210 protein-coding genes, 6 tRNA genes, 1 pseudogene and 1 riboswitch (2 of these 218 running past the window's edge) are annotated in these 230,686 nt (G+C 54.4%); of the genes and pseudogenes, 105 read left to right on the top strand and 112 right to left on the bottom strand.

Going from position 1 to position 230,686, the window contains the following annotated elements; translation table 11 throughout:
- On the bottom strand, positions 1–928 hold the 5' portion of the coding sequence (locus M9H61_RS03590) for an MFS transporter (protein WP_250283439.1). The gene continues 260 nt to the left of window position 1, outside the view; the window shows 928 of its 1,188 coding nt (coding positions 1–928); its start codon is at positions 926–928; its stop codon lies off the left edge, out of view.
- Between the two features lie 388 nt (positions 929–1,316).
- On the opposite strand from M9H61_RS03590, the gene thrS reads away from it, so the two are divergent.
- Entirely contained in the window at positions 1,317–3,254 is a 1,938-nt protein-coding gene (gene thrS, locus M9H61_RS03585) for a threonine--tRNA ligase (RefSeq protein ID WP_250283437.1), read from the top strand.
- An 84-nt stretch (positions 3,255–3,338) separates the two neighbouring features.
- Here the strand turns inward: thrS and M9H61_RS03580 are convergent, their stop codons facing one another.
- Positions 3,339–4,073 (bottom strand): DUF4126 domain-containing protein, encoded by a 735-nt coding sequence (locus M9H61_RS03580; RefSeq protein WP_250283435.1) that lies wholly within the window; start codon positions 4,071–4,073, stop codon positions 3,339–3,341.
- A 126-nt stretch (positions 4,074–4,199) separates the two neighbouring features.
- On the opposite strand from M9H61_RS03580, the gene M9H61_RS03575 reads away from it, so the two are divergent.
- From M9H61_RS03575 to M9H61_RS03565, 3 genes are all read left to right on the top strand, one after another.
- Positions 4,200–4,664, top strand: coding sequence for a lipopolysaccharide assembly protein LapB (locus tag M9H61_RS03575; RefSeq protein ID WP_250283432.1), 465 nt, complete (start codon positions 4,200–4,202; stop codon positions 4,662–4,664).
- Positions 4,665–4,797: 133 nt separating this feature from the next.
- Complete coding sequence (locus M9H61_RS03570) at positions 4,798–5,187, top strand: hypothetical protein (RefSeq protein ID WP_250283430.1); 390 nt, start codon at positions 4,798–4,800, stop codon at positions 5,185–5,187.
- Between the two features lie 168 nt (positions 5,188–5,355).
- Positions 5,356–6,771, top strand: a complete 1,416-nt coding sequence (locus M9H61_RS03565) for an SPOR domain-containing protein (RefSeq protein ID WP_250283427.1) — start codon at positions 5,356–5,358, stop codon at positions 6,769–6,771.
- Positions 6,772–6,840: 69 nt separating this feature from the next.
- On the opposite strand, the gene M9H61_RS03560 is transcribed toward M9H61_RS03565, so the two are convergent.
- A complete protein-coding gene (locus M9H61_RS03560; RefSeq protein ID WP_220153931.1) occupies positions 6,841–7,068 on the bottom strand; it encodes a hypothetical protein in 228 nt (75 codons plus the stop codon).
- A 243-nt stretch (positions 7,069–7,311) separates the two neighbouring features.
- Between M9H61_RS03560 and msrA the strand changes: the two genes are divergently transcribed.
- Both msrA and M9H61_RS03550 read left to right on the top strand, forming a co-directional pair.
- The gene (gene msrA / locus M9H61_RS03555; RefSeq protein ID WP_250283425.1) at positions 7,312–7,956 is read left to right on the top strand and encodes a peptide-methionine (S)-S-oxide reductase MsrA; all 645 of its coding nucleotides are present in this window, start codon (positions 7,312–7,314) and stop codon (positions 7,954–7,956) included.
- Between the two features lie 129 nt (positions 7,957–8,085).
- Complete coding sequence (locus tag M9H61_RS03550; RefSeq protein ID WP_250283423.1) at positions 8,086–9,531, top strand: diguanylate cyclase domain-containing protein; 1,446 nt, start codon at positions 8,086–8,088, stop codon at positions 9,529–9,531.
- Between the two features lie 26 nt (positions 9,532–9,557).
- On the opposite strand, the gene M9H61_RS03545 is transcribed toward M9H61_RS03550, so the two are convergent.
- The 4 genes from M9H61_RS03545 to moaB form a co-directional block, all read right to left on the bottom strand.
- Positions 9,558–10,319, bottom strand: coding sequence for an IclR family transcriptional regulator (locus M9H61_RS03545; RefSeq protein WP_250283420.1), 762 nt, complete (start codon positions 10,317–10,319; stop codon positions 9,558–9,560).
- A gap of 70 nt (positions 10,320–10,389) precedes the next feature.
- Complete coding sequence (locus M9H61_RS03540) at positions 10,390–11,202, bottom strand: hypothetical protein (protein WP_068519172.1); 813 nt, start codon at positions 11,200–11,202, stop codon at positions 10,390–10,392.
- Between the two features lie 182 nt (positions 11,203–11,384).
- A complete protein-coding gene (locus tag M9H61_RS03535) occupies positions 11,385–12,152 on the bottom strand; it encodes a sulfite exporter TauE/SafE family protein (RefSeq protein ID WP_068519173.1) in 768 nt (255 codons plus the stop codon).
- 77 nt (positions 12,153–12,229) lie between these two features.
- A complete protein-coding gene (gene moaB / locus M9H61_RS03530) occupies positions 12,230–12,760 on the bottom strand; it encodes a molybdenum cofactor biosynthesis protein B (RefSeq protein WP_250283418.1) in 531 nt (176 codons plus the stop codon).
- 418 nt (positions 12,761–13,178) lie between these two features.
- Here moaB and M9H61_RS03525 point away from each other — a divergent pair, with 418 nt between their 5' ends.
- The 6 genes from M9H61_RS03525 (at position 13,179) to M9H61_RS03500 (ending at position 20,824) form a co-directional block, all read left to right on the top strand.
- Complete coding sequence (locus M9H61_RS03525) at positions 13,179–15,131, top strand: acetoacetate--CoA ligase (protein WP_250283417.1); 1,953 nt, start codon at positions 13,179–13,181, stop codon at positions 15,129–15,131.
- Positions 15,132–15,625: 494 nt separating this feature from the next.
- The gene (locus M9H61_RS03520) at positions 15,626–16,648 is read left to right on the top strand and encodes an amino acid ABC transporter substrate-binding protein (protein WP_068519176.1); all 1,023 of its coding nucleotides are present in this window, start codon (positions 15,626–15,628) and stop codon (positions 16,646–16,648) included.
- Positions 16,649–16,765: 117 nt separating this feature from the next.
- A complete protein-coding gene (locus M9H61_RS03515) occupies positions 16,766–17,962 on the top strand; it encodes an amino acid ABC transporter permease (protein WP_068519177.1) in 1,197 nt (398 codons plus the stop codon).
- Between the two features lies 1 nt (position 17,963).
- Positions 17,964–19,067, top strand: coding sequence for an amino acid ABC transporter permease (locus tag M9H61_RS03510; RefSeq protein ID WP_101246139.1), 1,104 nt, complete (start codon positions 17,964–17,966; stop codon positions 19,065–19,067).
- 17 nt (positions 19,068–19,084) lie between these two features.
- Entirely contained in the window at positions 19,085–19,870 is a 786-nt protein-coding gene (locus M9H61_RS03505) for an amino acid ABC transporter ATP-binding protein (RefSeq protein WP_068519179.1), read from the top strand.
- Positions 19,871–20,005: 135 nt separating this feature from the next.
- A complete protein-coding gene (locus tag M9H61_RS03500) occupies positions 20,006–20,824 on the top strand; it encodes an ABC transporter ATP-binding protein (protein ID WP_250283415.1) in 819 nt (272 codons plus the stop codon).
- Between the two features lie 63 nt (positions 20,825–20,887).
- Here the strand turns inward: M9H61_RS03500 and M9H61_RS03495 are convergent, their stop codons facing one another.
- The 3 genes and pseudogenes from M9H61_RS03495 to M9H61_RS20655 all read right to left on the bottom strand — a co-directional run.
- Entirely contained in the window at positions 20,888–21,652 is a 765-nt protein-coding gene (locus tag M9H61_RS03495) for a DeoR/GlpR family DNA-binding transcription regulator (protein WP_068519181.1), read from the bottom strand.
- Between the two features lie 138 nt (positions 21,653–21,790).
- Positions 21,791–22,504 carry a LysR substrate-binding domain-containing protein gene (locus M9H61_RS03490; protein ID WP_250283413.1) on the bottom strand — a complete coding sequence of 238 codons (714 nt, stop codon included), beginning with the start codon at positions 22,502–22,504 and terminating at the stop codon, positions 21,791–21,793.
- An 18-nt stretch (positions 22,505–22,522) separates the two neighbouring features.
- A pseudogene (locus M9H61_RS20655) lies at positions 22,523–22,705 on the bottom strand (LysR family transcriptional regulator); the annotation flags it as partial.
- A 252-nt stretch (positions 22,706–22,957) separates the two neighbouring features.
- Between M9H61_RS20655 and M9H61_RS03485 the strand changes: the two are divergent.
- From M9H61_RS03485 to M9H61_RS03460, 6 genes are all read left to right on the top strand, one after another.
- Positions 22,958–24,166: an ABC transporter substrate-binding protein gene (locus M9H61_RS03485; protein WP_114112419.1), complete on the top strand. Its 1,209-nt coding sequence runs from the start codon at positions 22,958–22,960 to the stop codon at positions 24,164–24,166.
- Positions 24,167–24,230: 64 nt separating this feature from the next.
- Positions 24,231–24,974 carry an ABC transporter ATP-binding protein gene (locus M9H61_RS03480; RefSeq protein ID WP_323133589.1) on the top strand — a complete coding sequence of 248 codons (744 nt, stop codon included), beginning with the start codon at positions 24,231–24,233 and terminating at the stop codon, positions 24,972–24,974.
- Positions 24,967–25,674 (top strand): ABC transporter ATP-binding protein, encoded by a 708-nt coding sequence (locus M9H61_RS03475; RefSeq protein ID WP_068519185.1) that lies wholly within the window; start codon positions 24,967–24,969, stop codon positions 25,672–25,674. The genes M9H61_RS03480 and M9H61_RS03475 overlap by 8 nt, the downstream gene beginning before the upstream one ends.
- Before the next feature lie 7 nt (positions 25,675–25,681).
- Positions 25,682–26,566 carry a branched-chain amino acid ABC transporter permease gene (locus tag M9H61_RS03470; protein WP_206927787.1) on the top strand — a complete coding sequence of 295 codons (885 nt, stop codon included), beginning with the start codon at positions 25,682–25,684 and terminating at the stop codon, positions 26,564–26,566.
- 16 nt (positions 26,567–26,582) lie between these two features.
- Positions 26,583–27,554, top strand: a complete 972-nt coding sequence (locus M9H61_RS03465) for a branched-chain amino acid ABC transporter permease (RefSeq protein ID WP_250285017.1) — start codon at positions 26,583–26,585, stop codon at positions 27,552–27,554.
- Between the two features lie 12 nt (positions 27,555–27,566).
- On the top strand, positions 27,567–29,168 hold the full coding sequence (locus tag M9H61_RS03460) for a GMC family oxidoreductase (RefSeq protein WP_250283411.1): 1,602 nt from the start codon (positions 27,567–27,569) through the stop codon (positions 29,166–29,168).
- A 53-nt stretch (positions 29,169–29,221) separates the two neighbouring features.
- On the opposite strand, the gene deoA is transcribed toward M9H61_RS03460, so the two are convergent.
- From deoA to M9H61_RS03425, 7 genes are all read right to left on the bottom strand, one after another.
- On the bottom strand, positions 29,222–30,562 hold the full coding sequence (gene deoA, locus M9H61_RS03455) for a thymidine phosphorylase (protein WP_250283409.1): 1,341 nt from the start codon (positions 30,560–30,562) through the stop codon (positions 29,222–29,224).
- 60 nt (positions 30,563–30,622) lie between these two features.
- The gene (locus M9H61_RS03450; RefSeq protein WP_068519190.1) at positions 30,623–31,429 is read right to left on the bottom strand and encodes a purine-nucleoside phosphorylase; all 807 of its coding nucleotides are present in this window, start codon (positions 31,427–31,429) and stop codon (positions 30,623–30,625) included.
- Complete coding sequence (locus M9H61_RS03445) at positions 31,426–31,839, bottom strand: cytidine deaminase (protein WP_101246130.1); 414 nt, start codon at positions 31,837–31,839, stop codon at positions 31,426–31,428. Before M9H61_RS03445 ends, M9H61_RS03450 begins: the two co-directional genes overlap by 4 nt.
- Positions 31,840–31,982: 143 nt before the next feature.
- Positions 31,983–32,954 (bottom strand): ABC transporter permease, encoded by a 972-nt coding sequence (locus M9H61_RS03440; RefSeq protein WP_068519191.1) that lies wholly within the window; start codon positions 32,952–32,954, stop codon positions 31,983–31,985.
- A complete protein-coding gene (locus M9H61_RS03435; protein WP_068519192.1) occupies positions 32,954–34,072 on the bottom strand; it encodes an ABC transporter permease in 1,119 nt (372 codons plus the stop codon). The genes M9H61_RS03440 and M9H61_RS03435 overlap by 1 nt, the downstream gene beginning before the upstream one ends.
- Positions 34,069–35,643, bottom strand: a complete 1,575-nt coding sequence (locus M9H61_RS03430) for an ABC transporter ATP-binding protein (RefSeq protein WP_250285015.1) — start codon at positions 35,641–35,643, stop codon at positions 34,069–34,071. The genes M9H61_RS03435 and M9H61_RS03430 overlap by 4 nt, the downstream gene beginning before the upstream one ends.
- Before the next feature lie 51 nt (positions 35,644–35,694).
- Positions 35,695–36,690 (bottom strand): BMP family protein, encoded by a 996-nt coding sequence (locus tag M9H61_RS03425; RefSeq protein WP_068519222.1) that lies wholly within the window; start codon positions 36,688–36,690, stop codon positions 35,695–35,697.
- A 617-nt stretch (positions 36,691–37,307) separates the two neighbouring features.
- Here M9H61_RS03425 and M9H61_RS03420 point away from each other — a divergent pair.
- The 3 genes from M9H61_RS03420 to M9H61_RS03410 all read left to right on the top strand — a co-directional run bounded on the left by M9H61_RS03420 (position 37,308) and on the right by M9H61_RS03410 (position 40,349).
- Positions 37,308–38,903, top strand: coding sequence for a bifunctional UDP-sugar hydrolase/5'-nucleotidase (locus M9H61_RS03420; protein ID WP_250283407.1), 1,596 nt, complete (start codon positions 37,308–37,310; stop codon positions 38,901–38,903).
- 145 nt (positions 38,904–39,048) lie between these two features.
- The gene (locus tag M9H61_RS03415) at positions 39,049–39,999 is read left to right on the top strand and encodes a carbohydrate kinase family protein (protein ID WP_228195381.1); all 951 of its coding nucleotides are present in this window, start codon (positions 39,049–39,051) and stop codon (positions 39,997–39,999) included.
- Between the two features lie 107 nt (positions 40,000–40,106).
- Positions 40,107–40,349, top strand: a complete 243-nt coding sequence (locus M9H61_RS03410) for an Lrp/AsnC ligand binding domain-containing protein (protein ID WP_033069566.1) — start codon at positions 40,107–40,109, stop codon at positions 40,347–40,349.
- A gap of 82 nt (positions 40,350–40,431) precedes the next feature.
- Here M9H61_RS03410 and M9H61_RS03405 read toward each other — a convergent pair whose 3' ends face one another.
- Both M9H61_RS03405 and M9H61_RS03400 read right to left on the bottom strand, forming a co-directional pair.
- Positions 40,432–40,911, bottom strand: coding sequence for a hypothetical protein (locus tag M9H61_RS03405; RefSeq protein WP_250283404.1), 480 nt, complete (start codon positions 40,909–40,911; stop codon positions 40,432–40,434).
- Between the two features lie 150 nt (positions 40,912–41,061).
- A tRNA-Ser gene (locus tag M9H61_RS03400) sits at positions 41,062–41,154 on the bottom strand.
- 282 nt (positions 41,155–41,436) lie between these two features.
- On the opposite strand from M9H61_RS03400, the gene M9H61_RS03395 reads away from it, so the two are divergent.
- Positions 41,437–41,658 (top strand): hypothetical protein, encoded by a 222-nt coding sequence (locus tag M9H61_RS03395; protein WP_068519195.1) that lies wholly within the window; start codon positions 41,437–41,439, stop codon positions 41,656–41,658.
- A 150-nt stretch (positions 41,659–41,808) separates the two neighbouring features.
- Here M9H61_RS03395 and M9H61_RS03390 read toward each other — a convergent pair whose 3' ends face one another.
- The 7 genes from M9H61_RS03390 to M9H61_RS03360 form a co-directional block, all read right to left on the bottom strand.
- Positions 41,809–42,993 (bottom strand): MFS transporter, encoded by a 1,185-nt coding sequence (locus M9H61_RS03390; RefSeq protein WP_250283402.1) that lies wholly within the window; start codon positions 42,991–42,993, stop codon positions 41,809–41,811.
- 72 nt (positions 42,994–43,065) lie between these two features.
- Positions 43,066–44,115, bottom strand: coding sequence for a GlxA family transcriptional regulator (locus tag M9H61_RS03385; protein WP_250283400.1), 1,050 nt, complete (start codon positions 44,113–44,115; stop codon positions 43,066–43,068).
- A 132-nt stretch (positions 44,116–44,247) separates the two neighbouring features.
- Positions 44,248–45,936, bottom strand: coding sequence for a hypothetical protein (locus tag M9H61_RS03380; RefSeq protein WP_101246126.1), 1,689 nt, complete (start codon positions 45,934–45,936; stop codon positions 44,248–44,250).
- 263 nt (positions 45,937–46,199) lie between these two features.
- Positions 46,200–46,796 carry a membrane integrity-associated transporter subunit PqiC gene (locus M9H61_RS03375; protein ID WP_250283397.1) on the bottom strand — a complete coding sequence of 199 codons (597 nt, stop codon included), beginning with the start codon at positions 46,794–46,796 and terminating at the stop codon, positions 46,200–46,202.
- Entirely contained in the window at positions 46,793–48,472 is a 1,680-nt protein-coding gene (locus M9H61_RS03370; protein WP_250283395.1) for an intermembrane transport protein PqiB, read from the bottom strand. Before M9H61_RS03370 ends, M9H61_RS03375 begins: the two co-directional genes overlap by 4 nt.
- The gene (locus M9H61_RS03365; RefSeq protein WP_250283393.1) at positions 48,469–49,800 is read right to left on the bottom strand and encodes a paraquat-inducible protein A; all 1,332 of its coding nucleotides are present in this window, start codon (positions 49,798–49,800) and stop codon (positions 48,469–48,471) included. Before M9H61_RS03365 ends, M9H61_RS03370 begins: the two co-directional genes overlap by 4 nt.
- A gap of 147 nt (positions 49,801–49,947) precedes the next feature.
- Positions 49,948–50,847: a LysR family transcriptional regulator ArgP gene (locus M9H61_RS03360; protein WP_250283391.1), complete on the bottom strand. Its 900-nt coding sequence runs from the start codon at positions 50,845–50,847 to the stop codon at positions 49,948–49,950.
- Between the two features lie 102 nt (positions 50,848–50,949).
- On the opposite strand from M9H61_RS03360, the gene M9H61_RS03355 reads away from it, so the two are divergent.
- The gene (locus M9H61_RS03355) at positions 50,950–51,573 is read left to right on the top strand and encodes a LysE/ArgO family amino acid transporter (protein WP_250283386.1); all 624 of its coding nucleotides are present in this window, start codon (positions 50,950–50,952) and stop codon (positions 51,571–51,573) included.
- Positions 51,574–51,609: 36 nt separating this feature from the next.
- On the opposite strand, the gene M9H61_RS03350 is transcribed toward M9H61_RS03355, so the two are convergent.
- Both M9H61_RS03350 and M9H61_RS03345 read right to left on the bottom strand, forming a co-directional pair.
- On the bottom strand, positions 51,610–52,188 hold the full coding sequence (locus M9H61_RS03350) for a thymidine kinase (RefSeq protein WP_068519391.1): 579 nt from the start codon (positions 52,186–52,188) through the stop codon (positions 51,610–51,612).
- A gap of 73 nt (positions 52,189–52,261) precedes the next feature.
- Positions 52,262–53,170 (bottom strand): LysR family transcriptional regulator, encoded by a 909-nt coding sequence (locus tag M9H61_RS03345; protein WP_250283384.1) that lies wholly within the window; start codon positions 53,168–53,170, stop codon positions 52,262–52,264.
- Between the two features lie 106 nt (positions 53,171–53,276).
- Here M9H61_RS03345 and M9H61_RS03340 point away from each other — a divergent pair, with 106 nt between their 5' ends.
- Together M9H61_RS03340 and M9H61_RS03335 are read left to right on the top strand one after the other, a co-directional pair.
- Positions 53,277–53,957 (top strand): type 1 glutamine amidotransferase domain-containing protein, encoded by a 681-nt coding sequence (locus M9H61_RS03340; protein WP_101246442.1) that lies wholly within the window; start codon positions 53,277–53,279, stop codon positions 53,955–53,957.
- Positions 53,958–54,028: 71 nt separating this feature from the next.
- Entirely contained in the window at positions 54,029–54,229 is a 201-nt protein-coding gene (locus M9H61_RS03335; RefSeq protein ID WP_250283381.1) for a heavy-metal-associated domain-containing protein, read from the top strand.
- Positions 54,230–54,483: 254 nt separating this feature from the next.
- Here the strand turns inward: M9H61_RS03335 and gatB are convergent, their stop codons facing one another.
- The 3 genes from gatB to gatC are packed head-to-tail and all read right to left on the bottom strand — an operon-like array spanning position 54,484 to position 57,710.
- Complete coding sequence (gene gatB / locus M9H61_RS03330) at positions 54,484–55,938, bottom strand: Asp-tRNA(Asn)/Glu-tRNA(Gln) amidotransferase subunit GatB (protein ID WP_250283379.1); 1,455 nt, start codon at positions 55,936–55,938, stop codon at positions 54,484–54,486.
- Between the two features lie 3 nt (positions 55,939–55,941).
- The gene (gene gatA / locus M9H61_RS03325) at positions 55,942–57,420 is read right to left on the bottom strand and encodes an Asp-tRNA(Asn)/Glu-tRNA(Gln) amidotransferase subunit GatA (protein WP_250283377.1); all 1,479 of its coding nucleotides are present in this window, start codon (positions 57,418–57,420) and stop codon (positions 55,942–55,944) included.
- Positions 57,420–57,710, bottom strand: coding sequence for an Asp-tRNA(Asn)/Glu-tRNA(Gln) amidotransferase subunit GatC (gene gatC / locus M9H61_RS03320; protein ID WP_008890773.1), 291 nt, complete (start codon positions 57,708–57,710; stop codon positions 57,420–57,422). The genes gatA and gatC overlap by 1 nt, the downstream gene beginning before the upstream one ends.
- 282 nt (positions 57,711–57,992) lie before the next feature.
- Here gatC and ruvX point away from each other — a divergent pair, with 282 nt between their 5' ends.
- Positions 57,993–58,517, top strand: coding sequence for a Holliday junction resolvase RuvX (gene ruvX, locus M9H61_RS03315; protein ID WP_068519423.1), 525 nt, complete (start codon positions 57,993–57,995; stop codon positions 58,515–58,517).
- Between the two features lie 66 nt (positions 58,518–58,583).
- Here the strand turns inward: ruvX and M9H61_RS03310 are convergent, their stop codons facing one another.
- Complete coding sequence (locus M9H61_RS03310; protein WP_068519386.1) at positions 58,584–59,399, bottom strand: VOC family protein; 816 nt, start codon at positions 59,397–59,399, stop codon at positions 58,584–58,586.
- 263 nt (positions 59,400–59,662) lie between these two features.
- Here M9H61_RS03310 and M9H61_RS03305 point away from each other — a divergent pair, with 263 nt between their 5' ends.
- The 7 genes from M9H61_RS03305 to rnr all read left to right on the top strand — a co-directional run bounded on the left by M9H61_RS03305 (position 59,663) and on the right by rnr (position 70,331).
- The gene (locus M9H61_RS03305; RefSeq protein WP_101246118.1) at positions 59,663–60,586 is read left to right on the top strand and encodes an AEC family transporter; all 924 of its coding nucleotides are present in this window, start codon (positions 59,663–59,665) and stop codon (positions 60,584–60,586) included.
- A gap of 171 nt (positions 60,587–60,757) precedes the next feature.
- Positions 60,758–61,717: an aspartate carbamoyltransferase catalytic subunit gene (locus M9H61_RS03300; protein WP_101246441.1), complete on the top strand. Its 960-nt coding sequence runs from the start codon at positions 60,758–60,760 to the stop codon at positions 61,715–61,717.
- Entirely contained in the window at positions 61,714–63,036 is a 1,323-nt protein-coding gene (locus M9H61_RS03295; protein ID WP_250283376.1) for a dihydroorotase family protein, read from the top strand. Before M9H61_RS03300 ends, M9H61_RS03295 begins: the two co-directional genes overlap by 4 nt.
- A 1-nt stretch (position 63,037) precedes the next feature.
- Positions 63,038–63,694, top strand: coding sequence for a glycerol-3-phosphate 1-O-acyltransferase PlsY (plsY, locus tag M9H61_RS03290; protein WP_371922205.1), 657 nt, complete (start codon positions 63,038–63,040; stop codon positions 63,692–63,694).
- A 63-nt stretch (positions 63,695–63,757) separates the two neighbouring features.
- Positions 63,758–65,047: a DNA-processing protein DprA gene (gene dprA, locus M9H61_RS03285; RefSeq protein ID WP_250283374.1), complete on the top strand. Its 1,290-nt coding sequence runs from the start codon at positions 63,758–63,760 to the stop codon at positions 65,045–65,047.
- A 168-nt stretch (positions 65,048–65,215) separates the two neighbouring features.
- Entirely contained in the window at positions 65,216–67,864 is a 2,649-nt protein-coding gene (gene topA / locus M9H61_RS03280; RefSeq protein WP_068519382.1) for a type I DNA topoisomerase, read from the top strand.
- A gap of 49 nt (positions 67,865–67,913) precedes the next feature.
- Positions 67,914–70,331 (top strand): ribonuclease R, encoded by a 2,418-nt coding sequence (gene rnr / locus M9H61_RS03275; protein ID WP_114112442.1) that lies wholly within the window; start codon positions 67,914–67,916, stop codon positions 70,329–70,331.
- Between the two features lie 87 nt (positions 70,332–70,418).
- Here the strand turns inward: rnr and M9H61_RS03270 are convergent, their stop codons facing one another.
- Positions 70,419–71,201 carry an Hpt domain-containing protein gene (locus M9H61_RS03270; protein WP_068519380.1) on the bottom strand — a complete coding sequence of 261 codons (783 nt, stop codon included), beginning with the start codon at positions 71,199–71,201 and terminating at the stop codon, positions 70,419–70,421.
- 186 nt (positions 71,202–71,387) lie between these two features.
- Between M9H61_RS03270 and M9H61_RS03265 the strand changes: the two genes are divergently transcribed.
- From M9H61_RS03265 to rpmG, 3 genes are all read left to right on the top strand, one after another.
- Complete coding sequence (locus tag M9H61_RS03265) at positions 71,388–71,828, top strand: DUF983 domain-containing protein (RefSeq protein ID WP_250283372.1); 441 nt, start codon at positions 71,388–71,390, stop codon at positions 71,826–71,828.
- Positions 71,829–71,899: 71 nt separating this feature from the next.
- On the top strand, positions 71,900–73,531 hold the full coding sequence (locus M9H61_RS03260; RefSeq protein WP_250283370.1) for a S41 family peptidase: 1,632 nt from the start codon (positions 71,900–71,902) through the stop codon (positions 73,529–73,531).
- Positions 73,532–73,625: 94 nt separating this feature from the next.
- Entirely contained in the window at positions 73,626–73,793 is a 168-nt protein-coding gene (rpmG, locus tag M9H61_RS03255; protein WP_008890790.1) for a 50S ribosomal protein L33, read from the top strand.
- Positions 73,794–73,928: 135 nt separating this feature from the next.
- Here the strand turns inward: rpmG and M9H61_RS03250 are convergent, their stop codons facing one another.
- Positions 73,929–74,303: a DUF423 domain-containing protein gene (locus tag M9H61_RS03250; RefSeq protein WP_068519379.1), complete on the bottom strand. Its 375-nt coding sequence runs from the start codon at positions 74,301–74,303 to the stop codon at positions 73,929–73,931.
- A gap of 295 nt (positions 74,304–74,598) precedes the next feature.
- Positions 74,599–75,279, bottom strand: coding sequence for a Crp/Fnr family transcriptional regulator (locus M9H61_RS03245; RefSeq protein WP_068519378.1), 681 nt, complete (start codon positions 75,277–75,279; stop codon positions 74,599–74,601).
- A 246-nt stretch (positions 75,280–75,525) separates the two neighbouring features.
- Here M9H61_RS03245 and M9H61_RS03240 point away from each other — a divergent pair, with 246 nt between their 5' ends.
- Both M9H61_RS03240 and ggt read left to right on the top strand, forming a co-directional pair.
- Positions 75,526–76,362 (top strand): alpha/beta hydrolase, encoded by an 837-nt coding sequence (locus M9H61_RS03240; protein WP_250283368.1) that lies wholly within the window; start codon positions 75,526–75,528, stop codon positions 76,360–76,362.
- 116 nt (positions 76,363–76,478) lie between these two features.
- Positions 76,479–78,254 (top strand): gamma-glutamyltransferase, encoded by a 1,776-nt coding sequence (ggt, locus tag M9H61_RS03235; protein WP_250283366.1) that lies wholly within the window; start codon positions 76,479–76,481, stop codon positions 78,252–78,254.
- 94 nt (positions 78,255–78,348) lie between these two features.
- On the opposite strand, the gene M9H61_RS03230 is transcribed toward ggt, so the two are convergent.
- Both M9H61_RS03230 and M9H61_RS03225 read right to left on the bottom strand, forming a co-directional pair.
- Positions 78,349–79,023 carry an HAD family phosphatase gene (locus tag M9H61_RS03230; RefSeq protein WP_250283365.1) on the bottom strand — a complete coding sequence of 225 codons (675 nt, stop codon included), beginning with the start codon at positions 79,021–79,023 and terminating at the stop codon, positions 78,349–78,351.
- An 11-nt stretch (positions 79,024–79,034) separates the two neighbouring features.
- A complete protein-coding gene (locus tag M9H61_RS03225) occupies positions 79,035–79,388 on the bottom strand; it encodes an ArsC/Spx/MgsR family protein (protein WP_206927511.1) in 354 nt (117 codons plus the stop codon).
- Between the two features lie 143 nt (positions 79,389–79,531).
- On the opposite strand from M9H61_RS03225, the gene dusA reads away from it, so the two are divergent.
- From dusA to M9H61_RS03205, 4 genes are all read left to right on the top strand, one after another.
- Positions 79,532–80,527 carry a tRNA dihydrouridine(20/20a) synthase DusA gene (dusA, locus tag M9H61_RS03220; protein ID WP_068519374.1) on the top strand — a complete coding sequence of 332 codons (996 nt, stop codon included), beginning with the start codon at positions 79,532–79,534 and terminating at the stop codon, positions 80,525–80,527.
- Positions 80,524–82,578, top strand: a complete 2,055-nt coding sequence (mnmC, locus tag M9H61_RS03215) for a bifunctional tRNA (5-methylaminomethyl-2-thiouridine)(34)-methyltransferase MnmD/FAD-dependent 5-carboxymethylaminomethyl-2-thiouridine(34) oxidoreductase MnmC (protein WP_250283362.1) — start codon at positions 80,524–80,526, stop codon at positions 82,576–82,578. The genes dusA and mnmC overlap by 4 nt, the downstream gene beginning before the upstream one ends.
- Positions 82,575–83,783 carry a 3-phenylpropionate MFS transporter gene (locus M9H61_RS03210; protein ID WP_250283360.1) on the top strand — a complete coding sequence of 403 codons (1,209 nt, stop codon included), beginning with the start codon at positions 82,575–82,577 and terminating at the stop codon, positions 83,781–83,783. Before mnmC ends, M9H61_RS03210 begins: the two co-directional genes overlap by 4 nt.
- Before the next feature lie 112 nt (positions 83,784–83,895).
- A complete protein-coding gene (locus tag M9H61_RS03205; protein WP_250283358.1) occupies positions 83,896–84,705 on the top strand; it encodes a class I SAM-dependent methyltransferase in 810 nt (269 codons plus the stop codon).
- Between the two features lie 83 nt (positions 84,706–84,788).
- On the opposite strand, the gene M9H61_RS03200 is transcribed toward M9H61_RS03205, so the two are convergent.
- From M9H61_RS03200 to M9H61_RS03115, 18 genes are all read right to left on the bottom strand, one after another.
- Positions 84,789–85,958, bottom strand: a complete 1,170-nt coding sequence (locus M9H61_RS03200; RefSeq protein WP_250283356.1) for an ABC transporter permease — start codon at positions 85,956–85,958, stop codon at positions 84,789–84,791.
- The gene (locus M9H61_RS03195) at positions 85,955–86,953 is read right to left on the bottom strand and encodes an ABC transporter permease (protein WP_068519369.1); all 999 of its coding nucleotides are present in this window, start codon (positions 86,951–86,953) and stop codon (positions 85,955–85,957) included. The genes M9H61_RS03200 and M9H61_RS03195 overlap by 4 nt, the downstream gene beginning before the upstream one ends.
- A gap of 78 nt (positions 86,954–87,031) precedes the next feature.
- Positions 87,032–88,963 carry an ABC transporter substrate-binding protein gene (locus M9H61_RS03190; RefSeq protein WP_250283354.1) on the bottom strand — a complete coding sequence of 644 codons (1,932 nt, stop codon included), beginning with the start codon at positions 88,961–88,963 and terminating at the stop codon, positions 87,032–87,034.
- Positions 88,960–90,888, bottom strand: a complete 1,929-nt coding sequence (locus M9H61_RS03185) for an ABC transporter ATP-binding protein (protein WP_250283352.1) — start codon at positions 90,886–90,888, stop codon at positions 88,960–88,962. The genes M9H61_RS03190 and M9H61_RS03185 overlap by 4 nt, the downstream gene beginning before the upstream one ends.
- Positions 90,885–91,523 carry a hypothetical protein gene (locus M9H61_RS03180; RefSeq protein WP_250283350.1) on the bottom strand — a complete coding sequence of 213 codons (639 nt, stop codon included), beginning with the start codon at positions 91,521–91,523 and terminating at the stop codon, positions 90,885–90,887. The genes M9H61_RS03185 and M9H61_RS03180 overlap by 4 nt, the downstream gene beginning before the upstream one ends.
- Entirely contained in the window at positions 91,514–92,272 is a 759-nt protein-coding gene (locus M9H61_RS03175; protein WP_114112455.1) for a polysaccharide deacetylase family protein, read from the bottom strand. Before M9H61_RS03175 ends, M9H61_RS03180 begins: the two co-directional genes overlap by 10 nt.
- Complete coding sequence (locus tag M9H61_RS03170) at positions 92,269–93,399, bottom strand: glycosyltransferase family protein (protein ID WP_250283349.1); 1,131 nt, start codon at positions 93,397–93,399, stop codon at positions 92,269–92,271. The genes M9H61_RS03175 and M9H61_RS03170 overlap by 4 nt, the downstream gene beginning before the upstream one ends.
- A complete protein-coding gene (locus M9H61_RS03165) occupies positions 93,399–94,001 on the bottom strand; it encodes a histidine phosphatase family protein (protein WP_250283347.1) in 603 nt (200 codons plus the stop codon). Before M9H61_RS03165 ends, M9H61_RS03170 begins: the two co-directional genes overlap by 1 nt.
- Positions 93,998–95,152 carry a glycosyltransferase family 4 protein gene (locus tag M9H61_RS03160; protein WP_250283345.1) on the bottom strand — a complete coding sequence of 385 codons (1,155 nt, stop codon included), beginning with the start codon at positions 95,150–95,152 and terminating at the stop codon, positions 93,998–94,000. Before M9H61_RS03160 ends, M9H61_RS03165 begins: the two co-directional genes overlap by 4 nt.
- A gap of 11 nt (positions 95,153–95,163) precedes the next feature.
- Positions 95,164–96,447 carry a glycosyltransferase family 4 protein gene (locus M9H61_RS03155; protein ID WP_250283343.1) on the bottom strand — a complete coding sequence of 428 codons (1,284 nt, stop codon included), beginning with the start codon at positions 96,445–96,447 and terminating at the stop codon, positions 95,164–95,166.
- A gap of 21 nt (positions 96,448–96,468) precedes the next feature.
- Positions 96,469–97,569 carry a glycosyltransferase family protein gene (locus tag M9H61_RS03150; RefSeq protein ID WP_228195356.1) on the bottom strand — a complete coding sequence of 367 codons (1,101 nt, stop codon included), beginning with the start codon at positions 97,567–97,569 and terminating at the stop codon, positions 96,469–96,471.
- Between the two features lie 236 nt (positions 97,570–97,805).
- A complete protein-coding gene (locus tag M9H61_RS03145; RefSeq protein WP_068519359.1) occupies positions 97,806–99,380 on the bottom strand; it encodes an MBL fold metallo-hydrolase in 1,575 nt (524 codons plus the stop codon).
- Positions 99,381–99,466: 86 nt separating this feature from the next.
- Positions 99,467–100,720 (bottom strand): gephyrin-like molybdotransferase Glp, encoded by a 1,254-nt coding sequence (gene glp / locus M9H61_RS03140; RefSeq protein ID WP_250283341.1) that lies wholly within the window; start codon positions 100,718–100,720, stop codon positions 99,467–99,469.
- Positions 100,721–100,755: 35 nt separating this feature from the next.
- Positions 100,756–102,516, bottom strand: a complete 1,761-nt coding sequence (locus tag M9H61_RS03135) for an iron ABC transporter permease (protein ID WP_242512850.1) — start codon at positions 102,514–102,516, stop codon at positions 100,756–100,758.
- Between the two features lie 13 nt (positions 102,517–102,529).
- Positions 102,530–103,492 (bottom strand): extracellular solute-binding protein, encoded by a 963-nt coding sequence (locus M9H61_RS03130; protein WP_228195353.1) that lies wholly within the window; start codon positions 103,490–103,492, stop codon positions 102,530–102,532.
- 194 nt (positions 103,493–103,686) lie between these two features.
- On the bottom strand, positions 103,687–104,712 hold the full coding sequence (locus M9H61_RS03125) for a Fe(3+) ABC transporter substrate-binding protein (RefSeq protein ID WP_114112462.1): 1,026 nt from the start codon (positions 104,710–104,712) through the stop codon (positions 103,687–103,689).
- A 235-nt stretch (positions 104,713–104,947) separates the two neighbouring features.
- Positions 104,948–105,964, bottom strand: a complete 1,017-nt coding sequence (locus M9H61_RS03120) for a Fe(3+) ABC transporter substrate-binding protein (RefSeq protein WP_068519355.1) — start codon at positions 105,962–105,964, stop codon at positions 104,948–104,950.
- A gap of 180 nt (positions 105,965–106,144) precedes the next feature.
- Positions 106,145–106,978, bottom strand: coding sequence for a 3'-5' exonuclease (locus tag M9H61_RS03115; protein WP_250283338.1), 834 nt, complete (start codon positions 106,976–106,978; stop codon positions 106,145–106,147).
- 348 nt (positions 106,979–107,326) lie between these two features.
- Between M9H61_RS03115 and M9H61_RS03110 the strand changes: the two genes are divergently transcribed.
- The 3 genes from M9H61_RS03110 (at position 107,327) to M9H61_RS03100 (ending at position 109,264) form a co-directional block, all read left to right on the top strand.
- Positions 107,327–108,361 (top strand): ABC transporter substrate-binding protein, encoded by a 1,035-nt coding sequence (locus M9H61_RS03110; protein WP_250283335.1) that lies wholly within the window; start codon positions 107,327–107,329, stop codon positions 108,359–108,361.
- A gap of 187 nt (positions 108,362–108,548) precedes the next feature.
- The gene (locus tag M9H61_RS03105) at positions 108,549–108,983 is read left to right on the top strand and encodes a hypothetical protein (protein ID WP_250283333.1); all 435 of its coding nucleotides are present in this window, start codon (positions 108,549–108,551) and stop codon (positions 108,981–108,983) included.
- A gap of 89 nt (positions 108,984–109,072) precedes the next feature.
- Positions 109,073–109,264 carry a hypothetical protein gene (locus tag M9H61_RS03100; protein ID WP_228195349.1) on the top strand — a complete coding sequence of 64 codons (192 nt, stop codon included), beginning with the start codon at positions 109,073–109,075 and terminating at the stop codon, positions 109,262–109,264.
- Positions 109,265–109,347: 83 nt separating this feature from the next.
- On the opposite strand, the gene M9H61_RS03095 is transcribed toward M9H61_RS03100, so the two are convergent.
- Entirely contained in the window at positions 109,348–109,848 is a 501-nt protein-coding gene (locus M9H61_RS03095) for a MarR family winged helix-turn-helix transcriptional regulator (RefSeq protein ID WP_250283330.1), read from the bottom strand.
- A gap of 252 nt (positions 109,849–110,100) precedes the next feature.
- Here M9H61_RS03095 and proV point away from each other — a divergent pair, with 252 nt between their 5' ends.
- From proV to M9H61_RS03065, 6 genes are all read left to right on the top strand, one after another.
- A complete protein-coding gene (gene proV, locus M9H61_RS03090) occupies positions 110,101–111,306 on the top strand; it encodes a glycine betaine/L-proline ABC transporter ATP-binding protein ProV (protein WP_068519350.1) in 1,206 nt (401 codons plus the stop codon).
- Positions 111,299–112,423 (top strand): glycine betaine/L-proline ABC transporter permease ProW, encoded by a 1,125-nt coding sequence (gene proW, locus M9H61_RS03085; protein ID WP_250283328.1) that lies wholly within the window; start codon positions 111,299–111,301, stop codon positions 112,421–112,423. The genes proV and proW overlap by 8 nt, the downstream gene beginning before the upstream one ends.
- A gap of 102 nt (positions 112,424–112,525) precedes the next feature.
- The gene (gene proX / locus M9H61_RS03080; protein ID WP_068519348.1) at positions 112,526–113,542 is read left to right on the top strand and encodes a glycine betaine/L-proline ABC transporter substrate-binding protein ProX; all 1,017 of its coding nucleotides are present in this window, start codon (positions 112,526–112,528) and stop codon (positions 113,540–113,542) included.
- 207 nt (positions 113,543–113,749) lie between these two features.
- Positions 113,750–114,616 (top strand): proline/glycine betaine ABC transporter permease, encoded by an 867-nt coding sequence (locus M9H61_RS03075; RefSeq protein WP_250283326.1) that lies wholly within the window; start codon positions 113,750–113,752, stop codon positions 114,614–114,616.
- Entirely contained in the window at positions 114,613–115,650 is a 1,038-nt protein-coding gene (locus tag M9H61_RS03070; RefSeq protein WP_250283325.1) for a glycine betaine/L-proline ABC transporter ATP-binding protein, read from the top strand. The genes M9H61_RS03075 and M9H61_RS03070 overlap by 4 nt, the downstream gene beginning before the upstream one ends.
- Before the next feature lie 153 nt (positions 115,651–115,803).
- On the top strand, positions 115,804–116,826 hold the full coding sequence (locus tag M9H61_RS03065) for an HD-GYP domain-containing protein (RefSeq protein WP_114112469.1): 1,023 nt from the start codon (positions 115,804–115,806) through the stop codon (positions 116,824–116,826).
- A gap of 15 nt (positions 116,827–116,841) precedes the next feature.
- Here M9H61_RS03065 and M9H61_RS03060 read toward each other — a convergent pair whose 3' ends face one another.
- Both M9H61_RS03060 and M9H61_RS03055 read right to left on the bottom strand, forming a co-directional pair.
- Entirely contained in the window at positions 116,842–117,339 is a 498-nt protein-coding gene (locus M9H61_RS03060; protein ID WP_250283322.1) for a Mov34/MPN/PAD-1 family protein, read from the bottom strand.
- A gap of 58 nt (positions 117,340–117,397) precedes the next feature.
- Positions 117,398–117,784 carry a hypothetical protein gene (locus tag M9H61_RS03055; RefSeq protein ID WP_250283320.1) on the bottom strand — a complete coding sequence of 129 codons (387 nt, stop codon included), beginning with the start codon at positions 117,782–117,784 and terminating at the stop codon, positions 117,398–117,400.
- A 318-nt stretch (positions 117,785–118,102) separates the two neighbouring features.
- Between M9H61_RS03055 and M9H61_RS03050 the strand changes: the two genes are divergently transcribed.
- Together M9H61_RS03050 and rpoH are read left to right on the top strand one after the other, a co-directional pair.
- A complete protein-coding gene (locus tag M9H61_RS03050; RefSeq protein WP_250283318.1) occupies positions 118,103–119,101 on the top strand; it encodes an RluA family pseudouridine synthase in 999 nt (332 codons plus the stop codon).
- Between the two features lie 109 nt (positions 119,102–119,210).
- Positions 119,211–120,077, top strand: a complete 867-nt coding sequence (gene rpoH / locus M9H61_RS03045) for an RNA polymerase sigma factor RpoH (protein WP_068519342.1) — start codon at positions 119,211–119,213, stop codon at positions 120,075–120,077.
- Between the two features lie 108 nt (positions 120,078–120,185).
- On the opposite strand, the gene M9H61_RS03040 is transcribed toward rpoH, so the two are convergent.
- The 10 genes from M9H61_RS03040 to M9H61_RS02995 all read right to left on the bottom strand — a co-directional run bounded on the left by M9H61_RS03040 (position 120,186) and on the right by M9H61_RS02995 (position 132,939).
- Positions 120,186–120,665 (bottom strand): hypothetical protein, encoded by a 480-nt coding sequence (locus M9H61_RS03040; protein ID WP_101246082.1) that lies wholly within the window; start codon positions 120,663–120,665, stop codon positions 120,186–120,188.
- Positions 120,666–120,674: 9 nt separating this feature from the next.
- A complete protein-coding gene (locus M9H61_RS03035; RefSeq protein ID WP_206927491.1) occupies positions 120,675–122,819 on the bottom strand; it encodes a protein kinase family protein in 2,145 nt (714 codons plus the stop codon).
- A 248-nt stretch (positions 122,820–123,067) separates the two neighbouring features.
- Entirely contained in the window at positions 123,068–124,363 is a 1,296-nt protein-coding gene (locus M9H61_RS03030; RefSeq protein ID WP_068519339.1) for an adenylosuccinate synthase, read from the bottom strand.
- Positions 124,364–124,412: 49 nt separating this feature from the next.
- Positions 124,413–125,579 (bottom strand): ATP phosphoribosyltransferase regulatory subunit, encoded by a 1,167-nt coding sequence (locus M9H61_RS03025; RefSeq protein WP_250283317.1) that lies wholly within the window; start codon positions 125,577–125,579, stop codon positions 124,413–124,415.
- 161 nt (positions 125,580–125,740) lie between these two features.
- Entirely contained in the window at positions 125,741–126,931 is a 1,191-nt protein-coding gene (locus tag M9H61_RS03020) for a phosphoserine transaminase (RefSeq protein WP_250283315.1), read from the bottom strand.
- Between the two features lie 186 nt (positions 126,932–127,117).
- On the bottom strand, positions 127,118–128,989 hold the full coding sequence (locus M9H61_RS03015; protein ID WP_101246080.1) for an SLC13 family permease: 1,872 nt from the start codon (positions 128,987–128,989) through the stop codon (positions 127,118–127,120).
- Between the two features lie 272 nt (positions 128,990–129,261).
- Entirely contained in the window at positions 129,262–130,089 is an 828-nt protein-coding gene (locus M9H61_RS03010) for a PhzF family phenazine biosynthesis protein (protein WP_250283313.1), read from the bottom strand.
- Positions 130,090–130,155: 66 nt separating this feature from the next.
- Entirely contained in the window at positions 130,156–131,586 is a 1,431-nt protein-coding gene (locus M9H61_RS03005; protein WP_250283311.1) for a pyridoxal-dependent decarboxylase, read from the bottom strand.
- The gene (locus tag M9H61_RS03000; protein ID WP_250283309.1) at positions 131,583–132,545 is read right to left on the bottom strand and encodes a threonine dehydratase; all 963 of its coding nucleotides are present in this window, start codon (positions 132,543–132,545) and stop codon (positions 131,583–131,585) included. The genes M9H61_RS03005 and M9H61_RS03000 overlap by 4 nt, the downstream gene beginning before the upstream one ends.
- 109 nt (positions 132,546–132,654) lie before the next feature.
- Positions 132,655–132,939 carry a DUF1127 domain-containing protein gene (locus M9H61_RS02995; RefSeq protein ID WP_250283307.1) on the bottom strand — a complete coding sequence of 95 codons (285 nt, stop codon included), beginning with the start codon at positions 132,937–132,939 and terminating at the stop codon, positions 132,655–132,657.
- A gap of 79 nt (positions 132,940–133,018) precedes the next feature.
- Here M9H61_RS02995 and M9H61_RS02990 point away from each other — a divergent pair, with 79 nt between their 5' ends.
- The 3 genes from M9H61_RS02990 to M9H61_RS02980 all read left to right on the top strand — a co-directional run bounded on the left by M9H61_RS02990 (position 133,019) and on the right by M9H61_RS02980 (position 137,921).
- Positions 133,019–134,476 carry a PLP-dependent aminotransferase family protein gene (locus M9H61_RS02990; protein WP_101246076.1) on the top strand — a complete coding sequence of 486 codons (1,458 nt, stop codon included), beginning with the start codon at positions 133,019–133,021 and terminating at the stop codon, positions 134,474–134,476.
- Between the two features lie 218 nt (positions 134,477–134,694).
- Positions 134,695–137,079 carry a Lon protease family protein gene (locus M9H61_RS02985; protein ID WP_250283305.1) on the top strand — a complete coding sequence of 795 codons (2,385 nt, stop codon included), beginning with the start codon at positions 134,695–134,697 and terminating at the stop codon, positions 137,077–137,079.
- Between the two features lie 2 nt (positions 137,080–137,081).
- A complete protein-coding gene (locus tag M9H61_RS02980) occupies positions 137,082–137,921 on the top strand; it encodes an SPOR domain-containing protein (RefSeq protein WP_250283304.1) in 840 nt (279 codons plus the stop codon).
- 58 nt (positions 137,922–137,979) lie between these two features.
- Here the strand turns inward: M9H61_RS02980 and M9H61_RS02975 are convergent, their stop codons facing one another.
- The gene (locus tag M9H61_RS02975) at positions 137,980–138,273 is read right to left on the bottom strand and encodes a DUF5818 domain-containing protein (RefSeq protein ID WP_228195335.1); all 294 of its coding nucleotides are present in this window, start codon (positions 138,271–138,273) and stop codon (positions 137,980–137,982) included.
- Between the two features lie 188 nt (positions 138,274–138,461).
- Here M9H61_RS02975 and M9H61_RS02970 point away from each other — a divergent pair, with 188 nt between their 5' ends.
- The 4 genes from M9H61_RS02970 to M9H61_RS02955 all read left to right on the top strand — a co-directional run bounded on the left by M9H61_RS02970 (position 138,462) and on the right by M9H61_RS02955 (position 144,363).
- Positions 138,462–139,130 (top strand): GGDEF domain-containing protein, encoded by a 669-nt coding sequence (locus tag M9H61_RS02970; RefSeq protein ID WP_233433016.1) that lies wholly within the window; start codon positions 138,462–138,464, stop codon positions 139,128–139,130.
- A 215-nt stretch (positions 139,131–139,345) separates the two neighbouring features.
- Positions 139,346–141,229 (top strand): EAL domain-containing protein, encoded by a 1,884-nt coding sequence (locus tag M9H61_RS02965; RefSeq protein WP_250283302.1) that lies wholly within the window; start codon positions 139,346–139,348, stop codon positions 141,227–141,229.
- Positions 141,226–142,974: a diguanylate cyclase domain-containing protein gene (locus M9H61_RS02960; protein WP_250283300.1), complete on the top strand. Its 1,749-nt coding sequence runs from the start codon at positions 141,226–141,228 to the stop codon at positions 142,972–142,974. Before M9H61_RS02965 ends, M9H61_RS02960 begins: the two co-directional genes overlap by 4 nt.
- 12 nt (positions 142,975–142,986) lie before the next feature.
- Positions 142,987–144,363, top strand: coding sequence for a DUF2336 domain-containing protein (locus M9H61_RS02955; protein WP_101246073.1), 1,377 nt, complete (start codon positions 142,987–142,989; stop codon positions 144,361–144,363).
- A 39-nt stretch (positions 144,364–144,402) separates the two neighbouring features.
- On the opposite strand, the gene M9H61_RS02950 is transcribed toward M9H61_RS02955, so the two are convergent.
- On the bottom strand, positions 144,403–144,915 hold the full coding sequence (locus M9H61_RS02950; RefSeq protein ID WP_250283298.1) for a GNAT family N-acetyltransferase: 513 nt from the start codon (positions 144,913–144,915) through the stop codon (positions 144,403–144,405).
- Between the two features lie 80 nt (positions 144,916–144,995).
- Positions 144,996–145,184 (bottom strand): sulfurtransferase TusA family protein, encoded by a 189-nt coding sequence (locus M9H61_RS02945; protein WP_371922203.1) that lies wholly within the window; start codon positions 145,182–145,184, stop codon positions 144,996–144,998.
- Positions 145,185–145,369: 185 nt separating this feature from the next.
- On the opposite strand from M9H61_RS02945, the gene M9H61_RS02940 reads away from it, so the two are divergent.
- The 3 genes from M9H61_RS02940 to M9H61_RS02930 all read left to right on the top strand — a co-directional run bounded on the left by M9H61_RS02940 (position 145,370) and on the right by M9H61_RS02930 (position 147,823).
- Positions 145,370–146,290 (top strand): sulfite exporter TauE/SafE family protein, encoded by a 921-nt coding sequence (locus tag M9H61_RS02940; protein WP_068519413.1) that lies wholly within the window; start codon positions 145,370–145,372, stop codon positions 146,288–146,290.
- A complete protein-coding gene (locus tag M9H61_RS02935) occupies positions 146,290–147,054 on the top strand; it encodes a TIGR02186 family protein (RefSeq protein WP_206927476.1) in 765 nt (254 codons plus the stop codon). Before M9H61_RS02940 ends, M9H61_RS02935 begins: the two co-directional genes overlap by 1 nt.
- A 265-nt stretch (positions 147,055–147,319) precedes the next feature.
- A complete protein-coding gene (locus M9H61_RS02930; RefSeq protein WP_068519321.1) occupies positions 147,320–147,823 on the top strand; it encodes a universal stress protein in 504 nt (167 codons plus the stop codon).
- A 30-nt stretch (positions 147,824–147,853) separates the two neighbouring features.
- Here the strand turns inward: M9H61_RS02930 and M9H61_RS02925 are convergent, their stop codons facing one another.
- Positions 147,854–150,292 carry a tetratricopeptide repeat protein gene (locus M9H61_RS02925; RefSeq protein ID WP_114112699.1) on the bottom strand — a complete coding sequence of 813 codons (2,439 nt, stop codon included), beginning with the start codon at positions 150,290–150,292 and terminating at the stop codon, positions 147,854–147,856.
- A 299-nt stretch (positions 150,293–150,591) separates the two neighbouring features.
- On the bottom strand, positions 150,592–151,674 hold the full coding sequence (locus tag M9H61_RS02920; protein WP_250283296.1) for a saccharopine dehydrogenase family protein: 1,083 nt from the start codon (positions 151,672–151,674) through the stop codon (positions 150,592–150,594).
- Positions 151,675–151,839: 165 nt separating this feature from the next.
- Here M9H61_RS02920 and M9H61_RS02915 point away from each other — a divergent pair, with 165 nt between their 5' ends.
- Both M9H61_RS02915 and M9H61_RS02910 read left to right on the top strand, forming a co-directional pair.
- Complete coding sequence (locus M9H61_RS02915; protein WP_068519319.1) at positions 151,840–152,277, top strand: Lrp/AsnC family transcriptional regulator; 438 nt, start codon at positions 151,840–151,842, stop codon at positions 152,275–152,277.
- Between the two features lie 45 nt (positions 152,278–152,322).
- Positions 152,323–154,161, top strand: a complete 1,839-nt coding sequence (locus M9H61_RS02910) for an adenylate/guanylate cyclase domain-containing protein (protein WP_250283294.1) — start codon at positions 152,323–152,325, stop codon at positions 154,159–154,161.
- A gap of 157 nt (positions 154,162–154,318) precedes the next feature.
- Here M9H61_RS02910 and ykgO read toward each other — a convergent pair whose 3' ends face one another.
- Both ykgO and M9H61_RS02900 read right to left on the bottom strand, forming a co-directional pair.
- Entirely contained in the window at positions 154,319–154,444 is a 126-nt protein-coding gene (gene ykgO / locus M9H61_RS02905; RefSeq protein WP_007090004.1) for a type B 50S ribosomal protein L36, read from the bottom strand.
- A gap of 148 nt (positions 154,445–154,592) precedes the next feature.
- Positions 154,593–155,633: a methyltransferase domain-containing protein gene (locus tag M9H61_RS02900; protein ID WP_250283292.1), complete on the bottom strand. Its 1,041-nt coding sequence runs from the start codon at positions 155,631–155,633 to the stop codon at positions 154,593–154,595.
- Positions 155,634–155,817: 184 nt separating this feature from the next.
- Between M9H61_RS02900 and M9H61_RS02895 the strand changes: the two genes are divergently transcribed.
- Positions 155,818–157,191 (top strand): DnaJ domain-containing protein, encoded by a 1,374-nt coding sequence (locus M9H61_RS02895; protein WP_250283289.1) that lies wholly within the window; start codon positions 155,818–155,820, stop codon positions 157,189–157,191.
- 69 nt (positions 157,192–157,260) lie between these two features.
- On the opposite strand, the gene M9H61_RS02890 is transcribed toward M9H61_RS02895, so the two are convergent.
- From M9H61_RS02890 to M9H61_RS02880, 3 genes are all read right to left on the bottom strand, one after another.
- A complete protein-coding gene (locus M9H61_RS02890) occupies positions 157,261–158,721 on the bottom strand; it encodes an aminoacyl-histidine dipeptidase (RefSeq protein WP_250283286.1) in 1,461 nt (486 codons plus the stop codon).
- Positions 158,722–158,935: 214 nt separating this feature from the next.
- Positions 158,936–159,445, bottom strand: coding sequence for a GNAT family N-acetyltransferase (locus M9H61_RS02885; protein ID WP_250283284.1), 510 nt, complete (start codon positions 159,443–159,445; stop codon positions 158,936–158,938).
- Positions 159,446–159,581: 136 nt separating this feature from the next.
- On the bottom strand, positions 159,582–161,213 hold the full coding sequence (locus M9H61_RS02880; RefSeq protein WP_068519313.1) for a diguanylate cyclase: 1,632 nt from the start codon (positions 161,211–161,213) through the stop codon (positions 159,582–159,584).
- A 282-nt stretch (positions 161,214–161,495) separates the two neighbouring features.
- Between M9H61_RS02880 and M9H61_RS02875 the strand changes: the two genes are divergently transcribed.
- Both M9H61_RS02875 and M9H61_RS02870 read left to right on the top strand, forming a co-directional pair.
- Positions 161,496–162,134 carry an NUDIX domain-containing protein gene (locus tag M9H61_RS02875; RefSeq protein ID WP_250283282.1) on the top strand — a complete coding sequence of 213 codons (639 nt, stop codon included), beginning with the start codon at positions 161,496–161,498 and terminating at the stop codon, positions 162,132–162,134.
- Between the two features lie 140 nt (positions 162,135–162,274).
- The gene (locus M9H61_RS02870) at positions 162,275–163,273 is read left to right on the top strand and encodes a cysteine synthase A (RefSeq protein ID WP_101246065.1); all 999 of its coding nucleotides are present in this window, start codon (positions 162,275–162,277) and stop codon (positions 163,271–163,273) included.
- Positions 163,274–163,353: 80 nt separating this feature from the next.
- Here the strand turns inward: M9H61_RS02870 and M9H61_RS02865 are convergent, their stop codons facing one another.
- Positions 163,354–164,619, bottom strand: coding sequence for an MFS transporter (locus M9H61_RS02865; RefSeq protein WP_242512844.1), 1,266 nt, complete (start codon positions 164,617–164,619; stop codon positions 163,354–163,356).
- A 230-nt stretch (positions 164,620–164,849) separates the two neighbouring features.
- Here M9H61_RS02865 and M9H61_RS02860 point away from each other — a divergent pair, with 230 nt between their 5' ends.
- The 4 genes from M9H61_RS02860 to M9H61_RS02845 all read left to right on the top strand — a co-directional run bounded on the left by M9H61_RS02860 (position 164,850) and on the right by M9H61_RS02845 (position 168,813).
- Positions 164,850–165,761 (top strand): LysR family transcriptional regulator, encoded by a 912-nt coding sequence (locus M9H61_RS02860; protein ID WP_068519309.1) that lies wholly within the window; start codon positions 164,850–164,852, stop codon positions 165,759–165,761.
- Between the two features lie 106 nt (positions 165,762–165,867).
- Positions 165,868–166,887 (top strand): LLM class flavin-dependent oxidoreductase, encoded by a 1,020-nt coding sequence (locus tag M9H61_RS02855; RefSeq protein WP_250283281.1) that lies wholly within the window; start codon positions 165,868–165,870, stop codon positions 166,885–166,887.
- Between the two features lie 191 nt (positions 166,888–167,078).
- Positions 167,079–168,653 carry an L-lactate permease gene (locus M9H61_RS02850; RefSeq protein WP_101246061.1) on the top strand — a complete coding sequence of 525 codons (1,575 nt, stop codon included), beginning with the start codon at positions 167,079–167,081 and terminating at the stop codon, positions 168,651–168,653.
- Position 168,654: 1 nt separating this feature from the next.
- The gene (locus M9H61_RS02845; RefSeq protein WP_170310148.1) at positions 168,655–168,813 is read left to right on the top strand and encodes a hypothetical protein; all 159 of its coding nucleotides are present in this window, start codon (positions 168,655–168,657) and stop codon (positions 168,811–168,813) included.
- A gap of 51 nt (positions 168,814–168,864) precedes the next feature.
- On the opposite strand, the gene M9H61_RS02840 is transcribed toward M9H61_RS02845, so the two are convergent.
- Positions 168,865–169,497 carry a LysE family translocator gene (locus M9H61_RS02840; protein ID WP_068519306.1) on the bottom strand — a complete coding sequence of 211 codons (633 nt, stop codon included), beginning with the start codon at positions 169,495–169,497 and terminating at the stop codon, positions 168,865–168,867.
- A gap of 339 nt (positions 169,498–169,836) precedes the next feature.
- Here M9H61_RS02840 and M9H61_RS02835 point away from each other — a divergent pair, with 339 nt between their 5' ends.
- A complete protein-coding gene (locus tag M9H61_RS02835; protein WP_250283279.1) occupies positions 169,837–171,498 on the top strand; it encodes an inverse autotransporter beta domain-containing protein in 1,662 nt (553 codons plus the stop codon).
- A gap of 72 nt (positions 171,499–171,570) precedes the next feature.
- Positions 171,571–172,722: a PA0069 family radical SAM protein gene (locus tag M9H61_RS02830; protein WP_250283277.1), complete on the top strand. Its 1,152-nt coding sequence runs from the start codon at positions 171,571–171,573 to the stop codon at positions 172,720–172,722.
- A 39-nt stretch (positions 172,723–172,761) separates the two neighbouring features.
- On the opposite strand, the gene tyrS is transcribed toward M9H61_RS02830, so the two are convergent.
- The 3 genes from tyrS to M9H61_RS02815 all read right to left on the bottom strand — a co-directional run bounded on the left by tyrS (position 172,762) and on the right by M9H61_RS02815 (position 175,861).
- Entirely contained in the window at positions 172,762–174,081 is a 1,320-nt protein-coding gene (gene tyrS / locus M9H61_RS02825) for a tyrosine--tRNA ligase (RefSeq protein ID WP_250283275.1), read from the bottom strand.
- Between the two features lie 316 nt (positions 174,082–174,397).
- Positions 174,398–174,934, bottom strand: a complete 537-nt coding sequence (locus M9H61_RS02820) for a hypothetical protein (RefSeq protein ID WP_250283273.1) — start codon at positions 174,932–174,934, stop codon at positions 174,398–174,400.
- A gap of 87 nt (positions 174,935–175,021) precedes the next feature.
- Positions 175,022–175,861: a DUF4194 domain-containing protein gene (locus tag M9H61_RS02815; protein ID WP_250283271.1), complete on the bottom strand. Its 840-nt coding sequence runs from the start codon at positions 175,859–175,861 to the stop codon at positions 175,022–175,024.
- 271 nt (positions 175,862–176,132) lie between these two features.
- Here M9H61_RS02815 and M9H61_RS02810 point away from each other — a divergent pair, with 271 nt between their 5' ends.
- The 5 genes from M9H61_RS02810 to rpmF all read left to right on the top strand — a co-directional run bounded on the left by M9H61_RS02810 (position 176,133) and on the right by rpmF (position 179,452).
- Complete coding sequence (locus M9H61_RS02810; RefSeq protein WP_250283268.1) at positions 176,133–176,843, top strand: alanyl-tRNA editing protein; 711 nt, start codon at positions 176,133–176,135, stop codon at positions 176,841–176,843.
- Positions 176,844–177,069: 226 nt separating this feature from the next.
- Positions 177,070–177,939, top strand: coding sequence for a sulfurtransferase (locus M9H61_RS02805; RefSeq protein ID WP_250283265.1), 870 nt, complete (start codon positions 177,070–177,072; stop codon positions 177,937–177,939).
- Between the two features lie 78 nt (positions 177,940–178,017).
- Positions 178,018–178,548, top strand: a complete 531-nt coding sequence (locus tag M9H61_RS02800; RefSeq protein ID WP_114112496.1) for a GNAT family N-acetyltransferase — start codon at positions 178,018–178,020, stop codon at positions 178,546–178,548.
- Entirely contained in the window at positions 178,545–179,231 is a 687-nt protein-coding gene (locus M9H61_RS02795; RefSeq protein WP_250283262.1) for a GNAT family N-acetyltransferase, read from the top strand. Before M9H61_RS02800 ends, M9H61_RS02795 begins: the two co-directional genes overlap by 4 nt.
- Before the next feature lie 41 nt (positions 179,232–179,272).
- Positions 179,273–179,452, top strand: a complete 180-nt coding sequence (gene rpmF, locus M9H61_RS02790; protein ID WP_007090029.1) for a 50S ribosomal protein L32 — start codon at positions 179,273–179,275, stop codon at positions 179,450–179,452.
- Positions 179,453–179,648: 196 nt separating this feature from the next.
- On the opposite strand, the gene M9H61_RS02785 is transcribed toward rpmF, so the two are convergent.
- A complete protein-coding gene (locus M9H61_RS02785) occupies positions 179,649–180,605 on the bottom strand; it encodes a threonine/serine dehydratase (protein ID WP_250283260.1) in 957 nt (318 codons plus the stop codon).
- A 210-nt stretch (positions 180,606–180,815) separates the two neighbouring features.
- Between M9H61_RS02785 and metC the strand changes: the two genes are divergently transcribed.
- Complete coding sequence (metC, locus tag M9H61_RS02780; protein ID WP_114112498.1) at positions 180,816–182,000, top strand: cystathionine beta-lyase; 1,185 nt, start codon at positions 180,816–180,818, stop codon at positions 181,998–182,000.
- Between the two features lie 81 nt (positions 182,001–182,081).
- On the opposite strand, the gene M9H61_RS02775 is transcribed toward metC, so the two are convergent.
- Genes M9H61_RS02775 through M9H61_RS02765 form a run of 3 tightly spaced genes read right to left on the bottom strand, consistent with a single transcriptional unit; the run spans position 182,082 to position 184,181 of the window.
- Complete coding sequence (locus M9H61_RS02775) at positions 182,082–182,879, bottom strand: metal ABC transporter permease (RefSeq protein WP_170310146.1); 798 nt, start codon at positions 182,877–182,879, stop codon at positions 182,082–182,084.
- Complete coding sequence (gene znuC / locus M9H61_RS02770) at positions 182,876–183,724, bottom strand: zinc ABC transporter ATP-binding protein ZnuC (RefSeq protein ID WP_101246050.1); 849 nt, start codon at positions 183,722–183,724, stop codon at positions 182,876–182,878. The genes M9H61_RS02775 and znuC overlap by 4 nt, the downstream gene beginning before the upstream one ends.
- A complete protein-coding gene (locus M9H61_RS02765; protein ID WP_068519296.1) occupies positions 183,705–184,181 on the bottom strand; it encodes a Fur family transcriptional regulator in 477 nt (158 codons plus the stop codon). The genes znuC and M9H61_RS02765 overlap by 20 nt, the downstream gene beginning before the upstream one ends.
- A gap of 153 nt (positions 184,182–184,334) precedes the next feature.
- Between M9H61_RS02765 and hisI the strand changes: the two genes are divergently transcribed.
- The 5 genes from hisI to M9H61_RS02740 all read left to right on the top strand — a co-directional run bounded on the left by hisI (position 184,335) and on the right by M9H61_RS02740 (position 188,439).
- On the top strand, positions 184,335–184,733 hold the full coding sequence (gene hisI, locus M9H61_RS02760) for a phosphoribosyl-AMP cyclohydrolase (protein WP_206927456.1): 399 nt from the start codon (positions 184,335–184,337) through the stop codon (positions 184,731–184,733).
- A gap of 24 nt (positions 184,734–184,757) precedes the next feature.
- Positions 184,758–185,876, top strand: a complete 1,119-nt coding sequence (locus M9H61_RS02755; protein ID WP_250283258.1) for a GTP-binding protein — start codon at positions 184,758–184,760, stop codon at positions 185,874–185,876.
- Between the two features lie 337 nt (positions 185,877–186,213).
- The gene (locus tag M9H61_RS02750) at positions 186,214–187,044 is read left to right on the top strand and encodes an aldo/keto reductase (protein WP_250283256.1); all 831 of its coding nucleotides are present in this window, start codon (positions 186,214–186,216) and stop codon (positions 187,042–187,044) included.
- 205 nt (positions 187,045–187,249) lie between these two features.
- Complete coding sequence (locus tag M9H61_RS02745; protein ID WP_371922202.1) at positions 187,250–187,918, top strand: YitT family protein; 669 nt, start codon at positions 187,250–187,252, stop codon at positions 187,916–187,918.
- Between the two features lie 257 nt (positions 187,919–188,175).
- Positions 188,176–188,439: a photosystem II protein Y gene (locus M9H61_RS02740; RefSeq protein ID WP_250283252.1), complete on the top strand. Its 264-nt coding sequence runs from the start codon at positions 188,176–188,178 to the stop codon at positions 188,437–188,439.
- Positions 188,440–189,217: 778 nt separating this feature from the next.
- On the opposite strand, the gene M9H61_RS02735 is transcribed toward M9H61_RS02740, so the two are convergent.
- Positions 189,218–191,443 (bottom strand): TonB-dependent siderophore receptor, encoded by a 2,226-nt coding sequence (locus M9H61_RS02735; protein WP_206927453.1) that lies wholly within the window; start codon positions 191,441–191,443, stop codon positions 189,218–189,220.
- A gap of 279 nt (positions 191,444–191,722) precedes the next feature.
- Between M9H61_RS02735 and M9H61_RS02730 the strand changes: the two genes are divergently transcribed.
- The 5 genes from M9H61_RS02730 to M9H61_RS02710 all read left to right on the top strand — a co-directional run bounded on the left by M9H61_RS02730 (position 191,723) and on the right by M9H61_RS02710 (position 196,698).
- Positions 191,723–192,592 (top strand): ABC transporter ATP-binding protein, encoded by an 870-nt coding sequence (locus M9H61_RS02730; RefSeq protein WP_250283249.1) that lies wholly within the window; start codon positions 191,723–191,725, stop codon positions 192,590–192,592.
- Positions 192,589–193,602: an iron ABC transporter permease gene (locus M9H61_RS02725; RefSeq protein WP_250283247.1), complete on the top strand. Its 1,014-nt coding sequence runs from the start codon at positions 192,589–192,591 to the stop codon at positions 193,600–193,602. The genes M9H61_RS02730 and M9H61_RS02725 overlap by 4 nt, the downstream gene beginning before the upstream one ends.
- Positions 193,599–194,663, top strand: coding sequence for an iron ABC transporter permease (locus M9H61_RS02720; protein ID WP_250283245.1), 1,065 nt, complete (start codon positions 193,599–193,601; stop codon positions 194,661–194,663). Before M9H61_RS02725 ends, M9H61_RS02720 begins: the two co-directional genes overlap by 4 nt.
- Positions 194,664–194,814: 151 nt before the next feature.
- The gene (locus M9H61_RS02715; RefSeq protein WP_250283242.1) at positions 194,815–195,753 is read left to right on the top strand and encodes an ABC transporter substrate-binding protein; all 939 of its coding nucleotides are present in this window, start codon (positions 194,815–194,817) and stop codon (positions 195,751–195,753) included.
- 66 nt (positions 195,754–195,819) lie between these two features.
- Complete coding sequence (locus M9H61_RS02710) at positions 195,820–196,698, top strand: MurR/RpiR family transcriptional regulator (RefSeq protein WP_250283240.1); 879 nt, start codon at positions 195,820–195,822, stop codon at positions 196,696–196,698.
- Between the two features lie 89 nt (positions 196,699–196,787).
- On the opposite strand, the gene M9H61_RS02705 is transcribed toward M9H61_RS02710, so the two are convergent.
- The 5 genes from M9H61_RS02705 to M9H61_RS02685 all read right to left on the bottom strand — a co-directional run bounded on the left by M9H61_RS02705 (position 196,788) and on the right by M9H61_RS02685 (position 199,279).
- Positions 196,788–196,864, bottom strand: a tRNA-Arg gene (locus tag M9H61_RS02705).
- A 147-nt stretch (positions 196,865–197,011) separates the two neighbouring features.
- Positions 197,012–197,305 (bottom strand): ETC complex I subunit, encoded by a 294-nt coding sequence (locus M9H61_RS02700; RefSeq protein ID WP_068519286.1) that lies wholly within the window; start codon positions 197,303–197,305, stop codon positions 197,012–197,014.
- A gap of 144 nt (positions 197,306–197,449) precedes the next feature.
- Positions 197,450–197,526: transfer RNA gene (locus M9H61_RS02695), tRNA-Pro, on the bottom strand.
- Between the two features lie 158 nt (positions 197,527–197,684).
- Positions 197,685–198,131 carry a DUF192 domain-containing protein gene (locus M9H61_RS02690; RefSeq protein ID WP_068519285.1) on the bottom strand — a complete coding sequence of 149 codons (447 nt, stop codon included), beginning with the start codon at positions 198,129–198,131 and terminating at the stop codon, positions 197,685–197,687.
- Positions 198,128–199,279, bottom strand: coding sequence for an acetoin utilization protein AcuC (locus tag M9H61_RS02685; protein WP_250283239.1), 1,152 nt, complete (start codon positions 199,277–199,279; stop codon positions 198,128–198,130). The genes M9H61_RS02690 and M9H61_RS02685 overlap by 4 nt, the downstream gene beginning before the upstream one ends.
- Before the next feature lie 175 nt (positions 199,280–199,454).
- A riboswitch (TPP riboswitch) is annotated at positions 199,455–199,566 on the top strand.
- On the opposite strand from M9H61_RS02685, the gene M9H61_RS02680 reads away from it, so the two are divergent.
- The 4 genes from M9H61_RS02680 to M9H61_RS02665 all read left to right on the top strand — a co-directional run bounded on the left by M9H61_RS02680 (position 199,557) and on the right by M9H61_RS02665 (position 203,443).
- On the top strand, positions 199,557–200,354 hold the full coding sequence (locus M9H61_RS02680) for an ABC transporter ATP-binding protein (protein ID WP_250283235.1): 798 nt from the start codon (positions 199,557–199,559) through the stop codon (positions 200,352–200,354). Its footprint overlaps the riboswitch before it by 10 nt.
- Positions 200,351–201,163: an ABC transporter permease gene (locus tag M9H61_RS02675; protein WP_250283233.1), complete on the top strand. Its 813-nt coding sequence runs from the start codon at positions 200,351–200,353 to the stop codon at positions 201,161–201,163. The genes M9H61_RS02680 and M9H61_RS02675 overlap by 4 nt, the downstream gene beginning before the upstream one ends.
- 78 nt (positions 201,164–201,241) lie before the next feature.
- A complete protein-coding gene (locus tag M9H61_RS02670; protein WP_250283231.1) occupies positions 201,242–202,195 on the top strand; it encodes an ABC transporter substrate-binding protein in 954 nt (317 codons plus the stop codon).
- A gap of 201 nt (positions 202,196–202,396) precedes the next feature.
- On the top strand, positions 202,397–203,443 hold the full coding sequence (locus M9H61_RS02665) for an MBL fold metallo-hydrolase (protein WP_250283230.1): 1,047 nt from the start codon (positions 202,397–202,399) through the stop codon (positions 203,441–203,443).
- 227 nt (positions 203,444–203,670) lie between these two features.
- Here the strand turns inward: M9H61_RS02665 and M9H61_RS02660 are convergent, their stop codons facing one another.
- Positions 203,671–204,984 carry an FAD-binding oxidoreductase gene (locus M9H61_RS02660; protein WP_250283228.1) on the bottom strand — a complete coding sequence of 438 codons (1,314 nt, stop codon included), beginning with the start codon at positions 204,982–204,984 and terminating at the stop codon, positions 203,671–203,673.
- 93 nt (positions 204,985–205,077) lie between these two features.
- Here M9H61_RS02660 and M9H61_RS02655 point away from each other — a divergent pair, with 93 nt between their 5' ends.
- The gene (locus M9H61_RS02655; protein WP_250283226.1) at positions 205,078–206,232 is read left to right on the top strand and encodes a PLP-dependent aspartate aminotransferase family protein; all 1,155 of its coding nucleotides are present in this window, start codon (positions 205,078–205,080) and stop codon (positions 206,230–206,232) included.
- Between the two features lie 35 nt (positions 206,233–206,267).
- On the top strand, positions 206,268–207,329 hold the full coding sequence (locus M9H61_RS02650; protein WP_250283222.1) for a ChaN family lipoprotein: 1,062 nt from the start codon (positions 206,268–206,270) through the stop codon (positions 207,327–207,329).
- A gap of 58 nt (positions 207,330–207,387) precedes the next feature.
- Here the strand turns inward: M9H61_RS02650 and M9H61_RS02645 are convergent, their stop codons facing one another.
- The 5 genes from M9H61_RS02645 to M9H61_RS02625 all read right to left on the bottom strand — a co-directional run bounded on the left by M9H61_RS02645 (position 207,388) and on the right by M9H61_RS02625 (position 210,080).
- Entirely contained in the window at positions 207,388–207,930 is a 543-nt protein-coding gene (locus M9H61_RS02645) for a Panacea domain-containing protein (RefSeq protein WP_068519279.1), read from the bottom strand.
- Between the two features lie 142 nt (positions 207,931–208,072).
- On the bottom strand, positions 208,073–208,519 hold the full coding sequence (locus M9H61_RS02640; protein WP_250283220.1) for a hypothetical protein: 447 nt from the start codon (positions 208,517–208,519) through the stop codon (positions 208,073–208,075).
- Between the two features lie 106 nt (positions 208,520–208,625).
- On the bottom strand, positions 208,626–209,153 hold the full coding sequence (locus M9H61_RS02635) for an adenine phosphoribosyltransferase (RefSeq protein ID WP_068519277.1): 528 nt from the start codon (positions 209,151–209,153) through the stop codon (positions 208,626–208,628).
- Between the two features lie 161 nt (positions 209,154–209,314).
- Positions 209,315–209,572, bottom strand: coding sequence for a hypothetical protein (locus M9H61_RS02630; RefSeq protein WP_101246035.1), 258 nt, complete (start codon positions 209,570–209,572; stop codon positions 209,315–209,317).
- A gap of 244 nt (positions 209,573–209,816) precedes the next feature.
- Positions 209,817–210,080 (bottom strand): hypothetical protein, encoded by a 264-nt coding sequence (locus M9H61_RS02625; RefSeq protein WP_250283218.1) that lies wholly within the window; start codon positions 210,078–210,080, stop codon positions 209,817–209,819.
- 275 nt (positions 210,081–210,355) lie between these two features.
- On the opposite strand from M9H61_RS02625, the gene M9H61_RS02620 reads away from it, so the two are divergent.
- The 4 genes from M9H61_RS02620 to M9H61_RS02605 all read left to right on the top strand — a co-directional run bounded on the left by M9H61_RS02620 (position 210,356) and on the right by M9H61_RS02605 (position 214,814).
- Positions 210,356–212,068, top strand: a complete 1,713-nt coding sequence (locus M9H61_RS02620; protein WP_250283216.1) for a methyl-accepting chemotaxis protein — start codon at positions 210,356–210,358, stop codon at positions 212,066–212,068.
- Positions 212,069–212,252: 184 nt separating this feature from the next.
- On the top strand, positions 212,253–213,023 hold the full coding sequence (locus M9H61_RS02615) for an ABC transporter substrate-binding protein (RefSeq protein ID WP_250283215.1): 771 nt from the start codon (positions 212,253–212,255) through the stop codon (positions 213,021–213,023).
- Positions 213,024–213,315: 292 nt separating this feature from the next.
- Positions 213,316–214,110 carry a motility protein A gene (locus M9H61_RS02610; RefSeq protein WP_068519272.1) on the top strand — a complete coding sequence of 265 codons (795 nt, stop codon included), beginning with the start codon at positions 213,316–213,318 and terminating at the stop codon, positions 214,108–214,110.
- Positions 214,111–214,121: 11 nt separating this feature from the next.
- Positions 214,122–214,814, top strand: a complete 693-nt coding sequence (locus M9H61_RS02605) for a flagellar motor protein MotB (RefSeq protein WP_250283213.1) — start codon at positions 214,122–214,124, stop codon at positions 214,812–214,814.
- A gap of 84 nt (positions 214,815–214,898) precedes the next feature.
- On the opposite strand, the gene M9H61_RS02600 is transcribed toward M9H61_RS02605, so the two are convergent.
- The 3 genes from M9H61_RS02600 to M9H61_RS02590 all read right to left on the bottom strand — a co-directional run bounded on the left by M9H61_RS02600 (position 214,899) and on the right by M9H61_RS02590 (position 218,079).
- Positions 214,899–215,723 carry an MBL fold metallo-hydrolase gene (locus M9H61_RS02600; RefSeq protein WP_250283210.1) on the bottom strand — a complete coding sequence of 275 codons (825 nt, stop codon included), beginning with the start codon at positions 215,721–215,723 and terminating at the stop codon, positions 214,899–214,901.
- Between the two features lie 88 nt (positions 215,724–215,811).
- On the bottom strand, positions 215,812–216,558 hold the full coding sequence (locus M9H61_RS02595) for an S-adenosyl-l-methionine hydroxide adenosyltransferase family protein (protein WP_250283208.1): 747 nt from the start codon (positions 216,556–216,558) through the stop codon (positions 215,812–215,814).
- 120 nt (positions 216,559–216,678) lie between these two features.
- The gene (locus M9H61_RS02590) at positions 216,679–218,079 is read right to left on the bottom strand and encodes a tetratricopeptide repeat protein (protein ID WP_250283206.1); all 1,401 of its coding nucleotides are present in this window, start codon (positions 218,077–218,079) and stop codon (positions 216,679–216,681) included.
- Between the two features lie 366 nt (positions 218,080–218,445).
- On the opposite strand from M9H61_RS02590, the gene M9H61_RS02585 reads away from it, so the two are divergent.
- The 3 genes from M9H61_RS02585 (at position 218,446) to M9H61_RS02575 (ending at position 222,823) form a co-directional block, all read left to right on the top strand.
- Entirely contained in the window at positions 218,446–219,708 is a 1,263-nt protein-coding gene (locus tag M9H61_RS02585; protein WP_068519267.1) for an EAL domain-containing protein, read from the top strand.
- 152 nt (positions 219,709–219,860) lie between these two features.
- Positions 219,861–221,228 carry a DNA polymerase IV gene (locus tag M9H61_RS02580; protein ID WP_250283204.1) on the top strand — a complete coding sequence of 456 codons (1,368 nt, stop codon included), beginning with the start codon at positions 219,861–219,863 and terminating at the stop codon, positions 221,226–221,228.
- 179 nt (positions 221,229–221,407) lie between these two features.
- On the top strand, positions 221,408–222,823 hold the full coding sequence (locus M9H61_RS02575; protein WP_250283202.1) for a sensor histidine kinase KdpD: 1,416 nt from the start codon (positions 221,408–221,410) through the stop codon (positions 222,821–222,823).
- A gap of 11 nt (positions 222,824–222,834) precedes the next feature.
- Here the strand turns inward: M9H61_RS02575 and M9H61_RS02570 are convergent.
- The 6 genes from M9H61_RS02570 to M9H61_RS02545 form a co-directional block, all read right to left on the bottom strand.
- Positions 222,835–222,910 (bottom strand) — tRNA-Glu (locus tag M9H61_RS02570).
- Between the two features lie 39 nt (positions 222,911–222,949).
- Positions 222,950–223,025, bottom strand: a tRNA-Glu gene (locus M9H61_RS02565).
- 35 nt (positions 223,026–223,060) lie between these two features.
- Positions 223,061–223,136, bottom strand: a tRNA-Glu gene (locus M9H61_RS02560).
- Positions 223,137–223,371: 235 nt separating this feature from the next.
- Positions 223,372–224,622 (bottom strand): MFS transporter, encoded by a 1,251-nt coding sequence (locus M9H61_RS02555; protein WP_114112709.1) that lies wholly within the window; start codon positions 224,620–224,622, stop codon positions 223,372–223,374.
- Positions 224,623–224,762: 140 nt separating this feature from the next.
- The gene (locus M9H61_RS02550) at positions 224,763–225,539 is read right to left on the bottom strand and encodes an ABC transporter substrate-binding protein (RefSeq protein ID WP_170310142.1); all 777 of its coding nucleotides are present in this window, start codon (positions 225,537–225,539) and stop codon (positions 224,763–224,765) included.
- Positions 225,536–225,742 carry a hypothetical protein gene (locus M9H61_RS02545; protein ID WP_170310141.1) on the bottom strand — a complete coding sequence of 69 codons (207 nt, stop codon included), beginning with the start codon at positions 225,740–225,742 and terminating at the stop codon, positions 225,536–225,538. The genes M9H61_RS02550 and M9H61_RS02545 overlap by 4 nt, the downstream gene beginning before the upstream one ends.
- A 359-nt stretch (positions 225,743–226,101) precedes the next feature.
- On the opposite strand from M9H61_RS02545, the gene M9H61_RS02540 reads away from it, so the two are divergent.
- A complete protein-coding gene (locus M9H61_RS02540; protein WP_250283200.1) occupies positions 226,102–226,629 on the top strand; it encodes a hypothetical protein in 528 nt (175 codons plus the stop codon).
- Between the two features lie 79 nt (positions 226,630–226,708).
- On the opposite strand, the gene recJ is transcribed toward M9H61_RS02540, so the two are convergent.
- Together recJ and M9H61_RS02530 are read right to left on the bottom strand one after the other, a co-directional pair.
- Positions 226,709–228,499, bottom strand: a complete 1,791-nt coding sequence (recJ, locus tag M9H61_RS02535) for a single-stranded-DNA-specific exonuclease RecJ (protein WP_250283198.1) — start codon at positions 228,497–228,499, stop codon at positions 226,709–226,711.
- A gap of 85 nt (positions 228,500–228,584) precedes the next feature.
- Complete coding sequence (locus M9H61_RS02530; protein ID WP_206927430.1) at positions 228,585–229,118, bottom strand: peroxiredoxin; 534 nt, start codon at positions 229,116–229,118, stop codon at positions 228,585–228,587.
- A gap of 201 nt (positions 229,119–229,319) precedes the next feature.
- Between M9H61_RS02530 and M9H61_RS02525 the strand changes: the two genes are divergently transcribed.
- On the top strand, positions 229,320–229,637 hold the full coding sequence (locus M9H61_RS02525) for a hypothetical protein (protein ID WP_250283196.1): 318 nt from the start codon (positions 229,320–229,322) through the stop codon (positions 229,635–229,637).
- Between the two features lie 13 nt (positions 229,638–229,650).
- Here M9H61_RS02525 and M9H61_RS02520 read toward each other — a convergent pair whose 3' ends face one another.
- Complete coding sequence (locus M9H61_RS02520; protein ID WP_250283193.1) at positions 229,651–230,199, bottom strand: hypothetical protein; 549 nt, start codon at positions 230,197–230,199, stop codon at positions 229,651–229,653.
- Between the two features lie 29 nt (positions 230,200–230,228).
- Positions 230,229–230,686 carry the final stretch of an Hsp70 family protein gene (locus M9H61_RS02515; RefSeq protein ID WP_250283191.1) on the bottom strand. It continues 835 nt past the right edge of the window, so 458 of the gene's 1,293 nt are visible here — the last part of the coding sequence; its start codon lies off the right edge, out of view; it ends in the stop codon at positions 230,229–230,231.

The following is a 230,686-nucleotide window of genomic DNA, read 5'->3' as shown; positions in this document are numbered from 1 at the left end:
ACAGAACCAGCGATACCCAGAAATTCCCCATCAGGTCCTGACCCGACAAACCGACTGCCAGACAGGCAAAGTTCAGAAGTGCGCCCACCTGAATGATTTTCAACGCCCCGAACCGCTTGATCAGATTGCCAGTAAAGAATCCCGGCGCGTACATCCCGACCACGTGCCATTGAATGATGAATGCCGCATCCCCGAACGCATAATCACAATCAAGGATCGCCAGCGGCGTTGCTGTCATTACAAAGCTCATGACGGCATAGCCAAGTGCGCCTGCAAAAATCGCCACCATTACGGCGGGCTGCCCCAAAACGGTTTTCAGCGGCCGGGCCGGTTCATCATGAACACGGCCGCGCATATCGGGAAGACGAAGCTGCCCGATCGCAATCACCAACAGGATTTGCAAACCAATCAGCGCAACAAACGTTCCGAGAAAAGGTACAGTTTCAAACCAGTTACGAGCAAAGCTTGCCAAATTCGGTCCGATAAATGCCGATGCAAGCCCACCCAGCATGGTATAGGAAATGGCGCGCGCACGGAATTCTGCCGGTGCGGCTTCGGCGGCGGCGAACCGGTATTGCATGGCGATCGCATTGCCTGCCCCGATACAGGCGCAGGCTACACATAGCAGCCAGAAATTGCCGTAATAAACGGCCCCCATACCCGAAACCGCGCCCATCATTGCAATCCCGGCCCCCATCCAGAAGCCGAACCGGCGTCCGAATTTCGCCATCACCATGGCCGATGGTGCTGTCATCGCCATCATGGCGATCATCATGAAAGCCACCGGCAAGGTCGAAAGTGACTTGTCTGTCGCCAGCGAATACCCGATCACCGCGGCAACAGTGAAGATCAGCGACATCGCACTGGCAGAAAGTGCGACGCATAAACTAAGGAACATGATGTTCCGGCGGACTTCCGGGTTGGACATTTGGGGCTCCCGATTTTGGCGATGGTGGCGCCATTATTTTCTAAATTGCGACAAGGCACCCAGATCACGGCAATGAAGTCCGGAATATCGGCCATTGTCATGTGGTTGAGCCTTGCCCTTAAGGTCTCAACTGTTATATTGGCTCTTCACGCAACGGGATAGTATCAATGCACGGCATGGCCGAGAAAAACTTGATCACCAACACAATCTCCGGACACCATCGCGGTGACACGGTGATTTGTGCTGTCCCGAAAGTCGCTTTTTTCAAAGAGCGAACTTGACCTCATCCTGAAATTCCTTTTCTTGTGCCTTTACCCCGCGTAAACATGCGGGTCGTATATGTGCATTACTGAATTATGCCCGCAGATAAAGCAGAGTTGAGCCAACCATGATTGCCCTGACCCTTCCCGATGGCGCCGTACGCGAATTTGACGGCCCTGTATCGGGTTTTGATGTCGCAAAAAGCATCAGTTCTTCGCTGGCAAAGAAATCCTTTGCCATCATCGTTAACGGTGAAGTACGCGACCTTTCGCGCGAGATTGACACTGACGCGACTATCGAAATCGTGACCAAGGGCCATGACGAAGTTCTGCCGCTGATCCGTCACGACTGCGCCCATGTGATGGCCGAAGCTGTCCAGGAACTTTATCCTGACACGCAGGTCACCATCGGCCCGTCCATCGAAAACGGTTTCTATTACGACTTTGCACGCGCGACCCCGTTCACGCCCGACGATCTGGTCAAGATCGAAAAGCAGATGCACAAGATCATCGAACGGAACGAACCGATTGTTCGCGAAGTCTGGGATCGTAACGAGGCGATCAAGTTCTTCCTTGATAAGGGTGAAAAGTACAAAGCCGAGATCATCCGTGATCTTCCGGAAACCGAGACGATCACCTGCTATCGCCAGGGTGACTTCATTGATCTGTGCCGTGGTCCGCACGCACCGTCGACCGGCAAAATCGGCAAAGCCTTCAAACTGATGAAGGTTGCCGGTGCCTATTGGCGCGGCAACTCGGATAACGAGATGCTTCAGCGCATCTATGGCACTTGCTGGGAAAGCAAGGAAGACCTTGATGCGTATCTGCACATGCTTGAAGAAGCTGAAAAGCGTGACCACCGTCGCCTTGGCCGCGAAATGGACCTGTTCCACATGCAGGAAGAGGCCCAAGGGTCAGTCTTCTGGCATGACAAGGGGCTGAAGCTTTATCGCAAGGTCGAAAACTATATCCGTGATCGTCTTGACGATGCAGGATATCAGGAAGTGCGCACGCCGCAGCTTGTCGACCGTGTGCTTTGGGAAAAATCCGGCCACTGGGAAAAGTTCCGCGAGAACATGTTCACCACCACCCCGGATGAAGATGATCCCGAAAAGGTACTCGCCCTTAAGCCGATGAACTGCCCGTGCCATGTTCAGATTTTCCGTCTGGGCAGCAAGTCTTATCGTGACTTGCCGCTGCGTATGGCAGAATTCGGTTGCTGTCACCGGAACGAGCCGTCCGGCGGCCTGCATGGCATCATGCGTGTACGCCAGTTCATTCAGGATGACGCGCATATCTTCTGTACCGAAGATCAGATTGTCTCGGAAACCAAGATTTTCTGTGACCTTCTGAAGTCCGTTTACAAGGATTTCGGCTTTACCGACATTCTTGTCAAATTCTCGGACCGTCCGGAAGTTCGTGCCGGTTCCGATGAAATCTGGGACAAGGCAGAAGCCGCCCTTCGCGAAGCAGCCGAAGAAGCCGGTCTTGCGCTTGAAATCAACCCGGGCGAAGGCGCGTTCTATGGACCGAAGCTTGAATTTGTTCTGCGTGATGCCATCGGTCGTGACTGGCAGTGCGGCACGCTTCAGGCCGACTTTGTTCTGCCGGAACGTCTTGATGCGTCCTATATGGGTGAAGACGGCGAAAAGCATCGCCCGGTCATGCTGCACCGTGCAATCCTTGGATCCCTTGAACGCTTCATCGGCATTCTGATCGAAAACTATGCCGGTCGCCTGCCGCTGTGGCTGTCACCGGTTCATGCAGTGATCTGTTCGATCACCAACGAAGCCGATGATTACGCCCACGAAGTCAAAGCTGCACTTGAAGCCAAGGGTCTTAATGTTGAGCTCGATCTTCGCAACGAGAAGATCAACTACAAGGTCCGAGAACACAGCCATGCCAAGGTTCCGATGATCCTGGCGCTTGGCAAACGCGAAGCAGAAGAAAAAACAGCTTCTGTGCGCCGCATCGGCTTCAAACACCAGAAGACCTTTGGGATTGAAGAACTTGCCAACGCGATGGCAGCTGAAATCCGTGATCGCGTGATCGAGGCGGAGTTCTAGGAACGGTTTCTGCCCGAACGACCAAATAAAAAGCCCGCAGGCATATGCTTGCGGGCTTTTTTGGTTCCGGTGATGACGGGCGCTTTATTGTGGTGGCAATTTCGGGTCGTTCTTGGGCAGTTGGGTGTTTTCCCGGGTGCCGGACAAACTGATTTTGCCGAACTGTCCACTGTTTGCGCCGCCATGATGGGCCCGTGCCTGCCCGTATGCGGCGGCCAGGTGGCGCGCATTGCCAAATACGTCGCCAATGAAACGCCAGATTTTTGGCACCAGCCAGATCAACAGCAATACAAAAACCGCCAGCAACACAAAGAACACAACCGGATGGAACACCACGGTATAAAGGGCACCGAACACGGCAATATCTTCGGTCACAGACGCCACGCTGTTGGTCACTGGTTCGGGTGACGTATTGATCGCCGCACGGCTTCCGGCCTTTGTGAAATGGCTTCCGGCTGCGATGGTTCCACCGACAAGAAGACTGATCACGGTTTGGGCCTCATCCCCCAGTCCAAGATCAAGTCCGCTTACGGCACCGGCGGCCAGCAAGGCACCGGCCGGAATGCGGATAAAGGTGTGCAGGGCGTCCCAAAGACTGTCAACAACAGGAATTTTATCGGCAACGAATTCGATCAGATACAGGAAGATCGCAATTGCCAGAACCCACCAGCTGGCCAAAATCTGTAAATCGGGTGGAAGATCGATAAAGCCGAAATTATCCATCATCCCCAGAACAACCACTGTCCCGTACAGATTGACGCCGCTGGCCCAAGCACCGCCCATGCTCAGAGCAAGTGTTTCAACAATTCCCAATGACACGCCCTTTCATTGACATATTCTTCACCAACAAGTGATTACGACAACCCGGTGATTGTGATAAATCACAAGCTGACGCGTCCCAACGCACCTGTTGATGCCATATGTTGATCAATGAAAGGTATGACGATGAACCGCAAGGGTAAAACACCTAAAATCATCTCGTCATGTGCGATGTTTGTGTTTTTGACCGGGGCGACAACCACAAGCGCCCTTGCCATGGGAAGCTCAAACACCTGGACGTCTGACGGCACCGATTTGTCTGCCGTTTCCGAACTGGTCGATACCGGCATGTATGATATGGCCGTCGACAAGATCGAAACCATGCTCAAAGACGATCCGGATAATGCCGATCTGTATAATTACCTTGCCTATAGCCAGCGCAATCTGGGCGACTATGACAGTGCCGAGCAAAATTATGAGCGCGCGCTTATGATCAACCCGGAACATGTCGGTGCGCTGGAATATCAGGGCGAGCTGTTCCTTAAAACCGGCAAGCCTGAACTCGCACAGGAAAACCTGGCAAGACTTGAACAGATTTGCGGAACAGATTGCGCAGAATACAAGGAACTGGCAGGCAAAATCGCCAACTGATCGGATTTCTGCGCCGCCATTTCAACCATCATTCGGAAAAATAGCCCGCCCTATTCGTTAGGATATCTTTTTATTTGCGCCTGAAGAGGTCATATGTCGCCGCAAGGCTGACGTTTGAAGAGTGATTAAAGATATGTCTGACGCAATTATGCGCAAAAGCTACACCGTCGTTTGCGTCCGTGCGACCGGACAGCAGATGGATTTGCAGACGGTCTCCGATTATGGGGCGGCGCTTAATTCGGCAAAAGAAGCTCTGACAAACAAGAACAATACCGAAGTGCGGATTATCGAAAACAAATACGACCAGGCCAGCCGCAAGGACAAAAAACAGGTTATCAAAATCCTGACGGCGGAAAGTGCATCTGGCAGTTCCGGGGGATCGGGCGCGCGTGCGCGCAAGGCCAATCCCGGCATATCGCACGAAACAGCAAACCAGGCCTCCAAAAGCGTAATCAACATCGTTATTGCGATTACCGTGCTTGTCCTTTTGATCGGCATCATGGTCCCGCTGATTTCCCGATAGAACCACCACCGGCCTTACGGCAGGCAGATCAGCCCAATCTTACAGATGGGGCGCCATATCCTTCTGATTTTTCTGGATGCTTGACAGCACCGGGGCGGCTTGTAACAGTTGCTCAGGGCCTTCCTGCTGGCTATAACTTACGCTGATAATATGATCATCAGGTGAAGCGTGAAAATCAGAGCTGCGACAAGAAAAAAGAACGCCCCGCTTAAAAAGGGCTGGTTTGCCGCCGCAGCACTATTGCCGCTTCTTGGCGCCTGCAGCACCGATGATTTTTCCGGGCTGTGGTTTGGATCTTCATCAAGCGATGTCTCAGCAATGCAGCCATCATCGGTTGACGGCCCTGCGACAGATAGTCCGCAAACCGGCAATGACTTGAACCGTGCAGCATGCGGATTGTTTTTCGGCAAGACCACGCCCGCCGAAGTATCGCATATTGCTGCTACCGAGATTTCGCTTACGCGCACCCCGCAAGAAAACCTGATGCAGGCCATTGCCTATGACATCAATGGCAATTACGAAAATGCGCGTAAATTGTATGTCTGGCTGACAGCATCCCCGCCTGAAAACAAAATCAATCTTGATTGTGGTCAGGGCATCAAGCTGACCGGAAATGTCAACGCCCTCGCCCAGCGTCGATTGGTTGCACTTGATGAAATTGCCCCGCAATTTGCCCGTTCAAGCGAAATTGAATCGGTCGTCGCGGCCGCAACTGTCGCACCGGGCCCTGATCTTCCCGATCCGCCCAAGGTGGAGCGTGATCGTCGTTTCTATGAAACCGGTGGCGTTGTAACCGCCGAACCCGAAGACAGCACCAAGCCGATCGAACGCATGAACATGCCGGTCAGTGAAAACACGGCCCAGCTCACCCGGGTTGAACGCCGCGTATCACAACCGCAAACCACATCAACGCAATCGGCTGCGATGACAAGTCCGGGCACCGTGGCGGTACCGGCAACAGCTGCTTCGCGGCCAACGATTATTCCGGTCATCCCCCCGCAACCGGCACCTGTTGCGGAACAGATGCCTGCGGCAGCCTCCAAAGCAGCAAAAGCACCGGTGACCGAGGCACCGACAATCGCCGGAACAGCGGCCGATGTCGACCATCAGGGTGCGGTTGTTGCCACCAATTCCCGACCGGTTGAGCAAGGGGAACTCGAAATCATTGATCGCGAACCATCAAGCACGATGATCGAACTGCCGATGGCATCGCAATCCACGCCGGCGTCGGCGCCCGCGCCGCGCAGCACACCAAGTGTTGCGGAAAAAACCGCACCTGCTCCCGCTCGGACATCTGCACCGGCGGCCTCGTCTGAAACCCGGTCAGCCCCCTATTATGCTGTTCAGTTGGCAGCATACCGGTCGCGCGGTCGTGCCGAAGATGCTTGGCCGAAATTTCAGAATTCATCTCGGGGAATGCTGACAAACGCCGATCATGAGGTTGTCAGTATCGCAATCGAGGGCAAGGGTTTGTTTTTCCGTCTTCTGACCGGAACATATGCGCGTCAGTCAGAGGCCGCCCAAGCCTGTAACCAGCTTAAATCAGCCGGCGTTGATTGCCTGATCCGCCGTGTGGAACGCTGAGTACCCGGGCCTGCTTTGACCGCATGGCTGAGATAGCCGCACGCTTAACAATCAACGGCCAAACCTTGCCTAACGCTTTTTATTGAGTCGCACCAGCACATCTGGCCGCGTCTTGTGGCCGTGACGGCGTAAAAAGCCCGGCAAGCGCGCCAGCAGATATTCGATTTTTGCATTATGTCGATAATACCGCCATCGCAGATGCTGGATCAGGCGGCGGGTTCGTTTTGAACCGGCCGCCAGCAATGGCAGGCCCAGCGCAATGAACACCATGCCGAAAAATGGCGGCGGCAATGGCAAAAACACCAATCCGATCAACAAACAAAGCCCCCCGATCAGGATCAAAGCCATTGATTTCAAATTCGACAGTCTGCGCACGACGAAACCTTGTTTCCCGACAACCGCTTTGTTGCGCGCATTATCTATGGCCTGTCGTGCCCCACCAAAAGAATGTTCAAAGACATTTGATCAACAGGGGAATTGCTATTGTCGTGCACTGGGTTACATTGCAGTCAGAAATTCCAAACTCATCAGGTGAAAGACATGCTTTCCGCCCTTAAAACAGACAAGGCACAAATGCCATCCGCAGATACCGCATTGCCCGGTCGCGACGATGCCATTGCCGTCGCAGAACGTAACGTTGTGACCGGAAACCCGATGGTGGGTCCCTTCCCCGACAATCTCGCAGTTGCTGTCTTTGGCATGGGATGTTTTTGGGGGGCCGAGCGCCTGTTCTGGAAAGCGGACGGCGTCTGGACCACCACTGTTGGCTATGCCGGCGGCTATACCCGCAATCCGACATACCGCGAAGTGTGTAGTGGCATGACCGGCCATGCCGAAGTTGTAATGGTTGTTTTCGACCCGGCTGTGATTTCCTATCAGAAACTGCTGAAGCTGTTTTGGGAAAATCATGACCCGACCCAGGGCATGCGTCAGGGCAATGACATCGGCACACAGTATCGTTCAGTGATCTACACGACCAACCCCGATCAAAAAGCAGCGGCAATTGCATCGCGCGATGCATATCACGCAGCCCTTGATACCGCTGGTCAGGGCGGGATCACCACCGAAATTTCCGATGCGCCGACATTCTATTACGCCGAAGATTTCCATCAGCAGTATCTGCACAAAAATCCTGATGGATATTGCGGACTGGGCGGCACCGGGGTTTCCTGCCCCGGTATGTAAAAGCCGAATTTGACCTGTCTTCAAAAACGGACCGCATCGCGTCGGCTATCGACAAATCAGATGCTTGTCATATTTCATGACCGGTATATTCTTTGGCTTGATTGGTAGGCAAAGGATATACAAAGAGATATGCCGGGTCCGTTTTTGAAAGACCGATACTTTATCGGCCTGCATATATCCTGGTGGCTACTGGGACTTTGGTTATGCGGCGGCATAGAATATGCCCTTGCCCTGACCGATAGTGACGCGACATTCCACCCGCTTTCGACATCACTTGTCTTTTTCCTGTCCGTTGCCGGATTGCTTGCGATCGTGCATTTCATGGTGCGCCGAAACGCCAAATCACGGCAGCGGTTCTTTGCCCGCCTGCCCGGGCTGGTGTTCCGCATTGATGAGTTCGGCAAGATCGAATTTGCATCGGACCAGGGTCTTGACTGGGCCGGTGCATCGATTACGGACAGCTTGCGCAACCAGATTTTTGATCATGAAGCCCTGATGAACCTTCGCCAGGCCGCAATCGAGGCCAAAGGCGAAATTCAAACGACCGAAATGTCTGTAAAGACCAATCACGGTGAACAACGCTGGGTGCGCATTCAAATGCGTGCTTTACCGCCGATCACCCCGGATTGTCAGATCGATTGCATCATCTGGGACATCACCGAACTGGTCGAAGAGCGCAACCGCCGCCAGGAAAGCGAAGAACGGCTCAAGATCCTTGAAACCCTTAGCAACGAAGCAATTTTTCTGCATGATGGCGGGAAATGCATCGATACCAATAATGCCGCCGAACGCATGTTCGGTTATGATCGTTCCGAACTTCTGTTGCTGAGTGCAGCGGACATTATCTCAAGCGAAACCTTGCCGCTTGTCATGGCCAATATCCGCTCGGGATATGACAAACCTTACGAGGCGATTGCTGTTTGCAAGGATGGCAGCAAGTTTCCCTGTGAAATCAATGGCAGAAACGTCGTTGTCCAAGGCCAGACTTTGCGGCTGACCAGCTTTACCAATATCTCGGATCGCAAATTCACAGAGGAACAAATTCGTTTCCAGGCCAATCATGATGCGCTGACATCGCTTCCGAACCGCTATTTGTTCATGGACCGGCTGAACTTTGCGATCAAACTGTCAAAGCGACGGCGCGAATGCTTTGCCCTGATGTTCATCGATATTGACGAGTTCAAGTCGCTGAATGATACCGGTGGCCATTCCACAGGCGACAAGGCACTTGATGAAATTGCCAAACGACTGACCGGCACATTGCGCAATGTCGATACTGTTGCCCGCATTGGCGGTGATGAATTCACCATTATTCTGCCCGGCACCGAGACGCCCGAAGACGCCGAACTTGTTGCGCGCAAACTGCAAACTGCCCTATCGGGCAGCGCCATTGAATTTGGTGATGACCTCTCACCCTATACGGTGACAGCATCCATTGGCATCGCGCTTTATCCCGATCACGGCGAAACCGTCGACGAATTGATTGCGGCGGCGGATGATGCGATGTATGCCGCGAAAAAAAGCGGAAGGAACACCTTCCGCTTTGCGACAAACAATCGTTCACGTACCGAATAGTTGAATATTCGGCGGGGTTTGCCGGTTTATACCGGCTTCCCGCCATATTCACGGCTGAGATCGGCACAAACACGCCGAACCTTAAGCCCAAGTTGTTCGATGTGATCGTTTGGAATACGTGCAGCCGGCCCTGACAGGGAAAGGGCTGCGATCGGACTTCCGGTTTCATCGCGAACCACCCCTGCGACACATCGCAGGCCAACGGCATGTTCCTCGTCATCAAGGGCATAGCCGCGCTGCCGGGCGCGTTCCAGATCCTTTTCAAGTGCACCGGTCGAAACCAGTGTCCGTTCCGTGATTTTTGGCAATCCGTGCTTGGCGACAACGGATTTCAGTTCGGATTCCGGCAGGAACGCCAACAGCGCCTTGCCAACACCGGAACAATGCATCAATGCGCGGCGTCCCGGCGTGACCAGTGCGCGCATCATTTTGCGGCATTCGACCTGTGACAGGAAAATGACTTCCCCACCGTCGGCCACGGCCAGATTAACTGTTTCACCGCTATCTTCCATCAATGCCCGCATATAGGGACGGGCAATCTGGCTCAGATTGCGGTTTTTCGTGAATGCATTCCCCACACTGAAGGCCTGAACACCGACAAACCACAATGTCCGTTCACCATCAAACGACACATAGCGTTCGTGTTGCATGGTCGTCAGCAACCTGTGGGCGGTTGATGGAGGCAACTTCACCTGTTGCGCAATTTCGGTCAGCGTCATGCCATCATCGCTTTCTGCAAGCGCATTAAGGATGCTTAACGCCCTGACCAGTGATTGAACCTGCTGCATGCAGATACGTCTCCCTGAACTGGTCCGTTTAACGGACCGTTATTTCACCATTGCCAGTGATATTATGGGATCATTCTAATGGGCGCACGGACTTTTGCTTCATCCAAACGAAAGTGGAATATGTAACGAGGTAAACCGTTGCTGCTGCAAACGAAACCAGCGTCCCGACATTCAGCCCAAGCACAGGATAGCTCAGCGATACGGCCAGGATATATGTCCAAAGTGCCCCCATGCCGCGCGGGAAATTCCGCACCAGTGTATGAACAGGTGCCGCCCCGTAACTGAAATGCAAAATGATCATTGTCGGATAAAGCGCAACCGGAAAACCCGAAAGCAACCCTGACCACCGTGGGCCAATCCACGCCGCCAGACCACTGATAATCAGCACGATCACCGACGCCAGTCCGGCCCGGAACAGGATTACGCGTTTGGTAACCCGCACCCGGTTGAGAATTTTGACATTCTCGATTTTCCGAAACAGGACGAGAGCGGCAAAAATCGCAAACAGCAAAATGATCGCAGCCTGCGTCAGGGTCATTGATGTCAATTGGAACAACCACGACACCGCAAGATACACAGCAAAGGCCGCAAGCGAACTTAGTACAATCTGCGGGATCACCGGCAAACGCACCAAACGACATGATGCGTGAAAATAGCCATACAGAAATGCCAGCGTGGCAATCAGACCCGGCATCGCATAGACGGCACTTTCACTGGCAAAGGCAATGCCCTGCTCTACTGCGATGAAATAAAGCAAAATTGCCGTCCCCAACGGATAACCCGACAGGATACCTGCGGCACGCGGGCCTGCGCGTTCTGCCAGAAAGGACAGACCAAGAACCATTCCAACCGAGACACTCAGTTTGGCCAGTATCAGTTCCACGTTCGGGCACCTCGCGCACAAAGGTCACTTAATGACAATTTATCAACAAATTGACTGTATCGCTATATGGTTTGCCTAACGCGGGCAAGCATGAACCACTTTGCAATGGTCCGCCCATTAAAAATGCGGACATCGCGATCGATGCCCGCAATATTTCAAGTCATACATCGGTGATCGATACATCACGCCGAAAACAGAACGACCGCATCCCAAAGCAGCTTGATCCCGGTCAGGAACAGCAATGCGTAACAAACCCTGTAAAACAGCACGACATTCACCTTGTCATGCGCCCACAGCCCCACCCAGGTGCCGAACAATGCAACAGGTATCAGCACGGCTGACGTTCCAAGGTTTGCACTGCTGAACTGGCCAAGGAACCAGTATGGTACGAGTTTGACGTAATTGACGACGATGAAAAACATCACCGTGGTGCCGACAAAAATCGACTTGTCCATCCGCTGCGGCAACAAAAAGACCGAAACCGGCGGTCCGCCCGCGTGGGCGACAAAGCTTGTGAACCCCGCAAGGCTCCCCAGGACCGATCCTTTTCCCCAGGTTGCTTCTTTTGGCGTGTCGCCTGCTTTCTTGCCACGCAGCCAGTGATCAAGGGTAAAGACAATGGCAATAAGTGCGATGATCAGTTTGACAGCCGCCACACTCAGATAACTGAAGGTCAAGACACCAACCAGGATCCCGACAAGTGCTGCGGGCACCAGAATAAGCATGTTGCGCCGGTCCCATCGGTTGCGATAGGCCCAGACATTGGCAACATCCATCAAACACAGGATCGGCAACATGATTGCTGCTGCGGCTTGTGGCGATACGGCCAATGCCATCAATGGCACGGCGATCACCCCCAACCCGCCACCAAATCCGCTTTTTGAGACCCCGGCAATCAGAACAGCCGGCACTGCGACCGCATAAAAGAACGGATCTGTGATGAAATCCATGGAATTTCCCTGAGACAGGTTAGGTCAGTGATGAAAAGATTACCAAGGGCCGTTAAGCAGCCCATGTGGCGCGATCTTCAACGTTCGGTAAGGCGCGGCATCAATTCGACGAAATTGCAGGGGCGATGGCGAATATCGAGTTGATAGGTCAGGATTTCATCCCACGCATCCTTACAAGCACCGGTCGATCCCGGCAGCGCGAACATATAGGTGCCCTTGCACACCCCGGCTGTTGCCCGGGATTGCACGGTTGATGTCCCGATCTTCTGGAACGAAATCCAGCGGAACAGTTCCCCGAAACCCGGGATTTCCTTTTCGTAAAGGGCACGATGGGCTTCGACCGTAACGTCACGCCCGGTGACACCCGTGCCACCCGTCGTGATGATCACATCAATTTCCGGGTTCTCGCACCAGTTTGCCAATTGGTCACGCAATGCGCCCTGATCGTCTGGCAAGATTTTCCGATCAAACACGCGATGACCGTTTTCTTCGATGCGACTGACAAGAACATCACCCGATGTGTCATTCGCGGCCGTTCGCGTATCACTGACCGTTAAGACGGCGATGTTGATCGATACAAACGGCTTGCTTTCATCTATCCCGGCCAAACTGACCTCCCGACTTTTTTTTGTGGCTAGATCAAACTAGTACGCCGCATTTGATGTGCAAGCCTTTTCACAATAACCGTCATTTTGATTACGTGCGCCGAATCATGATCGACCAAAATCACATTGTTTTTTGTCATTTAATTAGCAAACCGCGCAAATAACCACCAATCCCGGCAAAGATTTTTTACAGCTGATGATTTTAAAATACGTCATTATTTATCAATTTATTATCAACATATCTCAATCTTATACCGCAGGATTTTTGACACAATTGGTATTACCAATATTGGACATCGACGTTACTCTGCTTGCCGCCCGACATTTTTCACCGTAGAAAAACGGTATGAAGATACCAAATTAGCGCCCCATTTGGACGCTATCAAACAATCACAAACAGGCAGGAAACAGAGGCCCCATCATGAGCGACGTGCTTTGGAAACCGACGACGGAACGCGTTGAAAACGCAAATGTCACCAGCTTTCGCCGCTGGGTTAACGATAAACACGGTCTGGATCTCCAAAGCTTCACGGCGCTGTATGACTGGTCTGTGGATCAGGCTGAAAAGTTCTGGCCTGCGCTGATTGAATATACTGATCTTAAAGCTGAAACCTGGGGTGAGCGCGTCCTGATTGACGGCAATAAAATGCCCGGCGCACAGTTTTTCCCCGATGCACGCCTGAATTTTGCGGAAAACCTTCTGGTTCGCGATGACAATACCGATGCCCTGGTTTTCTGGGGCGAGGACAAGGTGAAAACACGACTGTCATGGGCGGAACTCAACATCGCCGTATCGCGCTTTTCACAGGCCCTGCGCGCCGAAGGCGTCGGCAAAGGCGATCGCGTCTGCGGCTATATGCCCAATATGGGTGAAACCGTGATCGCGCTGCTTGCAACGGCCGCCATCGGGGCAACCTGGTCTTCCGCCTCCCCCGATTTTGGCGTCCAGGGCGTTGTTGATCGCTTCGGCCAGATCGAACCGACTGTGATGATTACGGTCGATGGATACCATTATAATGGCAAACAGCATGACATCCGCGAAAAGGTCCGCGATGTTGTTGACCGGATCGACAGCCTGAAAAAGGTCGTCATCGTCAAATATGCCTTTGATGGCACTGACAGCACCGGCATTCGCAACGCGGTTACCTATGATGATTTCATCGCCCCGTTCGAAAGCGCAAAGATCACCTTTGAACAGGTTGAATTCAATCATCCGCTTTATGTCATGTTCTCGTCGGGAACAACGGGCAAACCGAAATGCATTGTCCATGGCACCGGCGGGACCTTGTTGAAACAGGTCTCGGAACATGTCCTGCATTGTGACGTGGCACCGGGCGATCGGGTATTCTATTTCACCACCTGCGGCTGGATGATGTGGAACTGGCTGATGGCCGGTCTGGCTGCCGGGGCAACGCTGCTGCTGTATGATGGATCGCCCTTCTATCCCAGCGGCAACATCCTGTTTGACTATGCCGATGCAGAAGGCATGACCCTGTTCGGGACATCTGCCAAATATATTGATGCCTTGGCGAAGGCGGAACTCAAACCGCGTGCGACCCACGATCTGTCAACCGTACGTGCGATGACATCGACAGGCTCGCCGCTGGCACCCGAAAGCTTTGATTACGTTTACCGTGACATCAAGGAAGACATTCATCTGGCATCAATTTCGGGGGGCACCGACATCCTTGGCTGCTTCGTGCTGGCATCACCGGTTCTGCCGGTCAAACGCGGCGTCATCCAGACCCGTGCGCTTGGGGTTGCTGTGGACGTCTTTAACGATGACGGCAAAGCCGTTCGCAACGAGAAAGGCGAACTGGTCTGCACCAAGCCCTTCCCGTCCATGCCGGTCGGCTTCTGGAACGATCCGGACGGATCACGGTATCATGCCGCTTATTTTGACCGGTTCGAGAATATCTGGTGCCATGGCGATTATGTCGAACTCGACGACGAAGGCGGCATGGTTATCTATGGCCGCTCGGACGCGACGCTAAATCCGGGTGGTGTGCGTATCGGTACAGCCGAAATCTATCGCCAAGTCGAAAAGCTTCCTGAGATTCAGGAATCGATTGTCATCGGTCAGGACTGGGATAATGACGTAAGGGTCATTCTGTTTGTTGTGCTGCGCGATAATTACGAATTGGATGCAGCTCTGATCGACAAGATCAAAAAGCAGATCCGCAACAACTGCACCCCGCGCCATGTTCCGGCAAAGGTGATTGCCGTTGCCGATATCCCACGCACCAAATCGGGCAAGATCACCGAACTTGCGGTACGTGATGTGGTTCACGGGCGCCCGGTCAAAAATCAGGAAGCTCTAGCAAATCCCACAGCGCTGGAGCTGTTCTCCAATCTTGGTGAACTTAAGAAATAATCACACAACACCTCCTGATCATCCGGTCAGGAGGTGTTTTTCTTTTGCGGCGTCACGCGGGCCCGGCGGAAAGAAGCCGGAGTCATTCCCGTCCGATTCCGCACCGCGAAGTGCATCATTTTTACACAGGGTGAAATATTGACCTTTTTTTGAACAGATGTTCATTCTGCGCGAAAAAAGTTCGTGCAATCTGCAAAAGCATCCCCACGCACTGTCAATTCATCCGTTAAATTACTGATATAACAGATATTTCTCAATTCGCCATTTATAGAAGTTCAAACATTCATACCGCGACCAACAGCCAAAAACCGGCGATTTTCCGACCAAATCGGCTTTGGCCCGACCAGTATAAAATTTTTCGCACTTGACACATAGCGGCCTAAAATTTCTTAATTTGGCAATCCAATCTATTTGGATAGATGGATATGCTACATCGCGTATCCAGGGTGGTACAAAAGCTAAAAACAATGCTTTGCTAATAAGGGAGCTCATCTATGAAAATCAAAACGATCCTTGCCGCAGGCGCAATGACCGTTGCAGCCGTTGCCGCGCAGAATGCACAGGCTGGTGCCGTGCTTGACGGCATTAAGGCCAAAGGTTTCGTTCAGTGTGGCGTGAACACCGGTCTTCCGGGTTTCTCCGCTGCCAATGCCGAAGGTAAGTGGGAAGGCATTGACGTTGATGTTTGCCGTGCAATTGCAGCAGCAGTTCTCGGTGACGCAAACAGCGTTCAGTACACCCCGCTGACCGCCGCACAGCGTTTCACCGCTCTGCAGTCTGGTGAAATCGACATTCTGTCGCGTAACACCACGGCAACCACCACTCGTGACGCGAAACTGGGTCTGACCTTTGTCGGCATCAACTACTATGACGGTCAGGGCTTCCTGATTCCGAAAGCTCTTGGCGTTAAAAGCGCGACCGAGCTTGACGGCGCAACCGTCTGCGTTGAGCCGGGCACCACGACCGAGCTGAACCTGGCTGATTACTTCCGCGCGAAAGGCATGAGCTTCGAGCCGGTCGTTATCGAAAACATCAACGAAGCAACCGCAGCCTTCTTCTCGGGCCGTTGCGACGTTTACACCACGGATGCTTCGGGTCTTGCTTCGATCCGCACCACCATGGCGGAAAACCCGGATGATTACATGATCCTTCCGGAAATCATCTCCAAAGAGCCGCTTGGCCCGGTTGTCGCCCAGGGTGACGAACAGTGGTCGGACGTAGCTCGTTGGGCGCTGACCGCAATGGTCGAAGCAGAAGAGCTTGGCGTCACCATGGAAAATGTTGACGACATGAAAGCAAACAGCACCAACCCGGGCATCCAGCGTCTGCTGGGCGTATCGCCGGGCATGGGCGAAGCTCTTGGTCTTGACGAAGAGTGGGCTTACCGCATCATCAAGAACGTTGGTAACTACGGCGAAAGCTACGAGAAAAACGTTACCGCCAAGCTTGGCCTCGAGCGTGGTCTGAACGCTCTGTGGACCGATGGTGGCCTGCAGTACGCATGGCCGGTTCGCTAATACGATAGCAACCGTACGCTAAAACCTACGAAGCTCCGCCCCACTGCCTGAACGCATGGGCGGAGCTTTTCGTTAGGTGGCTACTGATTTTGGATACAATCTACACCTGAGGGTCATATGAGTAAGCCTCAAAATGCCCAGGGGGATGTTCGCTCCAAGAGCCTCGTCGATTACCTGAATGACGAGAACGTTCGCGCCGTGCTTTACCAGATCGTCGCGATCGGTCTTATCATTCTGGCTGGTTGGTACCTGGTGTCGAACACCCTGTACAACCTCGCGCAGCAGAACATCTCTACCGGCTACGGGTTCCTTGATCTTGAAGCATCCTTCGAGATCAGCGAGACCATGATTGATTACAGTGCCAAAAGCAATTACGCGACAGCACTGGTCGTCGGTCTTCTCAACACCGTAAAGGTCTCGGTGCTTGGCATCGTTCTTTGCACGATCATTGGGACGATTTTTGGCGTCGCACGCCTGTCGTCAAACTGGATCGTACGGAAACTGGCAACGGTTTACGTTGAAACCTTCCGTAACATCCCGGTCCTGCTTCAGCTGTTCTTCTGGTACGCGCTGATCCCCGGGGCGTTCCCCCACCCGCGTGATGCGCTGGAACCTCTTCCGGGTGTGCTTTTCACGTCGCGCGGCATGTATATGCCGGTTCCGGTGGCTGATACGGCCTATACCCTGATGGGAATTGCCGCGATTATCGCACTTGTTGCGATCTTCTTCATCAAACGCTGGGCGAAGAAACGTCAGGATGCAACCGGGCAACCATTCCCGATGTTCCTGACCGGTCTTGGCATTTTTGTCGGTCTTGTCTTGCTTGCCTATCTGGCAGGTGGTGCACCAACCGAAATGAGCATGCCGGAACTCAAAGGCTTCAACATTCGTGGCGGTTATAACATTTCGCCGGAATTCCTGGCGGTTCTGATCGGCCTGACTGTCTATACCTCGACCTATGTTGCCGAGGTTGTCCGTTCCGGTATCCAGGCTGTTCCGAGTGGCCAGTGGGAAGCGGCCGACAGTCTTGGCATCAAGCGTTCTGTCGCCCTTCGCAAAGTGATCCTGCCGCAATCCATGCGCGTTGCGATCCCGCCGCTCACCAACCAGTATCTGAACCTGACCAAAAACAGCTCGCTTGCGGTTGCGGTTGGTTATCCGGATCTGGTTTCTGTTTCCAACACGACCATGAACCAGACAGGTCAGGCGATCGAGGCCATCTCGATCTTCATGTCGATCTATCTTGGTTTGTCCTTGTTGACCTCGCTCTTTATGAACTGGTTCAACAAGAAAATGGCACTGGTGGAGAGGTAATATGTCCGATAACGCAAAATCACCTCCTCTTCCTACCGGCACCTTTGCCGAACGTGCAGTTTCCTGGTCGAAGAAGAACCTGTTTGACGGCTGGTTCAATTCCATCCTGACGATTGGCGCCATCGCCTTTCTGCTGTGGTTGATCCCGCCGATCATTGAATGGGGCATTGTCAACGCAACCCTGGAACCAACCATCGAGGGCTGTAAAGAAGTCAGCGGCGCCTGCTGGGGCTTTGTGAATGCCAACTTGCGGCTGATCCTGTTTGGCACCTATCCGTATGATGAACAGTGGCGTCCGCTGCTGGCCATGATCATTTTGATGGGCATCATCTGCGGCAGCCTTGGCGCGGTTAAGTATCCCGGCCTGCGCAAGGCGATCATTCCGATGTGGGTGATCGGTGTACCGATCATTGCCATTCTGATGTGGGGCGGTGTTCTGGGTCTTACCTATGTCCAGAACAGCTATTGGGGCGGCCTGCCGCTGACCCTGATCCTGTCATCGATCGGTGTGATCTTTGCCTTTCCGTTCGGTTTGCTTCTTGCACTGGGTCGCCAGTCGCACATGCCGGCCATCAAAACCATGTCCGTGGTCTATATCGAAGTCATTCGTGGTGTGCCGCTGATTACGGTTCTGTTCATGGCATCGGTCATGTTCCCGCTGTTCCTGCCCGATGGGGTTACCATCGACAAGTTGCTGCGTGCACAGATCGGTATCATCCTGTTTACCGCCGCCTACCTTGCCGAGGTATTCCGTGGCGGTTTGCAGGCCGTTCCGCGTGGCCAGTTTGAAGCAGGTGACAGCCTTGCACTGTCCTATTGGCAGTCCATGCGCCTGATCATCCTGCCGCAGGCACTGCGTCTGGTTATTCCGCCAACCGTGAACAGCTTCATCTCGATGTTCAAGGATACCACGCTGGTCGTGATTATCGGCCTGTTTGACTTCCTTGGCACCGTGAAGCTGGCACTGCGCAGTGACCCGGCCTGGACCAAGTATTACGTCGAAGGTTATGCCTTCGCCGCGGCAATTTTCTTCCTGATCTGTTTCTCGATGGCGAAATATTCCGCCTATCTTGAAAAAGAGCTTCGCAAAGGCGAACGCAGGTAAGGAGTGAGGAAAGAACAATGACTGTAGCAACTGAAACCACTACCGGCGCTGTGCCTTCTCCGAGCGAGGAAGATGTCATCGTCGTCAACAAGATGAACAAATGGTACGGCAATTTCCACGTTCTGCGGGATATTGACCTTACCGTTCGCAAGGGTGAGCGTATCGTTATCTGTGGCCCGTCGGGTTCGGGTAAATCGACACTGATCCGCACGATGAACCGTCTGGAAACCTATCAGACCGGCGAAATCACCGTGGATGGCATCCTTCTGGGTGACGATGTCAAAAACATCGAAGCCGTTCGTCGCGAAGTATGCATGGTGTTCCAGCACTTCAACCTGTTCCCGCACATGACTGTGCTTGAAAACCTGACACTGGCGCCGATCTGGGTTCGCAAGATGCCCAAGAAAGAAGCCAATGATCTGGCCATGCACTATCTTGAGCGTGTCCGCATCGCCGAGCAGGCCCACAAATATCCGGGTCAGCTTTCCGGTGGCCAGCAGCAGCGTGTGGCAATTGCCCGTTCGCTCTGCATGCAGCCGAAAATCATGCTGTTTGATGAGCCGACCTCGGCCCTTGACCCGGAAATGGTCAAGGAAGTTCTCGACGTTATGGTCGAACTTGCAAAAGAAGGCATGACCATGCTGTGCGTGACCCACGAAATGGGCTTTGCCAAAGAGGTCGCTGATCGCGTGATCTTCATGGATGCCGGCCAGATCATTGAAATGGCTGGTCCGCATGAATTCTTCGACAATCCGAAAAGCGAACGTACCAAGCTGTTCCTCAGCCAGATTCTTTCGCACTAAGCGGATTTTTAGACTTCACGACCTTATGCAAAACGGCCCCGATCGGGGCCGTTTTCATTTTTGTGAAATTGATGCTTGCCCCCTGCCCGCCAATTGCCGAAACTCTGCGCAAACTGGATCACAACCGGAATTTCAATGACCCAAGCTGCATCTTCTCATTCGGACAGCACGGCCTTTGTTGCCGTTCAAAAACTTACCAAACGCTTCGGGTCTGTGGTTGCCATCAACAATGTCGATCTGACCCTTTCGCGGGGCGAAACACTGGCGATTATCGGGCCGTCCGCGGCCGGGAAAAGTGTTTTGATGAAATGCCTGGTGGGCATTTATGGTGCTGATGAAGGTGCCATTTACCTTGATAAGGATGATGTCAGCGATACCAACGCCCCCGAACGTCCGAAATGGGCGGCAAAGATCGGGATGCTGTTTCAGCAAAACGCCCTGTTTGACAGTCTGACAGTCTGGGAAAACATCTGTTTTCGTCAGATTGAACTGGGCACACTTAGCCGCAAGGCCGCCAAAGAACGGGCTGTCGAACTGCTTGGACTTGTCGGGCTGGCCCAAGAAAGTGCGGAACTGACACCAAGCGATCTGTCGGGTGGCATGCAAAAGCGCGTCGGAATTGCGCGCGCAATCTCAACCGATCCGGAACTTCTGTTGCTTGACAATCCGACGGCGGGGCTGGATCCGGTTTTGTCGAACCATATCGAACTGATGATTTCAAAGATCGCGACACAGCGCGGCACAACCGTCATTTCGATTACCAACGATATGCAAATCGCCCGCACCCGGTATCAAAACCTGATGATGATGCATGATGGCAAAGTCTATTGGTCCGGCAAGACTGACGATATTGATGATGCCCACAACGCCCATCTTACCCAGATGCTTGATGGCTCATCGCAAGGCCCGATCACCATGCGGACCGGCAAACGCGAAGACGGCATCTTCGCCTGATCCCGTCCCTTGCCTCACGCCAAATCACTCACCGCTCAGACCGGCGGCAATTATTACTCTTGATCAGTTAGCGGTATAGACCGACACATCGGCTTCACGGATCACATCCGACCAGATTGGCCCGGGATGACGATCAGTAAACAGGGCATCAATTTCGGACAGGTGCCCCAGACGCACCATGGCGCGCCGCCCGAACTTCGAGGCATCGGTACACAGGAAAGTCTGACGCGCATTGGAAATGATCGCGCGGGCAACCCGCACTTCCCGATAATCGAAATCCATCAAACTGCCGTCTTCATCCACACCGGAAATGCCGATAATGGCGTAATCGACCTTGAACTGGTTGATGAAGTCTATCGTTGCCTCACCGATCACACCAAAGTCACGCTGGCGCACAACACCGCCGGCAATGATTACCTCAAACCCCTGATTGGCGGCGCAAATTTCCGCGACATGCAGATTGTTGGTGATGATTTTAAGGCTTTTATGACCCGAAAGCGCATGGGCCACTTCCTCGTTGGTGGTGCCAATATTGATAAAGAGCGATGCACCTTCGGGAATATGTTCGGCAACCAGTTTCGCAATTTCGCGTTTGCTGCCAAGGTTGAGAACCTGACGATCCTGATAGGCCGTATTCTCGGTCGTGGACACGCTTGCCGCGCCACCGTGATAACGCGCAATCAGCCCCTCCTCGGCCATCTCGTTGATGTCTCGACGGATGGTTTGCGGGGTTACGGAAAAATGTTCGGCAAGGGAATCAATCGTCATAAAGCTGTTGGACGCCACAAGTTCGAGTATCTCACGACGCCGCCGATCCAGTTTTCCCATGCCGTTCTCTCCTGATATTTTCTGATTTTCATATTGGCGGGCAAATTTTCGTTACCGATCAAAATGCGGTGAATTTTCCTGTCTTGCAAGCGCAGTTGTGCAAATTCAGTCGCAATTTTTCAAGTCCAGGGCAATCGGTTACACAAATTGGCTGGGGAAACCCGCAAACCAGTCATTCGATTTTGCTGTTTCAGCCCGAATAAAATCAATGAGTGGTCGAATACGCGCCGCGTCAATGACGTCATTGTGACACACCAGAAAATAGTCCCGATGGATTGGAATGCTGTGGGGCATCACCGCAACAAGATCATCAAACATGTTGCCCATATAATATGGCAGAACACATAACCCGTACCCCGCACGACACGCCTTGGCCTGCGCAAACACGCTTGACGTTTGATAGGACGGCCGCAATCCGGGGACGATCTCACCCAAATAGTTCAGTTCGGGTGTAAAGATCATGTCTTCGATATAGCCAATAAATGGATGCTTCGCCAAATCCGATCTTCGTTCGATTTTGCCGTACTGCTTCAGGTAATCCTTCGATGCATAGATATAGAGTATATAGCTGCAGATCTTTTCAAAATAGTATGCCCCCGCCTTTGGCGTATTAAGTGAAATCGAAATGTCCGCTTCACGCCGGGACAAAGAAACAATTTGCTGAATATTGACCATTTCAATGGTCAGGTTCGGATGTTGCGACGCGAAGTGCGGAAGCCTGTCCGCGATAAAGAAACTCCCGAATCCTTCCGGAACACTTAGCCGGATTACCCCGCTTAGCGGTATTGTGCCCTCGCCGACGACACCAAGCATCTTGTCGGCTTCAATCGACATCGCCCGGGCCGGTTCCATCAGCTTTTCCCCCATGAAAGTCAGGGTATAGCCCGTTCCGCTTCGTTGAAACAATTTGGCGCCGATGCCTTCTTCAAGGCGATCAATGCGCCGGGCAACCGTTACGTGGCTGGTGCGCAACCGGCGTGCCGCCGCAGACAGCTTGCCCTCTTGTGCAACTGCGAGAAAATACTGCAAATCATCCCAGGAGAATTGACGCATCCACCGACCTGTTCATTTTTGTACAATCATTGTCCAAAATTATATATTTGAAGGTGTTTTGGTCAATGTTATCGTAATTCAAAGTTCTGAATAACCAAATCAAACTAACAAAAAATACCAATAATTCAGATACTTGACTGACACATTTCACTTGCGCCCACCCATAACAAAAATGTGCAGTCAAACAACGTCCTACAGTCCGTTGTCTCATTCTTGACGACGGATACTTCATTCCATCAGGGAGGAATCTAGATGAAGAAATTCACGATTGCATCGGTTGCAATTATGGCAGCAGCCGCGGCACTGCCCGCCCATGCCGAGATTTCAAATGACGTCGTCAAAATCGGCATTCTCAATGATCAGTCGGGCGTCTATGCCGACTTCGGCGGTGTCTGGTCATTCGAAGCAGCCAAAATGGCCGTTGAAGATTTCGGCGGCACCGTTCAGGGAAAGCCGGTTGAAGTCATTACAGCTGACCATCAGAACAAGCCTGATGTCGCGGCCAACATTGCACGTCAATGGTATGATCAGGACCAAGTTGATGCCATCATGGAATTGACGACGTCTTCGGTCGCACTTGCCGTGCAGGGCATTTCAAAAGAAAAGAAAAAGATCGATATCGTTACCGGTGCTGCAACAACGGCACTGACAGGCGAACAATGTTCCCCATACGGTTTCCACTGGGCATATGACACGCACGCACTTGCTGTTGGCACCGGCGGCGCACTGGTCAATAACGGTGGTGACAGCTGGTTCTTTCTTACTGCCGATTACGCATTTGGCTATTCACTCGAAGAACAGACCGGTAACTTTGTAAAGGAAAGCGGCGGTACCGTATCGGGTTCAGTCCGTCATCCTCTTGGAACGAACGACTATTCTTCCTTCCTGCTTCAGGCACAGGCATCCGGGGCAAAAGTTATTGGCCTTGCCAATGCCGGTCTTGATACCGCCAACGCAATCAAACAGGCATCGGAATTCGGGATCGTACAGAGCGGCCAGCGACTGGCTGCCTTGCTCTTTACGCTTGCAGAAGTCCATGGTCTTGGCGCCAAGGCATCCCAGGGGCTGACCCTGACCGAGGGTTTCTATTGGGATCGTAATGACGAAACCCGCGAATTTGGCAAACGCTTCTTTGACCGCACGGGTCGTATGCCAAACATGATCCAGGCTGGCACCTATTCGGCAGTTCTTCAGTATCTCAAGGCCATTGATAAAACCGGTACTGACGAAACCGAAGCTGTCGCCAAGGCCCTGCATGAAATGCCGGTCAATGACGTTTTTGCCAACAATGGCAAGGTCGGCGCCAACGGCCGCATGATTTACGACATGTATCTCATGGAAGTAAAATCGCCAGACCAAATGACGGGTGACTGGGACTACTACAACATCCTTGATACCGTTCCTGGCAACAAGGCCTTCATCGATCCGGCCGAAAGCGGTTGCAGCCTGGCATCGAAATAAGACCATGACGGCAACCGAATTTCACACGAAACCCGGTAGCCAGCAAAACGAGACAAAGTCACGAGTGGTTCTTTCCGCTCGTGACCTTCGTCGCGATTTTGGCGGCTTTACTGCGGTCAACAACGTCAATATCGACGTTCATCACGCCAAAGTGCATGCGCTGATTGGACCAAATGGCGCAGGCAAAACCACCGTATTCAATCTTCTGACAAAATTCCTGCAGCCGACCAGCGGCAAGATCACCCTGCTTGGTCAGGACATTACCAAGACCGCGCCCGCGCGCGTCGCGCGTATGGGATTGGTTCGATCTTTCCAGATTTCGGCAATTTTCCCTCATTTGACGGTATTGGAAAATATACGCGTCGCCCTTCAGCGTCCGGGTAATTTGTCGACACAGTTCTGGCTGCCTTTGTCCAAACTCGATGTTCTAAATGATCGGGCGATGGAACTTCTGACCTCGGTCGGATTGCAAAATCAGTGCAACAGTCTTGCCGCGGACCTGTCCTATGGACGCAAGCGTGTGCTTGAAATCGCGACCACGCTGGCACTTGATCCGAAGGTTCTCCTTCTTGACGAACCAATGGCCGGTATGGGCGGCGAAGATGTCGGAATGGTCGCAGAACTCATAAGAGAAGTTGCAAAAACACGGGCCGTCCTGATGGTCGAGCATAACCTGAATGTCGTGTCTGACCTGTGTGACCACATCACCGTCCTGCAACGCGGTGAAATTCTGGCAGAGGGCGACTACGCCACCGTAAGCAATGACGAGCAAGTCAAGATCGCCTACATGGGGACGGACCATGACTGATAAAACTCTTCTCTCCGTTCGGGATCTCAATGCCTGGTACGATGAAAGTCACATCCTGCATGGTGTAAATCTGGAAGTCCGCGAAGGCGAAACCGTCACGATATTGGGGCGCAACGGCATGGGTAAGACAACCACCTTGCGTTCAATCGTCGGCATTCTGCGCAAACGTACCGGCACCATCAGCTTTGACGGTACCGACCTTATGAACCGCCCTCTTCATCATACTGCACGGGTGGGTATTGGCTTTGTCCCGGAAGAACGGGGAATTTTCTCGACTCTCAGTGTTGAGGAAAATCTTATGCTGCCCCCTGTCGTTTCGAATACCGGAATGACGGTCGAGGAAATCTATCAGCTTTTCCCGAACCTTAAGGAAAGACGTAACAGTCAGGGAACCAAGCTTTCCGGTGGTGAACAACAGATGCTTGCCATGGCACGCATGCTGCGTACTGGCGTCAAGATGCTGCTGCTTGATGAACCGACCGAAGGTCTCGCACCGGTAATCGTTCAACGCATCGGAGAAGTGCTGCAAACCCTAAAAGCGCGTGGCATGACCATCTTGCTCGTTGAACAGAACTTCCGTTTTGCAAGCAAGATTGCCGACCGCTTCTACGTTATGGATCACGGGAAAGTGACAGACGGTTTTGATTTGGCGGAACTGCCCGCGAAAATGGAAACCCTGCACGAAGTTCTGGGAGTATGACGCCGTGATTATGATTTTTGGTATTCCAATTCAGGCGTTTCTCGGTCAGCTTCTGATCGGCCTGATCAATGGTTCGTTCTATGCCATGCTCAGTCTTGGGCTGGCGATTATTTTTGGCCTTTTGCGTGTCATCAATTTCGCGCATGGCGCCCAATACATGATGGGCGCTTTCGCAGGTTTTCTTCTGCTGTCATGGGTCGGCGTCAATTACTGGTTTGCCCTTTTGCTGGCGCCGGTGATTGTTGGTTTGACCGGGATCGTCATTGAACGGTTTGCTTTGCGGCGTCTCTACAACCTGGATCATTTGTACGGCCTGCTGTTTACGTTTGGCCTAGCATTGGTGATAGAAGGCAGCTTCCGCTATTTCTATGGAACATCCGGCCAACCCTACGAGACACCCGAATTGCTGTCGGGCGGGGTCAATCTTGGCTTCATGTATTTGCCGATTTACCGCGGTTGGGTTGTTGTTGCTTCGCTGATCGTTTGTATCGGTACCTGGCTGTTGATCGAGAAGACAAAGCTTGGTTCCTATTTGCGTGCCGCAACCGAGAACCCGACGCTTGTGCAATCTTTCGGCATCAATGTCCCGTTCCTGCTGACGCTGACCTACGGGCTTGGCGCCGGGCTGGCGGCACTTGCAGGCATCATGGCGGCACCGATCTATCAGGTCAGCCCGCTGATGGGTTCAAACCTTATTATTGTGGTTTTTGCCATCGTTGTTGTCGGCGGCATGGGATCTATCATGGGGGCGATTGTTACGGGTTATATGCTAGGCATTCTGGAAGGCCTGACCAAGGTATTCTATCCGGAAGCCTCCAACATCGTGATCTTTGTGATCATGGCCATTGTACTGTTGATCCGGCCTGCGGGTCTGTTTGGTCGGGATGCTTGATATGACTGAAATTAGTATGACCTCCGAAACACGCAATCAGACCGCAAACCGCGTCCAGATTGCGCTTAGCATCGCACTGCTGATCGCGCTGATATTTGCGCCCTTCGTGTTGTATCCGGTTTTCCTGATGAAGGTGTTGTGCTTTGCACTGTTTGCCAGCGCCTTTAACCTTCTGCTGGGCTTTACGGGGCTTCTTTCCTTTGGCCATGCCGCCTTCTTTGGTGGTGCCGCCTATTTCACCGCACATGCGGTCAAGGAATGGGGCTTTTCGCCGGAAGCCGGAATTCTGCTTGGTGTGGCCGGTGCCGCTGTCATGGGTCTGGTGATCGGATTCTTCGCCATTCGCCGCCAAGGTATCTATTTCGCCATGATCACCCTGGCATTGTCGCAAATGTTCTTCTTCTTCTGCCTTCAGGCTGAATTCACCAAAGGTGAAGACGGGCTTCAAGGGGTTCCGCGCGGACATCTGCTTGGCTTCATCGATCTTAACGAGCCTTTGAACATGTATTTCTTTGTTCTTGGCGTCTTCGTTCTTGGCGTTTTTGCCGTCTGGCGGATCGTTCATTCCCCGTTTGGCATGATACTTCGGTCCATTCGGGAAAATGAAAATCGTGCAATTTCGCTTGGTTATTCGGTCAATCTTTACAAACTGGGTGCCTTTGTAATGTCTGCTGCACTTGCCGGTCTGGCTGGTGGTCTTAAGGCATTGGTTTTCCAGTTTGCCACCCTGACCGATGTTGCCTGGCAGATGTCGGGTGAAGTGATCCTTATGACATTGCTGGGTGGAATTGGTACGATATTTGGCCCGATTTTTGGCGCGGCCTTTGTGGTCACGGTCCAAAACTACCTCTCGACCACAGGTTTCCCGGTCACCGTTCTGACCGGCCTTATTTTCATCGTCTGCGTATTATTGTTCCGTCGCGGGATTGTCGGCGAATTTAATGCGTCAAACCTGGCTGTAAAGCTGGGCCTGAAATCCCCCAAATAGAGTATCAGGCGCATGGAGCAAAAATTCGACTACATCATTATCGGTGCAGGATCGGCCGGGTGCACATTGGCAAACCGTCTTTCGGAGATGGCTGATGCAAACATCTTGTTGCTTGAAGCAGGCGGCAAGGATCGCAATCCCTGGATTCACATCCCGGTAGGTTACCTTTACTGCATTGGCAACCCGAACGTGGACTGGTGTTTCAACACCGTCCGCGAACCGGGGCTGAATGGCCGATCGCTTGGCTATCCGCGCGGCAAGGTTCTGGGCGGCTGTTCATCGATCAATGGCATGATCTATATGCGCGGTCAGGCTAATGATTATGACCAGTGGCGCCAATCGGGTTGTTCAAATTGGGGCTGGGACGATGTGCTGCCCTTTTTCAAGAAATCCGAAGATTATTACCGCGGTGCTGACGAATTGCACGGCGAAGGCGGCGAATGGCGGGTCGAACAGGCCCGCGTACGCTGGGAAATCCTCGAAGCCTTTCAGGATGCCGCCGAACAGGCCGGCATTCCCAAGGTTCCCGACTTCAATCGTGGTACCAACGAAGGATCATCCTATTTCGATGTGAACCAGAAACGCGGTATTCGCTGGAACACATCAAAGGCGTTTTTGCGCCCTGCCCTTGATCGTAAAAATCTTGAAGTCCGCACCAACGCCCATGTCCGTCGGCTGATCATTGCTGATGGACGTGTCACCGGTGTTGAATATGAACGCGGCGGCAACATCGAAACGGTCTATGCCAATCGCGAAACCGTTCTGTCTGCCGGCTCTGTCGGGTCCCCGCAAATTCTTGAACTTTCCGGGATCGGGCGTGGTGACATCCTTCAGCAATATGGCATTGAGCAAGCTGTCGACAGCCCGCAGGTCGGTGAAAACCTTCAGGATCACCTGCAACTGCGCTGCGCATTCAAGGTAAGCGGCATTCGAACCCTGAATGAAAAGGCCAGCAGCCTGTTTGGCAAGGCAAGCATCGCGCTGGAATATCTGTTCAACCAGTCCGGCCCGATGTCGATGGCGCCAAGCCAGCTGGGCATTTTCACGCGGTCTGACGCCTCGTTTGAAACGCCCAATTTGCAATATCATGTGCAGCCGCTGTCGCTTGAGAAATTCGGCGAACCGGTTCACCCGTTCCCGGCCTTTACTGCCAGTGTCTGCAATCTTCGCCCGCAAAGCCGGGGCAGCATCCATATCACCAGTCCGGATCACTCCGAGCAGCCTGCCATTGCGCCAAATTACCTGTCCGCGGATGCCGATAAAAAGGTTGCCGCAGATTCCATCCGCCTGACGCGCAAAATTGCAAGCCAGCCGGCGCTGTCACCCTATGCCCCCGAAGAATTCAAACCCGGCCCCGCCTATGATAGCGAAGAAGACCTGATACGTGCGGCCGGTGATATCGGCACAACCATTTTCCATCCGGTGGGGACATGTCGGATGGGGGCGGATCCGGCATCGGTTGTTGATCCGGAATTGCGACTGCGCGGTCTTGACGGTTTGCGCATTGCCGATGCGTCAATCATGCCGACCATTGTGTCAGGCAACACAAATTCGCCAACCATCATGATTGCCGAAAAGGCCGCCGCCATGATCAAGGCATCTGCGACACAATAAAAAAGCCGGGGTAATCCCCGGCTTTCCTTTTTCACAGATCATGCGCTGACGTTTTAGCCCTTAAGGCTGGCCACAATGCGTTCGCGCACCGCGGGTTCCGACCCCGTCGGGGCAACGTCACCATCGCCAATCACGATGGCTTCACGAAGCAATGCGGTCGCCGCATCCAGTTGCGCCTGATCACGGGTATGCGCGACACACAGGGGTGTTTCTGCTGAAACCGGCTGGCCGACCTTGATAAAATCGGTAAAGCCGACGGCGAAATCAATCTTCTGATCGGCACGCGTCCGCCCGCCCTTAAGCGCGACAAGTGCCAGGCCAACCTTGCGGGCATCCATCGACAAGACGCGACCGGTCTTGGCCGCGGTGACGGCATTGGTCATCGGGGCCGCTTCAAGATAGTTGGCATGTTTTTCGACAAAGTCGCTCGGACCGCCCAGGCTGGCAACCATTTTGCCAAAGACCTCGGCCGCCTTGCCGCTTTCAAGCGCGTCTGTCGCCTGACGCAGACCTTCGGACACATCGGTTGCAACACCACTGACCGCCAGCATTTCGGCCGCCAGCGCCATGGTCACATCATAGACACGCTGTTCCTGATGCTTACCGGTCAGGAAATCGATCGCCTCAACCATTTCAAGCGCATTGCCAACCGTATCGCCCAATACCTGTTCCATATCAGTCAACAGGGCAACTGTCGGAACGCCATTGCGGGTGGCGACTTCGGTGATGCTTTGCGCCAATTCACGCGCGCGATCATATTCATTCATGAACGCACCCGACCCGAACTTCACATCCATCACCAGGGAATCAAGCCCGGCGGCCAGTTTCTTTGACAGGATGGATGCCGTAATCAGCGGAATGCTTTCGACCGTCGCCGTTACGTCGCGGATGCCATAAAAACGTTTATCGGCCGGAGCAAGATCCGACGTCTGACCAATGATCGCACACCCGACCTCACGGGTAACTTTGGCGAATTCTTCAAGGGTCGGCGTGGTGCGGTATCCGGGGATGGAATCAAATTTATCAAGTGTCCCGCCCGTGTGGCCAAGTCCACGTCCCGAAATCATCGGAACAAATGCACCACATGCCCCGACAATCGGCCCCAGCATCAGGCTGACCTTGTCACCGACCCCACCGGTCGAATGTTTGTCAACCACCGGTCCGTCAAGTCCGAGCGCCTTCCAGTCAAGGACGGTGCCACTGTCACGCATGTTGCGGGTAAGTGCGGCACGTTCGTCCATGGTCATGCCATTGAAAAACACCGCCATGGCAAGGGCCGCAACCTGTCCCTCGCTAATGCTGTCATCGGTGATGCCTTTGACGAAAAAGGCAATTTCTGCGTCTGTAAGAACTTCGCCTTCGCGTTTGCGGCGAATAATTTCCTGCGGCAGCATCTGCTGTCTCCTGCGCGCTTGTCGTTACTGTCTCAGACCGTTTTCCGGTCTTGCCCGCGTTTAGGCAGCACCTGAAAAATATTGAAGCAAGATCTTGATAAGATTGGCAGATCCTGTTTTGGACATTTCAAGTGTCTGCTCGTGGCTCAGCGGTGTTGCGCTCATGCCGGCGGCAAGGTTTGTGATATTTGAAATTGCCGCAACCTTGAAGCCAAGGCGACGCGCAAGAATGTTTTCAGGAACGGTCGACATCCCGACCGCATCCGCCCCAAGGGTCTTGAGCGCGCGGATTTCAGCCGGGGTTTCAAAGCTTGGCCCCGTGCACCAGCAATAGGTGCCTTCAAACAGCTTGATCCCCAGTTTGGCCGCCGTGTCATGAAGACCCGAACCGATTTCCGGATCATAAGGCACATCCATACCGACAAAGCGGTCATTCCCGTGATAGCCAATCAGCGGGTTCGGCCCAAACAGGCTGATATGATCGGTAATCAGCATCAGACTTCCCGGAACGGCTTCGGGCAGCAACGATCCGGCGGCATTGGTCAGAATAAGGCGCTCTGCCCCCAGTTCCCGCATGGTTTCAAGCGGTTCTGCCATCAAATCGGAACGACCATGTTCATAATAATGCGCCCGTCCCTGCATCACCGCGACCGAAACACCACCAATCCGGCCAAGCACCAGCGTCCCGCCATGTCCGACAACGGTCGGGCGCGGAAAACCGGGCAAATCTTCATAGGAAATGCGGATTGCTTCGCTGACGGCATCAACAACCCCGCCAAGACCACTTCCAAGTACCAATGCCACCTCGGCCTTGAAGCCGGGTGCCTTTGCGGCGATCACGTCCAATGCAGCTTTTACGTTGCTCATTTGAGGTTCTCCGGACCAAAGGAATGTGGAATCAGTTCTTCACGCGACAAGGTCAAAAGCGTTTCACCGGCATCATTGATGATAAAGATCGTCGCATCAGAACCGGTAAATTCGCGAATTTTCTGACGGCAGCCACCACAAGGTGTGCAGGCAACATCGCCAAGACCAACAACCACGATTTCGTCGAACTTTGTTTCGCCCGCCAAGACCATTGCCGAAATCGCCCCGGCTTCGGCACAGACGCCTTCGGGATAGGCTGCATTTTCAACATTGCAGCCGGCAATGACTTTGCCTTCGGCTGTACGCAATGCGGCACCGACATGAAATTTTGAATAAGGCGCATAGGCCTTGTCGCGCGCCGCCAATGCAGCGTCAATCAGATCGCGCGGTGCCTTTTTCATCTCGCCCATTTACGTAATCCTGTTTGAAATTCCACACCGCCCCGAACGGGACAGCATCGGTTGACATGTAGTCATGATTAATATTCTTGCAGCGGAAATCGCAAGAAAGTCCGGTCCGGCGGCCTATATTTCGCAACCGGACCGGATCAGACTTAGCGTTCCTTTACATACGGACGGCCAAGCGCCTTGGGCGGAATGGCCCGTCCGATAAAGCCGGCCAGCAAAATCACCGTCAGCACATAGGGCAACGCCTGCACAAGCTGAACCGGGACTTCGCCAATCACCGGAAGAACAACACCCTGCAAGCGGGTTGCTGCTGCATCAAGGAAACCAAACAGCAAACAGGCCGCAAGTGCCGGGAACGGCCGCCATTTGCCAAACACCATGGCAGCAAGCGCGATATAGCCTTTGCCTGCTGTCATGTCCTGAAGGAATGACGCCCCCTGCGCGGTCGAAAGATACGCCCCCGACATGCCGACTAGCACACCACTGCAAATCACTGCACGATAGCGCATGGCCACCACGCCGATACCTGCTGTATCAACCGCACCCGGGTTTTCCCCGACCGCCCGCAGACGCAGACCAAATCGCGTGCGATACATCACCCACCATGCTGCCGGCACGGCAAGAAACGCGATATAGACCAGAATGTTATGCCCGCTCAGAAGCTCGAAATAGATCGGACCGATGATCGGAACATCCTTGACGGCCTCGGCACCGGGCAAGGTGATCGGCTGGAAACGGGCTGCTTTGTCAAGTGCCGGCGTTTTGCCGCCTTGTGCAAACAGGGCAATCCCGACCAGTGCCGTCAAACCCGACATCAGGATATTGATCGCCATGCCTGATACGACCTGGTTGCCCTTATGGGTGATACAGGCAAAACCATGAAGCAATGACAACCCGATCGTGGTCGCAATTGCGGCCAGAAGACCGATCCAAGGATCATCCATATAAAAGGCCACAGCCGCCGCCGAAAACGCCCCGCCAAGCATCATGCCTTCAAGGGCCAGATTGATGGTGCCCGAACGTTCGGAAAACATGCCGGCAAGTGCCGCAAGGATAAGGGGTGTTGATGTACGAAGCGTCGCATCAAGCAACAGAATGACGAGTTCGAAATTTTCCATCACACGGCCTCCTGGGCGTCACGGCGCAAGCGCCACGCGGTGTACATCTTGGTCACGCGCGGACGGAACATATGTTCCATCGCCCCGGTAAACAGGATCACCAGGCCCTGAATAACCACCACCATGTCATTGGAAATGGTTGGAATTTCAAACGAAAGCTCTGCCCCGCCCTGATACAGCATGCCAAACAGCAACGCGGCCAGGAAAATACCGAACGGATGGTTGCGCCCCATCAGCGCCACAGCAATCCCGACAAAACCGTAACCGGCGGTAAAGTCGATCAGCAGACGGTGCTGAACCCCCATGATCTCGTTTAGCGCCATAAAGGATGCAAGTGCGCCTGAAATCATCATCGCAATAATGATAAACCGGCCCGGCTCAATCCCGGCATAGGTCGCAGCAACCGCATTGGCACCCACCGTTCTGATCGCATATCCCCACCGGGTATGCCAGATGAACAGCCAGACCATAACGCTGGCCAAAATCGCATAAACGAACGACAGGTTAAGCGGGCTTGACGCCATCTCGATGCCGAGCGCGCCTGCAATGTCATGGATGAAGGGCAAACGCAGATTTTCGGCGATCTGTTCGCTTTCCGGGGTCATTGATCCTTCGGGACGCAACACATTCACCAGCAAATACACCATCAGTGAAGATGCAATGAAGTTGAACATGATCGTGGTGATCACGATGTGCGATCCGCGGCGGGCCTGCAAATAGGCCGGGATATAAGCCCAGGCCGCACCAAAGATCATCGCTGCAAGCATTCCGACCACAAGCATGATCGGAAAAGGCAGGAAATCAAGATACAGGGCGGCAAGTGTCACCCCAAGACCACCGACATAGGCCTGGCCTTCGGCACCGATATTGAACAACCCGCAATGGAATGCGACCGCAAAGGCAAGCCCGGTAAAGATAAAGTTCGTGGTGTAATAAAGGGTGTAACCCCATGCTTCTTCATAGCCGAACGCGCCATAAAGCAGGATTTCCACCACTTCTGCCGGGTTCTCGCCAATCGCCAGAACCACAAGACCCGAAACAACAAGCGCCAGCAAAAGGTTGAGGAGCGGCAATGCCCCCACATCAATCCAACGCGGCAACTGGACGGTCGTACTCATGACTGTCCCTCCACGGCTTTGGCTTCGCTCGGATCAACACCGGCCATCATAAGGCCAAGCACCCGTTCATTCGCATCAGAAGCAGCAACTTCGCCGATGATCGCGCCATCGCACATCACCAGAATACGGTCGGCAAGCGACATGATTTCGTCAAGCTCCACGGACACCAGCAGAACGGCTTTGCCCGCGTCCCGCATGGCGACAATTCGTTTATGGATGAATTCGATGGCCCCGATATCGACACCACGGGTCGGCTGCCCAACCAAAAGCAATTCCGGGTCGCGCATGATTTCACGCGCCAGAACAAGCTTCTGCTGGTTACCACCGGAAAAATTGGCAGCCTTGAGATCCGGATTATCCGGGCGCACGTCAAATTCCGACATCATCTTTGCGGTCGCATCGGAAATCGCATGCCAGTCAAGGAACACACCCTTCTGATAGGCCGGATCATCCTCGTAGCCCAGAATGGCTGCTTCTTTGGCGGAAAATGCGGTTACCATTGCCATGCGATGGCGATCTTCGGGTACATGCGCCACACCGCGACGGCGCAATTCGGCGGCATCGACACCCTTGCCCGGCGTGACATCCTGACCGTTAAGTTCAACAACGCCTTCGCTGGCCGCACGAATGCCGCCAAGTGCTTCAAGCAGCTCGCTCTGACCGTTGCCGGAAACCCCGGCAATGCCGACGATTTCACCCGCACGAATGTCAAAGCTGGCATTCTTGACCTTGCGCACGCCCTGGGCATTGTCCACGCAAAGGTTTTCGACCTTAAGAACGGTACCTTTGGGCTGTGCCTGTTCTTTTTCCAGACGCAGCAACACCTTGCGACCGACCATTAATTCGGAAAGTTCTTCCGGACTGGTATCGGCAGTTTTGCGATGGGCAACCATCGCCCCCTGGCGCATGACGGAAACATTGTCCGTTGCAGCCATGATTTCACGCAACTTGTGCGTAATCAGAACAACCGTCTTGCCCTGCTCTTTGAGGGTTTCAAGAATACGGAACAGATGATCTGCTTCTTGCGGGGTCAGAACCCCTGTCGGTTCGTCCAAAATCAGGATTTCGGCCCCGCGGAACAGGGCCTTGAGAATTTCAACACGCTGCTGAAGACCGACTGACAGATCGCCGACAATGGCATCCGGGTCAATGTCGAGCGAATATTCACGCTCAAGACGTTTAAGTTCTTCGCGGGCACGGTCAACACCGTCGCGCAGAACTGCACCACCTTCAACACCGAGAATTACGTTTTCAAGAACCGAAAATGTCTCAACCAGCATGAAATGCTGGTGGACCATGCCAATCCCTGCGGCGATGGCATCTTCGGAACCTTTGATATCGCACAATTTGCCGTCGACATGGATGGTTCCCGCATCGGCCTGATAAAAGCCGTACAGAATGCTCATCAGGGTCGATTTGCCTGCGCCATTCTCACCCACGATACCGTGGATCGTTCCTTTATCGACCTTAAGATCGATTTCCTTGTTCGCGTGTACCGCTCCGAACCGCTTATCAATGCCACGCAGTTCAATAGCGGGTTGCACGGCACCGGTTTCCCCGGTGCCGTGCATTTGATGCATCGTATCCGACACTACAAATCCCCGGTTTGCTTCAAGACTGCCTTATTGCGGGCAGGCGCTGTCGCTCATGTAGTCATGAACTTCAAGGCTGCCGGAAGTGATTGCTTCCTTCGCCTTGGCAACGGCATCTTTCATTTCAGCGGTAATGAGCTTCTCGTTGTTTTCATCAAGAGCCCAGTCAACACCGCCCTCGGCCAGACCCAGAATGGTCAGACCCGGCTGCCAGTTGTCACCGGCCGCAGCAGCGAATGCTTCGTAAACAGCAACGTCAACGCGCTTGAGCATCGATGTCAGAACCGAACCCGGATGCAGGGCATTCTGGTTGGAGTCAACGCCAATACCCAGTTTGCCGGCATCGGCAGCCGCCTGAAGAACACCAACGCCCGTACCACCAGCAGCGTGGTAAACAACATCAGCGCCACGGTCAAACTGCGACTTGGCCAGTTCGCCACCCTTTACCGGGTCGTTCCAGGCCGCACCGGTGGTGCCGGTCATGTTCTGGAAAACTTCTGCGCTCGGATCTGCGTATTTGACGCCCTGAACATAACCGCAGGCAAATTTGCGGATCAGCGGAATGTCCATACCGCCAACAAAGCCGACCTTGTGGGTTTCAGATGCCATTGCGGCAAGAACACCAACCAGGAACGAACCTTCATGTTCCTTGAACACAACGGACTGAACGTTCGGAAGATCGACAACCATGTCAACGATGGTGAACTTGGTGTCCGGGAATTCTTTGGCAACTTTTTCAAGCGCGGATGCCTGCGAGAAACCAATAGCAACGATCGGGTTCATGCCGCGACGTGCAAAGTTCCGCATTGCCTGTTCGCGCTGGGAATCGTTCTGGATTTCGAAGTCACGATACTCGGTACCGGTGTCTTCTTTGTATTTTTCTGCGCCGTTATATGCGCCCTGGTTAAACGAACGGTCAAAACGGCCACCCAGGTCATAGACCACTGCCGGTTTGATTTCTGCAGCCGAAGCGACACCCGCATAGCAGGCGACAGCCGCGACCACCGAGGTCAGAAGCTTTTTCATTCCGATGCCCTTCATTGCTTGAATTCTGATTATTCTTCCCGCCGGTGCCCTTAACCGGGGGAACTCCCTCATCGAAAACACATGATCACACCATATCGGGACGACTACGGTCCCTCAACCTTAGCTGTCCGCATGTTTATGGTGCGAACGCGTATGGTAACTACAAAATATAGTGCCCTGTAAATAGCAGACCATGCAAGGGAAAGACAAAAGCTGTCCAGCCGGTCAAAATTCGGCGGAACCAAATCAACCCCTCAATCCGGTTTCTGCGGGGTTTCCCTTAGTTTTATGATCCAACCGCCAATTCGTCTGGCGAATTTCTGTGCAATATATTTTCTTGCCAGTCTTAATAATCCCGACTGTGAATTTGTTGCAAAATCGCCTTCCCCTACCCGATTTGCAGTCTGCCCGATTCTACAAAACGGTGATATTTGGTGCCATTCACATTGCGCGATGATCAAACTTTCACACCGCCGTAATCAACCGGGCATACCGTCCCCATGAATTTGATGCTACCATCCCGTGTTGGGGAACGCTTTACTCCCGATATCTTTGATCTGTCGTAGCACCCTTTCCCGTGAGGGACAGGAAAGGTGCCTATTTGCTGGAGAATAGTAATGAAATACAAGATTGCAGGGTTGCTGTCGGCCTGCACCATGCTGACCCTTGGTGCAGGAAGCGCATTGGCGGATTACGACTTGCGCATTCTTCACACCAACGACGTCCATGATCGCGTTGAATCGGTAACCAAATACAACAATACCTGTAAGGCCGAAGACGATGCCGAAGGCAAATGCTTTGGCGGATATGCCCGTCTTGCCACGGCCATCCGCGATGCCAAGGCCCAGGGCGGCAATGTGCTGGCCCTTGATGGCGGCGACCAGTTCCAGGGATCACTTTACTATTCGACCTACAAAGGCAAACTGACCGCACAGCTGATGGAAATGGCCGGCTATGACGCCATGACCATCGGCAACCACGAATTTGACGACGGCCCCGAAGTTCTCGAAGCTTTCATCAAAGCCAGCAAAATTCCGGTGCTGTCGGCCAACGTCCACCCGACCGCGGCATCCAGCCTCAAAGATGAAATCGCACCCGATACCATTATCGAACTTGGCGGCGAAAAAATCGGCCTGATCGGCATCACGACCGAAGAAACACCGGATATCTCAAGCCCGGGTGACAAGGTCGCCATCACAGATTCCGAAATGGCCCTGCGCTATTCCGTTGCGCGTCTGCGTCTTAAGGGTGTCAATAAAATCATCGTCATGAGCCATTCGGGATCCTACAAGGATTTTGAACTCGCACGCGCTGTCAGTGGCATTGACGTCATTGTCGGCGGTCACGACAACCAGCTGTTTTCAAACACCGATGAAAAGGCCAACTACCCCTACCCGGTTGTTGAAACCGCACCGGACGGCAAACCTGTTCTGGTCGTGCAGGCCTATGCCTATAGCCGCTATCTTGGCGAGTTGAATGTAACCTTTGACGATAACGGTGTTGCGACCGCCTGGTCCGGCAACCCGATCGCCCTTGATGCCAGCGTCAAGCCCGCTGAAGACGTCCTGGCAGTCATTGCCGAGGCCAGCCAGAAAGTCGATGCCGTTCGCAACATCGAAGTCGGCAGCTTCACCACGGCTGCGGACGGGTCGCGTGAAACATGCCGCCATATGGAATGTTCAATGGGCTCCCTTGTGGCGGACGCCATGCTTTGGAAGGCCGGTGACGGTTATCAGATCGCCATTCAGAATGGGGGCGGCATCCGCGCCAGCATCGATGAAGGCACTGTCACCATGGGCGAAGTGCTGACCGTTTTGCCGTTCCAGAATGCACTGGCAACATTCAAGCTGTCGGGCAAGGACGTTGTTGCATCCCTTGAACACGGCGTTTCCAAAGTTGACGAGGATAAAGGCCAGTTCCCGCAGGTGGCCGGTCTTAAATTTGATCTCGACCTGTCGCAGCCAGTCGGGTCACGTGTTTCAAATGTCATGGTCGCCGAAGGCGACACCTTCGTTCCGATTGACATGAACAAGACATACGGCGTTGTTTCCAATGACTTCATGCGCAATGGCGGCGATGGTTATGCCCTGTTCCGTGACAATGCCACCGACGTTTATGACTTCGGCCCGAACCTTGAACAGGCTGTTGCCGACTATATCGGGATGAATTCGCCAATGACCCCGATGGCCAAAGACCGCATCATCATGAAGTAAACTGCTTCATCTGATCGGGAATACACATCGTCAAAGCAAAGGGCGGCCCACACGGGTCGCCCTTTTTGTTTTTCTTGCCTTGGCAACCTGTCGCAGCTTATGACAGTCACCAATCGTGACATGCCCACACAAAGAGCGACATAACGTGATCACTCCGACTGCCAATATCCTTTGCTTTGGCGCGGCTCATTTTGACCGTACCCTGCAATGTACCGGCCACTATATTCCGGCTGCGTCGAACCCGGTTCGCACCCTGCATCGCAAGCCCGGTGGCGTTGCCCGCAACATCGCCGTTCATTTGCGGTTGCTTGGCAACAATGTTGCGATGCTTGGCGCGGTTGGTGATGACGGTGATGGCGAACAGGTTATTGCAGCCCTTGCCGATCTTGGCATCGATACGCGACGGATGATCAAGCTCGAAGGCAAGCATACAGCGGGCTACACCGCGGTTCTCGATGAAACCGGTGAACTCGCGATGGGCATGATGGATGCCGAGGTTTATGACCTTCTGACGATTGACCGTCTGGCACCGCATCTTTCGAATTTTCAAGCATGGCCATGGTGGTTGATTGACGCCAATCTGCCTGCGCAAACCATTGCCTGGCTGGCTGAAAACAAGGGTACGGCAAAGATGTGTGCTGCCACTGTCTCCCCAAGCAAGGCGGTGCGCTTCAAGGATGTGTTGGGCAAGCTTGATCTGTTGATTACCAACCGCGCCGAAGCCCAAATTCTGACCGGCATTGAAATCAACGACAAAAGCCAGGCCAAAACCGCCATTGAACTTTTGCGGGGCAAAGGTGTCCCCGATGTTATTATCACTCTTGGCGCGACCGGCGTTGTTTCCTCAACCGGACTTGAAACGTCTTTCTGGTCGCCGCTTCCGACCCGGGTGCGTGATGTGAATGGTGCGGGTGACGCCTTCTATTCAGGGTTTCTGGCATCCTATGCCAAACCGGGCACCAGCTTCGATGCCGCAATTGCATCGGGCCTCGCCATGGCAAGTCTGACTGCGGAAACCGACGGCACGACGGTCTGGAACCTGACACAGGACGCGGTTTCAAGCCGGGCTGCGCAGGCACGCAAAACATCTCTTTAGGGGCTGTCCGCTTCGGGGACGCCCGCGTGATCGCTGCTAGGTGATTGCAAGGTCGGTCCAAGCCGGGTAGCTTGTCTGAAATTCAAATTCAAACTGGAGCCGTTCCGATGCATCCGTTCTTCATTTTCGTAAAATGTGAACTTGGCAAAGCCTATGACGTGGCCGCAGACCTTGTGGAAGAAGTCGAAGGTGTGTCGGAAGTCTATTCGATCTCCGGCCCGTTTGAACTTCTGGTCAAGGTCTATGTCGAAGACGAACAGGATATCGGGCGCTATGTGAATGAACAGATCCACAAGCTGCCCAATATCAAGGACACCCAGACCATCATTACCTTCAATGCCTTCACCTGATTGATATGATCGCGGATCAACAAGGCCAAAACGACATGCGCGGCGATATTATTCGCCGCGTTTTTTTTTCTGATTTGACGACCTACCGGTTACGCGCCACGTCGCGGATAATATCAAGAATAAGGTTGGTTCCCCGCTCAATCAGAACCACGTCATCACCGATAATCTGGCGGACTGCGCCATCCGTGCGATTTGGCAGTTTTGATGCAAGGTTCGCTGGCAAATCACGCTTTGCAATGCCCGGCGGCAACGTACCGCCCCGCTCAAGCTTCATCGCAATACCTGGCGGAAGGCCCTTGTTGCCTTTTCCTTTATCGCCTTTGCCACCTTTGGAACCAGTGTTGCTATCGCTGTCTTCGCCGGTTGCGATATCAAGCACTTCGCGAATGATTTGACGTTCTTCGTCCGAGAAAACGCCGCCACCCTGTGCGATTTCGACAGGTTCATGCAGATGCAGACCGGCTGCCGTATGTGATTGGGCCATCGAAACCGGCAAGAGGATCGCAATCACTGCAATCGATACGATCGCGGCAAACCCCGGGATATGGCGCTGTTCAGACATTTCACCCTCAATCACTGTGGCACTTTGTTTATCAAAAGATATTGTTTGCGGCCCCGATTACGAGATCCACACAACAGAATAACGATTTTGATAGGGATTTTCTGCCATCAGGAAAAAGAAAAAAGCACCCTTCTGGGGTGCTTTAATCAATGGCGGGCAAAGAGGGATTCGAACCCTCGATAGGGCTTGTCACCCTATACTCCCTTAGCAGGGGAGCGCCTTCAGCCACTCGGCCATTTGCCCTGTATGTCTTTGGTGTTCCCTGCGGAACGACGCCTTTCTTAAACACCGTCATGGCGCATGTCAATGCCCGAAACCGGCCTTGATGACGTTTTATTTTTAACAGGCCTTCCAAATAAAACCAGCAGCTTTTTGACCGCCCTGCCCATGAAATTTTCTGGTTGATGGGCAAAACTGTCTTCAAACCATCATAAAGCTGTCATCGGCTGGAAAAAAACAGCTGTCATAAAGCCTTGGTCGATTGGTCTTACATTGTCACCCGACACAAATGCTGGTTGGAGAAAGATGCGCACCATCTATCAAAGCACCGATGATTTCGGGCATACCCTCCGCGCCCTGAAATTGATCAAGGAAGGTCATAACGATCCGGTCTATATGGGCCTGGTCATTCAGGATCGCGAAGTGCTGTTCCGTACCCGTGAAAACAGCTCTCGCGAATTTGTTTTGCAGAAGATCAAGGAATTCGTTGCCGGCAACGCCGCATCGTTTGAATCACAACCGGCCTGATGGCCGGTTTTTTATTGGCCGGACAGCATCGTTGCATAACGTGATCCGGCGCGGAACGATTGAGTTTTTCAGTCGCGCCGGGGCGAAACTCCCCGTTTGCCCCGCAACTTCACCGCCGGTCGTCATGACCGGCGGTTCCTTTTATCTTTTTCATGCCCCGGCCTGTGCGGCTGATCGCTGTGCGACCAGCCCGCGCCACATCAAAATCATCGCACCCACAAGAACGGGCACCACGCCGTAATTCACCGGGATCCACCCTGCCCCGGCGATCAGGGCGCCACTGGCGATCGAGGCCGCAGTTGCCGTGATGCTGTTGCCAAGCTCCATCAGGCTTTGCGCATGTCCGCGTTCGGATGGATCATGTCCCGCACCAAGCATGGTCGTCCCTGCCAGCAACATCATGTTCCAGCCAATCCCAAGCAGGAATGAACTGGTCAGAAATGCTTCTGCCGATATGCCCGTCACAGCAAAACCGACACTGATCAGCAAGATGCCAACACCAAGGGATGCCACCCGATGCGCGCCGAACCGGTCAATCATCGGGCCCGCGACAAAGGCTGGCAGGAACATGCCGATCAGATGCCAACGGATGACGTTGGCCGATACATCAATATCAAATCCGCAATATTTCATCGCAAGTGGCGTTGCCGTCATGACAAGGATCATGATACCGTGCCCGGCTGCACTTACGGCAATCGCCCCGCGGATTACCGGTCGCCGCAAAAGTGTGGCCATCACGGTCCAGCTTGATCCGGATCGCGCCGGAATACCCCCATCGGGCAACATGATCGTTATGATCGCAGCCATCGCTGCCAAACCGGCAAGTGCGACATAGGCACCGGCAAACGGTACGGGCAGGAAATCACTGCTGAACCCGGCGATTTCCGGCGCTACGAGTGCGGCCAGTACACCACCCCCGACAACCAGTGCCGACGCCCGGCCACTTTGCGTTTTATCCACGGCCTCGATCGCGGCATAGCGATAATACATAGCCGATGCCTGATAGGTGCCAATCAACAACGGTGCCAACGCCACCAACCAGAACTGCGCGATATAAATGCCGGCCGCCAGAAGCAACCCGCCCGCCACACCACAAAGCGCACCGAGAAAAAGGCCGACACGCCGGCCGCGCCGTTGCATCACCATGGCAAGCGGATGAACCGATATGAGGTTGCCAAGCATCAAAACACCAAGCGGCAATGTCGCAAGCCCGGTACTTGGCGCAAGCGACACCCCGACAAGCGCGGTCAGGGTAATTCCGATCAACGAACAGGACCAGTAAAGGGCCTGTGCAATAAACAGCAGACGCACTGCGCCATTGGTCAGTAACAACATGTTGCCAACTCCGAAAAAATCAAACTGTGTTGAATTGATCAGGCAATCTGCCTGATGCCGGTACCGTGCGGGCTAGATTGCGCCCGCATACGGTTTTCGGGCGAACCGTTCGGCATATTCCTGCGGGCTGACCGACAGATGCCGCTGAAAGGCCCGGCGCAAGGTTTCCGGATGCCTGAAACCGCACAATTCGGCTACCCGCGATACTGTAATCCCGTCATCTTGCAGCAAGGCCCGTGCGGCTTCGACCCGGATACGTTCGACATAGCGTGCCGGGCTCATTCCAAGGTCGCGGCTAAAGACCCGTGAAAAGGTTCGCGGTGTCATACCCGCCCGACCGGCCAGCGTTTCAAGCGACAGATCTTCGGCCAGATTGGCCGGCAACCATTCCAGCAACCCGGCCAAGCGGGTGGTCGCCCCGCCTTCCGGCGTCAGATAGGCACTGAATTGCGCCTGCCCGCCCGGCCGTTTCAGAAACATCACAAGCCGCCGCGCAACCGATAATGCCAGCGCCCGACCGTAATCGGCCTCGACAATTGCAAGGGCAAGATCAATGCCCGCCGTCACCCCGGCCGATGTAAAGACATGCGGGTCACCGTCATATCCGGTCGGATCATAACTGTGAAGTCGATCGGCCATCAGATGTATGGCCGGATAATCACGGATCATCTGATCACAGCGCGACCAGTGCGTTGTCGCCATGCGCCCGTCGAGAAGCCCGGCCTCGGCCAGGATCAGCGCGCCTGAACAAACAGATCCAAGGCGCGGAATGACTTTCTCCGCAGCACAGAGCCATTCAAGAAAATCAAGGTCATCAAAGAAACGCGCAACCCCGTCCCCACCGGGCACCAACAACGTATCAACCGTCGCAAAATCAATATCCTGCCAGCCACAATCGGCATAAAGCTGCACCCCGCAGGACGTCCTGACCGGACCGGACCGGGTGGCTGTGACAAGCACGTCATATCCTGCTGCCCGCCCGGTTCGGGTCAATTCGTCATTGGCGGAACCAAAAACCTGAAGTGGCCCGACGACATCGAGGCTCATCACCCGGTCATAGGCATGGCAGACGATCAATCGTCTTGGGGTTTCTGATTTTGCGGCTGTTTTGGATACTGACATGCGGACACCTCGCTGGATTGATCCAAGCATGCCGCAAACAGGTTATGGCAACAATGACAAACACCCCACGAATTTTGCCAAATGGCATCGCGGGGTGTTTGCAATCAGATCAGAAATGCTGTGGGCTGGCGGTCAGAACCCGCTTCGTTGCAGCAACGCATAAAAATCGCGGATCGTGCCTTCCTTGGCGGTCATATCCTTGATGTCATCAACCAGCTTGTCGGTAAAGTTGGGCTGTTTCAGATATCCAACCACCCTTTTGCGGGCCATTGCCGCCGATTTACCTTCGATCAGGACACCGCTGGAACAGAATTGCACAAGCATATAGGCACGTTTGCGCAGGTGCAGAGACGGATTATCAATCCGCTCGATCACCTTTTCACGCACCAGATATTCTGCCAGTCCATCATCAAGTTTGGCACCGATCTGGGTCTTTTGGTCTTCGGGCAGGTTGCTTTCGCTGAGCAGGTCATTCATATGCTTGACCGTTGCCATCTTGTCGCGCGGTTTGGATTCCGGATCACAGAAGGCCCGCAAGGCCCGCATATCCTTTACCGCGTCCTGCATCATGACATACAGCTCGTCTGCAAAATCTTCGACGATGCCGCTATTGGCCACCGCAATCAGCCAGGTCAGCTTGCGATAGTTGGGGATCAGGCGGCCGTTGATTTCGGCAACACCTTCGATCAGGGCACGTGGACCACCAACATTGCGCAACCGCGCACCGCGTTCTGCGATGGCTTCGACCATCGGGGTGCCATAAACAACGCCGCGCTCCGTGATCAGACGATCAAGAATACCAATCAGCGGATCGGGATCACTTTCATGGCGGGTCAGGTTGTTGGCACTGCGCAATTCACGTACGACGTAATCAAACATCGCTTCCTGACTGGTCGAAAGCAGCCCGGATCCGAATAACGGGTTCAGCAGTTCAAGAATATCGTCCGCTGCCCCGCGGTTGCCTTTTGCACGACCAAGAGCCAGATCGATATGAAGCGTCACCGCTTCGCCAAAGCTGCGTGAACTTCCCAGCAATTCCTTAAGCGCGACCGGTGATCCGAGAATATCGGCAATCACGTCATCAAGCATCTTGCGGGCGGCTTCGTCTTTTTCGTCGCCTTTGACCTTCAGGGCAAGATCAAGCTTCCCCACCCAGTTGCGGGTTGATGACAGAACGCGTGTTAGCGCTACCATCGTCAGGAAATCAGTATCTTCGGCCAGGTTAAGACGACGAATTTCGTCGCGCACTTCCGAGATGGTGGCGTCTTCGAATGCCGGCAGATCAACCTTTTCAACTTCGCGGGCGCGCGCAGACAATTGTTCGATCGCGCCATGAAGGTTGTTCATCGCCTCGATATGGTCGCCATCGGTCGCCTTGGCATGCAAACCGGCAACCTTGTCGACAGCCGTCGGCATCAAGGTGTCATGGAACATCAACTTGCGGAGGTTCTGGTAATTGTACATTACCTCGCAAGGAGTCAGAATTTCCTGTTCGAAATATTTGCGCAGCAACCGGTTGATGGTTGCACGGCTTTCTTTCTGCAAAAGGTCGTTGTCGGTCTCGCAAAGCGGCGCTTCATCGATCGAAGAAACACGGACGTCTTCTTCTTCGCTGTCACCTGCCCCTTCTTTTTCCAGAAGAACCTTTTCAACATGACGACCATCGCCGCGTTCCCAGTTACGGACCACGCGTACGGCAGACACCTTGGTTTTCAGAACCTTTTCCGCTTCTGAAACCGCTTCTTTTTCGACGTCAAATGTCGAGTGGATGATCCAGCGATCCCCCCGCTGAACCAATACTTCAAATGTCGTATCCGACATGATGCGCTCTGGCTCCCTAACTTCCTGTTTGGGCGGCATTTACTTGCCGGTAATCAGTCAGGCGCGTGTCCCGTTTTTTATATTTGTATCTTCTTTATAAGTCCATTCGGGGTATGAAAACAATAGGTTGATCAACAACTTTTACAATAACTGCGCTTTCCGTTGCCCTTCAATGCCTTAACGGCCCTGAAATCCACGGCATTGTCCCGTTATGCCGGGATGCGAATTCACACGCATAACGTGCGCATAACCCATTGTATAGATTAGGGAATATGACTTGCGATCTCGCCGGTCATATCTGAAAGCAACGTGCTCATGGCCACAACGGTGCTTTCGATTGTGGTGTCGGCCGGTTTGCTGATCTTGTTGTATTTTGCCGATTGAACAATGGCGCCGTCTTCGAAATGCACCAGTTTCCAGCGTGCCACCAGAACCACATTGCCATCGGCCTGGCGCTCGAACCGGTCAATATCAAGAACGATCTGCCACACCACCCCGTCACGGGATGTCCAGGGGAATGTTTCAAGCCGCGATGCGCGCCCGGTTCGATCAAGATTGTCCATCAGAACCCGGTTGATGTTTTCATCAAGCGGTTCAGCCCAGCGATGACCGGCATTGACTTCCAGCCGGTTGGCACTGCTGCGCGTGACAATCGTTGACCGGTCCAGGTGGCTTGGAATGGTCACCGGCCCGACACCGACAACCGGTGCCTGTGCGGAACGATCAGCCGTTTGCTGCATCATTGAAGACAGCAGATAATAGCGATCTGTTCCCGATTGCGATGCGCAGGCAACAAGCAGCGGTGCGACAAGCAACAACAGATATTTACGCATCTGCATCCGGATTATCTGTCGCATCATTCATCCTCCTTCGGGCCACTTTTTCCAAGGATCAGCGCACTTGGGTTCTGTTCAAGGAACTCGGTCAGATCCCGCAATGACCGTGCTGTGGCACTCAGTTCCTTAAGCGCCTGTTCCAAATTGTATCGCACGGGTGATGTCGGGGCCGTCACATCGCGCACCCCGCCCAATGCCTCGCGCGCGGTATCAAGGGCGGTCTGGGTTGCGGGCAGAACACTGGTATCAAGGTTGTTGACCAGACTGCTCACACCGGCTGCTGCCTGTTTAAGGTTGGTCATCGCATCACTTAGTGCTGGCGAAGTGACGATATTTTCCATGCCTTCAACCGTCCCCAAAAGACGAATGCCGATTTCCTCGATCGGGAAGGTTTCGACCTTTTCAAGCAAGCTGGTTAGCGAATTGGCGATCTCGTCAAGTTTTTGCGGCAAGGTCGGCAATTCCGGATACGGCCCCTGCCCGTCGCCAAGATAACGGGCGGGCGAAACCGGGTTCATCGCCAGATCAACAAACAGTTGCCCTGTAATAAAGCTTCCGGTTTTAAGACGGGCGCGCAAACCATTGGCGACAAGCGTTTCAATTGTTGCCTGCGGATCACGGGTGCCAAGATCACCACCAACCAGTCGCACGCGTTCTGGCTCGATCGTGACCAGAACCGGAACCCGGAAAATATTGCGGTTCACAACATATTCCAGATCGACACTTTCGACCGTTCCGACCCGGATACCATTGAATTCAACCGGCGCCCCGCGCGACAGGCCACGCACCGAAGAATCGAAATAAAGGATATATTCCTGACTGTATCCCTGGGCCAGCAGCTCGGCCTTTTCCAAACTTGGATGCAGGCGAAAGACCGTATCGGCAGACGCCATATCATCATTCGTGCTGTCGTTGGGCGTATAGAAATTGATCCCGCCGGCCAGAACCGAACGCACCGACTGTGCACGAACCGACAAGCCCCCGGAATTGAGGTCAAGCGCAATACCACTTGAATCCCAGAAACGTGTATCGCGCTTGACCAGGGCATCAAACGGTTTGCGCACAAAGATCGGGATGGTCACACCGCTTGCATCTTCGGTCAGTTCGGTATCAAGAACTTCACCGACTTCTATACCGCGCAGCAGAACCGGCGTGCCGGTCCCCAATGAGCCAAGCTCGTCAGCCTTAAGCACAAAGCGCGTTCCGTCTTCTTCGTCATGAATGATCTGTGGTTCTTCCTCGCCAACGAAATCGCGTTGTTTTTTGCCGGTCTTGTCGGGGACGACTTCGATATAGGCCCCCGACACAATGGTATCGAGACCCGTGATCCCGCGTACGGTCACCCGCGGTCGAACCACCCAGAAACGCGTTTTGTCGGTCAGATAGTCGCCAAGATCCGCATCCATACGAATGGTCAGGCGCACGTGATCAAGGTCTTCGGCAAGATCGATTTCGACCACCTGCCCGACATCAACATCGCGGTAACGAACGGCAGTCTTTCCTGCGGCGATTCCTTCGGCCGATTCAAAGGTAACGGTGATTTCCGGCCCCTTTGACATGACATCGCGCCATAACAGCCAGCCCCCGATGATCAACGCCACCAACGGCACAAGCCAGACGATGGAAAAACGCCCCCATCCCTTTTTGACATCCGGCGATCCGGGTCGCGGATCTGATGAAGTCGAATGTTCGTCAATCATGACGGCGTCCCCTGTTTTTCAACTTGGTTCCGTTCAAAACCTGTATCGGATCGCGATTTCAGCGCCTTCAATTCCGCACGATCCCAAATCAGCCGCGGATCAAATGCCATTGCTGATAACATGGTCAAAATAACCACACCACAAAATGCAACGGCGCCAAATCCGGGATGAACCGATGCGATATTGCCCAGCTTCACAAGCGCGGCCAAGATCGAAACCATAAATACATCAACCATCGACCATCGCCCGACCAGCTCTGTCACCCGGTAAATAAGGGTGCGTTCACGAAGCGGTCCGGCAAGACCAAGATAGGTTGCCAAATACACCCATCCCAGAAGCACGATCTTGACGATCGGCACCAGAATACTGGCGGTAAAGACCACAATGGCGATTGGCCATTCCCCGGCTGCTGTCAATGCCGCGACGCCAGACAGAATGGTATCGGCTTCGGACCGGCCAAGATAGGTCACCTGCATGATCGGAAACACATTCGCCGGTACATAAAGGATCACCGCCGCCAGCAAAAGCGCCCAGGCACGTGACAGGCTTCTTGCCTTGCGCTGATGCACAACATCGCCGCAACGCGGGCATTTCGTTGGCCCATTTTCCTGTTCGATGACCACCATCGCGCAGGTATGGCAACTCAGCAACCCGTGCTTTCGCGCAACCGCCCCCGATATTGGCATGGTGCTTTCGCGCAAATCATCCTGATCGGGATAGCGCAATGACGACGGGGCAATGCGCCGCCAGACCGCACGCGTATCAAGCGTCACATTCATCAACAGAACGGTCGGGATCAGACAGCAAATCGCAAAAAAGGCCGGGCCTGCAATCACCTGAGCAAAGTCGGTCAGCTTGGTCAATGCGACCAGCAACCCGATCAGAAAAACATCAAGCATCGACCATGGACGTACCACGGCAAGAACACGCCATACCCGTTTCATCCCGGGCCAACTGGTTCCTCGCCAGATCGGCAACAACACATAAATATGCGCCGCAATCAAAAGCAACGGTGCGATGATTGATGTCACGGCCACCATAAAGGCAAGGAACGGAAACCCTTCCTGCCAGAATGTTATCACCCCGCTTGCCAGTGTATTGGTTTCAACCCGGCCTTCCATGCCAAACGTCAAAACCGGAAAGGTGTTGGCGATAGCAAAAAGAATGAGTGCCGTCACCGCCAATGCCAGGGGTTTGTCGAACCGGTTTTGTTCCGCGGAATAAAGCGGTGAGCCACAACGCACGCAACACGCCACACTGCCTGCCGGGATGTCTTCCTCGACATGGAGATAGTCGCAATGCTCACACGCAATCAATCGACCCGACATGGTTTTCCTGTTGAAACAAACCGTTATCCATGATGGCTCGTCCATCAAAGTAAGCGACACTTTTGACATGAAGTCAAACCGCATCGGTGTCGCCACGATCACATGATCCCCGAACAGACACCCCGAATATTATGCCCTATCTTGTTGTTATGTCGTAATTTTGGGCAAAAAACGGCGGGCTTGTGAAAGCACGATCTCATTGACCTGATCAAGCAAACGGCTTTGGATGGTTTTGTGGTGCCAATATAGCGGCCGGTCAATTTCAAACGGGCATGGACGGATCAGACGGCCGCTTCGCAATGCTTCCTCTGCCTGATGCTGTTCAACAACGGCATAGGCAATACCCTGTTCCGCGACCGTGACAAAGCCTTGTGAACTCGGAATGGTGTGGGCCGGGAATTCGCCGGGATTCAAGCCGAAATATTGCTTAAGAAACTGGTTTTGCAGTTCGTCATGTTCGGAAAAATTGACGGCCGGACAGGATCGCAATGCATCTGCCGTCACGCCATTTGCAAAATGGCGCGCATTGAATTCCGGCGAAACGACCATGACATAGCGCATCATCCCCAGCGGACGCACCCGGCATCCCTGGATCGGTGTTGAACGCATATCAACCGCACCAAGCACCGTTCCATCCTGAAGTGCGCTGTGATTAAGCGATTCATCGCCCACCTTCAAATGCACAAGAAGCCCAAGCTGATCAAACAGATATTTGGGGACATCGACAAACCAGGTTGCCAGACTGTCGGCATTCACCGCGAGCGCGACCTGACCATATCCGCCATCACTTTGAATGTCGGGCATTTCATCAAGCAGTTCCTGTTCAAGTAACCGAACACTTTGATAATGCTGAAGCAATCTATGCCCTGCGGCCGTGGCGGCAATCGGCTTTGCCCGAATGATGACCGGCTGCCCCAAACGTTCCTCAAGAAGTTTGACGCGCTGTGACACAGCAGATTGTGTCAGCCCAAGATCACGGGCGGCCTTTTCAAAGCTGCCATGGCGAATGACTTCGGCGCTGGCCTGCAACAGTTTGTAATCAAGCATGCCTGATCCATAATTTTTTCTAATGGCACTTAATCATAATTCGATTTTCTTATTTTGTGAAATTGATATCAGTGGGCCATCACTTCAAACAGGAACACCGACATGCTTTTGACTTACGCAACCGGATTTGGCCTTGGCGGCGGATTGATTATCGCGATTGGTGCCCAGAACGCATTTGTTTTGGGACAAGGATTGCGTCGTAACCATCCGTTGATGGTTGCGATGGTCTGTGCGCTGTGTGATGCGATCCTGATTGCGGCCGGCGTCGCCGGGTTGGGAACACTTATTGCGGCCTACCCGCTTCTGACCAAAATTGCGGCCTGGGGCGGCGGTGCCTTTTTGATCTGGTACGGTATCGGCGCGTTTCGGCGGTTGTTTGAAACCGAAACGCTGTCAGATGACACCAGATCAAAAAAGGGCTGGAAGGCAGTACTTTCAACGACACTCGCCGTGACGCTTCTGAACCCGCATGTGTATCTTGATACTGTGGTGATGCTGGGCGGGATCGGCGGCCAATATCCGGCGGGTGAACGGCTTGGCTTTGCCCTTGGCGCCATGAGTGCAAGTTTCGTCTGGTTCTTTTCGATCGCGCTTGGGGCTGCGTGGCTTGCCCCCTATGTCGCGCGCCCAATCACCTGGAAAATTGTCGACGCGATCACCTGTGCTGTGATGTGGCTTGTTGCCTATAGCCTGCTTGCACCGGAAATCAGCGCCATCCTTGCGTAAGCGCGTGCCACTGGACCAGAAACCATTATTCTGGCCTCACTGGCCCATGGCATCCTTGAAATGGCGGCGGCATACCGGGACATATCGGTCATTGCCGCCGATTTCGACCTGCGCCCCTTCACGGACCGGGTCGCCATTTTCATCGACACGCAGCACCATGCCGGCTTTACGACCGCAATGGCAGATGGTTTTGAGCTCATTAAGCTTGTCCGCCCAGGCCAGCAACCATTTGGAGCCTTCGAACAACTGCCCCTGGAAGTCGGTGCGAATGCCATAGCAAAGTACCGGAACACCGTGCTTGTCAGCGATATCAGAAAGTTGCCACACCTGTTCCTTGCTCAGGAACTGGGCCTCGTCAATCAGAACGCAATCAACCTTGCCCTTTTTCATTTCTCCAAGGATCAGCGCACACATATCGGTTTGGCCATCAAACAGAAGTGCCGGGGCTTCCAGACCGATGCGTGACGCAATCTTGCCCTCGCCAAAACGGTCGTCAAAGGCAACCGTCAGCAACAGCGTTTCCATACCCCGTTCGCGGTAATTGAAGCTTGCCTGAAGCAGCGTGGTCGATTTGCCCGCATTCATGGACGAGTAATAGAAAAACAGATTGGCCATGGATCCCCCCGAAAGTCGTCAATGGGACATAGCCGATCAGGCACAATTGATCAATATGGCGATGATTGCTGCGTCATCCATTCCGCGAAATATCGATGTCACGCAATTCACGGCGCATAAATTCCAGCAATGCCTGGACTTTGGCGCTGCGCGTTACACCGGCCGGATAAACGGCATAAACCTGCAAATCGGGCAAAATACAGTCAGGAAGAATTCGGACCAGATCCCCGCGCCCAAGATCATCCTGAACATCACATAGCGGCACAACAGCCATGCCGTGCCCGCCCCGAAGGAACTGTAACCGCGCCGTGGCATTATCAACGCGGACATGACCGTTAACCCGAACTTTCTGTTCTGTACCGTTGCAAGTCATGGTCAGGGTTTCAGGGATGCGGCTATACATCACCCAATCATGCAGGGCGAGATTGTCAATGTTTTCCGGATGCCCCGCACGATCAAGATAGTCCGGGCTGGCGCAGACAATGCGACGTGTTTGATAAAGCTTGAAGCTTTTGAGATCGGAACTTTTCAGCGGTCCGGACCGGATGCCGATATCCATACCCATACCAATCAGATCAACAACATCGTCACTCAGATGCACATCAATTGCGACGCTGGGATATGTCCGGCGGAATCGGTTCAAAATCGGAACGATCCGCAAATTGCCAAGATGTACCGAAGATGTAATTGAAATCTTGCCAACAGGTTCATCACGCAATTCCTCGACCCGTTTGCGGGCCGCTTCGGCCTCCAACATGATGGTGCGACAACTGTCGTAATAGCGTTCACCGGCATCCGTGATGCTGAATGTGCGAGTACTTCGGCGCAGCAACGGCACGCCAAGTTTGGCTTCAAGCTGGCGGATCTGATGTGAAATCGCCGCGCGACTAAGCCCCATCTTGCGCGCAGCAGCGGAAAACCCGCCCTCCTCGACCACGCGGGCAAAGATCATCATTGCTCTGACTTCATCAAGTGCCGACATTTCATATGCTCAATTAATTTGACAATCTGTTCAATAATTCACGCTTACGCAAATTTTGTCAGCCAGTTACGATCAAGGCAAATGAAATCAGCGCATGGAGGATTTGATGCGTATTTTGATGATTACGACCTCGCACGACCGCATGGGTGATACGGGCCACAAGACCGGTATCTGGCTAGAAGAACTTGCAGCCCCCTATTTCCGTTTTCTCGATGCCGGTGCGGAAATCACCCTGGCATCGCCCAAAGGCGGCAAGCCGCCCCTGGACCCCAACAGTCTGGTACCCGATGCCCTGACCGAGGCGACCGAACGCTTTGAAAAAGATGCGGCCGCCAAACAGGCCTTTGAAAACACTGTCACGCTTGACGGCCTTAAGGCAGATGATTTTGATGCATTGTTCTATCCGGGTGGGCATGGTCCGCTTTGGGATCTTGCAACCGATGCAAAATCAATTGCCCTGATCGAAGCATTCGTCGCACAGAACAAACCGGTCGCGGCTGTTTGCCACGGTCCTGCTGCGTTGGTGAATGCCAAAACGGCTGATGGCAAGCCGCTTGTTGCGGGCAAACGTGTCACCGGCTTTACCAATGACGAAGAAAAGGCTGTCGGCCTTGAAAAGGTAGTTCCGCTGTCGATTGAAGATGAATTCAAGAAACATGGCGGCACCTATGAACGCGGTGAAATGTGGGCGCCATTTGCTGTGGTTGACGGCAAACTTGTGACCGGACAGAACCCGGCATCAAGCGACGCAACCGCAGACGAAGTTATCAAACTTTTGTCCGCATAAAACTGCTTGACCTTCCATCTACCGGAACCTTCATACTGCAGGCATAGATACCGGTTTTATGGAGTATTCAAATGGTAAAACTGAAGGTCGAAAAAATGAGCTGTGGCCACTGCGCCAATGCAGTGACCGCAGCCGCCACCAAGGTCAGCGGCGTCGAAAGCGCAAAGGTTGATCTGGAATCTGGTGAAATTGCCGTTTCCGGCACCGCGGATGTCAACGCCCTGATCGCAGCGATCACCGATGCAGGTTATCCCGCGTCCATAACCAGCTGATCAATACCATCAACGTTCGTGTCTCCCCCCACCCGAACGTCAAGGCCGCCTGTATGATCATGATACAGGCGGCTTTTTTATTCACTCACCGCCAACCGGCCCATCACCGCGGGCATGAATGATGCAGCATGTTGCCGGGCGGACCAATGCCCACCCCTGGCAGCATTATCACCATGAGCGCACCGCGACCAGGCATTCCTCATACAAAAAAAGCCGCCCGATCAGGGCGGCTTTTTCAATGGTCTGATGATTAATCAGCCAAGGATCTTGTCACGCAGCAGCTTGTTGACCATGCCCGGGTTGGCTTTGCCGCCGGTGGCCTTCATGACCTGACCAACGAACCAGCCCAGCATGCGGTCTTTGCCGTCACGGATTTCCTGTACCTTGTCGGGGTTGGCTGCGATGACTTCGTCAATCGCCCCTTCGATGGCACCGGTATCGGTGATCTGCTTAAGACCTTTTTCCTCGACGATCTTTTCAGGATCATCACCGGTTTCGATCATGATTTCAAAGACATCCTTGGCGATACGGCCCGAAATGGTGTCATTGGAAATCAGATCGATCAGCTTGCCAAGGTTTTCAGCCGAAACCGGGCTGTCCGCGATGCCGACTTCTGCCTTGTTCAGCGCGCCAAACAGGTTGGTGATCACCCAGTTCGCAGCCAGTTTGCCGTCACGGCCCTTGGCGACGATTTCGTAGTAATCAGCCTTTTCCTTTTCCGCAACGAGAACACCGGCATCATATGCCGACAGACCGTTTTCACGCATGAAGCGGGCTTTTTTCTCGTCCGGGAGTTCCGGCAGCTCTTTTTCGATTTCCGAGATGAAAGCATCATCGAAGACAAGCGGCAACAGATCCGGATCCGGGAAATAGCGATAATCATGTGCCATTTCCTTGGACCGCATCGAACGGGTTTCACCCAGACGCTGATCATACAGGCGGGTTTCCTGAACGATTTCACCGCCGGCTTCCAGAACTTCGACCTGGCGTTTGGCTTCGATCTCGATCGCCTGCATCACGAAACGGATGGAGTTGACGTTTTTGATCTCGCAACGGGTGCCGAACGGTTCGCCCGGACGACGGACCGAAACGTTGGCATCGCAACGCATAGAACCTTCGTTCATGTTGCCGTCACACGTACCAAGATAACGCACAATCGCACGCAGCTTGGTCAGGTATGCACCGGCCTCTTCCGGGGTCCGGATATCTGGCATGGACACGATTTCCATCAGCGCCACGCCCGAACGGTTCAGGTCGATATGCGAATATTTCGGGTCCTGATCATGCATCGATTTGCCGGCATCCTGTTCAAGATGCAGACGTTCGATACCAACCGACTTGGTCGAACCATCGGGCATATCAAGAATGATCGTGCCGTCGCCGACAATCGGTTTGTCAAACTGCGAAATCTGATAGCCCTGCGGCAGATCGGCATAGAAATAGTTTTTGCGGGCAAAAACGCTTTCCTTGTTGATCTTGGCCTTAAGACCCAGACCGGTTTTAACAGCCTGGCGCACGCACTGGGCATTAACCACCGGAAGCATGCCCGGCATCGCCGCGTCAACAAGGCTGACATTGGTGTTCGGTTCGTTCCCGAACTTGGTTGATGCACCGGAAAACAGTTTGGACTCGGAAATCACCTGACAGTGAACTTCCAGACCGACAACGATTTCCCACGGGCCGGTCGAACCTTCAATCACATAGCTCATGGATTAACCCTCCAGCCCGGACGGTTTTGCGGTGAAGTTGGCGGCACTTTCAAGCACACCACCGACACGCAGAACGGTTTCTTCATCAAACGGCTTGCCAATCAGCTGCAGGCCAAGCGGAAGTCCTTCGGACGACAGACCGGTCGGAAGCGACAGGCCCGGAAGACCAGCAAGGCTTGCCGGAACGGTGAAGACGTCGTTCAGATACATCTTGACCGGATCGCCTTCGTTTTCACCGATGGCGAACGCGGCCGACGGTGCGGTCGGCGCCAGAATGGTGTCAACCGTGCCAAAGGCATTGGCGAAGTCTTCGTAAATACGACGACGGACTTTGAGCGCCTTGTTGTAATAGGCGTCATAGTAGCCAGCCGACAGCACATAGGTGCCGATCATGATGCGGCGCTGGACTTCCTTGCCGAAACCGGCGGCGCGCGACTTCATATACATGTCATCAAGGCTGTCGCCTTCATCCATGACACGCTGGCCATAACGCAGACCGTCATAACGTGCGAGGTTCGAAGATGCTTCTGCCGGGGCCACGATATAATAGGTGCCAAGCGCATATTTGGTGTGCGGCAGGGTCACATCGACCACTTCGGCACCCGCATCGCGCAGCATGGCAACACCATCGTCCCACAGCTTGCTGATTTCTTCGGGCATGCCATCAACACGGTATTCTTTCGGAATACCGATTTTCATGCCACGAATGTCACCCGTCAGGGCAGCTTCGAAATCCGGAACCGCCATTGGCGCAGACGTGCTGTCCTTGGCATCGTGACCGGCCATCGAACCCAGCATGATTGCCGCGTCGCGAACGGTTTTGGTCATCGGGCCGGCCTGATCAAGCGAACTTGCAAAGGCAACAATACCCCAACGCGAGCAACGGCCATAGGTCGGCTTCAAACCGACAATACCGCAATAGGATGCCGGCTGGCGGATCGAACCACCGGTGTCGGTACCGGTGGCCGCAAGCGCCATGTTGGCAGCAACAGCAGCCGCAGAACCGCCCGACGAACCACCGGGAACAAGGTCCTTGCCGTCCTTGCCTTTCCACGGGTTGATTGCATTGCCGTAATAGGAAGACGTATTTGACGACCCCATGGCAAATTCATCAAGGTTGGCCTTGCCCAGCATCACCGCGCCATTTTCAAACAGCTTGCTGGTGACCGTGGATTCATATTCCGGTTTGAACCCTTCGAGGATATGCGACGCCGCCGTGGTCTGGACACCTTCGGTGCAGAACAGATCCTTGACCGCAATCGGCAGGCCTTCCATTTTGCCAGCTTCGCCCTTGGCGCGCTTGGCATCGGATGCCTTGGCCATTTCGATGGCCTTTTCCGGGGTTTCGGTGATGTAAGCGTTCAGATTGCGATGCGTTTCCATCGATTTCAGGTGCGCTTCGGTCAGTTCGACCGAGGTATATTCACCCTTTGCAAGCCCGTCGCGGGCTTCTGCAAGTGTCAGCTTTGTCAGATCAGTCATTATTCAACCACCTTGGGCACAACAAAACAGCCAGCATCGGTCATCGGTGCATTCGACAGCACTTTTTGCTGGATGTTGCCATCGGTGACTTCATCCTTGCGCAGCGGCAGGGTAAGATCGGCAACCGAGGTCAGCGGTTCGCAACCCTCGACATCAACTTCTTGCAGTTCCTCGACGAAATCGAGGATACGGGTCAAATCTCCCGCCAGTTCGGACAGGCCTTCTTCGGACACGTTGATACGTGACAGATAGGCAATACGGCGAACTGTTTCCTTATCCAAAGACGACATGGATGAAAGTCTCTCTTAAGGAATGACAAAAAACCCGGCAGATACGAAATCTGCCAGAACTTGAATTACAGCGCGGAAACTAGCACCCCGCCGCCCCTATCGCAAGGGCCGCAAACGGCCTAAATGCGCGACATCGGCGATCATTGTTCATCCGGGCGCGATCTGGCGATAAAAATGCCCGCAAGCAGCACCAAATGACGTTACAATCAGGCATGTCTGAATTGCATTGCCATCGCGGCAATTCGGCTGGTGTTTTCCAATCAACACGCCTATAAGGTCGCCATGATTTGCAATGATACTCAGGAATTGCTGCGGTTCTTACCACCAGCAGCGCGCGTTTTGGGCCTGGACCTTGGCACCAAAACCATTGGCGTGGCCCTTTCAGATGTCGGGCTGCAGATCGCTTCACCTTATGAGCTGATCTCGCGGAAGAAGTTCACCCGCGATATCGCACAGCTGTCATCGATCATCGACAAGCAGAATGTCGGCGGCATCATCATCGGCTTCCCGCGTGAACTTGACGGTTCGATCGGCAAGGCATGCCACCGTGTCTATGCCTTTGTCGACGAGATGGAAAAATACATCGATCTTCCGGTTCTGATGTGGGACGAACGTCTGTCGACCAATGCGGTTGAACGTATCCTGATCGAAGAAGTCGACATGACCCGTAAACGTCGTGCCGAAGTCGTTGATAAAACGGCGGCGGCCTATATTCTTCAGGGCGCGCTGGACCATCTTAACCGTCACACCGACCCCGGCGAAAATGCCGAACCCGATGAAGACGCGTTCGATGAAGACGAAGACTGATTTAAGATCGGTCACACAACAAGATCAAAAAGCTGCCAGGTTCGCCCGGCAGCTTTTTTTTGTACGTCATTTCGACTTGATGACGACCATCACGCCAAAGAACTTTGATGGCGGCAGGATAATCTGGCCTTTTTTCTGAACCGCGCCAAGTGACAGTGCGGCTTCGGAAATCCGGGACAAATCATCGACAATCAATTCGAACCCGGCAAAACCGTCGGTCGGAAAATCGGTATCATCAAAACCGTATTTGGCAATCAGCTCGTCACTGTGAAGGGCGTCGACCAGATGATCGATCCCGATGGCCTCGTAAAAATCGCGCACGGCATCCGCCGCCCAGTGACTAAGCACGACCTTGCCGATCGCCTTTGCACCGTTGGGATGGGATTGATATTCCGGGAAATAGAAATTCTGTGGCGGATGGCGATGCTGACAAACAAACGACACCGCATGGCGGAGCAACGGATGGTTGGCAAAGGCCAGTGAAAAGGCAACGCCCACCGTATCGCCCGACGGGGTTAGCGCATCGCGTTCAAAATGAAAGACCGACGGAACAGCTGCCCCGGCCGCAATGAATTCTTCGCGATCCTTTTCGGCATCGCGCGACTGAAGGGCAAGCATCGACATGCCCTGGCGATGGCGCAGATAATCACGGTTATAGATCGGAAATGAAAACGGCACAGACAGATCGGTTTCGGTAATCTTGTCCGGATCAACAACAGCAAGCAATTCGATATACATGCCGTCAAGCTGGATCAGCGCATTGCCCGTTCCAAACGGATGGGTTGCACGCGGCGTTACTTTAAATCCAAGCTGGGAATAAGCAGCAATTGCCGCTTCAAGATCATTCACACACAGAACAAGATGATCAATCGCGCGCGACATGGCGTCCCCTCGTGGCATTGGTGGCGGTCCGGACAGCTTTAGATTGAATTCAGTTTATCGCTGCCGCACTCTTATAGATGTGCTGACTATCACATTATGCTTTGGCAACAAAGAACAACTCCCATTTAGCTGAATTAAAGTCAGCTGGCGCACAGCACAATTCAATCGCTTGCAGTGATTACATTTTTGTCCGACAACATACGGGGTCACCCGGCGCGTCGCGCCAAAGCATGACCTGTGCTTTTCGTTCAAAAGGTCCGTTCATGATCGCCATTCTTTCCGCCCTGCTGCCAACATTCGCCCTGATTGTTCTGGGCTATGGCCTGCGTCAACGTCAGTTCCTGCCTGACGCATTCTGGCCCGGTGCGGAAAAGCTGACCTATTTCGTGACGTTCCCGGCCCTGCTGTTTTCCAACACTGCCAAGGCCGATCTCGGCAGCTTGCCGTTACTGGGGATTGCCAGTGCAATGCTGGGAACTGTTGCGATTTGCACCATCCTGATCATGGTTCTGAAACCGGTTCTGAAGGTCAGTCCCGCGGCATTTTCATCACTGGTTCAGGGGGCGATCCGCCCCAACACCTATATCGGGCTTGCTGTTGCGGCCGCCCTTTTGGGAACGGCTGGACTGACGGTAACCGCACTTTGTGTCGCGCTGGTTGTTCCGACGGTCAATGTCATATCGGTTCTGGCCTGTGCGCATTGGGGCGAAAACGACCGCAAACCGGGTTTGCTGTCGCTGCTTCGTGATGTTGCAAAGAACCCGCTTCTGGTCGCCTGCGTTCTGGGCAGCCTGTTTAATGTTGCCGGAATTGGCCTGCCCCCGGTGATTGGCCCGTTTCTTGAAGTTCTTGGCCGCTCGGCCCTGCCCATCGGGTTGCTTGCTGTCGGGGCTGGTCTTGATCTCAAGGCTGCGCGCAATGCCGGTTTTCCGGTCGGCATTTCGACCATTGGCAAACTGGTTGCCAGCCCGGCCATTGCGGCCGGACTTTGTCTGGCGCTCGGGTTGCCGGGGATCGAAAGTGCCGCTGTGGTGTTTTATGCCGCCCTTCCCTGTTCAGCCAGTGCCTATGTCCTGGCGCGCCTGATGGGCGGTGATGCACAGATGATGGCCAGTATCATCACGGTCCACACCCTTGCCGCGATCATCACCATGCCGATCATTGCCGTTCTGATGCATGTGGTTTGATCCAGCGATCATGAAAATCCCCCGGAAAACCTGACCGGACAGTCAGGTTTTCGGCATGAAATCACACCATTCTTTGGAATATTTACCTTTTCGTCACACGGGCAATTCGTTATGCTCCGCGCGAAATTTTTTCCAGACCATCCAAGGGAAATGTGCAACGCCATGAGCGTCATGGGACCAGCGGCGGATCACTATCCGCACCCACACCTCCTCGGTATCGAGGGTCTCACCCCCGGGGAAATCACCCTTATTCTTGATCGGGCACAGCATTACGCGGAAAAGAACCGCTCTGCTGACAAGACCAGCAATATTCTGGCCGGTGCCACGGTTGTAAATCTGTTTTACGAAAACTCCACCCGTACATTGACGTCATTCGAACTTGCCGCCAAACGGCTTGGTGCGGATGTCATCAACATGACGGTGGGCACCAGTTCGGTCAAAAAGGGTGAAACCCTGATTGACACCGCCATGACGCTCAATGCGATGAACCCGGATGCCCTTGTGGTTCGCCATGCCGATAGTGGCGCGGTCAAGTTGCTGAGTGAAAAGGTCAATTGTGCGGTTCTCAATGCCGGGGATGGTCGCCACGAACACCCGACGCAGGCCCTGCTTGATGCCCTGACCATCCGCCGTCACAAGGGACGCTTGCACCGTCTGAATGTCGCGATCTGCGGCGATATCGCCCATTCGCGCGTGGCGCGGTCAAACATCCTGCTTCTCAATACCATGGGATCGCGGGTGCGGCTTGTAGCCCCGCCGACCCTGATCCCGTCAAAGATCGATCGCATGGGCGTCGAGATTTTCCACGACATGGAAGAAGGTTTGAAAGACTGCGACATCGTCATGATGCTGCGTCTTCAGCTTGAACGCATGGAAGGAAGCTTTATCCCGTCCGTCCGCGAATATTTCCATTTCCATGGCCTTGATCGCGCCAAGCTTGCCAACGCCAAACCCGACGCCCTGATCATGCATCCCGGCCCAATGAACCGTGGCGTGGAAATCGACAGCGAAGTTGCCGATGACGTCGAACGATCGGTCATTCGTGAACAGGTCGAAATGGGTGTTGCCGTTCGCATGGCTGCGCTGGAATTGCTTGTCCAGAACCACAGAAAGATGGGAGGTCAGGCATGAGCCCCGCCATTCGCGCCAAAGGCGCAGGTAAAAAGGCCTTTATCAATGCCCGTCTGGTCGACCCGGTCGCACAGACTGATGGCATGGGCGGCCTACTGATCCAGGATGACACGATTGCCAAATCCGGCGCGGAAGTCACCAAGGACACCGTGCCTGAAGGATTTGAAATCATTGACCTTGGCGGTGCTTGCCTTGCCCCGGGTCTCGTGGACATGCGCGCCCAGCTGCGTGAACCGGGTTTCGAGCATCAGGAAACCATCGAAACGGCTGGCAAATCTGCGGCCATTGGCGGGGTGACCACCATCATCGCCCTGCCCAATACCGATCCGGTCATTGATGATGTTGCCGGTGTCGAATTCATTGCACGACGCGCGCGCAAGGTCGGCCTGGCCAAGGTGTTTGTCTATGGAGCGGTTTCCAAGGGCATCGAAGGCAAGGAAATCACCGAGATGGGCCTTCTGCATCAGGCAGGTGCAGTCGCGTTCTGTGATGGTGTCAAAACAATCGCCAGTGCCCGCCTGCTGCGCCAGGCACTTTCATATTCCACCTTCTTTGACGGCATGATCGTCCAGCATCCCGAAGAGCCGGAATTGTCCAAGGGCGCATCAATGAACAGTGGCGAACTTGCCACCCGTCTGGGTCTTTCGGGGGTATCGCCGCTGGCCGAAGTCATGCAGATCGAACGTGATTTGCGTTTGGCGGAAATGACCGGCGGGCGGCTTCATTTTGCCCATATCTCGACCGGGGAGTCGGTTGAGGTCATTCGCAAGGCCAAGAAACGCGGCCTGAAAGTAACCTGCGATACGGCACCACCCTATTTCGCCTTGAACGAGAATTCGGTGTCCGATTACCGGACATTTGCCAAATTGTCCCCGCCCCTGCGATCAGAAGATGACCGTCAGGCGATCGTGGCCGGTCTGGCAGATGGCACCATTGACGCCATTGCATCCGATCACAATCCGCAAGATGCGGACTCAAAGCGCCTGCCTTTCGCACAGGCGGCGGCGGGTGCAGTTGGTTTTGAAACGCTTCTGCCCATTTCGCTTGAACTTTATCACAACGGCCATATGTCGTTGCTCGATGTCATCACCAAACTGACGCGCGTTCCGGCGGATCTTGTCCGCATCAAGGGTGCCGGAACCCTTGCCGAGGGAACGGCGGCGGATCTGGTGGTGTTTGATCCGGATCGTCCGTGGAAAATTGATCCGTATCAGTTCCATTCGAAATCAAAGAACTCACCTTTTGACGGTCGCCTGACACAGGGTCGCGTTTTGCGGACCCTGATTGATGGCCGCGAAGTTTTCACGGAAGGCTCCTGATATGGAACAGGCACTCGATGAAGGCTACAAAGCCATGTTGATGTCCCTGCAAATTGCGACGGTTTGCGGCTATTTGCTTGGCTCGATCCCGTTCGGTCTGGTTTTGACCCGGATGGCCGGCCTTGGTGATATCCGCAAGATCGGTTCGGGCAATATCGGTGCAACCAACGTGCTTCGCACCGGGCGCAAGGGACTGGCGTTCCTGACCCTGATCGGGGATGCGGGCAAAGGCGCGTTTGCAGCCCTGCTCTTTACCCATCTTTCGGGCGTCGAACAGGGTATCTTTGCCGGTGGCGCTGCGGTTATCGGCCACATGTTCCCGATCTGGCTGCGCTTCAAGGGCGGCAAAGGCGTTGCAACGACGCTTGGCACCCTTGCGGCTGTTAACTGGGTAATGGGTCTGTGTGCTGCTTTGACGTGGCTTGTCATGGCGCTGATTTTCCGCATTTCGTCGCTTTCGGCATTGATTGCAATGATCGCCGCCCCGCTTGCCGCCTTCTTCATCGCCAATGATCCGGGTGCCGGATGGCTTGGGGTATTTCTGGCTGTGATTGTCTGGGCAGCACATCACGCCAATATAGGTCGTCTGCTTCGAGGTGAAGAACCCAAGATTGGCCAGAAAAAGAAAGAAGCAGAACAAGATAGCCAGACGGTCTGATCCCGTTCCTTTCTTTTGAATAACTTGACGAAACAACGCCCGGATGTTCACAATCCGGGCGTTATGCATTTTAGCGATCAACAACCGGCACGATTAGCACAATCCGAACGCCTTGCCCGTATGCGGCTTGCGCGCAGCACCAATATTGGCCCGGTGACATTTCGCAAATTGCTTGAACGGTTCGGGTCTGCACGCAATGCCATCGACGCACTGCCCGACATTGGCCGTCATTCCGGAACTGTTCGCAAAATCACCCTTGCCAGTCGTGATGACACGGTTGCCGAAATCGAACTGGCAAAACAAAGTCAGGCAAAGCCGGTGATTTTTGGCGACCCGGAATATCCCGTCCTTCTGGCCCGTATTGAAGATGCCCCGCCCTATTTTTATGCCATCGGTCGACTGGAACTTTTGGCGCAATCTGCGATCGGGATTGTTGGTGCGCGCAATGCATCTGCCAATGGGTGCGGTTTTGCACGCAAAATAAGTCACGAACTGGTATCGGCCGGATATGTCGTGGCATCGGGGATGGCACGCGGCATTGACGGGGCCGCACACGAGGCCGCACTCAATGCCGCCCGAACCACGGGTAGCAAAACGGGCGGCGGTACAATTGCGGTCCTTGGTGGGGGTGTTGATGTCATTTATCCGCGCGAACATCGCGCGCTTTATGAACAGCTTTGTCAGGATGGTCTGGTGATATCGGAAATGCCGCCCGGTCTTAAACCGCAAGCACGCCATTTCCCGCGGCGCAACCGGATCATATCGGGCCTCGCACACGGAACCGTTGTCATAGAGGCCGGGCGCAATTCCGGGTCGCTGATTACCGCGCGCTTTGCCGCTGATCAGGGGCGCGATGTTTTTGCTGTTCCCGGTTCACCGACCGACCCGCGGGCGGCCGGACCAAACAGTCTGATCCGGGATGGTGCAATTTTATGCGACTCTGCGGATGTGATTCTTGATGCCGTGAGGTCGGCAGAAAAAAACACACAGCTTTTTGAAAGTTTTCATCAATTCAACACAGACGGTCGCAACAGTGAGCCCGATCACATACAGGGCACTTATGATGACATTATCAGATCCCTTGAACATGACGCCGAATTTTCCGGCGCAAAACAGGGGCATCAGGACATTGCAAACACGCAGGAAACCGCGACGCATACCAATGGCGGAACCGATATTGATGACAATGACAAAGTGATTGATTTGCTATCGACTTCGCCCCTTCTGATTGACGAACTTATCCGCACGTCAAAGCTGTCGGCAAACCGGGTTTCAACAATTTTGATTGAACTCGAACTTGCAGGAAGGGTTGAACGTCACCCCGGAAATAGGGTATCGCGTATCGCCAAATGAGAGTCGCGTCGGATTTCGGCGTGACAAATATTGTTGTGATTTGCCGCAATTTGCGCAATCTGATTTGAAATACAGACACACTATATATATGTGCGTCTCGCATTCGGGTTAATTGAAGCACAACATAAATATAGCCTTCGGGCGCAAGAACCGGACACGAAAAACGTAATGAATCTTGTCATCGTCGAATCCCCGGCCAAAGCCAAGACGATCAACAAATATCTCGGTGATGATTATAAGGTGCTGGCCTCTTTCGGTCACATCCGCGATCTGCCGTCCAAGGACGGATCAGTCGATACCGACAATGATTTTTCGATGGTCTGGGAAACGGATGGACGATCGGAAAAGCAGATCCGCGAGATTGCCGCAGCGGCCCGTGACTCCGACACCATCTATCTCGCGACTGACCCGGATCGCGAAGGGGAAGCGATTTCGTGGCATATTCTTGAAGTTCTCGAGCAGAAAAAATTGCTCCGCGGGCGTGATGTGCACCGCGTCGTGTTTCACGAGATCACCAAGAAGGCCGTCACGGACGCCATCGCCAATCCGCGTGAACTCAATCAGGAACTGGTTGATGCCTATCTGGCGCGTCGTGCACTTGATTATCTTGTGGGCTTCAACCTGTCGCCGGTTCTGTGGCGCAAACTTCCGGGTTCGCGTTCGGCTGGTCGTGTGCAATCGGTTGCCCTGCGTCTGATTTGCGAACGTGAAATCGAGATCGAGGCCTTCAAGCCCGACGAATACTGGTCGCTTGAGGCCGGCTTTGCTGTTCCGGAAGGCAACTTTACCGCGCGCCTGACGCATCTGAACGGCGAAAAGCTTGATAAACTGGCGCTTGGCAACGAAGATGCCGCCAAGATAGCCAAGGAAAAGGTCGAAAGCAGAAGCTACGCGGTCTCAAAGGTCGAGCGCAAGGACGTCAAACGTCGTCCGCAGCCGCCCTTCACCACATCGACCCTGCAACAGGAAGCATCGCGCAAGCTTGGCTTTGGGGCAAAACGCACCATGCAGCTCGCCCAGCGCCTGTATGAAGGGGTTGATATCGGCGGTGAAACGGTTGGTCTGATCACCTATATGCGTACCGATGCCGTGGTTCTTTCGCAGGAAGCACTGGCTGCTGCACGCCGCCTTATCGGCAAGGATTACGGGGATGCTTACCTTCCGGCCAGTGCGCGCAGCTTTGCCAACAAGGCAAAGAACGCACAGGAAGCCCACGAAGCGGTACGTCCGACCGATCTGTTCCGCCGCCCCGATCAGGTGGCACGCCACCTTGATAAGGACCAGCTGGCACTTTACACCCTGATCTGGAAACGTACCGTTGCCTGTCAGATGGAAGATGCCCGCTTTGATCAGGTTGCAGTCGACCTGTCATCGAATGACAATCACGTTGTTCTGCGTGCCAATGGCTCGGTTGTGAAATTTGACGGCTTCCTGAAACTGTATCAGGAAGGCAAGGATGACGAGGCCGAGGACGAAAATGATCGTCGTCTGCCGCCGCTCAAGGAAGGTCAGAAACCCAACCTTGGCAAAGTCAGCATCGACCAGCACTTCACCCAGCCCCCGCCCCGTTATACCGAGGCGAGCCTGGTCAAGAAGATGGAAGAACTTGGCATCGGCCGTCCGTCGACCTATGCATCGATCATTTCGGTTCTTCAGGATCGCAACTATGTCTTGCTTGAACGGCGCCGCTTTGTCGCACAGGACCGTGGTCGCCTTGTCACCGCGTTTCTGTCGAAGTTCTTTGAACGCTATGTTCAGTACAACTTCACCGCGGATCTTGAAAACCAGCTTGATGAAATCTCGACCGGCAACCTTGCCTGGAAAGAAGTGCTTCGTGACTTCTGGAAATCGTTCAAGGGCAATGTCGACGAGGCCAAGGAACTGAAAATCACCGATGTGCTTGATGCGCTTCAGGTGATGCTTGAAAATTATCTGTTCCCGCCGCGTGAAGACGGCACCGATCCGCATAAATGCCCGAAATGTTCTGATGGCACCCTAAGCTTGAAGCTGGGCAAGTTCGGTGCATTCCTGGGATGTTCGAACTATCCGGACTGCAACTTCACCCGACCGCTGGTTGCCAATGAAAACGGCAATGATTCCGAACTTGATGCCGGACCCAAGGTTCTGGGCATCGACAAGGAAACCGGCAAGGAAATCACCCTGCGCAAAGGCCCGTACGGGGTTTATGTTCAGCTTGGTGAAGAAGAAGAAGTCGAAGGCAAGAACGGCAAACCCAAAAAGGTCAAACCGAAACGTACCTCCCTTCCCAAGGGGTTGGAGCCATCGGTCGTTGACCTGACCAAGGCCGAAGAGCTTCTGACACTTCCGCGCGTGGTCGGGATTTACCCCGATACCGGCGAGGAAATGAAAGCCAATATCGGACGTTTTGGTCCCTATGTTCAGGCCGGCAGCATCTTTGCGTCTCTTAAGGCCGATGATGACGTGCTGACCATTGGTGAAAACCGGGCCATTGCCCTGATTGCGGACAAGCGCGAAAAAGCCGGCAAGGAAATCGGCAAACATCCCGATGACAACGAACCGATCTTTGTCGCAGTTGGTCGTTGGGGTCCGTTTGTGAAACACAAAAAGACCATCGCCAATATCCGCGATGTTGAACGCGATGACATCACCCTTGAGATGGCGATAAAGGCCATCAAGGAAAAGGAAGCCAAGTCGGGCAAAACATCAAAAGCCGCGACCAAGAAAACGGCAACCAAAACCGCGACGGCAAAGAAAAAAGCCCCCGCGAAAAAGAAAACGGCTGCAAAGAAAACCGCAGCAAAGAAGACAACCACGAAAAAGGCGGCGGCAGATTAATCTGCCGCTTTCCTTTTCAGTGGAAATTAAGTGAAAGGACGCCGCGAAGTTGGCGAACGATACAGAAGACAAAAAACACTTCCCGACCCGGGAAGAAATCATCGAATTCATCGATATGAGCCCCACCCCGGTGGGCAAGCGCGAAATTGCGCGCGCCTTTAACATCAAGGGTGCAGCGAAGATCGAGCTTAAAAAGATCCTAAAGGAACTGAAAATCGGCGGCGATGTCGTCAAGGGACGCAGACGGTTTGACAAACCCGACCGTCTGCCCCCGGTCGAGGTGCTTGAAATTACCGGCATCGACGATGATGGCGAGGTTCTGGCCAAGCCGAATGTCTGGAAACACGACTACGAACCGCCCCAGATTGTCGTCAAATCGATCCGACGTGGCGGGCCAAGTGCGCCTGGCATCGGTGACAAGATCCTGGCCAAGCTGCGCTATACCGGCAAGCAAACCTACGAAGCCAGCATCATGCGGGTCCTTGGAAGCGGTCCACAGCGCGTTTTGGGACTTTACCGCCCCAATGAACGCGAAGGTCGCGTTGTGCCCACCGATCGCAAGGACAGCGGCGAAATCGCAGTGCCGCTTGATGATCATCCCGATCTTGAGGCCGGGTCGCTGGTTTTGACGGAAATCCTGCCAGGCAAACATTTCGGATTGCGCAAGGGCCGGATCACCGAGGTTCTTGGCAATATCAACGAACCGAAATCGATCAGCCTTGTGTCGATCCATGCGCGTGGCATTCCGTTTGAATTCCCGCCGGAAGTCGAACTTCAGGCACGGGAATCAAAGGCCACGCCGCTTGGCAAACGTACCGACCTTCGCGATATCCCGCTGGTGACCATTGATGGTGCCGACGCGCGTGATTTCGATGATGCCGTCTGGGCCGAAGCCGACCCCGATCCTGCCAATGAAGGCGGCTGGCACATCATGGTCGCGATTGCCGACGTGTCCTGGTATGTGCGCCCGGGCGACGCGCTTGACCGCGAAGCGGTGAAACGCGGCAACAGTTGCTATTTCCCGGACCGTGTCGTCCCGATGTTGCCGTTTGAACTGTCAAACGGCTGGTGTTCGCTGGTTCCCCATGAAGATCGCGGCTGTATGGCGGTCGAGATGTGGCTCGACAAGCACGGACATAAGCTGCGTCACAAGTTCTGTCGCGGCATGATGCGTTCTGCGGCGCGCCTGACCTATGATCAGGTGCAGCGCGCCATGGATGGTCAGCCTGATGACACCACAGGACCGCTGGTCGACACGATCATCAAGCCGCTTTATGGCGCTTTCCACGCCTTCCTCGAAGCGCGGAAAAAACGTGGCGTTCTGGAACTTGATGTTCCCGAACGCAAGATCGAGTTGAATGATCAGGGCCAGATCGTCGCAATTGCCCCGCGTGCGCGCTTTGACAGCCACAAGCTGATCGAAGAATTCATGATTGCTGCCAACGTGTGTGCAGCCGAGGAACTTGAACGCATCAAGCAGCCTTGCATGTATCGTATCCACGATGCCCCGAGCGAGGAAAAGCTTGAAGCCCTGCGCGAGTTCCTTGAAGGAGCCGGGTATCAGCTGAACAAGGCATCGGTTCTGCGTCCGCGGGACTTTAACCGCATTCTGGAACTGGCCAAGGACACGCCCGAGGCAGAGCTGATCAACACGGTCGTTCTGCGCAGCCAGTCACAGGCGATGTATAGCCCCGATAATATCGGGCACTTTGGCCTGGCATTGAAGAAATATGCCCATTTCACATCACCGATCCGCCGTTATGCCGACCTTCTGGTCCATCGTGCGCTGATTGCCGGTTTGAAACTGGGTGAAGGCGGTCTTCCGCCCGAAGATGGTGAACGGTTCGAGCAGATCGGCGAAGACATTTCCGGCACCGAACGACGGGCGGCAATGGCCGAACGTGATGCGGTCGACCGGTATGTCGCGGCCTATATGTCTGACAAGGTTGGCGCCGAATTCCCGGGCAAGATCTCCGGGGTCACGCATTTTGGGCTGTTCATTTCGCTCAATGAAACCGGGGCAGACGGCTTGGTGCCGATTTCCACCCTGCCCGATGACTATTACATCCATGATGCCGCAAGCCACGCACTGGTCGGGCAAAATCGCGGCAAGAAGTTCCAGTTGGGTGATAGCGTTGTGGTCCGCATCGCCGATGCCGATGCCGCAACCGGGTCTTTGGCATTGCGACTGGCCGAACATGCCGACATCACCGCCCGCGATCTGGTCGAACGGCCACGTGGCCGCAAAGGCCAGGGCAAACGTCGGGGCAGCAGCCCCGGGGATCGCAGCCACCGTCATGGCAGCAAACCCGGCTTCCGTTCCGGCCCGCGCGATGGCAAGGGCCCTGGTGGCACGTCTGCGACCAAGTCAAAGGGCAAAAAGAAAACGACGCCCAAAAAGCAACGCAAGCTGGTCGCGTCAAACCGCGTCACCCGCAACACTGCCAAACGCGACGACAAGTCGTAATAAAAACCCCCGTGAACAAACACGCAAACAAACAAAGGGCGGCCATCTGGCCGCCCTTTGTGCAATAAAAACAATAAATTACGCCAGTTACATCATGGTCGCGATGAATTTCGCCAGATGCTCGGATGTCTGTTTGCCTCGATTATTGATGATCGCGACATTGCCCGGCAACCCGTCCAGATCAGGATGCGATGCATCAAAACTTGTCAGAAGGCCCAGTTTTTTATCCGCCAACGTCTTCATCGCTGCCAAGGCACGGATCAGTTCAATGCCACTCAGCCCGTCAAGAACAGCCGCGGTGATGATCGCATCGGGATGGGACTGAACAACTGTTTCAAAGGCCTCGACAGCGGTGCGCGCGGTGATGGTGCGGAACCCCTGTTCGCGCAATTCGCGCTGCAGAAAATGGGCCTGAACAGCCGTTGCGGTCACAAGCAGGATTTCCTTGTCCTGCGCCGATCCGTTGTGGGATTTTTCGGCCTTTTCATCACTTTTTACCGTGCGGGTCGGCAAAGAACGCAGGATGCGGGTTTCTTCCTCGGCCTGCGGATTGGTGCCGCTTTCGATGATTTCGCGAATCCAGCTGGTGAAATCGACCAGGGATGCGGCTTCCAGATCATCGATCTTGGTCAGCTCGGCGATGTAATCTTCCATGCGATGGGCAATTGCGCCAACAAGGGGAAACCCGAATGACCCGGCCAAACCCTTGACGGTGTGGGCTTCGCGGCGAATTTCCGCGATCCCAGGCCCCGCTTCATCCATCCCGCCGGCGATACGATCAATCGTTGTTTCAATCCGGTCAACACGTTCAATTGTGTCCTCAATGAAGTCCTGTTTCAGACTGGCAACGATATCGTCCGCATTTCCCATTGGGCACTCCTTTAGCAGGTATTCAATTATGCTTTACAATCGCAAAGTCGCCCATAGGGTGATTAGAACGGGTCGATTTTACTTGCTTGCGCTATTGAACATCATGATGATGGCATACCGTTTCAATGCCCCTTTTTGCCCTTTGGATCAAGTGCGGGCAGAAAAGAAACAGGAGTTAAGCGCCCCATGACCATGCCCCACAACGATCAGAACGATCCCCTTCGCGACATGACGTCCTCGTCCCATACCAAAGATAGCCTTTCCGGCCCGACCGATAGCGGCAAGCGGTTGCTGCTTGGTCTTCGGCGCGGGTTCCGGCGCAAGTGCCCCAATTGCGGCCACGGGCTTGCATTTGGCGGGTATCTCAAACTGCGCCCGGCATGTGATGTTTGCAGTCACCCGATTGGTGAATATCGCTGTGACGATGCACCGCCCTATTTCACCATCTTTCTGGTCGGACATATCGTTGTGCCCGGCGTTCTGATGATGGAGCAAACAATCAAGCCGTCGCTTTGGATGCAAATGTCGATCTGGCTGCCGGCGACCGTGTTGCTGTGCCTTGGTTTCCTGCCCTTTATCAAAGGCGCGGTGCTTGGCACCCAGTGGGCCATGCGCATCAAAGGATAGTCATTGGCTATCGGGCACATTTTCCTTTAGAATAAGTAACTTGGATTTCCAAAATTAGTCGGATGTTTCCCTTGGTCACGATTGGCCGGCCCCGCATTGAAGACCTTTGTCTTAAGACCAGCTTGCGCCATTGGCGGCGTATCGGGGCTACGCTTGGGCTTTGCCTTTTACAGGCGGCTTGTGGCACCCCGCAGGTTGCCGGGATCACCGCCCCGGATGATCCGCAAACCCGCGAACTGGTCACCCAGACAATCGATCTTGTCGCTACCCGGTATATTGATCCGATCAGCCGCGATCAGATTCTGGTCAACACCCTTGATGGCCTGTCTGAAATCGATGACAACATCCGGGTCGACATCACCCCGGATAACCTGGTCTTGCAATATGACGGCAAGACGGTGCAAACCATTGCCCTTCCGCAGACCAACTATGATCAGACAAGTGTTGAAGGCAACCAGATCTGGTCTGAAATCACCCTGCGCGGGCTTGGCACCTATCGGGCCTATTCACCGGTGCTGCGCAATAGTGACACCCTTGATGTTCAGGCCGCCCTGGTCAGTGGCGCCATTCGCAACCTAGACCGTTACAGCCGCTATGAAGGCCCCAAACAGGCCGAAACGGCGCGCAACCGGCGTGACGGATATATCGGCATCGGCATTCGCGTTATCGGCGGTGACGGCTATCCGGTGGTGAAACTGGTGCATCCCGAAAGCCCGGCCGCCAAGGCCGGACTGCATCCCGGGGATCAGATTGTCGCGGTCAATGGCGAAGACATGTATGGCAAGACCAGCACCTATACCGCCGATCTTCTTCATGGCGAAGAAGGCACACGGGTAACCATCGACATCAACAAGGCCGACAATCGGGCGATTGTCCCGGTTGAAATCATGCGCGAACGTGTCATTGACCGGACCGTTTTTGCCGAAACCCGCGACAATATCCTGATTGCCCGCATCACCAGCTTCAACAGTGCAACCGCCAGCACATTGGGCGACAACATCCTTAAGGCGCAACTTTATGATGGCGGCCTTAAGGGGGTTATCCTTGATTTGCGGGGAAATCGCGGCGGTTTGCTGCAACAGGGGGTCGCTGTGGCCGACCTGTTCCTTGAAAACGGCCCGATCGGCAACACATTTTCGCGCGTCATGGCCGCCCGCCATACGTTCCGGGCCGGCAATAGCGACCTGACCAAGGGTGCACCGCTGATTGTCCTGATCGACGGGCGCACCGCATCATCGGCCGAACTGGTTGCTGCGGCCCTTCAGGATCGCAATCGTGCTGTGCTTGTCGGATCCACCAGCTTTGGCAAAGGATCGGTTCAGGCAATCAATGATTTGCCAAACCATGGCACCTTGACCTTTACCTGGTCGCGGATGACGGCCCCGTCGGGCTATACATTTGACAGAATCGGACTGTTCCCGGCGATCTGCACGCAATCAAATGATAATGATACCCCGGTGCACCGGGTTTCAACCGCCCTGTCACAGCGTGATCAGACGGCCAGCATGCTGACCAAATGGCGCACCCTTGATTATCGGGATGAAAAAAGCCGCCGGGAACTTCGAAGCGTCTGCCCGGCCCACAGTAACAATGACGAATTTGACATCAAAGTTGCATTGGAATTGCTGAAAAACAGCCCTGATTACAAGAATCTCGCCTTTGTCGGACAGCAGGAAATCGCCGATACTTTCGACGCGCATTAAAAATGCATTCTTTTTTGCCAAAATGGCTTGACACTCTGGCGATAACCTTTATGTTCCGCCGCCTGAGATACACCTGAACACAGGATGCAGAGACATGGCGAAGCCCGCTTCGATCCTCGTAAAGTTGGTAAGCACCGCAGACACCGGTTACTTCTATGTTGTTAAGAAGAACCCGCGGAATACCACCGAGAAATTCCAGTTTCGCAAGTACGACCCGGTCGTGCGTAAGCACGTCGTGTTCAAAGAAGCGAAAATGAAGTAATCAGGTTCTTCGGAACCGGACTACTTGGACGATTTAAAAAAAAGACGTGCCCTTCGGGTCACGTCTTTTTTTTATTTCCAGGCTTCAGACCAAAACGCCAGCCCGACGGATCGGGCATGGTATTCCCCGTCCTGGCTATGCAAACCGGCGATACCCCGCCGCCGCAAGCGCAAGCCAGCCTGCAATGAACGATACACCGCCAATCGGGGCAATTGCCCCAAACCCGGAAATACCGCTAAAGGCGATGACATAAAGCGATCCGCAGAAAAACAGGATGCCAGCCAGCATCGCATAAGCCGCAATCCGCAAAAGCTTTTCGTCAGGGACATGATGCACAAGGCCTGCAATCGCGGCCAGTGCAACCCCGTGAACAAGCTGATAATGCGCGCCCTTCTCAACCAGGCTTCGCGCATATTCCATATCCGTCCCTGCCATCCCGTGGGCAGCAAAGGCGCCCAGGGCAACCGCCATCGCCCCGTTAAGCCCCGCCATCACAACCGATAACCGCATTCCTGCCATCCTTTTGCGTTAATGATGCTGAATAATCGCGTCAGATTACAAAGGCATCCGCACCATCGCCATGCGAAAACGCAAAAAAAATGGCCGTACTAAAAAGTACGGCCAGTAAACTCTCTTGGGGGAGATGTGCCGGACCATCGAAATGCCCGTCACAAGATTATTACTACCTGCGCATACTCGCTATTTCTGTGACAGCCATCACAACTGATCGAAAAATCGTTCATTTTGTGACATTTCCGAGCAGAAACAGCGTTTTTGGCAATTTTACCGACGATCCGTAAGACGATCAGTGAATGGACTCGCTCAGGAATTCTTCAAGGCGACGGACATCTGGAACATGCAATCCGCTGTCAATCTTGTTGACCAGCCCCTTGCGGCCAAGGCTTCCCATCACGCGCGCAACGGTTTCGCGCGACGTGCTTACACGGCCGGCCACCTCGGAATGCACCGGTACTGGCGACAAGGTTGCCGCCCCCTTGTCATCGCAAACCTGTTGCGCCCGACGCAGGATTTCGGCAATGACCCGTTCGTTTGCACCAAGCGTGCTGACATCGACAATCCGGCGCGTTGATGTGCGCACAATCCGCGCCAGTTCGCTGATCACATTCCAGGCCACAGACGGATGACTTTTGACAACTTTTTCAAAGTTCGCGGGGCTCAAAATCCCGACATCCGTATCATCCACAGCAAAAACACAGGCCGATCTGGGTTCCCCGTCAATCGCGGACAATTGACCGACACAACCGCCAGCACCGATTTCTTCAAGCGTGATTTCGCGCCCCGACAGGGAATAATTCACGATCCGTACACGGCCCGACAAAATCAGATAGACGTCTGAACTGTCTGCTTCGGGCTCGATGATCTGGGCACCGGCTGCATATGTTTTGCGATTGATGTGACGTTCAACGTCCCCAAGTGCGTCTTCGTCGAGGTTAGCAAAAATGCCAACGACAGATAATTTGGTCATGAACCCATGCTTTATGTTGCGCTGTTGTTGTTATTCGAATTGGCAACTCTGACGCTGCCCCTCTTGATACTTCCACTGTCCCGAACACAATCATAAGCAAACAACCAGGCACTGACAATCTATTGCAACAAGATGCAAATCAGCACATCCCGATAGACATGACCATGCTGCATGTGCGAACATGTTGGCAGAATTTCCCATACGACTTCATCACATATTGGTCCTGTTTCCTTTAGGAGACCCAGCATGAGTCCAGAACTGGAAATTTTCCGCCGCAGTCCGACGGGCAAACCCAAAAGCAAACACCCGCTTGTCTTCGTGCACGGGGCCTTTACTGGTGCCTGGTGCTGGAACGAGCATTTCCTGAACTGGTTTGCCGACAAGGGATTTGAAACCGTATCCTTTTCACTCAGAGGTCACGGTGGCAGTGGCGGACGACAATTACGCAGCCTTGCCTCGATTGATGATTATGTCGAGGATCTGGAAGAAGTTGTCGACACACTGGGACAGACGCCGGTTCTGATCGGCCATTCAATGGGCGGCTATATCATTCAGAAATATCTGGAACAGCACACCGCCGAAGCCGCCATTCTGATGGCATCGGTCCCGCCCGAAGGCCTTCTGGCCAGCAATGCCATGATGGCGATGGCCCAGCCCGATCTTTATTTTCAGATAGCCTGGCTTCAGGCAATCGGCCCGCACACATTTTTGCGCGAACGACTGGGCCGCGCCATGCTGTCGCCCGACATCGCCGAAGATGAAGGCATGATCTATTTCGGGCGTCTGGAAACGGAAAGTCAGCGCGCACTTCTTGATATGATGGGCGCCAATCCGATTTTCCTGACCGCGGACGAAGCACCGGCAATGCTGGTGATCGGGGCCCACGATGATGAAATCATTCAAAGCGAACTGATCCACCACACTGCCAGGAAATATCACGCCGACTATGCGCTGGTTGATGATATTCACCACGCCATGATGCTTGATAAAAACTGGGAAAAGGTTGCCGAGACGATGCTTGAATGGCTTCAGGTCAAGCTGGTGACCCAGCAGCGCACCAAGGGCAACAAAAGCGCGGCATGATCATCGATCATTTGTGGTGAACTTTTGATCCGCTGCAAAACGATGGCTTTAAATCACAGACAATTTCTGGGAGCATGTTCACCTTAGCCAGAACAAAGGTTGGTGACATGCCCCACATGAACAGTCTTTTCCCATTGATCCGGATCCTTCCCGTCATTGCCATGGCGGGGATCGCAGGCACGATCAGCACATCGGCAACAGCACAACAGGCCACCGATGCCGTTGCCCCGGAAAACGGTACCGCCACATCCGCCCCGCGCACAGACATTCACGCTCGACACTGGATGGTTTCGGCAGCCAATCCGCATGCCGCAAAGGCTGGTGCAGATATTCTGCAACAGGGCGGCAATGCCATTGATGCCATGGTTGCTGTCCAAACGATGCTGGGCCTTGTTGAACCACAGTCGTCCGGCCTTGGTGGCGGGGCCTTTCTTGTTTATTACGACGCACAAAGCGGCACTCTCACCACCCTTGATGGCCGTGAAACCGCCCCGCTTGACGCGACCCCCACCCTGTTTCAGGATGACAATGGCGAACCGCTTAAATTCTATGACGCGGTTGTCGGTGGCCGGTCCGTTGGGACACCGGGCACCCCGGCATTATTGAAAACGGCCCATGAAAAATGGGGGCAACTTGACTGGCCGGTCGTCCTGTCGCCAGCCATCGCACGTGCGGATGCCGGATTTGCGGTTTCCGAACGCCTGGCGTCATTGATCGCGGCAGATCAGGAAAAATTGTCGCGCGACCCGACGGCACGGAATTATTTCTTTAACAGCAATGGCACTCCGATTGCGGCCGGGACGACCCTGCGCAATCCGGATTATGCGGCCACATTGCGCGATCTAGCCCAACATGGCACTGAAAACTTCTATTACGGGTCCATCGCACGGGACATTGTTGCCAAAATCAAAGGTGCGACCTGGAACCCCGGCGTTTTATCCATGCGTGACTTTGCCAATTATCAGGTCAAGGAACGCCAGCCGGTCTGTGCCGAATATCGCGGCTATGACATTTGTGGCATGGGCCCGCCATCGTCAGGCGCACTTACGGTCGGACAAATCCTTGGCCTGATCGAGCCTTATGACATCGCAACGCTTGGGCCGAATGCGGCTGAAAGCTGGCGCCTGATCGGGGATGCATCGCGGCTGGCCTTTGCCGATCGCGGCCGGTATATGGCCGATATCGATTTTGTCCCGATGCCGTTAAGCGGATTGCTCGATAAGGACTATCTTGGTGAACGGTCCAAATTGCTTACCAGCACACGTGCCCTTGATAACGTCGAAGCCGGCTTGCCATCCTTTAGCCATGCGATGAAGCTTGCCGATGATGAGGCCATCGAACTCCCGAGTACCAGCCATTTTTCGATTGTCGACAGCTATGGCAATGTCGTGTCGATGACAACAACCATCGAAAACGGCTTTGGTTCGCGGCTTATGGTGAACGGCTTCATGCTCAATAACGAGTTGACCGATTTTTCATTCCGCACGCACAAGGACGGCGTTCCCATCGCCAACCGGCTAGAACCGGGTAAACGCCCGCGATCGTCCATGGCCCCGACCATCGTGATGAAAGATGACAAACCGTTCATTGCCGTCGGCTCTCCGGGCGGGTCGCGCATTATCGGGTATGTCGCCCAGTCACTCATCGCAATGATTGATTGGAACATGTCCCCGCAAGAAGCCATCAACATGCCCCATCTGGTCAACCGGTTTGGTACACTTGATATCGAGGCGGGCACACCCGCCACATCACTTGCAGCCGAGTTGGAGGTAATGGGTTTTAAAACCAGTATCCAGGACCTTAATTCCGGCATTCACGCCATCATGATCACCGAAGATACATTGATTGGTGGCGCCGATCCGCGCCGCGAGGGACTGGTTATCGGAAATTAGGCCAAACAAGCGTAGCAAAACACCATGCAACAACAAGGGCGGAACAGCAGTGATACTGTTCCGCCCTTTTATCTTTGCCGTGATCGGCGGTTATTCAGGCTGCTGTGATCCAGCTTTCAAACAGGCTGTGCAAATCCTTATGATCATTGGCAATGAAATGAGCACCGGCATCACGCAGATACTCTGCCGGTGTGATGTCAACCAACCCGACGGTTGTTGCCCCCGATGCCACGCCCGCCCTGACCCCATTCTGGCTGTCATCAACGACCACGCAGTCCGTGATCGGCAGCCCCATTCTTTCCGCCGCCAGCAAATAGACATCCGGATGCGGTTTGGCATTTTTGACGTCATGGGCCGAACAGATCCGATCCCCGAAGCGATCCTTGATCCCGACCTTGCCCAGTGAAACATCCATCTTGTTATGGGGGCCGTTACTGCCAACCGCCATCGGAATGCCGTGGTGATCTAGAAGATCAAGGATCGGTCCCAGATCGGTAAACGGTTCCAGATCATTGCGAAACGCCACAAAGGTCCGTTCATAACATTCCGCAAGCCAGTCTTCTGGCAAGGTGATGTCAAACAGTTCCTTCATTTTCGGGGGCACCATCGCAAGCGTCCCGCCGATGAAAAGATCATGGGTCTTTGTCATGTCCATATCACAGCCATATTCACACAGCTGTTCGGTCAGAACACGACAGGCAAGTGTTTCCGTGTCCACAAGAACACCGTCGCAATCAAAGATCACGCCACGAATAACCGGCTTTGTCATGTCAGATACCCTTAAAGGCCCGCCAGTTCCGTCCAGCGTTTTTCATCATAGGCGACCGAACGGGTCGCACCGAAATCAACGACCGGCCGTTTGATCACAGTCGGGTTGGCAGCAAGAATTTCTGCGGCCTTTGCCCCGCCCTGCTCCAGCGTTGCCTTATCGGCATCAGACAGATTGCGATAGCTTGGCCCGCGTTTATTGATCAGCACCGCGCCACCGACTTCATCAAGCCATCCTTCGATGGTTTTGGCATCAATGCCGTCCGCACGGAAATCATGCAATTTGTTTTCAACACCTTGTGCATCGAACCATTTCAGGGTTTTGCGGACAGTATCGCAATTCTTGATGCCGTAAATCGTGACCATATCTATTCCTGTTAATTTTCAAACTCGGGATGCAGCCATGCATCGCTCAATCGGTTTTGACCCTTAATCCCTGAACCTATATAAAGACGGCGCTTGGAATACGGCAACCCCATTCACCCGCTTTGAACACAAACGGTAGGCATATGACTGTTAATCGACGTATTTCCGTCGCCCCGATGATGGACTGGACGGATCGGCATGATCGCTATTTCTTGCGCCAGATCAGTCGTCATACGTTGCTTTATACCGAAATGGTCACAACAGGCGCGATCATTCATGGCGGCGTTGACCGGCATCTGCGCTATAACGCGGCGGAACACCCGGTTGCGCTTCAGCTTGGCGGCAGCGATCCGGATGATCTGGCACGTGCCTGCGACATCGCCAATCAATATGCCTATGACGAGATTAATCTGAATTGCGGCTGCCCGTCAGATCGGGTGCAAAATGGTGCGTTCGGGGCTTGCCTGATGGGGACACCCGATGTTGTGGCCGACTGCGTCAAATCAATGATCGCTGCCAGTGACGCGCCGGTTACCGTCAAAAACCGGATCGGTATTGATGATCAGGAAGACTATCCATCGCTTAAACGGTTCACCGAAACCGTTGCCAATGCCGGGTGCAAAACATTCATTGTCCATGCCCGCAAGGCCTGGCTCAAAGGTCTATCACCCAAAGAAAACCGCGAAGTCCCGCCCCTGAAATACGAGTTGGTCTATCAGCTTAAACAGGAATTCCCGGAACTCGAAATTCTGATCAATGGCGGCATCAAGACGCTTGATGAAACCGAAGAGCACCTTAAACATGTTGATGGTGTGATGATTGGACGCGAAGCCTATCAGAACCCCTATATTCTGGCCGATGTCGACCGTCGCTTTTATGGCGATGATGCCAAACCGCTGACCCGTCATCAGGTGGTCGAAGCCATGTTGCCCTATATCGAGCAACATCTTACCGAAGAAAATGCCACCATTGGTCATGTCACCCGTCACATGCTTGGCCTGTTCCAGCAAATGCGTGGTGCCAAGCAATGGCGTCGTTATCTCAGCGAAAATGCCCATCGCAAAGGTGCCGGAACCGAAGTCGTGCGCGAAGCACTGGCACTGGTGCCCGAACGTGATGACGAGGCCCTGTCTGCATGACAGCACGGGACCATGACGTCATCGGGGAAAATGACGCCCCTGCCAAAGCCGGCGCGATAACCTGGCGCGACGGCGATGTCCCGTTTTCCCCGCATTTTGGCGATGTTTATTACAATCCCAAAGACGGGCTTGCTGAAACACATTATGTGTTCGTCGATGGCAACAATTTGCCGACGGCCTGGCAAGGCAAAGACAATTTTACCATTGGTGAAACGGGATTTGGCACCGGGCTGAATTTTCTGGCGGCGTGGCAATGCTGGGCACAGGATCCGGATCGGTCCAAACGCCTGCACTTTGTTTCGGTCGAAAAATACCCGTTATCGCGCGATGACATGATCCGCGCGCATCGAAGCCGGCCGGAACTGGCAGACTTGTCAGAACAACTTGGCAATGTCTGGCCCCATGAAACAATGCTGCCCGGTATTCACCGATTTATCCTTGCTGATGGCGCAATCACCCTGACGCTTTTGATCGGGGATGCGATCGACTGCTGGTCGGGATATTCCGGGGCAATTGATTGCTGGTTTCTTGACGGCTTTGCCCCGTCGCGCAATCCCGATATGTGGCAACCATCCCTGTTCTCGGCGCTGGCAGCGGCATCAAACCCGGCTGGTGCGACACTTGCGACCTTTACGGCCGCCCGCATTGCCCGTGACGGGCTGGAAAGTGCCGGTTTCGAGGTTAGCAAACGCAAAGGCTTTGCCTATAAGCGCGACATGATCACGGCAAACCTTCCGGCCCGCCAACCGGAACTTGCCGATGATGAGGCCCGCTATGAAATTGCCGATGATCCGTGGTTTCACCTGCCCGGTGTGACCAAAACCAAAGCAAAAGCCGTTGCCGTTATTGGCGGCGGCATGGCCGGGGCCGCCTGCGCGAATGCCCTGCATCAGCGTGACTGCAAGGTGGTTCTGTTCGAACAGCATCGCGACCTTGCCCAAGCCGCATCGGGCAATCCGATCGGGATGCTCGAACCATATCTGACGGTTGATCATGCGATCATGGGCCGTTTCTACGAGGCCGGGTATCGGTTCAGTCATCGCATGGTCAAACGCCTGGCCGACCAGGGCAAGGTCGAGGCCGATTTTTGCGGGGTGCTGGACCTTGCGACCAGTCCGCGCAAACGTGAACGTCTTGACGGTCTGATCGGCCGCTTGCATGACAAACCCGACCTTGTGCGGGCCATGACCAGCGATGAAGCCAGCAACATGCTGGGCATTCCGGTTCCGATGGACGGGGTGTTCTATCCTTCTGCCGGATGGGTCCATCCGCCATCTTTTGTCCGCGCCCTGACAGCAGATATCGAATGTCAGCTTGCGACCTGTATTTCCGAAATCATTGATACCCCGGATGGCAAGCGACTGCGCAGCAACGATGGCCGCGAATTTGGTCCGTTTGATACGGTGGTGATCGCCGGTGCCCTCGAAACCGCAAACCTTGCCCAGACCAGTTGGCTTTCCGATCACCTTAACCCGGTCCGCGGGCAGATTACCTATTGCCCGGCCGACGCATTGGCCGAGACGTATGTTAGCGCTAACATGCGTTGTGTTCTAAGCTATAAGGGATATATCACCCCCCAACGTGACGGCATGCACGTGATCGGGGCAACGTTTGGGCGCGATGATGCCAAAACAGATATCCGCGAAAGCGATCATGCATTTAATATCAGACAGTTATCGAAAATCCTTCCGGCACTGTCTGAACATTTGTCGAACAAGACACTTGACGGTCGGGCGGCGGTCCGTACCACCACAGCCGATCACTTGCCGCTGATCGGGCCTGCACCGGATTTTGACCGCTATCTTTCGTGCTATCACGATATAGATAAAGGGAAAAAAGGCGCGCGATATATCCGTGCGCCTTACCACAAAGACGTGTATATCTGTACCGGGTTCGGGGCGCGTGGACTGATTGGTGCCCCGCTTGCCGCCGAAATTCTTGCCAGCGAGATTTGCGCCATGCCGTTGCCTTTGGAAAAATCCCTGATGGATGCCATACATCCGGCACGCTTTGTCATTCGCGGGCTGAAACGTCGCCAGATCACAACATGAATGACCAAGCCACCACAATGAACGCCGCCCCGCAAAAAGACCCGGATAGCATGAAAACAGCGACCGTGCTTGCCCTGTTTTTTTCTGGCCTGTTTTTGATTCAGGGGGTGTTCCTGCCCTATTGGCCGGTATGGCTGAAGGCGCAGGGATTATCGGCCGGTGAAATCGGCATTCTTTTGTCCCTGCCCAACTGGGTGCGGGTATTTGCCGACCCGCTGATCGCACAGCGGGCCGATCGCACCGGCAATCGCAAAACGCCGATGCTGTGGCTGGCGGGCATTTATGTGCTGTCAATTCTGGCCTTCCCGGTATCAAGCAATTTCTGGTGGCTTGCCGCGTTATCGGTGGTGATCGGTTTTACCTTTTCGCCGCTATTGCCGCTTGGCACGACCATTACCGTGCATGAATGCAAGGCACGGGAACTTGATTACGGGCGTGTCCGCCTGTGGGGGTCGCTTGCCTTCATTGTGGCGTCATACGGTGCCGGCTGGGTTCTGGACGGGACATCGACGCAATGGATCGTCTGGATGCTGTTCATTGCCGGCATTGTCAATTTTGTCATCACCACCCGTATGCCCGATCCCCAAACCGATCGTCCGTTGCGTTCGGGATCATCCCTGATCTATTTGCTGCGCAAACCAGTATTTCTGGTTTATCTGGGCTGCATCGGCTTTGCACAGGGGGCACATGGCACCTATTACAGTTTTGCCTCTGTCCATTGGGAATCGGTCGGTTATTCGCATGAAATGATCGGCATGTTCTGGTCAATCGGCGTGGTTGCCGAGATTGTCCTGTTTGCGGTTGCAGGCAGGTTTGTTCGCGGACGCCATCCGGGCATTCTGTTTTCGCTTGGTGCGATGGCCGGTATCCTGCGCTGGACGGTTTTGGGGTCCAGCGACAATGTCTGGATGATCGTGCTTGTTCAGCCGCTTCATGCCATGACATTTGGCATCACCCATCTGGCAGCGGTGAGCTTTATTGCGCGCGCCATCCCGCAACAGCTTGCCACATCGGCACAAAGCCTGATGGCGACATTGTCGATGGGTGTATTTCTGGGCAGCAGCATCTGGGCATCCGGGCCGCTTTATGAGCAATTTGGTTCACATGCCTATTACTTCATGGCTGGTCTTTCGGGGATTGCGCTGGTATTCGCCTTCTGGCTTGTGCGAAGCTGGCGTGGTGAAGACAAAACGTTTTGTGATTAATGTCTTGTGCACCACATAACAGCACAATCCGTGTTCAAACCGTTTGACCATAAGGACTGCCAATATGACGTCGATGCCGTTCTCACGCAGAATGCGCCGTTGGAAACTCGGTTTGAAGACGCTTTTCGGATCCGAACCGGCGGGATATTTCATCCCTTATCGCTATGCCGCGGAAACTCAAAAGGCGGTCGGACGGCCGACATATCCGGCGATTGAAGCCATGATGGAACAGGCCGCCCCGACGATGAAAGCCTGGCTGACCAAGGCTGCCCTTTATCAGGATGCCTTTGCCAGCTTTGGCAATGCCTCCCCGCCTGAACCGCGCTGGCAGCAAAGCTGGTTTCCGCGCCTTGACGGGATGATGGCCTATGTCTTTACCCGCGAGTTTCGTCCCAACCGGATCATAGAAATCGGATCGGGTCATTCGACACGGTTTTATTACCGGGCCATCAAGGATGGCGATCTTCCGACACAGTTTCACGCCATTGACCCCGCCCCGCGCGCCGACATTGCCAAACTACCGATCACGATCGAACGCAGCATTGTGCAGAAAGCCGACCAGACCGTGTTTAACGATCTTGTCGGGTCGGATTTCCTGTCGATTGATTCCAGCCATATCCTGATGCCCGGCACCGATGTCGATTTGCTGTTTTCATCGGTTATTCCGATCCTGCCCAGCGGAACGATCATTCACATCCATGACATCACCCTGCCCGATGACTATCCGGAAATCTGGCAATGGCGCGGCTATAACGAACAACAGGGCGTTGCTGCGTTGCTGGCGGGCGGTGCATTTGAAATCATGTGGTCGAGCGCCTATGCCACGACCCGGCTTGATGATCTGGTTACAAATTCAATAGCCAATGGCATTCATCTTCCCGACGGCGCACATGAAACCAGCCTTTGGCTGCGCAAACGATAAACAGATATCACCGAACACATCAAAGGGCAGCCTGATCAGGCTGCCCTTTGATGTTATAAGTCGTTACCGGTTGTCGCGGTTTCCTAGTTCTTATACGGATCCGCAGCATCGCGCAGGCCATCGCCAAGGAAGTTGAAGGCCAGAACAACGATGACCACCGGCACCACAGGCAACATCAGCCACGGATAAACGGCAACGGCGTTGATGTTCTGGGCGTCATTCAAAAGAACGCCCCAACTGGTTACCGGCGCACGCAGGCCAAGCCCCAGGAAGCTGAGGGCGGTTTCGCCAAGGATCATGTTGGGAATTGAAAGCGTCACGGATGCAATCAGGTGACTTGCAAAATTCGGCAACAGATGCCGGGCAATGATGCGTTTGGGTTTGGCCCCCATCAAGCGTGCGGCAAGGGCATAGTCTTCTTCACGTAGCGCCAGAAGTTTTGAACGCACCGCACGTGCAAGCCCGGTCCAGTCAATCAGTCCGAGAATGATGGTGATCCCGAAATAGATCAGGATCGGGCTCCAGGTTACGGGCAAGGCCGCCGACAACGCCATCCAAAGCGGGATTTCAGGCAATGATCGGATGACTTCAATGGCACGCTGTGCCGTGGCATCCACCCATCCCCCGTAATAGCCAGCCGCACCTCCAATCAGGATCCCCAGAAGGAAACTGACCGAAATCCCCACCAGTCCGATGGTCAACGACACGCGCGCGCCATACACCATGCGCGAAAACATGTCGCGTCCAAGCCGGTCCGTTCCAAAGATGAACAATGTCCCGTCTTCCGATGGACAGACGAAATGGAAATCCATATCCACCATGCCCCAGAATTCATATTCATCCCCCGAACAGAAGAACCTGACAGGATCAACACGGTCCATATTGGTCGTATAGGTCGGCTTCAGCGTTTCCATATCCACCGAGAAATCCGTGCCATAGGTAAATGGCCCGATAAACTCCCCGTCATGAAACAGGTGGATTGCCTGTGGCGGGTGATGGATGAATTCCGAATTGCGCGTTTCCTGGGCATAGGGGGCGATAAACTCGACGATGAACACCGAGGCATACATGATCGCCAGAATGATCAGAGAAAAATACGCCAGCCGGTGACGTTTAAGACGCCACCACATCAATTGCCATTGCGATGCCAGATAGTATTTTTCCTGTTCCGGCGTCAAAGCTTCGCGGTCCCAGGGATCAAAGGGCGCGGTATCAACAAAATGTTCGTTGCGCTTGTTGCCATCCGTCGTCATTTGGAGACACCTCCCTGCAAGCGAATGCGGGGATCAAGCCAGGCCAGCAATACGTCAGAAATGAACATGCCAACAACGGTCAGCAGCGCCAGAAACATCAGGAACGACCCGGCCAGATACATGTCCTGACTTTGCAACGCGGCAAGCAACATCGGCCCGGTGGTTGGCAATGACATCACCACCGATACCAGCACCGAGCCCGACACCACCTGTGGCAGGATATTGCCAATATCGGCAATGAACGGGTTAAGCGCCATGCGCAGCGGATATTTGAACAGCACCTTGGTCGGTGAAAGGCCCTTGGCATGGGCGGTAACGACATATTGTTTGCCAAGTTCATCAAGCAGATTGGCGCGCAACCGCCGGATCATGGATGCGGTCCCCGATGTGCCGATCACCACAACCGGCGCCCAAAGATGTTCGGCGACAGACATGATTTTGGCAAATGACCAGCCCTGATTGATGAATTCCGGATCCATCAGACCACCGATCGACGTCCCGAAGACCACATTGGCGTAATAAAGCAGGATCAGGGCAAACAGGAAGTTCGGCATTGCGAGGCCGAGGAAGCCCAAAAGGGTAAAACCATAATCGCCCCAGCTATATTGCCGGGTCGCGGAATAGATCCCGATCGGGAAGCTTACGATATAGATGAAAATGACCGTGCTGAAATTCAGCACCATCGACAACCACAACCGGTCGCCGACCACGTCACTTACTGGAAGGTTATATTCAAACGAGAAGCCGAGATCACCGTGCAACAATCCCCACGCCCATTCGGCATATTGCACATAGATCGGTTGATCGAGCCCGTATTGCCGTTTGAGAAATTCGATCTTTGCCGGATCGACGGCCTCGCCCTGGGCCTGAAGTTCATTAAGATAGGTGCTCAGAAAATCCCCGGGCGGGAGCTGAATGATCACGAATACCAGCACACTGATCAGGATCAGTGTCGGTACCATTACAAAAAGCCGTCTTGCCAAAAAAGTCAGCATCGGCGAAATCGCTCCCCCGTGTCGTTTTGCGCCCTTCCCTCGTTGGCAACAAAACGTCTTGTTATCAGTATGTCAGGCTTATCTGTCCCACCAGAATGTGTCTGGACGATACATGCCAAAGAATGCACCCGGTTCCCAACTGTGAATGCCTTTTTCCGGCACGTTGCGTAGATCCTTGTCGACCACGACAGGCTGCGGCACGTTTCCGATCAGACCGATTGAAAACATGTTTTCCGAATTGATATCCAGAATACCCTGCCAGGCTTCCTTCCGGCCCTTTTCATTGCTGGACTGCCATTTATTGTACAGATCCATCAATTCCCGAGCAGCCGGCATGTCAGGTGCTTCGCCGGCCTCGCCATTGGTTTGATAATACTGGCCCCATTTCGGCCATTGCAGGCTGTCTTGCTGTACCGGTACAAATTCGGACGGCACCGAGTTCGCGGTGGCAAGACCGTTATCAACACCGTTAAAGATCGACATGATCGTCTCGCCGCTATACGCGCGGTTACGCAGGACTTCGCGTTGAAGTCCCTTGATATACATTTTAACGCCGATCTTGCGCCAGCTGTCACCGATCAGTTCAAGCATGTCGTCATGTTCGGGATTTTCGCCGGTGGTTTCGACGATGATTTCCATCGGACGACCATCAGGCAGCAAACGGATGCCATCACCATCACGCTTGTCCAGCCCCATCTCGTCCAGCAGGGCGTTTGCCGCTTTGACGTCGAATTTTATAAAGTTTTCGCGATATTCCGGTTTGAAAAGCGGGCTTTTGGGCAGAACCGTATTATTCGTCGGCTGCGCCAGACCAAAGAACAGAACGCGGTTGATTTCGGTCCGGTTGATGCCCAGAGAAAGCGCACGGCGGAACCGCACATCGCGAATGACATCGCGCCACACCGGGTCGCTGCATGTAAGGTTGGGATAAAGCGCGGCATAGGCCCCCGCCCCGACATCCCACAAACGCACCTGATAGTTCTGTTTGGCTTCGGACTGTTTAAGGAACGTATAGTCCTTAAGCGACAGAATGCGGCTTTGCAAATCGACTTCACCGGCACCGACCTTTGCCGGGACCAGTTTGGAATTTGAAATATTGAAGATCATCCGGTCGATATAGGGCAACTGGTTCCCTTCGGGATCGACACGATGATAATACGGGTTGCGCACAAAAACGAACCGGTCGGACGGTTCCTCGGTCGTGATCAACCACGGTTCGAGGGAAGGACGGTCGATATTTGAAAGTTTGTAGGGACGGTCCATGTCGGTATGCAACACCGCCCAGCTGCGCAGACCGCGTTCCTGCACCACTGCGTCCAGTTCGGCCGCATCCCGGTATTTTTCGTGAAACTGCTTAAGATAATGGGCCGGACGGTAGATGAATGGCGGACGGGTTGCTGCCAACTCGGTCAGGAAGAACGGGTTGGGCCGCGACCAGCTGTAACGCACCGTGTATTCATCAATGACTTCAAAACTTGCCGGTTCATCGCCAACGAACAGGAAGCGCGGCGGGCCGACCGGGAACAATTCATCATTATTGACGATATCTTCCCAGTAATAGCGGAAATCTTCGGCCGTAAAGGGCGCACCATCAGACCATTTGTGACCCTTGCGCAGATGAAGGGTGAAAACATTGCCCTCCTCGTTAACGTCAAGTGCCTCAAGAATATCGGGTTGCAGGTTCAGGTCCTGGTCATAGCCCACCAAGCGCGCATAGCCATAAACAACCGCCATGCGGATATCCTTGGACCGGCCCATGATGGTGACAAATTCACCGCCATATTTTCCGACTGTTTTGCCTTCGGCACCGAAATCAATGACATTGGGATGTTCAGGAAGCCGCTGCAACATCGGCGGCAAGGTGCCCTTGGCAACCGCGTCTTCAAAATACGGGACTTCTGCCTGTGCGCCGCTTGGCAACAAGCTGGTCCCGACAAGCCCCATCCCCATCATCAGACCACCGAACAGACGGCGGGCTGATACAGCTGAACTGGCACAAAGCTTGATCATATTGCGATCTCCGTGAAATCGGCACGTTCGGCACGCACAAAATGGTCTTCGGCGAATTGCATCATTTTGGGTGCACTGGTGTCATTGATCGTAAAGGGTGCAGGCCAGCGTGCCGGATCGGATGCCTTGCCATCAACGATTTTGTCGAAATCAAGCAAATGTTCCAGATCGGCAAACGGCACAGCATTGAGCAAGGCCTGGGTATAGGGGTGCAACGGATTACGGAACAATTGTTCGCGCGGTGCGGATTCAACAATTCGCCCGGCACACATCACCGCAATCCGGTCCGCGATATAATCGACAACTGCAAGGTTATGCGAAATAAACAGATATGTCAGATTAAGATCACGCTGTAAATCTTTCAAAAGATTAAGAATTTGCGCCTGAACCGATACATCAAGTGCGGATGTCGGTTCGTCAAAAATCAACAGATCGGGTTTAAGGCTCAGCGCGCGGGCAATGCCAATACGCTGACGCTGCCCGCCGGAAAAACTGTGCGGATACCGGCTTAGAAAGCGTGGATCAAGCCCGACCAGATCCATCAGTTCAAGGACCATATTCTTGCGATATTCCGCATCACCCACCCCGTGGATCAACATCGGTTCGGTAATGATATCCTGAACCGTCATGCGTGGATTTAGGGACCCGAACGGATCCTGAAACACGAATTGTATCCGTTTGCGATACGGGTTGAGCTGATCTTCATCAAGTCCGGTCAACTCGGTCATCTGGCCGCTTTCACCGCGGAAAAGAATGGATCCTTCATCAGGGTCCATTGCCCGCATGATCAACTTCGAAAGCGTTGTCTTCCCACAGCCGCTTTCACCGACCAGGCCGACACATTCCCCGCGATTGACCGTTAGCGACACATCCGCAACTGCCGGGATCAGGTGTTGTTCGGATTTGATCCAGTTGCCCTTGCGCGTGGTGAAGCTTTTGCTGAGATGGCGGACCGACAGAACCGGTTCACTTGCCATCGCCGGATGCAGGGCCAGTGACGGCGGAACATCGGATGTTTCGCGCGCGCTTTCTTGCTGGCTGCTTTCGGCAAGCAGACTGCCGGTTTTCGGTTTGATTTCACGAAGCGGACGCAACCGTTCATCCGGCCCCATATCAAAATGCGGAACAGCCGCCAGAAGCGATTGCGTATAGGCATGCCCCGGATTGATAAAGACATCATCGGTTTTGCCGGACTCAACAACACGGCCGTCATAGACCACCACCATGCGGTCCGCCATGTTTGCCACCACGCCAAGATCATGAGTGATCAGCAAAACCGACATTTGCAGTTCTTTTTGCACATCCTTGATCAGTCGCAGAATTTGCGCCTGGATCGTGACATCAAGGGCGGTTGTCGGTTCATCCGCAACCAGAAGTGCGGGACGACACACCATGGCCATGGCAATCATCGCGCGTTGGCGCAAACCACCCGACAATTCGAACGGATATGTTTTCAAGGCCCGCTTGGGTTGGGGAAAGCCGATCAGTGTCAGCATTTCAACAGCAAGTTCTCTGGCCTCTGCCCGGCCGACCTTGCGATGCAGGCGAACGGCCTCGCAGATCTGGTCACCAATGGTATGCAACGGTGACAGCGAACTCATCGGTTCCTGAAAAATCATGGAAATACGGCCACCGCGGATCGCGCGCATTTCTGCACCCGAACGATCAAGCATGGCAAGATCAACCCGCGTCCCCGGCTTTTTCGGGTCGGCAAAGATGATTGATCCTTTGGTGATCTGCGCTGTTTTGGGCAGCAGTCCCATAATGGCCTGGGAGATCGTGCTTTTGCCCGAACCGGATTCCCCGACCAACGCGACAGTTTCTTGCGCACCGATGCGAAAGCTAACGTTTTCGACGGCCTTGACGCGCATATGCGGCAAGACAAACTCAACTTTCAGATCCTTGATACGCAGAATGTCAGTCATGTTCGTTTGGCACCACCATTTGTACGCTCGGCTGCGGCGGCCTGAACCAGTGTTTCGGCCTCATCCATGCGCATCAGGTTTGTTCTTGTCACATCATCGACCAGAAGTTGGTTATCTTTCGCCCAATCCCGTGAAATTTCAAGCAGATCATCAAAACCGTCCAGTGTTGATTCTGCGACAATTTTGGTTTCACCGGCATGAAGGGTCAGTTCAAACCAGCCTTTGTTGCCATCGCGCTTGGTGCTGAAATAACGCAGACGGAATTTCGAAAGTTCCGGCCAGGCAAAAGCGGTCCCGCCACGAAGGCTTGAAAGACGAATGCCATATTCCGAAACAAAAAGCTTTGACTGGAACCGGATCAGTGTTCGCGCAAAATAGAACACGAACAACAATGCGAGCCCGGCCGCCGTCCACTGAATGATTTCAAGCATGTCGGGGATCAGCGCGATCACACCACAAATCAGCAAACCGACAATCGATTTTGCCAGATCCGGTGCCATCAGTTTGGGTGGATAGGACATCATCTGAACGTCGCTGTCACCGACCCCCGCCGGTTTGACAGGATCGACATTCGGGGCCGCTTCTGGCGCGTCCACCGGTTCCGCTTCGATATGATTTCTGGGCCTTATTGCCATGGAAATACTCCAGGAATTCTAAGCCAGCTCAATGCTGAATGTTCCATTGAAAACAAATTATCGAGAAACTTCGTGGTGGCGCGATCATGGACAAGATGGTGGGTCAGAATGCCGGTTGGCTCGGCCTTGTCGACCTGCCCTGTTCGCCGGGCCGCCAGATGCGACACCATGGCGCCAAGGGCAGCGTCTTCGCCGACAAATCCGCGCGACCCGCGCCAGTCAATGACATCGACATGGGTGTTAACCTGTATCAGGCCCTTGTCAGGTTCGGCAACTTTGCGCGGGTTAAAGGTGCTAAGCCCGCAAAAACCAAGTGAATGCAGCACGGCCACAACATCATCTGCAATGCGGTTCCATGGCGGCACCATTACCGGCAGGAAACGGTTTCCGAACCGAGATTCCAGCACGTGAAACCCCTGTCGCAAGTCCGCCACCACCGCACCGATATCGCGAACATCATCGAGTTCCTGTTTCTTGCGACCTTCGGGCATGTGGTTCTGATGGGACCAGCCATGCTGCAAAACGCGGGTATCAAGCGTTTCGGCCAGCCGCTCAACCAGATCATCCTGCAGGTTGGCCGGGATGACCGCCAGTGCCAAGGGCACCTTGTAATTCTGTTCAAACGAAAGAAGGGTTTCGAGTTCCGGGGTCACGGTCACGGCATCATCATCGCGCCACCAAGCCGTGGCAACACGCCCTGCGGCCTGCCACAGATCAAGCTCCGTGCGCAAATGATCCCAACTGCTCATACCTGCCCCTTAATCATCCCTGCGATAATTGCCGCAGTTTTTTGCGCGCCATCCAGGGCAATTTTGACATTTGCCGGCTGGCTGGCGCGATCTATGTATTTTGCCAATGATTGCGCAGACAGGCCATCAAGATCAAGCAGGGAAATAACCCCTTCTTTTGAAAGAATTTCCGCACGCTCTGTCTGTTCGCTTTCACCGCCATCTGCAAACGGCACCATAACAGCCGGTGTCGCCGTCGACAGCACATCCATCAGCGTATTATATCCGGCTTGTGACACCGATACAGCGGCCTTTGCCATCCGTTCGCGAAAATCAGGCAGGAACCGATGAAGTTCGACCCCGTCGGGTAACGTTGATGCAATCTTGTCAAACCGGTCCTGTGGGAAATGCGGTCCGGCAACGATATCCCATTTCGCCTGCCCGTAGGGCCCGGAATACTGGCGGGCAGCAATGGCAAGTTCAATCAGCTCCGCGCCAACCGCACCACCGCCGGCAGATACCAGAACCCCCGACCGTGATGCAGTTGTTTTTGTACCGGGATCGGCTGCGACGTATCCGGTATGCGTGATCAAATCGGCAATCTGGTCGGCACATTCAAAGCTGTGTGCGAAATCAAACACGTTCGGATCACCATGTACCAGCACCCTTGTCAGGTACTTTCTGGCAATGGTTGCCATCCACTGCGTTTTTGCCGGGTCCTTTTTGCGGACCAGAAGATCACGCACGGAACAGACAACCGGAATGCCCGCGGCCTTTGCGGCCTCGAATAACGGGATCAGTTCAAATCGAAATGCCCGGCGCCCAAACGGGAACATCTCGACCAATAGCAGCTTGGGTCTGGCATCGACAAAAGCCGTCAGCAATTCGGCCTTGCGCGTTTCTTTCCAGTCATCGCCAAGACGATTGCCCTTGGGATCGTCAAGGGTCGAAAAGCTGCTGTCGGCTGTTTTGCAAGGCGATAGCTGCACAACCTGATCTGCTGCAAAATCAAGTCCATCATCGGGAACCCCGCCACTTGCGACCATAACCGAAAGCCCGCGGTCACGGATCGCACGGTTGATCAGGGCCATCCGGCGAACATGACCAATCCCCAAAAGATGCTGCACATAGACAAAAACGTCTGCCATCAGGTTTCCTTTGTTCGCGCGATCAGGGGCACATTCAGATTGCGGACAGAAAACCCGTCACGATCCGACCAGTCAAAAACATGAAGGCAATCCCAATCGAGCTTGTCCGGGCATTTTCCCATCATGTTCCATGGTGTGGCCGCGGCATAAACCGCGCGAATAACCCCCTTGTGGGTCACGGCACCAAAGACCGTATCTGAACCGGCTTTCAGGAAGTCTTCCACGCGCCTGACGACGTCCCGCGGACTTTCGCCCCCTTCGGGCCGGAAGTCCCAGCCACGATCTTCATTGTCCTGCATGGCATCGCCCAGTTCGGTCCGCAAATCGGCCAGTTTGCGCCCTTCCCATGATCCCCAGTTCATTTCGATCAGCGACGGCGCGATATCGACCGTTTTGATGCCCAGTGCATCGGCCGTTTCACGCGTGCGTTTCAACGGTGTGCAATACCATGGAACATTTTCCCAAACCGTCGGCAAAGCTTTGCCCTGATAGGCTGCGACTGTTTCGGGGCGAAGCGATATGTCGGAATGGCCCTGAATTCGTTTTTGGGCATTCCAGTCCGTAACCCCGTGACGCAGCAACGCGAACCGAACCGTTTTCATGCGCCGTCCTTCCCGGGGACCTGCTCTGCTTGATCACCAACAATCGCGCGCAATGTCGTGCCCAGAATGTCCGATGCGGCAGAAACAGTGTGATGTTGTATTGCCTTTGATGCCCCGGCCACCCCAAAGGACCGCAGGGCCGATATATCCGTGCCAAGACATTGCGCAAGCCGATCGGTAAAGGCATCCTCGTCCCCCGCCGGAACCAGCCAGCCGGTCACACCATTGGAAACGATCCCCGAAACACCCCCGGCATCCCCGGCCAGCACCGGCAACCCTGCTGCTTGTGCTTCGAGCATCGCCATCCCGAAAGCCTCTTTAATTGCCGGCCAGACAAAAAGATCGGATTGCCCCAGAATGTCGCGTGTCTGATCAGGCACACACAGGCCCGCCAGTGTGACATGGTTTTGGGTAATGCCGGCGTGGTCAAACATCGCCTCGACCCGGTCGCGGGCCGGACCATCCCCGATCACGGTCAGGTGCCAGTTCCCTATTCCATCACGCAACAACCGCCCCAATGACCGCGCTAGGAGGTCAAATGATCTAAGCTTGTCGCCATCGCGCATCATCGCTGTGGTGACAAGACGGAGACAGGCGGGATCAACCGCTGGGCGGTCGGAAATCTGCCAGTTTTCAACATGGGTAAACGGGGCAATGAAATGCAGGACCTGGTCAGGGCAAACATCGCGCAGGCAAACCATGTCTGAACGGTTAAGCGAAAAGACCGCGCGACTATGGCGCAACGCGGTTTCAACCGCCGCATGACTTTGCGCCCAGGGACCACCAGCACGTTTGGGTGCAAAGGATGCCTCGGCCACGACATAGGGAATATCAAGGGTACTGGCGACAATCGGCCCGACCCAGTCCGGGGCCTTGTAATACAGATGATAGGTAAACCAGATATCGGGACGCGGGCGAAAGCCAGATTGATATTGGCGTAACAGGCGACCGGCCAGTTTCGTGCCAAGTTCGGCAAGCCGGGCCTGTTTCAGAACACTGCCATCCGCCACCCGGCTACGCAGTCGCGCCGCAATATCGACATTCATGTCCGCATGGCGCAGCGCATCACATAACAGTCGCGCCAAAAGCCGGTCACCCGACGGGACCGGATGGTCAACTGGCTTCAGCGGTGCATAAAAGGCAACCTGCAAACGCGTGCCTCCTACTGGGCGGCGGGTTGATGAATGTCCGAATTCGGGGAACCGTCACCGGCAAGCGGATCTGAAACACCGAAACGATGCGCCAGATCTTTCATGCCGCGATAAAATGAAAAGTCGCGGCGCACAATTTCATTGCCCTTGCGCCCCATGGCGTCACGCAGCGCCGGATCGGTAATGACGATTTGCAGGGCATCGGCCAGGGCATCGGGATTGCGTTGCGGAACAAGTTTTCCATTCACCCCATCAACAAGCAGTTCCGGAATGGCCGAAATTGCCGTCGATACGGCAGCAAGACCACAAAGCTGGGCTTCCATCAGAACGTTGGGCAAGCCGTCCCGATCACCATCCTGTTCAATGCGGCTGGCCAGCACGAAAAGGTCCGATGACTGACAGGCCGCGATGACTTCCTTCTGGTCGCGTGGGCCACGCCAGTCACATTTCGCCGCAATGCCAAGTTCTGAGGCCAGCTGTTTATATTTGCTGTCACTGCCACCGCCGATATGGATGAACCGCCAATGCAAGCCGTCCGGCAATTTTGCCAGCGCACGCAAAAGATCGTCATATCCCTTTTTGCCGACCAGACGACCGACCGACAGTATGGTCACCGGGTTGTCCGGATCACTGCCATCGCGCATCGGCCGGTTTGGCAATTCTTCGGGAAAGCGCGAAAAATCAAGCCCATGATAGAGCAGGTTCACCTTGTCCGGGTCTTCGGCAAGCGTGCGCAGGTAATCAACATTGGCCTTGGTACAGGTCACAAGCCAATCCATATCGCGCAGCTTTTCGCGCATGTCCCAGTCTTCACTGGTATAGATATCCTTGGCGTGCGCCGAACATGACCATGGCAAGCCGCACATGATCGCGCAATAACGGGCCACCGATGCGGGCGTATGCAGGAAATGCGCATAAATGCGCGTCACATCATCAGGCAACTCGGCCGCCATGACCACTGCCTGTGCGAACCGCCGTGCGCGGTTGGACGTCCGATCACGACGGTAATCCTGCCACCAGATATTGAAAGCCCGGCGATATCCCGGAAGTTTGCGGGCCTTTAACCAGGCACGCAAAACACGCATCGGTTCCTGATAAACATATTCCGGAAGGTAATCGACAGCCCCGGTGATCCGGTCATTGATCGGATGGCGTTTTTTGTCGGTCGGATGACGCAATGAAACGATGCGGTACGGAATACCGACCTGCTGAATGCCAAGAATTTCCTGCGCAATAAAGGTTTCCGACAATCGCGGATATCCCTTCACCACGATTGCAAGATTGTCGCGTGTCATCAATTTTGTTCCCGGAAATGCTTATTCGGCGGCCATTTGCGGCGGAAGCCAGCGATCAACAAGATCCCCGACCCGATCAAGCCCGCCCATAAGGTTGGGTACCGTGACGTGGGACGGTTTGGGCTGATGGATCAGTCCGTGAAGGGCATCGGCCATTTCACGCGGATCGCGCCCGCCATCTTCGGTCAGCATCTTGACCAGTCCGAGCTTTTCGGCGGCTGATGCGCGGACATATTGTTCCAGACGCGGCACTGTGCGCGGCACGATAACCGCTGGCTTGTCAAAGGACAGGATTTCGCAAAACGTGTTGTAACCGCCCATGGCAATGACACCGGCAGATTTATCCATCAGCATTTCGACATTGGCATCAAAGGTAATGACCGAAAGCTTTTCAATCTTTTCGGCACGTTCCATGAAGGCCTTTTGTTCTGCAGGCGCCATGAATGGTCCCAGAACAACAAGCGACGGGACAGCAATCGTCGGGTCGGTTTCATAGGCACTGATCACCCAGTCCACCAGATTGACACCATCCCCGCCACCACCGGTGGTTACCAGGTAATAGGGTTCTTCAAGACCAAGCGCACCATGTTCCGGGGTCGGGCGGCGTGTTGCAGTACGCGGCAGATATCCGGTATAGGCCATCTTGTTTTCAACACCCGGCGGCAAATCAATCCCTTCGAGCGGATTACAGATTTCCTGCAAACCATAGACCCAGATTTCGTCATACAGATCGGCCAGCGCCGGAACACATTGTTTGCGATCCCATTCTTCGCGCAGATTGGCCGGATCATCCATCACATCACGCAAGCCCATCACCAGACGGGTCCGGCGATGACGCAACATCTTAAGCGTCGATTCCACTTCACCACGAAGACCAAGCGGTTCCTTATCAACGATGAAAATGTCGGGATTGAAGACATCAGCCGTGTGCTGAATGATCGATTCACGCATCGCAAGGATCTGATCAACGTCGATATTCAGATTAAGGGACGTATATTCCCCGTTCGACAGTTTGATCACGCCGGGAATACGGACAAAGTCGACTCGCGAACGGAATTCGAAACTGCCAATGATCGGTGACCCGGACAGGATAAGAACAGAAACATCATCACGACGTGACACAAGCGCATGCGCAATTGTGCGGCAACGGCGCAGATGGCCGAGCCCAAACGTATCATGACTGTAAATTAGAACCCGATACCCGGAGTTCCCCACGATAGACATATACCCGCCCGTCTGCGTAGTGATCCTTAATATCCTGTCTCCCCACCTCACAGGGTGACAGGATATCTCTTATTGGCAAGCAAATCCGTTTGTACAAATCCGGTTTGCCATTTTGTTTTCCCAGCTAATTGCTCTCACACTGACCCAATATCGCGCAAGACTTTTTCGAGCAGCTTCTGCCTTTCGGCTGGTGTGCCAAGTGACTGCAACTTCTCGGAAAGCGCGGTGATGGTCCCGGCATACATGTTATGCCAGTCATCACGCGACAGTTCTTCACCCGAAAGTCTCGGCTTGTGCTGAACCACATGCAAGGTGCCCTTTTGCAAGGTCACTGTTTCATCAAGCATGGGCAGGGATATCTTTTCGACAGGTATGTCATGGGCAATCAGCGCTTGTTGGAAGGCAGTTCGCGCGCCCTCTTCACCATGGGTAAGGAAAATGCGCTTGGCCACAGGTAGTCTGTCTTTGGTCCAGCGCAAGAGCATGTCCTGATCTGCGTGACCGGAATAGACATCAAGCGTGCGAATTCGGGCATGGACCTCGATCTCGTCGCCATGAATGCGGACATGTTTTGCCCCCTTCTGCAAGACACGCCCGAATGATCCCGCGGCCTGGAAGCCGACCAGCAAGACGGTGCAGTTGGCCCGCCACAGATTGTTTTTCAAATGATAGCGAATGCGACCCGCATCACACATGCCGCTTGCCGACAAAATGATCGCACCGCTGGTCACCCGAGCCAGTTGTTTGCTGGCTTCAACATCGGGAACCATATGGAATTTCGGATGTTCAAGGGCACGCGCATCTTCATGACTGAGATGACGGGCAAAAACGTCTGTCGCATGTTGCGCAAGCGGGCTGTCGACAAAGACATTTGCCTCGGGCAAGTGCCCGCGATTGAACAGATGCGCGAGATCGACCAGCAATTCCTGGGTTCTGGCAACGGCAAAGCTTGGAATGACAAGGTTGCCACCAGCATTCAGCGCATCACGAACTTCCTTGCCCAACATGGCGCGGCGTTCATCATCACTGACATTTGGGCGATTGCGATCACCATAGGTCGTCTCGACAAACAGATAGTCAAGATCAGACGGGCCTTCGGGGGCCTCGTTAAACACGGCTTCGCCGGTACCGATATCGCCCGAAAACAGAATGCGGGTCGGTTTGGTTTCCTTGCCAACCGGTGCGACTTCAACCTCGATCGAGGCCGAGCCCAGCAGATGCCCGGCATCCCAATAGCGGGCGCGTACACCGTCGATGACATCAATCCATTCGTGATATTCGACGGGTTTGAGTCTTTGCAAGGTTTGTTCGGCATCCTTGCGGGTATAGATCGGGGTTACTTCCGGACGTCCACGGCGCGCATTGCGGCGGTTAAGGCGTTCGACCTCGCTTTCCTGAATATATCCGGAATCTGGCAACATATAGGTCAGAAGATCACAGGTTGGCTCGGTCGCCAGAATGTGGTTTTCAAAGCCTGCCTTGACCAGTTTCGGCAACAATCCGGAATGATCGATATGGGCGTGGGTCAACAAAACGGCTGAAATGTCGGACGCCTTGAACGGAAACGGTCCATAGTTCAGTTCGCGGACAGTTTTGCTGCCCTGGAACATGCCGCAATCAACAAGAAACTGACCATGGTCGGTCTGCAACAGATAACACGAGCCGGTCACACCGCCAGCGGCACCACAAAACGTAACTGATACGGTCATTCCCGTTCCTCCTGCACGTCAACAAGGCTGCAAGGATTCAGGAATAAACCTGTCATTGCAATGATATGGATCACTTATTGGACGCTTTATTGCAAACCACGCAGCGGCAGATACAAAACCTGATCGCCCTTGGACAGCTTGCCGCAATTTTCAGGGATTTCAATCAGGCCTTCTGCCCACACCATGGATGATAGCATCCCCGAACTGGTCGAAGAAAAGGCGACCGCTTCGAATTCACCGTCATCAGTCTGTATCAGTCTCGCACGCAGCCATTCGCGACGTCCGGTCCCACGCTGAACATCAAAACCGGCGCGAACCGGAATGCGCACAGGCTCACTCCAAGACCGTTCCGCCCCCATCATATGACGAAGCAGTGGCAAAACATACAGCAGACCGGACACCAGTACCGAAACAGGATTCCCCGGCAATCCGATGACCAGGCATTTGCCAATCCGGCCACGCATCAACGGCTTTCCAGGTTTGATGGCAAGCTTCCAGGCCGTGATTTCACCAAGCTTGTCGACAACCGGTTTCAGCAAATCCGCCTTGCCCACAGACACCCCGCCCGATGTCATCACAACATCATGATTTTGGGCAGCGTCCCCTATTGCGGTGGCAAGCACGTCGAAATCATCCGCAAGCAAGCCAAGATCGGTGACCTGACATCCGATATCTCGCAACATGCCGATCATCGCAAACCTGTTGGAATCATAAATCCCTCCGGGCGGAAGCGGATCCCCCGGTTTTGCCAATTCGTCCCCGGTTGAAAAGACCGCAACACGAAGCGGACGGGCGACTTTGAGACTGGCACGCCCCTGCCCGGCGGCAATCGCGATATCCTGTGGGCGCAAGACCATTCCGGCACGCAGGACAACATCACCTTTTTTGATATCTTCACCCGCCCAGCGGATGTTCTGATGACGCCGGGTCCGGGCAATCACGTCACCGGCAATTTCGATGCCGGTTTCATCCTGATCGGCGATGACATTTTCCTGGATAATGACGCAATCTGCCCCATCGGGAATGGCGGCCCCGGTGGCAATCCGGATGGCCGTTCCTTCTGGTACGGTGCCCGAATACGGATGCCCGGCCAATGACGTCCCGACAACGGGCATAGTTCCTTCAACCGTCGCCAAATCGGCAAAGCGCACGGCATATCCATCCATGGCCGAATTATCGACCGATGGCACAGAAAAACCGGCCATCACATCTTCGCGCAGGACGGCACCATAACAGTCCGTCAGGGGGCGTTCTTCGATATGTTGCGCGACCGGCACCTCGGAAAATGCGATTTCAAGCGCATCGGAAAGCAGTGTCAGTCCGGGTTTGATATTTTGCATCTATGTTACCTGCCCGCGTTGACGTGATTTGGATTTCAGGACTCGCCACCATGGCCCGGGCGGGATTTTGAAATGGCACGGCTTAGCATGATCACCGGCACCACACCGACAAGAACGATGGTCAGCGCACCAAGGGCAGCCTGTTCGATCATCTCGTCCTTGGCAAACTGATAGACATGAGTTGCCAATGTATCGAAATTGAACGGTCGCAAAATCAATGTTGCCGGTAGTTCTTTCATGCCATCGACAAACACCAGTACGGATGCCGCCAGAATTCCGCCCCGCACCATCGGAAAATGAATACGTTTCAGCGTTCCCCACGGGCTTTCGCCAAGGGTCCTTGCAGCGTCATCCATGCTTGGCCGCACCTTGCCCAAGGCAGCTTCGATCGAACCATACGAAACCGCCATGAACCGCACCGCATAGGCAAAAACAAGCGCAAACACCGTCCCGCTGAGCAACAAGCCGGTCGAAATCCCGAACGTATCGCGCATGACAGCATCCAGAGCATTGTCAAATCGTGCAAACGGGATCAGAACCCCGATCGCCAGAACTGCGCCAGGCACGGCATAGCCCACAGATGACAACCGCACGAAGAATTTCAGGAATGGTTGCGGGAATAACCGCAACGCATAGGCCATGAACAATGCACATCCAACCGCCAACGCCGTAGCAAGCCCCGACACCAGCAGACTGTTACCGGCAAATTCAAAGAAATCTGCCGTCCAGCTTTGATCAAAATAGCCGACCGAATAATAAATCAGCACCATCGACGGGACAACAAAGCCCAGCACAATCGGCAAAATGCAGATTGCCAGCGCACCGGTTTTTGCCATCGGCCCAAGATCATAGCCCGGCAGTTCCTGATACCGGTTGGTTGTATCGTGGAAGCGCTGGCGACGGCGCGAATAGCGTTCAATCACCAAAAGCGCAATAACCACCGCCAGCATCGTCAGCGCAATCTGGGCGGCACCGCCCGCGTTGCCCATGCCAAGCCATACATTAAACACCCCGGCTGTCAGGGTATGCACCGCAAAGAAATCAATGGTGCCGAAATCGTTCAGCGTTTCCATCAGCGCAATGACAACACCGACAACAATCGCCGGGCGCGCCAATGGCAATGCAACGGTGACAAACGAGCTCCATGCACTGCGGCCAAGAACGCGGGCAGCTTCGATCACGCAGATTGACTGCGCCAGAAACGCCGCGCGGGCGAGCATGTAAACATAGGGATAAAGTGTCAGACTAAGAACAAGGATCGCCCCGCCCTTGGTACGGATATCGGGGAACCAGTAATCTGCCGCTGATGACCAGCCAAAAATATCACGCAACAACCGCTGCACCGGCCCGGCATATTCCAGCAAATCCGTATAGACATAGGCAACGATATAGGCCGGCACCGCCATCGGCAGAAGCATGGCCCATTCAAAGAACCGCTTGCCCGGAAGTTTGCACATCGTGACAACCCAGGCCGATGAAACGCCAAGCAATGTCACACCGACACCGACACCAAGCATCAGCACGGCCGTGTTTTTGACATAACGCGGCAACATGGTCGATGCCAGATGCGGCCAGATATTCTCTGTCGGGAAGAATGCCAGATAGGCCACGGCGATAATCGGGGCTGCCACCATCATCGCAATGACAAAGGCCCCGATCAGCCAGACAGCCGATTGTCCGCGCGGCAACCAGCGCATGGCAGGATTGCCGCTGGGCGTACGCATCGGATCAAACGTTTCAGTAACTGCGGCGGGACGGATATCCTCGTCCTTTGGCGTGTGGCATGCGTTGTTCAAGGCAGTTTCCGTCTCAGTCGTCAAAGGCCACTTCATCAAGAAGCTGTTTCGCCAAATCCTGATAGCCTGCAATGACGGTTAAAGGCAAATGTTCAGAGGTGAATTCACCCCATGAACGCAACATTTCCGGCCAGACGATCCCGACCGGATATTCAAAATTGACCGCGGCATAAACGTGCTGGATTTCGTTGCTCGACATGAATTCGATCAGTTTCAGCGCATTTTCACGGTTCGGGGCCCGCTTCATCAAGACCACACCGGTGATATTGACGTGGGTGCCAGTGGATTTCTGGTTGGGAAAGACAATCTGGACCCTGCTGGCATCCTTGCGCGTGGCCGGATCATCCAGCATTTTTCCGTAGTAATAGGAATTTGCAATCGCGACACTGCATTCCCCGCGTGCGACCGCCGCAATCTGATCGGCATCGCCGCCCTGGGGTTTGCGCGCCAGATTGCCCTTAACATAGCGCAGCCAGTTTCGGGTATATTCCGGCCCGTGATGCGCAAGCATCGATGCCACAAGGCCGGTATTATAGACATGATATCCCGACCGGATGCAGATCTTGCCACGCCATTGCGGATTGGCCAGTTCCTCGTAACTTTCGATTTGCATCTGGTTTCCGGCCTGACGCGGGGTGACCAATACCCGTGCCCGCGATGTCAGCCCGACCCAAAGATTGTTGGTATCGCGATATGTCGTGGGAATGTTTTCATCAACGATTGGCGATGTGATCGGTGATGCGATATCGGCATTTGCCGCCTCGACCAAGCGCCCGACATTCACGGCAATCAGGATATCGGCCGGGGTTGATTCATGTTCGCGTCGAATTCGGTCGACCAAATCTGTCTGGGAATACAGAACGTTAACGCGAATTCCTGTTGCTTTGGTAAAACGGTCAAAGACAGGCTGAATGAATTGCGGCTGACGTTCGGTATAAACATTGACTTCATTGCCGGCCTGCGCGGATGTGCCCATTCCCAACGCCAGCAGACATCCGAAAATCATCCTTTGAACGTAACTGCCCGCCATCAACCCGCGCCATGTTCCCCAACGACATCAATCTGGACATAGTTGCCCAATGTGTCCGGGAAATCAATTCAGACAAATCAATTATACCAACCAGCTCGCCGCCCCTATCCCGAAGACAGGGGCGTTATGGCGTGATGAATTTATTCGTTAAAGCCGACTTCATCGATCAGACGAATGGCCGCACCACGATTTTCGGCGATCTTGTTCAAAGACAGTTCATCATGGGTAAAGGTACCCCAGGACCGCACCATTTCCGACCATGCCACACCCGGCTTCACCGGATATTCGAAATTGACGTCGGCATACATGTGCTGGGCTTCATCACCTGACAGGAACTCGACCAGCTTGATGGCGTTTTCCTTGTTCGGGGCATGTTTCATGAGGGCAACCCCCGAAATATTGACATGCGTACCCCGGTCACCCTGGTTCGGGAAGACAATGCGCACCTGTTTTGCTGCCGGGGCCTTGTTCGGGTCATCCAGCATCTTGCCGTAATAATAGGAATTGCCGATCGCCAGATCACATACGCCCTGCGAGACGGCCTCGATCTGGTCGATATCGGCACCCTGGGGCTTACGCGCCAGATTTTCCTTCACCGATGTCAGCCAGGTTTTCGTATATTCTTCGCCGTGATGGGCAATCATCGATGCGATCAGCGCGATGTTATAAACATGCATGCCCGACCGCACACATATCCGGCCTTTCCATTTCGGATCGGCCAGTTCCTCGTAGGTGGAAATCGCATCCGGTGCGACACGGTCAAGCGATGTGTAAAGCACACGCGCACGGGTCGTCAGACCGACCCACAATTCATTTTCATCGCGAAACTGGTCCGGGATGTTTGCTTCGAGTACGTCACTTGTCAGCGGCTGGGCGATATCGGCATCAACGGCATCCTGAATACGACCGATATCAACCGTCAGAAGCAGGTCGGCAGGACTGTTGCGCCCTTCATGCTTGATCCGTTCAACCAGACCACTTTGCGAAAACAGCGTATTGACCCGGATACCGGTTTCTTCGGTGAAACGCTTGAACATCGGTTCGATCAGGAAAGGCTGTCGCAAGGAATAGACATTCACTTCTTCTGCTGCATTGGCGCCCTGAACCATCGAAAGTCCCATTGCAGCCGCGACCAGACCATAGACCGTTTTGCGCAGAAAAATCATGAATGCCTCTTGTGGATGTGCTGTGCGAACAAACAGCAATTAGGAATGATTTGTATTCGCCGTCGGCGAAATTAAAGGCCAGAGCCCGGTTCTTGCAAGCCCGAAAGCACAGATTTTCGATGTTAAAGGGCAGACATGCGGACAAATGCGGCTTTTTGGCCATCCTAACCACAAATATGAAAAAGGGATGGCAATGAGCCATCCCTTCAAAAATTCTGCTTTCAGAAGCAGCGATCTATTCGTTGTAGCCGACCGTATCAACCAGTTTGATCGCATCCGGGCTAAGACGTGCAATGTCGGAAAGCGGCAGTTCGTCAGCCTTGAAGGTGCCCCAGGATTTGACGTTCTCGGCCCATTCGACACCCGGTTTCACAGGATATTCGTAATTGACCTCTGCATAGATTTGCTGAGCAACATCGCCGGTCAGGAATTCCATCAGCTTCACGGCGTTTTCGCGGTTCGGACCATCCTTGATCAGGCTCATGCCCGAGATGTTCATCGACATTCCACGATCTGCCTGGTTCGGGAAGACGATATTGACCGACTCTGCCCACGGGCGCTGCTCTTCGTTGTCGAGCATCTTGCCATAGTAATAGGTATTGCCGATCGCGACGTCACAAACGCCTTCCTTGATCGCCTTTACCTGGGCGCGGTCATTGCCCTGCGGCTTGCGGGCAAGGTTGTTTTTCAAACCTTCGAGCCATTCTTTGGCTTTTTCTTCGCCATGAACAGCAATCATCGACGCAAACAGCGCAACGTTATAAACATGCGTGCCGGAACGGGTGCAGATTTTGCCTTCCCATTTCGGGTCTGCCAGATCTTCGTAAGAGGTGATTTCACCTTCGGCCACGCGGTCCTTGGACGCATAGATCGCACGACCACGCTGGGTCAGCGCAAACCAGTGACCTTCGGGATCACGCAGATGCGCCGGGATGTTGCCATTGATGACATCATTGGAAACAGCTTCGGTTACGCCGGCATCAACAGCCTGCTGGATACGGCTGATATCGACCGTCATCAGAATGTCGGCCGGGCTGTTCGCCCCTTCCTGCTTGATACGTTCGACCAGACCTTTTTCCGCAAAGATCACATTGACCTTAACGCCCGTCTGTTCGGTGAATTTTTCAAACAGCGGCTCGACCAGGAATTCCTGGCGAAGGGAATAAACATTCACTTCCTGTGCGCTGGCAATGGCTGCTGCAAAGGTGGTCGCACCGAATACGGCACCACCGATCAATTTCCTGATTTCCATCTGAACGATCCCTATTGAACGTGATTACGTCTCAACTCCCATGAAGTTGCAATTAATTTGCAACCGCGCTTGCAATTAAGAGCAATCCGCCGTCATTTCAATAAGGTTTCATCCTAAGGCCGCCCGAAGTGTGATTCACATCACTCCATCGCACCCCGCACTAAAAGAATGCTTGAACTCCTAGAGAACGTTGAACGACCCGCCGCTTGAGGTACGCCATGCATCCAGGAATTCCTGATAGGCGGGAATATCCCCCGCCCGTTCTTCAAGCCAGCCAACTGTCAGATTAATCGCGTGATTATATCCGTCATGATCGGTCAGCCCGGTATGCAGGGCATGGCGCAGATACAGCAAATAGGTATTGAGCACATCTGTTTCACAATAACGGCGAATGCCATCGATCTCGCCATTGTCAAACATGTCCGAAACCTTGCTGCCATCAACACCGGTCTTGCCCGGCAAATCCAGTGCAGCACAGACTTCATTCATCTTGGTGCGGGCTGATGCACCGTAATCAGACAGCACTTCGGCAAGGTCACAATGCCAGTTCGGCGCATAACGGGATGTGTAGTTTTCCCATTTGTTCGATGCCTGATGCAGCCAGCGTGCCGTAACGCCATGCTTCATCGCGCGGTATTTCAGAACCGGCAAATCAAACCCCCGACCATTGAAGCTGACCAGTCTGGGATAAAGCTTTCCGCAATAGGCAAAGAACCCGTTCACGAGATCCTTTTCCTCGGATGTCAGATCCCCGCCGGACCGCAATTCTTCGATCTCGTACATTTCAAGATCACCATCGCGCTGGATGGTTGCACGCAGAAAGCTGATCGCAACAACCTTGTGAAACGGTTGACGGGGGAACCCATTGCGACCGCTGGTGATTTCCAGATGATAATCTTCGAGCATCTTCCGTCCGGTTTCCGGATCGGGTGCCGTTTCACCAGTCAGTTGCGGCAAAACATCAATGTCGGGAACGGTTTCAATATCAAAGACGAACAGACTGGAATGCATCATCACGGGCCCCACAGGTTTGTTTTGCCCACCATAACGGCAAGCAGACCGGATTTCACGGGAATATCGGCATGAATTCCATCCAGTATAGCTGACATCTCCTGCCATCATTGTCAGGAGCAACCTGTCATCATGGCTGCAACTGACCGGGATCACATCATGGTTAACTGACGCACCGGGGGTTGCATCCATTTTGCGCGCCCGGTTAAACTTGCGCATGGGACTTTAACCACCTGTATCAGGGGCACTGTCGGCTTCATCGGGGGACCTACCAGGATGAGTCACGCAAATATCGGGCAAAAGCAGTGCATTTGATGCGTTTCCGGACCGCAACCACGAAGGGACAGAAGGATGAAAACCCTGCCTACCGGAGCCGCAATGCTGATGGCCGCTGGCCTTGCATTTTCCACATTCATTTCAACCGCACAGGCACAGGACGCGACATGCGAAATTGATCGCCCCGTCATGTTTGCCGGCCTGAATTATGACAGTGCGCTTTTTCACAATGCCGTTGCACGGTTCATCATCGAAAAGGGGTATGGCTGCAAAACCGATGCCCTGCCCGGTGACGTCATTCCGCTTTTGACCGGTGCCGGCAAAGGCGATGTTGATGTCGTCATGGAAATCTGGCGCGACAATGTGGCTGATGCCTGGAAAAAGGCAGAGGCAGCCGGAACCGTCAGCCAGATCGGGGTAAATTTTGACGATGCTGTCGAAGGATGGTTTGTCCCGCGCTACGTGATCGAAGGCGATGCCGCACGCGGGATCGAGCCGATGGCACCGGATCTGAAATCGGTTGATGATCTGCCGAAATATGCATCCTTGTTTGAAGACCCCGAAGAACCCGGCAAGGGGCGCTTTTATAACTGCCCGTCGGGCTGGGTATGTGAAAAGGTCAACTCGGCAAAGCTTTCAGCCTATCAGCTTGATGACAGCTTTACCAATTTCCGCCCCGGCACCGGTGCGGCACTTTCCGCGGCAATCGCATCTGCGCATAAACGCGGCAAACCGGCACTTTATTATTACTGGGGACCGACCTGGGTCATGGGGCTTTATGACAGCTACCGGCTCGAAGAACCGGCCTATGACCAGACCATTTTTGATGCGCTGAAAACCGATCCTTCCCCGAAAAAGGCAACCGCATATCCGCAAAGCACGGTGACGGTCGGTGTCAATTCCGACTTCATGAAATCCGCGCCGAAACTGATCGAGTTCCTGACCCATTATGAGACCAGCAATGCACTTGTTTCGGAAATGCTGGCTTATATGCAGGAAAACAACGAAAAGCCCAAAGGCGCGGCACTTTATTTCCTGAAACAAAAACCGGATGTCTGGAAAGCCTGGGTCCCGGAAAAGGTCGCCGCCCGGGTTGAGGCCGCTTTGTAAGCTGCTGTGCAAAGCAGCCTTGCAAAAGGCACTGTAAACGACTGATTTTGATGTGTGGGGCGGATCGTTTTCCGCCCCATATTTTTTGCGCATTTTGCCGCTGCCATCACATCCATTCCGGCATCGCGTCATCCTGACGGGCTAACTCAGCTCATTTTCCAAGTGAAAACAACCAAAGGAAACAGAGATGAAAATCCGTTTTGATGCCTTGCGTGGTCTTGCGCGCCACGTGACCATGGCCGGAATCATGATTGCGCTTGGTGCGGTCGTTGTACCTTCCCCATCGCATGCAGCTTCTTGCACGGCCACCACCAATTCCGCCTTTGCAACGACGATCGCAAACGGGCATGCCTATACCAAACACAAGGACGAATTTGTTAAGGGAAAAGTCATTGACAATCTGGCTTTTCCGGACGCCACCATCGCCAGTGCTGGCGAGTTTGCCACTTTCCTGAAGGGCATTCTGGACGCGCCCAGCGAAAACAAGTCGCTTGCCAATAGCCGCGCGGCATACTGGGACAGCCGTACCGGCACAATCATCATCACCAATGCAAATGCAGGTGATTGCGGCACGGCATTTCGCCCCACGGATGGCGTTACCTATTACAACCAGCAAAAATGACACCTGACAGGACTGGATTTTAATAATCATGCCCGGCACGCAGCCGGGCATGACAAACCGAAACAGATCAGAGCTGCAAGGAACCCGAAATGTCAGACCATGACAGCAAAATATCACTGTTGCTTACACGCGACGAAGCGATCGCGGTGTCAAATGCATTAAACTATATGGCAGCCGGTTGCGATGCGAACGAGTGTTCCACCCTCACCGGCGCAAGCCCGAAACAAATTCAGGCAATTTTTGATCGTCTGAAACAGAATTTGGATGAAACCGAAAAATGAACTGAATTAACCCGGGCACGCGGACATAAAATACTTGGCCCGTCTGCTGCCCTGCCTGCCCGTATGCCATTGGTGAATGGTCATCAGTCACCATAAGGCGAAGAACCATCTGTTCGGGTCGGCGGCCTTGGATCGACTTCGGTCGTATCCATCAAACGGGCAACATGTTGCAACGAATCAAGGATCTGCTTGCGTTCATCCAGATCAAGCATTTCATAGCGCAACATGAAATGGCCATCCATCAAAGGTGGCGTATTGATCAGAACTTCCCGCCCCTTGTCGGTCAGGCTGCTATTGACGACACGTTTGTCGCTGGCATTGCGAATGCGCACGATAAAGCCGCGTTCTTCAAGACGGTTCAGAATTGTGGTTACCGTCGCCTGACTAAGTGACACGTGGCGAGATATTTCACGCACAGTAACCGCACCAAGTTCTTCGATCGCAAGCAACACAACCAGCTGCGGAACCGTAAGACCACAAACCTTCATTACATGTTTTGAATGAAGATCCGTTGCTCGGATAATCTGTCGCAATGCGACAAGAACATCGAGAAATTCCTTACGCTTTGGCTGTTCCGACCCCATCTTGATGCGGCTCCTTCCGTTCTTCGTTGCGCCCAACTTAACGCCATTATAATTTGACATCAAATGTTTTGAGCTGTAACTATCGCCTTAACGAATATAACGAGACTTGGGGGAACCTGCGCCAGGCGGCCATCCGGCCCGAAGGCGCCTTGCGGGTTTCACAATGAAAAAATCCGACGGGCACCATGATCGCGCCAACGTTTTGTCCTGGCGGGATTCAAGATGTTCATCGCCAAAATTCGATAAGGGCTCATGACCGAAAAAATCGTTGTAAAAGACCTCTATAAAGTCTTTGGCGACCATCCTGATCAGGCCATGCAAATGATCAATGACGGTATCGACAAGGACGAAATTTTCGACAAGACCGGCCAGACCGTCGGTGTCTGTGGCGCCAATTTTACCGTCCATGAAGGTGAAATTTTTGTGGTGATGGGCCTGTCGGGATCGGGCAAATCCACCCTGGTGCGGCTTTTGAACCGCCTTATTGAACCGACATCGGGTCAGGTTTTGTATGATGGCGTCGATATTGCCGCCATGTCGGACGAAGAATTGCGTGCCCTGCGCCGCAGCGACATGGCCATGGTTTTCCAGTCATTTGCCCTGATGCCGCATCTGTCCGTCATTGATAATGCTGCCTTTGGCCTTGAACTGGCCGGCGTTGACGAGGCCGAGCGTCATGAACGTGCCCTTGCCGCTCTTGATCAGGTTGGCCTTAAGGCCCATGCCAATTCCTATCCGGATGAACTTTCCGGCGGCATGCAGCAGCGCGTCGGCCTTGCCCGCGCATTGGCCAATGACCCGGCAGTCATGCTGATGGACGAAGCATTTTCCGCACTTGATCCGCTGATCCGGACAGAAATGCAGGACGAGCTGCTTACGCTTCAGCGTGAACACAAACGCACGATCATTTTCATTTCGCATGATCTTGACGAAGCCATGCGCATTGGTGACCGCATTGCTATTATGGAAGGCGGGATTGTGGTTCAGGTCGGCAGCCCGGAAGAAATCCTCAACAACCCGGCGAATGATTACGTCAAATCGTTCTTCCGCGGTGTTGATGTTTCCACCATTCTGAGCGCCAAAGACATTGCGTCAAAACGTCAGGTCACGGTTATCGAACGCGAAGGCGTTGGCCTTAAGACCGCGCTTAACCGTCTGCGTAATGAAGACCGCGAATATGGCTATATCGTCGGTGACAAGCTTGATTTCCATGGAATCATTTCTGTCGACAGCCTTGACGAAGCCATCAAATCGGGTGCGGACAAACTGTCGGCAGCCTTCCTGCCAAATGTCGAACCGGTTTCCCATGACACACCGCTTTCCGATCTGATCGGGACGGTTGCGCATGCACCATGCGGTGTTCCCGTCATCGCAGAAGACGGCAAATACATGGGCGTGATCAAGAAAGCCAACCTGTTGGCCACCCTTGACCGAGAAGGAGACGGCACCAATGGCTGATACCAGTAATCCTTGGGGCCAGAGCTCAGAGGCCGGCTCCGCTGACAGTGCGGGTTCATCCGCAACAAGCACAACCAGCAACCCGTGGGGAAGCGCAAGCCCGGATGCCGCGGCAAGCGGCCCGGGCGGCAGCACCGGTGGCGATGCCGCAGCATCGTCTGACTGGCTGTCAAACGCGGCCCCTGCCCCGGAAAAGCATTTTGACATTTTCCACCCGTTCCAGGATGCGCTGATCCCGCTTGATGGCTGGGTCAATGACGGTCTTGAATGGATTGTCGAGAATTTCCGAAGCGTCTTCCAGGCCATCCGCTGGCCGATTGATGCGGTTCTGAGCGGTGTTGAAGCCGGGCTGCAAGCAACCCCGGCGATCCTTGTCATCATCATCATGGCGCTGATTGCATGGCAGCTTGCCGGACGTCGTCTGGCCATCGGGACACTGGCATCAATGATTGCGGTCGGTCTGATCGGTGCGTGGTCCGAAGCAATGGTGACGCTGTCGCTTGTCATCACATCGGTCTTTTTCTGTGTGGTGATTGGCCTTCCGACCGGTATCTGGCTGGCGCGTAACGAACGTGCATCCAATGCCGTGCGTCCGATCCTTGATGCCATGCAGACAACACCGGCCTTCGTTTATCTGGTGCCGATTGTCATGCTGTTTGGCATCGGCAACGTGCCGGGCGTGGTGGTTACCATCATCTTTGCCCTGCCGCCACTGATCCGCCTGACCATTCTTGGCATTCGACAGGTCCCCGGTGATCTGGTTGAAGCTGCGCGGTCATTTGGTGCCAGCCCGAAACAGCTTCTGTTCCGGGTTCAGCTCCCGCTTGCGATGCCGACCATCATGGCTGGCGTTAACCAGACGCTGATGCTGGCGCTGTCGATGGTTGTGATTGCCTCGATGATTGCAGTTGGCGGTCTGGGTCAGATGGTCCTGCGTGGCATCGGCCGACTGGATATGGGTCTGGCAACGGTTGGCGGCATTGGCATCGTCCTTCTGGCGATTGTCCTTGACCGCATGACCCAGGCGCTGGGCCGCGACCAGCGATCCAAGGGAACCCGTCACTGGTATGAAAGCGGCCCTGCTGCTGTCGTACGGTCGATCCTTGGCAAGAAATAATACCGAACAACGAGATAGCTGACGGAACCAGGAACGGTTCCGTCAGTTTGGAGAACAGGGACAGATAAACTGTCCGAAGCTCATTAAAACCAGGAGAAGCTCATGACGATCCTCAAAAAACTGACAACTGGCGCTGCGATTGCCGTTACCGGCTCCATGCTGATGACCGGTGCTGCATTTGCCGATCATCATATGCCGGGCAAAGGCGTCGAAGTTCAGCCACTCAAAAGCTCGATCGCCGAAGAAACCTTCCAGACCCTTCTGGTCATGAAGGCGCTTGAAGAACTGGGCTATGACGTCAAGCCGATCCAGGAAATCGAATATGCTGCCGGTCACGTTGCCATCGGCAACGGCGATGCAACTTTCCTGGCTGACCACTGGAACCCGCTTCATGCCGATTTCTACACGGCTGCTGGCGGTGACGAGAAAATCTATCGTAAGGGCGTATATTCGCCGGGCGCGCTTCAGGGCTACCTGATCGACAAGAAAACCGCCGACAAATACAACATCACCAATGTCAGCCAGCTTGCTGATCCGGAAATCGCCAAACTGTTCGACAATAATGGCGACGGCAAAGCCGACCTTTCGGGTTGCAACCCGGGCTGGGGCTGTGAAGGTGTGATCGAACATCACCTTGATGCATACGGCCTTCGTGACACCGTAACCCATAATCAGGGTTCCTATTCGGCCATCATCGCCGATACCATCACCCGTTACAAAGCCGGTGAGTCGATCCTTTATTACACCTGGACCCCGTACTGGGTTTCGGGCGTTCTGGTTCCGGGCAAAGACGTAACCTGGTTGCAGGTGCCGTTCTCGTCGCTTCCGGGCGAACGTAAAGATGCCGACACCTCCCTTCCGGATGGTTCGGACTTCGGTTTCCAGGTCAACAACCAGCAGATCATCGCCAACAAGGCATGGGCAGAAGCCAACCCGGCAGCAGCCAAGTTGTTTGAAGTCATGGAAGTTTCGGCCAACGACATTTCGGCTCAGAACCTGCGCATGCGCGATGGTGAAAAGTCCGCCGAAGACATCGGCCGTCATGCTGATGCCTGGATCAAGGCACATCGTGAAATCTTTGATGGCTGGCTTGAAGAAGCTCGCGCTGCTGCGAAGTAATTCCGGCAAGCCGTTCCTTCAGGCATCCGTCTGATTTGAAAGACCAGACACCCCGCAGATCAAATTCTGCGGGGTGTTTTTTTGCGGACCAACCAAAAACTGTCAGGAGATGTCAGGCGTCACTCGATTTACAGTCGCATGTAAAGATCGAACTTGTTAGGCTTTCAAACTCATTGATTTTTTGAGCAACACGGGCCTGCCGTCGCCATGTTTCCGGAACAATTGAATGTGCCTTTGGGCAAGTGGGTCAATCAGTTCGTTGATTGGCTGGTTATCAATTATGGCACAGCGTTCGAGGCCTTTGCCGACAGCTTGTTGACCATTCTGGTTGGGCTGGAACAGCTTCTGCGTGGTGCACCTTGGTGGCTGGTACTGATTGCGATTGCTGCCATCACCTGGCATGCCAGCAAAAACTGGAAGCTGGTTGCCGGCCTTGTGATCGCTATGTTTGTCATCGGCACGCTGGGCCTTTGGGACAAGGCGATGCAGACCCTTGCCCTGATGATTGTTGCGACCTCGCTTTCGGTCGTTATCGGGGTTCCGGTCGGCATCGCAATGGCAATGTCCAACCGATTGCGGGCCATTATGCTGCCTGTCCTGGATACCATGCAGACCATGCCGAGCTTTGTGTATCTGATCCCTGCCCTGATGTTGTTTGGCCTTGGCAAGGTACCGGCCATTCTGGCCACCGTGATCTATGCCGCGCCACCGGTCATTCGTCTGACCGATCTTGGTATTCGTCTGGTCGATCCCGAAGTTCTTGAAGCATCACGTTCGTTCGGCGCCAGCCGCAAACAGATCCTGTTTGGTGTTCAGTTGCCGCTTGCCCTGCCCAACATCATGGCCGGCATCAACCAGACAACCATGATGTCCATTTCCATGGTGGTGATTGCGTCCATGATCGGCGCGCGCGGCCTTGGCGAGCAGGTCCTGATGGGTATCCAGCGCCTTGATGTCGGCGCAGGCATGGAAGCCGGCATTGCGATTGTGCTTCTGGCGGTCGTCTTTGACCGGATCGGCCAGGCCTATGGCAAGCGATCCCAGCGCACATCAAGCGCGGAGGACGGGCAATGAGTTATATCGAAATACGCAATATTTTCAAAATATTCGGTCCTGATCCGGATGTTGCACTTGCACTGGCAAAGGCCGGTTCGGACAAGGAAGAAATCCTTGCAAAGACCGGCAACACAGTGGGCCTTCATGATGTGTCCCTGTCAATTGAACAGGGCGAAACATTTGTGGTCATGGGCCTTTCGGGATCCGGAAAATCGACATTGATCCGCCACCTTAATCGCCTGATTGATCCGACGGCAGGCCAGGTATCGTTTGGCGGCGAAGATATTCTGTCGATGGATATCCCGACCCTGAATGCATTTCGTCGCAAGCGGCTTGGCATGGTGTTTCAACGGTTCGGGTTGCTCCCCCATCGCAATGTGATGGACAATGTCGCCTATGGGCTCGAAATCCAGGGAACTGATCGCAAAACCCGCGAAGCAGCCGCAAGCAAATGGATTGATCGCGTCGGGCTTGCCGGGTACGAAGCCAAATTCCCCGATCAGCTTTCAGGTGGCATGCAACAGCGTGTTGGCCTTGCCCGGGCACTCGCCACCGACCCGGAAGTCCTTTTGATGGACGAGGCCTTTTCCGCCCTTGACCCCCTGATCAGATCGGACATGCAGGACGAGTTGATGAAGCTTCAGGCCGAACTGCACAAGACCATTGTCTTCATAACCCATGACCTTGACGAGGCACTCAAGATCGGTGACCGGATTGCCATTCTCAAGGACGGGAAACTCATCCAGGTCGGCCGCCCCGAAGAAATCGTTCTTAACCCTGCTGACGCCTATGTGCAGGCCTTTACCCGGGATGTGAACCGGGGCAAGGTCCTGCGTGCCAGAAGCATCATGGAACCGATAAAACCGGCATCCGGCACGGACGGGTTTTCAACCGCGCATGCGGTCCGCCACGATACCCGGCTTGAGGATATCCTGCCTGTAGCACTTGGCTCAGATACCGCAATCACGGTAACGGGCAACGACAACCACCCCATCGGAACCATTGGCAAAAAACAGATTCTTGACGCCCTGTCGGTGCATAGCAACGACTAGCCAACACTTGAATTTCGCATTCTTCTACTTTAACTCGATAAGAAGGGGATTTGAACAGATTGAGCAAGCGTCGGGACCGTGCCGCAAGATAACGTAAACATAATTCACGTCCTGTGCGATCAGGACCACCGTCACTTGCTTCCGGAAAGCTTGATGGGGTTTGATCTGTGCCTGCTTGATCCGGCAAAGCCGATCCGGGCTGATATCATGTCGCTGATCATAGATGTCGACCTTCAAAACCCGGACATGATTGCCAGGCTTCGGGCCTTTCGCAAAGTATCAGAGCGCGGCTCGGACCAGATTATTGCAATCGGCAAGGGCAACCTTCAAGACGAGTTGCAGGCCACAGCACTTGGCGCGCGCAAAACCATTCTCAAGCCGTTATCGGAAAAGTCGCTGGCGACTTATATCGAAGACCGTCGCACGGCCTATGGCATGACGGGCAAGACCGCAACCGCGACCACGCAGTTGGCAGCAAAAGCCATCCAGAACAGCTTTGACAAGATCACCAGCAATCAGCCCGTCGATCTGAAACAGATCAACGAGGCCGGCCAGAACATCGCAACTGCCATTGCCGATCTGGGCATTTCGGAATGGCTAAGCACGGTGCGCGTCTATCATCAGTCAACTTTCCAGCACATCTTGCTGGTGACCGGCATTGCCTGTGCCTTTGCACAAAGTACGGGCATGAGCAAAACCGACGTCGCGAAACTGACCGAGGCCGGGCTTCTGCACGATATTGGCAAGATCTGGATTTCGGACACGATCCTCGATAAGCCGGGGGAACTTACCCCCGAAGAGTTCGAGATCATCAAACGTCACCCTGTCGAAGGGTACAAGAAGCTGTCTGAACAGGGAAATCTTGACCCGGCCGTCCTTCATAGTGTCAGACATCATCACGAATATCTTGATGGCAGCGGCTATCCCGATGGGTTGACGGCGGACGCCATTCCCGATCTGACGCGTATTCTTACGATTTGCGATATCATGGGGGCGTTGCTTGAAGAACGTGCCTACAAACCACGATTTAGCGTCGAAAAATCAATCTCGATCCTGAAATCGATGGGCAAGGAAGGCAAGGTCGAGCTGGCACTGGTGCTGGCACTCGAAACCGTGATGAAAAAGCACACCTCAATTCCCGACAATGTTGCCGATCTGATCAATCAAACCGGCTGACTTTGCCCGTGGCGTTTATAACGACGGGTTGCCATCCGTCAGAACACATCGCCGGAAATAGCGAATAACATCGCCGTCCTGCCCGTTTGTCGGCTTCTGATGATGTGCGCGATACATGCGGCTGTCCAGAACCCCGGAATTGTCAGCGGCAATTATCAGCCACAAAAAACCGTCCACATCGGCACGACCACGATCCGTTGTTGAGGGCAAGACACTGCCATTTGGATGCGAATGAAAGCAGCCCACCACCTCGTCACCGCTTTGACGGGCCAGACGATAGGTATCAATCAGGGTTTGCGGATCAATTTCAAAGGTTCTGAGCGGATCATCGGCAACATTGCGTGCTGCCACCACCCGACGGATCCGGTTTGGTGTCTGCTTTGCCGCAACAAGAAGACCACAGCATTCTTCCGGCCATTGCATTGCGGCCAGATTGCACATTTCCTGATGCAGGTCAGCAGACAGAATGACAGCCGAATGATCGCCGGTGTCGCAGGCTTTCTGATTTGTCATGCTGCCGCTATCCTGTTTGCCTTGCCCTTGTTGGCCTGTCTGATCGCCTGCGCGAACCCTATTGGCCGTCAGCATTCAAAATAATACGACCAAGGACCTTTTTATCGGTCAGCGACACAATAACAAGACGCGCACCAAGTCCATCCGGGCCTTCGATATGCAGGATTGCCTGTGTTCCCTGAACGGAATAAGCGACCAGCACTTCACCAGGTGCAACATCGATAGTGATGTCACCAAAATCCGGGATGACGGGTGCACCGGAAAATCCGGTCGCCACCTGCGGGCCGTTATCAAGGCCAGCGATCGGAACCGAAGGCGCCTGCCCCGTATCGGTGCTTTCTGCTTCCTTGGCGTTTTTATCAAGTGACAGCCCATAAGCCACAAGCCCGATGCCGATCACGATCAGCACCCCCATGAACACAACCAAGGCCTTAACTACACGCATCTTGTTTCCAACCAACCCATCTGTTTGACATCAGCATGGCCGGTCCACTGCCCCGATCACGCAAAACACATCCCAAGGCCATAGCTGCAAGCACCAACAATTGCAAGATCACAACATAAACGAGCCGCACCCTTTGTCGTGCCCGGTGTATTGGATCGCTCCTTTTGATGGTTTCCGTATTCCCGCGCGCAAACGAACCGGCCTCATCCCCGGGATCATGACGGCATTTCATTGCAATCGGGCATAAAACAGCTACAAACTGCCAGCACAAAGCATAACCTGTTACACTGCATATCGAAATCAGACTGCAAGACATTGATGACCAGTAGCGACCAGATGCCAGAACAACTCCGCTATATTGCAACTGCCCAGGACGAAGGTGCGCGCCTTGACAAGGTGCTGGCTGTGGCCTGGCCGGATCAGTCCCGTTCACGCATCAAGGCATTGATCGAAGATGGTCATCTGCGCGTGAATGGCGATGTCGCGCGCAAGATGTCGACCAAAGTCAAACAGGATGACGTGTTTGAACTTGTCATTCCGCCGGCCGAACCGGCCGAGCCGATTGCCGAAAACATCAAACTTGATGTCCTGTATGAAGATGATGACCTTCTGGTGATCAACAAACCGGCGGGGATGGTTGTCCATCCGGCAGCCGGAAATGAAAGCGGCACGCTGGTCAATGCGCTTCTGGCCCATTGCGGCGATAGTCTTTCGGGGATTGGCGGGGTCAAGCGACCCGGCATCGTCCACCGACTGGACAAGGATACCAGCGGTGCTATGGTCGTTGCCAAAAACGATACGGCCCACCGTGCGCTTTCGACCCTGTTTTCCGAGGATAAGGAAAATATCGATCGGGCGTACCTTGCGGTTGTGTGGGGGGTTCCGCGTCCGCTTGCCGGTGATATCGAAGGCAATATCGGCAGAAGTCCGCGCAACCGCAAGAAAATGACGGTTCTTAGAACCGGCGGAAAATATGCACTAACCCACTATAAAACACTTCAGTTCAGAGACGACTCGTTAGCATCTCTGGTTGAATGCCGTCTTGCGACCGGCCGAACCCACCAAATTCGGGTGCATATGACCCATATCGGCCACTCACTTGTGTGTGATCCAGTTTACGGCAGGAATAAAAATTCACAGAAGTGCAACTTGGAGACGCAAGAACTTCTGAACGCATTCAACAAACAGGCTCTACACGCCAGAACTCTGGGATTTATTCACCCTCGCACCGGGGAATATATATCGACAACAGCACCCCTTCCCGACGACTTGAACGCATTGATTGAGAGCCTAAACCTATCCCAAGGGATAGTATAGATTAAACTTTATGGTCAAAAAATAATTGACGCCATCTAATACCCTCGTATAAGGTTTAGTCAGTGCTAGGGGATAACAGCACTTGATCGAAGCATAACGGGAGGCTTCAATGAAACAGGGAAATGCTCTGCCAGTAATCTCTCAGGATGGTCTGACTGTATATTTGCAGCGTATCCGACGTTACCCGATGCTTACCCCCGAACAGGAAACGACGTACGCATGCAATTTCCGCGACAACGATTGTGACAAGTCGGCGGAAAAACTGATCACAAGCCATCTGCGACTGGTTGCCAAGATTGCCATGAGCTATCGCGGCTATGGTCTGCCTTTGAATGAATTGATTTCCGAAGGCAACGTGGGCCTGCTGCAATCTGTCAAACGTTTTGACCCTGACAAGGGTTTCCGGCTTGCAACCTACGCCATGTGGTGGATCCGCGCAGCCATTCAGGAATACATCCTGCATTCCTGGTCGCTTGTGAAAATGGGCACCACGGCCGCGCAGAAGAAATTGTTCTTTAATCTTCGCAAACTCAAAAGCCAGATGCAGGCGATTGATGAAGGGGATCTGTTACCAGAACAGGTCGAACTCATCGCGACCAAGCTGAATGTTTCCGAAGATGACGTGATTATGATGAACCGTCGCCTTGCCGGTCCTGATCATTCGCTCAATGCACCTGTCCGTGTTGACGGCGATGGTGAATGGGTCGACTGGATCGAAAGCGACGACGAAGACCAGGAAACCCTTTACGGCAAACGTGAAGAATTCCTACAACGGATGAATATGCTTAAAAGTGCCATGTCGCATCTTAACGATCGTGAACGTGACATTCTGACGCAGCGTCGCCTGCTTGAAAGCCCGGTTACTCTGGAAAACCTCAGTGTCGCCTATGGTATTTCACGCGAACGCATCCGGCAGATCGAAGTCCGGGCCTTTGAAAAAGTCCGCAAATCGATCCACAGCGATCTGCCACACTAAGGGTACTTACCAGCCCTCTTCCCCCTTGCAACGAACTACGGCGGACAAATTGTCCGCCGTTTTTTATGTCATCGATGATGTAAATCGGATCAAAACATCATGGCATGATCAGTTCCCGGACCGATCGACTTCCTTGATCAGACTGTCGCCCCAGGTTTTGATCAGGGCACGCTGCTTTTTGCGAAGCTCCCCTACCCGGCGCTGGGCTGAAAGATTAAGCACATTGGCAACGATCGGCGGCATCGCAAGATACAGCAACCAGCCAAGGCCCGCCGCCCCGTACATAATTGATAATGCCAGTGGCTGAAAGATCTGCTGGGTCGCACCGCCCACTGTTTGCGACGGCACTTGCCACAGTTCAAGGATATAGGGTGCAACACCGGAAAAATTCAGACCAAACACACAGCGCGCCATGGTCCGGCCCGGACTGCGATCAAAGATGAACGCGACCAGCGACGGCAACAAGCCGACCACCAATGTCACAAAGGTCGGCAGGGCGACCATGAATAGCAGCACAGCAGATGCAACCACGGACAAACCGGAAAATGCGCTGCGGCCGCCCTTTTTGGTGCTTTTACCTTTTGCCATGTCGATCCCTTAAAAGATATGCATCAAGAACAGTGCCGATACCGTCAGCAGCGCGATCATGGTTGATGCGAATGCCGCGGCCTGCTGACCGACTTTTTCCGCAAGTTCCAATCGCGCCGGCCCCGAAGATTCAAGGTCGAAAACCTCGCTTTCGGCTTCGGAATATTCAGCCACGGCCTCGACAAATTCGGACTGATCCTTGCGGCGTTCCTGTTCATCATTGATCAGGTTGTAAAGCTCCACCAGATTGCCGCGCTTGGCCAGTTTCGGGATTTCGGTTTCAACCCGTTCCCGACGCGCCTTGCTGTGGAATACCTTGATGGCCGGTTCCATAAGCCGCGCCACCCAGTGCGACAGATTTTGCAAATTGTCCGGTCCGTGACGCCATTGCACAATCGCCAGCATACTAATGATGGCGCGGCTATATTCGACCTCGTCAGACGGGTTTTGCATGGCCATCAACTGGCCTTCGATATCATCTTCAAGACGGGTGGCGATGAAAGCAGCAATATGGCGATCCACCGGCCAGCTGTCTTCAGACGCACTTTCCGCTGCCTTTTCGAGCGCCGGAAGAAGTTGCGAAATTTCAACAACATATTCCTGTTCGATCATCGGGCTCAGGCAATGCTGGTTACGCACAAGCGCATAAAGACAACGCTCATAGCCATAACCTGCACTTTGTTGCTGAACGTAATAGCGCAGGTTTTTATATACCTGCTGAAGCTTTTGAATTTCCGGGCTGAATCCTTCCTGGCGGCCAAACCAGTAGGCCGGAATATCGCGGACGATCACATCGGCAAATCGCTGTGGGCCACGTCCATGCTGCACGTCATAGGACAACATATATCCAAGACCATCGACCATGGCCGAAAAGCCCTTGAACCGGACCGGTCCCTGATGGTCCATGATCAGGATAGCACGTGCGACCAGAACATCTTCGGCCGCACGCTTGTCCGCGCCTGCCCATTGCAACTGCCGCATGGCATCTGCAAGTGCCTTGGCCCGATCATTGTCGCCAAGACCGCGCCGCAGCCAAATCTCGATCGTGCCGTCGCGCAATGGCGCAAGTGCACTGACCCAGTTCTTTGCCATTCCTTGGGCAAGGGAACGCACGGTATAGTAGTCACGCCCCGACAGGTTCTGGGATCGTGCGGCGCGTTTTTCGCTATTGGCCTGCACCGGCTTGGTCCGGCGACCGTCCAGCCATGCATTCAGTTCGGCAAAGCCCCAGCGTTCTTCGGGATCATCACAAAGCAACCCGCGAACCGGCTCGATCAGAACCAGTGGCAATCTTTCCTGTGATGCAATTGCCTGAAACGATCCCTTTGCCAGTTTGAGATCCATGATCTCCTGATCGCCCAGTTTGCTGAGCGGACGGTGACCGATCCCGAGTTCCGCCAATGTCATGCCCAGGGCATACAGATCGTCCATGATGGTACCCGATCCGCGACCTGCGGCATCGGCGCTCATTCTGGCAGTTGTTTCATAGACAAGCGGCTGGGCATAGCCCGGCGGTGTCGCGGCACAATCCCCCAAAACGACTTTCTGGCGCAACGGGTCAGCATAAAACAGGTTGCCAGCACGAATATTGCGATGTGCCAGATTTTTTTCGCCAAAGGACTGCAACACACCCATAAGCGGTTCGATGACCACTGTGCCGATTTCGTGTTCGTCGATGGTCGCCTTTTTGCTTTCACCGGTGACGACACGACCGCCAGCGGGCTTTTCATAGAACAACACCATGGTGTTGCGCCCGAATGGCGGCCAATAGGCAATCTCGCTGTCAAGCAGGTCAATCTGACCTGCCATATGCATACCGGTCAGAAAGTTGATATGTTCCTGACGGGTTGGCAAGGCCGGATCGGCAACAACCGCAAACGCACTGCCTTCATCGCGGCGCAAATTATCAGCGGAATAGGCCTTGCACGGGCCCATATCAAATTCCGGCATACGCAGATCAAGAAAAACCCGGAAATTGCCGATTTCGATGCTTTTGCCGCCGGTTGAAAACTCGACATTTTCCGGACCGGCTTCGGGATTGGCATCATCGGGTTCTTCGGGCGCAGGCGCACCGCCGCCCGGCGCATCCATCACTGGTTCTCGCGCAGCACCGCTCGAAACTTCCTGTTCCTGGTCTTCTGCTTGCTCTGCCATGATCCCGATATTTCTTTACGAGTTATCGTTATTTGGTGACGCGCATGATCTGATGAACCGTCATCCTGACGCGACATTCAGTACGCTACCGTCAAAAGGTTGATAAAACGATACTTCTGATACGCCACACGAGCAAGCTGTTATAAGACCGGCACACCGGGCCTGCATGCGACAACACATTCAGACAAAACGAAAAAAGCCACCAGTCGGAACTGGTGGCTTTTGCTGTGCGATGCACAAACCCTGTATCAGGCGCTGAACGGGTCGTGAACCAGAATGGTGTCATCACGTTCCGGGCTGGTTGACAGCAATGCCACCGGCGCTTCGATCAGTTCTTCGATACGGCGAACATATTTGATGGCCGCTGCCGGAAGATCGGCCCAGCTGCGTGCGCCCATGGTCGTTTCCGACCAGCCTTCGATGGTTTCATAAACCGGCTTTGCCTTGGCCTGAAGACGCTGGTTGGCCGGAAGATGATCATAGATCTTTCCGTCAATGTCATAGCCGGTGCAGATCTTGATTTCATCAAAACCGTCAAGCACGTCAAGCTTGGTCAGAGCGATACCGGTGATGCCGTTGACTTTGACCGACTGGCGCACCAGGGCGGCATCAAACCAGCCACAACGGCGTTTACGACCGGTCACAACGCCAAATTCACGGCCACGTTCGCCAAGACGTTCGCCATCGGCGTCAAACAGTTCGGACGGGAACGGTCCTTCGCCGACACGGGTGGTATAGGCCTTGGTGATACCAAGAACATAACCAACACCGGACGGGCCCATGCCAGAACCGGCAGCGGCCTGACCAGATACCGTATTTGACGAGGTCACGAACGGATAAGTACCGTGATCAATGTCAAGCATCGTGCCCTGGGCACCTTCAAACAGGATACGCTTGCCAGCTTCCTTGAACTGGTTCAGCGATTTCCAGACGGTGTCAGAGAACGGCAGGATTTTCGGCGCGATTTCCTTAAGCTGAGCAAGAAGCTCTGCCCCGTCGACTTCCGGCTGACCAAGACCACGCAGAAGCGCATTGTGGTGGGTCAGAAGGTTTTCAACCTTTGCCTCAAGCAGATCAACATCAGCCAGATCACCAACGCGGATCGCACGACGACCAACACGGTCTTCATAAGCCGGGCCGATACCGCGACCGGTGGTACCGATCTTGTTGTCACCTGATGCCGCCGCTTCGCGTGCACGATCCAGATTGCCATGCAGCGGCAGGATCAGGCAGGCATTTTCCGCCAGACGGAGGTTTTCCGGGGTGATATCCACGCCCTGCTCTTTCAGGCGGCCGATTTCGGCAAGCAACGCCCAAGGATCAACAACAACGCCGTTGCCGATCACAGACAGCTTGTTCTGGCGAACAATGCCGGACGGCAGCAGGCTGAGTTTATAGGTCACGCCATCGATCACCAAAGTATGACCGGCGTTATGACCACCCTGGAAACGCACAACGACATCTGCCCGTTCGGACAGCCAGTCGACGATCTTGCCTTTACCTTCGTCCCCCCACTGGGAACCGATCACGGCAACATTGGTCATCGCAAAACTCCTTGCGCGATAAAAAGTTCGTTCAGTTAGGGTCCAGACCCTAAGCGTTCAGCGGCACGACCTGGCCGCCAAGATAAATGTAATCACAGCCCATGCGGCGCGCTTCGATGCGCGCACCGTCTTCTGTTTTGGCCTCGGCAGCACCTTCAAGGGCAGCAACCGTGTAATGGCCTTCGGCACGCAATTTGCGGGCTTCTCGCTGCGGGGTACCAAGCGGAAGGTAAACCCGCTCCACCGGTTTCGCATCCGGAAGTCCACGCAAAATACTATCCATATAAAGCGACATGCCGGTCGCTGCTTCACCCGATGCGCCACCGGCCCGGTAACGGCCGCCACGCCCGATCTCACCGCGGACATTGCGGGCAAACAGGGTAAAGCTGACACCGGTCTGATAACGGAAACCGGCCATTTCAACCGGATCAATGGTCAGGGCCGCATCAAGATCAGATGCCAGAATGCGTTCCGCAACATCGATCAGACGATAAAGTTCCTCGGATGCGCCCAACGGCAGTTCGAGTTTTTTAAGCTTTGGCAATGCCGTTGTCGCCGGACCGGCCGCCTCAAGCAAGGCAACAAGCACATCGGTAACCTTGCCATCCATACCCCGAAGGGCCGCGACGTCGCGACGTTCAAGCGCCTCGGTCAGGGCTTCGCGATCATCACGCGACACACCGAATGCATCAAACAGGCGTACGGGCAATGTCGGCAGGTTCAGGTCAACCGAGACATCGGCAAGACCAATGGTTTCAAGTGCTTCAAGTGCCAGCAGAACAATCTCGGTATCGGCTGCGGCACTCGAAACGCCAATAAGTTCCGCACCAACCTGCGCGAACTGACGTTCCGGGCGCAGGTGCGATCCCTTGATCCGCAACACATCCCCGGAATAGGACAACCGCAACGGCCGCGGCGCATCGCCAAGACGGGTGGCGGCAATACGACCGACCTGCGGGGTCATGTCCGAACGCAGCCCCATCATGCGGCGCGATTCAGGATCCATAAGACGGAAGGTCTGGGTTGCCAGTTCCGGTGCTGCCCCTTCGAGCAGGCTTTCTTCAAACTCTACCAGCGGCGTTTTCACACGGTCATAGCCTGCATGTGCCAGACTGGCCATCAGCTTTTCGCGGATTTCGGCTTCCCGCGCAGCGGTTCCCGGCAGGACATCCTGCAGGCCGGCGGGCAAAAGTGCTTTCCTGGCGAGTTCGGTCATTTTGTGTGCTTTCCCGGACGAGGCGCGCAAATTCAATCAGGCTCGATAATGCCCCAAGGATTACTCAAGGCTCACTATCCGGTAGCGGTTACTACCGCGTTGTGCCGGACAGGGCAACGGGGAAAACCCCAAAAACGCAAATAATACGTACGAAATGTTTCTCAGGCAGCGGTAAATTCGGCTTTTACCACCGCATAAGCCCAATCAAGCCACGGCAAAAGTGCCTTGATATCGCTTGGTTCCACGGTCGCACCACCCCAAATCCGCAGGCCAGCCGGCGCGTCGCGATAGCCATTGATATCAAGGGCGACATTTTCCGCTTCAAGCAGCTGGGAAATCTTTTTCGGAAGTGCTGCCTGCTGATCTGCGGGCAATGCCAGTGCCCAAGGATCGACAATCTTGATGCACATCGATGTGTTTGATGCGGTTGCCGGGTCTTCGGCAAGATCGGCAGCCCAGTCACTGGTCGCAAGCCAGGCGTCAAGATGGGCGCGGTTTTCGCGGGTGCGCGCCAACAGACCATCAAGGCCACCGATGTCTTCTGCCCATTTCAGGGCGTCGATCGCATCTTCGACAACCAGCATCGACGGGGTATTTATCGTTTCACCGCGGAAAATGCCGTCAATCAGCTTGCCGCCCTTGGTCATGCGGAAGATTTTGGGCATCGGCCATGACGGCGTATGGCTTTCAAGGCGTGCAACGGCCCGCGGGCTCAGGATGATCACACCATGGCCGCCCTCTCCGCCCAGAACTTTCTGCCAGCTATAGGTCACGACATCGAGCTTGTCCCACGGCAATTCCATGGCAAAGATCGCCGATGTTGCATCACAAATGGTCAGGCCCTTGCGGTCATCTGCGATCCAGTCCCCGTTTGGAACACGCACACCGGCGGTCGTACCATTCCAGGTAAAGACAACATCACGATCAAAATCGACAGAACCAAGATCGGGCAGCTTGCCATAATCGGCATCAAGGGTGCGGACATCATCGAGTTTAAGCTGCTTGACCACATCCGTGACCCAGGTCGCGCCGAAACTTTCCCACGCCAGCATATCAACACCGCGCGCGCCCAAAAGCGACCAAAGCGCCATCTCGACCGCACCGGTATCAGATGCCGGAACAACGCCCAACAGATAGTCATCAGGCAGGTTCAGAACTGCGCGCGAACGGTCAATGACTTCTTCAAGACGCTGTTTGCCCAGTTTGGAGCGATGGGAACGACCAAGAATTTCCGTTTCAAGCGCAGATGCAGACCAGCCCGGACGCTTTTTGCACGGACCCGACGAAAAGTTCGGGCTTGCAGGGCGAAGTGCGGGCTTTGCGAAAGCGGTATTCTCGGCAGTTTGAGCCATCGGCATATTCCTGAGCAGCTGGAACGATCCGGCCGGATCATTCCCGATCAAATTAGGGGGCTGATCCTATTGACACAAAGGCAAAAGTCAAACGCCTTCGACACAGACAAGCCAGCCAATTTTGCATGGCTGGCCATTCTCTGAAAATCATCATGGGCTGATTGCCCGCACGGGATCAAAACCCGATCAAAACGGAATGTCGTAATACCACGGCGCAAACAGGCTGAACGCGATCCACAACAACACAATCAACGGCGTTCCGGCCTTAAGGAAATCGATAAACCGGTAATGCCCCGGCCCCATGACAAGCAAGTTGGTTTGATAGCCAACAGGCGACGCAAACGAACAGTTCGCCGCCATCACTACGGCAATTGCAAAGACATGCGGCGGTACGCCAAGTTGCTGGGCCATGCCGATTCCAATCGGCGTAAACAGAACCGCACAGGCATTGTTCGACAATACATTGGTAAAGGCCGCCACAATCAGGAAGAACAATGACAGGATGACCGGTGCCGGAGCCCCGCGTGTCACCGTCAACAACTGATCGGCAACGAATTCCGCACCACCAGTCAATTGCAACGCATTGCCCAACGCCAATGCTGCTGCAACCAGCAGCACGATCTTGCGATCAATCGCGCGCGATGCCTGCCGCAAATTGAGCGCCCCGGATGCAATCATAAGCCCCGCACCGATGAAGCTTGAAACCATGATCGGAACAATGCCGGTCGCAGCAAGCGCAATCACACCAAGGAAAATGGTTGCTGCACGGCGGGCATGGAACGGACGCGGCAAGGTGCGCGTCGACCATTCCAGCAACACCACATCACGAATGGTACGAAGTGCCTCGACATCTTCGGAACGCCCCTGCACCAGCAAAACGTCCCCGGCCTCAAGGCGGATTTCCGTCATTTGGGTACGGATCATGCGCGAACGGCGCTGAATACCCAGAACAAGACATTTGTACTGATAGCGGAAACCGATCTGTTCAAGGTTAAACCCGATCAGACGCGAACCGGGCGGCAACATCACTTCGGCCAGAAGCTGGGTCGATTTTTGTGGCGTTTCCTCGCCATCGCCACTGACGGCAGCAGCATCGGCATGCAGAAGCCCCGGGTCCTTCTGAAGGGCCTCGGTCAGGGCCTTGCGGGTCGCAGCAACAACCAGAACATCGCCCGCCTGAATTTCCATATCACTTTCAAATGGCGGCAATTCCGCATGTTCGCGACGCACGATCATCTGAATGGTGATGTTGGGCAGGTTTTTGAAGAAGCCTGCAACCGGACGGGTTCCGATCATTTGCGATGCCGGGCCGACCGTGATCTGGGCAATGAATTGTTTGCCACTGCTGTCAGGATTGGCAAGCTTGCTGCGCATCGATGCCAGGGCCGGCAAAAGGCGCGGCGCAATGAACAGAACATAGACAAAACCTGTAATCGCCAGAACACTGCCAACCGTCGTGAATTCAAAGAATTCCAGCCCCGGCATGCCCAGTTCGATCAGGGAACTGGAAACCAGAAGGTTGGTTGACGAACCGATCAGGGTGGTCATCCCGCCCAGAATGGCGGCATAGGAAAGCGGGATCATAAGCGCACTTGGCGAACGTTCAATCCGCTCTGCCAGTGCCTGAATGATCGGGATAAAGATAACAACAACCGGCGTATTGTTCAGGAATGCCGACATCAGCATAACCACGAACAGGCCGATAAAAATCGCAACGGCTGCGTTCTTGCCGCCATGTTCGGTGATCAGGCCGGCGATATAACTGACACCACCGGTAAGTACCATCCCCTGCCCGACAACAAGCAGGGACAGAACCGTCAACAATGCCGGGTTGGCAAAGCCGGACATAATCGTGTCCGCACCCAGTAGGTTTTCACCATTGCCGTCAAGCAACGGGAAGAATTCGAAAAACAGCAACAGGGTCGCAATCAGCGCCATGCTGGTCAGTTCAAGCGAAATGCGCTCAAGCCCGTACAGGACAAGCGACCCGGCAACAAGTGCCAGGACCACCCACATCTGCATTGGCGTCGCAGAACTGGCGACAACACTTTCGATCACGATAAATCTACCCCTGTAAAACCATCACCCTTTGCGGTTTCAGGCACGGAATTTTATCCCTGCGCCCTGCCCGCATTCATCGTATTTTGCCTTTACTTAGACGAAAGCCCTATGGGCCGGTCAATAAAAAAACAGCGTCGCGGCGGTTCAATGCGGATTAATCGGTACGAACCGGCCAATGAAAAACCGCCGTTTTCCATATGGTTTTCGCAAACAAAAAGCGGACAACAATCCTGTTGCCCGCCCCGTGCTTTGAAACTGAATGCCGCATTTCACGCCGGCACGACAATTTCACCCTTAAGATAGAGGACGGCCTCGCCCTTCAGCTCGACCCTGTCGCCCGCAACCTTGCATGCAACAACCCCGCCGCGTGCAGATGCCTGATATCCGACGACATCTTCCTGACCAAGCTTGTCTGACCAATAAGGGGCCACCACACAATGCATATAGCCGGTCACCGGGTCCTCATTGATCCCGATCGCCGGCACGAAAAAGCGTGAAATCATATCAAGTCCGGTCTTGTCCCCCGGTGCCGTCACGATCACCCCGCGTCCGGTCAGGCGGCCAAGCACCGACATATCGGGCGCCATATCCCGCACGGTTTTTGCATTATCATAGACTGCAACAATATCGGTATCACGACTGGCAACGACATAGGACTCAACCGGTTTGGCACCACCAAGTGCCGTCAGAACTTCTTGCGGAATTTCGTTGGCCTTGATGGGTTGTTTGGGAAAGTCGAGGACGATCGCATCATGATCGCGCCGGGCCGTCAAAATACCGCTTTTGCTTTGCAGTTTAAGCAAATCCGACTTGAAACCAAGATGGTTGAAAATCACAAACGCGCTGGCAAGGGTCGCATGCCCGCAAAGCGGCACCTCCACCGTCGGGGTAAACCAGCGGATGTGAAAATCGGCTTCATCCTTGTCATTACACGGAACAAAGAATGCGGTTTCCGACAGATTGTTTTCCATGGCGATTTTCTGCAACACATCATCGGCAAGCCAACCCGACAAGGGCACAACCGCCGCCGGGTTGCCGGCAAACAGCATGTCGGTAAAGGCATCAATCTGATAGATCGGCAAAGTCTGGGTGGTCATATCTTGATATCCTGAAGACAGAAAGTTCTGCTTTTCTCATGCTATCCGAACCTAGAGAAATTCGGATCAAAGAGCCATCTCGATTGCTTGCTTGACGATGGCAAGATCGTGATCCTGCGTCCGCCAGTTAGAAAAGGCCGCGCGGAACCCGAACCGCCCGCCATAAATCGTCGGTGTCAAAAAGGTCTTCCCGCCCGCATTGATCCGGTCAAGCAAGGCACGATTGTCATCATCGCTGCCAACGGATGCGAACATCGTGACATTGAGTTTCGGTTCGCGCAGCAATTCAAGTTTTTCATGCGTGCGCACCCACATGGCCAGATCGGCCGCCTGATCGCAGTTGGCCCGGATGACCGCCGCCATTCCGTCAATGCCGTAGGCCATCATCGTCATCCAAAGCGGCAAGGCCCGAAACCGTCGGGAATTTTCGACGCCCCGATTGATATAGCTGTTGCCGATTGCCTTGGTCTCAAGATACGGGGCAAAGGCACGGCAGCAGGTTTCCAAGACCGAAATATGCCGCGTCAGGAATATCCCGCAATCATAGGGCACATTGAGCCATTTATGCCCGTCGGACGTTATGGAATCCGCACGATCCAAACCGGACAGAAAATGTGCCCTGCGATCATCAAGTGCAGCAAAGAAACCGAATGCGGCATCAACATGCAACCATGCCCCAAATGCCGCACACAAATCGGCAATCGCATTCAAGTCATCAAAATCAGTGGCATTGACGGTCCCGGCCGAGGCAATGACAATTTTTGCGCGCGCGTCACTGGCTTCTAGCTTTGCCCGAAGGTCTGAAAGGTCGGTTTCCTCGGTCCCCGGGAGTGTGGCGACCTTTATAAAACTGTTGCGACCAATCCCGGTTATCGACAGGTCCTTGATCATGCTGGCATGCGGACTTGCCGCAAAGATCGCAAGATCGGGCAAAACCGACGCACCATCCGCATCAATATTGACACCGACCTGCTCGCCGCACCATTGCCGGGCCGTGACCAATCCCAAAAGATTGGAAACCGTTGCCCCGGTGGTCAGCACACCATCAAACCGGTCTCGGGGCAGATTGCCGATATCACATAGCCAGTTGATGACCTGTTCTTCGACGGCGGCATTGACCGATCCTTCCGGGCCGGTCGCATTCTGATCGACCGCGGACGCCAGCCAGTCACCGACAAGGGCCGCCGGGGTGGTACCGCCGGTAACAAATCCAAGATAACGGGGTCCGATTGATGCGGCGAGCAGCGGCAGAATTTCTTCCTTGGCTGCCCGCAACGCATCAAGCGTGCCGCTTCCCTGCCTTGATAAGGGGCGCGAGGGGTCAAAAGCAGAGAAATCGCGACAGGTCACATCCATGTCATCCGCCCCCTGAATAAAGCCATGGGCAACATCACCGGTTTCCACCAGGATACGACCAAGCTTTTCAAGGTCATCAAACATGAGATGACGCGCGTCCTCAGTGGGGCTGAGTGGCGCACGATTTGAACGATAGGTCATCTTTCGTCTCCCGAAAGGATGCGGGCAAAGTCGGCCCGGTCGATATTGGCCCCGGTCAGGACAAGGGCGACTTTTTTGCCAATATTGCGATCACGTTCGGCAATTGCCGCGGCCAGCGGCACCGCACCGGCCCCCTCGGCCAGCGTGTGACAGCAACTGAAATAAAGACGCATGGCATCTGCGATCTGATCATCACTGACGGCAACAATGTCGGCTGCGCCCTTTGTGATGATTTCAATCACCCTGGGGTCGGGGCTTCGACACGCCACACCATCGGCAAATGTATCAGCAACGGCTGTATTGATCACCTTTCCGGCCAGAAAAGACTGACGCACGGCATCTGCGCCACAGGCAACCACCCCGACAATTTCCGTATCAAGGCCCAACGCATCGCGCACCGCAATCAGCGAACAGATCCCCGACCCCATTCCAACGGGAACGTAAACGCGATCAAGTCCCTTGATATCGTCAAACAATTCCAGACCATAGGAAGCAACACCACGCACAAGTTCCGGATGGAAAGGCGGAACCATGACCGCCCCTTCGCTTGCGGCATAGCTATGTGCAAATTCTGCTGCGGCCTGAAAATCGTCGCCATGCTCGATCACCTCGGCACCCCAGGCCCGCATGGCCGCATTCTTTTCAACAGAATTGCCGTGCGGAACGACAATGGTTGCCGCCATTCCGAAACGACTGGCCGCATGGGCAAGACTTTGTCCGTGATTGCCCCGCGTTGCCGAAACAATACCGCGCGCAGTATCGGGCAGCCGCCCCAGATAACGGCAAAAGGTCAAACCACCGCGAATTTTGAAAGCGCCCAGCCGGGTATGGTTTTCATGTTTGACATACAGGGACAATCCCGTCGCCCGATCAAGAAGCGGCCAATGGATTGTCGGGGTCGGCGCAACGAAATTATGAACAAATGCGGCTGCATCACGCAATTCGGTCAGACTGAACATTCACATTGTATCCCTGAATTCGGCAGATAAAGACAATTGATCCGAACATTGATCCCGGTACCGGACGGAGGCACGATGGGAGCACGCGCCTCCGTCACGCGCGGGGTGGCTAGCCGCGCGGTGGTAACCCGCTCCAGAATGGCTTTGACAGTTCGGTGTCAATGTCTGAACGCGACAGCCCGACATCCTTAAGCATATGATCGTCAAGCAATTGTATCGCATGACGGTTGCGCGCACGCGATTGCAGACGTGCAACAAACTCGATAGCAGAGATTGCAATACCAGCCATTGCCGCGCGCCAGGTCACAGGCTTGTTGCCATGCTTGCCCTTGGTCAGTGCGCGATCAGTGACATGAATATCGGGAAGCTGGATTGTATCGTTACAATTTACCATCTCCATCTCCTATCGGTTAATTGTCTCGATATTGTTTTGTCATTGACATTGTTATTGTGTCAATTTAAACATTGTCACCATGACAATGTGGCTCCCCAACCTTTCAGAAGCCGGCGGTCCTGTTTATCGACAGATCGCGCAGGCCATTCGCGAAGCAGTCAAGGATGGCTCCCTTAAACCGGGTGACCGACTGCCAACCCACCGCGACCTTGCCTATCATCTGGGCGTGACGGTCGGCACGATTACGCGGTCCTACCGCGAAGCGGAAAGATTGGGACTTGTCGCCGGCGAAGTCGGACGCGGGACTTATGTTCTTGATAACATTCAGTCCGAACTCGACATGGCCGCAACCGCGCCCATCCCGATGGCTTTTACCAACAACCTTGCCCAGATGGGCCGCAAACCGGCCTTTGCCCATGGTGCCGCTGACGACAGCGAAGACACCGGGCCGATCAATTTTCGGATGAATTGCCCCCTGCCCCCGCAGGAAGGTCACATTCGTCAGACATTGCTTGAAATTGCCGGCACCATGCCGATTGACGATATGGTGTCCTATAAATCGGAATACGGGGTTGCCCACCAGCGCGAAGCATTAGCCCACGCCGCCGGTCGGGTTGGACTTGATGACAACCCCGAACGCGTCCTGCCGACCGCGGGTGTCCAGCACGGCATGACCGTATCGCTTCTGGCAACAGTTCGCCCCGGCGATCTTGTTTTATGCGAAGAACTGACCTATCCGAACCTGCGCAGTTTGGCCAATTTGCTGCAATTCCGCCTGCGCGGTGTCGCCATGGATGATCAGGGCATCCTTCCCGAGGCCCTTGAAAATATCTGTCGCACGCAAAGTCCGCGCGCAATTTACCTGATGCCGACCCTGCATAATCCGCTTTGCAGCACCATGGATCAGCAACGCCGGATCGAAATCGCCGAAATCCTGCGCAAATATGATCTGACACTGATTGAAGACGGCATTTACCATTTCCTTGATCCGGACGCACCGCCGCCCCTGTCGTGCTTTGCCCCGGAACGCAGCATCTATCTTGATGGCGTATCCAAAAGCATCGGCGGCGGTTTGCGGGTTGGTTACATCCATGCACCCGGCGAAATGATCGGCAAACTGGCCAGCGCCATTCGATCGACCTGCTGGATGGTATCGACCATCAATCTGGAATTGGTCACCCGCATGATCATGGATGGCAGCCTTGCCCAATACGAAGCCTGGCACCGCAATGAAGCCGCCCAGCGCCTGGCCGTCATTCTTGGAACCCTTAAGGGATACGACGTCCGCTTCCACCCGACCAACTATCATATCTGGCTTGAACTGCCCGATCATATTGATCCGGGTGAACTGGTCATGAATGCCGCCAATAGCGGTGTTCTTTTGACCGCAGCCCAACAGTTTTCCGTTGGCCATGTGCCGCGCGGGTTGCGTTTGTGTTTCGGGGCTGAACGATCCGCCGAACGGTTGCGCCGCGGCGTACAGATTGTCGACCGGCTGCTCAAAAGCAGCGACTTCGGCAATGCTGCCGTGATCTAGGGCCCGGACACCGGATCTTGTTCCATCATCATGGCTTTGATGACGTTTGCAGGCGGCACTGTCGCGCGGCAACAGCCGGGTGGTTTCGGGTTTCCTGTCGCCATTTCAACAATTTCCGCACGCAACGCTTGACCACGTGATTGCCTTGCTTCCAAGATATGCTGCGGGGCGCAAATTGCCCCGATGATTTGTTATCTTGGGCAGCAGAAAGTCAGCAGATGCCAGTTTCCCGCCTTGACGCAGAAGATTGCGGTTTTCCGCATTTCCGTATTCGCAGCCCTCATAAAGACCAGCATCCGAAAATCTTCGATTTTTCATCGCACTATCGTGCCGCAGAGGCCCTGAAATTCGGACTTTCCATGTCCGAGCCGGGCTTTAACATCTTTGTTCTTGGTCTGGATCGCGCGGGCCGTATGACCGCGACCCTTGATTATCTGAACAAGGCCATGGAAGAACGTTCAGCCCCGGATGACTGGGTTTATCTGAACAATTTTTCGCGCACCAACCGTCCGCGCCCCTATGCCCTGCCCGCGGGCGAAGGTCGCAAGCTTTTGTCTGCGATGGAAACCCTGATTTCCCATCTGCGCGAAGCATTTGCGTCGGCCTTTAACGCCCCGGCCCATCTGACCGAAACCCAGACCCAGACCGAAGAAGCCCGCACCCAGCTGCGCGAAAAATTCGATGCGCTACGTGAATATGCCCGTGAACGGGGACTGGATGTTCAGGAAAACGAAAAAGGCGTGATGATCGTCGCCCTGAACGAAGACGGCGAACCGGTATCCCTTGATGAAATCCCCAAGGAACGCCGAAACGAGGCCGAAGACGCCTTTGAAGAGGTCGCCGAAGAAGCCCGTAAAACCCTTCTTTCGACCCGCGATCTTGAAGAACAGATTGCCGATACACTCGACAGCCTGCGTCGCAGTGCCGCCAAAGTCGTTTTGAAACCGCGCATCAAAAAGCTGCGCGACAAGTTCACAAGCCCGGGTCTTAAGGCGTGGTTCGAAGCGCTTGAAAAAGACATCCTGGATAATATCGACGCGTTCGAAGAAGCCAGCGATCAACCCGCCATCGAAAGCGGCGATGGCAAGATCCCGGAAACCGTCGATGATCGCTATGCGGTCAATCTTCTGATTGACCATTCGCGCGATACGCATCCTGACGTCGTTCTTGAACCAAGCCCAAGCTACGACAATCTTTTCGGGCAAATTCAGTACCGCCCGATGGGCGGCGGCATGCATCCGCATTTCAGCCTGATCAAACCGGGCGCGCTTCATCGTGCCAATGGCGGCGTTCTGGTTCTGCGTGCGGAAAGCCTGCTTGAACATGAAGAATGCTGGGGTTTCCTGAAGGCGGCCCTGCGTGACCGCGAAATCCGCATCGAGGAAACCCATAAGGGCGGCGCCCCGACGGCGGGTGCCCCCGAACCGCGTCCGATCCCGCTTGACCTTAAGGTCGTGATCGTTGGCGCGCCGAAATTCTATTACACGTTCTTTTCACTCGATGTCGATTTTCGAAACCATTTCCGGGTCAAGGCCGACATTGATGCGGATATGCCCGCCGCCGGCCGCAACATATCGATCTATACCGGCTTGTTGCGCGAATCCGCCCTCGCCCGGTCGGGCATTCCGGTCGATAACGGTGCAATCCGCCAGCTTTTGGGTCAGGCCGCGCGCTGGGCGGGTGAACGCGACAAACTGACCGCCCAGATCGAACGGGTCGAAGATGTCGCGATCGAGGCCGGCGCCCTAGCCAAGGCCGATGGTCGCGAAAGCATCCGTGCAGCCGACGTTAGACGCGCCATTGAGGAACGCCGTCACCGTAATTCCCGTCTGGAAGACAAATCGCACGAACGGGTTCAGCGCCGTGAAATCCTGATTGACAGCTATGGCGCGGTTGTTGGGCAGGTCAATGCATTGACCGTCCTGGATTATGGCGACCATGCCTTTGGCCTTCCGGCCCGTGTGTCGGCACGGTCTTATGTCGGCAGTCTCGGGGTTCTCAATATAGAACGCATGGTCGATATGTCAGGCCCGCTGCAACAGAAGTCGGTCATGACGATTGAAGGGTTCCTGAAATCGCGCTTTGCCCAGGACTTCCCGCTTTCCTTTGCCTGTAATGTCACGTTCGAACAGAACTATGGCGGCATCGAAGGCGATTCGGCTTCTATGGCCGAACTGAGCGCCATCATATCGGCAATCTCGCACGTACCGATGCGCCAGAATATCGGCATCACCGGATCGATGAACCAGTTCGGCGAAGCGCAGCCGGTTGGCGGTATTTCGCACAAGATCGAAGGGTTCTATCGGATTTGTGCCGATCAGGGCTTCACCGGGGATCAGGGCGTGATCATTCCGCAGGCCAATGCTGAAAATGTGGTCCTGCGCGAAGAAGTCGTTCAGGCAATCCGCCAGGGCAAGTTCAATATCTGGACTGTCGAACACATCAATGACGCGGTCGAACTTCTGACCGGCATGCCATCCGGCGATCGTCCGGACAGCCAGTATCCGGAAGACAGCGTATATGGCAAAGCCATGGAACGTCTGCGCAGGAATGACCAGATATTGCGTGACCGGTATGCCTATCCCCCGCGCGCGGAGATGTAACAATGAAAGGACCACTCCACGATCAGCCAGACAATGTGGCAGCCATGCCGCATGCTGCTGGCAATTTTGATCGGCGGGGTGGTCTTTTTTCTTTGATTGGTCTGGTTGCGTTGCTGGCCTTGAATGTCGCGGTCATTTCCGACGTAGCAGCACAAACCAGCGAAATGACCGAGTTCCCAACCGGGACGGACATCATCCCGAATGATCTTCCCGCCCATGCATCACAACCGGTCTTGCGTAATCAACCGCTCAGCCTGCTTCCGGGAACGATCCCGGCCAGTGATACCGTCATTGATGACGCGGACATCCCGTCACTTGCCAATCAGTATTATCAAGAACTTACCGGCACAACGCCAAGCAGAGCGCGCCCGGCGACAGTCCGCAAAATTCCCGACAAGCCGACGCCATCCCCCGACACCGTCATGACCAAACCACCGGCGGCAACCAGTAACATCGCCAATCCCGCCCCTGTGGCCACCAGCCACCAAACAGCAACGACGGCTCCTCCAAAGAAGGTCATAGATACGGTTGTTGCAACACGCGCCGCGCAACCGACCGTGACGCCGCCTGAAACGGCAAAGCATGATCCAAACGGGCGTTATCTGATCCAGCTGGGTGCTTTTCGTGACACGATTTCAGCTGAAAGTTACTGGGCAAGTTTCCTGGTGCGTTACCCCACCCTGTCAAAATCGCACACCAAACAGATCGTCACTGCCAATCTTGGCGTTAAAGGGATTTATCACCGGCTTCAACTGACCGGCTTTGCCACCTTTGATGGCGCCAAACAACAATGCCGCCAGCTGAAAGCTGACGGCACCGATTGCTTTGCATCCCATCGCTGAGCGATCAAAAGCGATCGCAGGCACCAATGGTCGGCATAATATTCTGATTTTTTGCGGCTCAGTTTCCTGGCGACAACATGACGATCTTGTCAACGATCAGGGTCGTTGCTTCGGTACAGGTCGTCATCAATGCCATATGTCCGGTTACACGGACCTTGTCCCCCGGACGGAATCGGCTTGCCTTGTTGGCAAGCGCATAAAGCGTTCCATCTTCGGCACGGAAAGTCACACATTCGTTGCCGTGATCCGTAATTTCACCAACAACGGTAAAATTATCTTTTTGCAGGAATGAGCATGCAGACAGCGCCAGCGCAATGCCAATTACCGCAATTTTCTTAGTAAACCCAACCATCAACCGGTTTTGCATCGGTCGTTCTCCTGTGCGTGAACGATTCTCTTTGGACACAAATTCTTTCGTGCCACGTTAAGGTTCTTGTAACGCGATCAACGATACAACGATAGACATCCTTTTAAGGGTTTCACCATCCAATGTCATTGATTACAAGACGGCACATGGAAAAGTCGCAGATAGAATTGCTCATGGAACTTGCCGCTGATTTTCAGCAGCAGACCGCGATTAACAATCGCGCCAGTGAGGTTACCGAGCAAAGTAATGCTCTGTCGACTCTTGTTGATCTGGCGCGTGATATGCAAAACCGCCTGGATCAGCAGCAGAACCGCATTCGTCAACTTGAACTGATGGTCGAAACCGACGAGTTGACCGGCCTTTATAACCGCCGTGGTTTCATGCGGCGTACCCGCGAGGCATTGGCACGCGCAGCACGTACTGCCGAACGCGGCCTGATGGTGATTGCCGACCTTGACGGGTTCAAGGAAATCAATGACGAACATGGTCATGCCGCCGGTGATGCTGTTTTGCGCCATTTCGGACAGAATCTGCGTACCCATACCCGTTCCGATGACTTTGTCGCGCGGTTTGGCGGGGATGAATTCGCCATTCTGATGACCGGAAGCAGCCCGGAAGCCGCCCAGAAACGCATTGCCCAGCTTCAACAGGCAACCGTGCGATTCCCGCTGATCTGGCAGGGAAAGGCATTGGCGATCAAGGCAAGCTTTGGCTACACGGTTTATAATGCCAAAAGTGACATTTCGGACCTGATTCGCGCCGCCGATCAGGCGATGTATGTCCAGAAGCATGCCGCACGTGAAAAAGCCATTCCGGCCAAAAAAGACAACGACGCGGCCTAAGCCGCGCCTTGTTGCATTCTTTCCAGTCTTTTCACGACTTTACAGCTGTCTCGGGGGCCGATTTTTCCCGCTATCGGGGCAATCTTCTGTGGCTGCCCGTTTTTTTTGGCTTATGAAGTGCAAATCCTTCATATCCTTAGTAAGATCGCTATCTGATAATGGCGGCAAATGCTGCAACAAGAATGATCAGGCGGCTTGAGAATGACGGTTCACAAATGACAGACAGCACCAGCTATTCTGCGGAAACAAATGACCAGGACCTTTTGGCCGCCATGGCGTTTTGCTGGGCCGACATGTTGCTGGAAGTGGATGAAAACGGCTATATCCTGTTTGTCGCCGGTGCGACCGAAAGTCTTTTGGGCTGTACGCCGGACCGACTGATTGGCGAGGCACTTGAAAAAATTGTCGTGAAATCGGAACGCCCGCTTCTGCGTGCCTATCTGCATACAAGCAACGGACTCAAACGCCTCGAAGAACTTGATCTGGATTTCCAGCTTTGCGAAGCCGACGATCAACCCGTTCAGGAAGCGGTCCCGCTGTCGCTAAGCGGTTATATGATCGCCGATCCGTCAAGCCGCTACTACATCGCCGCCCGTCATCGCGCCATTCGTCCCCGTGCACGATCGGGGATTGACCGCATCATTTTGCAAAACGCGGTTATCCGCCAGAATCAGCAGGCCGAAACGCGGCAAACCGCCCTTCTCAGCAACAAGGATGCCGGGTCGTATCACAGCGAAGCACTGGTGGTTCTTGAAAACCTTGCGGCATCGCGATCACAGGCGGAAACAGCGGCGACCAACGAACTGGCACGCCTGATCGGCATCGGGGCCAAACGGCTGTCATCACTAAGCGCATCCGATCTTGTTGCCCCCGGCCGGTCGGCAAAAATTCATCCAGTTGACGAGCCGATGATTGAACTTGAACGGCGGATTGTTGCCTATGCCAGCGCACTGCGCGCCGATCTTGAAGAACCGGTTACCGGCGGGACACAGGATGACACATCTGTCCCGGCCGGTGGCGGTCTGGCATCCCTGACCAACAATCCCGGTTCTAGCGAAAAGACGACCCGGCAAAAGAACGCCAATGACCTGTTTGGCAGCGATTATGAAAGCGCGCGCAACATTCATCATTTCGATACCGACAATGACGAAAATGATCGCGACACCAACCTTACCCGCGCGGTTGCCTATGCGCTTAATCGCATGCAGCGCAAGGCACAGAACGATGTCACTGCCGCGCGTCTCTCGGCCAGCCTGCCGCATCTGATCAATGAAACGCTGAAATCGGTGCGCGCTTTTCGGGAAATTGTCGAAAACGGGTCATTTGCCGTCGCCCTGCAACCGATTGTCCATTTGCGCAGTCAGGAAATGCATCATTTTGAGGCCCTTGCACGCTTCAACATTGGCAACAGCCCACTTGCGGTTGACCAGATCATCCATTTTGCCGAGGGTACCGGCCTGATTACCGAATTTGATCTGGCGATGTGCGGCAAGGTTCTTGATCATCTGCGCGACAATGCACAAAGCATCCCCCATCCGGTTGCCGTCAACCTTTCGGGCCATTCACTTGAACAGGCGGGCTTCCTTCCTGCTCTGGCGGAATTGCTGGATCGTTATGACATCGCACCGCACCGGGTGCTGTTTGAAGTGACCGAAACATCGCGCATTCGTGCCCTTGATGACGTCAATAACGGCTTGCAGGTGCTGCGCGAACGCGGCCATGAAATCTGCCTTGATGATTTTGGTGCCGGGGCTGCGAACTTTGAATATCTGAGCGCGCTTGACGTCGATATCATCAAATTTGATGGCGGGGCCATGCGCACCGCCCTTGCCAATCCCAAAGGACGTGCTTTCCTTAAGGCGACGGCCCTTCTTTGCAATGATCTTGGCATCCACACCATTGCCGAAATGATCCATGATCAGGCCAGCTATGAGATGGTCCGTGATCTGGGCATTGATTATGGTCAAGGCTATCACCTTGGCCCGCCCGTTACGATCAGCAGCAAAGCGTGTTTTGAAAAACTGCAGTCGGGCAAGTGCGATACCGACGCCGGAGAAAATGATTTGAACATTTCGACTGCAACAGGAGGAAGCCTATGACGCCGCGCCATCCTGTTGATGCCCCCGTTGATGCCAAAACCGCCGCAACCGACCCGCAAGATGATCTGACCAGATATGATGCGGATGTGTTTACCCTTGACCCCAAGGTGATGGCACAGGCCGAAGCACCGGTCATTGTGATGGATTCACATGGTGTGCCGCTTTTTGCCAACAAGAATGCCGTCGGCTTTGCCAAAGGTATTCGTGACGGGCTGTTCCCTGAAATCTATCAGTTGATCCGCCGCACCCTGACCACGCCGGGCGGGGTCGTCGAAATGATGACATTTGAAGTACAGCGCGGCACTGCGACGCTCGAACTGACCGCCCTTCCGACCACCAACAATCAGGTAATGATCCTGCCGCGTGATGTCAGCATGGATCGCAACCTTCGCGAAGCATTGATTGATTCTCGCCAGCGTTACCGCGACATTGTCGAAGTATCATCGGCCTTTGCATGGGAAACCGACGATACGGGGAAATTCATTTTCGTGTCGCCGCGCGGTGCGCTGGGATACCGTGCCGATGATATTGTCGGACGTTTTCCGCAGAACTTTCTTCTCGATACCGCCGATCAGGACAGCGAACATGTGTTTCGCAGTCAGAAGGCCGTGCGCGATGTTCCGGTCTGGTTCCGCCGGTCCAACGGCAAGGATGCCTGTCTTTCGGTATCCTCGACCCCGGTTTATTCGCGCGATGGACGCTGGACCGGGACGCGCGGGCTTGCCCATGACATTACCGAACAGCGCCGCCGTGAAAGCGAAGTCGCAACAGCCCGAAACCGCGACCGCCTGATGACCTATATCGTGCGGACCATGCGTGATGAAATCGATCCGCTTCTGGTTCTCAAGGGCGCGTCCGAGGCCAGCACGCGGGCCCTTGCCTGTTCAAACTGCATCATTTTCAAACGCAATGATGAAACAGATGAACTTGAAATTGCAGCAGGTGACGAAAACCCCGAAGCCAGCCACATTGCAAAACAGGCCTTAAGCCAGTTGCAAAATTCGACCGATACCTTTGATGCCCATATGGGCCAGTATCGTATTCATGCGCTGCGCTGCCATTATCATCAACGCAACAATGGCGCTGTGATTTTCCTGTTTTCCGCAGATCACCCCGAACCGACTGACGGCGAACGTGCCATCATGACCGAAGTATCCGATCAGGTCGGCATTGCCATTGAACAGGCCATCCAGCATGAACGCATCCTGACCCTGTCACGGACCGACGGGATGACCGGGCTTTTGAACCGTCGCGCATTCTTCGAGGAACTCAAACGACGCCACAGCCGTCTTCAGCGTGAACGCGCCCCGGCTGCCTTGATGTATGTCGACATGGACAACTTCAAGATGGTCAATGATATCCACGGTCACCAGACCGGTGACGAGGCTATCCTCGCCCTGACCCGTGTTCTTCAGGACAATGTCCGCCCCGCCGATCTGATTGCCCGTCTTGGCGGGGACGAATTCGTACTGTGGCTCGAAGGTGCCGATATTTCTGCGGCTTCGGGACGCGCACGGCTGTTGATGAAGGAAAGCGCGATCCTTGGCCAGTATTCTGGCGACAAGGACCACCCGCTTGGAATATCGGTCGGGATTGCTGTTCATGAACCAGGTTCGAAAGAAAACCTGCAGCAACTTGTACAACGCGCAGATCAAACCATGTATCAGGTCAAGAAACATGGAAAAGGTCGCTTTGGCATCGCTGCCGCACCCGGCTCGGAAGAGCCGGCAAAGATCGAAGATTAGGAGGAATGCCCAATGAAGGGATTTTTACAGCGGGTATTCACCAAGCGGCGCGAAACCCCGATCACCTATGACGAAGCCAAGGAAATGGCTGCCAGCCCGGATGCCAATGTGCGCGGCAAACTTGCCCAGCGCCATGACACCCGGCCCGAAATCCTGTATTTCCTGGCATCTGACAATGATTCGTCGGTGCGTCGTCACATTGCGGCAAACGAAGCAACGCCGATTCAAGCCGATGTCCTTCTGACTGATGACGTCGATGACAGCGTCCGTGGCAGCCTTGCTGAAAAAATCGCCCATCTTTCGGCGGGTCTGACCCCCAACGAAACCGACAAACTACGCCGCATGACCTATGAGGCGCTCGACAAACTCGCACGTGACCAGGCCGTGCATGTCCGTCAGGTCATTTCCGAGACGCTCAAGGATATTGCCGAAGCCCCGCAACCAATCATTCAGCAGCTAGCCCGCGATGCCGAAAGCGTCGTTTGCGGACCTGTCCTTCAGTATTCCCCGGTCCTGACTGAAGAAGATCTTCTGGAAATTATTGAAGGCAGTTCTGGCCGCGGGGCGCTCAGCTTTGTGTCACGTCGGCGCAATGTCGGCGAAAAGCTTGCCGATGCGATTGCCGCAAGCAGCGACAAGGATGCGATTTCGCACCTTCTTGGCAACAAGTCCGCACAAATCCGTGAAGAAACGCTCGATCAGCTGATTGACCGCGCACCGGATTATCCGGAATGGCACCAGCCGCTGGTCAACCGTCCGAAACTGCCGCCGACCGCAGCCGGGAAACTTGCGCGATTTGTCGCCGAAAACCTGATCAGCGTTCTGGAACGGCGCAAGGACCTTAAGAAAGATCAGCTTGAAGCCGTTCGCGAAGTGGTTCAACGCCGTATCGCATCTGGCGAGTTTGAAAAACGCGACGACGCCGCCGAAAACGCACCATCGGTCAAAAACAAAAAGGGCGAAAAAGCCCAACCGGCTTCTGCGGGCGACGCCGCGTCAAACGAAGAAGCAGAAGAAGACGGCGAACCGGCCTTTGAAAAGGCCCTTGCTCTTCATGCAAAGAAAAAACTGACCGATAAGGAAGTCGCCAAGGCCCTTGCGGCCAATGACGTCAAATTTGCCCGCGCATCGCTTGCGGTTCTGGCCGGCATTCCGCCAGAAGCCGTAACCAAGGTTCTAAATACACATTCGGCAAAAGGTGTCGTTTCACTGGCATGGAAGGCCGGCCTGCCGGCTGATCTTGCGGTGAAGATTCAGGTCAAGCTTGGTCACGTACCGCCAAGCCAGACCCTTAATCCACGCAACGGCAACCAATACCCGCTAAGCGAAGATGACATGAACTGGCAGCTTGAATTCTTTACCGGTATGGCGACCACCGGGTTGCGTTAACATCACCCCGTTGCGGATGCTGATTTCCATATGATCTGATTATCGGGACGCTTGGTCCGTGACCGGGCGTTCCATACAGATATGGGGAATGCCGTCTTCTTCATAGACGTCGCCAAACTGAACAAATCCAAGACTTTGATAGAATGCCTTCAGGTAAAGCTGCGCATTCAGATAGATCGGCTTGCCCCCGAATTCCTGCGCGCAAACGTCAATGGCACGGGCCATAAGGCTCCGCCCGATCCCCTGCCCGCGCAGTTTTTCGCTTGTGACCACCCGCCCGATGGCCGGACGGTCGCCCTGTTCGGCATGTCCCGGATCGACACCGGGCGCAACAATGCGTGCCGCGGCCAGAACGTCACGCCCGTTTGAGGCCTTGTCAACAGCCAGAAGATGGGTGCAGAGCGGATCAAGACCATCAATTTCGGGAAAAATGCAGTCCTGTTCGATGATAAAAATCTGCTGACGCAATTGCAGCAAACTGTGAACCTGGTGGGGCGTCATCGCGTCAAAATGGCAAACAATCCATTCCAGATCGCTGGAAGTCCTGGTCATCGATATTTCTTTCAAAAGGCAGGATAAATCAGGTGTGGCATGCGAACGTGGCGCTTGGTGGCAATACCATCAACCCATTGTCAGGAAACCGTTTTTTCAATGAAATAGATAAAGACATCGTCTTCCTGATCCGAAGAAATCAGGCGATTGCCGGTCATTTCACAAAAAGACTTCATATCCGCAACGGATCCGGGATCCGTTGCCAGAACTTTCAAAACGCCCCCGTCCGGCACATCACGCAGGGATTTCTTCGCCTTAAGAACTGGCATGGGACAAATCAATCCTCGTGCATCGAGAATTAGATCAAATTTATCACTTGAAGATGACGACATGAACGACCTTATAAAAAAAATCGGAAATCGGTCTGATATAGCGCCAATTGGCGATTGTTGCATTTGCACAATATGTTAGACTGAAAAACAACAATCAATCAAACGCTGTTAGCCTGCCCGCAATGCAAATCTATCTCCCTATTGCCGAAATATCGGTAAATATATTTCTGATTTTGGGACTGGGCGGAGGAGTTGGCTTTTTGTCCGGCCTGTTCGGCGTTGGCGGCGGTTTTCTGATTACCCCTCTTTTGATTTTTTATGGCATTCCCCCCGCTGTATCTGTGGCGACAGCTGCGAACCAGATTGTCGCATCGTCGGTGTCTGGCGTGTTTGCGCATTGGCGCCGTGGCAATGTTGACATCAAGATGGGCCTTGTCCTGCTGGCGGGCGGTATTGTCGGGTCGACGGTTGGTGTCTGGGTCTTTGCCTGGTTGCGTTCGCTGGGTCAGATCGACCTTGTGATTTCTCTTTGCTATGTCATCTTCCTTGGCATTATCGGCGGGATGATGTTGCTTGAAGCAACCCGGGCAATTTTCAGAACCCGGCGCAAAGGCCCGATCCGTCGATCAAAAAAACACCAGCACAGCTTTATCCATGGCCTGCCCTTCAAGATGCGGTTTTATCGTTCGGGCCTGTATATCAGTGCGCTTTTGCCACTGGCCGTCGGGTTCTTTGTCGGCATGCTGACCGCCTTGATGGGGGTTGGGGGCGGCTTTGTCATGGTTCCGGCGATGATTTATCTGCTGGGCATGCCGACCGGGGTGGTGATCGGGACATCGCTGTTTCAGATCATCTTTGTCACGGCCAACGTTACCTTCCTGCAATCGGTTCAGACCCAGACGGTTGATGTTGCACTGGCCATCCTGCTTCTGATCGGTGGCGTGATCGGCGCCCAGTTCGGGGCCCAGTTCGGTGCGCGGCTCAAGGCGGAACACCTGCGTGCGCTTCTGGGGCTGCTGGTCTTGTCGGTATGCCTCAAACTTCTGTTTGATCTGGTGATCGAACCTGACGAACTTTATTCCATCATGCCGGGGGATCTGTGATGTCCTTACCGGCACGGTTTATCGCATCGATTTGTCTTTCGGCATTCGCCGTCATTGCGACTAGCACACCAATGAAACGCGCCTTGGCCGATCCGCTTGTCGTGGATTTGTCAAACCATCTGGTGGCGATCACCACCGGCTTTACCGGCACTGATGTGCTGTTATTTGGCGCAGTCCAGAACGAAGGCGATGTCATCGTAACCGTGCGCGGCCCTGATCAGGACATGGTTGTCCGTCGCAAGGAACGTAAAGTCGGCATCTGGGTGAATGCCGAAAGCGCGCGCTATAAAAATGTTCCGGCCTATTATGCCAGTGCGTCCAATCGCCCGATGGATATCATCGCCCCGCAAAACATTCTTCAGGATTACCGCATCGGCCTGGACAACCAGCGTTTTATCGCCGTGTCCGACAATCCTGATGCCGATCAGAAAGTCTATCGCGATGCGCTGGTTCGCAACATGCAGAATGCCGGTTTGTTCAACCAGCGTCCGGCAAAAATCAGCTTCCTGTCAAACCAGCTGTTTCGAACCGACATTCATTTCCCGGCCAACACCCCGACCGGGACATATACGATCAATGTCTATCTGATCCGTGATGGCCGTATCGCCAGTGTAAAGACCACTCCGCTGGTTGTTTCCAAAACCGGTGTCAGTGCCGAAGTCTACGAATTCGCCCATCGCTATTCGGCACTCTATGGCATTATTGCGGTGATCATTGCCGTCATTGCCGGCTGGATCGCCAGTGTGGCATTCCGCAAACGCTAGTTCGCGGTTCCACCGGCTCCACCGGCTCCAACGCCGATTTGGGCATTCTCATCCCCGCACTTCCACGGCCTCCAACAACGCATATGCAGCATAATTTATTGTGCGCATGCACAGTATGAAACTTTCCCGATTGCGATAAAAACCACTTGGAAACCGTGCCGGATTTACGGCACACTTGATGCAACATGCTCTAATATCCGGGTGATCCATTGCCCCACGCAACCATGCATCAGACCCGGCACAGGAAACTATTCAGAGAACCCATATGACGTCATACGATGCCGATCAGGAACTCCGCGCCACGTCCAACCGAACATTTCTTGTTGTTATTGATGACAGCGATGAAATGACCAAGGCGTTGCGTTATGCATGCCGCCGCGCGCAACATACCGGCGGCCGCGTTGCCCTGCTTAGCGTCATTGAACCGGCCGAATTCCAGCACTGGATGGCGGTTGGTGACCTGATGAAGGAAGAAGCCCGCGAAGAAGCCGAATCACGGGTCAATGAACTTGCCGCCTATGTGCATGAACAAACCGGCACAATGCCGCTTCTGTTCATTCGCGAAGGCCGTCTCAAGGACGAGTTGCTGAACCTTCTGGAAGAAGAAGAACAGATTTCCATTCTTGTTCTTGCGGCCGGCACCACATCCGAAGGCCCGGGGCCACTGATCACGGCACTGACCAAAAGTGACACTGTCGGTCAGCTCCGCCTGCCCCTGACAATCGTCCCCGCCGCACTGTCCGAAGCCGACATTGACGCGTTAAGCTGATTTATCAGCGCCTGTCGTGGATCGGTAAATTCATCCGACGTTTTCAGCCGGAACGGCAATGCATTCCTCAAGGAACTGCATATAGGCATCAAAGGATGATTTTTGGCCAAACAGGATGTGTGACCGGCTTTTGATTGCGTGCGAGACAACGGATCGGCGACGTTTGTCCGTTGCGAGTGTCAGGGCGGTATCAACGTAATCCGCGGAATGGTAGGCAACGCAATCAAACACCGATATCTGGCGGTAACAGGTGTGGCTGCGACGCGACCGCGCGGCACTGCCCGGCAATGTCACCAGCGGCACACCAAGACCCAGGCAATCAAAGGCCAGCATCGCGTCATTCCATGCCGGACTTTCAAGAACCACATCCACCGCGCAAAGCAGCGACAGCAAATCGGCGCGGCTGCGCACATTGACAAACCGCATGCGTCCGGCGACATCGGCATAGTTCACCGCAAAACGTCGTCCCCATGCCGCATCCCAGCTGTCGCGTTCGGGTGCAATCAGCAACAGCTCAGCCGTTTCATCAAGACGCAGGATTTCCGCTATCAGCGGATCAAAATCAGCCGTCAAAACATCAAGCGGCTGCGGACACAGATAGGTATTTCTGTCCTGTGCCAACCGCCAAAGCCGTTGCAGTTCCGTCGGCGTCATATCGACATTTTCGGGCGGTGTCGCATTAACAAACAGTCCCGGCAACCGGATCAGTTTTTCACTGAACCGTTTTTCGCCACCGGCCGTTTCCCAGTCTTCGGCGATCAGGTGATAGTCAATATTTGAAAGACCACTGGTCGCGGCAATCCCGCCACCGGAAATTTGCACCGGTGCCAGACGCCAGCTTGCCAGCAACATGGTATAGGCATCGGCCTGCGGATCGGCATAATGCAACACATCAAGATCAAGCCCGGAAATCACCCGTGCCGAATGCAGCGGATCAAGCGGCAACGGCACGACCAGATCGGCATGTTCGTCAATCCGCGACGTAATATCGTCTTCGCCGGTTGGCGGACGGATGACCGTGACATCAAACCGGTCACGATCAATCGCATCAACAAGCCCCAAAATCCAGCGACCAATCCCGTTATCACACATATTGGCCGACACGATCCCAAGGCGGATCTTGCCCCCTTGCCGGGGTTTGCCAGGATCAACATTGGGAACATCATAGCCCGAAACCAGCCGTTCCCAGTAATGCCCGACGGCGCGCAACTGCTTGTCACCTTCCGGACGCAGGGCCGCACGCCAGACCGGTGGGAACCGCGTCAGGATTGCCGGGTCAATGCGATCGGATGCGACAAAGGCCAAATCGGGTTCAATGGCATCGTCATCAAGTGTGTCATCGAGCAGATCACGAATGACTTCGTCATTCTGGGCCGCAATATTGGTTGGAACCGGCGCAAACAACAAACGACGTGCGGTTCGAAACAGCGCGGTGTTTTCACCTGCTGCGATTTTGCGGTCGATACCGTTTTGCAAAACAGACTGGGCTGACGCGGTGTCGCCTTCTTCGGCAAGTTCGACTGCCAGTCTGAAAACCGCGTCATCACCGCCACCGGCCCCGATGGCTGCGCCGAACCGTTCGACGGCTTCGCTATGACGGCCAACAAGACTTAGCGCCTCGCCCATCATCAGCAGCAATTGGGGATCATTCGGATTGGCCGCAACAAGCGGCTCAAGCGCACCGATTGCCTCGGTCCCCTGTCCGACCCGCAAGTTAAGGCGCGCCAATGTGCGCCGTGCTTTGGCATCATCGGGATCAAGGGCAAGAACCTGACGCAAGCAATGCTGTGCACCGGCAAACTGGCCAAGCCGGAACAAGGCATCACCATATGCCGTCAGGGCACGCTGGTTTCCCGGCTCCAGCGTCAGGGCGCGGCGCAAGGGTTCGCTTGCCGATACCGTGCGTCCCTGATCAAGCCTGATCTGGCCGATCAGCACCAGTGCATTGACAATATCATCGCGCATTTTAAGGGCCGTCAAACAGGATGTCTCGGCACCGGGAATGTCGCCCATCGCATAAAGACATGCGGCATAGTTGGCGTGAATTTCGGCAATATCCGGAGCCAGTTCCAGCGCATATTCATAATTTTCGCGCGCATCCTGCAATTCATCGAGTTGCCGGTATGTATTGGCTATATTGCAATATAGCGCCGGTGCATCCGGACACAGCCGAATGGCCCGCTTGAAAGCGCCCACCGCTTCGCGCAATTTGCCGATCGCCTTTAAGGCCTGCGCGTGATCATGTTGAATTTCCGCACTGTTGGCATCGGCAATTGCCGCCCGCCCCATCCGTTCCGCCGCAAGAGTTTGATTTCCCTGTCGGGCTGCGACCAGGCCTGCCAGATGCATGGCTTCTGCGGCTTGTGGATAGGCATGGATCAGCTTGCGGCAGGCTTCTTCTGCCTCCGCCAGCTGGCCTGCTTCATACAAGCCCAACGCAGTTCGGTAAGGAGCGTCAAAATCAGACAAGGAATACCTGTTGCGATAAAGAGTGCGATTACCGGCCACCATAAGGGCCAAGCGTTAACAAACCACGTCTTTGCCACAAATAATCGGCCCTGACCATGCCCGGCCGATCAAATCTGTAACGCGTTTCAGGAATATGCGTCACTTTCTGAAGTCGGAATAAACAAGATTAAAATAATTACCTGAAAACAAACAAAAATCCCCCGAACTACAGTCGGGGGATTTTTCTGGAAAATCATCACGCGGTTATCTTTGCGCCTGAAACGGCACTTGAAGCCGTCACTCAAAACCGGAAACGGCCCCTATACCCGGTTGGCATAATAACGCCCGAACCGGTTCGAAAGCAGATCATCCAGACCGACTTCTTCCTGCCGGACATAACCGGAACCGGGCAATTTGGACGTCAGCACCATATCCATCACCGCGCAAAGCCCCGCGGATGTCGTGATCTGGATCGCGGACCATTTTTTGCCACCGATTTCCGTGCCATGCACCTTGCGGATAAAGTTTTCTTCGCACAGCTCGCCATTACGGGTCCCGACGGCATCGGCAAAGATCACAATGACATCCTGCTGGGTTACCGGCAGGGCATTTTCAAAGATTTCCTTCATCGTGTCGGGACGTTCGCCAAGACGCAGATCTTCGATCAGGATTTTCAGGATTTCCTGATGCCCAGGATACCGCACAGTCTTGTAATCAAGATTGTCCACCTTGCCTTCGAGCATGTCACAAAGCGCCCCAACCCCGCCCGATGTATTGAAGGCCTCATATTCCGTGCCATCAATGGTGAAGCGTTCATAACCTTCAAGCGGCAAGACTTCGACACGCTTGCCATTGAGGATCGCCTCGCACGGATTAAGATATTCATTGATCAGGCCATCAGTTGACCAGGTTAGGTTATATTTCAAACGGTTGGTCGGGTTTTGCGGCAATGCACCGACGCGCAGGCGCAACTTTTTGACCGTATCAAACCGTTTGAACAGATCATGGGCGGCGATTGAAATGAATCCCGGTGCCAAACCACATTGCGGTACGAACGCACCAGCCGCACCTTTGGAAATTTCACGAATAGCACGGGTGGTTTCGACATCTTCGGTCACATCGAAATAGGATGCCCCAACCGCGCGTGCGACCCGGGCAATCGCAACATTAAGATAGAACGGACATGTCGACAAAATGGCGTCATGCCCGGTTGCCACGTCGGTCAGGGCGGCCTCATCGGTGACATCGACCTTGATCAGGGTTGCCGCATGATCCTGGGCGCAAAATTCAAGCATTTCGCCATTGGCATCGGCAAGCGTCACCGCATAGTCGCCACTTTCATTAAGCATGACTGCCGCCATACGGCCGATTTTGCCCGCACCAAGAATCAAAATCTTTTTCATTTTCTCTCACTCCCGACTGAACTGACACCTTTGCGATGGATGTCGTTGCTGCCCTGATAACGTTTTGTTGTTTACCCCTTGATGCTCCGCCGCTGGACTAACGCTTGCAACCCGGCAATACTGTCAAAACAATTGAATAACCCGTCATTTTTATGGGTATCACCGATGAAACGTCGCCTTGATGAAACCGATCGCCGTCTGATCGCCAAATTGCAGGAAAATGCCCGCATTCCGACTGCCGCCCTTGCGCGCGAAGTAGGCCTGTCGCGCAGCGCCGTTCAGGAACGCCTCGAACGGCTGGAAAAATCACAAACCATTACCGGCTATACGGTACAGCTTGGTGATGCGGCACGACCGGTTCTTCTGGCCGAAGTCATGATCCAGCTTGAACAAAAACAGTCTGCGGGCGTGGTCGGTGCCTTGCAGAAAATACCGCATTGCATTCGGTGTCTGGCGATATCGGGGGAATATGATCTGATTGCCGAAGTTGCCGCCGACACACCGGAAGAACTCGACGGCGTGCTTGACCGGATCGGCGGGCTTAGCGGGATAAAACGCACTTCAAGTTCAATCATCCTTTCAACCAAGTTCGATCGCCGCTAAGATGCCAGTTGAGGTTGGGGAACCTCTTGTCAGAAAGAAAACCGAGTGACATCCAAACGCAGATATTCTGTCCTTTCTGTTCTTCTTGCCAGTTTTATCGGCACCAGTGTCTTTGGCGTTGGCCTTGCCCTTTATGTCGGCCTTGGCACGGCCTATGAAAACACCCGCAATCTTTGGGTTATGCTGGCCGATATCGACCTGACATCGGTTCAGCGCACCATGCATGAACGCATGAGCGAAGTTGACGAACGGTCCAACTGGGTCGCCCGACAGGTTGCCGATGGCAACCTTGATCCAAGCTTCCAGTATGGCTGGACCAACGCCATGCGGGCGCTGGCGGCGGCTGATATGGACGTAATGGCCTATGGGCTGGTAACCGGTGATCGGCAATTTATCGGCTTTAATCCCGATGATATGAGCGAAATACGCCGCACCCTGCCCCAGGATGACATGCTGTTTTCGGAACTGGCACAAATTCGTGGTCCGGTCGCCAACCGCACCGGCTTTCCGCGCTGGGATCCGTATTTCAATCGCACGGTCCTGACCAGCTGGGTGCCGCTTTTTTATGACGGGCACTATCTTGGTACCTTCATACAGTATCTGTCGCTGTCCAATTTGTCAGAAAGCCTGATTCGCGGCCGTGAAGATTTGCCCGGAACGCCATTTATCCTGATCGGTGGCAATCGCGTGATGGCCCATCCCGATTTGCGCGACTGGGGTGAAAATACCGCCAACAAGCTGATCAACGGGGCCGATATTGCCCGAAGCCCGATTCCATTGCCGACCATTCATGATATCGGCGATCCGGTTCTGGCCAATATCGGCAAGTCCGAACGTATCAGGACCGACGAAAAGGATGCCCGCCAGAATACCGGGCTGCGTCTGGCGGGGCTTGAAGTTGATGGCAGATACCATCTGATCGTCACCCGTCAGGTTCTCAATGCGCCGATCTCGCCGGTCATCATCGGTATGCATTTCACCGAAGAATTGTTTGACGATGAATGGGACAGGCTTGTTCTGGCCTCGATCCTGGGTGGCGGGGTGTTCATTCTGGCTGTTATTGTGGCGATTATATTGTCCAAACAATTCACCAAACCGATCCGCCGGTTTGCAGCCGCCGCGCGCGCATTTGAAGATGACGACATCGCATCAATCGATGTGCCGCAACTGTCGGGCAGCCGTATCCGTGAATATGACGATGCGGCACGATCGTTCAATCACATGATGATGGCGGTTCATGACCGCGAACGCATCACAAGCCTGTTTGGTAAATTCGTGCCCCTGTCGATTGCCAAAAAGCTTCTGGCATCGGGAAATGATTCCGGGGTCCTGCCACCGCAGCAATCCGAAGCAACGGTTCTGTTCATCGACATTGCCCATTTCACATCCATGTGTGAAAGCCTGCATCCGAACCAGATCATTGCAATGCTCAATGATTACTTTGATTGCGCAACGCAGATTATCGAATCACATGGCGGCATCATCACCCAGTTTCAGGGGGATGCAATCCTTGCGGTCTATAACGTGTTTGATGATCTTGAACATCACGCCGATGCCGCACTCGACAGCGCCATCGCCCTGCAAAACGAAGTCTCGAACCGCACCTTTGAAGGGTTGAACATTCAGGTGCGCTGCGGGGTGAATACCGGAACAATGGTGGCCGGGAATGTCGGAGCCAAGGCGCGCCTGTCCTTTACCGTGCATGGGGATGCGGTCAATACCGCATCGCGCCTTGAACAGGAAAACAAGGTACTGGGCACGCGCATTCTGATTTCAGACAGCACACGCAACCTGCTGACCGATCCGAACCGCGTCATCAAGGCCGGTGATGTTCTGTTGCGGGGCCGTCACAGCAAAACCGAACTGTTCACCACAAACGGGTAAGCAGCCCCCACACACCATCGATAAAAAAGGCGACCGCAATATTGAAACTGCGGTCGCCTTTGATTTTGCCATCGTGACAAACATGAAAAAACAAAACGCCGCATTGGATGAACCGATGCGGCGTTTTGTAAAACCTTTGAGAACAAGGTACCGGGAATTAACCCTGGCGTGCCTTGAAACGCGGGTTCTTTTTATTGATCACGTATACGCGGCCACGGCGGCGCACGATACGGCAGCCTTTTTCCCGCAGCTTCGCGGATTTCAATGAGTTCCGGATCTTCATAATCTTAAACCTTAGAAACTTGGCCCCTTCGAGGAAGCCGGAAAATAGAAGTACGACATGCCCCTGTCAACACTAAAAACAGGTTGCGGCGACAGAAATTGGAACAAATCCCGTCAAAGTCGCCTGCAGCAGTCTGAAACCTGAGCGATCAGTTGATCGTTGCGTAGAACCGATAAAAGGCCAGCGAGCCATTTTCAAGCATTTTTACGCGATTCATCCACATTTCCATCTCTGGAAGCAGATAATCCATCACATCGGGGTCCAAACCGCTTTTCTGAATATCCGACAGCATGGTCATCCAGGCCTGTTTGATATGCACAAGATGGGTTTCCGACTCATCCTTGGCGATGCGGATATCAAATTTGAGCTGCCCCAGACGGGATTTGTATTCCTGTGCAGTCCAGGGGAAAAGATCATCCCCTTCGAGCTTGGCCCATTGCGCAAGCCCGTCCTCATCAAGATCGCGGGTCAGGACATAGTCCGTCAAAAGAATCTGGCCCTGTTCGCGCAACGTCCCGGCCAGTTCGCCCAGAAACGTCTCTTTGCCCGGCACCTTGTAAAGTTCGCCAAACGAATAGACGACGTTGAAATAGCCTTTGCGCAGTTCGGGGTTTTCGGGATCGAATTTCTGAACGGGGACCTTTTTCTGCACACCGGCATGAACGGATCGCTCCATCCCCAACAGTGCCAGTTCCCCATCCTGCTCATAGGCGGTCACCCAAACGCCAAGCCGGTCTGCCAGAACACGCGCAACCCCGCCAAGCTTTGCCCCAATTTCAAGACAACTGAGCGTTTCATCAAGCGCAAGCGGCTTTGCCAGTTCAAGGGCGTAATCATGCCCGCCCGGGATCATGATCCCGTGATCAAACAGCTTGTCATACAGTCTGATTCGCTCGGGCGGCCACCGCCCGATTTCGTCATCAAGATCAAGTTCGCCCAGTTCCGGTTCAACCGGACGCGCCAGCCAAACACGCATTTTGCGCAACCAGTCGGCATAGGCGTCTATTTCAAGCTGAAGCAGATAATATTCAACCGGGTCGTCATAGCCTTCCCACTTGGCACGCAAACGGGTCCCAAGGCCAAGATGATGCCCGGGTGGCATCTCGAACTCGGACGCAGTCCCCTGCCCGCCATCTTCGGACAGTTCGCCGTCATCGTCGGCTTTGCGTTGCCAAAATTTGAGTTTCAAGACGGCTACCTGCTTATTCGAAATGCGCGTTTACGTGATTCTTGCAAAATATGACAAATAGGCAAAAGTGACAACGTGTTAAGATTTCAATCATATGATTGCACCCGTCACCGCCGGCAGTAAAATCCATGCTGGCTGATCGCGCGCACCGGAACGTTTGTCAGGACAGGAATCTACATAAGATATGAACAAGGATCGTCTTGGCATCTATTACAGCATGCTGAACATTGCGCCAGGCGCGAGCGCAAAGGAAATCAAGCTCGCCTATCGCAAACTGGCATTTGAATATCATCCGGACCGCAATACCAATCTTGATGCCGAAGAAAAATTCAAGGACATCACCGAGGCCTATGAAATCCTGATTGGTGAACGCAAGCCCCCTGCACAGTCATCGGGCAACAACACCAGTCGGCCTAATGACGGCACAAAGGGCAAAACAGCCGCGTCTGAAAAGCCAACTGCATCCGGCTATGGCCCGAATGCAGCCGGTGCGCAAAATGCGAACCGCACCAGACAAGGCTTTGCCGGAACCGGACGGAAACAGGAAAAGGCCAAGACCGGTACGGACGAAAAAACCGCCCGCGCCAATCAGGCCTATCGCGAACAGCAGGCCAAAACCGGCACGCGCAAAAGCAACATCCATCCCGGTGCCCGGCGCCATAACCGCAAAAAAGCCGATAGCAACACCCAGGGTTTCATCGCCTGCGCGGCAACCGGTGTGGTTTCGGCCCAGCCAAGGCAGGTCGAATTCAAGATCGTTCGCGGTTTCCTGAATTCCTGCAAAACCGAAACACTTACCGCCAATCTGGCCCCCAAGGGGGCAAAGCGGATGGCGCTTAAGGCAAGTTTCATTACATGGCTTCGCGGATTCTGGGGATGGCGCAGCATCGTCCCGGCATGGAAAGCCATTCTTGGCAACATGCGCGGCGGCACCTTCCCGCCCGAAGGCAACGCCAAAATGCTGTTTGCCCATGCCAATGCCTTTGAACGTGCCGGCAACAAGCCGCTTGCCCGCGCAGTATTGATGCAGGCGCTTGATTTCATCGGCACCAACAGATCGGTTCTTGCCGAACAAATCCGTGCCAGCTTGCGACGTCTTGAAGATGGCAGCCCAACCCGGCGTGTCCGCGATGAATGGAAACGCGCAGGGATGCTTGATGCACTTTTGCATCTGAGCCCGTTATTTGTTCTGATTTTTGCGGGTCTTCTGGCATTTGGCCCCGGTCAGGGATTTGTCACCCGCGAGATCCCCGAACTGGTGGCAAAACAGGGCAGCCAGATCACCAAGCAGGTCAAACAACTGATCGGTGAGGATCGCGATCCCTATTATGTGGATCGTGAACTTCTCAATATGCGTGACGGGCCAAGTGTGAATAACAAAATCATCCGCCGCCTGACGCGTTTTGAAACGGTTTATATTGCCGGTGACAGTCAGGGTTTCTGGATTGAGGTTGAAACCACAATTGGCGAAAACGGCTTTGTGAACCTTGATGCGCTGGTTCCGGGCAACGGTTCGACTGCGCGCGATAACTGGTGTGCTACAAACAAATGCGACTGACCGAAACATTCCGGTCAGTCGCACAAAAGACTTCTAATCTGTAGGTCCCGTTTGCGCCCAGGCGGGCAACTATCCCTTGGTCGGGATCGCTTTCAAGGCCGCAAGCAGATAATCCCAGAAACGTGCGACACTGGGCACATGAACGCATTCATCCGGGCTGTGCGCGCGCTTGATGGTCGGGCCGAACGAAACCATGTCCCAATGCGGGTATTTCGCACCAAGAACACCGCATTCAAGACCGGCATGGATCACGCGAATTTCCGGATCCTTGCCAAACATGTCGCGATGTACCGACTTCATCATTTCGACAACTTCGCTATTGGCATTGGGTTTCCAGCCCGGATAGGCATCCCCCCACGCAACATTCGCCCCGATCAGCTCAAATACCGCAGTTGCCGCTTCGCGAATGGCATCACGGGCCGAATTGATCGAACTGCGCGCAGACAAGGTCACCTTGGCCGTGCCGTCCGCCACCTTGACAATCGCCAGGTTGATCGACGTCTCAACCACCCCTTCAACCGATGTGCTCATGGCCTGGACACCATTGGGCGCACCGACACAGGCATTGTTGAATTTCTTTGAATCGGCTGCGCTCATTGCCGTTTCCGGCAAATCGGCATCTTTCGATGCAATCGAGAAATTCGGTTCGATCGCGCCAATTTCATCGCGGACATCACCGGCAAATGCCTTAAGCGCGGTATCAAATCCGCCAATCTTGCTTTCGGGCAGAACAATGGTGGCAAAGGATTCACGCGGGATGGCATTTCGCGCCGTACCCGCATTGATCGCAACGATCCGGGCATCAAAATCACGAATGGCCGTGCGCAGGAAACGTGCCATCAGCTTGTTGGCATTGCCCAGACCAAGAATGATATCGATGCCTGAATGACCACCCTTAAGCCCGGTCAGGGCAATGTCGCGAGCCACATATCCGGCACCGATTGCTTCGGGGCTGTAATTGAAGGTCGCAACAAGATCGCCCCCACCGGCACACCCGACACACAGTTCATATTCATCTTCGGTATCAAGGTTCAGAAGGATTTCACCCTTAAGACGCCCCGGCTCCAGATTCATCGCACCGGTCAGGCCGCGCTCCTCGTCGACCGTAAACAGCAATTCAAGCGGTCCGTGCTCAAGCCCGTCTTCGGTCATGAAGCCCATCATGGCAGCAGCACCAATACCGTTATCGGCACCAAGGGTGGTGTTGTCGGCCGTGATCCATTCCCCGTCCATCTGCATCCGGATCGGGTCGGTGTCAAAATTATGGGTCGAACCGGAATTGGCCTGGGTGACCATATCCACATGTGCCTGAAGGATCGTCATTTTGCGATCTTCGTAACCCGGTGTTGCCGGAACACTGATCACAAGGTTCTGGCCACTGTCACGAAAATGCGAAAGCCCCTTGTCATCCGCCATTTTTTCAAGCAGCTGAAGCACTGCTTCTTCCTTGGTTGACGGACGTGGCGTATCACAAAGTTTCTGGAAATTTTCCCAGATTGCGACCGGCGCAAGTTTGCTGATCTCGTTCACGGTGGCGCTCTCCTGTTTGATCTGTTCAGTGTGTTTGAACTGAATATTGTCGGTTATGCGGTTTCGCGGGTTCTGACTGTTGATTACCCTATCACCGGCCGAATTTAAAGGGCATCTACGTGTTTTTACGCAACGCGCAACCAAACCGGCAAAAGACCTTGGCCGATCGCAGAAAACGGCTCAAACCCGGCGTTTGGCGCAAATTGCTGCTGTGTTAATCAACACCAACCGTCGTGCTGCGCCGTTGCAACAGCATGACATCGCGCCACTGCCCGGCCATCGGACCGTATCCCATACGGCCGAGTCCGCGACGCAAACCGACTTCGGCAAATCCGTGCCGTTTATGAAGTGCGATACTTGCGATATTTTCCGGAAAAATACCGGCCTCAAGCGACCAGATACCTTGGTCCTCGCTTGCCGCAATCAGGGCACCAAGCAATGCGGTTCCGATCCCCTTCCCCTGGGCTTCTGGATCGACATAGACCGATATTTCGGCAACACCGCGATAAACACAGCGACTTGAAACCCCGGACAATCCGGCCCAGCCAACAACCCGGTCCGTTTGATCGCAGGCAACCAGACGGCATTCATTCAAATGTCCGCTATCCCAATCATCCCATGTCCCGGGATGATCCTGAAACGTTGCGTTTCCGGTGCGGATCCCGCGCCCATAAATCTCGATCACTGATGCCCCGTCTTGCGGGGTCATGGCACGGACAATCATGCTTCGCTCTCCTGATCGTCAATGGTGTGGCACCAAAGGACGGGTCAAATCGCAACAACCTGTCGCTTGAAAAGAAAAAGCACCAATCGCGCACGTGATCAAGTCCGCCGTCAAAGGTGGTTGCCCGAAACAGTCCCTAGTTTTCAGGATCACGTTCAAAGGTTTTGAAAATCATGCGATCGCGGCCGGCATCCTTGGCTTCATACATCGCTTCATCGGCCAGTGCCATCGCATCGGCCAGATCAACAGACTTATGCCGGCCTTCACCGCCAACGGTGGCCCCGAAACTGGCCGTCACCTTGACGAGTTCCTTGCTGCCCTTGGATACCGGAACTTCAATCGCGCGGATCATATTTGACAGACGTTCACCGATCCGTTTCGTCACCGCAGCTGTTGCAGATGGCAGAAGAACGGCAAATTCTTCACCCCCGAGACGCACAACAAGGTCATCGTCACGCAGGGCCTGACGCAGGGTTTCGGCCACCTTTTCAAGCACCCGGTCACCAATCGCATGTCCATATGTGTCGTTGATGTCCTTGAAATAATCCAGATCAAGAATGATCAGACCAAAGACCCAGCTTTTATCTTTAAGGTGGCGAATTTCGCGCAGGCGACTGACCGCGATTTCGAAGCCGCGCCGGTTAAGCGCACGTGTCAGCGGATCGGTTGATGCAAGGGTATCAAGCATCTGCTCCTTGCGCTTGTGATCGGTGATATCGGTCGCCGACACCATAATCCCGCCGCCATCCATCATATTCATGCGAATGTCGGCCAAACGCCCCGACGGGGTTTGCATTTCATCAAGTGTCGAATGACCATGCCCGTTCAGCTTCATCCGCGCACAGCATTCATAAAGTGCCGATATGTCAAAGGCCGGTGCATCGCCATCGGTATTGGGCACACCGAACATCCTGGCAAATTCATAATTGTGATTGATGACATGCAAATCTTCGTCAAGCATCGCAACCGCCGATGGCACAAGCCGGATCACCTCGGTCACGGCATGTTCAAGACTTGCCTTTGCACGCACAAGTTCGTCATTCATTTCGACTTCGTCGCGCACATCATGCGCTGTCGTCAAAACAGCCGGCTTGCCATCGTGCCACAAAATGCGCTCGTCCGTCAGATCGCGCCAGACGGAACTGCCATCATCAAGAATGTCGCGCACCCGGTGGCGATCGCCGTGGCGTTCCCCGCTCAGGATACCGGCAACATGTTTAAGGGCGCGCGGGCGGTTTTGTTCGGGAATAAACCGCAAAACATTGGGATTTTCCATGAATTTGCTGGCATTTTCCGCCCCCATCAGATGGGCGAACGCATCATTGACATATAATGCCGTCATGTTGCGATGAACCATGACCCCGATAAAGGACCGCCCCAGCATGTGATCAACCTGCATGGCGGTTGTGCCATTGTCGATCATTTGCGCTGTGGTCAGGACCGCATTGCCCTGATCCCATTCCACGGTTTCGTCGCTGATTTCCATCCAGACCGGGGTACCGTCGGTACGGATGTTATAGACCTTCTTCCAGCCGTGAAATCCGTTGCTTTCCTGGAACCCTTCGGCCAGCTTTTCAGCTTCGTGGTGGAAACTCGGCGGGATATACTGACGCATGTCAGGTTCGCTCATGAAATCCTGGACATCACGGCGCCCCAACATCTTCGCATAGGCATCATTGACATACACAGCCTGCAAGTCCTTGTGTACGACAACTCCTACGCGTGATCGTCCATACAGACGTGCGATTTCTGTTGGCTCGAACCGCATCAACGTCTTGTTTCCCCCGAAACCCTGAAATCCAAAACCACACGATATGCCACCATGCAGCTTGATTGGTGCCTTAAATACTACAACAGTTCAGGTATAATTAAAACCGAGGGATGCCCTACCTATCCCTACGAACACCCCGCAAACAGCAGGTTCAGGCCGCCCACCACCTTGAGATTCACCAAATACATACATAAGAATAAAAAAATATTACCATGAGTTTAGATTGTCTTAGATCACTCTCCTTTTGCATTGTAAACCCTTTAGCCTGATATACGGACAATGACCGAACAAAAACACGCACGCCCACGACAATTTCACATTCTTGACCAAAAACGCGGCTGGGATGGATATTTCAAACTTGATGTCTATCGGCTGCAACATGACAAATTCGATGGCGGCAAAAGCGCGGTCCTTGAACGCGAAGTTCTTGAACGCGGTCATGCCGTCGCACTTCTGCCCTATGACCCGGTGCGCGACGAGGTTGTCCTGATTGAACAGTTTCGCCCCGGCACCCTGTCGGTCCAAAACCATTATCCTGACATGCCGGTCTGGCTGACGGAAATTGTTGCCGGCATTATCGAAGACGGCGAAAGCGCAGAAGACGTCGCGCGCCGCGAAACGATCGAGGAAGCCGGTTGTGAAATCATCGGCCCGCTTGAACTGATTTCGCGATATTATGTCACGCCTGGCTGCTCAAGCGAGACAGTGACCATGTATTACGGGCGGGTTGACACATCCAATGCCGGTGGCATTCACGGTCTTGCAGAAGAAGGCGAAGACATTCGCGTCTTTACCGTCAGTGCCGATGAATGCTTTGCCATGTTGCAGAATGGACAACTCTGCAATGCAACAGCGACGATTGCCGTACAATGGCTTATGCTTCATCGCGACCGCATCCGCAGAGACGCAGGCGTCTAGCGGATTTTCCGGATATTCGGAGATATGATATATTTCACACAAACTTTGCGTTATAATTTTCAAACCATCTTGACTTTTGTGTAATAAAGCCCCAATCAACAACTAATCAAATTTTGAACTCACCACGTTTGGAGTCTGTCATGGACATTCGCAATGGCACCATCGAAGCCATTGGCCGCACCCCGCTTGTGAAACTGAAAAAGGTTTCCGAGCTGACGGGTTGCACCATTCTTGGCAAGGCGGAATACGCAAACCCGGGCGGCTCTGTCAAAGACCGTGCGGCACTTGCCATCATCCGCGACGCAGAGGCCCGTGGCCTTTTGAAACCGGGCGGCGTTATCGTCGAAGGTACGGCCGGCAATACCGGTATCGGCCTTGCTGTTGTCGGCAATGCGCTTGGCTATCGTACCGTTATCGTCATTCCGGAAACCCAGAGCCAGGAAAAGAAAGATCTTCTGCGTCTTCTGGGTGCAGATCTGCGCGAAGTTCCGGCCGTCCCCTATCGCGATCAGAACAACTATGTTCACGTATCGCGCCGTCTGGCCGAAGAACTGGCAAAAACCGAACCCAACGGCGCAATCTGGGCTAACCAGTTTGACAACGTTGCCAACCGTCAGGGTCATATCGACACCACGGCCCCCGAAATCTGGGAACAGACCGATGGCAAGATTGATGGCTTTATCTGTGCCGTTGGCACCGGCGGCACGCTTGCCGGTGTGTCGATGGGCCTGAAAGAGCGCAACAAGAACATCCAGATCGGCCTTGCTGATCCGATGGGTGCGGCTCTTTACAGCCACTATAAATTCGGCGAACTGAAATCCGAAGGCAGCTCGATCTCCGAAGGGATCGGCCAGGGCCGCATCACTGCGAACCTTGAAGGCATCGAGATTGACCACCCGTTCCAGATTTCCGACGAGGAAATGCTGCCGATCGTCTTTGACCTGCTGAAGGAAGAAGGCCTGTGCATGGGCGGTTCGACCGGGATCAACATTGCCGGTGCGGTACGCCTTGCCCGCGAACTCGGCCCGGGCAAAACCATCGTCACTGTTCTGTGTGATCTTGGTACCCGATATCAGAGCAAACTCTGGAACCCGACCTTCCTTAAGGAAAAAGGTTTGCCGAGCCCCGACTGGCTCTAGGACCATTTGATGTCTGAAACGCAAAACCCCGCCAGAATATCTGGCGGGGTTTTGTTATATGCGCGCGAATTTTTGCACCATCAGGTCGCATCGACCAGTTCACCCTTTACGGCATTTCCACCGGCATCCTGACCGCGATCACCCGATGCCTTGGCGGCCAGCCGCCACAGATGGATACCGCACAGCAATGCACAGAACAGCAACGCCACGGCAAATCCCGCCACCGCGTTCCATCCCCCGTGATCCCAGAACCATCCGCCAACCGATCCCATGATGCTTGATCCCAGATAATAGGCCAGAAGATACAGCGACGATGCATGGCCCTTTGACGTCTCGGCAAGACGACCGACCCAGCCACTGGCAATCGAATGGGCAACGAAAAAGCCGCTGGTCAACACCACAATACCGCCAATGATCCCGCCCAGACTGTCAAGCATCGTCAGAACAACACCAAGCCCGGCCAGCAGCACACCAACCACCAGAACCGGCCCGCGGCCCAGCCGGTCGGAAAGCGCCCCGGCAATCGACGACATCACCGACCCGCACAGATAGACAACAAAGATCAGGCCGATCTGACTTTGGCTCAGGCTATAGGGTTCATCAGAAAGCCGGAACCCGACATAGTTAAATACCGTGACAAAACACCCCATGGCAAAAGCGCCAATCAGAAACACATAAGGCAGGCCCGCATGTTTAAGGTGCCCGCCCCAGGCCCGCAGGTGATAACGCACCTGGAATCCCGGACGCCGGACAAAGTTGCGCGATGCCGGCAACAAAACAGCAAAACCAAGGGCTGCAAGCAAACCGAACGCCCCCATCGCACCAAGGGCGGTATGCCAGCCAAACATGTCGGTCAGAAAACCGATCACAACGCGGCCACTCAAGCCCCCGATTGCGGTCCCGCTGATATAGATGCCCATCGCCATACCAAGCCCCTTGGGATCAATTTCTTCGGCCAGATAGGCCATGGCAACCGCGGGCACACCACCAAGAATAAGCCCCTCAAGCGCGCGCAACACCAGAAAGGCATGCCAGTCTGACAAAAACGGCGCAATCAGGTTCAGGATCGATGCCACACACATTGACACCAGCATCAATTGTTTGCGCCCGGCGGCTTCCGATACAGCACCGGCCAACAAAATGGCAAAGGCCAGAAACCCGGTCGTCAGTGACAATGCCAATGAACTTTCCGCCGGTCCGACACCAAAATGACTGGCCAGTTCCGGCAAAAGCGGCTGCACGCAATAGATCAGGGAAAAGGTCGCGTATCCCGCAAGGAAAAGGGCAACACTGATACGGCGGAATGCCGCCGATCCCGGACTGATCCAGACCGGTTCGGATGACATTTGCGCATTGGTGGACGCGAGCGGGCTTTCAGCACATTGGGGGGACGTGCTGTCTTTATCCGCCGTATCAGCAGCGACTTTTGAATGTGGCTCAGGTTTTTGATCCCGAGAAACAGACATTTGCGACCTCTTTTGGAAGGGTTCGTGGGGTGCGCTTATCATTGCATTCCACGCGCCATCCGTCCAATATATGAAACAGTCATTTTTGATATGTTTTGGATATACCACCGATGGAACTCCGCCATATCCGTTACTTTCTGGCTGTTGCCCGCGAAGGCAATTTTACCCGTGCAGCTGCGCGGATCGGGATCGGTCAGCCCCCGCTTAGTCAACAGATCCGCGATCTTGAAACCGAAATCGGCACCGCCCTTTTTCATCGTGTGCCCCATGGTGCTGAACTGACCGAGGCCGGGGCGGCATTCCATGACGTGGTCGCGCAATTCCCCGATCTGGCAGAACGGGCCATTCGCGCCGCCCGTCGCGCCGGGCGCGGTGAAACCGGCACCATCCGGGTTGGATTTACCGCATCGGCGGCCTTCAGCCCGTCGGTTCCCGGTGTCTTTCGCGATTTCAGACGTGCCTTTCCGGCGGTTGAGATGACGCTCGAAGAAAGCAACTCGGCCCAGCTTGTCACTCGGCTTAAGGAAGAACAGCTTGATGCCGTCTTCCTGCGTCAGGATGCCATTGCCGATGACGGCATTCGTCTGCATGTGATTTCGTCCGGTCCGATGGTTGTGGTGTTGCCTGCCGGGCACCCGGCGGCAAAACATGATAAAGTCTCACTTTCTCAATTGCGCGATGATGCCCTGATCCTGACCCCGCGCGATGTCGGCCCGACACATTATGACAAGGTGGTCAGTGCATGTCGCAATGCCGGGTTCGAACCCCAAATGGGCCAGATCGCCCCGCAGCTTGGATCGGTCATCAACTTTGTGGCGGCAGAACTTGGTTTTTCACTGGTGCCCAAACCCATGACGCAGCTTCAGGCCAATGGGGTTGTCTATCGCGAAATTGATGGTGAAGTCCCGATTGCCGAATTGTCGCTGGCCTATCGCAGCAACGACATTTCCATCGCCCTTCGCAATTTCGTCAGCCGCACCCTGGCCGCCCATCGGTCATTTTCCGAACCCGACGATGATTGAGCCATAACAGGACTGGCAAGACGATGATTTCGGGCTAGATTAATGCCAACTGTGAAATCAGGCGCCCCGCAAATGCGATGTCGGCGCCAAACCGAAAGTCTGGCTGATGCTACGATATTCCCTTCTTGATCTTTGCCCGGTGAATGCGGGCGAACATCCCTCTGATGCGCTTCGCAATACACTTGATCTTGCCCAACATGCCGAAAAGCTTGGCTATCATCGCTATTGGCTGGCCGAACATCACAATATGCCCGGTATTGCCAGTGCGGCGACCTCGGTCGTGATGGCCCATGTGGCGGCGGGCACCAAAACCATCCGTGTCGGTTCGGGTGGCGTGATGTTGCCCAACCATGCGCCGCTGGTGATTGCCGAACAATTCGGAACCCTTGATGCGCTGCATCCCGGGCGCATTGATCTTGGCATCGGTCGCGCACCGGGTACCGATCAGCGCACCGCCGCCGCCCTTCGCCGTGACATGCACGGGTCCGAAGAACGCTTTATCCAGGATGTATTACAGGTTCAGGCGTTCCTCGCCCCGCTCGAAGGCAATCCGCCGATCCGCGCCGTTCCGGGCTACGGATCGCAGGTCCCGATGTGGCTTTTGGGAAGCAGCCTGTTTTCGGCTGATCTTGCCGCCCGTCTTGGCCTGCCCTTTGCCTTTGCATCGCATTTTGCGCCTGACATGCTGATGGATGCGCTGTCGCTTTATCGTCACCGGTTCGAGCCAAGCGAACAGCTTGATAAACCCTATGCGATTGCCGCCATGGGATTCTTTGCAGCTGACACCGACGAGGAAGGCGAATATCTGGCGACCTCGATGCAGCAACAATTCCTGAATCTGCGGCGCGGCACGCCAGGCCAGTTGCCCAAACCGGTCAAGGATATGGACGAAATCTGGAACCGGGTTGAAAAGGCAGGTGTTGATCACGCCATGCGTTATGCCGCAATTGGCGGGCGTGACACGGTTCGCAAGAAATTGCGCGAATTTGCCTATATGACCAAGGCCGATGAAATCATGGTTACCGCCAACATCTATGATCAGGCCGCGCGTCAGAAATCCTTTGCCATTGCCGCCGAACTGTTTGGCGAAATGAACGCACAAGGCGACAACAAAGACTGCGCCTGATCACGAATTTACGCAATGCGATCAATCACATCAAAACGCCGGGCTCCTTCCGAACCCGGCGTTTTGATTTCATCATACGAAATACCAGATTTCCACTACTTGCGCTTGCATCATAGCTCGGACAATATGCGCATCCCGTCGACGTCATCGACGGCAGCCCCATTTTTTCAAAAGGTTATGGTGCGCCACCCATGAGCGACTTTTTGTTGGCCGCGTTGCCGATCGCAACCATCCTGTTTCTGATGATCAAGATGAACTGGGGGGCTGCGCGCGCCGGCGCGGCTGCGTGGTTTGTCACCGCCGTCATCGCCGTGTTTTTCTTTGGCGCACCAACCGACATGCTCGTCATCGCCCAGGCCAAGGGCGTGATGCTGGCACTTTATATCCTTTACATCGTCTGGGCGGCCCTGATCCTTTACTTCGCGGCCGAAGAAGCCGGTGCGATCAAAACCATCGGGCGTGCCATCCGCTCCCTGACCGATGATCGACCGCTTCAACTGCTTATTCTCGGCTATGTTTTTGCAAGCTTCCTACAAGGGGTTGCCGGGTTCGGCGTTCCGATTGCCGTGGTTGCACCATTGCTTTTGGGCATGGGCTTTTCGCCGGTGCTGGCGGTTGCTGCCCCCATGATCGGTCACAGCTGGTCGGTGCTGTTTGGCAATATGGCAACATCGTTTGAAGCATTGATTGGTGTGACCGGTATTCCCGGCACCGAACTGACCCATTATTCGGCGATCCTGCTTGGCCTGTCCGGCTTTACTTGCGGGGCGGCCGTCTTGTGGCTTGATGGCGGTTTTCGCACCATTCGCCGGCGGATTGTCCCGCTGGTTCTGATTTCGGGCGTGATGGGCGTCGTGCAATATTGCATGGCCAATTACGGTGTATGGACGCTTGGTGGATTGACCGGCGGGATTGCGGGACTTGTAACATCGATCATCGTCACCCGGTTCTGGAAATCTCATCCCGATGATGTCGCCGAACAGGTCCATGATGATCATGCCCACATGCCATTGATCGAGGCATTGACACCTTATCTGGTCTTTATCGTGCTGGTGACCGTGGCAACCTTTGCACCGGGGGTTGAGGACTTCCTGGGCAAAGTCCGCTTCACCCTTGATTTCCCGGAAACATCGACTTCGCTTGGCTGGGTCATTGGTGCGGAAAGTGCCAAGGCGATTGCCATTTTCGGCCATCCGGGTGCGCTTCTGCTTTATACCGCTGCCATCAGCTTTGCCTTTTTCAAATTGCGCGGTCGCTATGATGACGGGATTGGCAAGCGGATCTGGCAACGTACCCTCAAAAGCGGCCTTCCGACCAGTATTGGCATGGTGCCGGTTATTGGACTTGCCATCATCATGGATCATGCGGGCATGACCTATGCCCTTGCCGAAGGTGGTGCCGCAATCTTTTCCGGTGCCTTTGCCGTCGCCTATCCGGTGATTTCACCGGCAATCGGCGCGCTTGGTGCCTTCATGACCGGCAGCACCAACAATTCCAACGTGGTGTTTGGCATGTTCCAGCGTCATACCGCAGAACTTTCGGGGCTTTCCACGGCCCTGATCCTTGCCGCCCAGGCCACCGGGGCGTCGCTTGGCAGTATGCTGGCACCTTCCAAAATTCTTGTCGGCTGCTCAACCGTCGGCCTATCTGGCAAGGAAGGCCCGGTGTTGTCGGTTGTCCTTAAAACCGGGGTAATCCTGACCGCGCTTTGCGGGTTTATGGCGCTTGGAATTTTGCTGATTACCACCATGAACGGGGGCGCGTGACATGAAACAGAAACTGTTTAACCCGGTCTTTCTGGTTCTGGCATCAATCATTCTTCCGGTTGCCAGCTTCGAGGCAATGGTTATTGGCAGCATCGCTGCCAGCGATATCCTGTTTGCCCTGTTCTGCGCGGTCATGGCCCTGATCATTGTGCGCAAATAACAAACCCGCCGATTGAAAACCGGCGGGTCAGAATGACAACGGCATCCGTTCTTATGGGCGGAATGTCGCCAGCTTCACCCCAAACGCGATGAATACCGCCCCCGTGGTTGCCTTGAGTACCCGCTGAAAACGGCCACTGCCGGCAAAACGGGTCAGTTTGGCCAAAAGCAGAATAATCGCCCCGAACCAGACGGCATTGATCGCCGCATGGACACAGACCAGCATGAAGGCTGCTGAAACCGCCCCTTCACCGGTCGGAATGAATTGCGGAAATGCCGCAAGATAGAAAATCGACACTTTCGGGTTCAGCGCATTGGTCAGGAACCCTTCACCAAACGCCATGATCAGGGTCCGCTTGCGTTTTGCCGGCGTGACAGGCCGCACCGTTTTCACCCCGCGCCAGGCTTCGCGCAGCGCCTTGAACCCGACCCAGCACAGATAGGCCGCCCCAAGCAGTTTGACGATCATGAAAGCCTGTGCCGATTGCACCAGAATGACCGAAATCCCCAATATCGATAAGGTACCGTGAATGTAAAACGCCGTGACAAATCCGGCGACATTGGCAAATCCGGCAGCACGCCCCGATGTCGGAACCGTTTTGGCGACCAGCACCCCGTTGGGCCCGGGTGACATCACAAGCAAAGATGTAACAAGTGCAAAACTTAAAATATGCGTCCAATCCATGGGGTGGCTCCTTGCGTCGCGGTTGCGCGGGGTGGCTTGCGCATCTCGACTATAGCTCCGCCCCGTGTTCCGGCAAGAAAATGATTGTGACCATGACATTTTCCCTGACACCAGCCCCATTGCCGTTCAGGGAAGATGATAACTTTTGGAAAAATGATAAAGAATAGAACTGGCCCCGCCCTGCTGGCAGCATTACGGTTTTTCCGAACAAAAAGTGATTTGGCAGAAAGCCATACACGCCCGGGGCACAATTTTCCCCACGAGCTGACAGACCCCAACGCCTCATCAGTGCATCAGTAAACCGCTGTAGCACATTGAGCTCTGCTGACCAGATTGAACATGCACACCAGCCACATCATTCGCCCCGCATTCCTGTTTGCCGTAACCTTCATTGCATCCTCCGTTGCCCGTGCCGATGCGTTACAAACGGCCGACAAGTGGGGTGGTCACATCGACCTTGAAGGCAAGGCAGGCACCGACCGCAATCTTGGTGAAACAGACCTGTTCATTCCGCTTTGGCAGGACGATGACACCCTGACCTTCACCAGCATTCGTGCCCGCATGGATGACAATAACAGTCACGAAGGAAACTTTGGTCTTGGCATCCGTCAGATGCTTGATACTGGCTGGAACATTGGCGGTTATGGCTATTTTGACCGCCGCCACAGCCCATATGGCAACAAATTCAACCAATTGACCTTCGGCGCTGAGGCCCTGTCACTTGATTGGGATTTTCGCGCCAATGCTTATATCCCGATCGGCACCAAGCAATATATGGAAGACAGCCTGAGCACTGTCGATGTAAGCGGCACAACACTGATGTATCGCCAAGGTGAAGAACGCGCGTTGCGTGGCTTTGACGGCGAAATTGGCTGGCGCATTCCCTTGTTTGAAGATGATGCCGGGCAGCAGCTTCGGGCCTATGCGGGTGGATATCGCTTTACGGAAAACAATGTTGATACCGTGCAGGGACCACGCGGGCGACTGGACCTGACCTTTGACGAGGTCCCCTTCTTGTGGGAAGGATCTCGTTTCTCCCTTGGGGCTGAAATTCAGCATGACAGTCCGCGCGGTACGCAAGGCTTCGCCAGCTTCCGCCTTCGCATCCCGTTACAGGGATTTGGCGACGCACCAAAACCACGTCTGACGGCGATGGAACGCCGCATGACAGATCCGATCATCCGCGACATTGATGTCGTCAGCCAGGCCGGACAGTTTTCAGATGCAAGCGAAATCACCCAAACAGCGGACGGAGAAACGATCACAGTTCTGAACAGCAACTCGACATCGGCGGCGAACTTTGCCACTGACATTGCCAATGCAGGTGCCAATTCAACCGTGATCCTGAGCGGCAATTACACCGCGATCAATTCCGTCACAACGGTTCAGAATGGACAAACAATTGTCGGGGGTGGCGCACTCGACATCAAAACCCCGACAGGACGATCGGTTACGGTCACCATTCCGGATGCATCAATCTCAGGCAGCGGCAGCAATGGCGGCGCCGGTGGTGGAGCACGTTTCTTTAACATGGCCGATAACAGCAGCCTGATTGGTGTAACCGCGAACGTTAACACAACCGGGTCAGCATACATCGTCCACATCGAAGGAAAGCAGAATGTTACTATTCGGAACAACAATCTGACAGCGCAGAACGACAACTCAACCGCAGGCGCTATCATAATCAGAGACAGCCAGGATGTGACCATCAAGAATAATGTTTCATCCGTTACCTCCGATGGAAATGGTGCCCGGTTCCTGGCGATTATCGGCAACAATTCCAACATCAGCATTGATGACAACGAGCTTTCCGTAACAGGATCAGGCTTCAACAAGCGATTTGTGTTCTTCGCCAACTCATCAACCATAAACAACCTGTCAGGGACAGGTAACACCACCAACAATATCAACCCATGTGGTGACGGCGGCGGAACCCTTCCCACCGTTACCGGCACAGTCACGGTAGACGGCACCGCGGTAGACGGCACCGCTTGTCCATAACTTGATACAGTCCAAATCTGGACATATCGGCTTTGGCTTGAATGTTCCTCTTTTGTTCTTTATTGTGTCCACATGAAGAGCAACATCGCCCATACCCCGGATCAGCCTCCTACCGCCATTTTTGATGATGGATGGTCAACGGCTGCAAGTGATCTGACCGTCCGTAGACAAAAAGGGCGTGGTGCGGTGTCCAATATTGACGGGCGCTTTGAACGCCATGTCCATCAAGCAGTTGATGACGGATGGCTGGGTGAGTTGATGGAAGATACGCCACCGCGCATCAAAACCACCCTTGGCATTGATGGTGCGCGTTCTGTCATCACCCGCAATCAAAGCCCTGATGTCCCCTTTGACCGGTCCATCAATCCCTATCGCGGATGTGAACATGGCTGCATCTATTGCTTTGCTCGGCCGACACATGCCTATCTCGGCTTGTCACCGGGACTTGATTTTGAAACGCGTCTGTTCTGGAAACCCGATGCACCGGCCCTTTTGCGCAAACAACTCTCAAGCAAGGCCTACCACCCTGCTCCGATCGTGATCGGCACCAGCACCGATCCCTATCAGCCGGTCGACCGTGACAAGAAACTGACCCGCGACATCATCAAGGTTCTGGCCGATTGCCAGCATCCCTTTTCGATCATTACCAAAAGTGCGCTGGTGACCCGTGACATTGATCTGATTGCCCCGATGGCGGCCTTTAACCGTGCGTCGGTCGCGGTATCGGTCACAAGCCTTGATCACCGGCTGTCCAATTTGCTGGAACCGCGTGCATCGGCCCCGCATCGCCGGCTTGAGGCCATCCGAAAGCTTTCGGATGCGGGTATCCCCGTCACCGTTCTGGCCGCCCCGATCATTCCCGGGCTTAATGATATGGAAATCGAAAAAATCGCCGCGGCCTGTGCCGATGCAGGCGCATCATCAATCAGCCATATCGTCCTGCGCCTGCCGCTTGAAATCGCCGATCTGTTTGAAGAATGGCTGAGTGCCCATTACCCGAACCGCAAGGACAAGGTCATGTCACTGATCCGCCAGATGCGCGGCGGCGAGCGATATCAGTCGGAATTTGGCAATCGGATGCGCGGCACCGGTCCGGTCGCGGATCTGATTGCCCATCGATTTGCCCTGGCCCGCAAGAAATATGGACTTACCGGCCGGTCGCTCGACCTTGATTGCAGCGGCTTCAAACGTCCCAGTGCAGACGGGCAGATGTCGCTGTTCTGACACCTGCCCAGGATATATCGCACTTTCATGGCAAGACCATCATCCGACCCGTTTGATTGCAGCATGGCGTTTCTTGCCAACGGAAAGCTGCAACAGTTCCCAATCATCAAACGCGTAATTAAGGACATGATGTTCAGGGTCGGTGATTTGCTTGTCATCAATCCGCACGGCCCCGCCTTCGACCAGACGGCGGGCTTCGCTGTTGGTTTTGGCGAAACCGGCCATAACGATCAGGGCCAAGATCCCGATGCCGTCCTTAAGCGCATGGGCGGTGAATTCCAGCGTCGGCAGGCCGTTAAGATCGCCATTCGCACCAAACACCCCGTTGGCGGCGGATTTCACGGCTTCGAGTTCAAATTCGCCATGGGCCAGACGGGTCGCCTCATCGGCCAGAACAATCTTGGCTTCGTTGATTGCTGCGCCTGAAAGCTGTTCAAGCTGTTCGATATCAAGCAATGGCAGATCGGTGAACAGCCGCAGGAAACGACCAACATCCCCATCCTCGCAATTGCGCCAGAACTGCCAGTAGTCAAAGGCACTCAACCGATCGGCATTCAGCCACACGGCCCCGGCGGCAGTTTTGCCCATCTTTACACCTGATGCAGTGGTCAGAAGCGGTGCGGTCATGCCAAACACCTCATTGCCATCAACCCGACGCACCAGATCAACACCATTGATGATATTGGCCCACTGATCACCGCCACCCATCTGGGCACGGCACCCGAAACGACGCGACAGTTCAAGGAAATCGAACGCCTGCAAAATCATGTAGTTGAATTCAAGGAAGCTGAGGCTTTCCTGCCGTTCGAGCCTTGATTTCACCGAGTCAAAGGACAGCATCCGGTTGACCGAGAAATGCCGCCCGATATCACGCAAAAGGTCCACGTAGCCAAGCTGATCAAGCCAGTCGGCATTATTGACCAGAACCGCATCGCTCGGACCGTCCCCGAAACGCAGGAACCGTCCAAACACCTTGCGAATGCCATTGATGTTTGCCGCGATCTGTTCGTCGGTCAGGATCGGGCGTGCTTCGGACCGGAAACTGGGATCGCCGATGCGGGTCGTACCACCACCCACCAGCACAATCGGTTTGTGACCGTGGCGCTGCAACCAGCGCAATGTCATGATCGGCAACAGGTGCCCGACATGCAGGCTATCCGCCGTGGCATCAAATCCGATATAGACCGGAACGGCTTCTTCCCCGGCAAGAACACGGTCAAGCCCGGCAAAGGACGTGCATTGATGGATGAAACCACGCGCATGCAGGGCCAATAACGCCTCGGACGCAAAACCGTTCTGGGTTACCTCGCTGGCATTTTGCGGCGAAGCTGGTTGGTCAACAGGTTGGGATATCGTCATTTCGGTTTTCCTTGATGGTGGGGCCACCTCGGGCAAACCGGTTTATGGAAAAAACAAAGGCCGCCCTGGGGCAGCCGGTCTTGGTTTTATAAAAACACGTCAACAGGCGCCGCACTATGTGTGCAGCGGATAATACGAGTTGAACTGTGCAAATACGTTTTCCATGCCCAAATGCATATGGCGCAAATCCGGATCGGTCAAGCGTGTTTTGCGAAACGCCCCGAAACAGAAACACCCGCCAAAAAATGGCGGGTGCGTTATTATCTGATGAAACCGGCGGACTGTCTGTGCCGCCAGCCTTAGCTGACAACCAGTCTTAGCTCACAACGCGATAGCGCGCATGCAGGGCCGGATTGTTGTTCATCATGGTTGCACTGATCATCGGTTTGCGTGCGACGTCGTCCGACTTTTCGGCGGCCTGAACTGCGCTCAGATCATCCTGGCTGAGATTTCCATTTTCCGGCAGCGCCAGATCACGTGCGGTTTCAAAGAAGCGCAGACCGCGCTTTTCCATGACATAAAGGGTCTCACCACCCCACTCCCCGGTCCAGACAAGGCCAGAAAGGCCTTCCATTTCCTTTTCAATCCGGGCCGGTGAAATCGGCATCCCAAGGCAGGTGGTCAACAGAAATGAAAGTTCGGCCGCCGTCACCCCGTCTTCACAGCATTCTTCGGCCAGAACCGACATGACCGCCATGGTCACAACCCGAAGCGACACCTTGCTGGTTTCCAGACCCGGGAAACGGTTTTGCTGAAGTTCGACAATGTCGTTGGCAATCCGGTCAACATCCCCGCGGATAACATATCGCCCGCGCCAGACACGACAGCTTGTTCTGACTTCCCATTCACGCATTGCTGGTCCCACCCGTTTTTATCTGTCCCAATGCAAAAACGATACATCACCCATACATATAGTCAATACATTTATCGACATTTTGTATCATTTTCGACATTCCGTTTGAAACCACTGATATCCAGCCTTCGAGACAGCAAAACCGTCGTCACCTTCCACCGGATCAAGGTAGCCACGCGTCACAGCAACATGAAAATCGCGACTGAAATTTCGCGGCATGCGAAGATGTTCCTGACGCCGCAAGACACGACGAATATCATCGCGCGTCACAATGGCCCGTCCTTCGCGATAATGCAGCCAGATCGCCGCAATCAGAATGGTTTCGGCAAAACCGCGCGGTTGCAGACGCCCGACCAGACCCCCCAGCGCCCCCATGAAACTGGTAATGAATGCACCGGGATCAATATCCATCGACGCCACAAGCCTGTAACCGGCATCAAACCGACCAGGCTGCTGGTGATCACCATACTCGTCCACCCCAACCGATGCCGGATCAGCAGCACGGGAACCAGATGCCCCGTTCGTTCCGGCCGGGAATGCACCATCAGCAAAGGATGCGCCATCAGAACCGGCAGGAATACCGTCGTACCGCGCATTGCCGGAATGAGCCAAAGCCGCCCCCGGAACGGATACCAGCACGGATGCCGCAGCGGCCCCCGACGCGGATCCAGGAACAGCAGCAGCCCTCGAAGCCGCCCCTGCCCGGGCTGCCGGTGGGGTTGCCATTGAGGTTGCCATTGAACCCGGCGCAGTCATCCCCTGCGCCGCCGCGGGCATCCCGGGTACGGTCGACGCCATTGCCGGTGCCGGCTGCCCGAACAGGGCCGCCATGACCACAGGCAACCGTGCAGGCGGAATCGCACATTCAAGATCCACCGGTCCGAAATCGCCCTCGCCCGTAAGTTTGACGTGAATTATTGCTGCCAAGGTTGCTGCCACTCCTGATTTACCCAACCAGATATCATACAAAATGTACAAATTGCAACCTTTGATCTTTATTTTGCGTATCAATAACTACATTCCGAAAAATCCGATCTGGCAAATTTGATCTCGACAACACCCCCGCCGATTGCCCACCATGCCAAAATGTCGACCGGCACAGCCTGGTGCGATTTTTCCATGTGCGATCTCGTGCATGAAATTGCCCCGGCCCCTACGCAGATCGGCTCAGAAACGCCACCACCAGGGGATCGAGACCATGACACGCCTTTTGTTTCGCGAAGATGCCTATGCCAGAAGTTGTGATGCCACCATCCAAAGCATTTCAGATCGCGGTATCGAACTTGATCAGACCGTTTTCTATGCCACCGCAGGCGGCCAGACCGGCGATATCGGCACCTTGAAAACCGCATCGGGTGATGTTCTTCCGGTCGTTACCACCGTCAAGGACCGCGAAACCGGTCGCATCCTGCACATCATCGATGAAAACCATCCGCTTCCGGGCGTTGGTGACGCCGTCACAGCCGAACTTGATTGGGATCACCGCCATAAACTGATGCGCTTTCACACCTGCCTGCATCTTTTATGTGCCGTGATTGAAGGCGACGTTACGGGTGGCAATATCGCCGCACATAAGGCACGCCTTGATTTCAATCTGCCTGACAGCGCACTCGACAAGGATGAAATCACCGAAAAGCTGAACGAACTGATTGCCTGCGATGCCGATGTCTATGACGGTGAAATCAGTGTGGCCGAACTTAAAGCCAACCCGGAACTTGTCCGCACCATGTCGGTTCAACCACCCATGGATGGCAATTCGATCCGTACTGTTACGATCGAAGGCATCGATTTTCAGCCCTGTGGCGGCACCCATGTGCGCAAAACCGGCGAAATCGGCCCGGTTTCTGTGGCAAAGATCGAAAAGAAAGGCCGCCAGAACCGCCGGATCAACATCGTGTTCGCCAGCTGACATCAACAATATCGGGTCATTGCGCGCATCAGGGCAACAGTTTGGCGAAAATCACGCCAAGGCGCAGGACTGCCGGTTGCCAGTTGCCATTACTGCCATTACAAATTTGCCATTAGAATTTTAACGACAAGAAGTCACAAAAGACCATCAGGACCCCATAACATAATGATCCCGGGACCAACCGGGATCGTGCAATACCCACCACATTGCCAACCGGAGCTTGTCCATGAATAACCCACTTTCCGCCCATGTGGCTGACGCCCTGGTTTCCACCCAGTGGCTGGCGGATCACCTCGACGCACCAGATGTGCGCGTCGTGGATGCAAGCTGGTACATGCCAGCCGACAATAAAAATGCCCGCGAAATTTATGACGCCCGGCACATTCCAGGCGCTGTCTTTTTTGATATTGATGAAATTGCCGCTGACGACAGTGCACCACTGCCGCACATGATGCCTGATGCCATCAAGTTTTCGGCCAAGGTCCGCAAACTTGGCCTTGGCGACGGGGTGCGGATCGTTGTTTACGGTCAGACCGGTTCTGCCCTTGCTGCTTGTCGGGCCTGGTGGATGCTGCGTCACTTTGGCCATAATGACGTGGTTGTTCTGGATGGCGGCCTGCCGAAATGGCTGGCTGAAGGCCATCCCGTGACCGATGCACCGACCCCGCCGCGTGAACGTCATTTTACCGCACGCGCCAACAGCTTCCTGTTGCGTGAAATTGATCAGGTGATGTCAAACGTCACGACAAAGCGTGAACAGCTTGTCGATGCCCGTGCGGGCGAACGGTTCCGCGGCGAAGTTGCCGACCCGTGGGGCAAGTCGGGCCATGTTCCGGGCTCCTTCAACCTGCCCTTCAATGTGCTGTTGAATGCGGATGGCACCTTTAAGGAGGCCGCCGAAATCCGCGCTGCCTTCGAAGATGCCGGTGTTGATCTGGAAAAGCCGATCGTTACCACCTGCGGATCGGGTGTCACCGCCTGCGTTCTTGCCATGGGTGCCTATATTGCCGCCAACAAACAGGTCGCGGTTTTTGACGGCTCCTGGGCGCAATGGGCCACCACCGAAGACAGCCCGGTTGCCACCGGCCCTGCATGATTACGGCCCGGTCAAACCCGACCAGTCGGGTTGATCACATATTTAAAGTATCGAGATTTAAAGCATCGAGAGTTTGACATGCCTGCTGCGTCACAATTTGGTTCCGGTTTTCCTGACCCCGGTCAGAAAACACCCGGTGACGAAGCAGGCATCATTCTTGAGCAGCTTAAATCCCCGACCCGCGACGATATCGCCGCAATCACCACATTGTGGATTGCAACCGGCCTGATCCCCGCCATTCGCGACGCCAGGCAGGATATCGAGAATTGCATCAATGCCGATCATGGCAGCCTAATCATCGCCCGCCACCCGACAAACCGCCAGATCATCGCCACCATGATGACCGGTCATGATGAATTTCATGGCTGGATCCATTATCTGGCCATTGCAGCGGATGCGCAGAATCTTGGCATCGGCCGCGAACTTGTCACCCTGGCCGAAGATATCCTGCGCGCCAGCGGCCTGTCAGAAGTCCGCGTCACCATCGAAAATGCCACAGCGGGTGATTTTTACGCCAAACTCGGCTATGACTGGCATGACAACGCCACCCGTCCGGAAACAACGGACAACAGTCAAAACATGATCATGCGCAAGAGTTTAGACCAATGACCCCATCCAATCCGCGCAAGCTGGAAGTTGTTGTAAGCTTCCTTGAAATGCAAAGCCCGCCTGACCGCCCGCCGGCAATTATCCCACCGGGCAAGGTCGCGGTCATCCGAGCCGAAGACCCCACATTGTCATTTTACCGCTACCTTTATAATACGGTCGGTGAACCGTGGTTGTGGTGGCAACGCCGCCTGATGAGCGATGATGAACTGGCCCCGATCCTGGCAAGCCCGCATACCCATGTGTATGTGCTGTATGTTGCCGGTGTGCCGGCCGGCTATTGCGAGCTTGATCTGACCGGCCTTGAAAATGACGGGGTCATTGACCTGCATTATATGGGCCTGATCCCGGAATTCATTGGCAAGGGGTATGGCAAATACCTGCTGGACTGGGCGATTGACACGGCCTGGAGCCTCAAACCATCGCGGATTACCGTAAATACCTGCACACTTGATCATCCAAGTGCATTGGGGGCTTACCAAAAGGCAGGCTTTGTTGTATACGACCAGCGAACGGATATTGTTGACGATCCGCGCGATGTCGGGCTGATCCCGCATATTGATCATCATGTTGATCGTGATGGCCAATCTGGTGGTGACGCGCCTGATACCGGAAGTGGGCCGGAAAATGCAAATAATGCAGATTCTGGAACTTTGGTCGTTGACTTTCCCGACCGCGCAAGGTAACAAGCGCGCCTGAGTTTACCCAAGCCAGAGGATGATGACCCATGGCAGTGCCAAAGAAAAAAGTGACCAAGTCCCGTCAGGGCATGCGTCGCTCGCATGACAAGCTCGCCAAGGGCTCGTACCGCGAAGACAAAGAGACCGGCGAACTGCATCGCCCGCACCACATTGACCCGAACACCGGTATGTACCGTGGTCGTCAGGTGGTCGAGCCGAAGATGTAATTCCGTCCTGGAGAGCTCTTGCTCTTTGGCGGTTTGCGACGCTACAAAATTCCGCGCCTTCTGATTTCAGATGGCGTCTGGTTTAAAAAGGGATGAAGCCCAACGGTTTCATCCCTTTTTATTTGCCCAACACACAAACAAAAACGGGCAAGGATACACCCTGCCCGCCGCATGATCTGCATATGGCGATTTCGCCCTATTTGATGCCGTCGGTTCCGGTGCCACAGATGATCACACCAACCCGGCCCGGATCATCCACCCCCAAACGGTCCGTCATGATCGCGGCAATCCCGGCAGCAGCCGAAAGTTCGACTGCGATCCCCAAATCCTTCCAAAGCCAGCTTGCCGCCTTTTGCATTTCCTCGTCACTGACAAGGGCGATGCGATCGACATTCTTGCCAATCAGGTCGATATTCAATGCCGATGACTGACGCGGTGCCAGACTGGTGGCCGCCGTGTTCACGCTTGGCAAGGTCACGACTTCGTTGGCCTTGATGCTTTCAAACAGGGTGGCAGCCCCGGTGGGTTCCACCCCGATCACCCGGATCGATGGCCGCAACAGACGCGCCGCTGTTGCCACACCGGAAATCAGTCCGCCGCCACCAATTGCGACAACTAGCGTATCAAGATCAGGTTGCTGCTCAAGAAGCTCCAGCGCGATGGTGCCCTGCCCAGCAATCACTTTGGGATCAGCAAAGGGATGGATATAGGCCATGCCGCTTTCACGCGCATGGTCCATTGCGGCCCGGTTGGCGTCATCCCAGACCGCCCCGATCAGGGCAACATCAACGCCCTGTGCACGCAGCTTTTCGACTTTCGGCTTCGGGGTATTGGTTGGCAAAAAGATTTTGACCGGCACACCAAGGGTCCGCGCCGCATGGATCACCCCCATGCCATGATTGCCGCCCGATGCTGTGCAAAGCCCGACCGATCTTTTTTCGGCATCAAGGGCGAGTGCCGCATTCATGGCGCCACGTGCCTTGAAAGAACCGGTGACCTGCATGTTTTCAAGCTTCAGGAACAGCTCCGGCATGTGTTTCACACCGCCAAAAGCCGTATTGTCGGCAAAACTTCCGGCCGCGAAAACCGGCGTCAAGCGCATATGGTCTGAAATTGCGCGGCGCGCAGCACAGAAATCCTGAAGATCGATCACGGGGCCCCCATTTGAAATCGTTATTTGATGCCCCGGCAGAAGGATTTCCCGAACAAGGCATTTGACAGAAATAACCCGGATCACTGATTTCACAATGACTTTTGCGCAAAAATCCTTGAAGGACGCCCGCCAAGATGGTTTGTCTTAACCCTAATAAAGCGGCATGAAACGACCATGTGCCAGACAGACGATCAAGGAGATGCACCACCAATGTCCGCCAAAAGCCCCAAAAAAACGGCAACCCGACTGGTTCACGCCGGACGCCGGTCCAGTCAGTATCACGGCGTGGTCAACCCGCCCGTATTGCACGCATCGACTATCCTGTTTGACAGCCTTGCCGAACTGGAAAAGGCAGGTGCGTCGGCACCGGGCAAAGTCACCTATGGCCGTCACGGCACCCCGACCCGCTTCCTGCTCGAAGAGGCGGTTGCCGAACTCGAAGGCGGCTTTGGCACGCTTTGTGTGTCATCGGGTGTTGCAGCCATCACCAATTCGATTTTGGCCTTTGTCAAACCGGGCGATCATATTCTGGTCACTGACAGCACCTATTATCCGACTCGCAATCTGTGCAACACCTTCCTTAAGAAGTTCGGGGTTGAAACCGAATATTATGATCCAACCATCGGGGCGGATATTGCCGGTCTGATCCGCGACAATACCGCGCTTGTCTGGTGTGAAAGCCCCGGCTCCCTGACTTTCGAGATGCAGGACATTCCGGCAATTGCCGATGCCGCCCATGCGCGCGGCGTCAAGGTGCTGCTTGATAACACCTGGGCGTCTCCGATCCTGTGCCGTCCGTTTGAACTGGGGGTCGATGTTTCGGTTCAGGCCGGCACCAAATATATCGTCGGTCATTCGGATGTCATGATGGGCACCATTACGACCGCCACCGAAGAAGACCTTCTGACCATCAAAAAACAGATCATCATTTCCGGTGACGCGATTGGCCCTGATGACTGCTATCTGGCACAGCGCGGTCTTCGCACCCTTGGGGTGCGCATGAAACAGCATCATCAAAGCGGCCTTAAAGTCGCCAACTGGTTGCAGTCACGCCCCGAAGTCAAACGCGTTCTGCACCCAGCCCTGCCCGATGATCCGGGCCATGCCATCTGGAAACGTGATTTTTCAGGTGCCTGCGGCCTGTTTTCCTTTGTGATGAAACCGGTTTCCAAGCCGCAACTGGCCAATATGGTCGATCATATGGAACTGTTTGGCATGGGCTTTAGCTGGGGCGGATTTGAAAGCCTGATCCTGCCATCGGACCCGACCAAAATCCGCACCGCCACCAAATGGGACGAAGACGGCCAGCTCATCCGCCTTCATATCGGCCTGGAAGATCCTGATGATCTGATTGCCGATCTTGAAGCCGGGTTCGAACGCTTGAAATCCGCCTGAAGCAAGTTTGCCCCAAACAACAAACGGCGCGGTAACTTCCGCGCCGTTTTCTTTAAAACCAATTCTGTCGGGTATGGCATTTCAGGAACGCCGCAACCCCATCATCACGATTGAACTGATCACAAACAAACCTGCCGCTGAAATAACGATGCTGGGCCCCGCTGGCGTATCCACATGCCATGACATGGCAATCCCCGCCAGAACCGCACCCGTACCAAACAATGCCGCACCAATCGCCATCTGTTCGGGGGTTCTGGCAAAGAACCGCGCACTGGCGGCCGGTACAATCAGAAGGGCCGTGATCAGCAACACCCCGACAATCTTGATCGCAAGACCGATCACAAGCGCCATCAGCAACATGAAAATCAGGCGCAGCCGTTCGACCGGAATGCTTTCGGCCGCGGCAATTTCGGGACTGACTGTCAATGCCAGCAACGGCCGCCACATCCAGATCAGACCGGCAATGGCAAATGCCCCGCCACCGGCCATAAGCCAGATATCGCCCATGGTAATGGCAAGGATATCGCCAAACAGATAGGCCATGATATCGACCGCAACACCCTGGACAAAGGCCAGCGCCACCATGCCCAGCGCCAATGTCGAATGGGCCAGCATCCCCAGAACCGTGTCACTACCGATCTTTGATTGCCGCTGCCCATAGGCCAGAAGCAGTGCACTGGCAAGACAGGTGGCAATCATGCCAAGCCGCACATCCACCCCGATCAGAAGGCCAAGCGCAACCCCGAGCAACGCCGAATGGGCCAGCATATCGCCAAAGAACGCCATGCGCCGCCAGACGATAAACGCCCCGAACGGACCGCAAACACAAGCCAGAAGAACCCCGCCAACAATGGCCCGCAAAAGGAAATCATCGATCATTTTGCTGTGTCTGCCTCTTTGTGCGCATGTGCATCGCCATGATGGTGGTGGTGTCGATGGTCGTCGTGATGGTGATGGGAATGGTCATGCGAATGATCATGCCCGCATCCCCCAACAACATGCCCGGAAAGGTCATGTTCATGATCATGTTCGTGGGTATAGATACCGATTGCATCGGCTTCACGCACACCAAACAGCGACCGGTATTCCGGATGCTGGCGCACAGTTTCGGGCTGCCCCGAACAACAGACATGACGATTAAAACAGACCACCTGATCGGTCTTGGCCATCACCAGATGCAAATCATGCGAAATCATCAGAACCGCGCAATCAAGTTCACGGCGGATTTCATCAATCAGACGATACAAATCGGCCTGCCCGCTGACATCGACGCCCTGCGTCGGTTCATCAAGTACCAGCAATTCAGGACGCAGCAAAAGGGTGCGCGCCAGCATCACGCGCTGCGCCTCGCCACCGGAAAGGCTGCTCATTTGGGCATCAATCACATGGGTTGCACCAACTTGCGCCAGGACCTGTTCACAATCTGAACGGCTTGCCGACCGTGTCAGGGTCAGGAAACGCTTCACTGTCAGCGGCAAAACCTGATCAATTGCAAGCTTCTGGGGAACATAGCCCACCCGAAGGCCCGGTTTGCGGATGACATCACCGCTATCGGGCTTTTGCAAGCCCAGCAATGTCTTGACCAATGTCGATTTGCCCGCACCATTTGGCCCGATCAGGGTAATGATTTCGCCTGCGCGGATGGAGATTGATACCTGATCGAGAACCCGCTCGCCCCCGAATGACAGGGTAAGCCCCCGCCCCTCAATGAGTGGCGCAGTCATGGCACAGCCCCTTGATCTCGACCGTGGTTGCTTCGATGGTGAACCCGACACCACGTGCGGCCTTGCGCACGGCGTTGCTCATGTCTTCATTCACGGCCTCGGCAACACGGCCACAATCGGTACAGATGAAATACTGCCCCAGATGTTCACAATCGGGCCGGTCACAGCCGAAATAGGCATTAAGCGATTCAATCCGATGCACCAGACCAAGTTCAGTCAGGAATTCCAGCGCCCGATAAACCGTTGGCGGCTGCACGCGCTGCCCTTCGGCAGTCAGCGCATCAAGCAGTTCATAAGCCGTCACTGCCTTGTGCGATTGCCAGATCAGGGTAAAGACCTTGCGGCGCATATCGGTAAAGCGTGCATTTTCCGCATCACAGACTTTTTCGGCCTGCGCAAGTGCGCTATGCACACATCTGTCGTGATCGTGGCCCTTTTTCGGGAAAAGATCGCTCATATCTGGATATCTCGTCTCGCTGGCTGAACGCTTTTGATCCAATTGATTTCCCAAAAGCGCCAAAAAGCCATGGCATCTGATGAAATGTTATAATATATCATTTTCTGACGTGCCGAACATAAAAAGTCAACCTTCATCGACCGGAGCATCCCCATGACGGCTGCCAACCCGCAAATTGCCGATAAACTCAAATTCAATGAAAACGGCCTGATCCCGGCAATCGCCCAGCAGCATGACACGGGTGAAGTCCTGATGATGGCGTGGATGAACCGTGATGCGGTGCTTGAAACGCTTGAAACCGGTCGGGTGTGCTATTTCTCGCGGTCGCGTGGCAAGCTCTGGCGCAAGGGTGAAAGCTCTGGCCAAGTGCAGAAACTTGTCGATTTCCGCTATGACTGCGATCAGGACACCGTCTTGGTACAGGTCGACCAGCTTGGCGTTGCCTGCCACACGGGGCGTCGCAACTGTTTTTATTTCGCCGCCCGCGATGGACAGGAAGTCGTGATTTCCCAACCGGAAGTCTCGGTCGATGAATTGTACGGCAAGAAATAAGACAGAAAACAAGACATATACGACATGGCCATTTCCGACGAACAGTTTGAACGCATTGCCACCACCGTCATTACCGGCTTTCTGGGCAGCGGCAAGACCACCCTTCTGAATGCCCTTCTGACCCAGGACGGCATGGACAGTACAGCCGTCCTGATCAATGAATTTGGCGAAATCGGGCTTGATCACCTTTTGGTGCGCGAAGTCTCCGAAGATGTGGTGTTGCTGAATTCCGGCTGCATTTGCTGTTCGGTACGGGGTGATCTGATTTCGGGGCTGCGCGATCTGTTTGTCAAACGCACGCGTGGCGAAATCCCGGCCTTTGACCGGGTGATCATTGAAACCACGGGGCTTGCCGACCCGGCACCGATCCTTCATACGCTGATGACTGATCCGCTGCTGACCACCAAGTTCCGTCTCGATAGCGTCGTGACCACGGTGGATGCCATCCATGGGTCCGGGCAGCTTGACCAGCACCCCGAAAGCGTCAAACAGGCCGCAGTCGCCGACCGTATCCTGATGACCAAATCCGATCTGGCCGATGATACGACGCGCACCGCCCTTGAAGCCCGCCTGCGTGCCCTGAACCCCGCCGCCCCGATCTATCAGGTGATAAATGGCGATATCGCGGTATCCAAGCTGTTCAATGCCGGCCTTTATGATCCCGAAACCAAAAGCATGGATGTGCAAAAATGGCTGCGTGACGAGGCCTATGACCATCACGGGGATGAGACCCATGACCATGCACACAGTCACGATCATCACGGCCACAGTCATGATCATAGTCACGACCACGATGTGAACCGCCATGACGACCACATTCAGTCATTCTGCATCACCTTTGACGAGCCGCTGCATTGGGATGCCTTTGTCACCTGGGCCGAGATTTTTACCCAGATGCGCGGCGAAAGCCTTTTGCGCGTCAAGGGCATCCTGAACCTTGTCGGTGAACACGCCCCGGTCGCCATTCACGCCGTCCAGCATGTTTTCCATCCGCCGGCATCGCTTCCGGCCTGGCCCAGTGACGACCATCGATCAAAGATCGTTTTCATCACCAAGGATTTGGGTCCCCAGGTCATTCGGGAGTCCCTTTATCACCTCAATGCGGCGGTCAGCGAAACCGGGAACACAGCACCAACATCATAAGTTGATCCGGTTTGAGCCATATCAAGGATATCGAACCGTTTCAGGTGCAGATTGGATCTTGGCTTGATACAGCCTCACTCTAAGTCCTGAACTTCGGGCGACCCGACATACCCGGTCGCCCTTTTTCTTTTCAAAAATGTCTTTTGACACAAAGACATCTGTGGCACGTCCTTCCCCATTGAACAGCGCACTTCATCCAACCGTACAGGTTGCGGTTTGGTTGCATTGCACTAAATCTGGCGCATGTTAGCGCATAATTGACACCTGATCGTCATTTGAACAGGACGATGACAGCAGCCACAATTACAACAATCAAACACAGAGGGGGTAACACATCATGATTTACCGGAACTGGCAGGGTATCGAAATTCCGGCCCTCGGATTTGGGACATACGAACTCAATAATGATGACGCGGCCACAATGGTCGCAGAGGCCGCCAAAATCGGCTATCGCCATTTTGATACCGCCCAGATGTATCACAATGAAGAAGGCGTTGGTCGCGGTCTTAAGGCATCGGGTCTTGCGCGCGATGACTATTTCCTGACCACCAAGGTCTGGTACGACAAGTTCCAAAGCGGCGATTTGCAAACGTCGGTCGTTGAAAGCCTGCGCAAGCTTGATCTTGACCATGTCGATCTTCTGCTTTTGCACTGGCCGACCGACGAAGTCCCGCTTTCCGAAACGCTGGCCGCCCTTAACGAAGTCAAAAACCTTGGCATGACGCGCCTGATCGGGATTTCAAACTTCCCGACTGCTCTGATCGACAAGGCCGTGTCGCTCAGCAACATTCCGCTGACGGTCAACCAGGTCGAATATCACCCCTATCTTGATCAGTCCCGGGTGCTTGAAAACCTGCGTTCGCATGACATGCTGCTGACCGCCTATTGCCCGATTGCACGCGGGACGGTGTTGCATGACCCGGTGCTTAAGGGTATCGGTGCGAAATACGGCAAATCCGGCATTCAGGTCACCTTGCGCTGGTTGATGCAGCAAGACAGCGTCATGGCGATCCCGAAATCGGGCTCTCCGAAAAATGCCGCCGCCAATTTCAATATCTTTGATTTTGAATTGTCCGATGAAGACATGGCGGCAATCAACAATCTGTCAAAACCCGATGGCCGCATGATTGACCCGTCCTTTGCCCCGAAATGGGACGAAGCCGCCTGATCGGAACGCTGTTGCGCGGACCATTCCGCACAATGACGCGCATGATTTTGCCAAGACCGGCTCCTTTCGGGCCGGTCTTTTGCGTTGGCCTGCACGGCAATATCAAAAACGGGCGAATTGACATTGCATTGCAACGCCAGCTTGTTTCGCACATGCGAAAAGCGTAAATTGATCCCATTCATCAGACAAAAGACTGTTGTCCGACATGGCCCAAACCAACGCATCGATGACCGATACCAACGTATCCACCGCCACACAGGCACCGTCGAAAAAGGACGATATTTCCCATCGCCTTTACGAAGATGTGCTGGCTTTGCTGCTTGGCACAATGGTGGTATCGCTTGGCGTGACGCTTTATAGCGAAAGCGTTCTGGTTACCGGCAGTACAGCCGGGGCGGCGCTTTTGATCGAACATGCGACGGGGCTGTCCTTTGGCCTGATTTTCTTTGTGATCAACCTGCCCTTCTATTGGCTGGCGTTCAAGCGCATGGGCATTGCCTTCACGCTCAAAACCTTTATCGCGGTCGGCCTTGTATCGGGTTTTTCAAAACTGACCCCGATGCTGGTTGATTTTCAGATGCTCAACCCGGTCTATGCGGCAATCTCTGGCGGTGCGCTGATGGGGATTGGCCTTCTCATGCTGTTTCGCCACCGTGCGGGGCTTGGCGGGATCAATATCCTTGCCCTGTATCTGCAGGAACATTTCGGCATCCGCGCCGGTTACTTCCAGCTTGCCGTCGATATGGTGATCCTGATTATCGCGTTTCTGACCCTGCCCTTTGACAAGGTCCTGCTTTCGATCCTGGGTGCAGTCGTGCTCAACCTGATTATCGCGCTCAACCATCGCCCGGGGCGGTATTTGGCGGCACGTTGATTACTACTAAATGGCAAAACATCTCAATGATTGCAAATGATCGACTCTAGGACCTTCTAACTTCAAGCAAGAATCTCCCCCTCGAAACAATCCATCATAAGTCGCAGTTTTGAAAAAAATTCTACTAACAGGCGATAAGTCGATCTTGACATCTTATGCCTGACATTCACAATAACTGATATTCAGAGTTTTCGAATTTATCGTCACAGAACCGGAACTTACAACGTCGATAAACGTTCTGGTGTTAAGGGGAAGCAATGGGGGAAAACACAGTACCAAGCGAAAGTTTGATTTCGCTGACCAAGCTCATACTTGACTTTGCAGAGCGCAATCCCGAATTATTCATTACGACGCTAGCCCTTCTAGCGGTAGTAGTGCTTGCTGTAGGTTGGATGGTTTATAACTTAATCCCAAAAGCCATGAAGTCTATGGGCAAGGAAGTCAGTGACGCAATAAAGAACGCCATCGCCCGTAAAGACGATGAAAATGGCGCTGACAGACAGGAAGAAAACAATGATTGAGCAAATCGTATGGCACATCGCAATAGTTGCAATTACTATTGTAGCGTACGCCTTATTGTGTAATCGCCTCATGAGGGCAACTCAGCGCGTCCGCATCAAGGCTGCAGAACTTGCTACAGAGGTCATCCTGGATAGTCGCACTCCTAAACACGTAGCGATGAAGATGCAGACTATGCAGGGAGATTTGCTTAACTCTTCCGCTCCTTGGTTGATAGCCATTATGCTTATACCATACGCTCTGCAATTTGGATTTCGCCGGACTGAAGAGTACCCTGTGACAGACTACGATGACCTGAATTCCAAGATCAATCAGGCAAGCACGTACTCTATTATCAGTTTCTTGGCACTAAGCCCCATAGCCACTACTATAATTTGTCTGCAAGGGCTGCTGATTCTAGCATATCTGGCTTCTCTTAAGAAATTTAGCAATTTCGTCAAGAGAGTACTGGGTCATAGCATTTCGTCTAATCACAGACACGCATAAAGGCTAATCGAAGACATCTAAAAGAGTGGCAGCTATCGCCACCTTTTAGTGCGAATATCTTTGGTTTGTCTTACGACATTCACAGGCAAAACCTCAAACAATGACGGTTCTTCTGGGGCCAGAACCTTTAACCTACAGGTTAGTTTTCTATTGCTCTATCCGGTTGAGCTAAGGGACAGCACAGTGTGGATGGTTTGCTTATCCCCCATGGGCATGGCATTGGCCGCCTACCCGACTTAACAAAAACGGGGCGCGAACGCCCCGTTTTGGAAATCTGATTTTTGCGTGCGAATGTCAGAATTCGACTTTGGCACTCAGGATTGCCTGGAACGGCTCCCCGATCTGGTTGCCCAGATTGTTGGTGCCAATCGAGGAGGTGTAATACACCTCGTCAAAGATGTTTTTCAGATTGAGCTGGAAGGTAATCGGGTTGCTGGCATCAATCGTGTAGGACGCAAACATGTCCGCAACCGCATAAGCCGGAAGGTCATAGGTATTGGTGTTGGTCCCCGGACGATCACCGACCGCACGGACACCACCGCCCGCCCGGAAGTTGCTGGCACCGGGCACCGCAGTCCCGAAATCATAGGCCAGGAAAAGCGACCCGGTATGGCGGGCCACATTGGCAAGACGCTTGCCCTTGAGTTCGGGATCCTTTGTCACCCGTGCATCGGTAAAGCCATAGCTTGCGATAATGTCGAGATTTTCGGTAAGCGCCCCGGCCACGTCAATTTCAAGCCCGCGCGAACGCACGGTTCCCGCCGCCTTGACCACGGTTTCGCCACCGACATCTTCGGAATAGGCGACGTTGTTTTTCTCGCTGGTATAAAGGGCGATGTTGGTCGTCAGACCATTGGCGACCTGGTATTTCGTGCCGACTTCATAGGAAATACCTTCTTCCGGGGCAATATTGCCGACATAGCTGCCGATCGAGGATTGCGGACGGAAGGTCTTGGCAACATTGGTATAAAGCGACAGTTGCGGCGTCGCCTTATATACCAGACCGCCATTGGGGATCAGTTCCTGACCATAACGTTCGGTGTTGGTCACAAACGGCCGTCCCTTGCCCGCCAGAATGTCGTAATATTGCACACGCAACCCGCCGACCAGGATCCACTGGTCATTCAGATGCAGGGCATCGCGCGCATAGGCCGAAACAGTCGACAATGTTTCGGTCTGGTCACTGTCGCTGGCCGACACGTTCGTACATTCATCCAGATTGCCATAGACCGGATTATAGATATTGAAATTGGTGACGTTGCTACACCGGATCATATCCGTACGCAGCGTATCACTGTAATCATAGGACGTGCCAAACAGCAGCTCGTTCTTCAGCCCGGCCAGCTCGACCTCGCCAGTCAGATCGGCACGCACGGAATGCTTGATCAGGGTTGAATCCTGTGTCGCATCGGCGCGCCGGGTCACATCGCCGGTGCTGGCATTATAGGACCTCACACGCGCCTGATTGTCGGCATATTTGTTGCGGCTGAAGCTGTAATCAAAGCCAAGTTCCCACGCATCGCCAAGATCCTGATTGACTTCGAACTGGACCATATCGGTCTTGCCCTTGGTCACGTTATAGGGCTCGTCAAAGCGAATTTCCGGATCAACATTGACCGCCTTGCCGGTATTGAGATCAAAGATGGTCCCGCGGTCGAACGGCACACTGTATTTTTCGTGGAAGTAACTTAGCGTAATGTCGGTTTCATCGCCTTCCCAGCGAAGGGACGGTGCGATTTGCTGTCGTTCGGTTTCCCCGAAATTGCGCCAGTAATCGGTTTTCTCGTAATCGCCAAGTAACCGGAATGACAGGGATCCGTCTTCCACCAGCGGTCCGGTCACATCAAACCCGGCATTGCCGCCGCCAAAACTGGTCAGGCTTGTATTCACCTCGCCACCGAATTCGGATTGCGGTTTCTTGGTGACGATATTGATCATCCCGCCGGGATCAAGAATGCCATATAATGTCGATGCCGGCCCCTTGACCACTTCGACATGATCGGCCGTGATGTTGAAGCTGCGCGGCGTGGCAACCTTAAGCCCGTTCACCAGAATGGAATCATCACGGTTCGATCCAAATCCGCGGCGAATGATTGCATCCTGCGTCGCACCAAGCGTATTGGTCTGCGTCACCCCGCTGACATTGGCCAGAACATCGTCAAGGCTGCGCGCATCCTGATCTTCGATAACCTGCGATCCGACGACATTGACCACCCGCGGCACATCAATCAACGGGGTCTTGGTCCGGGTCGCCACCGATGTGCTGACCGGCTGATAACCGTCAACCGCATCATCGCCATCCCCGCTTCGCTGGCTTGCTGTCACGGTGACCGGCTGGGTCGTTACCGATGTTGCAGTCTCGTCGGTTGACTGCTTCTGGGTTGGCTGGGCTTGAGCGACCTGCTGGATCTGGCTGCCGGCTTCTTGTTCGCCCGCGGCACGGGCATGGTTGACCATCACCCCGCTTATCGATACCGACGCCAGCAACAAGGCCCCGAATTTACAATGTTGCACCTTCATTCTAACCACACTCACAATTCCAGTTAATAATTATTCTTAATTACTTTGAGAGTGGTTATCATTGTCATTTATGTAGTAGTCAAACCCTAGTTTCACCCATTGCCACAAAACCGGCCTGTTTCCGACCTTTTTATGCCATCAAACACCTGTCGAAAACCGCTAAATCACCCCTGTTTTCGATAAAAAGTGAAAAAATATAACCGTTGGTTTCTTGACTACTACAGTCGCAAATGTTTCTCATTTGCTTTTGGAATCTGCGGAATCGCAAAGACTCACCCGATGATCAAAGACGCTCCATCACGCGATGTTGCCCCATTGGCAGCAGAAAAACTGCATGCTGCATTCCGCGAAACACCGGTTTTGCACGATATATCATTGTCCATTCCGCAAAACCGGCTCACGGTTCTGGTCGGGCCGAACGGTTCTGGCAAGTCGACATTGCTTTCGACTTTGTCGCGTCTGATGTCCCCGGCAAAGGGCACGGTTTACCTTGCCGGCAAGGATATCCATACCCTGCCCACACGCGATGTCGCCCGCAAACTGGGCATTCTGCCGCAAAGCCCGGTCCTGCCCGAAAGCCTTAATGTCTATGATCTGGTGTCGCGCGGTCGCTACCCCCATCAGGGACTTTTCCGGCAATGGAGCAATGCCGACGAAAAGGCCGTCCATCACGCAATGGAAATCACCGACACCGCAAGCTTTGCCCAAACACCGGTCAATGCCTTGTCCGGTGGTCAGCGCCAGCGGTGCTTTATCGCCATGGCACTGGCACAGGAAACCGACATCATCCTGCTTGATGAACCGACAACCTATCTTGATCTGCGTTATCAGGTCGATGTTATGAAACTGATCGCCGAATTGTGTCGCAGCCACGGCCGGACAATCGTCACCGTTCTGCATGACCTGAACTTTGCCATGCAATATGCCGATCACCTGATTTTCCTTAAAGACGGCAAAATACATTGCACAATCGATGATCCGAAATCCTGTTCTGCAAACCTGATTTCAGATGTTTTTTCCACCGACGTCATCCGGTTGGTGGATCCGGATTCCGGCATCCCGGTTTTCATTCCGCGCCATAACGCTGGCGATCACGCCTTGCCATCCGCATCACCATCAAATGCCGCCCCGGCCGGATGTGCACCGTGAGAACGGAACGGCTGTCGGGGGTACATATGGCATCGCGTCCGATCCTTGGCCTTGCCGCCCTGCTGGTCCTGATTTCAACGCTTTATCTTATGGTCGGGCCGCGCCTGATCGGGCTGGACAGCCTGCTTCGCCTTGCAAACGGTTTTGATGCCGGCAGTTTTGATCACCGCGTTCTTCAAACCATTCGCATGCCACGGCTTGTCGCGGCCCTGATCACCGGTGCGTGTCTTGGCCTGTCGGGTTTGTTGTTACAGGGGCTTTTGCGCAACCCGCTGGGCGAACCCCATATTCTGGGACTGAACGCCGGGGCGACACTTGCGGTTGTTGTGGCAACGGCGGCCCCTGTGGGCCTTGCCACGGACGGCATTGCCCGCCCGCTGATGGCCGCGACCGGTGGCGGATTGCTGTTTCTGGCGACGATTGTTTTTGCCTCGGCCGGGAAATCGGGCATGACGTTACTTAAGGTCACCTTTTGCGGGATTGCCTTTTCCGCGCTGGCGTCTGCTGTGACATCGGCCATTCTTATTCTTGATGATGACACCCTTGATCAGGTGCGACTTTGGATGGTCGGGGATCTGGCCGGGGCCCGGATGGATACCCTTTGGGCGTCTTCCTGGTTGCTGGTGCCAGCCGTGATCGCCGTGCTTTATGTTTCAAGTTGCCTGAATGCGCTGGCACTTGGCGATGATGTGGCAACCGGACTTGGTATTTCCGTTCGTCGGGTACGCCTGATCGGTATCATTGCCGCCGCCCTGTTTTGCGGGATCGCGGTCGCAATCGCAGGTCCGATCGGCTTTGTCGGGTTGATTGTGCCCAATCTGGTGCGCCGCTTTGTCAGCGATTACCGATTGTCCGTACCGCTTGTCGCATTGGGTGGTGCGGGCTTGCTGGCTCTTGCCGATCTGTCAGCGCGGCTTGTGATGCTGCCCCATGAAATTCCCACCGGACTTGCCACCGCCTTTGTTGGCGCACCGGTCTTTATCATTCTGGTGGCAAGGGCGCTGCGATGACCATGCCATTCAAACAGCCCCGTGCCACCGGCTATCACCAGATCAGGATCGGCCGCCTTGAAATGCGCCTGCATATCGTGCGCACCGTCATCCTTGTCCTTGCGGCATCGGGGCTGATTGCCGGAGTATTCTGGGCAATCACACTGGGCAGTCAGGATATCCTGCCGACCGGTCTGATCGCCGTCATGTCGGGTGATGTGACATTATCCCCCACGGCACAGGCGATCTTGACAGAACTGCGTCTGCCACGGGTTGTTCTTGCCGTTTTGTGCGGGGCGATGCTGGGGCTTTCGGGTGCATCGATGCAGTCACTGACTCGTAATGGTCTTGCGGATCCGGGGCTTCTTGGCGTGCGCGAAGGATCTATTCTGGTCATTTTGTGCCTGATCCTGTTTGGCCCGTCCCTGCCCGCCATTTCATATCCGCTACTGGGCACGATTGGCGGTTTGCTTGTGGCTGCAATGACGGTTGCCATCGCGCGATCGACCTCCAACCTGCGCTTTGTGCTGATCGGTATCGGGCTGTCGTGGTTTTTATCGGCACTGGTGGCCATGATCCTTGTGTCCCTTGATGCCAGCGACGCCCAGCCATTGCTTCTTTGGGTTACCGGCAGTCTGACATCCGCCACCTGGGACATCGTCCCGGTCGCAGCGGGACTTCTGCTTGTCAACTTTGTGCTGCTTCTGGGCTGCGCACGGTCGGCTGATGTCATGTCCCTTGGCGCACAGACCGCCACCGGACTTGGTGTGCGGCTTGGCCGGACATCGGCGATCCAGCTTCTAGCCGCAACCATGCTTTCGGCAACATGTGTCTCGACCATTGGCGGGATCGGCTTTATCGGCCTGATCGCCCCGCACCTGACCAAACTTGTCATTGGCAACCACAGTCAGGCATCGGTTCTAGCGGCCAGCGCCCTGGTCGGCGGGCTGTTGTTGCTGGCATCCGATACCATTGGCCGGGTTGCGTTTTTACCCCTGCAACTGCCAGCCGGCATTGTTCTTGCCGTGATTGGTGTGCCGGTTCTTCTGATCCTGCTTTGGAAACGCCGCGATGAACTTTAGGACGATCTTGATGGCAATGCCCGTTGTGTTTTCATGCAATCAGCACCCGGTTGCGCGCGATCGCATTTCCCCGCGCCCCCAATCTCCTCATTTCATATTCCGACGGGTCATATCCGCTATTGCCGCCTTCGTCGCAGTCCTTCTGTGGGGCATGAACGTACAGGCAAAAACATTCACTGATGATCTTGGCCGGGATGTCGAGGTGCCGGACCATCCGACGCGGATCATTTCGCTATATGATGTGGATGTCACCATTCCGCTGATTGAACTTGGCGTTTTTCCAATCGCCAGTCACGGACGTATCGGCCTTGACGGGACGCCGTATTTGCGGTCATCCCGGCTTTTGACCGGGGTGGATTTTGACAATTCCGACATCCGCTATATCGGATCGACCGAGATTGATCTTGAAACCATCACTGCCCTGGCGCCCGATCTGATCATCACCGCCCCGGGCCGGGCCAGTTCAATCGAACCGCTTCAGGCGATTGCCCCGACGGTTTCACTTGATGCCGCGCGGCGGGGTGGCCCCCATGTGTATCAAAAGCTCGCCGAACTGACCGGTCGGCAAGATGCCCTGAAATATCTAGAAGCCCGTTATCAAGCCAATATCGCCGCCCTGAAACGCAATCTGAACCCGTCGGACATCACCGTCAGTGTGCTTCAACCCCTTAATGGCAAGATCAATATCTATCATACCTATCGATCACTGGGGCGGGTGCTGCGCGATGCCGGGTTCAAATTCCCCGCACTGATTGACAATATCGCCCCTTCCGGCCGCCTTCAGGTCAGCCCGGAATATCTTCCCGATCTTGATGCCGATTACATATTCGATCCGTTCCGCGATGACCGCAACAATGGCGCCAAGGCCGAAATCAGGGCAATGAACGATATCTTTCCCGATTTCTGCCGTTTCCTGAAGGCCTGCCGCGACGGCCGCTATATCCTGGTGTCGCGTGAAATCGCGATTTCGAATTCCTATGGCGCGCTTTCGATGATGACCGCCCTGATCACGTCACACATTGTTGCCGACCGGTTCCGGCCGCCATCCGGCCCCGCGATCAAATCACCGGAAAACGCACCCAAACCCTGAATGCGGTGCGCCGCCTTACATCGGCAGCACCGCCTGTTGCATCCTTCATCAAACCGGGAGTAGCCCGTGTCCAAGAATTTCACCGAAAATCCCGTTGATCGTTTTGCCGAACGCATCAATGCCCGCGCAGACCGCCTGTCCCCCAGCATGCAACTGGTTGCCGAATATATCCGCGATAATCTGAGCGCGACCCTGTCACAATCGGCCCTTGAGATCGCCCACATTACCGATACATCCGATGCCACGGTGATCAGAACGGTTCAGGCTGTCGGCTTTACCGGCCTTCGCGATCTTAAGGAAACCATCGAAGGTTTCTTTATCGCCACCAATTCGCCAACTGCAAAAATGGCGTCGACAACATCGGATGTCGCCAATGATGCCGATACCGCCATCGATTTCATGGTCGAAGATCAGCTTAACGCCATGCGTGAACTGGGTCAGCCCCACAACCGTGCCGGAATGCGCAAAGCGGTCGAACTGCTGTCTGGTGCCAACCGGATCGGTGTATCGGGGATTGGGGCATCTGGCATCATCGCATCCTATGCCGCCCGTCTTTTTTCACGCAGCGGCTATCCCGCCTATGAATTGAACCGCACCGGCATATCATTGGCCGAACAATTGATCGAGGTCGGACCAGGTGACGTTATTGTAATGCTGGGTCATGGCCGCCTGCATCGCGAAGCCAGCGCCACCGTTGCCGAGGCCGAACGCCTGTCGGTTCCCCTGATCGGGATTGTCTCATCCGACAAAAGCCCGCTGATCAAAATCGCCGAGGCCGCAATCGTCCTGCCGCGTTCCAAAAGCGATCAGGTCGCCCTGCACGCCCCCATGATGTGCTGCCTGGAAACTATGATGATCGGCCTTGCTGCGGCCAATCCGGCCAAGCCGCTTGCCACACTTGAACGCATCGTTGAAATCCGCAACCGCATCCGCCCGAAAAAGTAAAACCGCCGCTGCTGTCACGACGAAGGACCCGCGCGGCTGGCACGGAAAGGTCGAAACATCCGGATAACAGATTGATAAAAAAGAAAAAATGGCGATCCCTGCAGGACTCGAACCTGCAACCTACAGATTAGAAGTCTGTTGCTCTATCCAGTTGAGCTAAGGGACCGCTGGGTGGGGGTGGTTTGCTTATCCCCCGGGGCATGGCATTGGTCGCCTGCCCGGCATGTTTGCAGGGTTTAACGTCCCCTGTCAGACGAAACGGGGCGGATGCCCGCCCCGATGGTATGGTCAGCCGGTAACAGCCAGTCCGCTATCAGACAACGCGTTTGAACGCGAAATTGTCGGCATAGGACTTGATCTGGACCTTGCGCGGCTTGGGCTGTTCGATATCGGCGATCAGCTTGTGCTTGGCGGCAAAGGCCTGGGCTTCTTCAAGGGTATCGAAATACATGCGGACCTGGCCACGGGTATCGGTTGAACCGATCCACCCCATCAGTTGATCGGCGACTTTTTTCGCACCCGGTTCAAATTCCATAACCCAGTGCTTGGTCGCAGCCTGACCGGACTGCATGGCGTTTTTGGCAGGTTTATAAACACGGACCTTCATCGGGACCCTCGTCTTGACCGTCGGGATAAGATGTTTATGGCAGTTTAACGGGCCTCTCTAACCCCTGCCAATACTTCATCTTTTACACTTTTTGTCGCGAATTGGAAATCCTGTTGGATCACCGTCAGACAACAAAAAGGGAAATGGTCGGGAAGGCGAGATTCGAACTCGCGACCCCCTGCTCCCAAAGCAGGTACGCTACCAGACTGCGCTACTCCCCGACGCGGATGTGGATTTAGCACCATAATGCCGGGTGGGCAAGACCGCATTATGCGTTTTTTCCGAAAAACATGCACAAAAACCAAAGGCCGCAGATATGGTCTGCGGCCTTGCTATTGCTGATTGATCTTTTGACTGTGGGCGGGTTGGCCACAACGCCCTAGCGCGGCAGGCCTTCGACCTTTTCGCCAACCTCAAAGCCCATCTTGTCGGCCGAGCCACCATTCAGCTCAAGCACGAAACGCACCGGCTTTGGCGACGGGATGATGGTTTCCGATTGCGGTACCGTGCGCTTTTCAATGCCGACAATCGTGCCACTGGCATCAATGAACAGCATATCAAGCGAAATGAAGGTATTCTTCATCCACATTGAAATGTCACGCGCGCCGCCGAAATCAAACAGCATCCCGGCATCACTGGCCATTTCGGTGCGGAACATCAGGCCGCGCGATCGTTCTTCCGGGGTGACGGCCATTTCGACATTATAGACCTCACCATCGACGAGAATGCGCGATCGTTCAAATCCGGTTGCCTTTGCATTAAGCCCCGCAACCACTGCTGCGCTGATAAAGCACACCACCAAAGCCATCTGAATAAACGACTTCATACCCCATACCCTCTTAGTCTTCTGACGCGTTCCCGGACCTCGTCCCGGATTGCGCCGCCCCGCCATGGATCCGCCAAAGTTGTAAACAACTCGTTGGCCGGCTGTCTGCCACGACTATGCGACCATTTTATGACACGCAGGATATTTTCCGCTGTGATGGGTAACACAGGTGGTATTTCGATCCCGTTAATGGTCGCCCACACCCCGGACCAACAGCGCGCAACCCCATATGGACTATATCCTCCGCCGCCAAGAACAAGACTTCTTGGCGCCAATCTGGTCATCGCCCCCACGACTTCCCAGATCGATTGATTGCCCAAAAGCTGTTTTGAAAGCGGATCCTCGGCAAGAGTATCACATCCACATTGTAAAACAATAGCTTGTGGTGCAAAACTTAATGCAAGAGGAATCAAATATTCAAAAAGAACGAACCGCATCTCGTCGTCATTCATCCCGCCCGGCATGGGCAGGTTGCGGGCCATGCCCCCGGCCACGTCATCAATCGTACCGGTCTTGGGCCATAAATCTTCCTGATGCATGGAAACGGTCAGAACCCGGTCATCTTCGGCAAAGGCATATTGCACGCCATCCCCGTGATGGGCGTCAATATCAACATACAACACCCGATCCAGCCCCGAATCGAGAAGCGCATAAATTCCCAGAACCGGGTCGTTGAAGTAACAAAATCCCGATGCCCGATCCCGCAACCCGTGATGCGTTCCCCCGGCCGGATGATGGATGATTCCGCCATCGGCAATCAATTGCGCCGCCAGGATCGATGATCCGGCCGCAGTCGCCGGACGCCGGAAAATTTCCGGATAGATCGGATTGCCATTTTTACCTAGCCCAAACCGGACCATGTCCTCCTCGGGAAGGGACTGGTCACGTTCGGCCTGTATGACGGCATCGACATATTCCGGGTCATGAAACCGTGCCAACTGATCGGGGGTTGCCACCGGCCCCGTCAAATAGGTGCTTTCATCCACCCAGCCCAGCGCATGCACCATATCGACCACCAGCGACACCCGCGGGATCGCCAATGGATGTTTCGGCCCGTAACTGGACCCGCGGTAAATTTCGGCGGCAATCATGCGCGGGGTTATGTCACCCCGACGATAATCAGGAAGGGTTTCGGGCAAGATGGTCACAACAGATGTCAGTCAATTTCAACGGCAGGATCCCCACAGCATTGCGTGCATTCACGCCATTCTGCAAGGGCTGATTACAGCGATCTGACACATCGATCATTGTTGTTTATCGCGCGCGCCGCCTGACACAAATTGTCACAAAACTTGACGGACGCGTTTTGACTGCGCATAGTCCCGTCATCTCCGGGGGGGCCGATCGTAAATCGGCTGAGAGGTTCGGTGTTGCCGAACGACCCTTTGAACCTGAACCGGTTAAGACCGGCGTAGGAAGGATCGAATGCGCGACACAGAACAAGCGCCCCAGCGGGCGCAAAATCCAACCAGTTTCGATATCCACCTGTCGGGTGCCCGTGTGGCATTTGGCGGCGTTGATATTTTTGATGATCTTGATCTGACCCTTCGGGCCGGAAGTTTTACCTGCTTGCTCGGTCCCAGCGGCGTTGGCAAAAGCACGCTTTTGCGCTTCCTTGCCGGTCTGGTCGAAGGCGATGTTAGCGGTAACATCACCTGTTCTGACGGCGGCATCCTTAAGAACCGCATCGCCTATATGGCGCAGCAGGATTTGCTTTTGCCCTGGCGCACGGTACGCGAGAATGTCGAACTTGGTGCGGTCTTGCGCGGGGAACGTCCCGATCATGCGCGTGCCGAACACCTGATCGCCGAAGTCGGTTTGACCGATGCCGCCCATCTGCGCCCGGCCAAACTTTCGGGCGGGATGAAACAGCGTGCTGCCCTTGCCCGCACCCTGATGGAAGATCGCCCGGTTGTCCTGATGGATGAACCGTTTTCAGCCCTTGATCCGGTCAATCGATTACGTTTGCAGGAACTGGCCGCACGGGTTTTGCGCGGCAAGACGGTATTGCTGGTAACCCACGACCCGCTTGAAGCATTGCGTCTTGGCGATCATGTTCATGTCCTGTCGGGTGCCCCGGCCACCCTTGCCGATGCCATCACGCCAGATGGTCAAAGCCCGCGCAACATCACCGATCCCGCCATTTTGGCCCAGCAGGCCGAATTGCTGCGCCAACTTGGTGCCGATATCAGCACGGGTTATGGTGCGGAGGCTGTGTCATGAGCCTTCAAAACAATCCTCATACCCATAAAAAACCACTGACAGAACGCCGCTGGCTGATGATTGCGCGGCCACTGATCATTGTGGTTGCGCTGATTGCAACATGGCAGGCGCTGGTTCTGATTACCGGTGCGCCGAAATACATGCTGCCAACGCCCGCAGATGTCTGGGCCACCCTGATTTCCCGGCATGATGTTTTGCTTGATCACGCGCAATATACCATCGCCGAAACGGTGATTGGCCTGTTTGCCGGTGCGGCACTTGGGACGCTGGCGGCCATTCCGATGGCGCTATTTTCGCCAGTCCGGTTCTGGTTGATGCCGATCCTTCTGGTGTCGCAGGCCATTCCGTTCTTTGCCCTGGCACCGCTTCTGGTTCTTTGGTTGGGCTTTGGTCTGGCATCCAAGATTGCCATGGCCGCCCTGATCATTTTCTTCCCGGTGACGGTCGCCTTCTTTGACGGGTTGGCGCGGACCGAAACCGGCTGGCTTGATCTGGCACGGACCATGGGGGCCAGTCGCTGGCGACTTTTGACCCATATCCGCCTGCCCGCTGCCCTTCCGGCCTTTGCATCGGGTTTCCGGGTTGCCACCGCCGTTGCTCCGATTGGGGCTGTGATTGGTGAATGGGTGGGGTCCAGTCACGGGCTTGGCTATTTGATGTTGCATGCCAATGCCCGGGTTCAGATTGATATGGTTTTTGCCTGTCTTCTGATCCTGTGCGCCTTTTCGATCACGCAATATTTCATTGTCGATCGCGTCCTGCGCGCCGCCCTGCCCTGGCAGCCCGACAGCCTGAAACCGGTTCGGTAATACAATTCCCCGCTGCCCGATTGGTCGCGGTTTAAATCCTCATACAAATAATTTGGCGCATCTTACGGAGGTTCATCCATGTCACGCCTTAAATCCATGATCACCGCGACCGCATTGGGCGCAATGGTTCTTGGCACGTCCTCAACGGCCTTTGCCGCCGACAAGCTGGTCATTCTTCTGGACTGGTTTGTGAACCCGGATCACGCACCGCTGATCGTCGCCAAGGAAAAGGGCTTCTTTGCCAAGCATGATCTTGATATCGAACTGATCGAACCAAGCGACCCGTCCGCGCCGCCGCGCCTTGTTGCTGCCGGCCAGGGTGACGTTGCGGTCAATTATCAGCCCCAGCTTCATGTGCAGGCCGCCGAAGGATTGCCGCTGACCCGTATCGGGACGCTGGTTGCGACCCCGCTTAACAGCCTGATCGTTTTGGAAGATGGCCCGATCAAGGAAATCGCGGACCTTAAGGGCAAGAAAATCGGCTATTCGCTGGCCGGGTTTGAAGATGCGCTGCTTGGCACCATGCTGGGCAATCACGGTGTGTCGATGGATGAGGTCGAGCTGATTAATGTGAACTTCTCGCTGTCGCCGTCGCTTTATTCCGGACAGGTGGACGCGATCATTGGCGGCTATCGCAACTTTGAACTTAATCAGATGGAAATCGAAGGCAAACCGGGCAAGGCATTCTATGTCGAGGAAGAAGGCGTTCCGCCCTATGACGAGCTGATCCTGACCGTACGCAATGACAAGGTCGATGATCCGCGCTTTGCCCGTATGCTCGCCGCCCTCGAAGAAGGCGTGCAGTACCTGATCAATCATCCCGATGACAGCTGGAAGGCCTTTATTGCGGCCTATCCGAACCTTGATGACGAACTCAATATCAAGGCCTGGGCCGATACCTTGCCGCGCTTTGCCCTGCGTCCGGCCGCCCTTGATAAAAACCGCTATGCGCGTTTTGCCGATTACATGGTGCAGCAGGGCCTGATTGCAGAAAGCCCGGCACTTGAAACCTATGCCACGGTGATTGAATAAAATTCAGTTCCCCCTGCTTCCGCAGCGCTTTCCCGGTGGATGCGGAAGTTTCAGGAAGGCCGGAACGTGTCCCCCGCGCTCCGGCCTTTTTCATGTGGTATCCGCCGTGATACGTGTCATTGGCACTTGCGTTTACCTTCTGGTCACCAGACCTTGTGACAGACATAATCACATGATTGTTTTGATGGCAGGAACAGACGCGTGCAAACCCAATCCCGACCCGATCACCATACCGAAACCGGTTTTGAAAACCGTCATCCCCTGCCCGATCCGGTCAAACGGTCGTTCTGGCGTTTTTTGAAACTGCGTTTCTCGGGCGATTACAAATGGCCAAAGGCAACCGAGCAAATCGGCAAAATCGCGACCGAAACACCCGATTTTGAGGCCATCCAAAACCCGGACCCGACCCGTTTGCAGGTCACCTGGGTCGGTCATGCCACGGTTCTGGTGCAATATGGCGGGCTTAACATCCTGACCGATCCGGTATTTTCAGATCGCGCATCCCCCTTTAAACGACTGGGCCCGAAACGATACAGCCAGCCGGGCCTAAGCATCAATCAGTTGCCCAAGCTTGATCTGGTCTTGCTGTCACACAATCATTACGACCATTTCGATCTTGCCAGCCTGACCGTTCTTGGCGATGTGCCGCGTTATGTGTTGCCGCTTAAAAACGGGCCGTTGCTGGAAAAGGCAGGCATCACTCCTGATCGCTATATCGAGCTTGATTGGGATGAAAGCCACCATCACGGGGATGTTAAAATCACCCATGTGCCGTCCAACCATTGGTCAAGCCGCACCACCAAGGATCGCAAGGAAATGCTGTGGGGTGGCTATATTCTGGAATTCGCGGATGGCTACCGGTTCTATTTTGTCGGCGATACCGGTTGGAACGAGGCCCTGTTTACCGAACTGGGCCAGCAACATGGCGGGATTGATTTCGGCCTGATCCCCATCGGGGCCTATGACCCGCGCGATTTCATGCGCAATTCCCACTGCAATCCCGAAGAAGCCGTACAGATCATGCAGGCAATGGGCGTCAAACAGGCACTTGCCATCCATTGGGGGACATTCGTTCTGACCGCCGAACCCGTTGATGAACCGCCCAAGCGACTGGCATCGGCCCGCAAGGAAGCGGGTCTTGGCGATGATGACTTTATTGCCCCGCCGATTGGCGCGACCCGGTTCTTTGCAGGCAAGCAGGCCACGGCGGCCCCCGAACCGCATGCCATTTCGATCAGCGCCGAATAACAAACAAAACCGGCAGCGCGCAAACGCTGCCGGTTTCGTCCGATCCACGATCACCCATTGGGAGACGGGCGATCCGCATCGTTTCTGATCTGCAAGGAAACGCCGTCCTGCACATCATTAAAGATACGTTATAACATTACATTTGTTCTGCAAGGAAATTCTGAAGGGATAACGGGATGATGTGACGCCGCTTACACCATCCCGTCCAAACTTTGATAATGCGGGATTTAGACCCGCGTGCGCGGACGGCGGACAGAACCGTCTTCAAACCGCGAAAGCTCCATCCCCGCAAGGGTAATCGATGGCTGTCCGGTGGTGATCCAGTCTGCCAATACCTTGCCCACAACCGGCCCCATGGCAAATCCGTGCCCCGAAAATCCGGTGGCGACAAAGAAGTGCTTGGGATTGACGAACTGATCAATGACCGGCACCGCATCCGGGGTGACATCAATATCACCGGCCCATTTGTCAACGATGCCGACCTGCTTGATCTGCGGAAAGACCTTTTGCAGATTGGCCATGGCGTTGCTAACTCGCACCTTATAGGGTTCGGCCTGATTGGTGCGCCGTCCGATCATTGGTTGTTTCGATGCTTCTGATCCCGGCAGACGGTCGACCAGATCATCAAAGAACCGCTTGTTAAAGTGGAACTTGAAGGTCGCCCAGTTATCAAAAAGCCCCGGCGCAAAGGCCTTGGCATATTTGAAACGGCCAAGGGTCAGATCAATATCGGTCATGAATTCATCCGCAATATTCATCGACCCGTCAGTGCGCTGTCGAAAGGCCAGACCCGCAGCAAGCGTCCCGGCCGCCGAGATATCGGGCACGGGCGTTGTACGGATCACGGTGCCACGCGTGGTTTGCTGCGGCAGTCGGCGGCCGAATTTGGCAACGAATTTATGGGTGGCGGCACCGGCCGCACAGATCACATATTTGCATTTGATTTCGCCCTTTTCCGAAACCACCGAACTGATCGCACCCGCGGTTGTTTCAATCGAAAGCGCGCCGCATCCCTCGGCAATCACCGCGCCCATTTCGCTGGCACGTCTGGCGATGGCCGGTGCGGCTTTTTTCGGTTCGGCCTGCCCGTCCGATGGCGTGTAAATGCCCCCGACACCGGGTGTTGTGATGCCCGGTGTGATGTTCTCGACACCCTTTGGTGACAGCACCCGGGTTTCAATATCAAAACCCTTGGCGTCTTCGATCCATTGTTCGTAATCGGCCATTTCCGCGTCATCGCGCGCCACAAACAGAACCCCGCCCTGACGCCATTCAAGATCGGCATTCAGTTCCTTTTCCAACCCTTGCCAGATGCGGTTGCATTCGATCATCAGCGGCAATTCAACCGGATCGCGCCCCTGCTGACGGACAAATCCCCACGCCCGGCCTGACTGATGTGATGCAATCGTATCCTTTTCCAGAAGAACCACCTTCATCCCCGCCTTGGTCAGGTAATAGGCGCTGGAAGATCCATGGATTCCGCCACCGATGACGACAACGTCGCATTCCTTTGGCAGGGTGATTTCGGGGTAATTGGTCATGTCGGGGCCTCTGGATTGGATTACAGTTTGGTGTGTGGCGCGAACCACGTTATGTTGCGCGGCAATAAATCTCAACAAAATCAGGTAGCCACCATGTCTGATCACGCAAAAAACCAAAAACCGGCCACCATCACCGCCCAGGCACTGGGCTGGGTTGATGACGCAACCAAGTCGGTCACACCGCCGCTTTATCCGTCGACCACGTTCGAGCGTAATACCGATCTCAGCTATCATGACGGGCGCTGCTATACGCGCGCGGACAACCCGACCTATGATCAGGCCTGCGAAGTATTAAGCACCCTTGAAGGTGGCAGCGAAACCCGCCTGTTTGCATCGGGCATGGCAGCGGCAGTTGCCTGTCTTCATGCCCTTAGCCCCGGCGATCATGTTGTTGCCCCCAAGGTGATGTATTGGGCGCTGCGCAGCTTCATGCTTGATAGTGGCGTACGTGCCGGGCTGTCCTTTGACTTTGTCGATAACGCCGACATTGCCGACTGGGACAAGCACATTGTTGCGGGCAAGACCAAACTGGTCTGGCTTGAAACCCCGGCCAACCCGGACTGGCAGATCACCGATATTGCAGCTGTTGCCGAACTGGCGCACAAGGCTGGCGCACAGGTGGTTGTCGATAATACCGTTGCCACCCCGCTTTTGACCCGCCCGATTGAATTTGGTGCCGACATCGTCATGCATTCGGCAACCAAATATCTCAATGGTCACAGTGACGTTCTGGCCGGATCGCTGACCACGGCATCAGACAGCGAATACTGGCAACGTGTGTGCAAACAGCATGCATCTGGCGGTGCGGTTCTTGGTGTGTTTGAAACCTGGCTTTTGCTGCGCGGGATGCGCACGCTTTCGATCCGTGTTGAACGGGCGTCGGCCAATGCGATGGCCATTGCCAAACATTTCGAAAACCACCCCGAAGTCGAACAGGTCCAGTATCCGGGCCTTGCAAGCCACGCCGGGCATGATATCGCGGCCAAACAGATGACGGGTGGATTTGGAGGGATGCTGTCGATCCGGGTCAAGGGCGGCGAAAAGCGCGCGGTTGATTTCCATAATCAGTGCAAACTTTTCAAACGGGCAACGTCACTTGGCGGGGTAGAAAGCCTGATCGAACATCGTTCTTCGGTCGAAGGCCCGACAAGCCCGGTTCCCGGTGATTTGCTGCGCCTTTCGGTCGGGATCGAGGATGCAGATGATCTTGTTAACGACCTGGAAACAGCATTGCGGTTAAGCAAATAAACTGAACCATCTATCAATCTGGAATTTCACGATCGATGTCAAAGCTCCCTCTTCGCTGGCTTCACGCAAATGCATTGTTTCGCAATGCCGGTGTGATCGCCGCAATTGCAGGGAGCTTTGTTTTTTCCGGGCACAGCATAGCGCAGACGCAAGAACCAGCACCGGTACAAATACCAGCCGGCACCGGCAGCCATCATGTCGCCGATATCAATGCCCTGCCGCCTGCACCCGGTCTTATTTTTGATCGGCGTGCTGGCGAATACATCATGTTTGATGAACTTGTGCGTCGTTTGTCGAACCGGAAATATATCCTGATCGGTGAAAAACACAACAACCCGATCCATCACCATCACCAGTCCCAACTGATTGATGCGCTGACAAAATCCGATCAACGCCATCGGGCCGTGGTCTGGGAAATGTTTACCCGCGATCAGCAAGGTCTTCTTGATCAAAGCTGGCAGGAAGTTCCGATCTCCGAGCTTGGGCAGGCACTGGAATGGGAAGAACGCGGTTGGCCGTCATGGCATGACTATGCCCCGATCGCCGAAATCGCCAAGACCCATGACCTGACGATGGTGGCGGGCAATCTGCCAGATGATCTTTTGCGGCCAATCATTGCCGAGGGCACGGCGGCACTGCCGGCGACACTGGCGACAAAGCTTTCGCTGCCCGACATGCCCGACGAGATTATGGAGCGTTTCCGTGTTGAAATGGCCGAAAGCCATTGCAACGCCCTGCCCAAAAGCATGCTGGGTGGCTTTTCAACGGTTCAGTTCGCCCGTGATGCATCCCTTGCCCGCGCCATGACCGATATCGCCAATACCACCGATCATGACGGGGCATTTTTGATCGCGGGCGCCATGCATGTGCGCCACACCATTGCTGTTCCCTGGCATATCAGCCGGTTCGAACCCGGTCTTGATGCCAATGACATTGCAGTCGTCAGCCTGATCGAAGCCGACGATCCAAGCGACAATCCCCCCAAACCACAGGACTATGCCGAACGGTTCGGCAATCGGGATGATGTCGATTTCATGTGGTTTACCAATGATATGGTACGCAAGGATCCGTGCATTGATCTTACAGTCGGGCAATAGATCCCGATAGCGGCCTGTTTACCGCCAGATATCCAGATATGCCGTATCCTGATCGGGATTACTTGATGCGCCGTGGCAGCCAGTCGGTTGTCGCCACGGGTTTGCCCTTGTGCGATCGCATGACACGCGGGCGAACGACTTCCTTTGCCTCGGGCGTGGTGGCACTTTTGCGGACCGATGCATAAAACTCCACCAGCTCCGTATATGGAATGATGGTTCCGATCCCTTCCTTATAGGCCTTGGTAAAGGGCGGATGGTTGCGCACCGTCATGCTCAGATGTTCGACCGTGTGATGACCAAATTGCGACCAGATGCTTTCAAGGAAATGGGCCGTTTTCGGGTCAATCGGTTTGAGCCGCACATCAGGACGGCTTTCTTCCATCACCGCATAAAGGTTGGGTTCGACCGGGCCGAATTCCTCGGCGACGAAGATCGCAGGCATCAGCATATTGCCGTGATAATTCGCCCCGTAATAGGCCTGGGCCAGATACAGCAAACGGTGCAATTTTTGCGGTTGCAGATATTCGTTATCGTTCAGGGCAAGATCAATGAATCTGAACGCTGCTTCGAAAACTGTGTTGAGAACCGGCTTGTTCTGCATTCCTGGCCCGATGGTCTGATGGGAAGATGCCCCATCATAAGGCCTATGTCATATGGCAACAAGCACCGGCGACTTTGATCGGGGAAATTTTGCAGGCAGATATGATCCCGCGATGATCGCCAACAACCCGGTCAAATCCGGGTCAAACCGATGCATCAAGCTGACGACCACGCACACCAACACCATGCGCCACCGCATTTACCAGCGCGTAAAAGGACGTGCCGCTATTGGCTGACAGGTCAAAGGGAATGGATGGATCAAGCATCGATACAAAATCCTGATCAGACTGGACGTCCATCGCACCTTCGCGGTCGCTTGCCCGCCGGGCGGCCGACAATGCGCGCTGTTCGGTTCGCTGATCCTTGTGGTCGCCCGGGTTGCCCTGCCCCGGCTGGCGCTTGTTCTTGCCGTCGATATAGGCATTGAACAAAATGCCGTCATCATCCGGGTTATAGGAATAATGCTGAGAGGATTCTTCAATCTGCGTACTGCGATCAACTGTCGACACACCGCGCGCACCAGCAGCCGCAAGTCGGCCATACTGGCTGACCTGTGAGGTTGTCTGTGCTGTTTGGACCGGTGTGATCATTTCCTCTTTCCTGCCGCAGGGCGGCGAACCAATTCAACCCGAGCATTATACATCAATATAATGGGGAATGGCAGAAATTTCAAAGATCCGGCGGTATTGGGCCTGTTCAGTCGCCTTCGAACTCGACCAGATGGAATTCCTCGATACCGCGATCACGGATCTTTTGCGCCCCGCCCAGATCGGGCAGATCAATGATAAAGGCACAGGCGGCAACTTCTGCGCCAACCTTTTCAACCAGATCAATTGCCGCCAAGGCAGTTCCGCCCGTTGCAATCAGATCATCCATGACAAGAACACGGCTGCCCGGCTTGATCGCATCCTTGTGGATTTCAATCACGTCGGTTCCGTATTCCAGTTCATATTCCACACCGATGGTTTCGGCTGGCAATTTGCCCTGTTTACGGATGGTGACAAACCCCACGCCCAGAGCAAGTGCCACCGCCGGACCAATGACGAAGCCGCGTGCTTCGATCCCGGCGATCATGTCGATTTTCTTGTCCTGAAATTCTGCAGCAAAGCTGTCGATGACTTCGCGCAGGCCGTCAGCATCTTCAAACAGGGTCGTGATGTCGCGGAACATGATCCCCTTTTTCGGGTAATCAGGAATGGTACGGATCAACGACTTAATCGACATGGGATACTCCGGCCAGCTTTCAGGTGGTTCGCATATCGCGCACACAGAACCCGGTCATATCCGGGCTTGCTGCGCATACGGCGACACTTGATGCCTGAAAGCTGCCGGAATGGCAAGCTTCATCAAAAAGCTGCACCAACGGCCGGAACGCCAAATTGCGTTCAGGCGGCGTGCGGTGTCATTGTACGTCCTTGGGCAACTCCCTGGGCACGTACATGGGCACGGTGGTTTTGCGTTCGCATTGCGACGAAATCATTTGCCAGCTTTTTGCTGATTTCCGCGCGTGTTCCGCGCGGCAGTCCGGTTTGGGCGGCCTGGCGATTGCCCCAGACCGCACGGTAAAGGCGGTAATCATGGTCATTGATCTGACCGAATACTTTTTCGACTTCCATCAGAGTTTGGACGTAACTCTTTTTCATGTCAGCCATCCTGTTGCTCGTTAGGCATTCGCACATCATTGCGGCGAAGGAAATGCACCGTTTGCCGATGCGCTTTTTACAGCAGCGATATAGTCCGGTGTTCGTGGCCACTCAACTGCATGACGGTGACAAGATCAGGAAGATTTTGTGACAAACTGCCCCAATTGCAAAACGGCCCGCTTTTCGCGATGAAAAGCAGGCCGTTCAGGATGTTTTTTTCAATCGCGAGCAAACGCGACGGGTATCAGTTTACGGTTTTTGCCGCATGTATCTTGGCTTCTTCGTCGATCTGCTTTTGCAGCGCATCGCCATACTCGCCATAGATCCGCCCTTCGAGCGACAGCTCAAGAAAACGGATATAGTCGTTCTGATCGGTAATCTTGGCGCGTGCGACTTCGATCACGTCAAACGGGCTTGCGGCATCCAGATCGTATTTACGGATCAGACCCAGCATTTCCGCGGTGATCTGATCAAGCTTTTTGCGGGTGTCGCTATAGGAAAGCGTCATCAGCCGGTCCTGTTCATTGCAGTAGGTTGGGTGCGATACTTATTGGCCTGCTTATGCCTTTTCCATCACATCAAAACAAGCCCTGTGCAGTCTGCTTGGGGATCAATCGCGCACCCATTGCGCATCGAGTTGCCCCCGAACCGTCCCGATATCATTGATGACTTGAGTCATATCAAGGCGGGACTTTGACGATCATGCATTGTTCCAACCATTCAGGACAATGCGAAACCGGCCGAACAAGGTGTCTGTTTCCGTCATCGCACCGGGGAATGAACATGAAAATTCTGTCTGCCTTCAATGCAATGGGCATACGCAAACGCTTTATGTGGGCATCGGCATTTGGCGTGACGTCAACCGTTGTCATTGCGCTTTTGATGATGACCGTGGTTGAAGAAAACGCGATGGACAGCAAGTTGCGTCAGCTCAGCGAAAATGAACTGACCTCATTGCATGCGCTGATCGTTAATGTCATGGCGGCCCGCCCCGATGATGTCGATGATATCGGCATTCATGTCTTCAATAACTGGTTTGACAGCCGCAATGCGGATTATCCCGGTGAACTTTGGTCGGCCTGGGGACCAACCACACAGGCATATATGGAAGAATACGGCGACAAGCCGATCAAAACCCCGCGCGACGACATTGATATCGAAGCCATCGAAACAGGCAAACTGATCGGGCGCTATACCGAAAACGGCACCTATCGCATGTCGATGCCGATTGTCCTTGGTGAAACCAAGGGGGCCGACCGCGAGGTTTGTTTTAGTTGCCATGGCGCGATGGATGCCCAGAAAGGCGACGTGATTGCCGTTCTGTCTTCAAGTCTTTCGGTTGCCGCCGAACAGGAAAAAACCAACAAAATTCTGATCGGCATCGTTCTTGGCGGTCTGGCCATTGCCATCGCCACCATTATTGGCATGCGCATATTGCTGACCCGGATCGTAACCGCACCGCTTTCCGATCTTGGCCGGGACATGACCGAACTTGCCCAGGGCAATACCGATTTTGACATCAACGCCCTGTCGCGTCGGGACGAGATCGGGCGCATGGCCAAATCGGTCGAGGTATTCCGCACCAACGCCATTGCCAAAAAACAGATGGAAGCCGAACAACAGGCCGCCTCCCAGCGGCGTGAAGAACGGATGAAAAAGCTTGAACAGCATATCGGCAATTTCGAAGGCGTCATTGCCAAGATTGTCGGTGCCGTATCAAGTTCGGCCGGTAAAATGCAAACCACCGCCAACGGTCTGGTTGAAACCGCCGACCGCGCCAGCAAAAGTGCAACCACGGTTGCCGCCGCCTCCGAACAGGCCACGGTAAATGTGCGCACCGTCGCCGATGCAGCCGACCATCTGTCTTCTTCCATTTCCAAAATTGGCGAACAGGCAGATGCCTCCACCCGGGTTGCTGCGGAGGCATCACGCGAAGCCGAACAATCATCGGAAACGGTTCAGGGCCTTTCGGAAGTTGCTGGTCGTATTGGCGAAATCGTCGCCCTGATCAGCGACATCGCCGGACAGACAAACCTTCTGGCACTGAATGCGACGATCGAGGCCGCCCGGGCCGGCGAAGCCGGCAAAGGCTTTGCCGTGGTCGCAGCCGAGGTCAAAAACCTTGCCAACCAGACAGCCCGCGCCACCAACGAAATTGCCGATCAAATTACCGCCATTCAGGAAGAAACCGGCAAAACAGTCAGTTCCATGGCCGATATATCGGATGTGATTTCGCGCATCACCGAAATGGCTCATACCATTTCAACCGCGGTCGGTGAACAGGCCAACGCCACGGACGAAATCGCGCGAAATGTCGAACAGGCCGCTGTCGGCACCCAGGAAGTCAGTAGCAATATTGAACAGGTCAGCAACACCGTTGCCGATACCGATCACGCTGCTCATCAGGTTCTTGATGTCGCGCGTGAACTTGGGTCCCTGTCTGATGATTTGCGCTCCGAAGTTGACCGTTTCCTTGCCGACATTCGGGCCACCTGACCCAGACATCCGCTTTCAAAACGGGTACATTCCGATAGTGATGCATCTGGCGACAGAACATCCCGCACAGGTTGTTTTGTCGCCAGTCTTGTATTTTGGCCCCTGCAGGCAAAAATGAAGATTTATGCAAAACATTCCGGCATCTGGCACACCATACCGGGGACGGCCCCGCAGATTTTCGTTCATGCTGATTGCGATATGGGCAACCATGCTGCTTTGGGCGCCTGATCTGTATGCGTCGGATAACCGGCTGCGCAAAAGCTGCCATCAGCTGATTGTTTCCGGCCACATTGATTATCCCCCCTTCAACTATACCGAACATGAAACCTTTCGCGGGGCGTCGATTGATCTGATCCGTCTGATAGCCCGCAAAATCGGGGTTCGCGTTGAAATCCGAAATGTCGGCCCGTGGATACGGGCGGTAAAGAACCTGACGGACGGGGATATTGATCTTCTGGTGGCGATCTATAAGACGCCGGAACGCGAAGCCCGTTATCTTTATACCCTGCCCTATGCCGAAGACCCGATTGTCATGTTTACCATGGCCGATGCGGCATTTGATTTCCGCGACTGGTATGATCTTGTCGGCAAGGTCGGCGTTACCACACGCGGCGACAGTTGGGGGGCTGATTTTGATCAGTTCATCGAACAACATCTGACGATGATGCGGGTCAATACAACCGACCAGATGATCGACATGATCGCCCGAAAACGGGCGAATTATGGTGTCCAGGGGCTTTATACCCTTCAACGATCCGAACGGCGCGCGTCCCTTGGCACCGACATCACCATTTCAAACACGCCGATAAAATCCGAAAAGATGTATATGGCCTTTTCCAGATTGTCGCCCTGTCGCAATCTGATCGACAAGGTCAATGCCGCGATCACCGGTTTTGAAAAAGACAAAACGATCGCCCGGCTGATTTCAAACTATGTCCACCGCAACGGTTCATGAATGTTCATGGCTGTTCCGGACCGCGCGGGTCCGTCTTTGCGTTGTTTTAGATCCTTTTTCGATCTGCCAAGCCATTGAAACCAAGGCACAACGCACCGCATTAGACTTTTGTTAAATTCGAAATTAACCAGAACTCAAGCTTTTATGGACCTATTCTTACGTAAAAACTTATAGAATAATTATAATTACGGGCAGGATCGCGACATTACCCCGATACGGTTGGTTGTCGGGGAAACGACAGCTCGACGGATCGAAAGGTCGACTGATCGACGCTTGGGGGATTGTGGGAACAATGTCGTTTACGACGATTTTGGGCATAATGGTTGGCCTTGGTCTTTTTGTCGGATCGATCTTTATTTCGACCGACAACTACCTTGTATTTGTCAGCCTTTCGAGCGCGCTGATGGTGGTTGGCGGCACCCTGGCCGCGACCTTTATTGCCTATGAGGCGCGCTATGTTCTGTTGGCGCTTAAACTGATTTTCAAGATTTTCCGTGCCCCGCAAATGGGCCGCGGGCAACTGACCGGTGAAGTCGGCCGGGTTGTCAAATGGGGATACCTCCTTCAGAAAAAGGGCATCAACGCCCTTGAACAGGAAGCCGAACGCGTCGCCAAGGACGAACCGTTTCTGGGCTGGGCGATGGAAGTCGTGATAACCGGCTATAACGGTGATGAAACCGCCGAAATGCTTCACAACGCCATTGATAATGCCTTTGGCCGCAATCTTGTGCCGGTCTCGATCCTGAAAAGCATGGCCGCCGCCGCCCCGGCATTTGGCATGATCGGCACATTGGTCGGGCTTGTGATCATGCTTGATAAAATGGCCGATGACCCGACATCGCTTGGCGCCGGACTTGCCATTGCGTTGATCACCACGCTTTACGGGATTGTGGCTGCGCGATTTTTCTTTTTACCCGCGGCCAGCAAAATTCAGCAGCGCGAAGAAATCATGCGGTTTCGCAATTATCTGATTGCCGAAGGCCTGATCATGCTGGCCGATCGCAAAGGCCCGCGCGCCATTCAGGATCGCATGAATTCGTTCCTTGATCCGGCCATTCACTTCAACATCGACAAATCTGCGAAATAGGAAAATCTGCCATGGCCCGCCGCAGAAAGGGTATCCCCCGCACCGTCGAAGAAGAAGTCAACGAAGACTGGCTTGCCACCTATGCCGATGCCATCACTCTTTTGATGGCGTTCTTTGTCATGCTTGTCAGCTTTTCCAAAGTTGAATTGCCGGTGTTTGAAAAAGTCCAGGCCGGTATCGCCGAGCAGATCGGCAAACGCGATGTGGTGCGTCCGACCCAGGTTCTTGAAACCGATCTCAAGGACGTTGTGTTCAATATGGCCATGGACAGTGCGGTCAATGTATCGACCGACGACGAAGGCATTCTGATGGAAATGGGAAGCGGCGCCTTCTTTCAGCCGGGATCGGCCAATCTGACCAAGGATGCTGTCCTGTTCCTCAAAGACGTTGCGGATCTTTTAAAAGAACCCCGCTATCTCGGCTTTCAGATCGAAGTCACCGGCCATACCGATGACAGCCCGATAAGCTCCCCGCGCTTTCCATCGAACTGGGAATTGGCGGCGGCCCGTGCGATCGCCGTTGTCCGCTTTTTCGGGGCATTGGGTGTTGACCCCGACCAGAAACGCATGCGGGCAATATCATATGGCGATACCAAACCCAAACTGCCAAACAATGACGATGCCGGCAACCCGATCGAAGAAAACCGTCAGGCAAACCGCCGCATTGAAATCCGCGTATTCCCGAAATATTCACGGGTTTTCTGATCTGCCTGGCATCAGCTTGCTCCACGGGTGACTTGATAGTTCAAGGAAACATCTGACGTCCCAGGCGGGCAGCATCCAGCAAGCCTATTCGATCACCACCACCATCTCGTCACGGGCAGCAAAGGCGCCGGACCAGCTTGATTTCGCCTGTTGTTCAATGGCGGTCATCGCGGCGTCATTATGGTCCGGATCATGATGGAACAGCGCCAGCCGTTTCGCGTTGGCGGCACGACAAAGACGAATGCCTTCCTGCCAGGTGGAATGCCCCCACCCGATTTTTTGCGGGAATTCTTCGTCGGTGTAGGTGCTGTCATAAATCACCAAATCCGCATCCCGGATGAAATCGAGAATAATTTCATCAGGCTTTCCCGGTTCATGTTCGGTATCGGTGACATAGCAAACCGCCTGTCCGCCATGTTCGACCCGAAATGCGGTTGCACCATTGGGATGGCGCAGCGGTGCGGTGCGAATAACAATCCCCTCGCCCGGATGAAGATCATCACCGACAGTAAAATCCTCGAATGTCAGTTTTGACTGCATCGCCGAAAGCGGCACCGGAAATGTCGGATTGGCCATTTGCGCGGAAAACACACGTTCAACCCCGCCCTCGTCGGTCAAATGCCCGGCCATGACATGAAAGGCCGCCTTCGGGTTATAGGCCGGAACGAAAAACGGAAATCCGTTGATATGATCCCAATGGGTGTGGGTCAGAAAGATGGTGGCTTCGGTCACCTTGCGCCGGATCAGGTCCTTACCAAGGTTGCGAATGCCGGTCCCGGCATCAAAGATCAGCACCTTGCCCGCGACCCGCATTTCCAGACAGCTCGTATTCCCGCCATACACCACATGGTCGGGCGACGGACAGGCAATGCTTCCGCGAACTCCCCAGAATTTAACCTCAATCGACATTCAAAAGACCCCGTCCATCCGTTGACAGTGCGATACGGATCAATGCTGTAACATCCTTGAAAGATAGCATTTTATTTTCACAAACCAATCAGGGATTGCGCAAATTTGCCGGTGTGACGCAAACCTTTGTTCCGATCTCCGCATCAAACAGCCGGTCTGCCCGCCCGCAATTGACGGCAATTTCACATAAACCGATCGAATTGCCATAGTAGAAAGGCTTGCCCACCGGCACGTCCGAAAATGTACGCGCCATTGGAACGGCCTGATCATTCACAGCGACCGTATCATCCGGTCCGCATGCGCGAAGTCCGGTCATGAGGTTACCGTATGTATCAATGTAAATGACTTCATCAAGCTCATCAGGCCATTCCATGGCATCACCATAACGCTGATCCAAGGTCAGATCATGGCAGGCAAATTCCTGGCCGGTGGCAACACAGGCCGCGACCGGTGCGAAAAGATCCCGGCCATGAAAACTGGCCGAAAGGTTTTCCGGCTGCCAGTCGATACAACGCAGCTGAACATCATCGGATTTGCGGATCACCATTTCAAACAGACCGTTATCGGGCCCGACATATGTCACACCGTCTGCTGTGACAACGATCCCCCTGCGTGCACTGCCCACCCCCGGATCAACAACACCCAGCACCACATCACCGCGACGAAATTCACGACGAAGGGCCGCCAGAAGATAACTTGATGCCTTGGGGTTACGATCCGGCGCATCAACCATCAGATCACAAACAGCACAATCAGGTGCATTGCGCATCACGACCGAACGCATCGTCCCGCTATAGGGACCGTTCACACCAAAATCACTGAAGATAAAGATCATCTTGCCCGTGCCTTCCCGTCGACAGGTCGACCAAAAACAACAACGCCGGTGGTTACGTTCATCCCCACCGGCGTCATTTCGATCAGTATATAGGGCATTTGGCCCGTGATGCCATGTGCACTACTTCACTTCGCAGAACTGCCCGCGACGTTTGAGTTCCGCACAAAGCGAGCTGGCCGCACTGTCACTCAGTCCCGTTGCCATCAGACGGTAAAATGTGCCCTTGCCCGGAATGCTGGCCCGGGTCACCCCATGCTGAAGCGGTACAAGCTGTGCATAACGGCCTGACAGGATTTGCCAACCGCGTTCGGCCTGCCCTTCAATGCGATAGGATGCCAGATGCACCGACTTGCTGCCACTCGCAGCAACCGGTGCGGCGGCCTTTGCCATTTCCTCGCCAGCCTGGACCGGGCGACTTTCGCCTGTCGCAACACGGCGCACCGGTTCGCCGGAATTAAGGGTCACGACATTGCCCTTGGCCGGTTCGACGATTGCCACTTCGATCGCATCACGTTCACGTTTGAATTCGTCCGGCGTAACCAGTTTCATATCTTGCAGATCCTCGATCCGCGCGATCTGGCGCGCCGCATCCATCAGGCCCTGCGGGGCGGGTGGCGGAACGGCGCGCTGGCGCGGTTGGGCGGGCAACAACGCATCAAGGATGGCGGTGCGTTCCGCCACATGTTCCTGCACCGTGATCGCCCCGATCTGAAGCGCACGGTTCAACTGATTAAGGCGTTGCTCGACCTGTGATCCATCGGGCGGCGGATTGTTCAGGAATGCCGATGGTGCGGGCTGGCTCATGGGCAGTAACGCACCAAGATTCGCCGAACGGCGTGCAGAATATTCTTCGGGCGTGATCAGGCCGGTCGATTGCAGATTGCGCAAAATCGAAAAGCGTTTTGCAATCGCCTCGTCCCCACCCGACAGTGCCGCACCGGCCGGAATGTCCATTGCGCGGGTCGGTGAACTTGTCATGACCGGCTGGGTATTGGCGGCCATCGGGGACACGGCCATCGCCGATCCGCCCCCTGTGCCAAGCCCTGACGGGCCGGTAACGATCTGATCATTGATGCTGAGCGATCCGGGAAGACCGCGTTGCAACCGTTTGAGGTTGAATTCGGCGGCATCGCGCAACGGGCGCGGCTGTGTGCCTGATGCGGTTGACATCAAAACCGTACCCGGCGGGTTCATGGCAATCAGTGTGTCATAGCCATCACGCGCACGGTCCGGGCGGTTGGTATTTTGATAAAGCACCGAACGCCACAGCATCGCATGACCGTCTTGCGGATTTTTGCGCAAGGCTTCGTCAAACAGCTTTTCGGCAGATGCATAATCCCCCGTCGCCAGTTGCTGCAGGCCAAGGGCAGTATAATTGTCATCCGCAAAGGACGTCGCTTCGTCCCAAAAGTCCTGATCCAGCAGCGGCGCACAGGCCGACACCCATGAAACCATGCCGATCACGGCAATCCCCTTGCCGATCTTCAGCCAGTTCCCGGTCCGCTTTGCGGATACCTGCATGGCGCCAATCCCCTATTGTCTAAACCATGTCCCTGGAAATCATGCGGCAACATCTGGCCCAATACCAGCGAAAAACCGGCAATGATTTCCCCATATCACATTGATTTTGCCTCCTGCTTGCCAAGAATTCGTTAAAGCGGCAATCACTGTTGCCCGGCCTTGCAAAAGCATCGATCCCGTTTGCCGATTAAATCCGTTTGGCAGTGCATCATGCCCTTGCTCTTTTATATCTATAATTCATATAAATAATGATGGTTCGCCCCATTAACCTGTGCTTCAGAACATTATGATTTGATCAAACTTCGTTCTTGGGTGTATGCAACCAACCCGTAACGATAAAAACAGTTTCTCTTTCAGGGGTCGCGCGTGATCGAACCGCAGCAATTTGGCCAACAGGCCCTTCAGGAATACCTGTTGCTGGATTATGTCCAACGGCTTGAAACCCGTAAATACGGGCACCGTGCCGTGCATATTCACCTGTCACGCATGAAACCGTTCCATCGCCGCGACTATCATATTCGCGTCGCGACCAATACCTTTGAAAGTTACGTCAAACTGTATGTCGGACGTATTTTTGTCCTGACCAACAATGATCTGATTTTCGTCTGGAAAGACAAATCGATTGCCGATGTCGAACCGGCTGTCGATACATTGCGTTATCTTTTCCGTGACGACCCCCTGTCCCAGGACGAAAGCGAAGAAACCGGTTTCTGCACCTGGTACAACCTCAATACCGAATTCCAGGAATTCCTGTTGCTGTGCCAGCATCTCGACGAGCGCGCAAAGAAGTTGCAGCAAAGCAGCAACATGCGCACCGCGATGCAGCGCGAAAAGGACGAAACCCTTAAGCCGATCAACGCGGAAAATCTCGCACAGCTTGAAGAAACAATCCATTCGGCCGATCTGTCCGAACATATCCGCCAACAGCCGGTTTGCGTTTTTGCCCATGGCGGGTCAAAGGAACTGCACCCGGTCTTTGACGAATTCTTTGTCTCGATCGCCGACTTGCGCAATGCCTTGATGCCCAATATCGATCTGGCATCGAACCGCTGGCTGTTTCAGCACATGACAGAAGTGCTCGATAAACGGATGCTCAATTATTTGTGCAAACGGACGTTCAAGACGCATGCCAGCTCGTTCTCGATCAATCTTAATCTTGGCACCCTGACCTCCAAGGATTTTGACAAGTTTGACGAGACGGTTCGACGCAAGTGGCCCGGCAACGTGATTATCGAGCTTAATCAGGTCGATCTGTTTTCAAACCTTGAGACCTATCTCAGTGTGCGTGATGACTTCCACAAGCGCGGTTATCGCATTCTGATCGATAACCTGACGGTGGAATCCCTGTCCTTTGTCGATCGCAAAAGCCTGAAGGCCGATTTCATCAAAGTCGCCTGGCGCGAAGAAATGACCGACAACGTCATCCGCAAGAAATACGGCGAAATGGATACCCTTGTTAAAAACTCGGGTCGCGAACGCGTTATCCTGTGCCGTTGTGATACGCCGACTGCGATCAAATTCGGTCAGTCACTGGGCATCACCCTGTTCCAGGGGCGCTATATCGACAATATGATCGCCCGCCAGCGCCGCGCAAAACGCGCCCAGAAGGCCGCCCAAAAGCAAAAGTAATCCTGCCTTTTCCAAGGCACCGCAAACAAGCCGGGAATTTCCCGGCTTTTTGTTTGGCCTCCTGACAGTTACTGACAGGAACCTTGGGGTTTGAGGTGGCTTTGCGCATTTCGGCCCTTGGCATTCAAGGAACAAAAGAAGTACAAATAGGCATGTTGTACGCGCTTTGCCCCGACTGCCATCACAAATGGCGACTGCATATTGACCGGCCACTGCCCAAAAGCGGTGCGGGCTCCTATGTGCCGTGCCCGGTTTGCGGATGCAAACGCGCGATTGCCCATGGCGAACTGCCAGACCTGTCGATCGGGCATCTTGATTGCGATGCGTTTTATGCCTCGATCGAAAAGCGCGACCGCCCCGAACTGGCCGATCAGCCGGTAATTATTGGCGGCGGACATCGGGGGGTTGTTTCGACCTGTTGCTATGTGGCGCGCAAATACGGGGTACGTTCGGCTATGCCCGCCTTCAAGGCGCGCGAATTGTGCCCGGACGGGATATTCCTGCCACCTGATATGAAGAAATATCAACGCGAAGGATATCGCATTCGCGACATGATGCGCGCACTTACCCCCGATATCGAACCGCTTTCGATTGACGAAGCCTTCATGGATCTGACCACGGCACAGGAAACACATGGCAAGTCCGCGGCCGAATGCCTGATTGAACTGCAATCCACCATCCGCAACGAAGCCGGCATCACGGTCTCGATCGGGCTGTCCTATAACAAGTTTCTGGCAAAGATCGCATCGGACCTGAACAAGCCATTCGGTTTTTCCATGATCGGGGCGCAGGAAGCTGTGAATTTTCTTGCCGACAAGCCCGTGCGCATGATGTGGGGGGTCGGCCCGGCCATGGAACGCAAGCTCCATCTTGATGGCATCACCCGGATCGGACAGTTTCAGGAACTTGATATCCATGCCCTTCAGGGGCGTTATGGCAGTATTGGCAAACGGTTCTATTATTTCTCGCGCGGGCAGGACAATCGCCGGGTTGAACAAAGCACCGAACGCAAAAGCCTGTCATCGGAAACGACATTCAATGACGATATCGCCGATCTTGCACAGCTTACCGATATTGCCACCCGCCTGACCGCGCGCGTGGCAAGCGACCTTGCGCGTAAGGAAATTGCCGGCCATACGGTGGTGTTGAAACTGAAATCGGCCGATTTCAAAACCCGTACCCGCAACATGCGCCTGACATATCCGACCATCCGCGAGGATGTCATTCTTGATGCGGCGCTGACTTTACTGAAAAAGGAAGTCGACGGCACGAAATACCGGCTTCTGGGTGTCGGGGTTTCCGACCTGTTTGCCGCAGACCAGGCCGACCCGGTTGACCTGTTTGCCGAACAGCCATCACCGGACAATCCCGCTGCCCCGCAAGACACCCCGACCGATGCCCCCCGCCCGCGCAAGGCCATCGAATTGCCCCGGCCCACTGCCGAACAATTGCGCGAAAGCCTGACCCGGCGGTTTCGGCTGCATAAACGCAAACCGGTCCAAAAACGGTTCCCGTTCTGAACAATTGCATCATTTAAGCTGTAATTGATTTCTCTGGTTGTTGTAATGCGGCCATTACCACCCAAAATGCAAAACAGAAGAAACTTTGACTTAGAATTATTTAATCGCGGCCACCCAGACCCGACACAGCAGGCGGCCCGCATTCGTTCGGATGGGAGTCTGAATTGTTTGGCGTTGAGTTGGATATACGTACCCTTGCCTTCATTGCCACACTGGCGGCAATTGTTCAGGCCATCACGCTGACATCGCTGTGGATGGTATCGCGGCAAGGTGCCGGCACCGTATTCTGGGCGGCCGGTGGTGTCTGTGCGGCCATCGGGTTTGTTCTTCTGGGATTCAGGGGGGCCATTCCCGATGTGATGTCCATCATCATTGCCAATACCTTTATCGGTGCATCCCATGCCCTTTACTGGCTTGGCATTGAATTCTACACCAAACGCAAACCAAACATTCTGGCCGCTGTGGCCATCATCAGTACGGTCGCACTGCTTTTTACCTATTATTGCGAAGTGGCCCCCGACATTGCCGCACGCGTCATCGTCATTTCCGTTGCTTTGGCGATCATGTCATTCGGATCGTTCCGTGCTCTGTGGTTTCAACGCAAAGGACAACGTTCGGCCCCGGAATCGGTTGTTGCCATCACCTTTGCGGCACACGGGATTTTTCACTGTTTTCGGGCGATCTATACATGGCTGGTCGAACAGGAAATCGCCAATTTCATGAACGCATCAACCGTTCACATGTTTGCCTTCCTTGACATCATCCTGTTCCTTTTGCTGACCGCAGTCGGCTTTACCGCCATGATCATTATTGCGCTCAATACATCCCTGCGCGCCGAGGCCAAGGCAAAGGACCGCCTGTTTACGGTTCTGGCCCACGATCTTCGCACCCCGTTTCAGGGATTGGCAGGCTTGTCGCTTTTGGCCCAGCAGGATCTGGTTGCCGGTAATCAGGCACAGGCACTTGGCAATATTCGCCAGTTGCATTCATCCACGTCCGAAACGCTTCGTTTTCTTGATGATCTGCTGATCTGGGGGCGAACCCTGTTTGATGCCGGCAAGGCGGAAAAGACCGAGATCGATATCGACGATCTGATCGAAACCACGATAAAGGTGTCCCGTCCGCTTCTGGAAACCAAATCGATCAATGTAGCCTACAGCCCGCAAAAACTTGTCGGGTTTGGCATCGCGCCGCACGCACAGATGATCTGCCGCAATCTTGTTGTCAATGCGATCAAATATTCCAATCCGCGCAGCACGATCTCGGTGTCGTCATCTGCCATCGGAAACAAGATCCATATCCGGGTTGTTGACCGCGGGGCTGGCGTCAGTGATCAGATGATTGCCGATTTTGCCAACAACAATGCCCCCTTCAACTCGGCCGAAGGCACATCAGGCGAACTGGGATCGGGGGTCGGATTGACCCTGTGTCGTGATTTGTGCTGGGAAGATGATGAACATATCTGGCTGGAACATAACCCGGATGGCGGTGTTATCGCCGTCTTCACGATTGCGGCAAAGCGGGTTGAAAATCCGGTCATGCAACAAAAAATGCCCGCCGATATATCGGACGAGCATCTGCTTATAAAGAACTGATCTTTATAAAATGGCGTCCCCTAGGGGATTCGAACCCCTGTTGCCGCCGTGAAAGGGCGGTGTCCTAGGCCTCTAGACGAAGGGGACACAAGGCACAAAGTGCTTATGTCGTGACTGTTTCGTTGGTGGCGTCCCCTAGGGGATTCGAACCCCTGTTGCCGCCGTGAAAGGGCGGTGTCCTAGGCCTCTAGACGAAGGGGACACATACGCACCAATCGAAGTCAGTCTGTTAACGAGTGGCGTCCCCTAGGGGATTCGAACCCCTGTTGCCGCCGTGAAAGGGCGGTGTCCTAGGCCTCTAGACGAAGGGGACGCAGCGCGTTAACGAGGCCGGTTTTTAGCGATTGGGTCGGGTCAGGTCAAGCGGCTTTTTCGCCCCTGTGACGTTTTTTTTAATCCCCCACCGAAAATAGGGCCATATACCGCCCTATCCCGGAAAAACCCGGCCTCACTGTTTAACCTGACGGTTCATTTCAACCATCCTTCTCGCAGATGAGGATATATGTCCCCACCTGCAAGACCGGCACGGATGGAAAAATAATTTCAAATCAGCTCTTTTTGCGTTTTGCCCCGAACCAGAAACTGATCCCCGCCGCGCCAAGGCCGATTCCAAGGAAGACAAACATCCATCGATAACCGTCCGGCGCGCCGTCTTCGAATTGCCCGATAATCAGACCGGCAAGCCCCTGAAGCACGAACAACCCGGCAAAGGTCGCAAGATTGACTGTGGTCAGCGCCCGCCCGATCTGCCGTTCGGGCACAGCCTGACGGGATGCGGCATAACTTAGCGTCGCACTTGATCCAAGGAACCCGTGCAGCAGCATCAGTGCTGCGGCAATACCCGTGCCCCACGGCCCGATAAAGGCCTGCAACAGGCACGTCGCAGCCCCCAGCAGCACGGCAAACACGATCAGACCATGGGTCTTTGTCGGAAGCTTGCGCGACAGCTGGCCATAGGTCGGCGGTCCAAGGATCATGCCAATCGTCATCAGCAACAGGATATTGCCGACTTCCACCGCACTTAATCCGAACACATCATGCAAATATGGTCCGCCCCAAAGTCCGCGCACGGTCAGAATGGCCGGATAACTGAAAAACGCCACCCCGGACAACAACCAGACCTGACGATTCTTCCAGACCGAAACCATGCCCTTAAGGGCCTCAAACACGGTTTCGCCTTTTTGATCGTCAGCCTGATAACCGGGCGGTGTATCGCGCACAAATAACAGATCAAGCATCACGGCCAGCGTGCTAAGCCCCGCCAGACCGTAATAGACCGTCCGCCATCCATGGGTCTCGACCAGGGCGGCAAGCGGCGTTGCCGATGCCAGAACCCCCAACAGGCTGAATGAAACAATAAGTCCCGATGCCGCAGCAAATTTTTCCGGCGAGGTCCAGCGCGCAGCCAGCACCAGTGCTGCCATAAATGCCGCCGAACAGCCAAGCCCGATGATCGCCTGCCCGATCATCAGACCAAGCACACTATGCGCGCTGGCAAAGATGATGACCCCGACCACGGTCGCCATCATCAGAAACCCGTTGGTCACACGCGGACCATACCGGTCCAGCATCACGCCGACCGGAATTTGCATCAGGGCAAAGGCAAAATGGAAACTGCCCGATACCAGACCAAGCTGTTCGGGCGTAATGGCAAGTTCTACACGCAATGGCTCGGCCAGAAGCGCCTGGGCCGAACGGAAAAACTGGCTTAATGAAAAAGCCAGAAGGATGGGCGCAAGCACCAGAATGAAATGACTGGTACGCGCAGTGTGGGGCGATTGTTTTGTGTGTTCTGTCATGATGTTATCTGGGATAATCCCATCACCGCAGAACAGCAAGCCTTTGCATCACAGCGCCCCGGATAAACACGTTTTGTGCTTTTCGCCGGGCTGTTTTGCCAACTGCTTATCGGCCAGTTTACTGGCCCATTTGACGGGACTTATTGGGCGGTGCGTGCGGTCAGATTGACCGACTGATCGCCAAGCCCGTATTGCCGGGCAATGACATCGGCCATACCGCTGCCCTGCACGATTTCAAGCGCCCTGCGCCACGGTTCGAGCGTCGCATCGGGTGTGCTTTTGGAAAAGGCAAGATACATATCATATTGCCCCAGCTCGACCGTCGGGACCACTGACCCTTTTTCAAGACCAAGCATCTCGCGCTGGAAATTCATGGCAATGTCGGATGCTTCCCACAGATCAATGCGCCCTTCGGACAGCATGCGCAAAGCATTCCCGGGCGTATAAAGTGATTCAAGGTTTTCAAACCCCATTTCACGCAGGCTGCGTTCGGCCGCACCGCCGGCCTGGACACCGATTGATCTGACCTTTCTGGCATCGGAAAGGTCGCTGACATCGATTTTGTTATCGGCCATGCGATAAAGCCAGCCGCGGGTGATAAAGATCGGCCCGACCCATTTGAACTCGTCTTCGCGTTCGGGGGTCCGGACAATGGAAAACAGCGCCGTGTCCGGTTCGGTCTTGACGATTTGCAATGCCCGCTTCCACGGAAGAACTTCAAACCCGGACTGATATCCGACCAGAACCGCCATGGCACGCACGATTTCCGCCCCTGCCCCGGCCAGTCCTTTTGGCGTGACATAATTAAACGGTGCGAAATCTTCGGTATAAACTTTGACATTGCGTGCCGCGGCAAATTGAAGCGGCTCTTGCGGCGATGCCTGTGCCGGTGTTCCCAACCAAACCAGAACAGTCAAAAAACAAAAAAATCGCCGGACAAGCGACCATCGACGAACACAGAGACTATACCGCAAAGATATAATGTTCCGCCAAAGGTTGCGTTGCGGACAGTTTCGCAGAAAATATTGTTTTTGTTTGATAAATTTGCCCACAACAAAACCAGCAGGCAAACAATTTGCGCGCCAGAAACACCATACATCTGGATTGTCAGTGGACGCATTCATATCTAGACTCAATATGGACAGGAAACTGACCCGGAAAGGAAACCGCGACATCAGACCGAAAACATCAGTCAGATCGGGGCTTCACAAACCCGTTCAAAACCATAAACGCACCAGAAGCCTAAGGTTATACTGATATAACCATATTCCAATATTCACGGGATGACCCAGTCACATGATCACGCCCGAAAAGTCGAATCGTATATCCAAAGGCAGTTGGCGCAGGAACAGTTAAAGTTGAACATGAGCAAGATTTACAACGAAAAATTTCGTCATTCAACTAAAAAAATTCGATATACCAAATATCCCTGGGTTGCGGGGCTGCCAGTTCATTCTAACAAAATTTGCAGTGCCCAGCATGACGAAGCATAATCACCCCACGCCTCTTCCGGTCCTGGATGCGGAAATGGGGGAACGTATCCGTCAAGTTGTAAACCTGTTTGACCGCAAAAAGGATGCTGCCGAAATTGCAGGCGTCATTCCCGAACAATTGAACCGTTGGTGCCAGGCACAATCTGAGCCACGCTTTGTCGGCGTTTCGCGAATGGCCCTGATAAAAGGCATCAATCTGAACTGGATTGCAACCGGAAAGGGTAAAACCGATCTTTCCGACGATATCCACCCCACCGGATCGTCTGTTGCGCCTGACACCATTCACCGGGACATGTTGATGGCAATGATCAGCGGTTTTCTGGCGGCCGAGGGCATCGACAATGGTGCGCAGATCGCGCTCGATATCCTCAAGGCCCATGACGAGATCGTCGAAAAGATCGAAAAAAATCGACACCCGATTGATTCCGGTTACATCCTTGCAGAAGCAATTTCGACCATCATCGCCCGCCACCGGAGTCGGGATTCGGCAACAAATTCCGACAGTTGCCCATAATCACAGGCGAACGCATTCACCGGCATCGCGCCGGTGATTTCGCGTTGCGGATGTTCTCCGCCCGAACTCGGACCTGATTTCAGACCGGCAAAGACACGTCATCAATAATCAGCTGAACGCCGTCACGGCCCTGCCATGTATCGCGGCGCAAATGCCCCAGAACATGCAACGGCCGACCGCCATGCTTGATCAAAGTCTGACCCATGTCATTATCAAGGCATCTGAACGCAATCGCCTTGAGCCGTCCTTTGCCATTGGCACCGGTCAGAATACAGCGCACATGATCGGCGCCAACCACATCGGCCTTTACCGCACGACAATCGACAAAGGCAAATCTGGGCTCGGCATTGCCCGCACCAAATGGGTCAAGCTTTTCAAGCGCATCAATCAGTTCAATCGTCGCCCCATGGGCATGCAGGGCCCCGTCCACCGTGATGGTGGGACGAATATCGTTTTCTTCGATGATTTTCGCGAACCGTTCTTCAAGGAAGGATTCAAACGCGTCCTGCTTTTCCGGATCAAGCGTAAAGCCCGCCGCCATGCCGTGACCGCCCCCGTTAATCAGAAGCCCGGCCTGACGTGCAGCAATAATCGCCGCACCAAGATCAATACCGCGCACAGATCGGCCCGATCCCTTATACACACCATCCACCAACCCCATGACCAGCGACGGCACGTGATAGCGATCCTTGAGACGGCTGGCCACAATCCCGATCACGCCGGGATGCCAGTCCTCGCCGCCCACCAGCACCATGGACCCGACTTTTGACCGGCCTTCCACCGCGCTGATCGCCTGATCAAGGACAATATCCTCGATCGCCTTGCGTTCACGGTTATATTCGTCAAGCTTGCGCGCGATATCTTGCGCCTGCGCCGGGTTGTCCCCCGACAACAAGGTCGTACCAAGGAAACTTTCGCCAACACGCCCGCCTGCATTCACACGCGGCCCCAGGACATAACCAAGATGATAGGCACTTGGCGTTTCATTGACCCCGGCAATATCGGCAAGTGACGTCATCCCGATATTGGACCGATGTTTCATGACCTTGAGCCCCTGGGTCACAAAGGCCCGGTTCAACCCGCGCAACGGCACGACATCACACACGGTTCCCAGCGCAACCAGATCAAGCCAGTTGCGCAAATCGGGTGCCCGAACCCCTGCCTTTTCAAGCCAGCCGCGACTGCGCAATTCACGCAGGATCGCCACACATAACAGGAACGCCACACCGGCTGCACACAGATGACCAAGCCCGCTTTCATCATCAAGCCGGTTCGGATTGACCACCGCGACGGCGGGCGGCAATTCAGGTTCGGCCGCGTGATGGTCAACCACAATGACCTCTATCCCGGCATCCCTTGCCTCTTGTAACGGGCCATAGGCCGTCACCCCGCAATCGACCGTCAGGATAAGGTTCGCACCCTTGCGCTGCAGCTCCAGCAATGCCGGGGCGTTGGGACCGTATCCTTCGGTCATGCGGTCGGGAATATGTACCGGAACGTCTGCGCCAAGCGCCCGGAAGAAACGTTTCAAAAGCGCGGTACTGGTTGCACCATCAACGTCATAATCACCAAATACCGCCATCTGCTCGCGCTTTTCGATGGCATCGGCGATGCGTGATGCCGCCATGTCCATGTCTCGCAATGACGATGGATCTGGCATCAGGTCGCGCAATGTCGGGGACAGAAAACTTTCGGCATCGTCAAGTCCGATGCCACGATTTGCCATGACCCGGCCCACGATTTCCGGCACCCCGAAGCGCTGCGAAATCGTGGTTGCCAGGCGTTCATCCGTTGCGCGCTCACGCCACCATTTCCCGGTGACGGATCGCTCGATGCCCATGAATGTCGTTTCTTTTGTGTGCTCTGTCATGCCCTATGAAATAGCGCAATCTCGGGCCAGCTTAAACCGGATAATTTGCCGATCTGAAAACTTCGTTCCCGGGCACCGGATTTCATCAGCGCGGGTTTTCACCGCACCATTTCAGGACGTTTTCGGCATCGGCGGCCGGATCATCGACCGGATAGAAAACCCGGGTGATCTTGCCATCATCAATCACCATGGTCAGACGCTTGAAAAGCCGCATGCCGCCTGCTTCGAAATCGGGCATTGCCATCGCTTCCTTAAACCGGTGATCGGCATCGGACAACAGCGCAAATGGCAGATGAAGCCGTTCGGCTGCCTCTTTCTGATAATCCGTTGTCTGGCTCGAAAGCCCGTAAAGATTTTCAACACCGACCGCGCGCAACTCGACCGCATGATCGCGGAACGAACAGGATTGCGGCGTGCAGCCCTTGGCACCGGGAATTTCATCCCAGCCATCCGGTGACGGCACGCCCGGTTCGGCCGTTCTGGGATAGGCATAAACAACAGTCCGACCGGAAAGACTTGAAAGATCGACCATCTGGTCATTGGTCGCAGACATCGGCAAAGCCGGCAGGATCTGCCCCGTCAGCCGTTCAATCACATGTGCATCACTTTCGGTATTCATGTGCGTTCCTCCCTGAGCACCATCACACCCGTTGTTCCATTGCGGTTCGGGCATTTATGGATTCAAGATAGGTGCGATTTCCCAAACCGAAAAGAAGGCGCGTTTGCACATCGTGGAAAAGTTCACAGTTCGACGATCACTTGCAGACAACTCAAAGCTGTGCAGACTGTGACAACAGCGAAAAAAAAATGGATACGAGCAATGCCCCACAAAAAAGGTCTGCGGATCGGATTGACCATCCTGTCCGTGCTTGGTGCCGTCATGTCGATGCCATTGGTGATGTTTTCACCAATGATGTTTGACGCGCCCGGGTCTGAGAACAATCTTCTTACCGAACTGCTGTTTTACAGCGTTCTGGCCTTTCCGGTGCTGTGCCTTGCCGGTGGCATTTTGCCATGGATTTTCCGGCGCCACCCACTTGGCATCTGGCTTTATGCCCTGAGCGGCCTTGCCATCGGGCTTCTGGTCAGTGCGATCGTGCTAGTTGAGTTTACCTGCAATGGTGACTTTGCGTGTTGAGAACACTCTAAACTTATGTCTGATTTTTCGGCTGAACGTAAACGGGGAGAAAATCTCGAAGCTCTTGGGTTAGAGAGAAAATCTGGTGCGCAACGGCTCCCATCGCCTTTGCTGTGGTTTTCTCGGCTAAAATCTGATCCTGGAACTTAGCGAACTTCAATCCTTCATCAAACTGAAGATGAGGAAACAACAGGTCCGATTCTTCTAGAACATCAAATCCATCAAGCCGAACGTGAGCAAAATCTTCATCAGAATGGGCATAAATTTTATTTCTTAAACCGATGATGTAATCATGCATATGTCGCTCTTCATCTGACCAGTTGAACCCCAGCCGCTTTGGAGAGAGCGATCTATACCGTCCGCCTTTGTTTGCAGAAAATGGCCTTGCATACGCCACGATGAAAGTAGTCTCAAAGCACTTTAGCTTACGGAGCTCAGGCTTGCTGTACTTTCTGCTCTCTTCGACTTCTAGGAATGCCAAGGCACTTGATGCAATCTGTAGGTCAGCTTGGCTTACGATCAGCCGTCTAAGAAACTCAAGTTTTTCCTCAGAGCTTTGCATTGCATGTACCTCGCGCATTTCAAAAGAGATTATACAATCCCCTCATCCGCAGCAATCAGCGCAAGACCATGCGCAACCGACAGGAACGGCTGGCCGATTTCGATGCGGTCCTTGCCAAAGCCGTCTTCAAAGATTTTGCGAACTGCCGGGACATAGGATGTACCGCCGGTCATAAAGACTTTTGAGACGTCTTTTGCATCAATGCCGGACTGTTCAAGGCAGGCTTTGGCCGCCAGTTCGATCTCGGCAAGGTCCGGTGCGATGGCGGTTTCGAAATCGGCACGGGTCAGCTTTTCTTCGATCTCGACCCCGCCATGGGAGAATTGCAGGATCGTGCTGTCACTGTCCGAGAGTTCCGCCTTGGCCTTGGACACCGTCTGATAAAGATGGAAGCCCATTTCATCTTCGATGATGGCGACCAGATCTTCGATATCGTCCGGTCGGGTTGCAGAGCGGATCAGGCTTTTGATTTCATTGATCGTTTTGG

The sequence above is a fragment of the Thalassospira sp. GO-4 genome, from assembly GCF_023588965.1.
Classification (GTDB): Bacteria; Pseudomonadota; Alphaproteobacteria; order Rhodospirillales; family Thalassospiraceae; genus Thalassospira; species Thalassospira povalilytica.
This window is presented reverse-complemented; position numbering and strand designations above follow the sequence as displayed.

Bases quoted from the DNA above. Each gene is read 5' to 3' on its own strand.
- topA (WP_068519382.1), top strand. From the start codon at position 65,216: ATGAATCTTGTCATCGTCGAATCCCCGGCCAAAGCCAAGACGATCAAC.
- M9H61_RS03345 (WP_250283384.1), bottom strand. From the start codon at position 53,170: ATGTCGGCACTTGATGAAGTCAGAGCAATGATGATCTTTGCCCGCGTG.
- M9H61_RS03250 (WP_068519379.1), bottom strand. From the start codon at position 74,303: ATGCGGTTATCGGTTGTGATGGCGGGGCTTAACGGGGCGATGGCGGTT.
- M9H61_RS02750 (WP_250283256.1), top strand. From the start codon at position 186,214: ATGATTTACCGGAACTGGCAGGGTATCGAAATTCCGGCCCTCGGATTT.
- M9H61_RS03240 (WP_250283368.1), top strand. From the start codon at position 75,526: ATGAGTCCAGAACTGGAAATTTTCCGCCGCAGTCCGACGGGCAAACCC.
- M9H61_RS02795 (WP_250283262.1), top strand. From the start codon at position 178,545: ATGACCCCATCCAATCCGCGCAAGCTGGAAGTTGTTGTAAGCTTCCTT.
- M9H61_RS03120 (WP_068519355.1), bottom strand. From the start codon at position 105,964: ATGGAAATCAGGAAATTGATCGGTGGTGCCGTATTCGGTGCGACCACC.
- M9H61_RS02945 (WP_371922203.1), bottom strand. From the start codon at position 145,184: ATGCCAGTTCTTAAGGCGAAGAAATCCCTGCGTGATGTGCCGGACGGG.
- M9H61_RS02835 (WP_250283279.1), top strand. From the start codon at position 169,837: ATGCACACCAGCCACATCATTCGCCCCGCATTCCTGTTTGCCGTAACC.
- M9H61_RS03155 (WP_250283343.1), bottom strand. From the start codon at position 96,447: ATGACACGCGACAATCTTGCAATCGTGGTGAAGGGATATCCGCGATTG.
- M9H61_RS02885 (WP_250283284.1), bottom strand. From the start codon at position 159,445: ATGATTGTCCGTGCCATGACCCCGCAAGACGGGGCATCAGTGATCGAG.
- M9H61_RS03430 (WP_250285015.1), bottom strand. From the start codon at position 35,643: ATGCACGGCACCGGGGAAACCGGTGCCGTGCAACCCGCTATTGAACTG.
- M9H61_RS02855 (WP_250283281.1), top strand. From the start codon at position 165,868: ATGCTACGATATTCCCTTCTTGATCTTTGCCCGGTGAATGCGGGCGAA.
- M9H61_RS02610 (WP_068519272.1), top strand. From the start codon at position 213,316: ATGTCGTTTACGACGATTTTGGGCATAATGGTTGGCCTTGGTCTTTTT.
- M9H61_RS02940 (WP_068519413.1), top strand. From the start codon at position 145,370: ATGCAAATCTATCTCCCTATTGCCGAAATATCGGTAAATATATTTCTG.
- M9H61_RS03515 (WP_068519177.1), top strand. From the start codon at position 16,766: ATGAGTAAGCCTCAAAATGCCCAGGGGGATGTTCGCTCCAAGAGCCTC.
- M9H61_RS02720 (WP_250283245.1), top strand. From the start codon at position 193,599: ATGACCATGCCATTCAAACAGCCCCGTGCCACCGGCTATCACCAGATC.
- M9H61_RS03130 (WP_228195353.1), bottom strand. From the start codon at position 103,492: ATGGGCACATCCGCGCAGGCCGGCAATGAAGTCAATGTTTATACCGAA.
- proV (WP_068519350.1), top strand. From the start codon at position 110,101: ATGACCGAAAAAATCGTTGTAAAAGACCTCTATAAAGTCTTTGGCGAC.
- gatB (WP_250283379.1), bottom strand. From the start codon at position 55,938: ATGAGCTATGTGATTGAAGGTTCGACCGGCCCGTGGGAAATCGTTGTC.
- M9H61_RS03230 (WP_250283365.1), bottom strand. From the start codon at position 79,023: ATGACAAAGCCGGTTATTCGTGGCGTGATCTTTGATTGCGACGGTGTT.
- M9H61_RS03300 (WP_101246441.1), top strand. From the start codon at position 60,758: ATGGGACCAGCGGCGGATCACTATCCGCACCCACACCTCCTCGGTATC.
- gatC (WP_008890773.1), bottom strand. From the start codon at position 57,710: ATGTCGTCTTTGGATAAGGAAACAGTTCGCCGTATTGCCTATCTGTCA.
- M9H61_RS03265 (WP_250283372.1), top strand. From the start codon at position 71,388: ATGACCATGCCCCACAACGATCAGAACGATCCCCTTCGCGACATGACG.
- M9H61_RS03575 (WP_250283432.1), top strand. From the start codon at position 4,200: ATGAACCGCAAGGGTAAAACACCTAAAATCATCTCGTCATGTGCGATG.
- M9H61_RS02970 (WP_233433016.1), top strand. From the start codon at position 138,462: ATGGAACTTGCCGCTGATTTTCAGCAGCAGACCGCGATTAACAATCGC.
- M9H61_RS02870 (WP_101246065.1), top strand. From the start codon at position 162,275: ATGGACATTCGCAATGGCACCATCGAAGCCATTGGCCGCACCCCGCTT.
- M9H61_RS03385 (WP_250283400.1), bottom strand. From the start codon at position 44,115: ATGTCAGTATCCAAAACAGCCGCAAAATCAGAAACCCCAAGACGATTG.
- hisI (WP_206927456.1), top strand. From the start codon at position 184,335: ATGACGGCTGCCAACCCGCAAATTGCCGATAAACTCAAATTCAATGAA.
- M9H61_RS03075 (WP_250283326.1), top strand. From the start codon at position 113,750: ATGTTTCCGGAACAATTGAATGTGCCTTTGGGCAAGTGGGTCAATCAG.
- ggt (WP_250283366.1), top strand. From the start codon at position 76,479: ATGAACAGTCTTTTCCCATTGATCCGGATCCTTCCCGTCATTGCCATG.
- ruvX (WP_068519423.1), top strand. From the start codon at position 57,993: ATGATTTGCAATGATACTCAGGAATTGCTGCGGTTCTTACCACCAGCA.
- M9H61_RS02580 (WP_250283204.1), top strand. From the start codon at position 219,861: ATGTTGTACGCGCTTTGCCCCGACTGCCATCACAAATGGCGACTGCAT.
- M9H61_RS02525 (WP_250283196.1), top strand. From the start codon at position 229,320: ATGCCCCACAAAAAAGGTCTGCGGATCGGATTGACCATCCTGTCCGTG.
- M9H61_RS03570 (WP_250283430.1), top strand. From the start codon at position 4,798: ATGTCTGACGCAATTATGCGCAAAAGCTACACCGTCGTTTGCGTCCGT.
- M9H61_RS03245 (WP_068519378.1), bottom strand. From the start codon at position 75,279: ATGACCAAATTATCTGTCGTTGGCATTTTTGCTAACCTCGACGAAGAC.
- M9H61_RS03030 (WP_068519339.1), bottom strand. From the start codon at position 124,363: ATGACCAATGTTGCCGTGATCGGTTCCCAGTGGGGGGACGAAGGTAAA.
- M9H61_RS03210 (WP_250283360.1), top strand. From the start codon at position 82,575: ATGAATGACCAAGCCACCACAATGAACGCCGCCCCGCAAAAAGACCCG.
- M9H61_RS02520 (WP_250283193.1), bottom strand. From the start codon at position 230,199: ATGCAAAGCTCTGAGGAAAAACTTGAGTTTCTTAGACGGCTGATCGTA.
- M9H61_RS02600 (WP_250283210.1), bottom strand. From the start codon at position 215,723: ATGTCGATTGAGGTTAAATTCTGGGGAGTTCGCGGAAGCATTGCCTGT.
- M9H61_RS03490 (WP_250283413.1), bottom strand. From the start codon at position 22,504: ATGGAACCGGCCCGGGCGATGTCGATTGAAGCCGACAAGATGCTTGGT.
- msrA (WP_250283425.1), top strand. From the start codon at position 7,312: ATGCTTTCCGCCCTTAAAACAGACAAGGCACAAATGCCATCCGCAGAT.
- M9H61_RS02880 (WP_068519313.1), bottom strand. From the start codon at position 161,213: ATGCGGTTCGAGCCAACAGAAATCGCACGTCTGTATGGACGATCACGC.
- M9H61_RS02545 (WP_170310141.1), bottom strand. From the start codon at position 225,742: ATGCGTCCACTGACAATCCAGATGTATGGTGTTTCTGGCGCGCAAATT.
- M9H61_RS03110 (WP_250283335.1), top strand. From the start codon at position 107,327: ATGAAAACCCTGCCTACCGGAGCCGCAATGCTGATGGCCGCTGGCCTT.
- M9H61_RS03200 (WP_250283356.1), bottom strand. From the start codon at position 85,958: ATGACGACGGATGGCAACAAGCGCAACGAACATTTTGTTGATACCGCG.
- M9H61_RS03550 (WP_250283423.1), top strand. From the start codon at position 8,086: ATGCCGGGTCCGTTTTTGAAAGACCGATACTTTATCGGCCTGCATATA.
- recJ (WP_250283198.1), bottom strand. From the start codon at position 228,499: ATGACAGAGCACACAAAAGAAACGACATTCATGGGCATCGAGCGATCC.
- rpmF (WP_007090029.1), top strand. From the start codon at position 179,273: ATGGCAGTGCCAAAGAAAAAAGTGACCAAGTCCCGTCAGGGCATGCGT.
- M9H61_RS03340 (WP_101246442.1), top strand. From the start codon at position 53,277: ATGCGTATTTTGATGATTACGACCTCGCACGACCGCATGGGTGATACG.
- M9H61_RS02530 (WP_206927430.1), bottom strand. From the start codon at position 229,118: ATGAATACCGAAAGTGATGCACATGTGATTGAACGGCTGACGGGGCAG.
- M9H61_RS03115 (WP_250283338.1), bottom strand. From the start codon at position 106,978: ATGATGCATTCCAGTCTGTTCGTCTTTGATATTGAAACCGTTCCCGAC.
- M9H61_RS03065 (WP_114112469.1), top strand. From the start codon at position 115,804: ATGGGGTTTGATCTGTGCCTGCTTGATCCGGCAAAGCCGATCCGGGCT.
- M9H61_RS02640 (WP_250283220.1), bottom strand. From the start codon at position 208,519: ATGATCACACCGGTCCAAACAGCACAGACAACCTCACAGGTCAGCCAG.
- dusA (WP_068519374.1), top strand. From the start codon at position 79,532: ATGACTGTTAATCGACGTATTTCCGTCGCCCCGATGATGGACTGGACG.
- M9H61_RS02860 (WP_068519309.1), top strand. From the start codon at position 164,850: ATGGAACTCCGCCATATCCGTTACTTTCTGGCTGTTGCCCGCGAAGGC.
- M9H61_RS02635 (WP_068519277.1), bottom strand. From the start codon at position 209,153: ATGTCGATTAAGTCGTTGATCCGTACCATTCCTGATTACCCGAAAAAG.
- M9H61_RS02595 (WP_250283208.1), bottom strand. From the start codon at position 216,558: ATGATCTTTATCTTCAGTGATTTTGGTGTGAACGGTCCCTATAGCGGG.
- M9H61_RS03190 (WP_250283354.1), bottom strand. From the start codon at position 88,963: ATGATCAAGCTTTGTGCCAGTTCAGCTGTATCAGCCCGCCGTCTGTTC.
- tyrS (WP_250283275.1), bottom strand. From the start codon at position 174,081: ATGACGATATCCCAACCTGTTGACCAACCAGCTTCGCCGCAAAATGCC.
- thrS (WP_250283437.1), top strand. From the start codon at position 1,317: ATGATTGCCCTGACCCTTCCCGATGGCGCCGTACGCGAATTTGACGGC.
- M9H61_RS02625 (WP_250283218.1), bottom strand. From the start codon at position 210,080: ATGACGCTTTCCTATAGCGACACCCGCAAAAAGCTTGATCAGATCACC.
- M9H61_RS03035 (WP_206927491.1), bottom strand. From the start codon at position 122,819: ATGGCAGAGCAAGCAGAAGACCAGGAACAGGAAGTTTCGAGCGGTGCT.
- M9H61_RS02820 (WP_250283273.1), bottom strand. From the start codon at position 174,934: ATGCGTGAATGGGAAGTCAGAACAAGCTGTCGTGTCTGGCGCGGGCGA.
- M9H61_RS03350 (WP_068519391.1), bottom strand. From the start codon at position 52,188: ATGGCCAATCTGTTTTTCTATTACTCGTCCATGAATGCGGGCAAATCG.
- M9H61_RS03060 (WP_250283322.1), bottom strand. From the start codon at position 117,339: ATGACAAATCAGAAAGCCTGCGACACCGGCGATCATTCGGCTGTCATT.
- M9H61_RS03000 (WP_250283309.1), bottom strand. From the start codon at position 132,545: ATGTTCAGTCTGACCGAATTGCGTGATGCAGCCGCATTTGTTCATAAT.
- M9H61_RS02555 (WP_114112709.1), bottom strand. From the start codon at position 224,622: ATGACAGAACACACAAAACAATCGCCCCACACTGCGCGTACCAGTCAT.
- M9H61_RS03475 (WP_068519185.1), top strand. From the start codon at position 24,967: ATGACTGATAAAACTCTTCTCTCCGTTCGGGATCTCAATGCCTGGTAC.
- M9H61_RS03025 (WP_250283317.1), bottom strand. From the start codon at position 125,579: ATGACCGAACTCGCCAGGAAAGCACTTTTGCCCGCCGGCCTGCAGGAT.
- M9H61_RS03460 (WP_250283411.1), top strand. From the start codon at position 27,567: ATGGAGCAAAAATTCGACTACATCATTATCGGTGCAGGATCGGCCGGG.
- M9H61_RS02930 (WP_068519321.1), top strand. From the start codon at position 147,320: ATGACGTCATACGATGCCGATCAGGAACTCCGCGCCACGTCCAACCGA.
- M9H61_RS03100 (WP_228195349.1), top strand. From the start codon at position 109,073: ATGTCAGACCATGACAGCAAAATATCACTGTTGCTTACACGCGACGAA.
- M9H61_RS03010 (WP_250283313.1), bottom strand. From the start codon at position 130,089: ATGACCACCCAGACTTTGCCGATCTATCAGATTGATGCCTTTACCGAC.
- M9H61_RS02830 (WP_250283277.1), top strand. From the start codon at position 171,571: ATGAAGAGCAACATCGCCCATACCCCGGATCAGCCTCCTACCGCCATT.
- M9H61_RS02800 (WP_114112496.1), top strand. From the start codon at position 178,018: ATGCCTGCTGCGTCACAATTTGGTTCCGGTTTTCCTGACCCCGGTCAG.
- M9H61_RS03165 (WP_250283347.1), bottom strand. From the start codon at position 94,001: ATGAAAACGGTTCGGTTCGCGTTGCTGCGTCACGGGGTTACGGACTGG.
- M9H61_RS02660 (WP_250283228.1), bottom strand. From the start codon at position 204,984: ATGACCAATTACCCCGAAATCACCCTGCCAAAGGAATGCGACGTTGTC.
- M9H61_RS03440 (WP_068519191.1), bottom strand. From the start codon at position 32,954: ATGGAAAATTTCGAACTCGTCATTCTGTTGCTTGATGCGACGCTTCGT.
- M9H61_RS03360 (WP_250283391.1), bottom strand. From the start codon at position 50,847: ATGCTTGATTACAAACTGTTGCAGGCCAGCGCCGAAGTCATTCGCCAT.
- M9H61_RS03395 (WP_068519195.1), top strand. From the start codon at position 41,437: ATGCGCACCATCTATCAAAGCACCGATGATTTCGGGCATACCCTCCGC.
- M9H61_RS03145 (WP_068519359.1), bottom strand. From the start codon at position 99,380: ATGACCGTATCAGTTACGTTTTGTGGTGCCGCTGGCGGTGTGACCGGC.
- M9H61_RS03355 (WP_250283386.1), top strand. From the start codon at position 50,950: ATGCTTTTGACTTACGCAACCGGATTTGGCCTTGGCGGCGGATTGATT.
- M9H61_RS02895 (WP_250283289.1), top strand. From the start codon at position 155,818: ATGAACAAGGATCGTCTTGGCATCTATTACAGCATGCTGAACATTGCG.
- M9H61_RS02655 (WP_250283226.1), top strand. From the start codon at position 205,078: ATGTCTGATCACGCAAAAAACCAAAAACCGGCCACCATCACCGCCCAG.
- M9H61_RS02700 (WP_068519286.1), bottom strand. From the start codon at position 197,305: ATGAAGGTCCGTGTTTATAAACCTGCCAAAAACGCCATGCAGTCCGGT.
- proX (WP_068519348.1), top strand. From the start codon at position 112,526: ATGACGATCCTCAAAAAACTGACAACTGGCGCTGCGATTGCCGTTACC.
- M9H61_RS02950 (WP_250283298.1), bottom strand. From the start codon at position 144,915: ATGACCAGGACTTCCAGCGATCTGGAATGGATTGTTTGCCATTTTGAC.
- M9H61_RS02670 (WP_250283231.1), top strand. From the start codon at position 201,242: ATGTCACGCCTTAAATCCATGATCACCGCGACCGCATTGGGCGCAATG.
- M9H61_RS02980 (WP_250283304.1), top strand. From the start codon at position 137,082: ATGAAAGGACCACTCCACGATCAGCCAGACAATGTGGCAGCCATGCCG.
- M9H61_RS02845 (WP_170310148.1), top strand. From the start codon at position 168,655: ATGAAACAGAAACTGTTTAACCCGGTCTTTCTGGTTCTGGCATCAATC.
- M9H61_RS03445 (WP_101246130.1), bottom strand. From the start codon at position 31,839: ATGGGCGAGATGAAAAAGGCACCGCGCGATCTGATTGACGCTGCATTG.
- plsY (WP_371922205.1), top strand. From the start codon at position 63,038: ATGGAACAGGCACTCGATGAAGGCTACAAAGCCATGTTGATGTCCCTG.
- M9H61_RS02810 (WP_250283268.1), top strand. From the start codon at position 176,133: ATGACACGCCTTTTGTTTCGCGAAGATGCCTATGCCAGAAGTTGTGAT.
- M9H61_RS02915 (WP_068519319.1), top strand. From the start codon at position 151,840: ATGAAACGTCGCCTTGATGAAACCGATCGCCGTCTGATCGCCAAATTG.
- M9H61_RS03450 (WP_068519190.1), bottom strand. From the start codon at position 31,429: ATGAGCAACGTAAAAGCTGCATTGGACGTGATCGCCGCAAAGGCACCC.
- M9H61_RS02675 (WP_250283233.1), top strand. From the start codon at position 200,351: ATGAGCCTTCAAAACAATCCTCATACCCATAAAAAACCACTGACAGAA.
- M9H61_RS02645 (WP_068519279.1), bottom strand. From the start codon at position 207,930: ATGCAGAACAAGCCGGTTCTCAACACAGTTTTCGAAGCAGCGTTCAGA.
- M9H61_RS02620 (WP_250283216.1), top strand. From the start codon at position 210,356: ATGAAAATTCTGTCTGCCTTCAATGCAATGGGCATACGCAAACGCTTT.
- M9H61_RS02680 (WP_250283235.1), top strand. From the start codon at position 199,557: ATGCGCGACACAGAACAAGCGCCCCAGCGGGCGCAAAATCCAACCAGT.
- M9H61_RS03370 (WP_250283395.1), bottom strand. From the start codon at position 48,472: ATGATTGACGAACATTCGACTTCATCAGATCCGCGACCCGGATCGCCG.
- M9H61_RS03435 (WP_068519192.1), bottom strand. From the start codon at position 34,072: ATGAGTACGACCGTCCAGTTGCCGCGTTGGATTGATGTGGGGGCATTG.
- M9H61_RS02690 (WP_068519285.1), bottom strand. From the start codon at position 198,131: ATGAAGTCGTTTATTCAGATGGCTTTGGTGGTGTGCTTTATCAGCGCA.
- M9H61_RS03310 (WP_068519386.1), bottom strand. From the start codon at position 59,399: ATGTCGCGCGCGATTGATCATCTTGTTCTGTGTGTGAATGATCTTGAA.
- M9H61_RS02590 (WP_250283206.1), bottom strand. From the start codon at position 218,079: ATGCAGGTATCCGCAAAGCGGACCGGGAACTGGCTGAAGATCGGCAAG.
- deoA (WP_250283409.1), bottom strand. From the start codon at position 30,562: ATGCTGCCGCAGGAAATTATTCGCCGCAAACGCGAAGGCGAAGTTCTT.
- M9H61_RS03500 (WP_250283415.1), top strand. From the start codon at position 20,006: ATGACCCAAGCTGCATCTTCTCATTCGGACAGCACGGCCTTTGTTGCC.
- M9H61_RS03020 (WP_250283315.1), bottom strand. From the start codon at position 126,931: ATGGCTCAAACTGCCGAGAATACCGCTTTCGCAAAGCCCGCACTTCGC.
- M9H61_RS02805 (WP_250283265.1), top strand. From the start codon at position 177,070: ATGAATAACCCACTTTCCGCCCATGTGGCTGACGCCCTGGTTTCCACC.
- M9H61_RS03525 (WP_250283417.1), top strand. From the start codon at position 13,179: ATGAGCGACGTGCTTTGGAAACCGACGACGGAACGCGTTGAAAACGCA.
- dprA (WP_250283374.1), top strand. From the start codon at position 63,758: ATGCATTTTAGCGATCAACAACCGGCACGATTAGCACAATCCGAACGC.
- M9H61_RS03410 (WP_033069566.1), top strand. From the start codon at position 40,107: ATGCATCCGTTCTTCATTTTCGTAAAATGTGAACTTGGCAAAGCCTAT.
- M9H61_RS02765 (WP_068519296.1), bottom strand. From the start codon at position 184,181: ATGAGCGATCTTTTCCCGAAAAAGGGCCACGATCACGACAGATGTGTG.
- M9H61_RS03425 (WP_068519222.1), bottom strand. From the start codon at position 36,690: ATGAAAAAGCTTCTGACCTCGGTGGTCGCGGCTGTCGCCTGCTATGCG.
- M9H61_RS02995 (WP_250283307.1), bottom strand. From the start codon at position 132,939: ATGGTAAATTGTAACGATACAATCCAGCTTCCCGATATTCATGTCACT.
- M9H61_RS03465 (WP_250285017.1), top strand. From the start codon at position 26,583: ATGACCTCCGAAACACGCAATCAGACCGCAAACCGCGTCCAGATTGCG.
- M9H61_RS02875 (WP_250283282.1), top strand. From the start codon at position 161,496: ATGACCGAACAAAAACACGCACGCCCACGACAATTTCACATTCTTGAC.
- M9H61_RS02540 (WP_250283200.1), top strand. From the start codon at position 226,102: ATGACGAAGCATAATCACCCCACGCCTCTTCCGGTCCTGGATGCGGAA.
- M9H61_RS02965 (WP_250283302.1), top strand. From the start codon at position 139,346: ATGACAGACAGCACCAGCTATTCTGCGGAAACAAATGACCAGGACCTT.
- M9H61_RS03125 (WP_114112462.1), bottom strand. From the start codon at position 104,712: ATGATTTTTCTGCGCAAAACGGTCTATGGTCTGGTCGCGGCTGCAATG.
- M9H61_RS03545 (WP_250283420.1), bottom strand. From the start codon at position 10,319: ATGCAGCAGGTTCAATCACTGGTCAGGGCGTTAAGCATCCTTAATGCG.
- M9H61_RS03335 (WP_250283381.1), top strand. From the start codon at position 54,029: ATGGTAAAACTGAAGGTCGAAAAAATGAGCTGTGGCCACTGCGCCAAT.
- M9H61_RS02955 (WP_101246073.1), top strand. From the start codon at position 142,987: ATGAAGGGATTTTTACAGCGGGTATTCACCAAGCGGCGCGAAACCCCG.
- M9H61_RS02740 (WP_250283252.1), top strand. From the start codon at position 188,176: ATGGGGGAAAACACAGTACCAAGCGAAAGTTTGATTTCGCTGACCAAG.
- M9H61_RS02650 (WP_250283222.1), top strand. From the start codon at position 206,268: ATGTCAAAGCTCCCTCTTCGCTGGCTTCACGCAAATGCATTGTTTCGC.
- M9H61_RS02960 (WP_250283300.1), top strand. From the start codon at position 141,226: ATGACGCCGCGCCATCCTGTTGATGCCCCCGTTGATGCCAAAACCGCC.
- M9H61_RS03375 (WP_250283397.1), bottom strand. From the start codon at position 46,796: ATGATGCGACAGATAATCCGGATGCAGATGCGTAAATATCTGTTGTTG.
- M9H61_RS03295 (WP_250283376.1), top strand. From the start codon at position 61,714: ATGAGCCCCGCCATTCGCGCCAAAGGCGCAGGTAAAAAGGCCTTTATC.
- M9H61_RS02985 (WP_250283305.1), top strand. From the start codon at position 134,695: ATGCCAGTTTCCCGCCTTGACGCAGAAGATTGCGGTTTTCCGCATTTC.
- M9H61_RS03175 (WP_114112455.1), bottom strand. From the start codon at position 92,272: ATGAGCAGTTGGGATCATTTGCGCACGGAGCTTGATCTGTGGCAGGCC.
- ykgO (WP_007090004.1), bottom strand. From the start codon at position 154,444: ATGAAGATCCGGAACTCATTGAAATCCGCGAAGCTGCGGGAAAAAGGC.
- M9H61_RS03105 (WP_250283333.1), top strand. From the start codon at position 108,549: ATGAAAATCCGTTTTGATGCCTTGCGTGGTCTTGCGCGCCACGTGACC.
- M9H61_RS03390 (WP_250283402.1), bottom strand. From the start codon at position 42,993: ATGTTGTTACTGACCAATGGCGCAGTGCGTCTGCTGTTTATTGCACAG.
- M9H61_RS02775 (WP_170310146.1), bottom strand. From the start codon at position 182,879: ATGATCGATGATTTCCTTTTGCGGGCCATTGTTGGCGGGGTTCTTCTG.
- M9H61_RS02755 (WP_250283258.1), top strand. From the start codon at position 184,758: ATGGCCATTTCCGACGAACAGTTTGAACGCATTGCCACCACCGTCATT.
- M9H61_RS03420 (WP_250283407.1), top strand. From the start codon at position 37,308: ATGAAATACAAGATTGCAGGGTTGCTGTCGGCCTGCACCATGCTGACC.
- M9H61_RS03365 (WP_250283393.1), bottom strand. From the start codon at position 49,800: ATGTCGGGTCGATTGATTGCGTGTGAGCATTGCGACTATCTCCATGTC.
- M9H61_RS03305 (WP_101246118.1), top strand. From the start codon at position 59,663: ATGATCGCCATTCTTTCCGCCCTGCTGCCAACATTCGCCCTGATTGTT.
- mnmC (WP_250283362.1), top strand. From the start codon at position 80,524: ATGACAGCACGGGACCATGACGTCATCGGGGAAAATGACGCCCCTGCC.
- M9H61_RS03170 (WP_250283349.1), bottom strand. From the start codon at position 93,399: ATGGCAGACGTTTTTGTCTATGTGCAGCATCTTTTGGGGATTGGTCAT.
- M9H61_RS03535 (WP_068519173.1), bottom strand. From the start codon at position 12,152: ATGGATTTCATCACAGATCCGTTCTTTTATGCGGTCGCAGTGCCGGCT.
- gatA (WP_250283377.1), bottom strand. From the start codon at position 57,420: ATGACTGATCTGACAAAGCTGACACTTGCAGAAGCCCGCGACGGGCTT.
- M9H61_RS03055 (WP_250283320.1), bottom strand. From the start codon at position 117,784: ATGCGTGTAGTTAAGGCCTTGGTTGTGTTCATGGGGGTGCTGATCGTG.
- M9H61_RS03510 (WP_101246139.1), top strand. From the start codon at position 17,964: ATGTCCGATAACGCAAAATCACCTCCTCTTCCTACCGGCACCTTTGCC.
- M9H61_RS02615 (WP_250283215.1), top strand. From the start codon at position 212,253: ATGCTGATTGCGATATGGGCAACCATGCTGCTTTGGGCGCCTGATCTG.
- M9H61_RS02920 (WP_250283296.1), bottom strand. From the start codon at position 151,674: ATGAAAAAGATTTTGATTCTTGGTGCGGGCAAAATCGGCCGTATGGCG.
- M9H61_RS03005 (WP_250283311.1), bottom strand. From the start codon at position 131,586: ATGACCTATCGTTCAAATCGTGCGCCACTCAGCCCCACTGAGGACGCG.
- M9H61_RS03505 (WP_068519179.1), top strand. From the start codon at position 19,085: ATGACTGTAGCAACTGAAACCACTACCGGCGCTGTGCCTTCTCCGAGC.
- M9H61_RS03270 (WP_068519380.1), bottom strand. From the start codon at position 71,201: ATGGGAAATGCGGACGATATCGTTGCCAGTCTGAAACAGGACTTCATT.
- M9H61_RS02865 (WP_242512844.1), bottom strand. From the start codon at position 164,619: ATGTCATCCGAACCGGTCTGGATCAGTCCGGGATCGGCGGCATTCCGC.
- M9H61_RS02715 (WP_250283242.1), top strand. From the start codon at position 194,815: ATGAACGTACAGGCAAAAACATTCACTGATGATCTTGGCCGGGATGTC.
- M9H61_RS02605 (WP_250283213.1), top strand. From the start codon at position 214,122: ATGGCCCGCCGCAGAAAGGGTATCCCCCGCACCGTCGAAGAAGAAGTC.
- M9H61_RS03180 (WP_250283350.1), bottom strand. From the start codon at position 91,523: ATGGCAATAAGGCCCAGAAATCATATCGAAGCGGAACCGGTGGACGCG.
- M9H61_RS02850 (WP_101246061.1), top strand. From the start codon at position 167,079: ATGAGCGACTTTTTGTTGGCCGCGTTGCCGATCGCAACCATCCTGTTT.
- znuC (WP_101246050.1), bottom strand. From the start codon at position 183,724: ATGACTGCGCCACTCATTGAGGGGCGGGGGCTTACCCTGTCATTCGGG.
- rpoH (WP_068519342.1), top strand. From the start codon at position 119,211: ATGAAACAGGGAAATGCTCTGCCAGTAATCTCTCAGGATGGTCTGACT.
- M9H61_RS03485 (WP_114112419.1), top strand. From the start codon at position 22,958: ATGAAGAAATTCACGATTGCATCGGTTGCAATTATGGCAGCAGCCGCG.
- M9H61_RS02630 (WP_101246035.1), bottom strand. From the start codon at position 209,572: ATGAAAAAGAGTTACGTCCAAACTCTGATGGAAGTCGAAAAAGTATTC.
- M9H61_RS02990 (WP_101246076.1), top strand. From the start codon at position 133,019: ATGACAATGTGGCTCCCCAACCTTTCAGAAGCCGGCGGTCCTGTTTAT.
- M9H61_RS02840 (WP_068519306.1), bottom strand. From the start codon at position 169,497: ATGGATTGGACGCATATTTTAAGTTTTGCACTTGTTACATCTTTGCTT.
- M9H61_RS03380 (WP_101246126.1), bottom strand. From the start codon at position 45,936: ATGTCGGATACGACATTTGAAGTATTGGTTCAGCGGGGGGATCGCTGG.
- M9H61_RS03495 (WP_068519181.1), bottom strand. From the start codon at position 21,652: ATGGGAAAACTGGATCGGCGGCGTCGTGAGATACTCGAACTTGTGGCG.
- M9H61_RS03095 (WP_250283330.1), bottom strand. From the start codon at position 109,848: ATGGGGTCGGAACAGCCAAAGCGTAAGGAATTTCTCGATGTTCTTGTC.
- metC (WP_114112498.1), top strand. From the start codon at position 180,816: ATGTCCGCCAAAAGCCCCAAAAAAACGGCAACCCGACTGGTTCACGCC.
- M9H61_RS02735 (WP_206927453.1), bottom strand. From the start codon at position 191,443: ATGAAGGTGCAACATTGTAAATTCGGGGCCTTGTTGCTGGCGTCGGTA.
- glp (WP_250283341.1), bottom strand. From the start codon at position 100,720: ATGCAAAATATCAAACCCGGACTGACACTGCTTTCCGATGCGCTTGAA.
- M9H61_RS03070 (WP_250283325.1), top strand. From the start codon at position 114,613: ATGAGTTATATCGAAATACGCAATATTTTCAAAATATTCGGTCCTGAT.
- M9H61_RS03520 (WP_068519176.1), top strand. From the start codon at position 15,626: ATGAAAATCAAAACGATCCTTGCCGCAGGCGCAATGACCGTTGCAGCC.
- M9H61_RS02935 (WP_206927476.1), top strand. From the start codon at position 146,290: ATGTCCTTACCGGCACGGTTTATCGCATCGATTTGTCTTTCGGCATTC.
- M9H61_RS03405 (WP_250283404.1), bottom strand. From the start codon at position 40,911: ATGTCTGAACAGCGCCATATCCCGGGGTTTGCCGCGATCGTATCGATT.
- rpmG (WP_008890790.1), top strand. From the start codon at position 73,626: ATGGCGAAGCCCGCTTCGATCCTCGTAAAGTTGGTAAGCACCGCAGAC.
- M9H61_RS03040 (WP_101246082.1), bottom strand. From the start codon at position 120,665: ATGGCAAAAGGTAAAAGCACCAAAAAGGGCGGCCGCAGCGCATTTTCC.
- M9H61_RS03050 (WP_250283318.1), top strand. From the start codon at position 118,103: ATGACCAGTAGCGACCAGATGCCAGAACAACTCCGCTATATTGCAACT.
- proW (WP_250283328.1), top strand. From the start codon at position 111,299: ATGGCTGATACCAGTAATCCTTGGGGCCAGAGCTCAGAGGCCGGCTCC.
- M9H61_RS03225 (WP_206927511.1), bottom strand. From the start codon at position 79,388: ATGGTCACGATTTACGGCATCAAGAATTGCGATACTGTCCGCAAAACC.
- M9H61_RS02975 (WP_228195335.1), bottom strand. From the start codon at position 138,273: ATGGTTGGGTTTACTAAGAAAATTGCGGTAATTGGCATTGCGCTGGCG.
- M9H61_RS02730 (WP_250283249.1), top strand. From the start codon at position 191,723: ATGATCAAAGACGCTCCATCACGCGATGTTGCCCCATTGGCAGCAGAA.
- M9H61_RS02745 (WP_371922202.1), top strand. From the start codon at position 187,250: ATGGCCCAAACCAACGCATCGATGACCGATACCAACGTATCCACCGCC.
- M9H61_RS03185 (WP_250283352.1), bottom strand. From the start codon at position 90,888: ATGACTGACATTCTGCGTATCAAGGATCTGAAAGTTGAGTTTGTCTTG.
- M9H61_RS03195 (WP_068519369.1), bottom strand. From the start codon at position 86,953: ATGCTGACTTTTTTGGCAAGACGGCTTTTTGTAATGGTACCGACACTG.